General features: G+C 40.8%; 194 protein-coding genes, 1 tRNA gene, 2 rRNA genes, 5 pseudogenes and 1 riboswitch (2 of these 203 running past the window's edge). Of the genes and pseudogenes, 91 read left to right on the plus strand and 111 right to left on the minus strand.

What is annotated here, in order from left to right; all coding sequences use genetic code 11:
- The 15 genes from IGI71_RS15830 to pth form a co-directional block, all read right to left on the minus strand.
- Positions 1–728 (minus strand): 23S ribosomal RNA (locus tag IGI71_RS15830); it reaches 2,187 nt to the left of the window's first position.
- Between the two features lie 179 nt (positions 729–907).
- Positions 908–980, minus strand: a tRNA-Ala gene (locus tag IGI71_RS15835).
- A 76-nt stretch (positions 981–1,056) separates the two neighbouring features.
- A 16S ribosomal RNA gene (locus IGI71_RS15840) occupies positions 1,057–2,615 on the minus strand.
- Together the 16S and 23S rRNA genes with 1 tRNA gene alongside form the textbook arrangement of a ribosomal RNA operon.
- Before the next feature lie 660 nt (positions 2,616–3,275).
- Positions 3,276–4,769, minus strand: coding sequence for a lysine--tRNA ligase (gene lysS, locus IGI71_RS15845; protein ID WP_005230758.1), 1,494 nt, complete (start codon positions 4,767–4,769; stop codon positions 3,276–3,278).
- A gap of 96 nt (positions 4,770–4,865) precedes the next feature.
- A complete protein-coding gene (gene dusB / locus IGI71_RS15850) occupies positions 4,866–5,879 on the minus strand; it encodes a tRNA dihydrouridine synthase DusB (RefSeq protein ID WP_005230757.1) in 1,014 nt (337 codons plus the stop codon).
- Positions 5,880–6,761, minus strand: a complete 882-nt coding sequence (gene hslO / locus IGI71_RS15855; RefSeq protein WP_010749001.1) for an Hsp33 family molecular chaperone HslO — start codon at positions 6,759–6,761, stop codon at positions 5,880–5,882.
- A 142-nt stretch (positions 6,762–6,903) separates the two neighbouring features.
- Positions 6,904–9,012, minus strand: a complete 2,109-nt coding sequence (ftsH, locus tag IGI71_RS15860) for an ATP-dependent zinc metalloprotease FtsH (protein WP_010749000.1) — start codon at positions 9,010–9,012, stop codon at positions 6,904–6,906.
- A gap of 73 nt (positions 9,013–9,085) precedes the next feature.
- Positions 9,086–9,631, minus strand: a complete 546-nt coding sequence (gene hpt / locus IGI71_RS15865) for a hypoxanthine phosphoribosyltransferase (RefSeq protein ID WP_005230750.1) — start codon at positions 9,629–9,631, stop codon at positions 9,086–9,088.
- Between the two features lie 19 nt (positions 9,632–9,650).
- On the minus strand, positions 9,651–11,051 hold the full coding sequence (gene tilS, locus IGI71_RS15870; RefSeq protein WP_430615910.1) for a tRNA lysidine(34) synthetase TilS: 1,401 nt from the start codon (positions 11,049–11,051) through the stop codon (positions 9,651–9,653).
- 100 nt (positions 11,052–11,151) lie between these two features.
- Positions 11,152–11,595: a S1 domain-containing RNA-binding protein gene (locus IGI71_RS15875; protein ID WP_010748998.1), complete on the minus strand. Its 444-nt coding sequence runs from the start codon at positions 11,593–11,595 to the stop codon at positions 11,152–11,154.
- Positions 11,596–11,669: 74 nt separating this feature from the next.
- Positions 11,670–12,116, minus strand: coding sequence for an FtsB family cell division protein (locus IGI71_RS15880; protein WP_005230746.1), 447 nt, complete (start codon positions 12,114–12,116; stop codon positions 11,670–11,672).
- A gap of 83 nt (positions 12,117–12,199) precedes the next feature.
- Positions 12,200–12,466 carry an RNA-binding S4 domain-containing protein gene (locus IGI71_RS15885; protein WP_005230745.1) on the minus strand — a complete coding sequence of 89 codons (267 nt, stop codon included), beginning with the start codon at positions 12,464–12,466 and terminating at the stop codon, positions 12,200–12,202.
- Positions 12,453–14,084: a polysaccharide biosynthesis protein gene (locus tag IGI71_RS15890; protein WP_010748997.1), complete on the minus strand. Its 1,632-nt coding sequence runs from the start codon at positions 14,082–14,084 to the stop codon at positions 12,453–12,455. Before IGI71_RS15890 ends, IGI71_RS15885 begins: the two co-directional genes overlap by 14 nt.
- A gap of 15 nt (positions 14,085–14,099) precedes the next feature.
- Complete coding sequence (mfd, locus tag IGI71_RS15895; RefSeq protein ID WP_010748996.1) at positions 14,100–17,618, minus strand: transcription-repair coupling factor; 3,519 nt, start codon at positions 17,616–17,618, stop codon at positions 14,100–14,102.
- A gap of 11 nt (positions 17,619–17,629) precedes the next feature.
- Positions 17,630–18,190, minus strand: coding sequence for an aminoacyl-tRNA hydrolase (pth, locus tag IGI71_RS15900; protein ID WP_005230721.1), 561 nt, complete (start codon positions 18,188–18,190; stop codon positions 17,630–17,632).
- A 355-nt stretch (positions 18,191–18,545) separates the two neighbouring features.
- Between pth and IGI71_RS15905 the strand changes: the two genes are divergently transcribed.
- The 3 genes from IGI71_RS15905 (at position 18,546) to IGI71_RS15915 (ending at position 21,665) form a co-directional block, all read left to right on the plus strand.
- Complete coding sequence (locus IGI71_RS15905) at positions 18,546–19,529, plus strand: L-lactate dehydrogenase (RefSeq protein WP_005230720.1); 984 nt, start codon at positions 18,546–18,548, stop codon at positions 19,527–19,529.
- Between the two features lie 285 nt (positions 19,530–19,814).
- Positions 19,815–21,212, plus strand: coding sequence for a L,D-transpeptidase family protein (locus tag IGI71_RS15910; RefSeq protein ID WP_010748995.1), 1,398 nt, complete (start codon positions 19,815–19,817; stop codon positions 21,210–21,212).
- Positions 21,213–21,365: 153 nt separating this feature from the next.
- Positions 21,366–21,665, plus strand: a complete 300-nt coding sequence (locus IGI71_RS15915; RefSeq protein WP_010748994.1) for a hypothetical protein — start codon at positions 21,366–21,368, stop codon at positions 21,663–21,665.
- Positions 21,666–21,727: 62 nt separating this feature from the next.
- On the opposite strand, the gene IGI71_RS15920 is transcribed toward IGI71_RS15915, so the two are convergent.
- The gene (locus IGI71_RS15920) at positions 21,728–22,096 is read right to left on the minus strand and encodes a winged helix-turn-helix transcriptional regulator (RefSeq protein ID WP_005233339.1); all 369 of its coding nucleotides are present in this window, start codon (positions 22,094–22,096) and stop codon (positions 21,728–21,730) included.
- Between the two features lie 97 nt (positions 22,097–22,193).
- On the opposite strand from IGI71_RS15920, the gene IGI71_RS15925 reads away from it, so the two are divergent.
- From IGI71_RS15925 to IGI71_RS15935, 3 genes are all read left to right on the plus strand, one after another.
- Positions 22,194–23,072 carry an aldo/keto reductase gene (locus IGI71_RS15925; RefSeq protein ID WP_371179787.1) on the plus strand — a complete coding sequence of 293 codons (879 nt, stop codon included), beginning with the start codon at positions 22,194–22,196 and terminating at the stop codon, positions 23,070–23,072.
- Positions 23,073–23,111: 39 nt separating this feature from the next.
- A complete protein-coding gene (locus IGI71_RS15930) occupies positions 23,112–23,594 on the plus strand; it encodes a VOC family protein (protein WP_430615912.1) in 483 nt (160 codons plus the stop codon).
- Positions 23,595–23,753: 159 nt separating this feature from the next.
- Positions 23,754–24,083: an SdpI family protein gene (locus IGI71_RS15935; RefSeq protein WP_016608455.1), complete on the plus strand. Its 330-nt coding sequence runs from the start codon at positions 23,754–23,756 to the stop codon at positions 24,081–24,083.
- A 33-nt stretch (positions 24,084–24,116) separates the two neighbouring features.
- Here IGI71_RS15935 and IGI71_RS15940 read toward each other — a convergent pair whose 3' ends face one another.
- The 8 genes from IGI71_RS15940 to arcA all read right to left on the minus strand — a co-directional run bounded on the left by IGI71_RS15940 (position 24,117) and on the right by arcA (position 31,651).
- Positions 24,117–24,812 carry a YoaK family protein gene (locus tag IGI71_RS15940; RefSeq protein ID WP_430615914.1) on the minus strand — a complete coding sequence of 232 codons (696 nt, stop codon included), beginning with the start codon at positions 24,810–24,812 and terminating at the stop codon, positions 24,117–24,119.
- 63 nt (positions 24,813–24,875) lie between these two features.
- Positions 24,876–25,391, minus strand: coding sequence for a VanZ family protein (locus tag IGI71_RS15945; protein WP_010748978.1), 516 nt, complete (start codon positions 25,389–25,391; stop codon positions 24,876–24,878).
- Positions 25,392–25,605: 214 nt separating this feature from the next.
- Positions 25,606–26,112, minus strand: coding sequence for an arginine repressor (locus IGI71_RS15950; protein ID WP_430615916.1), 507 nt, complete (start codon positions 26,110–26,112; stop codon positions 25,606–25,608).
- A gap of 77 nt (positions 26,113–26,189) precedes the next feature.
- Positions 26,190–27,641 (minus strand): YfcC family protein, encoded by a 1,452-nt coding sequence (locus tag IGI71_RS15955; RefSeq protein WP_010748979.1) that lies wholly within the window; start codon positions 27,639–27,641, stop codon positions 26,190–26,192.
- A 63-nt stretch (positions 27,642–27,704) separates the two neighbouring features.
- On the minus strand, positions 27,705–28,394 hold the full coding sequence (locus IGI71_RS15960) for a Crp/Fnr family transcriptional regulator (protein ID WP_005230704.1): 690 nt from the start codon (positions 28,392–28,394) through the stop codon (positions 27,705–27,707).
- A gap of 41 nt (positions 28,395–28,435) precedes the next feature.
- Entirely contained in the window at positions 28,436–29,371 is a 936-nt protein-coding gene (gene arcC, locus IGI71_RS15965) for a carbamate kinase (RefSeq protein WP_430615917.1), read from the minus strand.
- 17 nt (positions 29,372–29,388) lie between these two features.
- Positions 29,389–30,408, minus strand: a complete 1,020-nt coding sequence (gene argF, locus IGI71_RS15970; RefSeq protein ID WP_010748982.1) for an ornithine carbamoyltransferase — start codon at positions 30,406–30,408, stop codon at positions 29,389–29,391.
- Between the two features lie 19 nt (positions 30,409–30,427).
- Positions 30,428–31,651: an arginine deiminase gene (gene arcA, locus IGI71_RS15975; RefSeq protein WP_010748983.1), complete on the minus strand. Its 1,224-nt coding sequence runs from the start codon at positions 31,649–31,651 to the stop codon at positions 30,428–30,430.
- A 400-nt stretch (positions 31,652–32,051) separates the two neighbouring features.
- Between arcA and IGI71_RS15980 the strand changes: the two genes are divergently transcribed.
- On the plus strand, positions 32,052–33,857 hold the full coding sequence (locus tag IGI71_RS15980) for a M3 family oligoendopeptidase (protein WP_010748984.1): 1,806 nt from the start codon (positions 32,052–32,054) through the stop codon (positions 33,855–33,857).
- Between the two features lie 47 nt (positions 33,858–33,904).
- On the opposite strand, the gene IGI71_RS15985 is transcribed toward IGI71_RS15980, so the two are convergent.
- The 4 genes from IGI71_RS15985 to IGI71_RS16000 all read right to left on the minus strand — a co-directional run bounded on the left by IGI71_RS15985 (position 33,905) and on the right by IGI71_RS16000 (position 36,730).
- Entirely contained in the window at positions 33,905–34,372 is a 468-nt protein-coding gene (locus tag IGI71_RS15985) for a TspO/MBR family protein (RefSeq protein WP_010748985.1), read from the minus strand.
- Positions 34,373–34,506: 134 nt separating this feature from the next.
- Positions 34,507–35,340, minus strand: coding sequence for a glycosyltransferase family 8 protein (locus IGI71_RS15990; RefSeq protein ID WP_010748986.1), 834 nt, complete (start codon positions 35,338–35,340; stop codon positions 34,507–34,509).
- A 226-nt stretch (positions 35,341–35,566) separates the two neighbouring features.
- Positions 35,567–36,088, minus strand: coding sequence for an NADPH-dependent FMN reductase (locus IGI71_RS15995; RefSeq protein WP_010748987.1), 522 nt, complete (start codon positions 36,086–36,088; stop codon positions 35,567–35,569).
- A 36-nt stretch (positions 36,089–36,124) separates the two neighbouring features.
- On the minus strand, positions 36,125–36,730 hold the full coding sequence (locus IGI71_RS16000; protein ID WP_430615918.1) for an NADPH-dependent FMN reductase: 606 nt from the start codon (positions 36,728–36,730) through the stop codon (positions 36,125–36,127).
- Between the two features lie 201 nt (positions 36,731–36,931).
- Here IGI71_RS16000 and IGI71_RS16005 point away from each other — a divergent pair, with 201 nt between their 5' ends.
- Positions 36,932–37,786 (plus strand): MarR family transcriptional regulator, encoded by an 855-nt coding sequence (locus tag IGI71_RS16005; RefSeq protein ID WP_010748989.1) that lies wholly within the window; start codon positions 36,932–36,934, stop codon positions 37,784–37,786.
- Positions 37,787–37,845: 59 nt separating this feature from the next.
- Positions 37,846–39,597: an ABC transporter ATP-binding protein gene (locus tag IGI71_RS16010; RefSeq protein ID WP_430615920.1), complete on the plus strand. Its 1,752-nt coding sequence runs from the start codon at positions 37,846–37,848 to the stop codon at positions 39,595–39,597.
- A gap of 40 nt (positions 39,598–39,637) precedes the next feature.
- On the opposite strand, the gene IGI71_RS16015 is transcribed toward IGI71_RS16010, so the two are convergent.
- Positions 39,638–40,003, minus strand: coding sequence for a hypothetical protein (locus IGI71_RS16015; protein WP_008380201.1), 366 nt, complete (start codon positions 40,001–40,003; stop codon positions 39,638–39,640).
- A 162-nt stretch (positions 40,004–40,165) separates the two neighbouring features.
- On the opposite strand from IGI71_RS16015, the gene IGI71_RS16020 reads away from it, so the two are divergent.
- Both IGI71_RS16020 and IGI71_RS16025 read left to right on the plus strand, forming a co-directional pair.
- Complete coding sequence (locus IGI71_RS16020; RefSeq protein WP_010748975.1) at positions 40,166–40,498, plus strand: helix-turn-helix domain-containing protein; 333 nt, start codon at positions 40,166–40,168, stop codon at positions 40,496–40,498.
- A gap of 5 nt (positions 40,499–40,503) precedes the next feature.
- Positions 40,504–40,980, plus strand: a complete 477-nt coding sequence (locus tag IGI71_RS16025; protein ID WP_010748974.1) for an ImmA/IrrE family metallo-endopeptidase — start codon at positions 40,504–40,506, stop codon at positions 40,978–40,980.
- Between the two features lie 69 nt (positions 40,981–41,049).
- Here the strand turns inward: IGI71_RS16025 and IGI71_RS16030 are convergent, their stop codons facing one another.
- The 5 genes from IGI71_RS16030 to IGI71_RS16050 all read right to left on the minus strand — a co-directional run bounded on the left by IGI71_RS16030 (position 41,050) and on the right by IGI71_RS16050 (position 45,281).
- Entirely contained in the window at positions 41,050–41,862 is an 813-nt protein-coding gene (locus IGI71_RS16030) for a metallophosphoesterase family protein (protein ID WP_430615921.1), read from the minus strand.
- Positions 41,863–41,866: 4 nt separating this feature from the next.
- Positions 41,867–42,649 carry a phosphonate ABC transporter, permease protein PhnE gene (gene phnE / locus IGI71_RS16035; RefSeq protein WP_010748972.1) on the minus strand — a complete coding sequence of 261 codons (783 nt, stop codon included), beginning with the start codon at positions 42,647–42,649 and terminating at the stop codon, positions 41,867–41,869.
- Positions 42,646–43,425, minus strand: coding sequence for a phosphonate ABC transporter, permease protein PhnE (gene phnE / locus IGI71_RS16040; RefSeq protein WP_010748971.1), 780 nt, complete (start codon positions 43,423–43,425; stop codon positions 42,646–42,648). Before phnE (IGI71_RS16040) ends, phnE (IGI71_RS16035) begins: the two co-directional genes overlap by 4 nt.
- Positions 43,397–44,188, minus strand: a complete 792-nt coding sequence (phnC, locus tag IGI71_RS16045; RefSeq protein WP_010748970.1) for a phosphonate ABC transporter ATP-binding protein — start codon at positions 44,186–44,188, stop codon at positions 43,397–43,399. The genes phnE (IGI71_RS16040) and phnC overlap by 29 nt, the downstream gene beginning before the upstream one ends.
- A 160-nt stretch (positions 44,189–44,348) precedes the next feature.
- Positions 44,349–45,281 (minus strand): phosphate/phosphite/phosphonate ABC transporter substrate-binding protein, encoded by a 933-nt coding sequence (locus IGI71_RS16050; RefSeq protein ID WP_010748969.1) that lies wholly within the window; start codon positions 45,279–45,281, stop codon positions 44,349–44,351.
- A 196-nt stretch (positions 45,282–45,477) separates the two neighbouring features.
- Between IGI71_RS16050 and IGI71_RS16055 the strand changes: the two genes are divergently transcribed.
- Positions 45,478–46,149: a cyclic nucleotide-binding domain-containing protein gene (locus IGI71_RS16055; RefSeq protein WP_005230657.1), complete on the plus strand. Its 672-nt coding sequence runs from the start codon at positions 45,478–45,480 to the stop codon at positions 46,147–46,149.
- A gap of 187 nt (positions 46,150–46,336) precedes the next feature.
- Here the strand turns inward: IGI71_RS16055 and IGI71_RS16060 are convergent, their stop codons facing one another.
- The 7 genes from IGI71_RS16060 to IGI71_RS16090 form a co-directional block, all read right to left on the minus strand.
- Positions 46,337–48,208 (minus strand): beta-glucoside-specific PTS transporter subunit IIABC, encoded by a 1,872-nt coding sequence (locus tag IGI71_RS16060; RefSeq protein ID WP_430615923.1) that lies wholly within the window; start codon positions 48,206–48,208, stop codon positions 46,337–46,339.
- 137 nt (positions 48,209–48,345) lie between these two features.
- Positions 48,346–49,188, minus strand: a complete 843-nt coding sequence (gene licT, locus IGI71_RS16065; RefSeq protein ID WP_005233287.1) for a BglG family transcription antiterminator LicT — start codon at positions 49,186–49,188, stop codon at positions 48,346–48,348.
- Between the two features lie 278 nt (positions 49,189–49,466).
- Positions 49,467–50,372: an EamA family transporter RarD gene (gene rarD, locus IGI71_RS16070; protein WP_005230654.1), complete on the minus strand. Its 906-nt coding sequence runs from the start codon at positions 50,370–50,372 to the stop codon at positions 49,467–49,469.
- A 155-nt stretch (positions 50,373–50,527) separates the two neighbouring features.
- On the minus strand, positions 50,528–51,964 hold the full coding sequence (locus IGI71_RS16075) for an MDR family MFS transporter (RefSeq protein ID WP_430615924.1): 1,437 nt from the start codon (positions 51,962–51,964) through the stop codon (positions 50,528–50,530).
- Positions 51,961–52,401, minus strand: a complete 441-nt coding sequence (locus tag IGI71_RS16080) for a MarR family winged helix-turn-helix transcriptional regulator (RefSeq protein WP_005230651.1) — start codon at positions 52,399–52,401, stop codon at positions 51,961–51,963. Before IGI71_RS16080 ends, IGI71_RS16075 begins: the two co-directional genes overlap by 4 nt.
- A gap of 150 nt (positions 52,402–52,551) precedes the next feature.
- Complete coding sequence (locus IGI71_RS16085; RefSeq protein WP_005230648.1) at positions 52,552–53,538, minus strand: tRNA dihydrouridine synthase; 987 nt, start codon at positions 53,536–53,538, stop codon at positions 52,552–52,554.
- A 146-nt stretch (positions 53,539–53,684) separates the two neighbouring features.
- The gene (locus tag IGI71_RS16090) at positions 53,685–54,245 is read right to left on the minus strand and encodes a TIGR00730 family Rossman fold protein (protein ID WP_087664537.1); all 561 of its coding nucleotides are present in this window, start codon (positions 54,243–54,245) and stop codon (positions 53,685–53,687) included.
- Positions 54,246–54,331: 86 nt separating this feature from the next.
- Here IGI71_RS16090 and IGI71_RS16095 point away from each other — a divergent pair, with 86 nt between their 5' ends.
- Positions 54,332–54,673 (plus strand): MazG nucleotide pyrophosphohydrolase domain-containing protein, encoded by a 342-nt coding sequence (locus IGI71_RS16095; protein ID WP_034872892.1) that lies wholly within the window; start codon positions 54,332–54,334, stop codon positions 54,671–54,673.
- A gap of 150 nt (positions 54,674–54,823) precedes the next feature.
- Here the strand turns inward: IGI71_RS16095 and IGI71_RS16100 are convergent, their stop codons facing one another.
- The 9 genes from IGI71_RS16100 to IGI71_RS16140 all read right to left on the minus strand — a co-directional run bounded on the left by IGI71_RS16100 (position 54,824) and on the right by IGI71_RS16140 (position 65,565).
- Positions 54,824–55,837, minus strand: coding sequence for an ABC transporter substrate-binding protein (locus tag IGI71_RS16100; RefSeq protein ID WP_430615925.1), 1,014 nt, complete (start codon positions 55,835–55,837; stop codon positions 54,824–54,826).
- Positions 55,830–56,612, minus strand: a complete 783-nt coding sequence (locus tag IGI71_RS16105) for an ABC transporter ATP-binding protein (RefSeq protein ID WP_086298790.1) — start codon at positions 56,610–56,612, stop codon at positions 55,830–55,832. The genes IGI71_RS16100 and IGI71_RS16105 overlap by 8 nt, the downstream gene beginning before the upstream one ends.
- 4 nt (positions 56,613–56,616) lie before the next feature.
- The gene (locus tag IGI71_RS16110) at positions 56,617–57,690 is read right to left on the minus strand and encodes a FecCD family ABC transporter permease (RefSeq protein WP_061053392.1); all 1,074 of its coding nucleotides are present in this window, start codon (positions 57,688–57,690) and stop codon (positions 56,617–56,619) included.
- 470 nt (positions 57,691–58,160) lie between these two features.
- A complete protein-coding gene (gene ribH, locus IGI71_RS16115; RefSeq protein ID WP_005233264.1) occupies positions 58,161–58,634 on the minus strand; it encodes a 6,7-dimethyl-8-ribityllumazine synthase in 474 nt (157 codons plus the stop codon).
- A gap of 21 nt (positions 58,635–58,655) precedes the next feature.
- Positions 58,656–59,867: a 3,4-dihydroxy-2-butanone-4-phosphate synthase gene (gene ribB / locus IGI71_RS16120; protein ID WP_430615927.1), complete on the minus strand. Its 1,212-nt coding sequence runs from the start codon at positions 59,865–59,867 to the stop codon at positions 58,656–58,658.
- Positions 59,845–60,432 carry a riboflavin synthase gene (locus IGI71_RS16125; protein ID WP_005230617.1) on the minus strand — a complete coding sequence of 196 codons (588 nt, stop codon included), beginning with the start codon at positions 60,430–60,432 and terminating at the stop codon, positions 59,845–59,847. The genes ribB and IGI71_RS16125 overlap by 23 nt, the downstream gene beginning before the upstream one ends.
- A complete protein-coding gene (gene ribD, locus IGI71_RS16130; protein WP_430615928.1) occupies positions 60,417–61,493 on the minus strand; it encodes a bifunctional diaminohydroxyphosphoribosylaminopyrimidine deaminase/5-amino-6-(5-phosphoribosylamino)uracil reductase RibD in 1,077 nt (358 codons plus the stop codon). Before ribD ends, IGI71_RS16125 begins: the two co-directional genes overlap by 16 nt.
- Before the next feature lie 111 nt (positions 61,494–61,604).
- A riboswitch (FMN riboswitch) is annotated at positions 61,605–61,743 on the minus strand.
- A 194-nt stretch (positions 61,744–61,937) separates the two neighbouring features.
- Complete coding sequence (locus IGI71_RS16135) at positions 61,938–64,586, minus strand: HAD-IC family P-type ATPase (protein WP_430615929.1); 2,649 nt, start codon at positions 64,584–64,586, stop codon at positions 61,938–61,940.
- A gap of 343 nt (positions 64,587–64,929) precedes the next feature.
- On the minus strand, positions 64,930–65,565 hold the full coding sequence (locus tag IGI71_RS16140) for an NAD(P)H-binding protein (protein WP_008380239.1): 636 nt from the start codon (positions 65,563–65,565) through the stop codon (positions 64,930–64,932).
- 600 nt (positions 65,566–66,165) lie between these two features.
- Between IGI71_RS16140 and IGI71_RS16145 the strand changes: the two genes are divergently transcribed.
- The 5 genes from IGI71_RS16145 to IGI71_RS16165 all read left to right on the plus strand — a co-directional run bounded on the left by IGI71_RS16145 (position 66,166) and on the right by IGI71_RS16165 (position 71,359).
- Positions 66,166–67,167: a bile acid:sodium symporter family protein gene (locus IGI71_RS16145; RefSeq protein ID WP_005233246.1), complete on the plus strand. Its 1,002-nt coding sequence runs from the start codon at positions 66,166–66,168 to the stop codon at positions 67,165–67,167.
- Positions 67,103–68,203, plus strand: a complete 1,101-nt coding sequence (locus tag IGI71_RS16150; RefSeq protein ID WP_430615930.1) for an iron-containing alcohol dehydrogenase family protein — start codon at positions 67,103–67,105, stop codon at positions 68,201–68,203. Before IGI71_RS16145 ends, IGI71_RS16150 begins: the two co-directional genes overlap by 65 nt.
- A 170-nt stretch (positions 68,204–68,373) precedes the next feature.
- The gene (locus tag IGI71_RS16155; protein WP_430615931.1) at positions 68,374–68,643 is read left to right on the plus strand and encodes a hypothetical protein; all 270 of its coding nucleotides are present in this window, start codon (positions 68,374–68,376) and stop codon (positions 68,641–68,643) included.
- A gap of 30 nt (positions 68,644–68,673) precedes the next feature.
- On the plus strand, positions 68,674–70,257 hold the full coding sequence (locus tag IGI71_RS16160) for a glycosyltransferase family 2 protein (RefSeq protein WP_430615932.1): 1,584 nt from the start codon (positions 68,674–68,676) through the stop codon (positions 70,255–70,257).
- Between the two features lie 352 nt (positions 70,258–70,609).
- Entirely contained in the window at positions 70,610–71,359 is a 750-nt protein-coding gene (locus tag IGI71_RS16165; RefSeq protein ID WP_430615935.1) for a SagB/ThcOx family dehydrogenase, read from the plus strand.
- Positions 71,360–71,500: 141 nt separating this feature from the next.
- Here the strand turns inward: IGI71_RS16165 and IGI71_RS16170 are convergent, their stop codons facing one another.
- Positions 71,501–71,938 carry a MerR family transcriptional regulator gene (locus tag IGI71_RS16170; RefSeq protein WP_430615936.1) on the minus strand — a complete coding sequence of 146 codons (438 nt, stop codon included), beginning with the start codon at positions 71,936–71,938 and terminating at the stop codon, positions 71,501–71,503.
- Positions 71,939–72,102: 164 nt separating this feature from the next.
- Between IGI71_RS16170 and IGI71_RS16175 the strand changes: the two genes are divergently transcribed.
- Complete coding sequence (locus IGI71_RS16175; protein WP_008380252.1) at positions 72,103–72,843, plus strand: SDR family oxidoreductase; 741 nt, start codon at positions 72,103–72,105, stop codon at positions 72,841–72,843.
- Positions 72,844–73,206: 363 nt separating this feature from the next.
- On the plus strand, positions 73,207–73,413 hold the full coding sequence (locus IGI71_RS16180) for a hypothetical protein (RefSeq protein ID WP_016620287.1): 207 nt from the start codon (positions 73,207–73,209) through the stop codon (positions 73,411–73,413).
- 74 nt (positions 73,414–73,487) lie between these two features.
- Here IGI71_RS16180 and IGI71_RS16185 read toward each other — a convergent pair whose 3' ends face one another.
- The 5 genes from IGI71_RS16185 to IGI71_RS16205 all read right to left on the minus strand — a co-directional run bounded on the left by IGI71_RS16185 (position 73,488) and on the right by IGI71_RS16205 (position 77,660).
- The gene (locus IGI71_RS16185; RefSeq protein WP_430615937.1) at positions 73,488–74,804 is read right to left on the minus strand and encodes an MATE family efflux transporter; all 1,317 of its coding nucleotides are present in this window, start codon (positions 74,802–74,804) and stop codon (positions 73,488–73,490) included.
- Positions 74,805–75,135: 331 nt separating this feature from the next.
- A complete protein-coding gene (locus tag IGI71_RS16190) occupies positions 75,136–75,396 on the minus strand; it encodes a metal-sensitive transcriptional regulator (protein WP_005230585.1) in 261 nt (86 codons plus the stop codon).
- Entirely contained in the window at positions 75,393–75,692 is a 300-nt protein-coding gene (locus IGI71_RS16195) for a rhodanese-like domain-containing protein (RefSeq protein WP_139960469.1), read from the minus strand. The genes IGI71_RS16190 and IGI71_RS16195 overlap by 4 nt, the downstream gene beginning before the upstream one ends.
- Positions 75,685–77,343 (minus strand): FAD-dependent oxidoreductase, encoded by a 1,659-nt coding sequence (locus IGI71_RS16200; protein ID WP_430615938.1) that lies wholly within the window; start codon positions 77,341–77,343, stop codon positions 75,685–75,687. Before IGI71_RS16200 ends, IGI71_RS16195 begins: the two co-directional genes overlap by 8 nt.
- A 2-nt stretch (positions 77,344–77,345) precedes the next feature.
- Positions 77,346–77,660 (minus strand): rhodanese-like domain-containing protein, encoded by a 315-nt coding sequence (locus IGI71_RS16205; protein WP_008380263.1) that lies wholly within the window; start codon positions 77,658–77,660, stop codon positions 77,346–77,348.
- A gap of 425 nt (positions 77,661–78,085) precedes the next feature.
- On the opposite strand from IGI71_RS16205, the gene IGI71_RS16210 reads away from it, so the two are divergent.
- On the plus strand, positions 78,086–78,559 hold the full coding sequence (locus IGI71_RS16210) for a DUF3955 domain-containing protein (RefSeq protein ID WP_430615940.1): 474 nt from the start codon (positions 78,086–78,088) through the stop codon (positions 78,557–78,559).
- Between the two features lie 61 nt (positions 78,560–78,620).
- Here the strand turns inward: IGI71_RS16210 and cls are convergent, their stop codons facing one another.
- Positions 78,621–80,150, minus strand: a complete 1,530-nt coding sequence (gene cls / locus IGI71_RS16215; protein ID WP_194199877.1) for a cardiolipin synthase — start codon at positions 80,148–80,150, stop codon at positions 78,621–78,623.
- 354 nt (positions 80,151–80,504) lie between these two features.
- Between cls and IGI71_RS16220 the strand changes: the two genes are divergently transcribed.
- Together IGI71_RS16220 and IGI71_RS16225 are read left to right on the plus strand one after the other, a co-directional pair.
- Entirely contained in the window at positions 80,505–81,926 is a 1,422-nt protein-coding gene (locus tag IGI71_RS16220) for a cryptochrome/photolyase family protein (protein WP_430615941.1), read from the plus strand.
- 421 nt (positions 81,927–82,347) lie between these two features.
- Positions 82,348–82,737: a DUF1093 domain-containing protein gene (locus IGI71_RS16225; protein ID WP_430615943.1), complete on the plus strand. Its 390-nt coding sequence runs from the start codon at positions 82,348–82,350 to the stop codon at positions 82,735–82,737.
- A 295-nt stretch (positions 82,738–83,032) separates the two neighbouring features.
- Here the strand turns inward: IGI71_RS16225 and IGI71_RS16230 are convergent, their stop codons facing one another.
- The 6 genes from IGI71_RS16230 to IGI71_RS16255 form a co-directional block, all read right to left on the minus strand.
- The gene (locus IGI71_RS16230) at positions 83,033–84,481 is read right to left on the minus strand and encodes a helix-turn-helix domain-containing protein (protein ID WP_430615944.1); all 1,449 of its coding nucleotides are present in this window, start codon (positions 84,479–84,481) and stop codon (positions 83,033–83,035) included.
- A gap of 536 nt (positions 84,482–85,017) precedes the next feature.
- Positions 85,018–86,412 carry a glutamate decarboxylase gene (locus IGI71_RS16235; protein WP_005233215.1) on the minus strand — a complete coding sequence of 465 codons (1,395 nt, stop codon included), beginning with the start codon at positions 86,410–86,412 and terminating at the stop codon, positions 85,018–85,020.
- Between the two features lie 29 nt (positions 86,413–86,441).
- Positions 86,442–87,851 (minus strand): amino acid permease, encoded by a 1,410-nt coding sequence (locus tag IGI71_RS16240; protein ID WP_016612532.1) that lies wholly within the window; start codon positions 87,849–87,851, stop codon positions 86,442–86,444.
- A gap of 25 nt (positions 87,852–87,876) precedes the next feature.
- Complete coding sequence (locus tag IGI71_RS16245) at positions 87,877–88,518, minus strand: hypothetical protein (RefSeq protein WP_005230557.1); 642 nt, start codon at positions 88,516–88,518, stop codon at positions 87,877–87,879.
- A gap of 1,134 nt (positions 88,519–89,652) precedes the next feature.
- Positions 89,653–90,915 carry a radical SAM/SPASM domain-containing protein gene (locus IGI71_RS16250; RefSeq protein ID WP_201705473.1) on the minus strand — a complete coding sequence of 421 codons (1,263 nt, stop codon included), beginning with the start codon at positions 90,913–90,915 and terminating at the stop codon, positions 89,653–89,655.
- Positions 90,916–90,925: 10 nt separating this feature from the next.
- A complete protein-coding gene (locus IGI71_RS16255) occupies positions 90,926–92,194 on the minus strand; it encodes a radical SAM protein (protein ID WP_430615946.1) in 1,269 nt (422 codons plus the stop codon).
- A gap of 96 nt (positions 92,195–92,290) precedes the next feature.
- Between IGI71_RS16255 and IGI71_RS16260 the strand changes: the two genes are divergently transcribed.
- Both IGI71_RS16260 and IGI71_RS16265 read left to right on the plus strand, forming a co-directional pair.
- Entirely contained in the window at positions 92,291–93,898 is a 1,608-nt protein-coding gene (locus tag IGI71_RS16260) for an ATP-binding cassette domain-containing protein (protein WP_430615947.1), read from the plus strand.
- 62 nt (positions 93,899–93,960) lie between these two features.
- Positions 93,961–94,119, plus strand: a complete 159-nt coding sequence (locus IGI71_RS16265) for a hypothetical protein (RefSeq protein WP_008380281.1) — start codon at positions 93,961–93,963, stop codon at positions 94,117–94,119.
- 132 nt (positions 94,120–94,251) lie between these two features.
- Here IGI71_RS16265 and IGI71_RS16270 read toward each other — a convergent pair whose 3' ends face one another.
- Positions 94,252–94,704 (minus strand): GNAT family N-acetyltransferase, encoded by a 453-nt coding sequence (locus IGI71_RS16270; protein WP_086291534.1) that lies wholly within the window; start codon positions 94,702–94,704, stop codon positions 94,252–94,254.
- A gap of 390 nt (positions 94,705–95,094) precedes the next feature.
- Between IGI71_RS16270 and IGI71_RS16275 the strand changes: the two genes are divergently transcribed.
- Positions 95,095–95,514 carry a MerR family transcriptional regulator gene (locus IGI71_RS16275; protein WP_429975078.1) on the plus strand — a complete coding sequence of 140 codons (420 nt, stop codon included), beginning with the start codon at positions 95,095–95,097 and terminating at the stop codon, positions 95,512–95,514.
- A 75-nt stretch (positions 95,515–95,589) separates the two neighbouring features.
- Complete coding sequence (locus IGI71_RS16280; protein WP_430615949.1) at positions 95,590–96,456, plus strand: aldo/keto reductase; 867 nt, start codon at positions 95,590–95,592, stop codon at positions 96,454–96,456.
- Between the two features lie 363 nt (positions 96,457–96,819).
- Here the strand turns inward: IGI71_RS16280 and IGI71_RS16285 are convergent, their stop codons facing one another.
- From IGI71_RS16285 to IGI71_RS16365, 17 genes and pseudogenes are all read right to left on the minus strand, one after another.
- A complete protein-coding gene (locus IGI71_RS16285; RefSeq protein ID WP_430615950.1) occupies positions 96,820–97,434 on the minus strand; it encodes a CPBP family intramembrane glutamic endopeptidase in 615 nt (204 codons plus the stop codon).
- 54 nt (positions 97,435–97,488) lie between these two features.
- A complete protein-coding gene (locus IGI71_RS16290; RefSeq protein WP_081119374.1) occupies positions 97,489–97,737 on the minus strand; it encodes a hypothetical protein in 249 nt (82 codons plus the stop codon).
- A gap of 1,119 nt (positions 97,738–98,856) precedes the next feature.
- A complete protein-coding gene (locus tag IGI71_RS16295) occupies positions 98,857–99,063 on the minus strand; it encodes a hypothetical protein (RefSeq protein WP_139960460.1) in 207 nt (68 codons plus the stop codon).
- A gap of 142 nt (positions 99,064–99,205) precedes the next feature.
- Positions 99,206–99,667, minus strand: coding sequence for a helix-turn-helix domain-containing protein (locus tag IGI71_RS16300; protein ID WP_430615952.1), 462 nt, complete (start codon positions 99,665–99,667; stop codon positions 99,206–99,208).
- Positions 99,668–99,976: 309 nt separating this feature from the next.
- On the minus strand, positions 99,977–102,538 hold the full coding sequence (locus IGI71_RS16305; protein WP_430615953.1) for a cation-translocating P-type ATPase: 2,562 nt from the start codon (positions 102,536–102,538) through the stop codon (positions 99,977–99,979).
- Between the two features lie 256 nt (positions 102,539–102,794).
- A complete protein-coding gene (locus tag IGI71_RS16310) occupies positions 102,795–103,493 on the minus strand; it encodes a B3/B4 domain-containing protein (protein ID WP_430616360.1) in 699 nt (232 codons plus the stop codon).
- Between the two features lie 198 nt (positions 103,494–103,691).
- Positions 103,692–104,144 (minus strand): MarR family winged helix-turn-helix transcriptional regulator, encoded by a 453-nt coding sequence (locus IGI71_RS16315; RefSeq protein WP_430615954.1) that lies wholly within the window; start codon positions 104,142–104,144, stop codon positions 103,692–103,694.
- 730 nt (positions 104,145–104,874) lie between these two features.
- Positions 104,875–107,130, minus strand: a complete 2,256-nt coding sequence (locus tag IGI71_RS16320) for an ATP-binding cassette domain-containing protein (protein ID WP_430616361.1) — start codon at positions 107,128–107,130, stop codon at positions 104,875–104,877.
- Positions 107,123–107,554 (minus strand): MarR family winged helix-turn-helix transcriptional regulator, encoded by a 432-nt coding sequence (locus IGI71_RS16325; protein ID WP_087664520.1) that lies wholly within the window; start codon positions 107,552–107,554, stop codon positions 107,123–107,125. Before IGI71_RS16325 ends, IGI71_RS16320 begins: the two co-directional genes overlap by 8 nt.
- Before the next feature lie 414 nt (positions 107,555–107,968).
- Positions 107,969–109,177, minus strand: a complete 1,209-nt coding sequence (locus IGI71_RS16330; protein ID WP_008380309.1) for an AI-2E family transporter — start codon at positions 109,175–109,177, stop codon at positions 107,969–107,971.
- Positions 109,178–109,750: 573 nt separating this feature from the next.
- The gene (locus IGI71_RS16335) at positions 109,751–112,432 is read right to left on the minus strand and encodes a MucBP domain-containing protein (protein ID WP_430615956.1); all 2,682 of its coding nucleotides are present in this window, start codon (positions 112,430–112,432) and stop codon (positions 109,751–109,753) included.
- Positions 112,433–112,939: 507 nt separating this feature from the next.
- Positions 112,940–113,224: pseudogene (locus IGI71_RS16340) on the minus strand (DUF7006 family protein); the annotation flags it as partial.
- A 413-nt stretch (positions 113,225–113,637) separates the two neighbouring features.
- Positions 113,638–114,321, minus strand: coding sequence for an ABC transporter ATP-binding protein (locus IGI71_RS16345; RefSeq protein ID WP_081119388.1), 684 nt, complete (start codon positions 114,319–114,321; stop codon positions 113,638–113,640).
- Positions 114,314–115,576, minus strand: coding sequence for a hypothetical protein (locus tag IGI71_RS16350; RefSeq protein WP_430615957.1), 1,263 nt, complete (start codon positions 115,574–115,576; stop codon positions 114,314–114,316). The genes IGI71_RS16345 and IGI71_RS16350 overlap by 8 nt, the downstream gene beginning before the upstream one ends.
- Entirely contained in the window at positions 115,566–116,534 is a 969-nt protein-coding gene (locus IGI71_RS16355; protein ID WP_430615959.1) for an ABC transporter permease, read from the minus strand. The genes IGI71_RS16350 and IGI71_RS16355 overlap by 11 nt, the downstream gene beginning before the upstream one ends.
- Positions 116,535–116,663: 129 nt before the next feature.
- Positions 116,664–117,092, minus strand: coding sequence for a hypothetical protein (locus IGI71_RS16360; protein ID WP_429968875.1), 429 nt, complete (start codon positions 117,090–117,092; stop codon positions 116,664–116,666).
- Positions 117,093–117,642: 550 nt separating this feature from the next.
- Positions 117,643–118,539 (minus strand): LysR family transcriptional regulator, encoded by an 897-nt coding sequence (locus tag IGI71_RS16365; RefSeq protein WP_430615961.1) that lies wholly within the window; start codon positions 118,537–118,539, stop codon positions 117,643–117,645.
- A gap of 116 nt (positions 118,540–118,655) precedes the next feature.
- Between IGI71_RS16365 and IGI71_RS16370 the strand changes: the two genes are divergently transcribed.
- A complete protein-coding gene (locus IGI71_RS16370) occupies positions 118,656–120,317 on the plus strand; it encodes a malolactic enzyme (RefSeq protein ID WP_276525021.1) in 1,662 nt (553 codons plus the stop codon).
- Between the two features lie 13 nt (positions 120,318–120,330).
- The gene (locus IGI71_RS16375) at positions 120,331–121,611 is read left to right on the plus strand and encodes a 2-hydroxycarboxylate transporter family protein (RefSeq protein ID WP_005230514.1); all 1,281 of its coding nucleotides are present in this window, start codon (positions 120,331–120,333) and stop codon (positions 121,609–121,611) included.
- A gap of 180 nt (positions 121,612–121,791) precedes the next feature.
- Here the strand turns inward: IGI71_RS16375 and IGI71_RS16380 are convergent, their stop codons facing one another.
- Entirely contained in the window at positions 121,792–123,174 is a 1,383-nt protein-coding gene (locus tag IGI71_RS16380; protein ID WP_213357206.1) for a lytic polysaccharide monooxygenase, read from the minus strand.
- 276 nt (positions 123,175–123,450) lie between these two features.
- A complete protein-coding gene (locus tag IGI71_RS16385; protein WP_430615962.1) occupies positions 123,451–124,974 on the minus strand; it encodes a flavocytochrome c in 1,524 nt (507 codons plus the stop codon).
- Between the two features lie 478 nt (positions 124,975–125,452).
- Between IGI71_RS16385 and IGI71_RS16390 the strand changes: the two genes are divergently transcribed.
- Positions 125,453–125,872 (plus strand): phosphate-starvation-inducible PsiE family protein, encoded by a 420-nt coding sequence (locus IGI71_RS16390; protein WP_008381850.1) that lies wholly within the window; start codon positions 125,453–125,455, stop codon positions 125,870–125,872.
- Between the two features lie 15 nt (positions 125,873–125,887).
- On the opposite strand, the gene IGI71_RS16395 is transcribed toward IGI71_RS16390, so the two are convergent.
- Positions 125,888–127,693: an ATP-binding protein gene (locus IGI71_RS16395; protein WP_430615963.1), complete on the minus strand. Its 1,806-nt coding sequence runs from the start codon at positions 127,691–127,693 to the stop codon at positions 125,888–125,890.
- 53 nt (positions 127,694–127,746) lie between these two features.
- Between IGI71_RS16395 and IGI71_RS16400 the strand changes: the two genes are divergently transcribed.
- Positions 127,747–128,463, plus strand: a complete 717-nt coding sequence (locus tag IGI71_RS16400) for a response regulator transcription factor (RefSeq protein WP_005230498.1) — start codon at positions 127,747–127,749, stop codon at positions 128,461–128,463.
- Here the strand turns inward: IGI71_RS16400 and citG are convergent.
- From citG to IGI71_RS16415, 3 genes are all read right to left on the minus strand, one after another.
- A complete protein-coding gene (citG, locus tag IGI71_RS16405; protein WP_430615964.1) occupies positions 128,440–129,303 on the minus strand; it encodes a triphosphoribosyl-dephospho-CoA synthase CitG in 864 nt (287 codons plus the stop codon). The two genes, IGI71_RS16400 and citG, sit on opposite strands and share 24 nt — an antisense overlap.
- On the minus strand, positions 129,296–129,991 hold the full coding sequence (locus tag IGI71_RS16410; RefSeq protein WP_005233081.1) for a GntR family transcriptional regulator: 696 nt from the start codon (positions 129,989–129,991) through the stop codon (positions 129,296–129,298). The genes citG and IGI71_RS16410 overlap by 8 nt, the downstream gene beginning before the upstream one ends.
- A gap of 116 nt (positions 129,992–130,107) precedes the next feature.
- Positions 130,108–131,454 carry a CitMHS family transporter gene (locus IGI71_RS16415; protein WP_167827245.1) on the minus strand — a complete coding sequence of 449 codons (1,347 nt, stop codon included), beginning with the start codon at positions 131,452–131,454 and terminating at the stop codon, positions 130,108–130,110.
- 395 nt (positions 131,455–131,849) lie between these two features.
- On the opposite strand from IGI71_RS16415, the gene IGI71_RS16420 reads away from it, so the two are divergent.
- From IGI71_RS16420 to IGI71_RS16470, 11 genes are all read left to right on the plus strand, one after another.
- Entirely contained in the window at positions 131,850–132,233 is a 384-nt protein-coding gene (locus tag IGI71_RS16420; protein ID WP_430615965.1) for a hypothetical protein, read from the plus strand.
- A 9-nt stretch (positions 132,234–132,242) separates the two neighbouring features.
- Positions 132,243–132,656 (plus strand): acetyl-CoA carboxylase biotin carboxyl carrier protein subunit, encoded by a 414-nt coding sequence (locus IGI71_RS16425; RefSeq protein ID WP_375826745.1) that lies wholly within the window; start codon positions 132,243–132,245, stop codon positions 132,654–132,656.
- A 23-nt stretch (positions 132,657–132,679) separates the two neighbouring features.
- Entirely contained in the window at positions 132,680–133,795 is a 1,116-nt protein-coding gene (locus tag IGI71_RS16430; protein ID WP_010748903.1) for a sodium ion-translocating decarboxylase subunit beta, read from the plus strand.
- Between the two features lie 24 nt (positions 133,796–133,819).
- The gene (locus IGI71_RS16435) at positions 133,820–133,945 is read left to right on the plus strand and encodes an OadG-related small transporter subunit (RefSeq protein ID WP_008381833.1); all 126 of its coding nucleotides are present in this window, start codon (positions 133,820–133,822) and stop codon (positions 133,943–133,945) included.
- Positions 133,946–133,957: 12 nt separating this feature from the next.
- Positions 133,958–134,953, plus strand: coding sequence for a [citrate (pro-3S)-lyase] ligase (gene citC / locus IGI71_RS16440; RefSeq protein ID WP_430615966.1), 996 nt, complete (start codon positions 133,958–133,960; stop codon positions 134,951–134,953).
- A gap of 12 nt (positions 134,954–134,965) precedes the next feature.
- Positions 134,966–135,274 (plus strand): citrate lyase acyl carrier protein, encoded by a 309-nt coding sequence (gene citD / locus IGI71_RS16445; RefSeq protein ID WP_005230465.1) that lies wholly within the window; start codon positions 134,966–134,968, stop codon positions 135,272–135,274.
- Positions 135,262–136,149 (plus strand): citrate (pro-3S)-lyase subunit beta, encoded by an 888-nt coding sequence (gene citE, locus IGI71_RS16450; RefSeq protein ID WP_213357214.1) that lies wholly within the window; start codon positions 135,262–135,264, stop codon positions 136,147–136,149. Before citD ends, citE begins: the two co-directional genes overlap by 13 nt.
- Before the next feature lie 2 nt (positions 136,150–136,151).
- Complete coding sequence (gene citF, locus IGI71_RS16455; RefSeq protein ID WP_430615967.1) at positions 136,152–137,684, plus strand: citrate lyase subunit alpha; 1,533 nt, start codon at positions 136,152–136,154, stop codon at positions 137,682–137,684.
- Positions 137,665–138,219 (plus strand): citrate lyase holo-[acyl-carrier protein] synthase, encoded by a 555-nt coding sequence (gene citX, locus IGI71_RS16460; protein WP_430616362.1) that lies wholly within the window; start codon positions 137,665–137,667, stop codon positions 138,217–138,219. Before citF ends, citX begins: the two co-directional genes overlap by 20 nt.
- Complete coding sequence (locus tag IGI71_RS16465; RefSeq protein WP_430615968.1) at positions 138,216–139,607, plus strand: oxaloacetate decarboxylase subunit alpha; 1,392 nt, start codon at positions 138,216–138,218, stop codon at positions 139,605–139,607. The genes citX and IGI71_RS16465 overlap by 4 nt, the downstream gene beginning before the upstream one ends.
- Positions 139,608–139,881: 274 nt before the next feature.
- A complete protein-coding gene (locus tag IGI71_RS16470) occupies positions 139,882–140,421 on the plus strand; it encodes a DUF1697 domain-containing protein (RefSeq protein WP_325844051.1) in 540 nt (179 codons plus the stop codon).
- Between the two features lie 432 nt (positions 140,422–140,853).
- On the opposite strand, the gene IGI71_RS16475 is transcribed toward IGI71_RS16470, so the two are convergent.
- From IGI71_RS16475 to IGI71_RS16505, 7 genes are all read right to left on the minus strand, one after another.
- Positions 140,854–141,723: an ROK family protein gene (locus IGI71_RS16475; protein WP_167823237.1), complete on the minus strand. Its 870-nt coding sequence runs from the start codon at positions 141,721–141,723 to the stop codon at positions 140,854–140,856.
- A gap of 51 nt (positions 141,724–141,774) precedes the next feature.
- Positions 141,775–142,767 (minus strand): LacI family DNA-binding transcriptional regulator, encoded by a 993-nt coding sequence (locus IGI71_RS16480; RefSeq protein WP_008381799.1) that lies wholly within the window; start codon positions 142,765–142,767, stop codon positions 141,775–141,777.
- Between the two features lie 176 nt (positions 142,768–142,943).
- On the minus strand, positions 142,944–144,428 hold the full coding sequence (locus IGI71_RS16485; protein ID WP_087626651.1) for a glycoside hydrolase family 32 protein: 1,485 nt from the start codon (positions 144,426–144,428) through the stop codon (positions 142,944–142,946).
- Entirely contained in the window at positions 144,429–146,036 is a 1,608-nt protein-coding gene (locus IGI71_RS16490; RefSeq protein WP_430615969.1) for an ABC transporter substrate-binding protein, read from the minus strand. It lies immediately after the preceding gene.
- A gap of 48 nt (positions 146,037–146,084) precedes the next feature.
- Positions 146,085–146,969, minus strand: coding sequence for a carbohydrate ABC transporter permease (locus IGI71_RS16495; protein ID WP_008381795.1), 885 nt, complete (start codon positions 146,967–146,969; stop codon positions 146,085–146,087).
- Positions 146,970–146,984: 15 nt separating this feature from the next.
- Entirely contained in the window at positions 146,985–147,977 is a 993-nt protein-coding gene (locus IGI71_RS16500; protein WP_430615970.1) for an ABC transporter permease, read from the minus strand.
- A gap of 859 nt (positions 147,978–148,836) precedes the next feature.
- The gene (locus tag IGI71_RS16505) at positions 148,837–150,024 is read right to left on the minus strand and encodes an MFS transporter (protein ID WP_087626652.1); all 1,188 of its coding nucleotides are present in this window, start codon (positions 150,022–150,024) and stop codon (positions 148,837–148,839) included.
- A gap of 212 nt (positions 150,025–150,236) precedes the next feature.
- Here IGI71_RS16505 and IGI71_RS16510 point away from each other — a divergent pair, with 212 nt between their 5' ends.
- Positions 150,237–151,085, plus strand: a complete 849-nt coding sequence (locus IGI71_RS16510; protein ID WP_430615972.1) for a helix-turn-helix domain-containing protein — start codon at positions 150,237–150,239, stop codon at positions 151,083–151,085.
- Positions 151,086–151,890: 805 nt separating this feature from the next.
- Here IGI71_RS16510 and IGI71_RS16515 read toward each other — a convergent pair.
- The 5 genes from IGI71_RS16515 to IGI71_RS16535 form a co-directional block, all read right to left on the minus strand.
- Positions 151,891–153,201, minus strand: a complete 1,311-nt coding sequence (locus IGI71_RS16515; protein WP_430615973.1) for an alpha-glucosidase/alpha-galactosidase — start codon at positions 153,199–153,201, stop codon at positions 151,891–151,893.
- A 70-nt stretch (positions 153,202–153,271) separates the two neighbouring features.
- Positions 153,272–153,883: a DUF624 domain-containing protein gene (locus tag IGI71_RS16520; protein WP_429946893.1), complete on the minus strand. Its 612-nt coding sequence runs from the start codon at positions 153,881–153,883 to the stop codon at positions 153,272–153,274.
- Positions 153,884–153,903: 20 nt separating this feature from the next.
- Positions 153,904–154,737 carry a carbohydrate ABC transporter permease gene (locus IGI71_RS16525; RefSeq protein ID WP_005233037.1) on the minus strand — a complete coding sequence of 278 codons (834 nt, stop codon included), beginning with the start codon at positions 154,735–154,737 and terminating at the stop codon, positions 153,904–153,906.
- Positions 154,727–155,596 carry a carbohydrate ABC transporter permease gene (locus IGI71_RS16530; protein WP_271811164.1) on the minus strand — a complete coding sequence of 290 codons (870 nt, stop codon included), beginning with the start codon at positions 155,594–155,596 and terminating at the stop codon, positions 154,727–154,729. The genes IGI71_RS16525 and IGI71_RS16530 overlap by 11 nt, the downstream gene beginning before the upstream one ends.
- 29 nt (positions 155,597–155,625) lie before the next feature.
- Positions 155,626–156,933 (minus strand): ABC transporter substrate-binding protein, encoded by a 1,308-nt coding sequence (locus IGI71_RS16535; protein ID WP_430615974.1) that lies wholly within the window; start codon positions 156,931–156,933, stop codon positions 155,626–155,628.
- A 555-nt stretch (positions 156,934–157,488) separates the two neighbouring features.
- Here IGI71_RS16535 and IGI71_RS16540 point away from each other — a divergent pair.
- From IGI71_RS16540 to IGI71_RS16715, 36 genes and pseudogenes are all read left to right on the plus strand, one after another.
- Complete coding sequence (locus tag IGI71_RS16540; protein ID WP_430615975.1) at positions 157,489–157,932, plus strand: helix-turn-helix domain-containing protein; 444 nt, start codon at positions 157,489–157,491, stop codon at positions 157,930–157,932.
- 150 nt (positions 157,933–158,082) lie between these two features.
- Positions 158,083–158,649: a transposase gene (locus IGI71_RS16545; RefSeq protein ID WP_430599016.1), complete on the plus strand. Its 567-nt coding sequence runs from the start codon at positions 158,083–158,085 to the stop codon at positions 158,647–158,649.
- Complete coding sequence (locus IGI71_RS16550) at positions 158,619–159,494, plus strand: IS3 family transposase (RefSeq protein ID WP_413118969.1); 876 nt, start codon at positions 158,619–158,621, stop codon at positions 159,492–159,494. Before IGI71_RS16545 ends, IGI71_RS16550 begins: the two co-directional genes overlap by 31 nt.
- A 1,236-nt stretch (positions 159,495–160,730) precedes the next feature.
- Positions 160,731–161,216, plus strand: coding sequence for a hypothetical protein (locus IGI71_RS16555; protein ID WP_430615977.1), 486 nt, complete (start codon positions 160,731–160,733; stop codon positions 161,214–161,216).
- Between the two features lie 161 nt (positions 161,217–161,377).
- Complete coding sequence (locus tag IGI71_RS16560) at positions 161,378–161,707, plus strand: hypothetical protein (RefSeq protein ID WP_430615978.1); 330 nt, start codon at positions 161,378–161,380, stop codon at positions 161,705–161,707.
- A gap of 61 nt (positions 161,708–161,768) precedes the next feature.
- Entirely contained in the window at positions 161,769–162,032 is a 264-nt protein-coding gene (locus IGI71_RS16565; RefSeq protein WP_430615979.1) for a hypothetical protein, read from the plus strand.
- Positions 162,033–162,293: 261 nt separating this feature from the next.
- On the plus strand, positions 162,294–162,491 hold the full coding sequence (locus IGI71_RS16570; protein WP_061053462.1) for a hypothetical protein: 198 nt from the start codon (positions 162,294–162,296) through the stop codon (positions 162,489–162,491).
- Positions 162,492–163,904 (plus strand): FtsK/SpoIIIE domain-containing protein, encoded by a 1,413-nt coding sequence (locus IGI71_RS16575; protein ID WP_430615980.1) that lies wholly within the window; start codon positions 162,492–162,494, stop codon positions 163,902–163,904.
- A 100-nt stretch (positions 163,905–164,004) separates the two neighbouring features.
- Positions 164,005–164,319, plus strand: a complete 315-nt coding sequence (locus tag IGI71_RS16580; RefSeq protein ID WP_061053463.1) for a hypothetical protein — start codon at positions 164,005–164,007, stop codon at positions 164,317–164,319.
- A gap of 17 nt (positions 164,320–164,336) precedes the next feature.
- Entirely contained in the window at positions 164,337–164,579 is a 243-nt protein-coding gene (locus IGI71_RS16585) for a hypothetical protein (RefSeq protein WP_061053464.1), read from the plus strand.
- 193 nt (positions 164,580–164,772) lie between these two features.
- Positions 164,773–165,576, plus strand: a complete 804-nt coding sequence (locus IGI71_RS16590; RefSeq protein WP_194195656.1) for a rolling circle replication-associated protein — start codon at positions 164,773–164,775, stop codon at positions 165,574–165,576.
- Positions 165,576–165,866, plus strand: a complete 291-nt coding sequence (locus IGI71_RS16595; protein WP_061053466.1) for a hypothetical protein — start codon at positions 165,576–165,578, stop codon at positions 165,864–165,866. Before IGI71_RS16590 ends, IGI71_RS16595 begins: the two co-directional genes overlap by 1 nt.
- Before the next feature lie 17 nt (positions 165,867–165,883).
- Positions 165,884–166,078, plus strand: coding sequence for a DNA-binding protein (locus IGI71_RS16600; protein ID WP_430615981.1), 195 nt, complete (start codon positions 165,884–165,886; stop codon positions 166,076–166,078).
- Positions 166,079–166,090: 12 nt separating this feature from the next.
- Positions 166,091–167,137: a tyrosine-type recombinase/integrase gene (locus tag IGI71_RS16605; protein ID WP_430615982.1), complete on the plus strand. Its 1,047-nt coding sequence runs from the start codon at positions 166,091–166,093 to the stop codon at positions 167,135–167,137.
- 411 nt (positions 167,138–167,548) lie between these two features.
- Positions 167,549–170,776: a fibrinogen-binding MSCRAMM adhesin Fss3 gene (fss3, locus tag IGI71_RS16610; protein WP_428208187.1), complete on the plus strand. Its 3,228-nt coding sequence runs from the start codon at positions 167,549–167,551 to the stop codon at positions 170,774–170,776.
- A gap of 112 nt (positions 170,777–170,888) precedes the next feature.
- Positions 170,889–171,203: a YdcP family protein gene (locus IGI71_RS16615; RefSeq protein ID WP_428208186.1), complete on the plus strand. Its 315-nt coding sequence runs from the start codon at positions 170,889–170,891 to the stop codon at positions 171,201–171,203.
- A 12-nt stretch (positions 171,204–171,215) separates the two neighbouring features.
- Positions 171,216–171,590: a YdcP family protein gene (locus IGI71_RS16620; RefSeq protein WP_077453491.1), complete on the plus strand. Its 375-nt coding sequence runs from the start codon at positions 171,216–171,218 to the stop codon at positions 171,588–171,590.
- Positions 171,591–171,599: 9 nt separating this feature from the next.
- Positions 171,600–171,944: a damage-inducible protein J gene (locus tag IGI71_RS16625; RefSeq protein WP_428208185.1), complete on the plus strand. Its 345-nt coding sequence runs from the start codon at positions 171,600–171,602 to the stop codon at positions 171,942–171,944.
- Positions 171,945–172,013: 69 nt separating this feature from the next.
- A complete protein-coding gene (locus tag IGI71_RS16630) occupies positions 172,014–173,381 on the plus strand; it encodes an FtsK/SpoIIIE domain-containing protein (RefSeq protein WP_430615984.1) in 1,368 nt (455 codons plus the stop codon).
- A gap of 42 nt (positions 173,382–173,423) precedes the next feature.
- Positions 173,424–174,566 (plus strand): DNA cytosine methyltransferase, encoded by a 1,143-nt coding sequence (locus tag IGI71_RS16635; RefSeq protein ID WP_428208184.1) that lies wholly within the window; start codon positions 173,424–173,426, stop codon positions 174,564–174,566.
- Complete coding sequence (locus IGI71_RS16640) at positions 174,556–174,846, plus strand: hypothetical protein (protein ID WP_428208183.1); 291 nt, start codon at positions 174,556–174,558, stop codon at positions 174,844–174,846. The genes IGI71_RS16635 and IGI71_RS16640 overlap by 11 nt, the downstream gene beginning before the upstream one ends.
- A 255-nt stretch (positions 174,847–175,101) precedes the next feature.
- The gene (mobT, locus tag IGI71_RS16645; RefSeq protein WP_428208182.1) at positions 175,102–176,286 is read left to right on the plus strand and encodes a MobT family relaxase; all 1,185 of its coding nucleotides are present in this window, start codon (positions 175,102–175,104) and stop codon (positions 176,284–176,286) included.
- A pseudogene (locus tag IGI71_RS16650) lies at positions 176,283–176,421 on the plus strand (DUF3789 domain-containing protein). The gene mobT and the pseudogene IGI71_RS16650 overlap by 4 nt, the downstream one beginning before the upstream one ends.
- Positions 176,422–176,425: 4 nt before the next feature.
- The gene (locus IGI71_RS16655; protein WP_002298822.1) at positions 176,426–176,647 is read left to right on the plus strand and encodes a hypothetical protein; all 222 of its coding nucleotides are present in this window, start codon (positions 176,426–176,428) and stop codon (positions 176,645–176,647) included.
- Positions 176,648–176,659: 12 nt separating this feature from the next.
- Positions 176,660–177,163, plus strand: a complete 504-nt coding sequence (locus tag IGI71_RS16660) for an antirestriction protein ArdA (protein WP_428208180.1) — start codon at positions 176,660–176,662, stop codon at positions 177,161–177,163.
- Between the two features lie 100 nt (positions 177,164–177,263).
- Positions 177,264–178,328, plus strand: coding sequence for a nucleoid-associated protein (locus IGI71_RS16665; protein WP_428208179.1), 1,065 nt, complete (start codon positions 177,264–177,266; stop codon positions 178,326–178,328).
- Between the two features lie 18 nt (positions 178,329–178,346).
- Complete coding sequence (locus IGI71_RS16670) at positions 178,347–179,828, plus strand: hypothetical protein (protein ID WP_428208178.1); 1,482 nt, start codon at positions 178,347–178,349, stop codon at positions 179,826–179,828.
- Positions 179,829–179,891: 63 nt separating this feature from the next.
- Positions 179,892–180,281, plus strand: coding sequence for a conjugal transfer protein (locus tag IGI71_RS16675; protein ID WP_428208177.1), 390 nt, complete (start codon positions 179,892–179,894; stop codon positions 180,279–180,281).
- Positions 180,268–182,715, plus strand: coding sequence for an ATP-binding protein (locus IGI71_RS16680; protein ID WP_428208176.1), 2,448 nt, complete (start codon positions 180,268–180,270; stop codon positions 182,713–182,715). The genes IGI71_RS16675 and IGI71_RS16680 overlap by 14 nt, the downstream gene beginning before the upstream one ends.
- A 4-nt stretch (positions 182,716–182,719) precedes the next feature.
- On the plus strand, positions 182,720–184,843 hold the full coding sequence (locus IGI71_RS16685; protein ID WP_368264755.1) for a CD3337/EF1877 family mobilome membrane protein: 2,124 nt from the start codon (positions 182,720–182,722) through the stop codon (positions 184,841–184,843).
- Positions 184,840–185,844 (plus strand): lysozyme family protein, encoded by a 1,005-nt coding sequence (locus IGI71_RS16690; protein ID WP_368264756.1) that lies wholly within the window; start codon positions 184,840–184,842, stop codon positions 185,842–185,844. The genes IGI71_RS16685 and IGI71_RS16690 overlap by 4 nt, the downstream gene beginning before the upstream one ends.
- Positions 185,845–185,862: 18 nt before the next feature.
- Positions 185,863–186,780 (plus strand): conjugal transfer protein, encoded by a 918-nt coding sequence (locus tag IGI71_RS16695; RefSeq protein WP_428208175.1) that lies wholly within the window; start codon positions 185,863–185,865, stop codon positions 186,778–186,780.
- A 661-nt stretch (positions 186,781–187,441) separates the two neighbouring features.
- Entirely contained in the window at positions 187,442–187,846 is a 405-nt protein-coding gene (locus IGI71_RS16700) for a hypothetical protein (protein ID WP_368264758.1), read from the plus strand.
- A gap of 44 nt (positions 187,847–187,890) precedes the next feature.
- On the plus strand, positions 187,891–188,451 hold the full coding sequence (amaP, locus tag IGI71_RS16705; RefSeq protein WP_428208174.1) for an alkaline shock response membrane anchor protein AmaP: 561 nt from the start codon (positions 187,891–187,893) through the stop codon (positions 188,449–188,451).
- A gap of 9 nt (positions 188,452–188,460) precedes the next feature.
- The gene (locus IGI71_RS16710; protein WP_368264760.1) at positions 188,461–188,646 is read left to right on the plus strand and encodes a DUF2273 domain-containing protein; all 186 of its coding nucleotides are present in this window, start codon (positions 188,461–188,463) and stop codon (positions 188,644–188,646) included.
- Between the two features lie 54 nt (positions 188,647–188,700).
- Positions 188,701–189,291 carry an Asp23/Gls24 family envelope stress response protein gene (locus tag IGI71_RS16715; RefSeq protein ID WP_368264761.1) on the plus strand — a complete coding sequence of 197 codons (591 nt, stop codon included), beginning with the start codon at positions 188,701–188,703 and terminating at the stop codon, positions 189,289–189,291.
- A gap of 239 nt (positions 189,292–189,530) precedes the next feature.
- On the opposite strand, the pseudogene IGI71_RS16720 reads toward IGI71_RS16715, so the two are convergent.
- Positions 189,531–190,815 (minus strand): annotated as a pseudogene (locus IGI71_RS16720) (ISL3 family transposase).
- Between the two features lie 315 nt (positions 190,816–191,130).
- Here IGI71_RS16720 and IGI71_RS16725 point away from each other — a divergent pair.
- Positions 191,131–191,775 (plus strand): TetR/AcrR family transcriptional regulator, encoded by a 645-nt coding sequence (locus tag IGI71_RS16725; RefSeq protein WP_137264914.1) that lies wholly within the window; start codon positions 191,131–191,133, stop codon positions 191,773–191,775.
- A 9-nt stretch (positions 191,776–191,784) separates the two neighbouring features.
- The gene (locus tag IGI71_RS16730; protein ID WP_137264915.1) at positions 191,785–192,411 is read left to right on the plus strand and encodes a TetR/AcrR family transcriptional regulator; all 627 of its coding nucleotides are present in this window, start codon (positions 191,785–191,787) and stop codon (positions 192,409–192,411) included.
- A gap of 243 nt (positions 192,412–192,654) precedes the next feature.
- Here IGI71_RS16730 and IGI71_RS16735 read toward each other — a convergent pair whose 3' ends face one another.
- Positions 192,655–192,903: a hypothetical protein gene (locus IGI71_RS16735; RefSeq protein ID WP_137264916.1), complete on the minus strand. Its 249-nt coding sequence runs from the start codon at positions 192,901–192,903 to the stop codon at positions 192,655–192,657.
- A gap of 286 nt (positions 192,904–193,189) precedes the next feature.
- On the opposite strand from IGI71_RS16735, the pseudogene IGI71_RS16740 reads away from it, so the two are divergent.
- Together IGI71_RS16740 and IGI71_RS16745 are read left to right on the plus strand one after the other, a co-directional pair.
- Positions 193,190–193,685: pseudogene (locus IGI71_RS16740) on the plus strand (transposase); the annotation flags it as partial.
- A 67-nt stretch (positions 193,686–193,752) separates the two neighbouring features.
- Positions 193,753–195,048 carry an ISL3-like element ISEfa11 family transposase gene (locus IGI71_RS16745; RefSeq protein ID WP_311811219.1) on the plus strand — a complete coding sequence of 432 codons (1,296 nt, stop codon included), beginning with the start codon at positions 193,753–193,755 and terminating at the stop codon, positions 195,046–195,048.
- Between the two features lie 106 nt (positions 195,049–195,154).
- On the opposite strand, the gene IGI71_RS16750 is transcribed toward IGI71_RS16745, so the two are convergent.
- Complete coding sequence (locus tag IGI71_RS16750) at positions 195,155–202,561, minus strand: Rib/alpha-like domain-containing protein (RefSeq protein WP_430615988.1); 7,407 nt, start codon at positions 202,559–202,561, stop codon at positions 195,155–195,157.
- Positions 202,562–203,320: 759 nt separating this feature from the next.
- Between IGI71_RS16750 and IGI71_RS16755 the strand changes: the two genes are divergently transcribed.
- Entirely contained in the window at positions 203,321–203,707 is a 387-nt protein-coding gene (locus IGI71_RS16755; RefSeq protein WP_270274406.1) for a sigma-70 family RNA polymerase sigma factor, read from the plus strand.
- Positions 203,708–203,792: 85 nt separating this feature from the next.
- Complete coding sequence (locus IGI71_RS16760; RefSeq protein ID WP_137264906.1) at positions 203,793–203,984, plus strand: helix-turn-helix domain-containing protein; 192 nt, start codon at positions 203,793–203,795, stop codon at positions 203,982–203,984.
- A 412-nt stretch (positions 203,985–204,396) separates the two neighbouring features.
- Here IGI71_RS16760 and IGI71_RS16765 read toward each other — a convergent pair whose 3' ends face one another.
- The 3 genes and pseudogenes from IGI71_RS16765 to IGI71_RS16775 all read right to left on the minus strand — a co-directional run bounded on the left by IGI71_RS16765 (position 204,397) and on the right by IGI71_RS16775 (position 208,215).
- A complete protein-coding gene (locus IGI71_RS16765) occupies positions 204,397–205,947 on the minus strand; it encodes a polysaccharide deacetylase family protein (RefSeq protein WP_430615990.1) in 1,551 nt (516 codons plus the stop codon).
- Between the two features lie 721 nt (positions 205,948–206,668).
- Positions 206,669–207,859 (minus strand): annotated as a pseudogene (locus tag IGI71_RS16770) (IS256-like element ISLgar5 family transposase).
- 215 nt (positions 207,860–208,074) lie between these two features.
- Positions 208,075–208,215 carry a hypothetical protein gene (locus tag IGI71_RS16775; RefSeq protein ID WP_368264292.1) on the minus strand — a complete coding sequence of 47 codons (141 nt, stop codon included), beginning with the start codon at positions 208,213–208,215 and terminating at the stop codon, positions 208,075–208,077.
- A gap of 1,931 nt (positions 208,216–210,146) precedes the next feature.
- Here IGI71_RS16775 and IGI71_RS16780 point away from each other — a divergent pair.
- Both IGI71_RS16780 and IGI71_RS16785 read left to right on the plus strand, forming a co-directional pair.
- A complete protein-coding gene (locus IGI71_RS16780) occupies positions 210,147–210,305 on the plus strand; it encodes a helix-turn-helix domain-containing protein (protein ID WP_137264744.1) in 159 nt (52 codons plus the stop codon).
- 71 nt (positions 210,306–210,376) lie between these two features.
- Positions 210,377–211,603: a tyrosine-type recombinase/integrase gene (locus IGI71_RS16785; protein ID WP_137264743.1), complete on the plus strand. Its 1,227-nt coding sequence runs from the start codon at positions 210,377–210,379 to the stop codon at positions 211,601–211,603.
- An 87-nt stretch (positions 211,604–211,690) separates the two neighbouring features.
- Here the strand turns inward: IGI71_RS16785 and rpsI are convergent, their stop codons facing one another.
- Positions 211,691–212,083, minus strand: coding sequence for a 30S ribosomal protein S9 (rpsI, locus tag IGI71_RS16790; protein WP_003128901.1), 393 nt, complete (start codon positions 212,081–212,083; stop codon positions 211,691–211,693).
- A gap of 15 nt (positions 212,084–212,098) precedes the next feature.
- The gene (gene rplM, locus IGI71_RS16795) at positions 212,099–212,545 is read right to left on the minus strand and encodes a 50S ribosomal protein L13 (RefSeq protein WP_301280258.1); all 447 of its coding nucleotides are present in this window, start codon (positions 212,543–212,545) and stop codon (positions 212,099–212,101) included.
- A 406-nt stretch (positions 212,546–212,951) separates the two neighbouring features.
- On the opposite strand from rplM, the gene IGI71_RS16800 reads away from it, so the two are divergent.
- Positions 212,952–214,166 (plus strand): argininosuccinate synthase, encoded by a 1,215-nt coding sequence (locus IGI71_RS16800; RefSeq protein WP_005233014.1) that lies wholly within the window; start codon positions 212,952–212,954, stop codon positions 214,164–214,166.
- Positions 214,167–214,220: 54 nt separating this feature from the next.
- A complete protein-coding gene (argH, locus tag IGI71_RS16805) occupies positions 214,221–215,600 on the plus strand; it encodes an argininosuccinate lyase (protein ID WP_081117231.1) in 1,380 nt (459 codons plus the stop codon).
- A 41-nt stretch (positions 215,601–215,641) separates the two neighbouring features.
- On the opposite strand, the gene IGI71_RS16810 is transcribed toward argH, so the two are convergent.
- Positions 215,642–216,130 carry a Dps family protein gene (locus IGI71_RS16810; protein WP_005230382.1) on the minus strand — a complete coding sequence of 163 codons (489 nt, stop codon included), beginning with the start codon at positions 216,128–216,130 and terminating at the stop codon, positions 215,642–215,644.
- Between the two features lie 125 nt (positions 216,131–216,255).
- Here IGI71_RS16810 and IGI71_RS16815 point away from each other — a divergent pair, with 125 nt between their 5' ends.
- Entirely contained in the window at positions 216,256–216,927 is a 672-nt protein-coding gene (locus tag IGI71_RS16815) for a prepilin peptidase (protein ID WP_081117230.1), read from the plus strand.
- An 81-nt stretch (positions 216,928–217,008) separates the two neighbouring features.
- Here the strand turns inward: IGI71_RS16815 and IGI71_RS16820 are convergent, their stop codons facing one another.
- Positions 217,009–222,201 (minus strand): Spy0128 family protein, encoded by a 5,193-nt coding sequence (locus IGI71_RS16820; protein ID WP_430615992.1) that lies wholly within the window; start codon positions 222,199–222,201, stop codon positions 217,009–217,011.
- A gap of 298 nt (positions 222,202–222,499) precedes the next feature.
- Here IGI71_RS16820 and IGI71_RS16825 point away from each other — a divergent pair, with 298 nt between their 5' ends.
- The gene (locus IGI71_RS16825; RefSeq protein ID WP_194185552.1) at positions 222,500–223,906 is read left to right on the plus strand and encodes a helix-turn-helix domain-containing protein; all 1,407 of its coding nucleotides are present in this window, start codon (positions 222,500–222,502) and stop codon (positions 223,904–223,906) included.
- 230 nt (positions 223,907–224,136) lie between these two features.
- Here IGI71_RS16825 and rpoC read toward each other — a convergent pair whose 3' ends face one another.
- Together rpoC and rpoB are read right to left on the minus strand one after the other, a co-directional pair.
- A complete protein-coding gene (rpoC, locus tag IGI71_RS16830) occupies positions 224,137–227,787 on the minus strand; it encodes a DNA-directed RNA polymerase subunit beta' (RefSeq protein WP_015510610.1) in 3,651 nt (1,216 codons plus the stop codon).
- Between the two features lie 87 nt (positions 227,788–227,874).
- Positions 227,875–230,686, minus strand: partial view of a DNA-directed RNA polymerase subunit beta gene (gene rpoB / locus IGI71_RS16835; RefSeq protein WP_008381746.1) — the 3' portion only. It continues 806 nt past the right edge of the window; the window shows 2,812 of its 3,618 coding nt (coding positions 807–3,618); its start codon lies off the right edge, out of view; the stop codon is at positions 227,875–227,877.

Below are 230,686 nucleotides of genomic sequence, written 5' to 3' on the forward strand. Positions count from 1 at the left end.
TAGATCACATGGTTTCGGGTCTACGACAACATACTCATTCGCCCTATTCAGACTCGCTTTCGCTACGGCTCCGTCTCTTCAACTTAACCTCGCATGCTATCGTAACTCGCCGGTTCATTCTACAAAAGGCACGCTATCACCCATTAACGGGCTCTAACTTGTTGTAGGCACACGGTTTCAGGATCTATTTCACTCCCCTTCCGGGGTGCTTTTCACCTTTCCCTCACGGTACTGGTTCACTATCGGTCACTAGGGAGTATTTAGCCTTGGGAGATGGTCCTCCCGGATTCCGACGGAATTCCTCGTGTTCCGCCGTACTCAGGATCCTCCTAGGTGTTATCCAAATTTCGCCTACGGGGTTTTTACCCTCTTTGACATACTTTTCCAAGTATTTCGACTATCTGAATAGACTACCATATCGGAGTCCTACAACCCCAACAAGCAAGCTTGTTGGTTTGGGCTTTTCCCGTTTCGCTCGCCGCTACTCAGGGAATCGAATTTTCTTTCTCTTCCTGCAGGTACTTAGATGTTTCAGTTCTCTGCGTCTACCTCGACTGCGCTATGTATTCACGCAGACGTAACATCCTATAAAAGATGCTGGGTTCCCCCATTCGGAAATCTCTGGATCATAGCTTACTTACAGCTCCCCAAAGCATATCGGTGTTAGTCCCGTCCTTCATCGGCTCCTAGTGCCAAGGCATCCACCGTGCGCCCTTATTCACTTAACCTTTGACCTTGCGGTCGGTTTTGAGTACTTCTTCTAGCGATAGAAGGTTGCTCAAGAAAATAAGCGTTGAACTTATTAAAAAACTCTTTTAACATTTCAACTCGGTGTGTGTTACTTGTTTTGATTATTTCTTCGATATCCAGTTTTCAATGAACAAAGCTTAACGACCATTGTCGTTAATGGAGCCTAGCGGGATCGAACCGCTGACCTCCTGCGTGCAAAGCAGGCGCTCTCCCAGCTGAGCTAAGGCCCCGGGTATTTACTTGAGAGTAGACCTCTCAAAACTGAACAAAGGCAAACGGTGTGTAGTCTTCCGAAATATTCCTTAGAAAGGAGGTGATCCAGCCGCACCTTCCGATACGGCTACCTTGTTACGACTTCACCCCAATCATCTATCCCACCTTAGGCGGCTGGCTCCAAAAGGTTACCTCACCGACTTCGGGTGTTACAAACTCTCGTGGTGTGACGGGCGGTGTGTACAAGGCCCGGGAACGTATTCACCGCGGCGTGCTGATCCGCGATTACTAGCGATTCCGGCTTCATGTAGGCGAGTTGCAGCCTACAATCCGAACTGAGAGAAGCTTTAAGAGATTAGCTTAGCCTCGCGACTTCGCAACTCGTTGTACTTCCCATTGTAGCACGTGTGTAGCCCAGGTCATAAGGGGCATGATGATTTGACGTCATCCCCACCTTCCTCCGGTTTGTCACCGGCAGTCTCGCTAGAGTGCCCAACTAAATGATGGCAACTAACAATAAGGGTTGCGCTCGTTGCGGGACTTAACCCAACATCTCACGACACGAGCTGACGACAACCATGCACCACCTGTCACTTTGCCCCCGAAGGGGAAGCTCTATCTCTAGAGTGGTCAAAGGATGTCAAGACCTGGTAAGGTTCTTCGCGTTGCTTCGAATTAAACCACATGCTCCACCGCTTGTGCGGGCCCCCGTCAATTCCTTTGAGTTTCAACCTTGCGGTCGTACTCCCCAGGCGGAGTGCTTAATGCGTTTGCTGCAGCACTGAAGGGCGGAAACCCTCCAACACTTAGCACTCATCGTTTACGGCGTGGACTACCAGGGTATCTAATCCTGTTCGCTCCCCACGCTTTCGAGCCTCAGCGTCAGTTACAGACCAGAGAGCCGCCTTCGCCACTGGTGTTCCTCCATATATCTACGCATTTCACCGCTACACATGGAATTCCACTCTCCTCTTCTGCACTCAAGTCTCCCAGTTTCCAATGACCCTCCCCGGTTGAGCCGGGGGCTTTCACATCAGACTTAAGAAACCGCCTGCGCTCGCTTTACGCCCAATAAATCCGGACAACGCTTGCCACCTACGTATTACCGCGGCTGCTGGCACGTAGTTAGCCGTGGCTTTCTGGTTAGATACCGTCAAGGGATGAACGTTTTACTCTCATCCTTGTTCTTCTCTAACAACAGAGTTTTACGATCCGAAAACCTTCTTCACTCACGCGGCGTTGCTCGGTCAGACTTTCGTCCATTGCCGAAGATTCCCTACTGCTGCCTCCCGTAGGAGTCTGGGCCGTGTCTCAGTCCCAGTGTGGCCGATCACCCTCTCAGGTCGGCTATGCATCGTTGCCTTGGTGAGCCGTTACCTCACCAACTAGCTAATGCACCGCGGGTCCATCCATCAGTGACGCAAAAGCGCCTTTCAACTTTCTTCCATGCGGAAAATAGTGTTATACGGTATTAGCACCTGTTTCCAAGTGTTATCCCCTTCTGATGGGCAGGTTACCCACGTGTTACTCACCCGTTCGCCACTCTTTTTCTTTCGGTGGAGCAAGCTCCGGTGAAAGAAAAAGCGTTCGACTTGCATGTATTAGGCACGCCGCCAGCGTTCGTCCTGAGCCAGGATCAAACTCTCATAATGATTTGTTTGAATGACCATACGGTCATTAAGCTCATAAAAATTAACTTTGCTAGCTATTGCTTGCATGTATTTGTTCCAATAAATTGAAACGCCCTACACATTGGTTCGTTTGCTTGCTTTGTTCAGTTTTCAAAGGTCTACCGTGCTGTGTTAGCAACTTTTATATCATATCAGAGTGGCATTTGATTGTCAACTCTTTTTTAAAAGTTTTTTCGCTCGTTGTTTTTCAACTTCGTAGCGGCTGTCTCAGCGACTTAATTAGAATAACAAATGATTTGTTATTTGTCAACAACTTTTTTCAATTAATTTTGTTGATGTATCAACATCAATTAACTATTTTAAAATTGCGACTTCGTTATAATATCATCTGTCGAGCTGTGCGTCAACTACTTTTTTCAATTCTTTTTAGGAATTCATTTAGTCATTTGGCACATGTAATAATATACCAACTAAATCCCTTGCGGTCAATCATTTTCTATGGCTTTTTTCAATTTTTACAAACCCGTCTAATCGCATTGGATCCAGCTTTTATCGTTCGCATTTAATCCGTTTTCTGGCAACTATCGTGGCGTTTTCCCCTCTAATTCCTCGCTGTTTTTCTCCCTGATCCAGCAGACAAGAAAAAAAGCCGCCCATCTCTTGCGAGTGGACGGAGTTTTTTTATCTCATTGTTGGGAATAATAAAACGTCGCGAATCGATTGCGCATCTGTCAACAGCATCACTAAGCGATCGATCCCGATCCCTAATCCACCAGTTGGCGGCATACCGTATTCAAGTGCTTCTAAGAAATCTTCATCCACCCCATGGGCTTCATCATTTCCTGCTTCGCGCTCTTTTTCTTGCCCTTCAAAACGTTCTCTTTGATCGATTGGATCATTTAGTTCCGTGAAGGCATTCGCAAATTCACGACCAACGATAAATAATTCAAAGCGGTCGGTAAAGCGTTCATCTTCTGGATTCTTTTTCGCTAATGGCGAAACTTCCACTGGATGACCGAAGACAAAGGTTGGCTGCTGTAACGTTTCTTCAACAAATGTCTCAAAGAATTCATTGATGATATGGCCAACAGTCATGGCATCAGTGATTTCAACATGATGTTCTTTCGCTAAGCTGCGGGCTTCTTCAACGGACATTGGTTGCCAGAAATCCACACCTGTTTGATTTTTGATTGCATCGACCATATGGATTCGTGCAAAATCGCTAGCTAGATCGACTTCTTGTCCATCGTATTGGATCGTTGCTGTATGCAAGACTTTTTCAGCAGCATTACGGATAATGCCTTCGGTTAGATCCATCACATCTTTAAAATCTGTATATGCCGTATACGCTTCTAGCATCGTAAACTCAGGGTTATGGGTCGTATCGATTCCTTCATTTCGGAAAACGCGGCCGATCTCATAAACTTTTTCCATGCCGCCCACGATCAATCGTTTTAAGTGAAGCTCAAGAGCGATCCGTAAATACAGATCCATGTCTAAGGCATTGTGGTGGGTAATGAAGGGACGAGCCGCTGCACCACCCGCTTGATTATGCAATACTGGCGTTTCGACTTCGATATACCCATGACCGTCAAGGTAACGACGAATTTCGCTGATGATTTGGCTTCGTTTCATGAAACGATCAAAGCTTTCTTTATTACTGATCAAATCCAAGTAACGTTGACGGTAGCGTTGTTCTACGTTCGTCAAGCCATGGTATTTATCAGGCAATGGACGCAATGCTTTTGATAAGATCACGATTTCTTTGGCTTTGATGGTCACTTCGCCGGTATCGGTCTTCATGATCTCGCCAGATACGCCGAAGAAATCACCTAAGTCTGCGTGTTTGAATACTTCGTAAGGTTCATCCCCTACTTGGTCTTTACGTACATATATTTGAATACGGCCTTCGCGGTCTTGTAAATGCGCAAAACCAGCCTTCCCTTTTCCACGTTTTGTAACGATTCTTCCTGCAATGCTTGCTGAAAGATTCATTTCGGCTAATTCTTCTTTGGTTCTTTGATCAAATAACTCATGTAACTCGGCAGAATTATGGGTGCGTTCGAATCGCTTGCCAAAAGGATCAATGCCTTCTTCCCGTAGTTTTTCCATCTTTTCACGGCGAACCAACATTTGATCATTCAATTCTTCTTGTGTTTGTCGTTCCTCTGTCACGAGTTTTCCTCCATTCTTAACTTGGGTTTCCTTCTTATAATGCCAATGATGACACAAAAAATCAAGCCGAACTTTCGAATCGACTTGATTTGTTTCTTATTCCTTAAGAGTTGCTAGCGGCTGTTTTTCGGTCTTTTCCACAAATGCATCTAATAAATCAAAAATCGTCTGCTTATCTTCCGCTTGGTTGATTGCCGCTTTGACTTTGGCTGCCCGCGAAATACCTTTTAAGTAGTACGCAGCATGTTGACGAAATTCTCGCGAAGCGATTTTTTCCCCTTTTAGATCAGCCAACCGTTCTAAATGAAGTTTCGCTGTCGAAATTTTTTCTCGTGGTGTTGGTTCCGGCAATAACTCGCCTGTCTCCAAGTATTGCTTGGTGCGGTGGATCATCCACGGATTGCCTAACGCTGCCCGTCCGATCATCACTGCATCTGCACCGACTTCTTCCAACATTCGTTTGGCATCTTCAGGGGTTTTGACATCGCCGTTGCCCATAAAGGGAATCGTGATACTTTGCTTCACTTGTTTCAACACGTCCCAATCAGCCGATCCTTCATACATCTGTACACGGGTTCTGCCATGCATACCGATCGCTGCGGCACCCGCTGCTTCTGCGGCTTGGGCATTCTCAACCGCAAAGACGTGCTGCTCATCCCAACCGATCCGCATTTTGACGGTAACGGGCTTGTCGATCGCACTGGAAACAGCATGGACCATTTCATAAACCTTGTCGGGATCTAAAAGCCACTTCGCACCAGCTTCTGCTTTGATGATTTTGTTTACAGGACACCCCATGTTGATATCAATGATATCGGCAGTTGTGTTCTCTGCGACAAATTGCGCTGCTTCTACCAAAGATGCTTTATTCCCACCAAAAATCTGAATACTAAGAGGATGCTCCGTCTCGTCAATAAACAGCATCTCAAGGGTCTTCTTATTACGCAGTTGAATCCCTCGGTCACTAATCATTTCACAGACGACTAAACCCGCGCCAAATTCTTTGACTGTCACACGAAATGCAGAATTGGTGATCCCTGCCATTGGCGCAACGACGACGCGGTTAGGAATCTCAACCGAGCCGATCTGCCATGTCTGTCTATCTTTCACTTACGCTTCCGCCTCTTTCTTCAATGCCGCCAATTCCGTTTCATCAAAATGATACTTGTTGCCACAAAATGAGCAGACTGCCTCTGCCCCGTGGTCTTCATCGATCATCGCTTGGATCTCGTCAGCCCCTAAGGTGATGATCGCTGTCGCAAATTTTTCTTTCGTGCAATCACAATGGAACTGGACGGGCATTTTTTCTAGTACTTCGATCGTCGTATCTGGCAACAATGTCGCTAAGATCTCTTCTGGTGATTGGCCTTCATCGATCAAGGTTGATACTCGAGGCAATTCTCCCAAACGTTTTTCGATGGCATCAATGATTTCTTCACTGGCACCAGGCATGATCTGTAGCATAAAACCGCCGGCTGCCCGAATCGAATCATCGGTTTCTACTAATACACTTAGACCAACAGCAGAAGGAATCTGTTCTGACACTGCTAAATAATAAGTAAAGTCTTCCCCAAGCTCCCCAGAGACGATCGGTGTTTGTCCAGAAAAGGGTTCTTTTAGCCCTAAGTCTTTGATCACGGTAAAGATCCCTTGGTCACCCACTGCGCCCTGAACATCCAATTTTCCTTGAGGGTTCAACGGCAGACTGATCTGCGGATTTTTTATGTATCCTTTTACGTCCCCACGACCATTGCTGTCTACGACGATTGCCCCAGCAGGACCATTTCCTTGGATTTTGACGGTCAATTTGTCTTCCCCTTTTAAGGTACTGCCTAATAACAAACTTCCCACCATCGCTCGCCCTAAAGCAGCGGATGCCGTATTCCATGTTTCATGGCGTCGTTGTGCTTCGGCGATCGTTTCTGTTGCCGATACGGCGTATGCTCGGACGAAGCCGTCATATGCTAGTGCTTTTACTAAATAATCCTTCATCTTGATTCTCCTTTTTATTCATTAATGAATCATACTAGGAAGCGCCGCTTTTTTCAACTGAATGTGTTTGAATTTAAGGAAAGTCTTCTTAAATAGAAACAAAAAGGCACCGAGTTTCCTCGGTGCCTTGATACGTCTTATTTTAGGCGTTATCATCTTTGTTTTCTTGATCAGTCGGTTGGCTTTCGCTATTGCGGCGAACATCTTCCAATTGTTGATCAAAATCGTTTGATGGTGCATCTTCGCTGTGTTTTTCTGCAGCTTGCTTCTCTGCATCTTTTTCTTCCAGCGCACGTTTCGCTTCTTCAAACGTTTGAGCTTTTTCACTAGGATACTCAGAGCTTTCGGTTCCTTCAGGCATTTTGCCTTCTTCAAACAAGGATTTGATTGCTTTGGCATCTAATGTTTCATGTTCAAGTAGTTTTTCAGCGATCAATTTGTGCTGTGCACGGTGTTCTTCAATGATTTCATGGGCTTTTTGATGAGCATCCATTAAAATCTTGCGAACTTCTTGATCGATTTCAAAGGCAACTTGTTCAGAGTAAGCTTTTGTTTGACCATAATCACGACCGACAAAGACTTGATGGTTTCCTTCATATTGAACTGGACCTAATTTGTCGCTCATTCCATATTCTGTCACCATGCTTCTTGCAAGCGCAGTTGCTTGTTCAAAGTCATTGGAAGCACCTGTTGATTGTACCCCGAAGATGATTTCTTCAGCCGTACGTCCACCAAGCAACCCAACGATTTGTTCAAACATATCTTCTTTGGTCATCAAGAATTGATCTTCTTTCGGCAAGGCGATCATGTAACCACCCGCACGTCCCCGAGGAATGATCGTTACTTTGTGTACCACACGGGCACGACTCAAGACTAACCCAACAATGGTATGTCCTGCTTCATGGTAAGCAACCATTTCACGTTCGCGTTTGTTGATGACCCGATCTTTCTTCGCAGGACCAGCGATCACGCGGTCTTCTGCTTCATCGATATCTGAAGCATCGATTTTTTTCTTGTTACGACGAGCAGCAACTAATGCCGCTTCGTTCAAGACGTTTTCCAGATCCGCACCGGCAAAGCCTGGTGTTTGTTGGGCAACAACTTTCAAATCAACATCATCTGATAATGGTTTGTTGCGGGCATGGACACGGAGGATCGCTTCACGACCTTTCACGTCTGGACGACCAACCAAAATCTGACGGTCAAAACGACCTGGACGCAGCAACGCTGGATCTAGAACATCCGAACGGTTCGTTGCGGCAATGACGATCACGCCTTCATTCCCATCAAAACCATCCATCTCAACCAATAATTGGTTCAATGTTTGTTCCCGTTCATCATGCCCGCCACCCATACCGGCACCACGTTGGCGACCGACGGCATCGATTTCATCAATAAAGATGATGGCTGGTGCATTTTTCTTCGCTGTTTCAAATAAGTCACGTACCCGGCTTGCACCGACACCGACAAACATTTCAACGAAATCTGAACCAGAGATCGAGTAAAACGGTACGCCAGCCTCACCAGCAACGGCTTTGGCTAGTAACGTTTTCCCGGTTCCCGGAGGTCCCTCAAGTAAGACGCCTGCTGGGATACGAGCACCTAATTCAACGAAACGTCGAGGATCTTTCAAGAATTCCACGACTTCGACAAGCTCTTGTTTTTCTTCTTCTGCGCCGGCTACGTCTGAAAAACGTACGCGGTTGGCTTTTTTATCCGCTTCTTTGGCTTTTGATTTGCCAAAGTTCATCACACGGCCGCCACCGCCACCGCCGCCACCTTGTTGGCTCATCATCATGTAGAAGAAGAAAATGATGATCACAAGTGGTAAGAAACTAACCAAAAGCGATAACCAAATGCCGCTGTTGGATTCTTCTTCGATGGTAGTTTTGACCCCTTCTGCCGAGGCCAAACTAGTGACTTCGCTCAATGTAGAATCATTTGGTAAAATGATCGTTGAAAAGCGGGTCGAACTCGCCTGTGTATTGCCTAAAACAGACAAGCTGTTGTCATTGCTGACGGTTTGTTCTTCATTGTATTCACCCACGATTCGATACACACCGTTAGCGGGTTGAACAGTAAACTGTTTGATCTTCCCGTCTTTCAGTTGCTCTGTAAACGTGGAGTACTCGATCGTTGGGGTCTGCTGATTGCCATTTCCAAAAATGAAATATACGACCATGACCATCGCCAACAAGACAAGTACATAATATAAGGTATTTTTTACCATACCGTTATTTTTCTTATTCATGCGTACCTCCCTGGCTATTTTGTTTTATCAATCCTGACCATTTAATTGTATCACAATTGATTTAGAACAGTCACTAATTTGACTGATAAACACTAGGTTTTAAGACGCCAACGTAAGGTAAGTTTCGATATTGCTCTGCATAGTCCAGTCCATATCCAACAACAAACTCATTTGGCACATCGAAGCCGACATAATCTGCATCGATCTCAACGACACGACCTTCTGGCTTATCTAATAACGTTACGATTTTCACTGATTTCGCTTTACGGTATTTGAATAGATCCACCAGATAAGCCAATGTGCGACCGCTGTCAATGATGTCTTCAACGATCAAGAGATCACGGCCCTCAACATTTGTATCTAAATCTTTGATGATCTTGACTTCTCCAGATGAAATCATGGCATTGCCATAACTTGAGACATCCATGAAGTCTAACTCCAAGTAACAATCCATCTCACGGACGATGTCTGCCATGAAAGGAACGGCACCTTTCAGCACACCTACGACTAGAGGATTTTTATCCGCATAAGCCGCCGTTAATTCTTGACCAAGTTCCACACAACGATTTTTGATTTCGTCACGGGAAATCAAAATTTTCTCAATATCTTTATCTAGCATAAAGTTCTCCTTCCAACTCTTACTTCTGATATTTATAAAGAAGTATGTAGTGTATTTTATCAGTTTCTGGCGCAATACTCAAATAGGAAAATGTATGAGGTAGTAAGGCAATCACCTCTTTTTCAAGGTTTGTGACGACCCAACTTTTTTCTCGCACTTCATTAGGAATTTTTGAATCGATAAAAAAACGACTGATCTTTTTGGTCAGACCACGAGCCAAGCGGATTCGGTCTCCCGGCTGGCGCTTACGCACCACCAGCTCAGAGGAATAGTTTAGCGGTAAATCTTGGGAAAACTCTGACCAATTTGTGATTTTTTTGGGAATATGCTGTTCATTTATCGGAAAATACCCAATCCATTCCTTTTCAGAAAGATAGATCCCCTCCCCTAAAACCAGTCGCTGACTAACTTCTGTCAACGGCGCTGCAGGCTTTTGGGGAACAGTAACAGGTTCCAATAACAATTGGTCATAACTGCGCCGCAGCTGCCACTGTTTGTGCAACGCCAATTGCCATTGCCCTTTCTTTTCATCCAGCAGACGCAATAACTGCGGCAGCTGTTTTTGATTGAGGGGCTGCTTCGTGAAAGCCTCTGCTTGCTGTAAAAAACCCGCATAGAAAAAATAGCGTTGCGCTGGCGAAAACGTCGGCAGCTGTTGCAGATCGATCACTAAGCGAGCAGCTTGCTGTTGAACGAATGCAGACAACCATTGCTGCTGCTCTTGTTGGATCAGCTGATTGGCGAACTGTACTTCTTCAGAAAGCTGTTGAAAATGCGGCAGCAGCTGCGGATTTTCCGCTTTTAAGGCTGGCACTACTTGCTGGCGTAGTCGGTTTCGCAAATACAGCGGTTCGTGATTGCTTTCGTCTTCAAAGTAGGGAATCTGCTGTGCTTGCGCATAGTCGTAAATCGCTGCCTTGCTGACAGTAAGCAGTGGACGCAACAAGATCCCTGTGTGAAAAGGCTGCTGCTGTTTCATCCCGCCAGCCGATCGCAAGCGCCCTTCTCGCATCATCTTCATCAACATCGTTTCTACTTGGTCATCACTGTGGTGAGCAGTCAGCAAAACATCATAGCCTTCTTGAGACATGACGTCGGCAAAAAATGTATAGCGAAAGTTTCGAGCGCTAGCTTCTACGCCGGTTTCTGGCGGATTTTCCCAACACCGTTCATAAAAAGGAATGCCGCGTTCTTGGCAGTACTGCCGTAAAAAAGCCGCTTCCTTGGCAGATGCTGGACGCAATTGATGGTTCACATGTGCCACACCAAAACATGGCTCTTTTTGCATTTCAGGAAACAACTGACAAAAGCTCTGCAACAAGACCATCGAATCGACGCCCGTCGATACCGCCAGCAAAAAGCGGCGGTTTTTATCAGGATCGATGGCAGTGAGTTGCCCTCGAACGGTTTGAATGACCATCGTTTGACCTCCTTTTCATTTGGTAGACCCACAAGAAAGAAAGCTGAAACAAAACGAACCAACAGTTTTGTTCCAGCTTTTTCCAACTTGCTATTCATGTTTAGTTACGGCGTCCGCCGCGGCCACCGCGTTTTCCTTCTGTATTTCGACGTAATGACGAAAGACGATCATCACTATCTTTTAGAAAAGAACTCATCAATGAATCGAAGTCTTGTTTATTTACATTCGTATTTTGATTGCGTGAAAAAGATTTTTTCGGATTTGGTCGATTGAATTCTTTTTTCGGGTATTCACGTTTTTCTTCCGGTTTATCTTCTGCTTTGCGGATCGATAGGCCGATTTTTCCATCGTTGCCGATTGCCGTAACAAGTACTGTCACTTCATCCCCAACAGACAACACGTCGTGAATGTCTTTGACGAATCCGTTTGATACTTCACTGATATGCACCAAACCAGTTTTCCCTTCACCAAGATCAATGAACGCACCAAAATTTGTAATACCAGACACTTTGCCCTTTAGTTTCGCTCCAACTTCGATTGACATATAAAAAATGTTCCTCCTAATTTTTACCCATTTAAAATAATTCAAACTACTGCGCTGAGTAGGTATGACATTGCTTAATCTTGTGACTCTGTGGATGATGATTCTTGTCCGCTTTGCGAAGAACGCTCATTGGTGTTTTGAGAATCCGTCCCGTCTGGCAAGACTGGATAGATTTTTTCGCCATCTTTTGAGTAGAAGAATCGGCTGCGGGCCAATTTTGCCACATACTCATCGTCTTGCAGCAAGGCAACGTCTCGCTCCAGTGAAGCCACCTTTTGTTCTGCCTCTTTTTGTTCGGCGACTGTTTCCGCCTTATATTCCTTTAGCTTTTGCAGGCGCATTTGATCGTTGAACATTTGAATCCCTACGATTGCAAATATCGCTAATGCCGCCACGAAAAACGCCACCAGCCGACGTCGGCGAAACACGACTTGTCGCCGCTCTTTTTCAAACTTGGCAAATTGCTCTTTCGCATAATCGGTCTGCAATAGTTCTATTTTTTTATTTGATTCTTTTGCCACCTGAACTCGCTCCCGTCGCTGTCTTTGTTTTTTACATTATACCAACATCCGCAAAGCTTGTCTAACTGAAAATGCCGTAAAAATCAAGCATTTTCTGAGATTCTTTCCTCTGAAACGATCTCATACATTTTTGCAGCGTCTTCTTTTTTCGTCGATTCATGCAATTCATTGACTTTTACTTCCAAGACCTTATTCCCGAATTGAATACGCATGGTATCGCCTACTTTGACGTCACTGCTTGACTTGGCTAATTTGCCGTTGATCTGAATGCGTCCCTTGTCTGCCACTTCTTTGGCCACAGAGCGACGCTTGATGATACGGGAGATTTTAAGAAATTTATCTAATCTCATGTTTTTCACCTCTTCTTAATAGTTTCTTTCCAAATGGAACTAACAGCCATTCGCGAATCGTTAACAATTTGATTTTGATCGCTGCCCCGATAAAGGCTGCGCCTCCCAGACCGACACCGCCTAGGCAAAAAAGCAGTGCCTGTAGTCGATGGGTCAAAGGACCGTTCAATAAGATCGCAACGAAGCTATAATATAAGAATAGCACGCTTGCCATGATCCCTAAACAAATAAATAGTTTTTTTCCATAATTTCCTTCATGCCAAAAGTGATTGATGCTGCTTTGTGCTCGACGCTGTTCGGAAACCACAAAACAGCATAAGGTCGCGCCTAACCCCAACAGTGTACTGATACTCGCTCCTGCAGTCCCATACGAAGCAGTCAGCGGCCACATCGATAGACATTTGATCAAAAGACCGATCCCCGCAGCGAGCAAGCCGAAGGTATAGGTATTGCGACTTTGTTGAATGCTTTGATAGGCTTGGATCGTCGCCATCAGAGCGATAGAAAAGACAAACAATACCAGCGCCGCATTGCCAGAACCGTCTTTGAATAAGGCAAAGTTAATATAAGGCAGCAAAATCGCTAAGCCCACGGCAGAAGCCGAAGCAATCCCGATCGTTAGGCGCAAATACATTTTTGCCGACTTTTCAAACAGCTGCTGATTTTTTACCGTCAAATACTTGGTCAACGTTGGCAAAAACGTCGAGCTTAACGCCATCGCCACCACAAGACCTAGTTGGACGAGGGGTTGTCCGCGATCATAGATCCCTTTTGAAATTCGGGCTGCTTGTGCCGTCATCCCCCCCGCTTCTAGCGCATTGGTCAATAAAAACGAATCCGCTAACTGGAACAAGATCAAATAGCCGCTATAAATCGTCAACAGACCGCCTTCTAAGAAGAACCGTTTCTTCAACGAGGCGGATAAACCAGCGGGATTTTCTCCTGTACTGGTGACTGGTTTATGCCATAGCGATAAGCGTTTGCCGTTGATTTGTCGGCTATAATAACTTAAGATCCACCACGCCGCAAGGCCCCCGACTAAGGCACCCATCATGGCGACAGTCCCCGTTTGATAAATCGTCCAGCCCAATTGCTGGAAAGCTGCCGCAGCACCTAAAATCACACCAACTCTAAGCAGCTGCTCTACGACTTGGGAAACTGCTGTCGGCACCATTTGCAAATTTCCTTGAAACATTCCTCGATAAAAGGTCAAAGGCGGGACAAATAAGAAGGTAAAAGAAACGACTCGAATCAAGCCCGCCAGTTGGTGGTCCCCCATCACTTGCGCGATCGGACCAGCAAATAAAAAGGTCACCGCCCATAAACTGATCGCAGACCAAAGCACGAAAGGCGTCAACGCTTGCAGCCGTTCCTTGCTTTTCAAAGGATCGGGTTCTTCAGCGACGATGCGGGAGATAAACTGTGGCAACCCTGACAACGCTAACGTCATCGCCAATCCATAAATCGGATAGACTTGTTGATACACATAAAACCCTTCGTCCCCTACCAGGTTCTGAAAAGGGACCCGATAAACGGCACTTAAGATTTTTGCGATAAAGGAAGCGATCGTTAAAATAAACGCCCCTTCCATCGTACGCTTCAATTGTGATTTCGGCATCCCTCTGGTTCCTTTCTAGCCTTGGCTGGCGTATTTTTGTTCCCGTAACGCTTTGACAAAATCTTGGATTTCTAATAGCCAGGTGCTTTCCTTCATCACTGGCGGAATCTGTAATTTGATGGTCATTTGCTCATGATCGACACCCATCGTGGCTTTTAATTTAGTAGCTTTCAATGCTTCAAACAGCTGCTCCACCGAATAATTTTTCGTGCCGACTTTACTCAAAATAAACGACACCGTCTGCTGCTGCTTACGGATAGTTTCTAACAAGGCACGATCGCCGTTCATCTTGATCTCGCCCACCGTTAAGAGATGCGCCACTTCTACAGGGTATTCACCGAAACGGTCTAACAGATCATCTTGAAGTTCATCAACTGCTTCTTGGGATTCCAGCTCACGAATTCGTTTGTAGATCTCGATTTTTTGCCGTTCGTCTTCAATATACGAAGTCGGTAAGTAGGCATCGATCCCCAGATCGATCTCGACGGTCGTTTTTTCTGTTTGGGTATTTTTCCCTTGTTTCCGAGTGACTGCTTCAGACAGCATTTGCGAGTACATGTCAAACCCGACTGCATCGATAAAGCCGTGCTGCTGCGCCCCCAATAGATTACCCGCTCCACGAATCGAAAGATCTCGCATCGCGATTTTGAAACCTGACCCCAACTCGGTAAAGTCCTTAATGGCTTGCAGCCGTTTTTCACTGACTTCATTCAACACTTTTTGCTGTTCGTACATGAAATACGCATAGGCGACCCGATTGCTCCGACCGACACGGCCGCGCAGCTGATACAACGTCGAAAGCCCCATGTAATCGGCATTTTCCACAAACAACGTATTGGCATTGGGAATATCCACACCGGTTTCAATGATCGTCGTCGTCACCAACACATCGTATTGCCCTTCAATAAAGTCAAACAGGGTATTTTCCAATTGAATCTCGGTCATTTGCCCGTGGGCATACGCGATTCGTGCGTCTGGCACTAACGCCTGCAGTTCTTCGACTTTTCGCTCGATCGTATCGACACGATTATAGAGATAAAACACTTGACCTCCCCGTGCCATCTCCCGTTGGATCGCTTCTCGCACTGCTCCTGGATTCATCTCCATCACATAGGTTTGGATCGGGTAACGATTTTCTGGTGGTGTTTCGATCACAGATAGGTCCCGTACCCCCAGCATCGACATATGCAATGTTCGTGGGATCGGCGTTGCCGTCAACGTCAACACATCGACTTGCGAACGCAGTTGTTTCAAGCGCTCTTTGTGTTTGACCCCAAACCGTTGTTCTTCATCGATCACCAATAAGCCCAAATCAGCAAACTCGACATCTTTTGACAATAATCGGTGGGTCCCCACCAAAATATCGACTTGCCCTTTGCGCACTTGCTCGATCGTTTCATTCTGCTGTTTTTTCGTCCGAAAACGACTCAGTACCCCAACATTGACGGGGAATCCTTCAAAACGATCGACCATCGTTTCATAGTGCTGCTGCGCCAAGATCGTTGTCGGTACTAAGAAAGCCACTTGTTTGCTTTCTTTGATCGCTTTAAAAGCAGCCCGCAGCGCCACTTCTGTTTTCCCAAAACCGACATCCCCGACTAACAAGCGGTCCATCGGCTTTTCTTTTTCCATATCCCGCTTGATCTCTGCCGTACTGCGCAGCTGATCATCGGTTTCCGAATACGGAAAGGCATCTTCAAACTCTTTTTGATAGGCATCGTCTGGTTGAAAGGCATAGCCTTTTTCTGATTCGCGTTTGGCATACAATAAAATCAAATCATCTGCAATGTCTTCAATTTTAGCCGTCACTTTGCGCTTGGTCTTCGCCCACTCGCTGCCACCTAATTTATTGATTTTCGGTGTTTTCGATTCGGAAGCCACATATTTTTGAATCAAATTCAGTTGGGTGACTGGAATAAAGAGCTTGTCTTCGTTTTGGTACAAGATCGTCATGTAATCTTGGTGGACGCCATCGACTTCTAAGGTTTCCATGCCGATGTACTTCCCGATCCCATGATTCGCATGGACGACATAATCGCCCGCTTTTAACTCATTGTAGCTTTTGAGCCGTTCCGCATTGGTGACATTTTGCCTGCGGGCTCTTTTTTTGTTCATCTTTTGGAAAATTTCTTTTTCCGTAACCACCACTAGCTTGTCTTGCGGCATTTCAAAGCCGCTTTGCAAACGTTCCACCACGATTTGGGTGCGTCCTGTAAACAGGCGATCTTGTTGCGTCTGCACGGCATAGATATCATGATCTCGCAGATCTTGCTCTAACTTCTTGGCCCGCTCTTGGTCACTGACCAGAAAAATCACCGTCTGCTGCTGCTTCTCCCAGCGATCGATTTCAACTTTCAAGAGACCCATTTGGCTGAAAAACTGCTGCATCGGCCGGTATTGGAATTGATGGATCGCTTGGAAGCGAATGTTCCCCATTCCTTTTTGGAATAAAGAAAAGAAGCTGGTCACAAAGGTTTCTTTTTGCAGCAGCTGATGGACATCGATCCCGAATTGCTGTTCAGAAAAGACTCGCAGCTCCGCTAATTTTTGGGTATGCCACTCCGCCTCTTCCCGTTCGATCTCACGATTGGTCTCCATGATCCGAGCATAATCATCGATCATCAAAAAGGCATCTTCAGAAAAATAATCTAAGACACTCGTTTGCTGACGATACAGTAAATCCGTGTAATAACGGGCACTTTCACCAGGAATCCCTGCTTGCCATTGAGAAGCCAACTGGCCAAAATAATCTTCTAAAAAGGCGCGATCGGTTGCTTCTTTGGTGACTGCCAACCGTTTGTTCAATAATTCTTGCAGCTGCTTTTGCCCCGCAGCTAAATCTTCCGCTGAGAAAACCAATTCGGTAGTGGGTAAAATAGCCACTTGCTGCAGCGTTTCCACTGAGCGTTGCGTTTCCACGTTGAAAGAACGCATCGAGTCGATTTCTACATCGAATAACTCGATCCGTACGGGATATTCGGCGTTTAATGGATAAATATCGAGGATGCTCCCACGAATACTGAATTCGCCAGGTTTGCCAATCATTGACTGACGTTCGTAACCCATCAAGATCAATTGTTGCGGCAAACGCTCTAAATCGATCTCATCGCCGATCTGCCATTGAAATTGATTGGCTAACCAGGTTTTCTTTTCAGGCAAATACTTTCGCAAAGCCGCTACCGGCAACACATAGATCCCCGTTTTCCCTTGAGAAACAGCATTCAGCGCTGCCACGCGTTCTTCTCTGGCTTCTGGTGAAGAAAAAGCCATTTCGGCTGACAACACTTCATCCACTGGAAAAACATAGACATCTTCCGTCACATTGCGCAGATCTTCGGCTAGTTGATTTGTATAATAGAGATTTGGGGTCACGACGATCACTTGTTTTTGAAATGCCTGATACACACCAGTGATCGCTAATGTTTTTGCCGATCCAGCTAGACCGGTCAGTAATTGCCGGGGGGCCTGTTCACGTAAACCTGTATGCCAAGCCGCCACTGTCGGCACTTTATTTATTAATTCAATTAAATCCATCTCGGCCCTCCTTAGTTAAATCGATTCATTGTGGCAAGAAAGTCGCCGTTGGTCAAGTAATCACTACTTGCCTCGACCGCTTTATCAATACTTTGTAAAACGATGGGCAGGTCGTCTTTTGCAAAAGGACTCAGGACATGATTGACCACGGTTTGTCCTGGACGTGGACGATCGATCCCGATTTTGATACGGTCAAAGACTGTTGAATCCAAATGAGCGATCAAACTCTTGATCCCATTGTGGCCACCTGCACTGCCTTTTTGGCGCAAACGAATTTTCCCTAATGCTAAATCGAGGTCATCATAGACCACCACTAGTTCTTCTTGGTAGATGCCAAAATAGGTCATCAACGGGCCTACCGCACGACCGGATTCATTCATGAAAGTTTGTGGTTTGACCAAAAGGATTTTTTCACCATTCAAGAAAAACTCTGCCACCTCTGCTTCAAAAGCCGACTTTTTAAAGGTTGCTTGGTACTTTTGTGCCAACGCATCCACTACCATAAAGCCAACATTATGTTTGGTTTTTTCATATTTTTTGCCAGGATTTCCCAAGCCCACAATCATTTTCATTTTTTATTTACGCTCCATTATTTCTAGTTTCAAGCTGATTCTTCATCTATTTTATCGGTTTTCTTATCCAAACACAAAATACTGGGCACACAAATGCGCCCAGTTCTTTTGCTTAGGTAATTATAACACGAAATGGACTGTTATGGTGGCACCCTCTTGCTCAGTTTTTATCTTTCTTAACGAATCTTAATAAAACCTTGATATATCTTCTTTTTGACGTAATAACAAAGAAAGCATTTACAACTGAAACAGCGATATTTTGTGTAATATTGTTGTGCAAATCACATGACAAACATACTTGAAAATGGTAGGATGATAGCGAGTAAAACAATTATGCGGAAGGAATGATACACAGATGACTGCAAAAACGAACAAAAAAGATCACCAAAAGGTAATTCTTGTTGGAGACGGTGCGGTTGGTTCTAGTTACGCGTTTGCGCTGGTGACCCAAAACATTGCGCAAGAAGTCGGAATCATTGATATAAATACAGCAAAAACAGAAGGCGACGCAATTGACTTGTCCCATGCTTTGGCATTTACTTCCCCTAAAAAAATCTATGCCGCTTCTTATGAAGATGCACATGATGCTGATTTAGTCGTTATTACTGCTGGTGCGCCTCAAAAACCAGGCGAAACCCGTTTAGACTTAGTTCATAAAAACTTGAAAATCAACCGTGAAGTAGTTACCCAAATCGTTGATTCAGGCTTTAACGGAATTTTCTTAGTTGCAGCAAACCCAGTCGATATTTTGACTTATTCTACTTGGAAATTCTCAGGCTTCCCGAAAGAACGCGTTATCGGTTCAGGTACCTCATTAGACTCTGCCCGTTTCCGTCAAGCATTGGCTGAATTGGTCGATGTCGATGCCCGTAACGTCCATGCCTATATCTTAGGGGAACACGGCGATTCAGAATTCCCTGTTTGGTCTCATGCCAACGTAGCTGGCTTACAAATCTATGAATGGGTCAAAAACAACCCAGACATCGATGAAGAAGCAATGGTCAACATTTTCTTCAGTGTTCGTGATGCAGCCTACACCATCATCGAGAAAAAAGGTGCGACCTTCTACGGGATCGCGGTAGCCTTAGCACGGATCACTCGTGCGATCTTAGACGATGAAAATGCTGTTCTCCCATTATCTGTGTACATGAACGGCGAATACGGCTTAAACGACTTGTACATCGGTGCGCCTGCAGTCATCAATGCCCAAGGGATTCAAAAAGTAATTGAGATCCCATTAACAGATGGTGAAAAAGACCGGATGGCCGCTTCGGCAAAACAATTAAAAGATATTCTTGATGAAGCTTTTGCAAAATTAGATGCGGAAGACAATCAATAATTTCTTTTCCCTCGTGTTAAATAGTCAATTTTAGTTAGTCAATTATGCGACTGAACGAATCCTCCAGCTCACTCTTTTTCAGAATCCTTTGATCAAGATGGCTTGCTGCCGATTCGTTCAGTTTTTTTATCGTAAGAAATGCGTTTCTACAGCTTGCCTAAAGATAGTTTAAGAATTTTCTATTTTTCATGGAAGTTTCATTTGCCATATTCGCTTTCCCGTGGGAATATGGTATGATTTAAGCGTTATTATCTATTATGCCATTAGAAAAAAAGGAGTAGTTGAATGACTCGTTCAAACAAACATACTGACGCCAAGAATAATACGAAGAAAATTGTTCTGATCGTTGTGGCTGCTTTACTCGTAGTGATCGCTGGCGGCTATACCTACCGAAGTACATATTATGCAAACCGTTTTCTACCAAAGACTGAAATCGATGGGATCGACATCAGCAACAAAACCGTTGTCGAGGCCAACGCCCTGCTGCATGATCGCTATTCACAAGAAGACTTTACCATCAAAGATGGTGATAGCGAATGGAAAACAGTCAACCTTGCTCAATTTGGTTTGCAGACGGATTTCACCGATGAGCTGCAATCATTAAAAGATGAACAAAACCAGTGGAGCTGGGGAATGGCTTACGTTTCGGCTGCCGAAGAAAAAACATTAGACAATCTCTCAGTAGACCAAGACACCTTGACTAGCGAGACCAACACGATCCAAAAAGAACTCGAAACCTTAAATGAAGATCGTACCAAATCGGCTGATGCCACGTTGGAAAAAGGCGAAGACGGCTTTTCTATCAAATCAGAAGTTGACGGCGATGCCATCGATGTTGACAAAGCAGTGGCAGACTTGCAAGAAGCCATCGTCAGCGGCGAAAAGGAACTGAATCTCGTTGATTATGTCACAAAACCAAGTGTGACCGCCGATGATCCAGACTTAACGAAAGAAATGGATTCGTTGAATAAAATCGCCAAAGTAACTGGCAATTATACGATCAACGGAAATACGTTTCAAATCCCAAGAGAAACGATCATGGATTGGCTCTCTTATAAAGACGGCAACACAACGATCGACGAAGACAAAGTACGAAGCTATGTCACATCAATCGGCGAACAATACAATACTAGCACCAATTCTTCGACCTTCAAAAGTACCAAGCAAGGCGAAGTGACAGTCCCAGCCGGTACTCTTAGCTGGACGATCCAAACCGATGCAGAAACAGAAGCATTGATCGAGGCGTTAAAAGCTGGCGAAGACTTCACGCGTACACCGATCGCTCAAGGAAGCACCGATGCAGGCAGTCCGCTGTTTGGCAACACCTATATCGAAGTTGATCTAAAAAACCAACACATGTGGTATTACAAAGACGGACAGCTTGTTCTTGAAACAGCCATAATTTCCGGAAAACCAGCCACACCAACACCAACTGGCGTCTTCTATGTCTGGAACAAAGAAGAAGATGCAACCTTGACTGGTGAAGATTATGCGTCCCCTGTTGATTACTGGATGCCCATCGATTGGACTGGTGTCGGTATCCATGATTCTGATTGGCAGACGGAATACGGTGGCGATCTTTGGAAAACCCGTGGTTCTCACGGCTGTATCAATACTCCGCCAGGCGTGATGAAAGAATTGTACAGCAAAGCCGAAGTCGGGACACCCGTGATCGTGATTTAATCGAAAAAGAATCAAACCTTTTTATAGACGAACCAAAAGCTGCAAAAGAAAATCTTTTGCGGCTTTTTTGTTGTCTCCCAAATGTTCCTATTTACAAAGAACGATTTAATTAATATACTTAATTAACCATTTTAATTAATAAGGAGAATCATTTTGGAAAAAGTCGTTTTTATTGATCGTTCTACTTTAGCTGGAAGTCTGATTAAAATTTTCGCCCGCAACATCCAACTGCTGTCAGAGGATCAAATCAGCGTAACTGTTGTGACACCAGAACGTCTGGCGAATTATCGTTTTGCGCAAGAAAAACTCGTTTTGGTCGATCCCTTGCTTTCTTTAACAGATCCGATGATCAAGCAGGCCATCCCACCACGCATCAAGCGCCTTTCGTTTCCCGTCAATCATTACAGCGGGATGAATACTGAGGCCATTCTAGAATTGATCCAACAAGCATAACCTAAAAAGGCCGACGGAAACCAATGGTTTCTGCCGCCTTTTCTCATGCCAATTGCCCTCTGCTAGACAATCGCTTCTTCTTGTTCTAACAAAGTAACTTGCTCTCCTTTGTCTTGCAGTGCAGCAACGTGCATCGTGCCCCACTGGCAAAGAGTATCCAATAAGCCGCCTAAGGTTTCTCCATATTCACTCAAGGAATACTCAACTTTAGGTGGTACTTGATTATAGGACTTGCGAGTAACGATGTCAGATTCTTCTAATTCCCGCAATTGCTGGGTCAACATTTTTTGACTGATGCCAGGGATCTTCCGCCGTAAATCACTGGGACGTAATGCCCCATGGCGTAAATTACAAAGAATGATGGGTTTCCACTTCCCGCCGATGACATCCATGGTTGCTTCAACACCGATATTATAAATTTTTTCTTCCATTTTTTCCACCTCATCAAGTCTGCAAACACATAAATGTTACCAAAAGGTGTGTATCAAACAAAAAAGTACGTACTATACAACCTTACCTCCTCATTATATGATGATACCAGAAAAAAATAAAGGAGATGTTTTTATGATCGGAAAATTATCAGATACCGTTACCCTGAACAATGGCAGCGAAATCCCCGGGTTGGGGTTAGGTGTCTTTCAAATCCCTGAAGCTGACACAGCAGAGGTCGTGAAGCAAGCGATTATCAATGGCTATCGCCTGATTGATACAGCAGCGATTTACGGCAATGAAACAGGAACAGGGGCAGGAATCAAACAAGGCTTACAAGAAACGGGGTTGGCTCGTGAAGAACTCTTTGTCACTTCCAAACTTTGGAACGATCATTTAACTTATGATGAAACGATCCACGCCTTCAATGAAAGTCTGGCCCGCTTAAACCTCGAGTATCTCGACTTGTACTTGATCCATTGGCCAGGAAATCAAGCATTTCAAGAGTCCTGGCGTGCCTTGGAAGACCTCTATGCGGCTGGAAAAATCAAAGCGATCGGGGTCAGCAACTTCCAGATCCATCATCTGGAGCAATTATTGGCCATTGCTAAGGTCGTTCCTGTTATCAATCAGATCGAGCTGCACCCCAAACTGACGCAACAAGACCTGCGGGCTTTTTGTGGCGAAAAAGCAATTGCGATCCAAGCTTGGTCGCCATTGATGCAAGGCAAACTGCTGAAAGATGACACCGTCTTGGCGATCGCCGATGCACAGCAAAAATCAGCGGCACAAGTGCTTTTACGCTGGGCTATTCAACAAGGGATCTTAGTCAATGTCAAATCGACGCACCCTGAGCGAATGATCGCTAATGCAGCGATTTTTGATTTCCATTTATCAGAAGCTGACATGGACCGCTTGAACGCATTAAATGAAGACTTACGAGTGGGTCCAGATCCAGACACATTCGATTTTCATTAACCAAACGATATACTAAACAAAACCTTAGGAGGAAGTATAATGACAAACACAAACACAGGCTTTTCAATGGTCAACCACGTTGGAATCACCGTCAGCAATCTCGAACGTTCCATCCAATTTTATGAAGCATTAACGGGAAAGAAAATCGCCAATCAAGATACGATCGGCGGCAAACGCATGGCGCAAACGCAAGGATTAGCAGATACACTGATCAAATATGCCAATCTTCATTTAGACAATCTCAACATCGATCTTTTAGAATACGTCGAACCAAGATCCAACAAAGCTAGCTATTCCAATGAGCAAATCAGCGCGCTGCATCTTTGTTTTGAAGTCGAAAATATTGATGAAGCCGTTGCTCGTCTAAAAGCCATTGGCGTTGAGCCTGACGGCACCCCCATCGTTTTTGAAGCACAAGACGGTTTGAAAAGCGGCTTTGGGACAGGCGTCGCTTACTTTACAGATCCAGACGGCACCAATCTTGAATTGATTGCACCAAAAGGCCCTTTTCAACGGGGATAAAAAACGGATGGCGCTGCAAATCGCCATCCGTTTTTTTTGCTAGAAGCACGTATTTTTCGATTGTTCCCCTTCATAGAAGCGTTCATAGCGGATACAATAAGTATGTACTCATCTTTAGCGGCTTCACTTACTTATCCAACAAATCGCACGTGAAAGGTAGTGATCTCGATCGATATTGGACTTTTGTTGTTGATTTTTACGGGTATTTTTTTCATCGTCTTCTGGTGCTTTTACCGAGAAGAACCCAATTATGTATTCGGCTTTCGCACCAAGCGCAGTACAGCCAGTGTCAGCAATTGGCGTTTTGCCCAGCAGTGGTTCTCCCTGTTAGCGATGCTCTTTCTAGGCGGGGTCGTTTTATTGCAGCGCAACGAGCTGATCGCAGAGGCTTTTTACCAAGTAGCCGTTTTTGGCAGCTATCTTCTAGCAGCGCTACTCGTAGAAACGGCACTGTATCTCAAAGATTCACGCACAAGCACCAAAAAGTAAGACAAAAAAGACATTCCAGCGAATGTCTTTTTTCTATTGTTTATTTTGATGATGGATTGTGATCCCCAACACCAAGGCTAAAATCCCTGAAACCACCCAGATAGTGCGGTGGAATAAGAAAATCCCTAGCAAGCTGCTTAAGACTGCACCAAAAAAGAAGCCGCCGATGATCAAGGAAATAGAAATAATCTTGGGCGTCACTGATCGGTCCTTTTTAAACCAGCGCATGTACACATAATCAGCCAGTGAACGTAAGTTGCCGGTGGTCATCGTGGTGGCATAGGGCATCCCTGCCAATCGACGATAGGCGGCATATTGAATCGCCGCAAAAAAAGATAACACCGAATCGATCATGACATTGGGTAATGATCGAGCAAAAAAGCCCAGAACAAAAATACCGATTGCTTCAAAGATCAATGCGGCATTTTGCCAAACGATCCAGCCCCCTGTCGGAAAATGATGCTGCAGATAATTCGTCACTACGATCCCCACTAAAAACATGAAGATTGGTGGCAGATATCGAAAGGCTTGTTCAAACTGCCCCGTTGAAAGATTGATCCCTAACAAAATGACATTCCCCGACTGCATACTTGCAAACACTTCCCCGTGAAACAAGTAGGTATACGCATCTAAAAAACCGCCCGCCATAGCAAGAAGAATCCCCACCGGTAAACTTTCATGCACGACAAACTCCGATTTTCTTTTGGCACTACTCAAACTTTTTTCCATTGGTTTCGCCTCTTGTTTTTTATACTTTCTGACAACTTAACGCTTAAAAACGCCGAAAACTCGTTATCTTTTGCGGCGTTTAGGTGACTTTTTCGATAGCTGACAAATCAACCAGCCCAAAAGAACGGCGGTCAGTGCTCCAGCTGAATCCAGCATGACATCTTGAAAAAGCGGCGTCCGTCCTCCCGTCAGCATTTGATGGTATTCATCGATCCCAGCGTAGCCGGTGGCTGCCAACCAAGCAAAAAAAGCGGCTAGCCAATACGGCTGTTTTCGAAAAACAAGCGTTAAGAACAAACTGCCACCTAGGACAAAATAGGTAAAGAAATGCGCGCCTTTACGAATGAAAAATTCCACAAATGAGAAATAGCCTTTTTCCGCAATGCTGATCTCCGAACCAGCATAGGAAAAAGAAATCTTCTCTAGCCACTCTTTCAATGGTTCGTTTTTTAAGATTCGTGAAAGCAACCCAATTTGCGATTGCTGCTCATAGGTTTGTGAAGAGCTGATAAAGAGGATGACCATTACCGCAATTGCAATACAAAAGTAAAAATTCGGTTCTTTCAGTAATTTTTTCATAGTTTTCACTCCTCATTTTCCTATCTTACCATTTTCATTTGGTGATGCAACTGTTTTTCCAGCAAACCATGGAGACATTGCACACAAAAAAAGAGTGCTTCCGTCAAGATTAGAAGCACTCTTTCTTTTTAAAAATAGCCATCGGTATGAAAAGCCGTCACCCGTTTGGTTGTGAGATCTTGGGGCTTGTGACGTTCAGCTCCTTCAACGATTCTCAGGGCTGTTTTGCGTTTTTTTCTCCAGTAAACAATGACGAACCCATCTCGTAGCCTTCTACATAATGATTCAACCGCTCGACGACCTCTGCTGCCGCTTCTTGTGACGGCGTGATGATCAATAAAATATCAAACCCTGCAATCGTGCCGACAATTTCTGGCAGCTCCGTTTCATCAAGATAATTGGCGATCACATCGGCGCCGTTTTCAGCCGTATGAACGACAACTAAAAAGTCAATCTGCGTAATCTTTTTTAGATACTCATACATCGAAAACGCAATTCTGTCTTCTAGATCCTGCTCTTTGGATTCAAAGATCGAATAATACGGTCGGCCATTTTTGGCATACGTTTTAGCGATGTTCATTTCCCGCATGTCTCTAGAAATCGTGGCTTGGGTAGCTGAAACATTTTCTTTTTTTAATAAATTCATCAATTCTTCTTGAGACTCAATCCGATGTAGGACAAAGAGTTTTTTGATAATTGCTTGTCGCTCTTTTTTTTTCATTTACTTGATCCGCTCCTCTCAAGTCGCCTCGCTTACTGAAATAGTTGATCCGTCTCGTTCACTTCTTGAAACGCAGCTTACAAGAACAACATCGAGAAGATTAAAATGGCAAGATTGGAAATTCCGATAACCAGTAACGGTTTGCGCATAAAGCGAGTCCAAGTAGAATAGTTGACCCGCGCCAGCTCCAATCCGCCCATCACGACGCCAGAAGTTGGTGTGATCAAATTCACTAATCCGCAACCAGCAGTAAAGATCATGACCATGACGTTCGGATTGAGTCCGATGCTTTGCGCCAAGGCACCCATGATAGGGATCGATACATATGCCAGTCCTGAAGTCGATGGAATCAAGAACGATAAGAGCAGATACAAAATATAGGCGCCAATTACGAACAGGACAGGTGATAACCCTTCTAAAAGATGGGAAGCCCGATCCAAAATAAACAGATCCAAGTACGTCGTTTGCATAATGTAGGAAGCCCCCCGTGCCACAACGATGATCAAGACAACGGATAAAATGTCTTTGACCCCATCGATAAAGTTGGTCACGATTTCTTTTTCTGAGAATCCTTGAATCAATGCAATGATGATACTGACGTAGAAGAACCACATAGCCAAATCACCAAAATACCATTCACCGAAGCTATTCCCGGTCAAAAAGGCGGTCCAACCGTCAAACACATGGATATCAAAGTCGCCCCAAGGAATCAAGGAAACCACCATGATCACAAAGGATAAGCCAAAAATCGTCAAAATCAAGCGATGCTTTTGCGTAAACGCCAAGGCTTCGTTCGTGTCTTTGACAAAATGCTCTTCCATTTCTTTTTGCTCTTGCAGCGATAAGATCGTGGAGCCTTTGTCGGCTTTGACTTTTTTTGCATAAGACATCACCACAAAGATACAATACGCGGTCGTGACTAACCAAAGCAATGCGCCAACTACTAGGATCGTGCCATTATTCGGAGCAATATCAATGCTTCGTAAGGCATCCATTGCCACCCCAGTAGCGAAAGGGTTAACGGTGGAGCCGATCACACCGGCACCCGCCCCCAACATGACGGTTCCTGCTGCGACGATCGTATCAAAGCCCGATGCCACCATTGTGATTGCTAATAAGGAATAGAACGGAATCGTTTCTTCCGCCATTCCATAAGTTGAGCCACCAATTGAAAACAACACCATCAAAATCGGGATCAAAATCAACTCGTTGCCTTTGAGTTTTTTGACTAAATGCTGAATACCAGCTTCTAAAGCGCCTGTTCGTGTGACAATATTCAAAAAGCCACCCAAACAAAGAATAAACACACAGATCTCGATCGCATCACGAAATCCGTTAAAAGGCGCCATAAAGAAATCAGAAAACTTGGCACCGACGACTTGGCTGACCATCTCTTCTTGGCCTGCTGGTAATGAAGGTGCAAAGGGCTGACCAGCTAGTAGCCAAGAAGCGACCGTCAACGCAATAATGATCAGAAATAAGATACTGAACGATGTCAGCGACTTTTTTTCTTTTTGCTTTTTTTTCATCTTCGTTCCTCCTCTATTGAATCAATCTTAGGTGCAAATTGCCAACAGCTAGTCTGTCTGTGGTCAATTCGCAACATGGGAAAAATAATCTTTGTCATAAATAATGAGTTCTTTGTAACGATAATAAATCTTTCTTTTGTGCACGAGCGCCTTGATGGTTTGACTGACCGTCTCTCGCGTCGTTCCACTGTATTTAGCGATATCATTGATAAAAACTGGAAAAGGAATGCGAATCTGCTCTCCTTGTGACTGTCCGTGCTCGATCATCAAGAGACCGATCGTATTGACGACTCTTGTCTGCGCGCTAGAGGTGACACAGTACTCCACTCGGCGTCTTTGCTTCTCCAACTGCTGGCTCATTTGCTGATTCAGCCACAGCAACTGACTTGTAGATGAAACAACCAGCGGTTCAAACAGCGACATCGCTGCAAACTGCACGACAATGTCTGTTGCAGCGAATGCCGATACATCATAGTTGTCTCTTTCAAACAAGCCAATCAAAGGAAATAACTGATCAGGCCCAACAAAATCTACATAACAATAGGAATCAGTTCCGTCGGTTTTTTCGATCCGTACGAGACCTTCGATCACATGGAATATCCGATCTCTTACGTCGCCTTCATAAAAAAGCACTTGGCCTTTTTTGTACGTACGGCAGTAAATATGCTCCTTCAACCGCTGTTGATTTTCTTCTTCCAGCCATTGAAAGCTATTCGCTCTTGTTGATGGATCTTTTATTTGGTAGTCGATCATTTCTCTCACTCCAATGTTTTGGACTTGCTTTGCTACTTCGCTTATTTCCAGGTGATCTGTGTACCAGCGTCTTCAATTTCTGCCAGCTTATCTAAGGAAGTAATCACTGCCCGTTTTTCCGTGCCCATTTTGACAAAATTCAAAGCTGCTTGTACTTTCGGTAACATGCTTCCCGGTGAAAAATGCCCTTCATCGACATAGGTTTCCAATTCAGCGGCGGTCACATGATCCAACCACTGCTCATTTTCCTTGCCAAAGTTCAAAGCGATTTTTTCCACGCCCGTCAAAATGATCAGCTGATCCGCATCGACTAAACGAGCCAATTTTTCAGAAGCAAAATCTTTATCGATCACGGCTTCAACCCCCAGCCCATTATCTAACACGGGAATGCCCCCGCCGCCTGCGCAAATAACGATCGTGTTTTGTTCAATCAGCGCCTTGATGCTGGCAACTTCTTGAATCGCTTGTGGTGCTGGACTGGCAACGACTTTCCGCCAACCACGACCAGCATCTTCACGATAGATGGCATCTGTTGCCGCCATGGCTTCTTTGGCAGCTGTTTCCGTTAAGAAAGGACCGATCGGTTTGGTCGGATGGGCAAATGCTGAATCTTGGGTATCGACTGTAATTTCCGTCACCACTGTCACCACCGGCTTAGCCATTTGGGCTTCTTTCAACTGGATTCTCAGCTCATTTTGTAACCAATAGCCAATACTGCCTTGCGTCATTGCCACACAGGTATCTAAAGGCATCGCTGGGTTTTTGCTAGAATCACTGGCTTGTTGCTGCAAAACCAAATTTCCCACTTGAGGCCCATTCCCATGGGTAATGATCAAATGAACATCTTTTTGGATCAGGGGAATTAAATACTCGACGGTCTGTTTAAGCCGTTCTTTTTGCCCTTTGGCACTGGCATCATCTGCTAGGATAGCGTTGCCGCCAAGGGCGACAACGATCGTTGGTTTCTTTTCACTCATCTGCTCACTGCTCCTTCTTACACTCTAGGAATAAAGAGATCGCCTAAGGTTACTGCCATGATTGCTTTGATCGAGTGCATTCGGTTTTCCGCCTCTTCAAATTGACGGCCCCATTGACTGCGGAAAATGTCGTCTGTGATCTCCATTTCAGAAATGCCGAATTTTTCTTCAATCATTTTTCCATACGTCGTATTCGTATCATGGAACGCTGGCAAGCAGTGAAGCACGATCAAGCCATCGTCTTGTTTTCCAGTAGCCATTACCATTTCGCGGTTGATTTGGTAAGCTTTCAACAGCTTCACCCGTTCTTCAAACTGGTCTTCTTCCCCCATTGAAACCCAAACATCGGTATACAGAACATCGGCATCTTTGACGCCTTTTTGAATATCGTCTGTTACCATCAGCTGACTGCCAGATTCTTTGGCAAATTTGTTGGCATAGTCTGTCACTTCTTCAGCTGGGAAAAGTTCTTTTGGTGCACAGATGCGAACATTGACACCTAAAATCGCCCCCGTCACTAACAAACTATTCGCCATATTGTTTCGGCCATCGCCCACATAGACTAACGTAATGTTTTCTAATGTACCGAAGTTTTCTTTGATCGTCATGAAGTCAGCGATCATTTGGGTTGGATGCCATTCATCGGTTAAGCCATTCCAAACAGGAACGCCAGAGAATTTGGCTAAATCTTCAACGACTTGTTGGCTGAACCCGCGGAACTCAATGCCATCAAACATACTGCCTAAAACTCTGGCGGTATCTTCAACGGATTCTTTTTTGCCTAGCTGGATATCATTCGCACCTAAAAATTCTGGATGGGCACCAAGATCGATGGCAGCCGTCGTAAATGCCGCCCGTGTCCGAGTCGACGTTTTTTCAAATAAGAGGGCGATGTTCTTGCCTTCCAAATAGCGATGAGAAATATTTTGCTTTTTCAACTGTTTCAAATAGATGGAAAAATCAATAAGGTATTCTAACTCGGCTTTCGTAAAATCTTTTTCTGCTAAGAAGCTTCTTCCTTTAAATACTTGTTTCATTAGTAATTCCTCCTCTAGATTAAATATCTTCTCTGATAAATGGCATGCTCATGCAGCGAGGGCCCCCACGGCCGCGAACCAATTCACTGCCGGAGATTTTATGCAATTTGATGCCGGCTTCAGTTAATTTTTGATTGGTGATCGTGTTACGGTCATAGACCACGACTTCACCAGGTGCGATCGTCAAGGTATTGGAACCGTCATTCCATTGTTCCCGAGCTGCAGCGACCAAATCGTTCCCCCCACAGCGAATCAATTCCACTGCATCTAATTCTAAGTAGCGGCACAAAATGTTTTCTAACGTATCTTTTTCTTCTTTGATGGTTACGCCATCCCCGTCACGTGAGATTGAATAAACGGTCAGTTCGCCTTCAATTTCTGGATGGATCGTAAATTTGTCATAATCAACCATTGTAAATACCGTATCTAAATGCATGAATTTGCGTTCTTGACCAATATCAAAAGCTAAGACGTACTCAAAACTTGGTTCATGTTGGAACACATTACGAGCCAACTGTTCAATGGAAGTGGCATCTGTTCGTTGGGAGATCCCGATCGCTAACACTCGTTTTGACAGAACCAATTCATCGCCACCTTCAATTCGTGTTGGCTGATCACGGTCATAAAGCAAGTGCGGTGGCTGTTGTTGGAACATTGGATGATGAGCAAAAATGTATTTGCCATACAATGTTTCACGACGTCTTGTTTCTGAATACATACGATTCAAGGAAACCCCGTTACCGATCGTCGCAAACGGATCGCGAGTGAAATACAAATTCGGCATTGGATCGATCAAAAACGGATACTGGTCATCCACAGCACCAGCTAAGCTTTGACTATGGGGCAATTTCAATTCATTTTTCGCTAGACCTGCCATCGTTTTATCGATGAATTGACGGTTATCTTCAAAAGATAAGAAATAATCGGTAATTTCAGCAATGATTTCTGGGCTTTGTAACGTTGTTTCTTCTAAATATTCCTTGATAAACTGCTCTTTGATTTCTTGACTAGTTAACGCTTCTGCTGCTAAATCTTCTAAATATAACACCTCCACATTATTATTACGCAATACATCGGCAAATTGATCATGTTCAGCCCTTGCTTGTTCCAAAAAGGGAATATCATCAAATAACAAGCGATTTAAATGATCGGGCACGAGGTTTTCTAATTCTCGACCAGGGCGATGGAGCATGACTTGCTTCAAGCGGCCGATTTCTGAAAAAACATGAATAGCATTTGACATTTCTTTACATCCTCCTTTGTTTTGATTACGCCTACATAGTACAAGAATGTATGCGCTTACCAAGCGACGTATTTCGCCTTCATTATGCAAAGCATTTGTCATTATGCAATAAAGAGTGAATATCTTCTTGCGAGCGTTTTTTTACTCGTTGTTATTTTTTTTTATGTAATATTTATTCAGCAATTTTTAAATAAGAATTTGATGAGAATGAAAAAATGATCGATTTTGTTCTTTTCTTTGATTTTGACGTCCCCGACCAATGCAGGCAAAGCTTGCGAAAGAAAAGAACTTTTTCAACCAACAGCTTTCCTTTTTCGATTAAAAAAATCCGATGGTTGCGACTAAATGTGGCTATGCTATACTTAATAAGATCGTAGGAAAAGAAAGGGGTTTGATAGGAATGACCTATTCAATCAATTGGGATCTAGAAACAATTTTTCCAGGAGGCAGTGATTCTGTTCAATTAAAAGAACGCATGAGCCAGCTGGAAGAAGAAATCAAAACTTACCGTGAAAAAGTTGACGCTTGGGCACCAAACGCTACAGACAATGCGACAAAATTAGAGGAATTAATCGAACTTTCTGGCACAATCAATCAGGGATTTTCACAATGTGGCAGCTTTATCAATGCCTTGCTTTCAGCGAATGTCAACGACAGCAAAGCCAAAATCCTGACAGGCGACCTCTACGCAAAACTGCCAGCATTGCAAGCAGCACAAACCGTTTTCTCGAAAAAATTGACAGAAATTTCTGAGGATGATTGGACCGCTTTACTTACCGCGGAAAACTTAGCACCAATCGCTTTTCGTCTAAGCGAGATTCGTCGCGACGGCAAAGAATTGTTATCTGAAGCAGAAGAAACCATCATCAACACGTTAAATTTAGATGGCTTAAATGCTTGGAGCCAACATTACGATACGATCGTTGCCTCGATCGAAATTCCTTTCCTTCAAGAAGACGGCACGACGATCAACTTGTCCGCTGGTCAAGCCTTCAATAAAATGATGGGTGATCCAGATCCAGAAGTTCGTGCACGTTTATTTGACACTTGGGAAAAGACTTGGGCAGAAAAAGAAGACCTCTTTGCAGATACCTTGAACCATTTAGACGGCTTCCGCCTTTCTACCTTCAAGCTTCACGGTGTCACTGATTACTTGAAAGAACCATTAGAATACAATCGTCTGCAAAAAGCGACATTGGATGCTATGTGGGGCACGATCCAAAAGAACAAACAGCCGATCGTTGATTTCTTGACCCGCAAAGCCCAGCTTTTCGGCAAAGAAAAAATGGAATGGCAAGATCAAGATGCGCCGATCATCCTTGGGGACATGGAAGAAAGAACCTACACCTTTGATGAAGCAGCTGACTTTATTTTGACAAACTTCCGTAAGTTCAGTCCGAAAATGGCTGACTTTGCCCAAGTTGCTTTTGAAAAAAGCTGGATCGAAGCAGAAGATCGTCCTGGCAAACGTCCTGGCGGCTATTGCACCAGCTTGCCAGAAACCAAAGAGTCACGTATATTCATGACCTACAGCAATTCAGTCAACGAAGTAGCGACGCTTGCCCATGAGTTAGGTCACGCGTTTCACAGCAGCGTTCTTTGGGAGCTACCAGAATTAAACCGCAACTATGCCATGAACGTCGCCGAAACAGCAAGTACCTTTGCTGAATTGATCGTTGCTGATGCAACCCTCAAAGAAGCGACAACGAAGGAAGAAAAAATCAATCTATTGGATGCCAAAATGCAAAATGCGATCGCGATGTTCATGAACATCCATGCACGCTTTATTTTTGAAAACAGCTTCTACCAAGCCCGTCAAAACGGCTTAGTTTCAGCGGAGCAAATCACGGAAATGATGACAGCGGCGCAAAAAGAAAGCTATGCGGATGGGTTAGCAACTTATCATCCACATTTCTGGGCAGCCAAATTGCACTTCTTTATTGATGATGTGCCGTTTTACAACTTCCCTTACACCTTTGGTTACCTCTTTAGCATGGGGATCTATGCGTATGCCAATGAAAAAGGGTCTAGCTTTGAAGAAGAGTACATTGCTTTATTGCAAGATACTGCTTCAATGACGACGGAAGAACTGGCGCAAAAACACCTTGGTGTTGATTTAACAAAACCAGACTTCTGGCAAGCAGGGATCGACATGGTCCTAAAAGATGTTGCCAGCTTTATGGAATTGACTGAAGACTATATCTAAAAGAAAAAACCCTCTTCCAACACGACGCTTGGAAGAGGGTTTTTCTATCAGGCATTCAATAAAGTTAAGCCAATCGTTAAGTAGCCTGCGTACAGACACCAAATCAAATAAGGAATAAACAAGTACATTGCTTTTTTGTCGATGCGAGCAAAGAGGATCATACAAATAATCACTGATAGGACTAACAAGACAATAATGACCGTTCCTGCCCAGTAAGCATTCCAGCCAAAGAAAACGATACTCCACAAGAAGTTTAGTACTTGCTGGATCGCAAAGAAGATATAGGCATTCTTTTTAAGCGCTGGATTGACTTTGGCTACGATCAACAGATACAATGCTGTTCCCATAAAGGCATACAAAATCGTCCAAACGATCCCAATGATCCCACCAGGAGGGGCTAAAAAGGGTTTTTCCATTTGCGCATACGTTCCAGCGATGTCTCCTGCAAACAAACTCGAGATGATTCCTGTTGCTTCGATGCCGATCACACAGACCAGCCAAATCAAAAATTTCATGTTCTCCACTCCTTCTTTTTTTCATGACTCTCTCATTTCATCGTACCATCGAATCGAAAAAAAGCAGAATAGAACGCTTAAAAAAGAAACGCCCGTGTGGACGTTTCTTTCAAGATAATTATATTCAATGACAGCTACTTTGATTGTTTTTCTTCAAACTTCCGTCGTTCATTTTCCACATACTTGTATAGCGCCCCGTAGCGGCTGCGGTAGCCTTTTTTCCATGGCTTCTCTTTGCCGCAAAAATGTAACAAAACGGTATGCTCGATGACCCAATCCAAACTCCATTCCCCTAAACTGATCGTTTCATAGGTACGGTTTTTTCGTACGTCATAGTTGTAGAGCTGATCAGGGATCGCCAGCACCCGATCGCCGTACAACCCATTCAAAATGTCTTGATCTGGCAAAAAGAGGTTCAAATGATTTTTCTCAATGAACGCTGCGATCTCTGCTTCTTTGACCTCTTGCCGCAGCTGGTGCACATTCATCAGCAAAACGCCTGAATTATAGTAGCCTTCCGACTCATAATTGCGCAAACGGACTTTATTGATGACTGTTGTTACTTCTGTCAGCTTAGAATGGCTGGCGGCGGCATACAGAAAATCCCCTAACGTCAGCTCATACAAGGGGCGCAAATCATTGATGCACAAAATATCCGCATCCAGATACAGGATTTTTTCCACTTGCTGCGGCAAGTAATTTTGTGCCAATAATCGATAGTAGATCGACTCAGGGTAGCGATCACTGACTGGCGCGGTTTTAAAAATCGAGCCAGAACCGATGATGATGGGATGATAGGTCATCGCCAGCTTTTGACAAAAAGCCTCCAGCTCTGCAGCATGGCTCAATTCTTTTTCTTGTAAGACATAGACATCAAAGGATGCTGCTGTCGTATGACGTTTGATTGAATATAACGTTGTTTTTAATTGTTCACTGAATCGATCATCAATCGCAAAAAGTAGATTCATGCTCTTGTTCACTCCTCTGTTACTGGCAGCGTGCAGGTTTTTGGAAAAAAATCGATTGCTGTTGCACGCAGCTTCTGTTCTTCTAGTATACCCGATTTTTGGTCTTTCTTTCAGTGAAACACCCTTGCCAATCGAACCCTTGCTTGGCAGACGCCAAAAAAGCTGTTCCATCCATGGGATGAAACAGCAAAGGATCGCTTATAAATGATTGTGTCTTAAAAACAGATCAGCGGATCGTTGCAAAAGCTTTTGACCACAACAACAATTCATCTAGCATATCATTGACACCCGCCGCCATGTGCGCACCGGGTTTGAAGGTACTGAAACTTTCAAAATCAGTAAATAAGTTGAAGGCTGGGTTGGTCCGCACGGTGGCAACTTTTTGTTCAGCTAATACGTTGCGCAATTGTTCAGCGGCCCGAATCCCACCGCCAGAACCGTAGCTGACGATCCCAGCAGCTTTATCAAACCATTCTTCCCGAGCAGAATCTACGGCATTTTTCAAGGAAGCTGCAAAACCGTGGTTGTATTCTTGCACGATGAAGATATAGCCATCTAATTCAGAAATTTTTTTGTTCCATGCCAGGTTTGGCTCAGCTGTTCCCATAAACGGTAGATCAAATGCCTTTACATCAACGATCTCAAACTGATGCTCTGACCGTTGATTAGCAATTTCTTGAATATATGCTCCGACTTGCGGACTTACGCGTCCTTCTCTTGTACTGCCTAAAATAATACCAAATTTCATGATAGGTTCCTCCTAAGATTGTTTTCGTTTGTTTTTTTAACGATTGGCAAATGTGTCTGCCCAGTCCAATAATTCCGTCAACATGTCGTTCATTCCTGCAGTCATATGCTCGCCAGGGGTAAAGGTGGCAAAGTTTTCAAAATCAGTAAATAAGTTGAAGGCAGGATTGGTGCGCACCGTGGCTACTTTTTGTTCCGCCAAAATCAAGCGAACTTGCTCAGCGGCACGAATCCCTCCTGCCGAACCATAGCTGACGATCGCTGCTGCTTTGTTGAACCATTCCTCTCGAGCGCTGTCCAACGCATTTTTCAAGGAAGCTGATATGCCATGATTGTATTCTTGTACGATGAAGAGGTAGCCGTCTAACTCAGCGATTTTTTCGTTCCACGCTTGGTTCACTTCACCTGTACCCATAAATGGCAAGTCATAGTCTTTGATATCAATGATTTCAAACGAGCGGTCGCTATGCGCGCGTGCTGTTTGTAAAACATAATTGGCTACTTGCGGACTCACGCGGCCTTCTCTCGTACTGCCAACGATGATCCCGATTTTTTGCACTTTTTTCTTTTCAGGGGTGCGATACACCTCTTTAATTACTTCTTTTTCAATTATTTGTTCTTTTTTCCCAAATCCAAAGACCATTCTTTTGTACTCCTTTTGTTGTGGTTTCTTTAACGATGGACTCAGCATACCAAACTTACTTTTAGTAAGCCAATCATTCTGCTTACTTTTTGTTAGAAAAAACTCTCAGCTGCTTCTTATTGACATTCGTTCGGTACCGAACTATAATCAACTCATCGATATCGTTAGGTACCGAACGATAAACCAAAAGGAGTGTACACCATGAGTACAATGACCGACCACTTAATGAAACAGCTTCGTTTTATCAGCGAAGCCAGCAATGCCTTTATGAGTCAAAACAACCAGCGCCTTTCGGGACAGCAACGTGTCCTGGCCGTTTTAAATTTAGAAGACGGCTTGGTGCAAAGTTATCTTGCAGAAGTCTTAGACCTACGGCCAAGCTCTCTAGCGGAACTATTGAAGAAAATGGAAAATAGTGGCGATATTCAGCGCAAAGAAGATGCTGCTGACAAACGGATCAAACGAATCTACCTGACAGAAACTGGCCGAAAAAAAGCAGAAAAATTACTGGCACAAAAAGAAGCCACCAGCAGTCAGTCGTTTTTTGCAGGGCTCTCAGAGGAGGAACAAACCGAATTTGCTCGTCTGCTTGAAAACATTGCCGCTGGGTGGGAGACGGACTTCCAACAGCAGGCACAACGCTTTATTGACCCAATGGATCGTTTGCAAGCCATGCAAGAGATTCGGGAAGAAATGGTGAAGCAATGGGGCGGAAATTGGCAGGAAATGTCGAATGACGAGCGCCGAAAAATGAGGCAACAAATGAAAGATACTTGGCAAGAAATGGGCGTTGATGAGCGACGCAAAATGAAAAAACAGATCGAGGAAGCCATGCGGCAAATGCCGTTTCCTGGACATCGCGGCATGGTTGGCAATCGACCATTTGAGCCGTTTGGGCCGTTTGGGCCGTTTGATAATAGCGAGGCGAATGATCCACGGTACACATGGGTAAAAGGCAACTTTTTTGATGCCTACGGGTTTGGACAAGACCGCAAAGCAAGACCGACTTCCGCTTCTAAAGACGAAGCAGCCGAGGAGGATTGGCAGGATTTCTAATAACACCTAATTAAAAAGAAAAAGCAGTGAGCCATCTTGCTTGCTGCGGAGGAAAACGAATGGAAACAACGACACCAACAGTGAACAAAAACAAATTTAAAATGAAAGACTTTATCCACCTGATCGTCAGTGTCAATCCTAAGAAAGGCTTGTTTCTTTTAGGGATGCTCTTTAGCCTGATCACAAGTGCCGCCAGTTTGGTCGTGCCGCAGCTGACGAAAACGCTAGTCGATGCCAGCGGCACCCCCACGTTCAGCACCTCCATGCTGGTCGTTTTGATCCTAGCCTTTGTGCTGCAATTAGGCGTAGGGACTTTAGGCGGCTTTCTCTTGCGCTATGTGGGAGAAAGTGCTGTGAAAACGTTGCGGGAACGTCTTTGGAAACATCTGCTGCATTTGCCAGTCAGCTATTTTGATGACCACAAGTCGGGGGAAAGCAGTTCGCGACTCGTCAATGATACTTCCGTGATCAAAGAGCTAGTCACCTCGCAATTTCCCAGCTTTGTCACTGGCTTGATCCAATTGGTCGGTTCGATGATCATCTTGTTTTTGATGGACTGGAAGATGGCTGCGATCATGTTCAGTGCGGTGCCTTTGATCACCTTGATCATGTGGCCAATCGGCAAGATCATGTCAAAACTAGGACGCCAGTTGCAAGCAGCGACCGCCGATTTCAATGCGGATGCCAGCGAAAAACTCTCAGAGATCCGTTTGATCAAAGCCAGCAACGGAGAAGCCAGTGAACAAGAAAACGGTCGGCGCAACATTGGGGCAATTTTTACCCTCGGGGTCAAGGATGCGAAAGTCAGTGCGATTTTGCAGCCAATCATGACGACGGCCATGCTGGGCTTACTCGTAGGAATTCTCGGTTATGGCGCGATCCGTGTGCAAGCCGGCACCTTGACGAGCGGCGCATTGATCGCTTTTCTACTGTATCTCTTTAATATTATTGCGCCTGTAACAACGTTTGCAATGTTCTTTTCACAAGTCCAAAAAGCGATGGGTGCTACGGAACGGATCCAAGAAATTTTGGATACGCCGCTAGAACCAATTCAAGCAGCACCCAAAGCCGCCATCGATGGAGCAGTCTTACGAGCAGAACAAATCGATTTCAGTTACGTTCCCAAACGGCCGATTTTGCAAAACATTTCTTTTGAAGCCAAACCCAACACCGTGATTGCTTTTGCAGGACCAAGCGGCGGCGGAAAATCCACGATTTTTGCTTTACTGGAACGCTTTTATGAGCCCACCAGCGGGCGCTTGCTGATTGGAGATCAGCCGATAGCTGATATTGATCTGCAAAACTGGCGGGCACAGATCGGCTATGTTTCCCAAGACAGTGCGGTCTTTGCTGGTACGATTCGGGAAAACTTGCAATACGGATTGGACCGAACACTGTCAGAGGAGGAATTGTGGCAAGGACTGGCATTGGCTTATGCCGATCAGTTCGTCCAAGAGTTCCCCGAAAAACTAGAAACACAAATCGGTGAACGCGGCGTCAAACTATCTGGTGGTCAAAAACAACGGATCGCCATCGCTCGAGCATTCTTGCGGGATCCCAAGCTGCTGATGCTGGATGAAGCGACTGCCAGCCTAGATTCTCAGTCAGAAGAAAAAGTCCAGCGGGCGTTGGATCATCTGATGGAAGGACGTACGACATTAGTGATCGCTCATCGCTTATCGACCATCGTGGATGCCGACCAAATCTACTTTATAGAAAAAGGCACCATTACCGGTCAAGGTACCCATGCACAATTAATCAACAACCACCCGCTTTATGCTGCCTATGTCAATGAACAAATGATCAACTAATCGAAAAAACTGCTTATTGACGGATAAGCAGTTTTTTTTATTAGCCAACGGCTGAATGTTGCTTCTCTTCACGCGCCACAGGCACTTGATTCCCTCGCTGTAATTCTTTCAGCACCTGGTTTTCTGCCCGCAAAAAATCCCTTTCGCTTTGGGCAGTAGCAAGCTTTCCTTGATAAACTAAGACTTCTTCTTGGTAGGTTTTGGCGGTCTTTTGGACTTCTTCTTCCAACTGATCGATTTTATGGGTCAATTCTTGATTGATCTGTTCATATTTTAGGTAAAGCTTCTGGGCATTTTCGATATTCGTTTGTTCCAAATTCGCTTTGCTGGATACTCGGGTAGCCAAATAGGTAAGTACACCAGTAATGAGTGACGGCAAGACAACTGTTACGATCGATGTATCCATGATCCTCCCCCCTTCTTTTGATACGATTCATATCATCTGTTTCCAGTATAAAAGATACGATTCGTATCGTCAACTGATGTGATATTTTTTATATCAAATAACACAAAAATAGATACAAATTATATCTAACGTGCTATACTACAAAAAAGGAGGCGATCACTCATGCTTGGCGAACGGCTAAGAACACTCAGACTACGAACCAATCAAACCCAACAGCAGATCGCAGATCAGCTGGGAATCACCCGCGCAGCGTATTCGCATTTCGAAAATGATCGTAACGAACCCGATGGCGAGACCATCGTCAAACTTGCGGAGATTTTTCAAGTATCCACCGATTTTTTATTAGGCAGACAAGTCCCGTCAGGCTTTACGCAGCCCTCTGCAAAAGTTCAAACCGTTGCGGCCCATATTGATGATGACGTCACCGATGAGCAGATGGAAGATATCCTCAGCTATATTGAATTTATAAAACAGCGGCACGCCCAAAAGGAATGATGGAAATGGATAAAGTAGAAGAACTGATGGCCGCCTACCCAGACTTGCACTTTATTTTCGATAAAAATATGCCTGATGGTCAGCAAGGATTGTACATCGATCACCATATTTACTTGAACCCTGACCAATCACAAGAAGACCTCTTGAGCACCATCGGTGAAGAAATCGGTCATTATCTGACCAGTGCTGGCGACATTACCGCCCAAGACACCAACGAAAAACGCAAACAAGAACGCAAAGCCCGCGACATTGGTTCTGCGATCGTGGTCACGCCCTATGATATCATCGCTTGTTTTGAAGAAGGCTGCAAAACATTGGCGGCATGCGCTGATTTTTTAGGGGTTCCCCCACAAACCTTCAAAGACGCGGTCACGTATTATGCCCGCCGTTTTGATGGCATCAAAACCGAAGAAAATTATACCTTGTTTTTTCATATCGACGGCACGATTGAAGTTGTCAAAACCTTTGGCAATCAAAGTTAAGCCTTTTTCACACAAAAACAGACGTTCCTTTCCTGCTGCTAAAGGCAGCGTTGACGGAACGTCTGTTTTTTATCCTTGCATGTTGACCCGCATCAATACACGTTTCGGTCGATAGTTTTCTGAGGATTGATGAACCAATGCACCTTCCTCGAAACGATACAAATTGTATCCATAGCGTTCTTCAAAACGGACCATCCCATCGCCTTCATCTTCCCCGACAAACGACATACTTGCCACAGTATAGTAAGGAATCCCTGCGATCGTTCCCGTAAACGCATGATGGGTATGTCCACTGAGAATACAAGAGATTTGATACTGCTGCAATAATGCCACCAAACGATTGGCACCGGCCCATGCCGGCGTGCTTGCTTGGTCGGGCAACAAATGATGGTGTGTCACAAAAACGATCTTTTTCTCTTTGAGCTGTGCCAGCGTGGCTTGCAGCCATTCAAACTGTCGCTCATCTACGATACCGTCGGCATAGCCATAGCAGGAATTATCGAAAGTCACGATCGCCAATGTCTCCGTTTCATAGACTTGATTAAAAGGTGTATCACTGGCGGTTTCTACTGACTTGCCTTGCCAGCCTTGGCGAAAATGCCGTTTGATATCATGATTGCCTAGCGTTACTACGATGGGCACTGAGCCAAAGGCTTTTTCTAAATATTGCTTCAAAGAGGCATAATCGGCAGGCGCGCCATCTTCGGTCAAATCGCCGCTGATCACCACCAAATCGATCGCTGCTCGCGCCTTGGCATCTTGGATACACTCTTCAAGAGGAATCAAAGGATTTTGCATGGCTGCCAGCATTCCTTGATACCCTTCTTCACAAGGCAGGTAACTTTCTCGAAAATGGATATCTGATATATGCAATACATTCATAGGTTTATCTCAATTTCTTTCTGATGATTCCAGTCAACTGGTCTAATAAGAAGACGGTCACAACGACGCCCAACAAAATAATACTTACCTTGCTCCAGGTTCTGGTTTGAATAGCAAAAATCAATGGTGCACCGATCCCGCCAGCACCGACTAACCCTAATGTTGCCGCACTGCGGACCGCAATTTCAAAATGATTCAATGCAAAGGAACTATAGATGGGTGCTAAGTAAGGGACCCGCACGAAAAACATCGTCTGCCAAAAATTGGCACCGACTGCTTGCATCTCTTCCGTCAAGCGCTCATCCATGGCTTCCATTTCTTCGGTAAACAACTTGCCCAGCATACCGATCTGGTGGACACCGATCGCCATAACTCCAGCAAAAGGTCCTGGACCTACCACACGGACAAAAATAATCGCATAAACCAGCTCGGGAAATGCCCGCAAGATATTGCAGATCATTTTGCCGATTTTTGCGACCCAGGGTGTCGAGGTCCATAGGTTGGCGGCACTCAGCAAGGTCACTGGAATCGCGCAGACTGTTGCAATCATCGTTCCTAGACAAGCGATCCCGATCGTCAGTAACAACAAGCTCCACAGATCTTCCCCACTGCCGTCATAAAAGAAGGACCAGTCTGGCTGACTCAGCCCTTGCAAGACATCTCTTCCCATCGCTAAGGAAAAGGTGCTTAATCCAGAATAATCCAGCGTCGCAGCGGATAAAACTAGTAAGACAGCAAAGAGCCCCCATAACAGCCAAGTCGTTTTCTTCACTTCTCTGATCATCATAGGAAAGACCTCCTTACCCGCTCACTGAGAAAATCAACGATCGCTACCGTCAGCAAAATCGTCAAGATAATGATCGAGACCCGCTCATAATTCAACAATGCCAATGAGGCGTTCAAGATGACCCCAATCCCGCCAGCACCCACATACCCTAACACCGTCGAAGCTCGAACATTGACTTCAAAGGCATAAAAAGTATAGCTGGCAAACTGGCTGATGACTTGGGGAATGATCGCCCAAACGGTCACTTGAAATTTATTCGCTCCTACCGCCGCTGCTGCTTCGATCGGCGCAAAATCAATGGTTTCGATCGCTTGGAACATCAACTGTGAAACCATACCAAAGGTAAAGACCGCGATGGTCAAAACACCAGTGGCTTCACCGATTCCAAAAATAGCTACGAACAATGCCGCCAACAATAGATTGGGGATCGTCCGCACCAGACCTAAGAGAAAACGCATCGGCACCGAGACCCAACGGCTTTCTGTCACGACTGTTGTCGCCAACAGACTCACCGGTATCGCTGCGACTACTCCTAAAACGGTGCCTAAAAAGGACATCTGCAATGTCTTGATCAAGGGCATCATCAGTTGCGGTAGATAACTAAAGTCTGGGTGCAAAAAGCGAGCCATGAAAGCCGTCATCTGGCTGCGATTCGACCACACTTGTGCAAAATCAGCCCCTGTGATCCAGGCACTACTTTGAAAAAAGAGCAGCAATAAAAGAACCAGCAGCAGGTGTTTGTACCAATTAAAATGAACTGTTTCTTTCAGTTTCATCGATTTCTCCTGCCTTTTCTTCAAAAATTGCTTTGCCATAGATTTGTTCTAAACGCTGATCTGTCAAAGCGGCTGCGTTGCCGTCAAAAACGATCGCACCTGCTTTTAAGGCAATGATCCTTGTCGCATACTGACGAGCCAAGGGAATCGAATGCAGATTGATGACAATCGTTTTGCCCATTTCTTGATTGATCTTCTTCAGATCCTCCATCACTTTCTCTGTCGTGATGGGATCTAGTGATGCCACAGGTTCATCTGCTAAAATCACCGGCGCTTGTTGGACCAAGGCACGGGCGATGGATACCCGCTGCTGTTGCCCCCCACTCAACTGGTCGCTTCTCGTTTGCAGTTTGTCTGACAAGCCGACAGTCGCTAGCGCTTCTTTCGTTCTTTCGTAGTCTTCTTTCGTAAACAACCCTAAAATACTTTTCCAGGTCCCGTAATACCCCAAGCGCCCAGACAAAACATTTTTTTGAACGGTACTGCGTTTGACCAAATTGAAGCTTTGCGAGATCAATCCGATTTGTCGACGAATCAAGCGCAATTCTTTTTTATTGGCTTTCGTGACTGATTTGCCGTCTATCCGGATATCTCCTTCAGTGATTGGCACTAAGCGATTGATCGAGCGCAAAAAGGTACTCTTACCAGCACCGCTCAAGCCAATGATGGCCACAAATTCACCTTGCTCAATCGTTACATCTATGTTCTGTAATCCTTTGACCCCATTTGGGTAGACTTTGGATACATTCTCAAAAGTTATCATCTGTTTTCTCCATTATGTAGGGACCGCGGCAAAGTTTCCCCAATCGGTCACGGTCTATTTCACTAAAAAATGCACTGGTACTGCGTATTCCACCTATTCCCCTAGTAAATCGCTGCACATCTCCGTGTCCCGTTATCCTTCTACCGCAATCCCTGATTTTTTACTCTGCTGCTCGTTTAGTATAGTCGCGAATGGTATCGTAAGCAGAATCAGCTGCTTCTTCATACCCTTGGTGTCCCCACAAGCTCATTGCTTCGGCGCCTTCTTCATCGTCTGCCATATTCAAGAACACTTCTTTGATCTGCTCTTTTAGTTCAGCATCCATCGTCGGTTGAACGGCAATGGCGTCATTCGGGATGTCCCCTTCGGTTAAGTAAAGGACTTTTAGGTCTTTGAATAAGTCGTTGTCTGGGAAGCTTGACGCAAAGACATTTCGTGCCCCTTGGAACACAAAGGCGGCGTCCATCTGACCATTCAAGACTGCAGTGATCTCACTTGGAATATCATTCACCGTCGTTAATGTAGCATCCGTCGTTGGATCAACTCCTGCATCTTTCAACTCGGCAACTGGGTAAATATAGCCGCTGGCAGAGTTTGGACTCAATGTGGCGATTTTTTTCCCTTTTAAGTCCGTTAATTCTGTCATATCGCTATCCGCACGGACCAAGATTTCCCCTTTGAAGGTATTGGTTTTTTCCCCTTCTAATGGCAAGCCCGTCTCTGGATCATAAGCACCTAATTGAGAAGTCAAAATCGCTTCAGCTGCATCCATGTCTTTGGCTTGAACATAAGCGGCTGGCGGCATGATCCCTAAATCAACTTGTCCAGAAGCCATCGCTTCTACGATCGTCGAATAATCCGTTGCTAACGTTACTTCTACTTCACGGTCTAATTTTTTTGATAAATACTCAGCAAACGGTTTTGCTTTGGCTTGCATCGAGCCGTCATTATTGGTCGGTACGAATTGTACCACCAGCTTTTCTTTTTCGGCTGCGGCACTGCTGTCGCTGCTGCTGCTCCCATTCCCACAGCCGGTCAATGCGGCAACTAACGCAATTCCTAACATTCCTTTAACAATTCGTTTCAATGGCATTTTTTCTCCTCCTAATGGTTTGAAGCTTTCTTACATTCAAATCATACCAAGTATCCCGTCAAAATGAAGTGACACATGTCCTATTTTACCTTATTTTTACATACAATTTACATTAGATTTTATTTATCGTTCGTGTTGAGTCAAAAGGGGAACTAAGCTATACTTAAAGAAAACCATTCAGGAGTGGCTGATTTCCATGAAAAAAATCGATGATACCGCACGCCTCAGTAATTACATTGACACATACGATCTGCAATCTTATATGGACAATGATTTGTTAGCGATGGCCACTTTGCATTCCTTTGAAAAAGAAGAGCACTTGATTCGAACGGGTACGCCTTCTGAATACTTGTATTTTCTCGTAGAAGGAACCGTGATGGTCTATTCCTTCTCTTCGGATACCCAAACGATTTGTATCGATTACGCCAAGCCAGCTGCACCATTAGGAGAAGCTTCCTCTTTATGGGAACTCTTGCCGAAAAGCAGTGTCAAAGCCGCTTCTGCTTGCGTCTGTGTCTGCATCCCTTTGAATCGCTACCGCAACACCTTGCAACAAGACGTCCGCTTTTTGCAAACCATCTGTCAGTTGCTCAGTTCCCGCTTGAATTCGGGGATCAACTTAGCGAATTCATTGACGGAACCTGTAGAGACACGGTTGGCCAAATTTATTCTTGCGCATCAAGAAAATCAACACTTTTCCTTTCAGTTGACCACCTGTGCGGCGATCTTGAATGTCAGCTATCGCCACCTGCTGCGAACCTTTACCAGCTTTCGTGAAGACAAGCTGATCGAAAAACAAAAACAGGGCTATGCAATTCTCGATTTCCCCGCTTTAGAGTCGCTTGCCGAAAATTTAAGCCATGTATAAGGAGCAGCCCATAAGAATGTTCGGATTTTCCCTGAGTACGCGTTCCTGCTGTTGGTCTTGCCCTTAACTAGCGCTGTGACAAGCATTCTCCACCGAAGAAGGCAAGCGAGACCGGCAACTGCGCCTTATTTTCTTACAAAAAACCCGATCCTTGCTGATATTCAGTCGAGGATCGGGTTTCTTTTGCTTATTTTACGATGGCTAAGAAGTCTTCTCCTTGCAAGACATCGGTTTGATTCATATCCATCACATCTAAATATTGCGGGGTATTCGTCACAACGATTGGTGTAATCGTGGATAAGCCGGCTGCTTTGATCGTATCTAGATCAAACTTCACCAACAAATCACCGCGTTTGACTTGATCGTCTTGTTTAACAAAGACCTCAAAGCCTTTGCCATCTAGTTCCACGGTATCCATACCAATATGCATCAAGACTTCTGCTCCATCCGTAGTGGTCAAACCAACGGCATGGCCGGTAGGAAAGAGCGTCGTGATGGTGCCATCTGCCGGCGCATACAAAGCCCCGACGGTCGGTTCGATGGCGATGCCTTTTCCTAATGCACCAGAAGAAAAGACTTGGTCTTTGACTTCTGCTAAGGGAACCACTTTGCCTTCTAACGGACTACTGAGGATCACTCGTTCTTTAGACGAACTATCTGTGGGTACTGCTGGCTCTTTTGCTGGTGATGCACTGGCATCGGTTGCTGGCTGATCTTCAAAACGTAAGAAGAAGGTCAAGACAAACGCTGCCCCAAAAGCGATAGCCGTTCCGATTGAAGCTGCGATCAGACCACTTAGATCTTTCGTATCTTGTGGGATAAAGGAAGGAAGACTTAGTAAGCTGACTAATCCAAAGGTATAGTTTTCGACTTGGCTGAAGCCGATGAAGGCTCCCCCGATGGCACCACTGATACACGCGGCGATAAATGGTTTTTTCAATGGCAAGGTTACCCCATACACCGTCGGTTCTGTGATCCCAAAAATTGAGGTGATCGTTGAAGAAAGGGCCAAGCCTTTCAATTTCACATTTTTTGTCATAAAGAACACTGCTAGCGCTGCACCACCTTGAGAAAGGACAGCTGGCAACAGCATTGGTACCATGGTATCGACACCGGTTTGACTGAGATTCAACATGATGATCGGCACAAAGCCCCAGTGCATGCCAAACATCACAAAGACTTGCCATAAACCACCCATAACAGCACCAGCGATCAGTGGGCTGAAGTGGTAAATGCTGTCGTAAGCACTACCTAACAAGTTTCCTAAAATCGTTCCTAGTGGACCGACGACAATAAAGGTCAATGGCGCCATGATCAAGAAGACCGCTAAAGGTACACAGATGATCTGTAAGAAGCTAGGAATGACTTTTTTAAAGAAACGCTCCACATAGCTTTGTAAAAAGACCGCTAAAATAATCGGAATGACTGAAGACGTATAAGCACTAGCACCAATAATGACCGGTAGGCCTAAGAAACTCAAGGTTTGTCCAGCCAAAGCGGTAATGTCTGGATGAACCAACGCCATCGCTAAGGAAACCGCTAGAAATTCATTGGTGCGAAACTTTTTCGCTGCAGTAAAAGCCAACATCACTGGTAAATAGGTAAACAACCCATCGGCAATCGCATACAATACGGTGTAGACCCCAGAATCAGCTGCTAACCAATTCAAGGTGACTGCCAGCGTCAAGAATCCTTTTAAGACCCCGGCACCTGCCATTGCGCCTAAAAACGGCGTGAAGATCGACGAAATAATATCCACCAGTTGATTCAACAGGTTGCCTTTGTCGCCTTTGCTGTCTGCTTCACCATCGAAGTTCGCTACTCCATTCAATTCACGGTAAACGTCGCTGACATGACTGCCGATCACCACTTGGTATTGTCCGCCGCTTTGAACGACTTGGATCACGTCGTCGTCTTGATTCAAGCGTGCCGTATCCGCTTTGTTCTCATCTTTTAATTTGAAACGCAAGCGGGTCGCACAATGCACCACGCTGTTGACATTTTCTTTGCCGCCCACCGCATCGAGGACGCGAACTGCAATTTCTTTATTTGAACTCATTTTTTCAACACTCCTTTTTTAATAAAAAAAACCAGATTGAAAAAACGACCGTCCAACGAGTCTTTTCCTCGCTGACTGTTGTCTTTTCAATCTGGGTATTGCCTGCCTGACAGTAACAATCCGTTAATGATTGAATGTTAATTGGTTTGATCATTGACGACACGTTCGATATGGATCGTTAAGTAGATCATTTCTGATTCACCGATCGATTTGTCGTAGGTTTTGATCAAATATTCGTTGATCCGTTGGACCGTTTGAAACGCTTTAGGGTACTTCGATTGCACAAGGGCAAATAAAAATTCATCTTTTTCCCCCGAAAGTTCATCGCTTAAATAGCGCTGCGCAAAATACTGTAAATGCGTGGTGATCCGTTGATAGTTCAAGGAATCTGGGTTAAAGACTCGTCCATAAAAACGACTGATGATCGCCAGTACGTCACGAACGATCTCTACCGCTTGCATCGTGGTTTCCATCGTACCATTTGCTTGTTCGCTATTGACGATATGAAAGGCGATAAAGCCAATTTCCGATTCCGGCAATGAAATCCCGAAGACTTTTTCAAAATAAGCAACGGCATCTGCTGCAACCGCATACTCTTTCGGATAAAATTTGCGGGTCTCAAACAACAATGGATTCGGCAGCTCAATGCCTTCACGTGCCCGAACTAGCGCATAATGGATATGATCGGTCAGTGTCAAATAAATATTTGGCGACAGCTCGATCCCCAATGACGCTTCTGCATCATCCACCACTTGCTTGACGGCTTCGACTTCTTCCACAGGAATGTCTGAAAACAATTGCTGAAACTGATTTGCGGTAAACGTATCCTTTAACACAAATTCTTTTTCGACAAAGGCTTCATCCACTGGATCGCCGACCTTCTTCTTAAACGCAATGCCACGACCCATATAGATCACTTCCTGACCGGCATCATTGGTCGAGATGACGACATTATTATTTAATATTTTCCCAATAACCATCGTTTTCCCTCACTCCAAAATAAAAAAACCTAGAATCTCCCCATTAGCGCACTACGGTCAATTCTGGTTTTGCCTGCCGAACAGTAACAATCCTTGTAACTGAAAGAATAATAACACACCCCTGTGGCAGATGCAACCCTTTTCAATCAGAATTTCTGCAACGTGCTTTTCCTTTGTTATACCATTGAACAATTCTCCTTGCAAAATCCTTCACTATCTAAATTGAGTTGTTTTTTAATAAAAAAAGGAATGGCTCAGCTGCAGCCATTCCTAATGTATCAGAGTTGCTTTCTTTGCTGTCCCATGCGCCGCTCTTTCATAGCCGTGCCTAACGTACCATAGGTGAAGACCGCGATCCCCAGCCAAATAAACGCAAAGGCGGAAAATTGGGCCAGTGAATAGGTTTCGTGAAACAAAAAGATGGCCAACAAAAGCATGATCGTCGGATTGACGTATTGAATAAATCCAAGCGTAATGTAAGAAACATTTTTCGCTGCTTCCGCAAACAGCAACAACGGAATAGCCGTCACGATCCCGGCACCCATCAATAAGAGATTGGTTTGCAAGGGATAATTCATAAAACCTACGGTTGAAAACCCTAAAATATACACGAGCGCAAAGGGAAAAATCACCATCGTCTCGATCGTTAACCCAGTGACGGAACTAATAGGGATTCTTTTTTTGATCAAGCCATACGTACTAAAGGAAAAGGCCATGATCAGTGAGGCATAAGGAATCGTTCCTGTTTGAATCGACAATAAGATTACCCCGATACTTGCCAGCAGACACGCCAGCATGCCAGTACGACTAAGTCGTTCCTTCAAAAAAACGGTTGCTAACAAGACATTGACTAGCGGATTGATGTAATAGCCTAAGCTGGCTTGCATCACGTGGCCCGCACTCACCGCGAAGATAAAAGTGAACCAGTTGATGGAAATCAGCACAGACGCTAAAACGATCAGTCCAGCAAATGCTTTGTTCTTCCACAGCAGACGCGCTTCTTGTAAAAATTGCGTTTTCTTCCCGGAAAGCACGATAAACAACACCATAAAAACAAAGGACCACACGATTCGGTAGCACATCGTGGCTAACGGGGAAACCCCAACGATTATTTTCCAATATAGTGTGACCAAGCCCCATAATACATAGGCAGACAACCCAAAATAAACGCCTTTATTCTTCATTTTCTCCCTGATTTTTTTCCATGAAAGCAAGTCTTTCCTGAAAAAAATACTCCTCCTAAACCATAAGTTATCTTATTATATCGAATTTTTTGGTTTTTCATAGAGTTTCATGAAATAAATCAAGAAAAGCACCCTTCAAAGAAAGGTGCCCCTCTTTATTCCAGCGGTTCTTCCGCACCTTCCAGCCACACGGCTTCTGGTTTCTGATCTCGAATCAAAAATAGCCCCGTTGCAAACAGCAGACCAGAAGCGATCGTCATCAATAAGAAAGAAACATTCATCCCATGAAGCAGTGCACTCGTCCCCGTTAAGGTCGTGCTGTTTTGCGCCACACTATTCATGATCCCGACAAATAATGCTGTACCGATAGCGCCTGCCACCGTTCGCAAAGAAGTCAATAATGCTGTTCCATGCGCCGTCAACTGCGGCGGAATATTTTTATTTCCCCACGTCACGAAGGGCATCAACAAACAGCCTGTGGCGGCACAGCGCAGCATGTTCAAGACCACTGCTACCCAAATACCCGTGTGCATATGGATGAAATACATGCCGATGTTGCTCAAGACCAGTGAGCCGCCGCCGAAAATCGTCAACAGACGGATGCCGACTTTGTCATAGATTCGTCCAGCCACCGGACTTAAAAAAGCCGAGACCAAGGAACCTGGCAAAACGACTAACCCTGAGATCGTCGCTGATTTGCCTAAAATCGACTGCACGTAAAGTGGCATCAGCATCGCCGAACCCATCAAGACCAAGTAAAGCATGATACTGCCAAAGACACTGATGGCATACTCTTTTGTTTTTAAGACCCGCAGATCCAAAAATGGGGTTTTCGCTCTTAACTGACGGAAGACAAAGAAGATCCCTGCTACCAAACCGATCGCTAAGGTTCCTAAAACCGGCAAGCTGAAAAAGCCATAGCTGCCGATGTTTCCAAAGCCTAAAGTGATCCCACCAAAAGCAAAGGCACTCAAAACAAAAGAGGTCTGATCAAATTTGCTGTTGCTTACTGGCAACACATCATCAAAAACCTTTATGGCCCAAATCAATGAGATCAAAACAATCACGGCAACGATATAAAAAATTGCATGCCAGTTCAACCGGTCCACGATCAGCCCAGCGATCGTCGGTGCGATCACGGGTGCCGCGGTGATTGAGAGTCCATACCAGCCCATCACGACACCGATGCGATTGATCGGATAGATCGATAAGAGGATCACTTGTGCCATCGCGGTCAAGATTCCATTGCCTACGGCCTGCAAAATACGAGCAAGCATCATGACTAGAAAATTGGGCGCTGTGGCACAAAGCAGCAAACCCACCAGAGCGATTCCTAATGCAGCGAGATAGAGCTTCTTGGTTGGCACACGATTCATAAGATATGCCGTCAAGGGCATAACGATCGCCATTGCCAAAGAATAACCGCTAGTCAGCCATTGGCCCGTAGTGACGGAAATCTGCAAGTCATTGACGATGGCGGGTAAAGCCGTCGTCAATGCGGTCGCCAACATGGATACGGCAATACATGTAATCATTAAATTAATAAAAATCAGCGTCCGCTGACGTTCCGTTCGTTGGACTGTTTCACTCAATCAACGTCCGCCTCCTTCTCAAGATAAAACTGTTCGATTTTTGCTAAGGCTTGACCAAAGGCTTGTTTTTCTTCTGCCGTCAAATAGGTCAACATTTCTTGGTGCGCCTTGCTGCGTTTTTCTTTCATTCGCTGTGCCTCTTCCTTGCCTGCTTCTGTCAGCGAAATCAAATGGCTGCGTTTATCTTTCGGATCGACTTCTTTTTGGATCAGTCCTTTTTCAGCCAGTTTCTTTAGTAGTTCGCCAGTGGATGTCGAACGAATCGCTAAATACGCGGCGAGATCTTTTTGGGTCAACGTGCCTTTTTCGTCCAATACCAGCAAACAATTGAACTGCCCCCGTCCCGGCATAAAGCGTCCATACTTTTGTTCCGCATACCGCCGATTTAATTTATACACTTCAAACAATCGTTCCACGATTTCTTGTTCGGAAACCATCGATCTTCAGCTCCTTTCGCCTCTTCACTATTTAGATAGGTACCTAGTTAAAAGTCCGTTCTCCATTTTACATAGGTACCTATCTATTGTCAAGAAAGGATTGACATTGAGAGCGGGTACAGCAACCAAAAACGAAAAAAGCATTGAAACTTACGCTTCAATACTTTCCTCGTGGTTCTTTTTCTCCGCAAACTCTGCCAGCAGTTGCCGAACTTCATCCGTTGATTTGGTATTCATCAATTTTGCTCGCAAATCACTGGCACCAGGGAAGCCTTTGACATAGATTTTAAAGAAACGATGCAATCCTGCGATCGAGCGTGGCACCATTTTGGCGTAATGGTCTTGCAAGTCTAATTGCAGCTGTAGCAAGCCTAATAGCTCTTCTGAGGTATGCTCTTTCGGTTCTTTTTCAAAGGCATAGGGATTCTTGAAAATACCCCGACCGATCATGATTCCGTCCACGCCATATTTTTCTGCTAGCTCTAAACCTTTGGTACGATCAGGGATATCGCCGTTGATCGTCAGCTTCGTTTGTGGGGCGATTCGGTCCCGCAAGGCCACCACTTCAGGAATCAATTCCCAATGGGCATCGACCTTGCTCATTTCTTTGCGGGTTCGTAAATGGATCGAAAGGTTAGCGATATCTTGTTGCAGGACATGGGTCAACCAGGCTTCCATTTCCCCTAGTTCGGTATAGCCCAAACGCGTCTTGACGCTGACCGGCAAGCCGCCAGCTTTGGCTGCTTGGATCAGCTCAGCAGCAACTTCTGGTCGCAAGATTAAGCCGCTGCCTTTGCCTCGTCCGGCAACGTTTGGCACTGGACAGCCCATATTTAAGTCAATCCCTTTAAAGCCCATCTCGGCTAATCCGATACTCATTTCACGGAAATACTCTGGCTTGTCTCCCCAAATGTGGGCTACCATCGGTTGCTCATCTTCGGTGAAGACTAAACGTCCCCGCACACTGTCGCGTCCTTCTGGATGACAGTAACTATCGGAGTTGGTAAATTCCGTAAAGAAAACATCTGGTGCGCCGGCAGCTTGAACGACATGCCGAAAAACGACATCGGTGACATCTTCCATTGGTGCTAGAATAAAAAAAGGCTTCGGCAATTCAGCCCAAAAATTTGTTGTCATGATTTACGCTCCATTTCTTTGTCCAAGGATCTTATTTTATGACCCCACTTGCAAAACAAACCCCATTATACTAAGAATGCGTCAAAGAAGCAAAAGAGCAAGACGACACCCGCCGGTGCTTCGCCTTGCTCTTTTGCAACAGACGCTTAATACTGCCGAATAACTGGCGGTTCGTAGGCTTGAATAAAGGCTTCAAGTTCATTCGTTGTTTGCGCAAAACCGATTTTTTCGCGATCGGCCTGCGTCAAGAACTCATTTTCCACCATGTTGTCATACAAGGCTCTCGTTGCGCGGTAAAAGTTGTTCACATCATAAAAAGCACAAGGATTCGGGTTTTGACCGATTCTTGACCACGAGATCATCTCCGTGATTTCTTCCAGCGTCCCGGGACCACCTGGCAGTGCGACAAACGCCTGCGACAATTCGAACATTTTTCGTTTTCTTTCTGACATCGTCTCGACGACATGGAGTTCGGTCAATCCAGGATGTGCTAGTTCCCGATCTTTTAAAAAGGTTGGGATCACCCCGATCACCTGACCGCCATTTTCTAAGACAGCATCTGCCAGCACGCCCATCAAGCCCGCTTTTCCGCCGCCATAGACCAGCGTATTTTGCCGTGAAGCGATCCACTGCCCCAATTCTTGGGCGGCTGTTGCAAAACTAGGTTCATTACCGACACTGGCACCACAATAGACTGCAATTTTCATAAAACTCTCCATCATCCTTCTCAATCATTTTGAAATAGTATATCATGATTCTGATAAAGGTTCTGGGAAAGGATGGAAAAAAAATTATGAACATTGAGGAATATCAACGATTTATCAGTGACTTCTACAAAGCCCGCAACTGGTATCAATATGATCCGTTTATTCGGGCGAATTTTTTAGCAGAAGAAGTCGGGGAAGTGAGCCGTGCCATTCGGACATTGGAGATTGGCCGTGACCGTCCCGATGAACAAGAAGGCTTGCCGGAAGAAAAACTGGCAAATCTGACGGAAGAATTGGGCGATGTACTGGATAACTTATTTATTCTCGCCGATAAATACGATATTTCTCTGGAAACAATCATGCAAAAACACAAAGAAAAGCTTTTGTCTCGCTATCAAATGAACCAAGAGACAGAAAAAAACAGCTAACGGGCTACTTGTTGCGTAACGGGCAGCGGCAAAGGTTGCTTTTCCCAAATACAAAAAACCAACGTTTCTGTGGTCAATCGGCCAGTGAAACGTTGATTTTCTTCTATTATATAAAAAGTTGGTTCTCCTTTTTATGGGAATAGGAGGTGTTTATTGTGCCATTTGCTCTACCAGTTCTTCCAAACCAGTCAAGGCTTGGTAGCCGTAGCCAAAGAGATAATTGTAGTCCATGCTGTAGACTTGTTTGTTTTTGATGGCTTTCATGCTAGAGAGTTTGTCGTTTTTGTATAAGCCTTCAATGATTTTTTGACCGGAAACACTGCCTTCGATCGTTGACCAGTCGCCGACGATCAAGACATCGGGATCCGTTTCGATCAAAGTTTCGACACTGACTTCCCCTGAATAGTCTTGAAACACATTGTTCAGTTTGATCATATCAAAGTTGCTATTGAAAAAAGACTCATCTTGAGCGGCATAGACACTGACAACACTAGGATCAGACATAAAGAGATGGGCAAAGGTTTGCTCTTCTTTGTCTGCTACTTTTTCTTCCAAGGCACTCTGACGATCCTTTAATTCTTTTTCAAAAGCAGCGGCTGCCTCAGGGACATTGAAGAGCTTACCAAGGTTTTCAATGTCTTGATAAACAGAATCAAACGTCGCCCCAGTGACAGAGGTTTCTTGGACATAAGTCGGAATGCCCATCTCGTTCAAGGAATCAACGGTGCCGACGCCCCAATCTTGGTTATCGAAAAGTCCCCCGCGGCCAAAAATCAAATCTGGATCCACACTTAAGGCTGTTTCTTTACTGATATAGTCGCTGCCCAGGTCGTTGAGTTCTGCGTAATCAGCAGCAACTTCCTCATCAGCGGCACCAAAGGTTGCACCGACACCCGCAATCTGATCCTTGAGGCCGAGATGCAGCAGCAATTCCGCTGCTGGTCGTGTGTTGGCAACGACTTTTTTTGGTGCCTCATTAAAGGTTTGATCCTTGGCGGTCCATTGCGTGCCGCCTTCTGCTTTGGTGTAGTTGCTGATGGTTAAGGGATACGTACTTTCTGCCTGTGAGGAAGAAGCCGAAGTTCCTTCATCCTTCGTATTGCCGCAAGCGCTTAATGCAAAGACTGCCAATCCTACCCCAATCATTTTTCCCCATTTATTCATCTGTTTGCTCCTTTTCAAAATAATAATGAAACCCTAATCCGCCTGTGATCGGATGATGGTAAATACTGCATTTCACGCCATAGATTTCTTCGATCAGTTCTTCTGTCAGCAGCGTTTCTGGTTCGCCATAACCTACGACCCGACCATCTTTTAAGGCATAGATGATGTCGCAATAGTTGGCTGCTTGTTCCAAATTATGCAGCGCCGCCAACAAGCCAATCTTCAGATGCTTGACGGTCTCTAAGATTTCCAGCTGGTAACGGATATCCAAATGATTGGTCGGCTCATCGAGAATCATAAATTTCGGTTCTTGGGTGATGGCACGAGCAAGGACGACCCGCTGTTTTTCGCCTCCTGATAATGAGAGGTAGCTGCGTTTTCTGTAGGCACTTAACCCTGTTTTGGCTAAGGCTTCGGTGACCAGCTCATGATCGGCTTTGGTGTCTTGTTCCAACAACCCCTTGTGGGGCGTGCGGCCTAAAAGCACCATCTGTTCTACTGTTAAATCAAAGCTCAACTCATTGAACTGACTGACGACGCTGACTTGCTGGGCGACTTTTTTTTCGGAACTTTTCAAAATATTCATCTCACCCAAATAAATTTCGCCGCTGTCAGGTTTCAACGTTTTGTAGATGGCTTTTAACAACGTGGACTTACCACTGCCATTAGACCCAATCAAACCGACAAATTGCCCTTGTGCGGTTTGGACGGAGATGTCTTTTAGAATCTGCTGATCCCCGATCGTCAGATTGAGCTTTTCAACTGCCAATTTCATCTCGTCACCCCCCAAAGTTGTATTGTCGTTTGACAATGATATAGATAAAGATCGGTGCGCCAATCAGCGCTGTAATGATCCCGATCGGCAGTTCGACTCCTTGCAGGGTCGAGCGGGCGATCACATCCGCCCAAATCAAAAACAACGCGCCTGTCAAAGCGGTCAAAGGCATTAACAGGCGATGATCCGATCCGCTGACTCCACGTACGATATGAGGAATGATCAAGCCGACAAAGCCGATCATCCCAGAATTCGCAACGATGATACTAGTTAATAGCGCTGCTAGCAGCATGTAAAAACGCCGATAGAAGGTCAGCTTGACCCCTAAGGTGGAAGCAACTTCATCCCCCAGCAAAAGCGTATTCAAAACACGGTATTGCGTCAGGAAGAACAGCGTGATCAAAGAAACCAGAACCACGATAAAGCCCAATTTGTTCCAAGAAGCCGAGGCTAGGCTGCCCATCGACCAAAACGCTACGGTCTTCATCCCTTCTGCATTGCTAGCCAGATAGATGATCAAGTTTGAAACAGAGCTACATAAGGCACTGACGATCGTCCCCGACAGCACAAGTTTTGTGGAAGTCATTTTCCCACCGATACTGGCAAGCAGCAGCACCAAAATAGTCGCAATCCCCGCTCCTGCAAAGGCGCCAAACGATAAGCCCAGCTGCAAGACTAGCGCCGAGCCGCCAAAACCGACTAAGATGGCGAAGGTCGCCCCTAAGGATGCGCCAGAAGAGATTCCTAGGATATAGGGATCTGCCAGCGGATTTTGGACCACTGCCTGCATCACCGCCCCACTGATCGCTAACCCCATACCCACAAAAATAGAGAGCAAGACCCGCGGTGCCCGAACAAACCAGACGATATTGATGTTTGCGTCTGAAATACCTGAAAGATCACCAACCAACCCATGGCTGATTTTATAGAAGAGAATTTGGTAAACTTCGCCAAGGGTGATATTGGCTTGGCCGTTTGCCAAAGCAACTCCTACAGATAAGAGAATGGCGACAACTAAAACACAGCAAATGATTGTCGACACCATCCAACGATTTGATTTAATCAACCCTACCGACATGTGATTCTCCTTTATTCAGCACGACTCCCTCCTGATTTCACAGCAAAAACAACCTTGACTGTTGCCTCGCCGCCATCATAAAAGAAGCATCTGTGCGTTTTTTCGCTTATAACAGTTCTTCTCATGAAAAGCGCCAAAGCCATGTGCTACTTTGACATCTATTTGCAAATGAGAATCACTCTCAATGAATAGAGTCATTATAAGGAACCTTTTGTGAAATGTAAATAATTTTCTGAAAATTTCCTTAAATAAGAGTTATTCTAATGTTCGGGATTGATTGGGCGTTTTCCTCTCCATTGACCTATCGAAAACACGGTACCCTTGAAGAAGCGAATCCTTTGGTAAAGTGATCCATTTTTTTTAATGATGAAAAAAAGACAGACTTCATTTTGTACGAAGTCTGTCTCCAGTATGAAGCCTATGCTTAGGCAGGCTTGTTCTTGTAGCTTCCCTTTGTTCGAACGTGAAACCTATGCATTGCCAAGGATTTGCTGATTCAACGAAATCATCTCCAAAAGACCTTGAGCGGCTTCACTGCCTTTATTGCCGGCTTTGGTTCCCGCCCGTTCAACGGCTTGTTCAATCGTTTCAGTCGTCAACACACCAAACATGATCGGAATGTCGGCATTCAGACCAATTTGGGCTACGCCTTTCGCCACTTCATTTGAGATCAATTCATAGTGGGTCGTTGCTCCGCGAATCAAGGCACCTAATGTCACGATCCCATCGTATTGTTTGTGGTCAACGATTTTTTTGGTAATATACGGAATCTCATAAGCCCCTGGTACCCAATACACATCGATGTTTTCTGCTTTGACTCCATGACGCACCAAATTGTCTTTGGCGCCTTCCACTAACTTGGAAGTGATAAACTCGTTGAATCGTGAAACCACGATCCCTACTTTGACTGCCTCTCCCTGAAACGTTCCTTCAAATACTGTCATCGCTCATTCTCCTTTGGTTGATTAAATAGATAGGTAATGGTGAAACTTTTCTTTCTTCGTTTTCAAATAGCTGCTGTTTTCTTTATGCACAGGCATCTCCAGCGGTACCCGTGCTACTACCTTGATCCCTAAGCTTTCTAATTCCTTCACCTTGTCAGGGTTGTTGGTCATCAGTTGAATCTCCTGCACTTCTAAGGAACGTAAAACATCGGCAGCAAACGTGTAATGACGGGCATCTGCTGCAAACCCTAATGCAATATTTGCTTCATACGTATCCATGCCTTGTTCCTGCAGCTGATAGGCACGGAGCTTGTTCCGCAAGCCAATACCGCGGCCTTCTTGGCGTAGATACAAAATCGCACCACGGCCTTTTGCCTCGATCTGCCGCATCGCTTCTTGCAGCTGTTCGCCACAATCACAGCGATGAGAGCCGAAGACATCGCCTGTTAAACACTCTGAATGGATCCGTAGTAACAGCGGCTCGGTAGTATGTTGAATCTCGCCTTTGGCTAGTAAAAGGTGTTCATTGCCGAATTCATCTTCAAATAAGGTCAATTGGAACGCCCCATAAGCCGTTGGCAGATCCACCGTGATAGGCGCAGTTCCTCGTAGATATTCCGCCAACTCGTCAATGGTCAAAAACGGCAGCTGCCATTTTTCTGCTAATTTTTTCAATTCTGGGACCCGAGCCATCGTGCCATCTTCATTTAAAATCTCACAAATGTAGGCTGCTTCCACGCTGCCAGCAAGCTTCGCTAAATCCACAGCCGCTTCTGTATGTCCTCTGCGTTCTAACACGCCGCCAGGTTGAGCAGTCAATGGGAAGATATGTCCAGGACGATAAAAATCCGTAGCCTGTGACGCAGGATCAGCCAATTTTTCAATCGTCACTGCCCGGTCTTTCGCAGAAATTCCCGTACTCGTCGTCACGTGATCGACACTGATGGTAAACGCGGTGCCAAAGGCATCCGTATTATTAGCGGTCATCTCAGGCAATGCCAGCTTTTCAGCGATCGCTTGTGAGAGGGGTGCACAGATCAAACCGCGGCCATAAGTCGCCATAAAATTGACGGCTTCTGGCGTTGCGTATTCAGCGATCCCAATCAAATCTCCTTCTGATTCCCGATTTTCATCATCGGCGACAATCACTAAGCCGCCCTTTTTTAACCATTCCACTGCTTGTTCTACTTTATGCATCGTCTGCCTTCTTTCATTTTCGTTGGTATTTGACATATTTCCCGATCATATCCGTCTCGATATTGACCCACTCCCCTTGTTTCAACTGCCCCAGTGTCGTCTGGTCTTTGGAATGGGGAATCAAGCTAACGGAAAATGCCTGTGCCGTCGTCTGGGTGACCGTCAAACTGACGCCATTGATCGCAATCGACCCTTGCGGAATGATTTCCCCTTGCACACTGACAGGGTAAGCAAACGTCAAGATCAAGGCATTTTCCAACTGCTTTTTCTGGATCAAACGGGTCGTTACATCAATGTGGCCTGCGACAAAGTGGCCTTCAAAACGCTGCGTTGCTGCCATCGCTCGCTCCAAATTGACTTCGGCACCCACCGAGAGTTGTTTAAAGGTCGTTCGTTGAAAGGTTTCCGGCATGATATCCACCGTAAACGTCGTCGCTTGTTTGGCGATCGCCGTCAAACACGTACCGTTGATCGCCATGCTGTCTCCGATCTGGTAATCCGCCAGCAAGCCTTCCGACGCACTGCAGGTTAGCTGGATCGTGCGGCTTTGCTTGCGGATCTCTTTGATGCGACCTTTTTCCTGAATCAATCCTGTGAACATTCCTCTGGTCTCCTTCCTCGGATGCAAACATCTTCTCCAACTGCCGTCACCGTCACCTCTGTTAGCCGTTGCAGCTGATTCGGGGTACGCTCACTGGCAAAACTAGCGAGACTATTGCCCCCAAGAAACTTTGGCGCCACATAGGTAATGCTTTCTTGCCACAGTCCGCTGGCTAAAAAGGCATCATGGATCGCAGCGCCTCCCTCCACGTAAAGCGATTGGACCTGTCGTGTGGCAAGCTCCTTCAACAATGCAGCGATTGTCAATTCTTCCAGTTGGATCACTGAGACATGCGCTGGCAAATCATTGACAGCTGCCTGCTGCGTAAAAATCCACACAGGTGCCGAATCGTCGGCAAACAGTGCCAGTTCGGGTTGCGACAGCGTTCGTCCCCGACGGTCTACCACGATGCGAATCGGCGGAAAGCTGGTTTCAATCGTGGTCAATAAGGTGGGATCATCCGTCAACACCGTCTGACTGCCCACTAAGATCCCTTGGTAGTCCCCACGTTCTTGATGAACGTTTTGCCAAACCCCTGAACCAGTGATCGCACTGCGGGTTAACGCATCATGAGCGATCCGACCATCTAAAGTGATCGCTTGCTTCAATGCCACGTAAGGTCGCTGATGCTGATGGTAAAAATTATAGTGTGGATTCAAACGGCGCACTTCTGTTTCTTCGATACCCACCAACACTTCGATGCCCTGATTTTCTAAAAAGCGCTTGCCTTGTCCAGCCACGATCGGGTTAGGGTCTAACTGGCCGACGACTACTTTTTTGATGCCGCTGTCGATGATCAGCTGGGTGCAAGGCGGCTGTTTTCCTTGATGGTTGCAAGGTTCTAACGTCACGTATAAAGTCGAATTGATTAGGTCTTCGGAGGAATGGCATTGTTCGATGGCGTTTCGTTCCGCATGGGGCTGTCCATAGACTAAGTGAGCCCCTTTGGCAATGACCCGCTGCTCTTTGACGATCACGGCGCCCACTAGCGGATTGGTAAAGGTTTGGTAACGCCCTTTTTGGGCTTCTGCGATCGCTAAACGCATGTATTCGTTATGCATCTTCCTTCCTCCTTTCAATAAAAAAATGCCTCGTGAGAATCTCACGAGGCATAGACAAACAAGACCGGCAAAAAATCAGTTTTAGACGCACTGCGCCCTTGAAATTTTGTGGTTTTTCTTCTCCCATCCAGACTTTCACTGTCGGTGCCAGATTCACACTGGCTCCACCGCATAGCTATGCGGGTCACGGACTTCAAGCATTGTACTTGTCACCGTCGGTCGGGAATTACACCCTGCCCCGAAGAATACTATTCAATTCATGTGCATTTTAGCCCGACCATTTTTGTTTGTCAATAGGCCTGATTACAAGCCAATAGGAATTCCTCTTGGCTTTTTCTTTTGGCAATCCCAAAGCAGCGACAGCAGAAATCCCTTGTCGTTCCGCCATTTTCCTAAGCTGCAGCAAGGCGATTTTACCTGTAAAAAAATACGAGAAAACCTAGGTTAAATATTTTTTCTCGAACGAAGCCATTTATCGAACTCCGTCACGAGTAAGACGACCATCCCAGAAGCTGCTGAGATGACCCAGCCGATCAAGGACATGTCCTCAGTATGAAAGGCGCTTTGCATAAATGGAACATAGGTCAATAACAGTTGCAGAACCAGCATCACACCAATGATCAAGAACGCTTTTGGATTGGTGAAGGAAGCTTTAGAAAACGCTGGTGCACTGGTACGGATGTTGAACAAATAGAAAATCTTACTCAAGACCACGATATTGACCATCATGGTACTGGCAACGGCTTCGCTGACGCCTTGCAGCAAGAGCCAGTCATGAGCGATCAAACTGATGACTGCCATCAAGATCGACACATACGCCATCTGCCAAATATCGTGACGATTCAACAATTTATTGCCTGTCTTTCGCGGCTTGCGGCTCATGATCCCAGACTCTGCTGGTTCAAAGATAAACGCAAACTGGATCGTAATAGCAGAAACCATGTTGATCCACAGCAGTTGTGTCGCCTGCAGCGGCAATTCTTTTTGCATCATGATCGTAAAGGCAATGATCAGCCCTTCGGCAAAAGATGTCGGCCACAGAAACAGAATGCTCTTTTTGATGTTGTCATAGATCCTGCGTCCTTCGCGAATCGCTAAGGACATGGTACCGAAATTGTCATCGGTCAAGATCATATCAGCAGAATCTTTGGCTACATCCGTGCCGCTGATCCCCATCGCTACACCGATATCCGCCCGCTTCAACGCCGGGGCATCGTTAACGCCGTCCCCTGTCATCGCCGTGACTTTGCCTTTGGCTTGTAGCTCTTTGATAATGTCCAATTTATTTTTCGGCGTGGTTCGTGCAAAGACTTGATTCGTCAAGGCAGCATCTTGAAATTCAGCTTCACTCATCTGATCCAACTCGGCACCTGTCACGACGTGAATCTCATCCGCTAAGCCAAGCTTTTCCCCAATCGCTTTGGCGGTCAGAGGGTGATCCCCAGTAATCATTTTCACTTGAACACCGGCTTGGTTCATTTCCTTCAGGGAGGCAATCACTTCTTCTCGCGGCGGATCGATGATCCCGGCGATCCCTAGTAATTGTAGCCCTTGCTCAAAAATCGTTTCATCAATGTGATCAATCGAAACTTTCTGATAGCCCACCGCTACCACTCGTTTGCCTTCTGCCGACAAGCGGCGAACATGACCTGTCCAATAGGCTTCATTAAAAGGTGCCGCTTGTTTTTGCACCATTTCAAACAATTTATCTGGGGAGCCTTTAACAAATAGCAAGCGTTCCCCCGCAGGGTTTGCCACTAGTTTCGCCATGTAGCGGTTGTCCGAATCAAAGGGCAGCATATCCAGTTCTTGGTAAGCGGGTGCTTGCGGATAGGCAAATTGCTTATGATACAGCGTCAAAAAGGAGCCGTCTGTTGGTTCCCCATTGATCGTCCAGTGATTTCCTTCTGGAACTAATACCGTATCGTTGGCTTCGTAGCCAGCTTCCAAAAACAACTGCAAGATGTCTTGCGTGTAGACGTCCTCCTGCTTTGGACGAATCACGCCCACCGGCGCATAGCCGTCACCCGTCACTTCGTATTCCTGCTCAGCCAATACGATGTCTTTAACTGTCATTTCATTTTTAGTCAGGGTACCGGTCTTATCCGTAGCGATCACATCCACTGAGCCTAGCGTTTCAACCGCCGGCAGTGTTTTGATGATGGTGTGCTTGTTTTTTGCCATGTCGCTGACACCCATCGCCAAAACCACCGAGGTCGTTGCTGGCAATCCTTCTGGGATCGAGCCGACGATCATGGTGACGACGGCTAAGGACAAGACAGAGATCGCGTAGGTTTGCTGGAACAAACTGACGATAAACAGCAAGACCGCCACGCCCATGATCACATAGGTGATGCCTTTCCCCAGTCCATCGATCTCTTTCATCAACGGCGTTTTTCGTTCTTCTGTTTGATTGACTTCTGTGGAGATTTTCCCGATCTCAGTCGTGGCGCCGGTAGCGATCACGATTCCTTTCCCGCTTCCTGACGTCACGGAAGTCGAAGCAAACGCCAAATTCCGTTGTTCTGCTAATGGGGTTGCTTCATCCACTAAGGCATCTGTTATTTTTTCCACCGAATCGGCTTCACCAGTCAAGGCGGATTCTTGGATACGCAAGTTGTCCGCTTCGATGATCCGCAGATCCGCAGGCACATTGTCGCCGGCTTCTAAGAATACGACATCCCCCGGAACGACTTCGGCAGCTGGAATATCTTGCCGAATCCCATTCCGATAGACCGTGGCTTCTGCTGATAGCATCTCTTTGATCCGTTCTAACGCATCGGAAGCATTGGCTTCTTGGTAATAACCGATCAACGCATTGACCAGTACGACGATGCCAATGATCACGGCATCAGAGAAATGCCCCATCAGCAGCGTTAAGATGGCGGAGAAAATCAAAATGTAGATGATCGTGTTATGGAATTGCCGCAGCAGCAACCGCCACTTGGCGGTTTTTTTGATCGCTAATTGGTTCAATCCGTAGGTTTCTAACCGCTCGGTTACTTGTGCCTCAGTCAATCCTTGATCGATAGAGGGCACCTGATACTGTTCGATTGTTTCTGACACTGATAACTGAAACTCTTTTTTATTCATTTTTTTTCTTACTTTTCTTTTTCATTGATGGATAACACAAATAAGCCCCTTATTTAGAAACTGCTCCTAAATAACGCGCTGTTGTTGGTCTCCTATTCAATTAAAAAGTAAGGCAAGTCAAAATAGTGTTTCTGCTCACCGTCACTCGAGTCGCTTGACATTCGTTTACCACCCCCTCTAAAGTTAGCAATAAGCGTAACAAACTATTTTTCCAAAGTCAAGAGTCATCGCTTTCATAGCAATGAAGAGGCATCTCAAAGTTTTTACGAAAAAAAGCCGCACGACAACGATTCGCTGCCGTGCAGTTCCTTCAGTACATTCTCTTCAAGCCCAAAGGCACGCCTTAAAGCTGATCCAGTGCCTCGCTGATCGGTGTTTCTCCTGCTTGGACTTTGATGACTTTTTGATAAGTTGCTGGACGTTCCAGCATTTCACCTAACAATACGGCGACATCCTCGATGGGGATCGCACCAGAGGTCGTTTCACTGATCTCGATCAAACTAGATCCTGGTGTTTCTTTCAACGCACCCGGCTGCAAAATCGTATAGTCTAGTGCGGTATTGTCGATCAGCCAGCGATCAGAGAAAAATTTGGCGATCGTGTAATCCATCAATGACGCCATGCCTTCCCTTTGCCACTGTTCAGGTTCTAAGGCATAGGCTGAGCTAAGGTGGATGTAGCGCTTGATTCCTTTTGATTCAGCGGCTTGCATCACTTTGACCGCACCATACAGATCAGATTGCAGCAAGTCTTTGCCTCGGGAACCCGCCACGAAGTATACCGCTTCCGCATCTGCGAATTTGGCCGCCATCTCTTCCGGTTCCGTGTGTAAATCAAAGAACACGGGCTTGATATTCTCCGTTTCTGTGATTTTCTCACTGCTGCGCGCACCAGCATAAACGATGTGTCCTTGTTTTTCTAGAAAGGCGATCAATTTTTGGCCCACCCGTCCGGTAGCACCAACGACAAAAATTTTCATTTTCTTTACTCCTCTCGATTCTTTTTCCAACTCTTTCTAGTATCATCGTAGGACAAAAACCTAGATCCAACAACTATTCTGTTTCTAAACGAAGGAGAAAAAGGCACAGCACAAACCAATTCTTGCTATTTTTCCCCATAGAAACCCATGTTTTTAAAAAAACACCCAAAAAAATGAAAAAAATCTTCTCAAACGATTGACAAAGCCTTGACTCTTTTGTAGACTAGGTAGAAATAATTTAAATATTTAGAAAATTCCAAATAAAGAAAAGGACGGTGGCGTATATGACCTGCACCAATGTTAGCAAACGAATTATTTTATTATTATAGCCGGGACTGTTTGATTTTATACATTCAAAGAGTCCCTATTCACATTGCATCCAAAAAGAAGATCAGCTTCTTGAGATGGAGTGTTTTTTTATACCCATTTTCAAGGAAGCGACCTTTTACAAACTGACACATTGATGTCAGATAGATCCGAAAACGCTCGTTGAACAACTGCTGCCGATTCCCCGCGGTTATGCACTGCACTTATTCTAAAGACCCCTTCTGTTTGAACACTTGATTGGTCAAGCAGAAAAAGGAAGGATGATTTTTTCTTATGAAAACCGTCAACACGATCGCTGCTTTTGTAAACAAGTATTTGATCTACATCATGATTTTATTGATGATCGTCTCTTATTTTTTCCCGCAACCCTTCTTATGGATTCCGCCTCGTACAACGATTCTTTTGAGCATCATCATGTTTTGTATGGGGATGACTTTAAACGTTGCTGCTTTTAAAATGGTCGTCTTACAGCCTAAAGCATTCATCTTAGGAGTGCTTTTCCAGTTCACCATCAGTCCTTTGGTGGCTTACGGCTTAGCGCAGCTGTTTGGTCTTTCTTCCGGTTTGATCATCGGGTTTGTCCTACTAGGTTGCGTTTCTGGTGGAACCGCCAGCAATGTCATGACCTTTATCGGCAAAGGCGATGTCGCCCTCACCGTTTCCATGACCACGGTATCGACCTTGTTAGCGACCGTCGTTACCCCCTTTTTGGTTTACATCTTGGCTGGTCAGTATACTGAGATCTCCTTCTGGGAAATGCTCTTGTCTGTCTTGCAGATGGTGCTTTTGCCGATCATTTTAGGGGTGATCGTCCACAAACTCATTGCCAAGCACATCGAGCGATTTCTGCAATCATTTGTGTTGATTTCTTCCGTTAGTATCTTATTGATCGTTGCCGGAACTGTCGCTCGCAACGGTGCCGTTATCGTCCAATCTGGCTTGATCGTGATTTTCTTAGTCTTGCTCCATAACTTGATCGGCTACGGCGCAGGCTATGGTCTGAGCCGTGTGATGGGCGTCAGTGCCACCCAAGCCAAATCCATCATGTTTCAATTAGGAATGAAAAATACCGGCCTAGCGATCTCGTTAGCCAATGCCCACTTTGCCGCCATTGCTGCAGCCGTTACCCCTGCCGCAGTCGGCATGGTGATCCATCAAATTACCGGACCAATTTTAGCCAATCTCGTGGCCAAGAAAGAAGGAAAACAGTATGAGTCAAAGTATCTTTTTGCCAAACTACACAATCGGGGCGGACGCCTACGAAAAAGTAAATGACATCGTAAAACCATACGGCACCAATGCCGTGATCATCGGCGGAAAAACCGCCCTTGAAAAAGCCGAAGACAAGATCAAAGCCGGTTTAACGTCAGAAGTCAAAGTGACGGATACCTTGTGGTACGGCGGCAACTCGACCTATGAAAACGTCGATCAGCTGTTAGCCCATCCAAGCGTCCAAGCCGCCGATGTTCTATTCGCCGTTGGCGGCGGCCGCGTTTGCGATACCGTCAAAGTGGTTGGAAAAAAAGCAGGCAAACCAGTCTTCACCTTTCCAACGATCGGCTCCAACTGCTCACCAGTCACCGCGGTCTGTGTCATCTATAAAGAAAACGGCGAGATGCAAGGGCTGTTTTTCCCTTCGCAACCACCGACCCATGCCTTTATCGACAGTGAGATCATCGCCCAGGCCCCCGATAAGTACTTATGGGCAGGAATCGGCGATGCCCTCTCCAAAGAGATCGAATCGACGTTTTCAGCGCGGGGCGATCAGCTAGATTACACCGATGGGTTAGGCATCCAAATCGGCAAAATGTGTACGGAACGCTTATTGCAATACGGCACACAAGCCTTGAAAGACAGTGCCGCCAATCAGCCGTCTTATGCCATTGAGCAAGTCGTCTTGGATATCATCGTGACCACCGGCTTAGTTTCCGTCTTAGTCATCAATGATTACAACTCTGCCCTTGCCCATTCCTTTTACTACGGAACGACCGTTTTGGAAAAAATGGAAGACTATTTGCATGGCGCTTCCGTTAGTTACGGCGTTTTGGCCTTGTTGCAGCTCGATCAGCAAGAAGCCCTCTTCCAGCGCATCTACGCCTTTATGAAGGAAAACAAACTGCCGGTTTGCCTAGCGGATATGGGCCTTAACGACACCAGCGATCTTGAGGCAATCTTAGACAAAGCAATGACCACCAATGACATCGTCCACGTGCCTTATGAGATCACGCGAGAAATGTTTAAACAGGCAATCCTAGACGTGGAAGCCTATCATGCCAAACAAAACCAAGCAGCATTGGCAGCTGCCAATTAAATGAAACCCTCCAGCAACGAATTGCTGGAGGGTTTTTGTATGGCTTTTTTTCGCTTCTTCATACTTGTCCTCCTTCTTCTTTCTTACATGTTAAAAAACATGCAATCGTTTACTTTGATTTATTTTTAAAAACTTATTACTATTTTAGTATAACAAAGGAGGAGATTGGTTTGGAATTGGTTTATTTATCTGGGTTGTTTTTGGTCATTTTCTTGTTGTATTTCCTGGCAAAGAAAAATAATCGCATCAAACAGCTGTTTTCGAAGATCACGATTACTTTTCTGTTTATTTACTTGGTTTGGCGTTTATTTTTCACGATCCCGATTGATAGTTCTGCTTCACTAGTATTTGGGATCATTCTCTATATTGCGGAAGTCATTGGTTTATTTGTCTATGGCTTTTTTGTTTACCTTTTTTCCAATAAGCTCTCAAAAGAATAGCGCTACGAGGGGGATGAAGCAGAAGAATTCTTGCCAAGTGTCGCCGCTTTTATTTGTTCTTACAATGAAGACATCAAGCTGGTGATCGCCACGGCACTAGCTGTCAAAGCCTTGAAATACCCTAATAAAAAAATCTATATCTGCGATGATGGCCATCGAGAAGAACTAAAAGAAATGGCCGAGCGAATGAATCTCGGCTATTTGACCCGCGAAGGAAATGCCAATGCCAAAGCTGGGAATATCAACTATGCCTTGTCCCAAACCAGCAGTGACTTGATTTTGCTTCTGGATGCTGACTTTATCGTCAAAAAGAACATTATTTTTGAAGCTGTCGACTATTTCCGCAATCCTAAAGTCGCATTGGTGCAATACCCACAAACATTTTATAACAAAGATCCCTTTCAATTACTGCGCAAATCCATGTACAACGAACAGGAATTATTCATGCGCTTTCTAGAACCAGCACTTTCTCGTGAGAATGCTTTGATCCATATCGGTACCAATGCCATCATTCACCGCAGTGCCCTTGAAGAGATCGGCGGCGTTCCTACCAGCAGTATCACCGAAGATATGGCGACCGGGATGCTTTTACAAGACGCCGGCTATGAAACGATTTTTATCAATAAAGCCTATGCCTTGGGGATCACTCCTTACACTGCCAAAGAGTTGACCTCACAACGGACTCGGTGGGCGCAAGGAACGAAACAAATTTTTGACCACTTCAAACCCCGCCGGTTAAAAGGGTTATCTTTCATGCAAAAACCTTGTTACTACAACTCCTATTTGTATTGGTTTACCTCTTTCCAAAAAATCATCTTTTTATTGGCACCAACCTTATTTATGGTTTTTGATATCTTTATCGTCAGAAGCAACAATCACCAATTATTGTTGTTCTTTTTACCGCCTTTCATTATGATTTCCCTGTCGTTTCGGCTGTATGTCCCTAAGATCAGGAACCTGACAAGTTCCCACATCTATGATTGCTTTGTCGCTCCTATCCACACTGGGGCATTGATCAAAGAATTTATGAAATCACAGAAAAAATTCAACGTGACCAAAAAAGAGATCGTCGGCAGCAGCGCCTTTGATTGGCGAACCGTCTTGCCCCACATCATCCTCTTTACTTGGATTTCCTTTGCCTGTCTGGTAGCTGGGTATCGTTTGTACCGAGGAGAAGGCTATGAATTCGGCTATATCGTGACCTTGATTTGGTCGATCTATAACCTCTATGGCTTGTTTTATGCCATTTTGATCGGGAAAAACCGTTTTATCGAAAGTGATAGTGAAGCCTTGAGTATCGCCATCAATCGTCAGCTTTCTTATGATGCGAAGACGTTCGAAATGTATCAAATGAGTTTCAATGGCTTCCGTGTCCGGACTCATCCCGAGCAAACCTTCGTACCAGGTGAAAGTTACGTCTTTTACGATGATAAGCGTCGCTTCACTATCAATTCGATTTGTCTAGAGGATCATGGCTCCTATGTAACTTTTGCCTTCAACAATCTAACACCACAATCTGCTGAAGAGCTTGCCAGCTACTATAGCGACCAGCTCAATGCTGCCAAACAGTTAGAATTTGATATGGAGGAAGAAGTCGCAGAAATGAATAGTTAGTCCCGCCCCCTTTGTCGCAAGAGACAAGGGGGCTTTATTGATTCCAGAAAGCTCCTCGAAGGGTTGTTCCCCATATTATGATGCTTGTCTTCCTTTAGATAACATTCTGGCATTTGCTACACTCTTTTCCAATGATCATTGATTAAAAGAGCCAGAACAGAATCTAGACGATTTCTCGATGGCAATACTTTTAAAGCCTTTAGAAAATATTAAAAAGTCTGCTTTCCCTATGACCTGATTGAGCTGATGCGGTTGCCACTGCTCTCACATTTGTGAATAAAAGCGCATGGGAAAGCAATCCTTGTTATACTTATAAATAACACGAAGTCCATAGTAAAAAGGAGGAATCCTCATGATCCGTTACAAACGATTTCGCTTTGTTCATTTAGGCGCTTTTTTGGTGTTGGGCTTACTCCTCACTGGCTGCAGTGCGCATACGGCACCAATTGAAGAACAACCGACTACTGACACGGTCACTCCTTTTGAACCAGCGGTTTCCTATGAAACTTTTCCATTGCCGCAACCGATCTTAGATGGGGAAACCAGTGTGGCGGAAGCTCTCTTCAATCGGCGCTCGCAACGGGATTTTCAAGACACCGAGCTAACACAAGAACAGCTGGCACAGCTTTTATGGGCCGCTGCCGGTGTCACTACAGAAGATGGTCGCCGGACAGCGCCTTCGGCTGGTGCCTTGTATCCCTTAGACCTCTATGTCGTGGTTACACAGGTAACGGGGCTTGAGCCAGGGCTTTATCTGTATCAACCTGAGCAACATGCCTTAGAAAAAATCCTTGCTGGTGATTTTCGGACCGCATTGGCGGAAGGTTCGTTGGATCAGCAAGCGATCCAACAGGCACCTGCCACATTGCTTTATACAGTGGTTTATGAACGACTGATTGAGCGCTATGGGGACCGAGGAATCGAACGCTATGCCTATATCGAAGTCGGTCATTCCGCCCAAAACGTCCTTTTACAAGCCCAAGCGTTAGGCTTAGGCGCTGTGCCGATCGGCGCCTTCACGGATCATGAACTCAAAGAATTATTACAACTGCCGACGGAAAATGAACCCCGCTATTTGATTCCAGTGGGGGTTATTGAGTAGCGCTACTGAATAACAGAGCCCATTTTCGTGGGATTGTCAGTCTTTCATTAGAAAACGGCAACTGGCAAGGTTGATTTTCCCAGCAAAACCAGTAGAATCGAAAAACCACCTGCAAAAACAGCAGGTGGTTTTTCGATGGACTTACAGTTTGTATGCTCGGACTTCTTCTGGTATTTCTTCTAGCGGCAACTCTTTTACTACCGCTTCGGTACCTGCTTCCATCGCTGTATCGTAGTACCAGCATTTGTATTTGATCGTATTCATCGTTTCTTGCAAGGCTGCCATTTGCTTGGTGACTTCTTCCAAACGTCCATGAAACAGCTGCTGCCGTTTCTGCAAAGACGCATCGCCTTCTTCGCCCCAATCCAAGAAATTCTTGATGTCTTTGATGGGCATGCCGGTATTCTTCAAACAATCGATCACTTTGATCGTCGCCACTTCTTTTTCTGAAAACACCCGAATGCCGCCATTGCTACGGGCCATATTCGGAAACATTCCTTCTCGATCGTAGTAACGTAGTGTCGAGATGGGGATGTTAGTCGTTTTTGATACTTCACCAATCGAGTAACTCACTTGCATCGCTCCTAAAAAAGTTTTGTTTCTCCCTTGACCTAAACCTAACTTCAGGTTCTACAATAAAAATACACCGCAAGCACTGTACTGTCAATCACCCGTCATCTCGCAGGTTTGGGTTTGGCAGCAGCAGTTTTCGATGAAAAAATCATTCACTGGAGGAAAGACAAATGACAGAAATCAAAGAAAAAGTTATCGTAATTATGGGAGCCTCTTCAGGAATTGGGGAAGCAACTGCCGTTAAGCTAGCCGAACAAGGGGCAAAAGTAGTAATCGCCGCCCGCCGTGAAGAGCGCATCAAAGCACTGGCTGAAAAACTAGGAGAAAATGTCTTGTATCAAACAGCCGATGTCACGAATCGCGAACAAGTCCAACAAGTCATTGATTTAGCCATGACCTCCTTTGGTCGGATTGATGTCCTTTTCAATAATGCTGGCATCATGCCTCAAGGAAACTTGGCAGAGTTGAACTATGACAGCTGGCAAAAAATGCTGGATATCAATATCATGGGGGTATTGAACGGGATCGGCGCTGTGCTGCCCATCATGCAAAAACAACAAGATGGCTTGATCATCGCCACTGACTCAGTTGCTGGACATGTCATTTACCCGGGATCTGCCGTGTACAACGGGACAAAGTTTGCGGTTCGTGCAATCATGGAAGGCTTGCGCCAAGAAGAACGTGAACATGGCATTCGCTCCACCATCGTCTCTCCGGGAATGGTCTCCACGGAATTGTTTGAAACCGTAGGTAATGCTCAACTAGAAGCAGCCTTGAAAGAAACCTCTCGCGTAGAAGGCAACAGCCTAACGCCAGAAGATGTAGCAAATGCAGTGGTTTATGCCATTCAACAGCCCAAACATGTGGCGATCAGCGAAGTCTTGCTGCGCCCAGCAAAACAAACCGTTTAAGCTATTTCTACTAGCCCGTGAAACCTGCTATCCGCCTGAGGCGATCGCAGGTTTTTTTGTCGTCAAATCCCGCCGTTCCCCTAGGAAAAATTACTTGTTTTTCTTGTAACACCCGCTTGTCCGAGTAATGTAAACCAATCGTTGCTTTATGTAAACGACTAAGTTCTGTTGCTACGGGGGAAATTTTTTTATACTTAGTACAAAGCTTCCGTATAAAACGACCAATCAGAAACGAACCTACCGTTTTTCACTTTTTTATGAATAGCCGAGCATGATCGTTTTCCCGCCTTCACCGTTGACTTGCAAGTATTATCAGCTATCCTCTTTTAGTATTTGCTTTTTATAAAAGAATGGAGTGAGTGTATGAATGTGAAACAGCTGCTCGTCATTGCCGAGCAACGAAGAAACATCACGAATCAGAAATTGACCTATGCCGAAAACTTCTTGGCGGCCGGCTACTCTGCTGCCGAATTGCTGGCAGACGAAACCTTTCTTGAATTAGAGCGAAGGGAAACCCAACTGATTGCAGAACGCAACGCTATCTTTTACGAAGAAGTCACCCAAAATTAATCCCCCATTCCCCGATCCAATTCCGGGTGACAAAAAGCGAAGGCACAGTTGGGCCTTCGTTTTTTCTGTCTCCCTCAAAAACCTCCTTTGCCCTGAGGATCACGCTGCTTGATTGTCCAATAAAACAGCCCTGCAAAGAAACTGCCGAGAATCAGGAAATTCAAGCCGTATAGACAGTAGAGGAAGAAAAAGTTCAGCTGCCCACTGCTCCAAAAGCCCGTGATTCCCATTAAAACCAGACTGTTGACGCATCCTGTCAACAGACAAACCATGCGACTGCACTCCAAACTTTGTAATAAGTATTTTGTGATTTCATATAACGGACTGACGAGCATTATCCCCAGCATGATTGGCAAAATAGCTGGCAACAAGTCTAAAACAGCGACATCTGTAGTAAACAACTGGAAAAAAGCAGAACGAAAGCCCCAGATCAGACTGGCGATTCCAACATAAGCCACGAAAGAAGAAGCGAAGGCACTTTTTCCCACTGCTAAAATCTTCTGACGATTTTTCTGACCATTCGCCTCACTCGCAAAGACGGTCACTGCGTTGCCATACATCAAAGCAGGCAACCGTGCGATCATCAATCCTTGGCTGCCGATCGCATAGGCGGCCAGCGTACTAACACCCAACCGTGAGACGAAAGCTTCAAAAGCAATAATAAAGACTAAGCCTTCAAAGCATTCCTGAATCATTAAGGGGATCGATTTTTTCAATAAAAAGGCGCGTTTTCGTGGTCTTTGTTTTAGCCCTCTTGCTAGACTTTCTCTTAAAAGAACCCCATAAATCCCCAGCAAGCACAAAGTCGCAAGCATATTTGCGATGCCACTGCCTAAGACCCCCATGGCGGGAAAACCGAGATTGCCGTTGATCAATAAATAGCTAAGCAACACCTGTACCAACGCACTAATGATCGAAACACCGAGGATGTAGTTCGTTTTCTTTTCAATTTTTAAAAGGCTAGTAAAAACAAACGTGACTAACGTAAGTAAAATATAGGGGGACATGATTGCAAGATACAACGTCGCAGTTCCTAGCAGCTCCCCGCTAAATCCGTAGACAACCTGTAAAATGTCTCGTCCAAAAAGCAGGAAAATCAGCAAAAAGCTCACACCGATCGCGACTACTAAAAAAAGAACCGACGACAGATAATCATTTAACTGCGTCTCTTCTCTTTGCCCGACTGCCTTTGCGCCATAAATATTAAAAGCAAGCCCAATCGCACCTATAATACCCGCAAAAGCATAGAGAAACCCGTCGATCAGTGCGATCGCCGCCAGCGCTTCCGTGGATCTTCTTGAAATAATCGCTAATGAAACTTGTGCAATAATGATTTGAAACAAATTGGAAGCAATCAAAGGCAATGTAAAAGACTGTATTTTTTTGTTCAAGAAGCTCTTCTCTCTCCTTCGCCATAACTGCGCAACGCCCACCCGCTAATTGTGATTAACATCACAATACAAGTGATCGTTAATAGTCGCAAATACTCAACGACCCATCAGGCGTTTTGACGTTTCTCCCTCCATTTAACCATACAGCCTTCTCGGTGTATATTCCTTCATAATTAAAAAACAAAACATACCGACAATCTCGGCTTGTTTCCTCTATTGGTGTCGACAAGCAATCACTGATGAAGAATAAAAAGGTTCAGAAGAACATACTGCTCTTCTGAACCTTTTCCATGGGATGATAAAAAACGCGACAAACCTTTCAAAAATTCCGTTATTTCTTCACGATCAGCTGAACGGCTTGATCGATTTTCTGCTTTTGGGTTTCCGTGTCGCTGTCTGGATTTTCCAAACAATTTTTCAAATTCTCAGCGACAATGATTCCCATAATACGGTTGACGCTGGAACTGACGGCGGACAATTGCGTGATGACATCGACGCATTCTTTCTCGTCTTCGATCATTTTTTGAATCCCCCGCAACTGGCCTTCGGTTCGTTTTAACCGATTCAAAATATCTTTGTTGCATGCGGTCATCGTTTGATTTCTCCTCTCCATGCTGACATGCCGCCGAGGACATTGGTCACTTGAAACCCTTGCTGGCTCAAAAACTCAGACGCCATTTGCGAACGAGCCCCTGAGTGACAGATGACATAGTAATTTTTATCCTTCTCTAAGTCGCTGATCTGTTCCGTCAGCTCGCTCAACGGTAGGTTTTGTGCTGTTTTGATGTGTCCTTGTGCAAACTCATCAACTTCTCTGACATCAAGGATCTCAAGCGCCTCACGTTTTTCTTTTTGGGTAAATTCCTCCATAGATATGGCTTTAATCATGAATAATCATCTCCGGCTTAATAGTATTATACAACGAAAAGGCACCATCGAGGTTTTGACAATTGATGCCCGCTTGTTTTAAGATGCGTTCGGCAATGTAGCTTCTCAATCCGCTATGACACGTAACAACATACGAAACACTTGGATCCAATTCAGACAACCGATCTCTCAATTCATCTAACGGAATGTGGAGCGCCTCTTGAAAACGCCCATTATTGGCTAATTCCATCTCTGAACGAACATCCAACAACTGCTTACCGTTTTCTAAGGCCTCCGTCAATTCGTGCCATTGGATATTCTCACTGATTCCTTCTGCCAGATTGATCGCTGCATAGCCAATCATATTCACTGGATCTTTCGCTGAGCCAAAAGGCGGCGCGTAGGTGAATTCCAGTTCAGGCAAGTCAAAGATCGTTAAGCCACCTTTGATCGCTGTTGCTAAAATATCGATCCGTTTATCGACCCCTTTGGCGCCGATGCCTTGCGCACCGTAGATTTTTCCAGTATCAGAATCAAAAATCAATTTCAAATAAATATCCGTCGCATCAGGATAATACCCAGCATGGTCTTTGCCTGAAAGATGAACCACCTGAGGATTTAGCCCTGCCAGTTTGGCGCTGCGCTCACTCAACCCAGTGGACGCTGCGGCAAGATCGAATACGCGCACGATCGCCGTCCCAATACTGCCTTTGTTTTTGCGAGTCAGTCCTCCCAATACATCAGCCACTTGCCGACCTTGGCGATTGGCTGGTGACGCCAAGGAGATCAGCGTGTCTTCGTTAGTGATTTGTTGTTTCACAACGATGGCATCTCCCACCGCGTAAATATCTTTCTTGCTGGTTTGGTATTGCTCATCTACCAGGATACCCCCCCGGTGTCCTAATTGGATACCGGCACGTTTTGCCAAATCCGTTTCTGGTTGGACACCCACCGAAAGAATCGTGATATCTGAAGTCAGAACCGTTCCATCCTCCAGAACGATTTCTTGCCCTGCTTTTTCAAAAGCGGTCGCTGACTGCGAGGTCAAAACATTGACCCCTTGCTTGATCAATTCATTTTTGACATACGCCGCCATTTCTTCATCCAAAGGTGGCAATACGTGGGGTGCTTTTTCCACGATCGTTACTTGTAGGCCTTTTTTATGTAAATTTTCAGCGACTTCTAACCCAATAAACCCAGCGCCAATGATCGTCGCTTTTTGAGGCTTTTTGTCTTCAAGATGTGCCATGATTTGGTCTAAGTCAGGAACATTGCGCAAAGAAAAGGCGTTGGTTGCTTCTTCTAGCCCTTTGATCGCTGGTACTAGCGGTTTTGCCCCCGGTGATAAAATCAACGCATCATAAGATTCCGTGAAGACCTGTTCGCCATGTTTGACCGTCACCGTTTTCTCCTGCGGATCGATCGCCAGCACTTCATGAAGAGGTCGCACATCTAGGTTAAACCGTTTTTTTAATGCCTCAGGTGTTTGGACCAATAAGGCGTCTCGCTCTTCGATCTCACCAGAAATGGCATACGGCAGTCCACAATTCGCAAAAGAGACAAAAGGACCTTTTTCAAAAATAATGATCTCCGCTACTTCTTTAAGCCGACGTAAGCGCGTTGCTGCAGACATTCCTCCTGCTACCCCACCGACAATAACTATTTTTTCCATCGTTACTTTCCTCCTTTGGTTGTTCCCCGCCATTGATTCATGCCACCGCGAACATTGACCACATCAAACCCCTTTTTATTTAGGATTTTGGCTGCTTGTTTGCTTCGCATCCCTGATTGGCAAATGACTGCCAGTTTCTTGTCACCTTTTTGAGTGAAGCCCGCAATCTTGTTTAACGGTACATTTTTGGCGTAGGCAATGTGCCCGCTACGGTACTCCGCCGGCGTGCGAACATCCAGAACCGTCCATTCTTTGGCTCCTTCTTTTTGTAAATCTGCTGTTGACATACTTGGTATGCGTTTAAATAATGAAAACATTTCTTGCTCCTCCCTTATACCCCTTGGGGTATATTAAACAAGATGTTTCCCTATTTGTCAACTAAGTGATTTTCTTTAAGAAAAGAAACTTGCTGTTGCGTTGCTACTCACTCGATACTCTCGACATCTGTCAGACAGCTACCGATCAAGCAGCGAAAGACCAGTATCACACATTTCCCTCCCATCGATCACAATGCTATAATAAAAGAAAAGATACACTGTAAAAATAACACATATAAAATCGTTTATTTAGCAGCTGATCGCTTCGGTTATTAAAGATGATTGGCTACCGCCCTAACCAAGAGCGGACAAAAAAACGACGCAAGCACCACTTTCCCTTGATTTATCAAGAAGCAAGCCCTGCTTTCTTGGAAACAACGCGGGTTTCGACTATGCTTAAGTCACATCAGCGAAAGGAAAAAAAGATGGAATTTGGCGAAAAAATCAAAGAAGTACGCACAAAAAATAACTTGACCCAAGAACAATTTGCCACTCAACTACACGTGACGAGACAAGCCGTTTCGAACTGGGAAAACAATCGCAATCTACCAGATTTAGAAATGTTGATTGCCATCGCCACGATTTTTCAACTCTCGCTTGATGAATTGATTTTAGGAGGAACTCAAGTGAACAAGATCACTGAAAAACTAATCAAAGACGGCAGCGAGACTCGACGCGCCAAACTCAATTTGATCACGACCTTGATCGGAACATTTTTACTACTATTCGGCTTTGCCTGCTTCTTCATCAAAGCAAGCTCCGTGGAATACATCGATCAATCCGGCATTTTACATGAAAATTTCTATCTAGTCCCCGTAGGATTTTTGTTCCTATTGGCTAGTTTCGTAGTATTTGCGGGAACCGGGATCAATTATTTTCGAGCTGCTAGAAGAAAATAACGCAAAAAAACTCGATTCCAATTGATGGAATCGAGTTTTTTCTTTTGTTCACTATCTTCCTTCAAAGAATCGGAACAAACAAGCCACTGATTTTTTCTTTTGTTTTCGTCAAAAGGCTTCTGGCTTGCCATTCTTCTTTTTCTACTAATTTTGCATGAGCTAAGTCTTCCATAAATTGCTGATTTAACTCTGTGATTATTTTCGACGGCCCATAGATGAACATAGATAACTCATGGTTAAGGTAAAAACTACGAATATCAAAATTTGTTGACCCGATCGTTGCAGCAAACTCATCGACGATCATATATTTACAGTGAATAAAAGCAGTCTCATCATAGGTGTAGACTTCGACGCCGGCAGATAATAATTCATCAATAAACGAATTCGTGCCATGAAAAGAAATTCCTCGATCCCCTTTTCCCGGCACAATCAATTGTACGTTGATCCCACACCGTGCTGCTCTTCTAAGCGCACCTAAACTTTCTTCATCAGGAATAAAGTAAGGCATTGCGATCTTAATCGAATCCGTTGCCTTTCCAATGAGGTCATTAAAGGAATCCTTAATGATTCGCTCGCTATCATAGGGTCCGCCGTAGATTACCTGAACGATTTCCGAACCGCTTTGAACATCGGTCTTCAACGGAAAATACGTAGCTGTCTGTGTCAAAAAATGAGTGACCGTTTCTTCCGTTTCATCAAGAAAGAGCCAATCATAAATAAAGCACTCTTGTACTTCTAGAACAGCAGGTCCTTCTATCCGGATGTTTGTGTCTCGCCAATAAGAAAACTTACTGCCTCGCCCACTATATTCATTTCCAATATTCATGCCTCCTGTATGTGCAATCTCACCATCAATAACGACCATTTTACGGTGATTGCGCCAGTTCGCTTTATTACTTAGCCAAGGCGAGTTCAACAAATCATACGTGCGCACCTCGACCCCATTCTTTCGCATCAATAATAACAATTGATTAGGAAAGGCGATCGACCCCACGCTATCATACATAAACCGAACTTCCACCCCTTGTTTGGCCTTTTCGACCAGAACATTTGTCAGCTCCTCCCCTGTTGCATCCCCTTTAACGATATAAAAAAACACATGCACATGATGCTTGGCTTTCTTGATATCTTCTAGCAAAGAAGCGAACGCCTCAGCGCCTTCATTTAATACAGTCAGATGATTATTGGTTGTGGGATATTTGCCTGAAAGATGAAAAATCTCAGTGGAGAGATCATGTTTCCCATGAATGACCTCTGAATGTTCTTGCAAAATAGCCGAAACCGTTCGCTGCACTTCCCGTTCATTTTGTATCTGCTGTTTGGGCAACTTCCTTAATCGAGGTTCACGACCAATTAAATAATACAACATGACTCCTACAATCGGTAAAAACAATAAAGCTAAGATCCAAGCAATCTTCGAAGTTCCATCCCTTTGATCAAAAACCACTAAGTAGCCACAAAGAAGAATCGCCAAAATTTCAATGGCCTGCCAAGCATAAATCATCTGATTTAAAAAGAGAATTAATCCAACCGTCACAAGTATCAGTAAAAGCGTTAAAATTTTGTATTGCTGTAATTTGTTTTTGATCATCCTTCACTCCATCCAAATATGCGCTTATTAATAAACGCTAAAGTAAAAAGCCTCACTATATACTATGATTATATACGTTCTCGTTACGCAAATGTAACTCATTTCATCCCCTACTACTCATTTTTTACCTATTATTTATTAAGAAGAGACGATTTGCAGAAACGAAACGGTAAATGACAAGCGCCTATTCAAATCGGTGCACCAATTAAAACAAACCCTGTAAGCATCCCTCGACTTGCTGAAACAGCAATTTTCCTTACGCAATCGCCAAATTTGAATAAATCCCATCTTTCCTTTACTATGAACGAAATCCGATCGTTTTTTTAGCACGGTTATACTATCAAGGAGGTTTGTATGGCAATTCATGTGATGTGGTTTAGAAAGGATCTGCGCTTAGAGGACAATACGGCGCTTACTGAGGCGCTTTTGTCTCTTCAAGCAAACGACCAATTGTTGTGTGTGTTTCATCTCAATGAAAAGCAGTTTCTCCCCGATGCACCAAGCCATGATTACTTTTTTAGCGCGGTTGCTCACTTTATCGAGGCTGCCAAAAAGCAAAATCTGACGATCCACCTCTTGACGGGGACTTTGACAGAAGCCTTTGATCAGTTGTTCGCTCACTATCCAGAATGGAGCCAACTGTACTTCGACTTTGATAACCGTGGATTTGGTCGTAAACGCGACCTCTATATAAAAGAATTGGTCGAGAAAAAAGGCGTCACTGTCCATTCCTTTGAAGAACATCATCTGCACCAACCAACGGAAGTCACCAAAGAGGACGGGACGTATTACAAAAAATTTACGCCCTATTATAAGAAATGGATCCAGCTGCCCAAACCGGTCTATCAAAAGCAGGCCCTTGATTTTGAAAAAGCCGCTCATTTTAATGATGCCCCTCACTTCAAAGCAGGGACAGCGCTGCTTGCTAAGCTGCTAAAAAATAGAAAGACCGATTTTTCAACGATCGTTGGGGAAGACTATGCACATAAACAATTGCAGGCCTTTGTGCAAAAGCGTTTGGCCGCCTATGAAAAAGACCGTGATCTCCCTTCGATCAAAGGAACCAGCCGCCTGTCCCCTTTCTTGTCTTTTGGACAACTCTCTATTCGGAAGGTTTGGGCCGCTTGCCAAGGGATGCCACCCAGCACTGGCAAAGCGACCTTTTTAAAAGAACTGGCTTGGCGAGATTTTTATCATATGATCTACTTCACTCATCCGGAGCAAAAAAACTATGAACTCATTGAGAAATATCGAAACATGGATTGGCAAAAGGATGAAGAGGCGTTTAACAAATGGCAAGCAGGACAAACCGGCTATCCGATCATTGATGCCGCGATGCGGCAGCTGAATCAAACCGGTTGGATGCATAACCGTCTACGGATGATCGTCGCTTCCTTTCTAACCAAAGATTTACTGATCGATTGGCGGCAAGGAGAAGCCTATTTTGCTCGACAATTGATCGACTACGACGCTGCCAGCAATATCGGCGGCTGGCAGTGGGCAGCTTCGACCGGCACCGATGCGGTTCCTTACTTTCGAATTTTCAACCCCATCACTCAGGGGAAAAAATTCGACAAAGAGGGGACGTTTATCAAACAATTTGTTCCCGAACTCGCCCAGTTGCCGCTAAAATTCATCCACGAACCTTACCTGATGACTGACGAAGAACAAGCCGACCTAAAGGTAGTTTTAGGCACCGACTATCCGTTGCCTATAGTTGATCACAACGAAGCCAGGAAAAGAGCCCTCGATTTGTATAGTAAAATCGAGCCGTAAGCAGCTGTCATGGCCTGCTCTCAAACATTTTCAGTAGAAAAAAACCAGCAAAGACGCTCCGTAAGAGCTCGTCTTTGCTGTTTTTTTATTAAACTGATGCGCCGTTTTTCATCTTTCTATAGTGAAAAAAACAACGACACGTCTTATCAAATAGTCTGCTGGTGAGCATACAAAAAAGAAACATTTTCCATGCTGTGTTTTTTTATTAAGGTCTTGTCGCCTGATTCCGCACTTATTTCTAGTCACTCTAAGCAACAATCCCCTGACGATTTATAGATAGAACCCTTTATTAGCGGCGTTCCCGGCTTTTTCTAGACTGGCTAGTAACGTTTCTCCTTGCAAAACTGTTCGTCTGATGAAAGGTCATCTATAGAACCATTCTGTTATAATAGCTCCATATTTGAGGATAAGGATGGTTTATATGAAAAAAATAATCGGATTCGTCTTAGTCGTACTTTTAGGGTTTGCCGGATACAAAGGCTATAAATATTATCAATCCACCTACTCAGGACAAACAGCTTACGCGTATGTCCCATCTGAGATTCCCCCTAAGGTAGAACATGAAAGTAAAAGCGGCATCGGCGACCAGTCACCTTGGTATTCTTACGATTACACATTAAACTTTGTAAAAGAAGATGGTAGCACACAAACACTCGAGGTTTCATTATCAGAAGATAACGCAAAACCCTTAACCCCAAATTCTTATGTAAAAGCGGTGATCAGTGAAAAGCGTACAATAAAAGGCCCGAATAGCGTTGAAAAAGACGCAATTCCCAAAAAGGTTCTAGAAAAATTAGAAAATCAAAACTAACGATTGCAGACTCACATCATTATGTGGGTCTTTTTTTACATCTTTCCAAAATCAGCATTTTGAATCCCTTCTGTTATTTTCACGCTTGATGTCTTCTGCTCTGTTGCGATACGTTATACAAGGATACTGGACACATTTATCTAGCAGAAAGCTGCTTGACTGACTCTGTTTTCATCTCGGCATCAATGACAAGAGCAATTCAAGCGCCTTTTCCTTTCCCTACTTCGCAGATAATTGAAAAAGCAGCGAATCACCTATCCGTTGACTCGCTGCTTTTTAACTAACAAGTGATGGCTCACACCACAAAAGAATGATACTTAGAATAAGCAATTTGATCGACGATCGCAGAAACCTGATTGACATCTAAATCGGCACCAATGGCGGTCACTTGATAAAATTGGTCATAATTGTTCCCTAATTGGGGGAGATTGGCATTGGAAATCAACAAGTCAAATGTCTCGTCCGGAGTATAGGGTAAAACAACAACATTTTGCTTGCCTTTTAGTTCATTTTTTAACAAGTAAATCGAAGCATCCGCCAAAAGACTAGAGCACATATTTAAGACCCCGATCCGTACCCGATATTCTTCTTTAGGCGATAACATATAAATTAAAAAGACTAGGCGTTTCTTGAGATAGTTGAGTTTCGTGGGCGTAAACAAGTTGGTCGGTGCAATAATGTGTTCCAGAATGTCTGAGATCACTTGATCTCGCAAGGAATTGTGAAACATTTTGTGGTAATAATTTAGCGTGACTCGATCGATGGAATAATTCACTCCATGAAAGTAATAAACTTGTGCGATTAAGGAAAAGACATTGGCTTTGATATCGATCGTCGTATGCGAGGCATCAAGACGATAAATGGACTGGATTGCTGCCATGACTTCATCGGTGATCTCAAAGACGGGATTTTTATTAGTGTACAGTCCTAAGCGAAGTTCCTCGTAAGGAATCCCGCCCACCGTAATGAGGAAGAGACAGATAAAGAATGGCACGATCTTCACTTCATCTACTGAGCAGATACATTTTTTAGAAGCATAGATCTGTCGAATAAAGTGACAGAGGGGCATCTCTTGGCAACGCTCAATTTTGGTTTGTTCTTCCGGACTTAAACTTCCCAAGGTCGTGTGAGACGTGACTTTTTTCATAATCGCAAACAACCAGATCTTCAGCTGCTTTTGTTGGGCAATCGATAAGGTTATTTTTTTCGCTAACTCCGCAACCAGGTCATCGATCAAAACAGAATCGATCGTTGTTGCACCCATTTTGAAAAAATTATAGTAAAAATAAATGCGTTGTGTCATCGTTCCAACTAGTTTTTTGTTTCTGATCTTTAATTCAAAATGCTGCAACAACTGATTGCACTCAGCAATCAACCGATTGAGGGTCCCCACACTTATGTTTAATTCATCAGCCAAGACGAAGGCATCATAGCCTGCATGTTGAAACAAATAATGGATGATTTGATATTTAGCAGATTTTTTCAATAGCGTGTCGGTCAAATCATCCAGTGAGACACTATCGGTTACTTGCAGTTCCAAAGTATAACGATTGATGATAAATGAGACCTTCTCATTTTTTAGTTGCCGTTGAAGGCTCTCTGATAATTTCGTCAAGGTCGGCATCGTAATATCTAATTCCCGACACGCATCACTTTTTTTGATATGACCGGTCGATAAATACAAAAATTTGAGTAAGATATACTCTAATTTCAAGTCCTTATCCAGTAAGTCTTCTTTATACATGACTGTTTTTCCTCCAGTGTAAATCTATATTCATTCAGAATAGTTACAACCAATTTACAGAAAAAGATAGCAGTACGTTACTTATGAAACAAACAAGCGCAGTAAAAACAGGCCCTTTCTACACATACTTTTCCTTCACTTACTCCCCAACAAACCATGACTGACAAACAAAAACCCTCGATGCAAGACGAATTTCCCTAAGAATTCCCTCACGACAACGTTCTAAGATTTCCTTTTCGTTTATGTAAAACGTTCTTCTCTAAAAAAATATATTTAGACCATAATAATTAATACTATCACAAGTCAGAAATGTCAATAAATGAAATTATCAAGCGCCATTTTTTTACTTACTCTTAAAAAATGACACTATCAAGTGCTTACCCGTTCTTATAAACAAAAAAATCAAAGGCAGTCGATGCAACCGCCTTTGATTTTTCTATAAACCAATGTTCATTCAGTCTTGCAAAAAACGTTTCATAAAGGGACTTTTTATTCATTGAAAAAAACAATGAAAGGGCTTCTAGCGATACCGTTTCTTAATGTGAAAAGCCATAGGTTTGGTCGGATGAAACATGACGGCTTGGTCGCTTGTTCAAGCGCTCGATTCCTTCTTTCATGTCTTGCACCAGATCCATTGCCATTTGCATACTTAAATCTGCCCGGCAGACAAAGCGTTGGATATTGATATGTGATAGATTATCAGGTAATGGATAGGTAGGGACTTGCCAACCTTTCATCGCAAATTCATCCGTCAAATCATACAGATTCCAAGAAATATCGGCATCTTCTTTTAATTTGTAGCAGACGATCGGCAACCGTGAACCATCATTATAAATATCGAAGTAACCCATGTTTTCAATCTCTTTTGCTAAATATTGGGCAACATCGCTGGTCTTTTTGTGGATCAAGCGGTAGCCTTCAAACCCATTGCGGATAAAGGTGTAATATTGTCCGATGATTTGGCTGGCGCTTCTTGAAAAGTTGATGGCCATCGTTGGCATTTCACCGCCAAGATAACTTACTTTAAAGACCAACTCTTCTGGTAAGAAATCTTTTTCTTTCCAAAGCACCCAACCGATACCAGGATAGACTAACCCATATTTATGTCCAGACGTACTGATGGAACGAACGTTTTTCAAACGGAAATCCCATTCAAGTTCTGGTTCCATAAATGGTGTGTACAATCCCCCACTAGCCGCATCCACGTGGATGTAGACTTTGTAGTCGGTGTGTTTGTTGTATTCCTCTAATTTCTTATCTAGTGCTTTGATATCATCGTATCGTCCAGTGTAAGTGATCCCTAAAATACCGACGACCCCGATCGTATATTCATCTAAATAGTCCGTGACCTTTTCGACATTGATGCTGCCATGTTCTTCATCGATAGGGATCGTCCGCATTTCAATGTCCCAGTAGACACAGAATTTTTCCCAAACGACTTGATAGGCAGAAGAAATCACTAAGTTTGGTTTTTGTTTATTGATATCTAAGCCAAGTTTTTTTGCCCGATTGCGCCAAGCAAATTTTAAGGCCAATCCACCTAGCATACACGCTTCACTTGAGCCTACCGTTGATGTACCGATAAAATCGGACGCTTCTGGTGCATGCCATAAATCAGCGATCATATTGACACAGCGGTTTTCAATTTCTGCTGTCCTTGGGTACTCGGTTTTATCGATGGCGTTTTTATCAAGGGTTTCACTCATGATTTTGACTGCTTCTGGTTCCATGTAGGTTTGACAGAACGTCGCCAAATTTTGTCTTGAGACCCCTTCATCGATCAATTGATCTTTGACTAATTCATAGGCATCCCGCGGTACCAAGGACTCTTTTGGTAATTTGTACATAGGGATCGCTTGATCCATTGCCTCATTCCCATAGATAGGCTCCAAATATTGGGCTTCTTTTCGATTTTTTTTACTAAATAACATGCAGCTCTCCTCCTCATAGGTTGTGCTTTTTATTTTTTATCGCTTGCTTTTTCACCTACATATTTATAGATGACAAACGGTATCACGACAATAATCAGCCAACTGATGATCAAGATGGCTAAATAGGTTCCGCCCTTTCCGGAGCCGATATCGCTCGGTGGAAAGAAGGAAATAAAGAAAGAAAAAATAGAAACAAGCAAACCAACCATCGCAACACCAATTTTCACATTTTTCCCACCAGGAATATGATACGTTCTTGTTAAGTCGTCTTTTTCTTTGACTAATTTAATATAGGAAAGAAACAAGAGGACATAAGCCACCAGATAGATGCAGACCGTCAACGCCATCGCAACGAAGAAGGATAGATTGGCGCCTCCACCGCCTAATGTCAAGACAACCGCCCAAATGGAAACAATGATGCCTTGTACCAAAACGATATTGATTGGGACATTGTGTTGATTGACTTTGGCCATTTGTTTTGGCAGCAAGCCATTTTCAGCTGCTTCAAGCATCGCAGTCGATGGGCCGACCACCCAAGCAGCAATTTCTGCAATGACACCTAAACAGATGACCACGGCAATCAAACGAACCAGCCATTCTCCGCCGCCAAAATGATGGATCAAATAAGAATAGGCTTGAATCACGCCAGTATCAAGAGACAATTGATTTTGGGGAATCGTGGCAGCCACCGTTGCCCCACCTAACGTATCCAAAAGAATCGTTGCTACAACTAAAATCAAAATAGCTTTCGGGTAATTCTTTCCAGGATTGTCCATATCTTTTACGTGACTGGCAGAAGATTCAACCCCTGCATAGGCTAAAATAAAGGAAACAAAAACGACCAGCGTATTGATTTTCGTGAAATCAGGAATCCAAGCGCCTGATCCAAAAGAAACTTTGACGGGATTCCCTTGAGCAATGTAGACAATTCCTAAGATAAAAAGAATGATCCCTGTTGCGACGATCCCCACAAAGAACCCTACTTTGGCAATCTTCGCAGTATTTTTTGTTCCGCCAAATTGCGAGATCGTGATCAGCCAAAAGATCACTAAAGTGGCAATCAGCTTCAGCCAAACATTCGTATTAAGAGCCGGCCAATTTAGGGCATAGGAAAGCGCCCCGACAATAAAGTAAATCATCGTAATAAAGCCTACCGTGATTTGGAACCATTGGAAGAAAATGGCAGCAAAGCCCCATTTTCTCCCCAATGTTTTTGAGACCCAAGTATAGAGTCCCCCTTTTTCCCATCCCTTTACAGTAGCCATCTCCGCAGAGCAAAGGGCTACAGGGATAAACCAGAGGAAACCGCCGACGAGTAAATAAAAAACTAAATTCATCTTCGATGTCGCAAAGGTTGGATACTCATATACCGTCATCACCATTGAAGCAGTTATTGCAAAAAAACTCAACAATGATAGTTTTTTCTTGCTAGTATCCATTTTTTTTACCTCCTATCGTTAGATACTATTTTTCAGCAGCGGAAGATAGATCAATATGGTACGTATGTGTCAAATCTCCATCTGCTTTAAATTCGATTTCGACCGCTTTGATCGCTGGCAAACTTTGTTCTTGCGCCACTTTAAAATGAATAAAGCCATCTTTATGTTTGTCATGGGTCAAAATCTCATCATCTAAGTAGTCCACAAACACTTCCGCTTCTACTTTTTTGCCATCATTCAACACCAAATAGGCTTTGTCAGGTTTGATTTTTTTGTCTTTCGAATCTTCATTAAACAATTGATATTTCAGTGAGAGCAATGTTTTGTATTCTTTGTCTTTGTCTTTGAATTCTTCTACATTCACGATTTTTACATGATTCACTAAAAAGCGAATGTGATCCCAACCAGCATTTTCATAATTCGTTTCATACCAAACGACGTCTTTGATTTTCGGATCGATTCCCTTAGTTACGATTTCTTCAAAATACCCGTCATCACTCAATTTTTCACTTCCCACAACTACTTCATCTGACGAATCGCTGATCAACGTTTCCGTTCCAGACCCAGAGACCACTTCCCCTGATTCTTCCACTGTTGAGCATGCACCTAGAGTAAACAAAACGCCTACACCTAAAACGAAACCTGCAACTAATGATGTTTTCTTCATTGTAAATCCTGTCCTTTCTTTTATTATTTTTATTCCATCTCAGGTATACCATTTAACCCAAAAAAGCGAATACCTAATTTTTTATTTTAAAAACAAAAAAACGCGAAAAATAATTCGCGTTTCGGTGCTATCATGAAGTGCAGATAAGAACAATGACCATTGAAAAGAAAGGACTGAGTTTTTTTGAGAGCGCTTGTGGTCGTCCTAACCGCCGTTTTGTTAGGTATCAGCCCTCTTTCAGCTGACTTTTATCTGGAAAGGACGGACAGACATACTTCTAACGCAACGATTTCTCGGATAGAAGTTGCCCAAAATGAGTGGGCGACTACTGGATCAAAAAGATTTGTTGGAACGCTGATGCTTCCTGATGCAAAAGACAGCCTGTTGACAGCTGACGGGCATTTTCTGAGAAAACCTTCCAAGCTTGCGACGAATAGACGCGCAGCAATAGCAGCTTGTAGGGTTCAAAAAACACCCAAAATCGCACGGGGCAGCCAACTTACTCAGCGTTGCAGCTCTTCAGCCCTTACGACTTTGCGGTTAGAAAAAGCATGTCAGGCACAGGCAATGAACCGTCCTTAGCTCTCATCCGAGTATCTGGTGTCGTACATGACGCCTTCATCCACAGGGTTTTCGCAGTGATGGCACATAGGTAAGTCAAAAACAAATGATCCTCAAAACGTTTATCCTCACGTGTATCCTAGACAAATCTACTTCCCCATCCTGAACACAAAAAATAGCCACTACCTACTTTCCACTTACTTGTGCCATCCTCTGTTTGATAAAATGATCAAACTTTTTTGATTGAAAAGAAAAAATTGCCTATTTTGTTTTGATCATTTTTTAGTGATCGATCATTACTTAGCTAGCTAAGCCCCCCAAACCCCAAGCAGCCCCCGAAAAACAGTTTCGGAGGCTGCTTGGGGTGAGCTTTGCTCACTATTTAGTTTTCTTATAAAAATTTTAATATGAGAAATCATTTATTACAATATGAATGAGAAAATTGAGTTACGCTTTCTATTTTCATAAGTAAGTATAGATTCTATTCACAATGTAACATAGTAACCTTATTTAACTAAGCTATTTTTTTAAGAAGACCTTATCAATCTTCTGAAGCAAAAATATTCCACCAGATTATATTAGTCTTGCCGAAGCCATTTTTATATGCTCTTCAATATTGTACTTATAGCTAACGCACTTCGACTCACCTGTATTCATTCGAATTAACGGACAGCCTCCTAAACACAAAGGTTGAACTTTACAACTTGAACATTTCGCTTTCGAAAAAAATTTGTACTCTGTAAATGTTTTATGCACACTGTTCAATTGTATTCCTGTATAGATATCTCCTACTCGTCCAATCGTTTTACCAATATGAACCCAGCATTTATATAAAAATCCATTAGGGTCGATTACATAGTCGTCTCGATTGATAGCTTCGCAGAACCCAATCGTTGTCCGTGGTATGGCAACAATATTTATCCCTCTTTCCAAAAGACTTTTATAAACCATTATTTCTTCTTTCGAAAACTCTTGGGATGTATAACATGTGGGTGTTTTGTAGGTATCAAAATCCTCTACCGGCGCAAGATAAAAGCCAACTTTCTTAAGTAAATTAAAATTATCCAGCGAGTTCATCAAACGAATAACATCTTCATGATTATTCTCCCTATCTATATTTACTCTTACAGTTACTGGAATATATTTTAGAGTTTTAACTATATTCTGTAATATTCTTGCAAATGTCCCTTTCCCATTTGTTAAACATCTTCTAGAATCATGATTTATCTGATCCCCATCCAGAGTAATTTGAGCATAATTAACGTGATAACTTTTTAAAAGTTGTGCAACTTTTTCTGTTAGCAAATAACCATTGGATACAATTTCTGCGTTGAAATTTTTATATTTTTTTTCGTTTTTCATTATTATTTCACTTATAACTTTAATAGAGTTCAATCCCATCAAAGGCTCTCCTCCATACCAAATTACTTTCAATGACTGATGGGGTAATACATTTTTAAGAATAAACTCGGCTGTTTTCTTAGCAGTTTCAGTAGTCATAGTATGTTGTCTAAACCCTTGCTCGTAACAATAAAAACAGGAGAAATTACAGTTCATCGTAGGGGCAATTGTGAAAGTTACTTGACTAGGATTATATCGTTTTTCATTTGCCACAGACACTAATCTTGCTTCTTCATCAATCTCATCGGAAACAATGATATTTTGATTTTCTAAATAAGAGAATAATTCTGTTTTCTCCAAGTTATCGTTATTAATAAAAGTCTGTAGATCATGGAACTCGCTTTGAGTTAGTAAAACGATAGCAGAGTATACCGAATTGTACAAAAGTATTTCATTATCCACTTCTTCAACAATCGTATATTGCGATAATTTCATAAAATCACTCCTAATTAAATTGGGTAAAAAAATTCCTGTTACCTAGATTTGTATGCTTTACAAAAGAACGTATGAATGTTTCTCTATCAATTGAATAGTTGGGGTTACATGAAGTATCACACTGTACCTTTCCTCGACACACTGCAATTAATTCACATGAATTACACTGATTGTTGCTTTTCGGAAGAACACTCTTTTGGTCATAAAGGCTATATTGAACATCTTCTGCAAAAGAAGATGATTCTGTAAAACTTTTTATTATTCTACGTTCATAAAAATTTGTTGCATTACATAACCCTATAGATCCATCAGAGAAAAACTTTACAGACCAAGGATTATACGCATCGCACTCAAAGCGATACGAAGAAAATGGAGAGATATTAACCAGGAAACCGTTTTCAATTAGATGATCAATTGCAGTTGAAGATACCCACTTTAGATATTTTTCATAGGATAATGCATTGAAATAATTTTCATTAAACTCATAGTTATTAATGTAATAGCAATTGATATGGGCTTTGATATCACTTTGGCGGATCGTAACGAGAAAAGACTGAAACTCTTCTGTATTTTTATCAGATGTATTATAACCAATATGGATTTTAACACGTCCGCTCTTAGATGCTACCGCTAGATTTTCAAAAATCTTATCATACGTTCCGCTTCCACTCTTAAGAGATCTATTTCTATCATGATCTTTTCTAGATGTTAGTGTAGTATCGACAATTAAAGAATCAAAATGATTTATAAAATCTGGAGTGAGTAGATAGGCGTTTGTTCCTAAACCATAAGAAATTGAGAGTGATTTCTCTGACGCAATTTGATCAATCTTACTTTTAATTGCGAGAATTCTTTTTTTATAAAGAAGTGGCTCGCCCCCGAAAAAATAGATATATAGTCTCCGAACGCCTAGCTGAGCAATGTCTAAAATGTATTGCATTATATTATTTATCGTCTGATCAGTAATAACATTTTTAGAAAGGAAATCATTCTGGTAACAATAAGTACACGAAAAGTTGCAATCTTCTGTGATATTTATAGTGATAGTAACTAAGTCTCTCTTTAAATTGATTGTTTTCTGTTTATAACTTTCCAAATCACCGTGTATAAATCCATTTTCAAATAAATATTTTCGTTCATCTTCACTTATTTCGCTCGAAATCTCCGTTTTACTTTTCATTTTTTTTGAATCAATAGTAACTATTTCTTGCGTTAATGTATTGCAAAGAATAGTCTCGCTACCGTTCTCAATGATATCGACATACCGTGAAAAACGCATCACCTAACCCCCCTTTTTCAATAATTATACATTTCACAAAATAATATTTCAATTTTTTTTTAATTTGTGATATAGTTTTTACATAGGAGGAAGAGAATGAAAAAAATATTAAAAAGAAACCAACCACTTTTCTTTTTGCATGTGATTTTATGCGCAATTGCAGCGCTCATTCAAGTTGGGGTTGCTTTGGTGTATAGACAAATCACCGAGGTTGCTATGTCAGGAGATGTAAAAAGACTTTTATTTATTGGTATATTCGCCTTCTTTTACATCTTATTGAACACGATGAGCGATTTTATTCCAAGAAGAAGTAAATCCGTCTTAGTTCAATCAATAATGAATCAACTGAGAGAGAGTCTCTCGCAGAAAATCGTTCGAATGAATCCGGCACTATTTCTTAAAAATGAGAAAAACGAGTATCTCTCAAAGTTGGCAAATGAAATGAAAGTCGTTGAATTAGAATTTTTAAAGCCCGGATTTGGACTGATTTTAAGCATTTTTACCTTTCTATTCTCTCTTTTATTCACACTAAAATTAAACACTTCTTTTTCATTGATTATGCTGCTCTTAGCTTTTAGTCCTTTGCTAGCCCCTTATTTCGCTAAGCGAATCCTTAGTGATCGTCGCAAGTCCGTTGTTCTGGAGCAAGATCGTACTCTTAGTTTATTTGACCAACTTCTCTCAGGATACATGACCTTACGTGTCGGCAAAGGTTTTCCAACATATACGAAAATTTTTACTAACAGTAGTGAACGATTAAAAAAGGAAAGTATCACTTTTGAAACCTTACAAGGACTGACTTATGCAATTTCTTTTGGACTTGGGGATCTTGCTTATTCAGGGACATGGATCGTTGGTGGCTTCTTTGTTGCTGCCAAAATAATCACCATTCCCGATCTTATTGCGATGACTACACTAATGAGTACGATTGCCGGTCCGTTAGAGTATTTCAGTACTTCAGTTACAGATATTTTAGCGAGCAAGAAGGTCGCGGGCGATCTTATAGCTTTCATTGATGGCACCGATGATGATGAGCCCAATCGCTCACTTGAACTTGCAGAACCAATAACTACTTTATCGATTGAAAATCTGCATTTCCATCATGGAAATCGCTTGATTTTTAATGGTTTTACTCAAACATTTGAGCGTGGAAAAAAATATGCTATCACTGGCGCAAGCGGTAGTGGGAAGTCGACACTATTAAATATTTTAGCGGGAATTTACCCTATCGACGATCGTCAAGTATTGGTTGACCAGCAAGAGATGAATCAGCTATCTAGAGACTCCCTTTATGAGAAAGTCGCACTTGTCCAACAAAAAACTGCTATCTTCCAGACGAGTATTGCTTACAACGTTTCTATTTTTAGTGAATACGAACTTGAAAAAATCGTTGATGTTTTAAAACGAAGTGGATTAGATGATCGTTTTGATAACAATGATTTAACCGATACGCAAGATAATACATGGATAAACTTTCTTTCTGGCGGCGAGCTTAGACGGCTTGAGATTGCTCGGGCAATCTTTAAAGATTCCGATGTTATTCTTTTTGACGAACCAACATCTGGTCTAGACAGTATAAACGAGATGATTATCAGTGACTTAATCTGCTCACTTACAGATAAAATAATCATTGTCGTTACTCACTCAACAAATCAGGAATTTCTAGGTTCATTTGATGAGCTAATTCAGTTAAATAGATCATGAATTTAGATGATATAGGCCTACCTTATGTCATCTGGAAATATAAAAGAAAGGAGAGGGATACAATGAAAGTAATCTCTGAAGCTTCAAAAGAACAAATCATCACCATGTGTGGAAGTAATCAGCATTCCCATCATCCACCAATCATCTTACCTGAAGAGACTGATACACCATTTTCAAATCAGAAAAAAGAAGAGATAAAAAAAGAAGAGAAAGCTAGTTAAGAGAAAATCATTTGATCCTTACTTTACTTATTAATAAGGATAATAGCAATCAAAGAAGGGGTCGTGACTAGCTATATATGTCTCGACCCCTTCTTACATATTTCCCGCAAACGCAAATAATTTTTTTAACAGCTATTTGTTATCAACTTTCTTCATATACAGAATTGGATAAGGGTTTCCTTGTTCGTCTAACTCGCTTCTTTTGTATAGCTCAAATCCCATATGCTCATAAAATCCTTTCGCCTGAGGATTCTGTTCATTTACTCCCAGTTCATTTACAGCATAGTTTTCCATCCCGTAAGCTAAGAGTTTTTTTCCTAGTCCCTTACCTCTTTGTTCATTTGCTATAAAAAGCATTTCAAGATTTCGATCCGAGATCCCCATGAAGCCAGCTGGCTCTCCATGCTCACTTTCTACGACAATCAAATGTGGCACATGATGCAATGCCTCTGGAATATATTGCTTAATGACCTGGATTTCTGCCTCTGACAAAAAGGTGTGCGTCGCCTTAACAGAACTCTCCCAAACTTCAATTAATTGTTGCTCTAACTTTTGATTCATACTACTTACTTCTTTTATATTCATGAATAGTCACACTCTCGTCAGCTTATTTTCGTTTTGCATAACAAGAACCGATTGTTTCCTTGATCCAAGTTAAAAATTTTCATCATCATCATAACATGAGATGAATTTAATTAAAATCTATGGATAAAAACTGCCGCGCTCAAATAGATAACGAAACAATCAATTCTAAGAGAGTATGACTTGCTTTGAAACACACTAAAAAAGAAGCTTTCAATACTGATGTTTTCTCAAATCGTTCTGTTGAAATAAAAATGATTTGAGCTTTTTCTTCCCGCATAGTCGCCATAACGAACAAAATATATTCTTTTAAATAAACGATTTTAAACCACTTGCCCTAGAGTCCACTTCAGGGTTTATGATTACTTATAGAAAAGATAAGGAGAATTAACGATGAATATAAAAAAAGCAGCGGAAATGTTTGATTTGAGCGTAGACACATTGCGCTATTATGAACGAGTCGGTGTGATTCCACCTGTCCAACGCAATGAGAGTGGCTATCGGGTGTACACAACAAATGATCTAAACTGGATCTATTTAGCAAAACATTTACGAAATGCAGGATTGTCCATCGAATCCCTAATTGAATTTGCTCAATTGGCACAAGTACGTGAAAGTAAGAATGTCGAAAAAGCTCAGAAACAGATTTTAGCCGATCAACTTGAAGAATTGGAGAAAAAGTTAGTCGAAATGCAGGAAGTAAGAAACCTACTTATTTATAAGATAGAAACGTATGATGAGCATATCGCAAAATTCAAAGCAGGAAATATGCCCCCTGATAAAGTGGAAAAATTATGGGAACGAAAAAAGTAACACCTTTTACTTGCTATAGACTCAACTCCAAGGTTTAGGATAGAACATGTAATGAAAATTAGAGGAGGAAACACTATGCAAACAATCACACTCAATAATGGTGTCACCATGCCACAACTAGGATTTGGCGTTTATCAAATCCCTTTGGAAGAAACAGCAGAAGCTGTTTACCAAGCAATCAAAGCTGGGTATCGACTAATCGACACTGCTTCTATTTATGGAAATGAAAAAGAAACAGGCGAGGGAATCAAGCGCGCCATGACTGAAGGTCTAGTCACTCGAGAAGAACTTTTTGTCACCTCTAAATTATTTATTCTCCAAGCTTCCGAAGAAAAAGCTAAAGAAACGATTGAACATTCGCTTGACACAATGGGATTGACATACCTTGATCTTTATCTTATTCACCAACCATATGGAGATATTTATGGTGCTTGGCGCTCAATGGCTGCTGCTCAAAAAACAGGGAAATTACGTGCAATTGGCGTTTCAAATTTCAAATCAGCTAAGATGATCGAGTTTGTCGGCTTGAATGAGGTGAAACCTCAAATCAATCAAATCGAAGTGAACCCTTGGAATCAACGAGTGGAAGATCAGGAATGGCATGAAAAATACGACGTTCAAGTTGAAGCTTGGGCACCTTTTGCAGAAGGACGCCATGACCTATTTACCAATCCGACATTAGCAGAAATTGGCAAGCAATATGGCAAAACGGTTGGTCAAGTTGTTCTTCGCTGGTTGATGCAAAGAGGGATTGTCGCTTTAGCAAAAACAGTTCGTCCAGAACGGATGGCTGAAAACATTGCTATTTTTGACTTTGAGCTTTCCCAAGAAGACATTGAAAAAATAGCCGCTTTAGATAAAAAAGAGTCCGCATTCTTTGACCACGATGCCCCCCAACAAGTGGAATGGTTTATGAATCGGATGTTAGATACTGAAAACTAATAGGGAAAACAATACAAGTCCGCTCCCCTTGCAAAAGGAGGCGGACTTGTATTGTTTCTTACTGAATGGTAGGTCGTCACTTTTCTTTGTCAGTATGACAATGTTCTTGGAAATAGGGCCAGTGAGTCTGCTTTGATCAAGGAATTGTTTTTCATATTAGCAATGGGCCCTAAATGATGACTTACAAAATGACGAAGGACAGATATTCGTAGATAAGAACTGTACAAAACAACATGCCTAAAACGCTTCTCTGACCTCTCAAATGTACTTTCACCAAATATGTTTTAGAGATTCTATACGTACATAATAAATAAATTGCCCCCAATTCTTCTACTATTAAGAGGAAACATTAAGAAGAAATCTTTAGATCAAGATAGCTGCTACCATCACAACGAAATTATAGAAGCTATGTGCAAAAATGGATTCCCAAATATTTCCCCTACGTAAATAGGTGATCGTCAAATAAAACCCTATGACAAAGTAGGGAAAAAGAGCAAAAAGATTCCCGTTCACATTTACATTATGACTCTGAGTAAAAAACAAGAGGCTTCCGACAGCAGTGATGATTCTCAGCCATCGTTTTTCTCCAACATAAATCAGTGTATAGCGATAAAGCATTTCCTCGAAAACAGGTGCTAGCAAAAGAGCATCAAATACAAAGGCAAGGGTTCTTTGATCTGAGGGATAAACAAAAATCAACGCATTGAGATCACGAAATAAAAGAATATTAATTAAACCGATGGTAAGGATAATACTCGCAGGAACGATTAGAACGATTTTTATTAATTTAACTTTATTTAGCTTTTGATAACTCTCCACTAAATAATTACGAAAGAGTATAGTACCGAATAAAATGAATAGTAATTTTATTCCAATATAATTATAACTCATCAAATATCTTGCATAAGAAGAAGGAATGCCACGTATTGCTAGCCCCTTCCATAGGACATAAAACAATAAAAATAACCCTCTTTTCAACTTATCCCTCCTATTGAACGAAAGCTTTATACTCCAGATAGTTTTACTCTTCTTTCAGTTCTTCCTATCTCTAAAATAACAATAAACCAAATAACCACTGGAGCATACTAACAAAGGAAGTCCGACATAGAGCATACCAATTCCTAACGGATAATTAATAGCAAGGTCAAGTTGGATATTCTTAAGTTCTTCTTGACTGATTGTGTCAAAATCTTGAATAGGGATCAAAATCGTTTGTAAAAAAAAGCCAACGACCGTGATAAAAAGACTGAAACAAAAAACGCCGAGTGCAAATTTTTTCATAAGAGACCTCTTTTCAGCATACACTTTATTGCTTTATGATCTTATTATACATACCATTCATTAAAAAAAGAAACTTAAAATATTTTTACACATCACACTTGCAACAATTAACAAGGAAACCATCCTATAGAAGTCATTCCTTAGCTGGATAAAGGAGTCTCCTCACTAATAATCCTTCCATCAAACAACATAGGAAGTGTTTAATTTCCTTCATTCGACTTACTTGAAATCTGCCTCTATGAAGACTAGAAACACGTATCCAAATCACCGCTATCCACCGTATTTAGAGTATCGATGTGCTTTTTTAAGACAGTGCCGAAATGGCAGACCTTTTCTCCGAAAAAATCAGAGGGGATGCTAACAAAAATACCGCTAGCAGCAAACGAATCATCGTCCTTACCAACGGCATTTTATTAAAGACTTCTGTCCTGGATTCTCTAAAAATTCCACTTCATATTTTTAGTCAGGCACTGTTTTTATTGCAAAAAAATTTTCTTTTCTTTAGCTTAGCAAAGGTGGATTGCCATTCTTTTCTAGGACATGTTTTGTGGTCCGTAGTAAAAAGATTCAGTACTTTTTAAACGGTTCTTTGTCTCGTAAATGAATATTCTCATGATTGTCTTCGATCATTTCAATCACTCTTGGTTCATTCGTAGCGTACGCTTACTTCAACAGAATTCATCATATATTCTAATACACTATCACTGATTTCTCGCAACAGCCGTATTCTCAAAGAATGATTTGTAGATGAAAAAAGCATTCAGAAAACAATGGGTCTCTGGATGCTTCATTCATCAATATAATAATCTAATGGATAACATAGTTAAAACTGAAATCAAGGTAAATCCATATTCGTTTTTCATAAAATCATCATCCATTCATAACTTCAAAAATAGTCATTCTTAGTAAGTGTTTATTTTCAAGAAAATTCATTCTCTTTACTTAGTAAGATAGAAAAAGACAACAACCATTATGACAACAAGCACCCAAAAATACCATTTTTCAGAGTTTTTTTCTTCATATCTATTCTCCCTTTCTATTCATCTCAATTTTGAAAGAAACATAATAAGCAAAATATCGCCTTCATGAAGGGCAATCGCTATCTGATTCCCTATCCGATTAATTCTCGGTTAACTCATCCCTGAATTTCAGGAATAGGTCTTTCGCTTGTCCTGTACGCATGTTTGTCAGGACTTTAATTTTCTTAACCATGCCAATATCATTTTCGTTTTTTGAAAGCATTTGTCGTGCCATTTCTTCTTTGATCTCTGCTTCTTCTTCCTTCGTTAAATTTCTGACTTCTTTCTTTTTACCAAAGAATCCCATCCTGTTCTCCCCTTCTTATAAAATTTATGCGCTTTTCACACTAGCCAGACTGAGCATTCTTTTTTATCTAAAATGCGTTTTTCCGTCCATGACTTGATTCCTATACTCTAATCTACCATTTCTGTCGAAACCGAGAAAATGGTTAGTTCTCTTTTTTATTTTTAGGGAAGATATAAAAATAAAACACGGAGCCAATGATGATCGCTGGCGGCACCGAGATGCTCAATAATTTTAAAGCAGTGTTTAAAAGCACACCAAATTTTTCTTGAATAGAAAGATTCATAATCGTGCTGAAGTCTTGATTGAACGAAGTAACGATCATCGTGACAAAAAAGATCAAGCAAAAACTAATCACCCCATACTTGATACTTACTTTTAAATTCTCATTGTCTTTCTTAGTTTCTTCCAAAAGTAATGTTTCTAATGAGATATCCAATTCTTCGGCTATTTTGATCATATTTTTTTTGCTAGGGTAGGTAGCACCTAACTCCCATTTTGAGATTGTCTTGTCACTTACTTCTAATAATTCTGCTAGCATACTTTGTGTTAGCTTGTTTTTTTCTCTATATTCTTTCAGCTTCATTGCTAATATTGTTTCCTTCATTTCAACCACTCCTCATCGATTTCTACCTTTCATTTTGACATAAAACCTACCATTTAACAGGAATTCTTGAAAAAGAGAGTAGAATAGAGGGGATTTTTAGCTACTTCTGGTGATTTACCTGAAATATACTACCAAATCCTTCCTTACAACAATAGTTGTTGTGCATTCTGATATCTTCTAAATAATATCAAACCAGAAATCATAAGCATCTGTAAATAATTAAAGGAGACGCAAAAACTTCCCAGTTTTTGCCCTCCCTCATTTCTCAAGAAAATATGTTAATAGAAGATTCTCTTCCTATCATTCACATTAAAACAAGCCAAAGTATTTTTTCACTTCAATATACACTAAAGGAAAAATGGATAAGCCGATTACCCATAGCCAGTCAACTGCACGAAGAGAGACAAAGCCAAAAATGGTTTGCGTGAATGGAATCGTTACTAACAAGATAATGATCAATGCACCTATGAAGGTTGTCATTACTAACAACGGATTGCTCAAAAAACGCAGCTTCAGAATAGATTCTTTACTTCTACAATTAAACATATGCACAATAGTTGATAATCCCAATACAATAAATGTCATTGTCTGCGAAACCTCTATCGATTCTAGACGTCCAATTAGAATCGCGCCTAATGTGACGCCTGTAAAAACAATTGAGATTTCTACAATTTTTACCAATAATCCTTGCGCAAAAATGCTCGTGTATTTAGTGATAGGGGCTTCCTTCATTGCTTTTTTATCGACTGGTTCAATGCTAAGACTCATTCCTGGGATTCCATCTGCAACTACTTTTATGATTAACAATTGAACCGCTGTAACAGGTGCTCCCCACCCAACGAGCAAGGAAATTAAAACGATCGTCAGTGCAGAAATATTGCAACCAAGCATCGCGTATAATGATTTTCTGATATTGCTGTATACCCGTCGTCCTTCTTCAACCGCCTGAACAATCGTCGCAAAATTATCGTCTACTAAAACCATATCAGAAGCTTCCTTTGCTACTTCTGTGCCACCTCCCATTGCGATCCCTACATCAGCTGCTTTTAATGCAGGTGCATCATTGACACCATCGCCAGTCATAGCGACAATCTCATCATTTTTTTGAAATGCTTTTACGATTCGAATTTTATCTTCTGGGGAAGTACGGGCAAAGACTCGATAGTCATCAATCACATGGGCTAATTTTTCATCGCTCATTTCATTTAAATCCGCGCCGGTCATTGCTTTTTTCCCATCGGTGAGAATTCCTACATCTTCTGCGATTTTTTTTGCTGTCAGTAAGTGGTCCCCTGTGATCATTACGGTTTGAATCCCTGCTTGTTTTGCAATAGAAACAGCCGTATAGCTTTCGGGCCGAGCTGGGTCGATAATCCCAACAAATCCTGCAAACTCTAACTGACTTTCAAGAATTTCTTCAGTAAGACGTGTAGGTTTTTCATCGTATCTTTTATAAGCAACGCCCAAAACACGGTATGCTTGATTGGCCAACTCATCATGCTTATTCAAGTAGGCAGGGGTGTTCGCATCAATGAGATCCAAGCGATCAAAAGCCCCTTTTGTGACAGAAACATATTGGTCGTTTACTTTATATAAGACAGTCATCCTTTTTCGTTTTGAATCAAAGGGAACTTCATGAATCTGTTCAAAGGTTGAAGCGACTTTACCTAGTTCCTCTTTAGTGAAGAGCGATGCCAGTTTTTTTCTGATCGCCAACTCTGTTGGATTACTGGTTACTGTTGCATTTTCTTCCATCGAACTAGCAAGATAGAAAAGAAATAAGAGATTTTTTTCCTTCTCTTCTGTTATTTCTAAGCAGGAAGTCAGTCTATCCTTCATCATAATAACTTCTTTCACGATCATCTTATTTTCGGTAATTGTTCCAGTTTTATCTGAGCAGATAATTGAAACACCTCCAACGGTTTCTACTGTTGAAGGAGTCCTAACGATGGTTTTCTTCAGTGCCATATTCCTCATCCCAACAGCTAGAGAGATTGTTACAACGACTGGCAAAACCTCTGGAATAGCAGCAACAGCCATTGATATTGCGGTCATGATACTGGTCTCTAAAGACAATCCTTTGCTGATTCCTATAGCAATAGCTAGAAAGCCAGAGAGAATAGCGATTAGTCCTAGAACTTTCCCAAGTTTTTGCATTTTTACTTGTAGAGGTGCTATGGTTGTTTCTTCCTTGCTTAATAAGCTCGATATTTTACCAATTTCCGTATTCATTCCTGTCTTTTCAACTCGAACGTTTGCTTTTCCTGTGACGACCAATGAGCCAGAAAAAACCAAGTCTTTTCTGTCTCCTAAAGAATCTTCTTTAGAAGAAATATAGGTGGGGTCTTTTTCACTTGGTTCACTTTCACCAGTTAGAAACGATTCATCAACAAAGAAATTACTACTAGTTAAAAGCTTAGCATCTGCTGGAATACGGTCCCCTAATGCCAACTGAACAATATCACCAGGAACAATGTTCAAACTTTCAATCTCTTTTAACGCCCCATCTCTGAATACTTTACTTACGGGAACACTCATCTTATTTAATTCACTCATTGATTTTTCCGCATTTTTTTGCTGTCGAATCGACAAATATAGATTAAGAATGACAATTGAAAAGATGACTATTGGTTCCGTAAAATCATCAGGATGATTTTGAAAAGCAACATAACTAGATAAGAGTGTTGCAACGATTAAAATCAAGATGGTAATATCCTTCATCGACTCTTTCAAATAGTCATAAAAATGCTTCTCATCTTTGCTTTCTATGGAATTAAACCCATATTTTTCTAGCCTCATTTCTGCTTCTTTACTGGAAAGTCCTGACTGGTTAGGGCTCTTTCCGTTTTCTTTCAATTGTTCTTTTACCATCTGCCTATACCTCCTAAAACAAAAAAGAAGTCAGACAAACTAACCATAAAAGCCTAAGGTTAGTTTTTCTGACTTCAATAAGATTTATTCCGGCGAACAAATCTAATGTCATTATTTAAATTCCACCTAATTATTGCACATCCGAATATTTGGGTCAAGATTTTCACGATGACCGATCAATCAAAATGAGAGAATCGTATGCAAAATCGAGAAAAAGTACGTGTACATCCTAATCCTAGAGACAAGAAGCTCGCCCTTACAAAATGATTTCAGGACTTTCTTTACTTAGCACATAATCATTACCTGTTACGTTAAAATATTCTTGAATCAACAGACTTAACTCTTTGATTGCTTCATTCGCCCGATCCCGTTGCGTTTCATTGATCGATTCAATGAATAAAACAGCATGGGTGGTCTCTTCTGTTAGCATCGTACGTTGGGCTTCCCGCCAATTCAAGCATCGACAAATTGCACCTTTCTCATCATAGTAAATGACTTCCTTTTCCAAGGCTGGGGAATCAGTATCTGCACCTAAGGGAAAGAAAGATTCGCCGCCTTTTGCAACGCCTAAATGAAGGTCGCCAACGATTGTATCGAGGTCTTCTCCGCCTAAAGGGACACCATATTTCAAGGAAATACTATTATAGATATCTACTAAAGGATTGATGGGAGAAAATTCTCTGTCTTGATTCACCCGTTTCAACAGTGCTTCGATGGAAGAGCGTACCCCTTTTTTCGTTTTAAATTGCTGAAAAGCACTTCGCCATTCTTGGATCACTTGGTTTTCACTGAAGGTGTCGGTCGTTAAGTAGCGCTTTGCTTGTTCTTTACTACTTTTTAGCAAGTCAGTAAAAAACGTTTCGTGTGCAGCATCGGCAACATTGTTTATATTTTTTACAACAAGGCAGTTGACTTGTGCTTCTGGAAATAGTGCCCAAAATTCTTGATCGATCATTATTTTCTTCACTTTCTCTACACTCCTATTTAGTTTATTTGAACAAATTCATGTCCTTTATTTTTCAGGCTCTCTGTTTTTTCAGCAGCCAGCCGAGCTATATCCTTTTTAACAAAATATCAGCTACCTGTGCTTCCTACCCTAGGTAGCATGAATGTACATTCAATCAGATCCAATCTCCCCAGCGGCGTTATTCGTTTAATAGTCTCTTTTGATCCCATTCTTGACGTTGACCCAATCAACTTCTACCGAAGATTTTATTTTTTTCAGCATTTCCGCAAGATTTTTTCTTTCTAAAGCAGATAACTGTTGAATCGCTACTTTATTTGAATAGTTATTTTCTCTTATGATTAATTGAACCGCTTGTTTCCCTTTGGCGGTTGTGTATAAGTGTTTGATTTTTTTATTTTCTTTGTCTGACTCTTTTAGAATAAACCCATTTTCCTCTAACTTTTTTACCGCCCGGGACAAAGTCGTGCGATCAACTTTGATCAGTTCGGCTAATCGTTCAGGAATAATTCCTTCATTTTCAAATATACGAACTAAGTGAATGTATTGTCCTTTACTGAGTTGAACCTCTTTAAATTCAATATTAGCAATGGATTCCAACATTCTACTGATCGAACCTATCTCACGAAGTATATCCTCCACGAACTATCCCCTCCCTATCTAGCACTATAATAGCCCATTATTGTTGCATATGCAACAATAATGGGCTTGATTTACTTTATTACTCACTCTTTGAAAATGGGTCTATTGAATAAGCTTGTCTCAAAAAATCAGGAGAATACCGAGAAAAACTTCTCTGTACTCTCCTTTTACAAACATTCCAAGTGGAAATACTATCCAAATTTCTCCTAATTTCAAAATCAAATTCATGAAGATGATTGCTTAGTACAGTAGTAAATGAATCAACTTCGTTTTCATTTACTTTCCCCGAATCGTATAATTTTTTTCTTTTTGCTTGCTAAGTTTTTATTTAACCTTGTCTAACGCAGATTGATTGGTTACATCCAATTCGTTGTTTAAAATCACTAAAATTCACATTAGATTTACGACATAAGTTTATGACGCTCTCTCGAGCTTATTTCAATGAGAGTTTACCAACGTATCAAAAACTATTAAGTTTCTGACTCTTTCTAAGAATTGTCCTAATATTCATGAACCTAAATTTTAAATGAACAATGATTTATTTACGAGTTTATGAACACAAAAATACAGTGATACATATAAATTATAGTATCTAAAAAGAGTGTCCAGAAATTCGTCACTTTCTTAACACTCTTTGTCGAAAAATTAAGAAGATCAAAAGCTATTAAATTTCTTCCCCTCATATAGCTGTTAAAAAAATCATGAACTAAAATTCTTATAAACACCTTTTTTAATTGTTGTTTTTTGTATATCTTTTCAGATGTTTTGCTGTGTATGAATCTTCTAACGTTAATAAGTCTATTGGGTACCCTTGAAACAATACTTTACCTCCAAAGTTCCCCCCGCCAGGTCCCATTTCGATAAGCCATTGAGCCTGACTAATTATTTTGAGATTGTGCTCTAGAACAATCAATGTATTTCCTTTTTGCAAAAGTTTATTTAACAATAATAACAACTTGTCAATATCCGCCTCATGAAGGCCGGTAGATGGTTCATCTAATATTAGACAGTTAGAAGTATCTTGAGCAATTATTTTTGCTATCTTTAAACGCTGAAGTTCTCCACCAGAAAATGTATCTAGCGACTGCCCCAACTTCATATACTCTAGATGAACATCCATGAGAATTTGCATCGTTCTGATCAATAAGCGATCATCAAACAAATCTACTGCTTTTCGAACTGATAATTGTAAAATATCGTAAATAGTGAAACCATGCCATAAAATAGATAAGGCTTCATCGTTATATCTTTTTCCTCGGCATTTCTCACAAACTTGCTCTGCATCCCCCATAAAAGCCAAATCCATTTTTATCACTCCTTTGCCTTTGCACAGAGGACATGCTCCTTTACCGTTATAGCTGAAAAGAGAGGCACTTTTACCAGAACATTGCGCGTAGATGCTCCGAATTTTATCAAAGACATTTAGATACGTGAGAACATTTGAGCGAATGTTGCCATTTATCTGACTCTGGTCTAATATACTTGCTTCAGGATATTTTTTTTTAAAAAGATAGCGAATGAGTGTGCTCTTCCCAGAACCAGCGACTCCGGTTACAACCGTTAATGCTTGTTTTGGCAACACCACAGAAGCGTTTACAACATTGTGCAAACTAACCTCATTTAATTCGTAATAGGAAGAAAATTGTTGTCTTTGTGTATTAACGTTCAACTGATCTGCCAACGCTCTTCCAGTGATGGTGTTCGACTTCAGTAGTTCATCATAGGTTCCTTCAAAGGTGATTTTTCCACCGCTATCCCCGGATCCTGGACCGATCTCAATGATATGGTCTGCAATTTGTATAATATCCGGATCATGGTCAACAAGAACAACAGTATTTCCTTTATCTTTTAACCCCCTAATTATCTTTGCTATTTTTTGAATATCTTCTGGATGGAGTCCAATACTAGGCTCATCAAAAATGTATAGAATATCACTAAGTGCACTGTTAAGATGTTTAACCATTTTTATTCTTTGAGATTCTCCACCAGATAATGTTGCTGTTGGACGGTTAAGAAACAAATAGCCTAAGCCAACCTCCTCCAAACTCTGTAGTTTCTTACTTAAATCTTTCAAAATCACCTGAACAACAGAAGAATGAATCTCTTTAATAAATTTGTTTAGTTCAGGAATAGGCATCCTCACACAGTCTGCGATCGATTTTCCATTTATCTTTGCAGAGCGAACGAGTTTACTTACTCTAGTGCCTTGACAATTGGGACATTCTTTCACTTGCAGAATGTGATTTAATGTTGCACTATATTGCGTGCTTTCTTTTTCGATAAAATTTTTGGTAATTCTGGGAATGATCCCTTCATAACGTGCAGTTTTTGGCCATTTATTCGTAGGATTACTTGGAGTGCTGCCGAGATCATTTAGTAAACGGTCCAATTCTTCTGCTAGGTAATCTTTAATTTTTTTATTGTTATCGAAATTACCAGATTCTGTATACCTAGACAGGCGCCATCCTCCCGGTTGAAAAGTAGGAAATTGAATAGCTCCCTCTGATAAAGATTTGTCAAAATCGATTAATTTATCGACATCAATCTCTTTGACCTCACCTAATCCCTTACAAACTTCACACATGCCCTTGGGATTATTAAACGAATAATTCATAGAATATCCAATAAAAGGGGTTGCGACCCTCGAGAATAGCAGCCTTAAACTTGAATATATATCTGTTACAGTTCCAACTGTGGAACGTGCATTTCCTCCTAGTTTCTTCTGATTAATCACAATAGATACTGGTAGATTTTCTATTTTATCAACGATCGGTTGAGAATAGTGAGGTAGTAGCTGTTGGATATAACTCGAATAGGTCTCGTTTAGTAATCGTTGGGATTCAGCTGCTAAGGTATCAAATACCAAAGAAGATTTTCCCGAGCCTGAAACACCTGTTACGACAGTTACTTGATACTTAGAAAGTTTCAGAGAAAGATTTTTTAAATTGTTTGTTTTAGCTCCTTCGATAGAAATGAGATCATTCATCATACCTCAGCCTTTCCGTTTTAAGCGCTTCTAAATATTTCTTTGCTAGTTCAGCGAACTGCTCTTTTTCCTTCCGGTTAAAAACTGCATTTGCGATTTCAGATAAGTGTGTATGTCCATTATCAATAGTTGTTAATAAATGACTTCCCTCTTTTGTCAAAAAAGTGAGTAGTTCTCGACCATCTGTATCATTGGGTTTCTGTTGAATATAATTCATTAATTTTAGCTCTTTTAACGCCTTTGAAAGTTTTGTCCTACTAATTCCTAGCAAAACACTCATTTTTGACGGGCGCATCTCAGTTTCAGAATTTAGAATATTTAAAATATCATATTGAAGCCAACTAATTGTTTTAGGATTTAGTCTGGTTCTTTCAGCCACCAATTCACATTGTAAGTTTACTAATACCTCTTCTAAATTATTCATTGAAAACTTCCCTTCAAATTGATTTCTATTTGGAAACTATATCATTTGGGAAATCAGATGTCAAATAGGTAGTCTATCCATCTGGCGCTTATCATTGTTGCGCGTTGATTCCTGCTTAGTCAAGCAGCCTCTTTCGTAGAAAAACGACAAGTTATTGGAATGGCTATAAAGGAGTCATGATCCAATGAATTTCTGACACTGGAAAACTTAATTATCGGAAATTCATCGGCCCAAACTAAAAATAGAGTACTCAGAAAATAGATATTTCCAAGCACTCTATGTATTAAAAATCTTTCTTTCACTATCAAAGCAAATGATTTAACTCAAACGATCAATTTGGATCGCACCTTTTATGACGATCAATTTGAGCAGGACATGCGTAATTGAATACATTTGTTCAACAGGTTTCCCTCGTTAACCATGGCTGCTTTTCTTAGTGTATGATTCTAAACTAAATTCAGTTTCTTCATAGGGAACATCTTCCGCATGTATGCGATTGTATCGCTGCTTAAATTTTCGAAACCCAAACACCACTAACACTTTCACGATTGCATAAAGTGGTATACCGAAAATCAACCCAAACATGCCGAAAAGTTCACCCATTATCCATAGCACAAAAATAATTGTTACTGGATGGATCACCATATGTTTTCCCATGACCTGAGGTTCGATCAGCTCCCCATTTAATAATTGAACAACGATCCAGACAATGCACAACTGAATGAACATCGTAGGAGACGTCATGATTGCAATGATTGCACAAGGGAAAAAGGCTACAACCGGTCCGATATAAGGAACGATAGCTGTTGCGCCAACAAGAAATGCTAAGCTTCCAGAAAAAGGCATGTCGATAATTAAGAAGCCAATAAAAGTCAATGTTCCTATGATCACACAAACGACTAGTTGGCCCTTTAGATAGGCGCCCACCTGATTTTCCATCGTCCGAATGATTTCTTTGACTTCATGACGTAATCTAGGGGGGAAGATACCTAAAGAATACTCTACAAATTGACGGTCATTTTTCAATAAAAAGAACGTGATGATCGGCACTGTCAATAACAACAATAGGACATGGGTAATCGTTGAAAACACTTGTGAAGCACCGAAAATAATATTGCCCAGATATACGCCCACATTATTAGAAACTTGATTTATCCAATTCGCCAGAACCTCGAGTCCCTCATGATATGCTTGTTCATATCTAGTATTTTGTATAAAAGTTTCTATTACTCGTTCAGCTTCGATCAAATAATTTGGGAAGTTTTCGATCAATCGTTCAAATTGTTGGATAAGTAACGGCAGTGCGAGGGCAGTTGACAAGATGAAGGCAGCAGTAAGTGTGCATAATGTAATAATAATACTCAGTACTTTTGAAAGTCCTAGCCCTACCAAAAACTTTACAACTGGTTTAAGTACAAAATATAAAACGAGCGTCATAGTTAACGGAGGAAGAACCACCTGAAATACTTTAACTACTGGCTCAATCAAAAAGGTAAGATTTTTGAACAGCAATAGTGTTGCGCCACCTATAAACAGGACCGCTAAGATGTATAAGAGTGTAGCCCCACCCAACATTTGTATCACTTTATGTTTCTTTTTCATTTCTTCTCCCCGTTCTTTCATTATCTAAATCAACCTTCTTTTCTTGTAAAGATTAGCTCACCCCAAATGGACCTTTTCATTTACTAATCTCCCCCACTTGAGGATTCGATGCGATTTGAAATGAAGACAACTTTTATTTAATAATCTTACCATAATTAGTCATAAAAATACCTCTAAGCTATATCTCTAGCCTAGAGGTGTTTTTCAGATTGATTAATGAGCTATCTTCTCTATATTATTTGACAAACTCCCTTTATTATTTTAGTATTTTCAGAACTTTTTATAATCATTCACAATAAATAAATTTTAATTATCAATGCGAAATCAGCCTCCCAAAAAATTATACCTTTAGCTTAAATGAACATAATAAAAAGAGCCTAATCAAAAATGAAAAACAGGTGAAACATTAATGAATCAAGAACTTTAAAGTTTGCAATTCCTTAAATGAATTATTCTTATATTTAGCGACTCCTATTTTATCTAGACATAGATTTCATTGTAGGTTTCTATACACAATATCGAATAGTATTATTAGAAATTTGATTCAAAAAGAGTGTCCAGAAACGATCATTTTCTGAACACTCTTTCTTCCTCTTATCGATTACTTCTTTTACGTTTTTTAATTGCTACAAATACGAGTGTGACTAACAAAGCTCCGACACTACTTAAAATCAGTTGTCCTTTAATCTGTTGTCCAGTTTTTGGTAAATGATTATTTGAATTACCATTGTTCTTAGGATTATGCGCTTTAGTGTTATATACGTACACGACTTCTTCAGCTGCGTCACTGAAAGTACCGGAAGCATTATCTGGGGTTTCTACTACATACCACCCTGGGATCTCTTTGGCTTCGCTTGTATATGGTAACCCTACTTTTCCGCTTAATACCGTTGGGTCTGCCAACTGATTCCCTTCGGAATCTTGATATTTCACTGTGACTGGTGCTGCATCGCTGCGTTCATATACGTACACCACTTCTTGCCCTGTATCACTGAAGGTGCCGGAAGCATTATCTGGGGTTTCTACTACATACCACCCTGAGATCTCTTTGGCTTCGCTTGTATATGGTAACCCTACTTTTCCGCTTAATACCGTTGGGTCTGCCAACTGATTCCCTTCGGAATCTTGATATTTCACTGTGACTGGTGCTGCATCGCTGCGTTCATATACGTACACCACTTCTTGCCCTGTATCACTGAAGGTGCCGGAAGCATTATCTGGGGTTTCTACCACGTACCAACCATGGATCTCTTTGGCTTCGCTTGTATATGGTAACCCTACTTTTCCGCTTAATACCGTTGGGTCTGCCAACTGATTCCCTTCGGAATCTTGATATTTCACTGTGACTGGTGCTGCATCGCTGCGTTCATATACGTACACGACTTCTTGCCCTGTATCACTGAAGGTGCCGGAAGCATTATCTGGGGTTTCTACCACGTACCAACCATGGATCTCTTTGGCTTCGCTTGTATATGGTAACCCTACTTTTCCGCTTAATACCGTTGGGTCTGCCAACTGATTCCCTTCGGAATCTTGATATTTCACTGTGACTGGTGCTGCATCGCTGCGTTCATATACGTACACGACTTCTTGCGCTGTATCACTGAAGGTGCCTGAAGCATTATCTGGGGTTTCTACTACATACCACCCTGAGATCTCTTTGGCTTCACTTGTGTATGGTAACCCTACTTTGCCGCTTAATACCGTTGGATCTGCCAACTGATTCCCTTCGGAATCTTGATATTTCACTGTGACTGGTGCTGCATCGCTGCGTTCATATACGTACACGACTTCTTGCGCTGTATCACTGAAGGTTCCCGTCGGATTACCTTGAACTTCTTTTATAGTATACCCGTCTACTTCTAACTTATACTCTGGCGTTGTTGCATCAAAAGATTCACCAATATTACCGCTAATTTTTTGAGAAGGCTTCAATTCATTCCCTTCAGTATCAATATAACTCAACGTAACATCTGCAGCGGCTTCTTGATGATTGATCGAAAATTGGTGCAAATAGGTTCCTGAAGAAATGGCGTAAAAACTATATCCATCTGGTTGAGCATAGGATCCGGCAGGATTATTCAGTCGTGCGTTATACTCCATTGTTTCGATACTTTCAAATTCACTTTGAGTAACCCCAGATACAGTAATCCCATCTTCTGTAATACTTAATCTTGAGGAGGGTACCTGTACACCATTCAAATCAAAGTACGTCTGACTAGTACTATTCGATTTTGTAAAAGGAGGCTGATATCCATCAAAATTTGTTAAACGATTAGGCATAATGGAAAATGGAACAAAAAATGATTGATTATCGGGATCGTAATTTAACTCTTTTGCAGATAATGAAGTAATCGCATCATTTCTTCCTGTGTTTTGGCCATAAGCAGCTAAGTTTGATAATTTGGAAAACTCATTTATCACAGTAAAATCTGTCACGCCACAGAACTGTATTCTTAATTCTGTTAGATTTGGTAATGCAACCAGAGGTGCAATTGTCGTAATATTCATATTGGACTCGAAACTTAGCGACTCTAGTCCTTTCATATTAACTATTTTTGAAAATACAGCATCGGTTACATTTGCGGAACTAAGATTTAATCTAGTTAAATTGGCACCAAAGTTTGGTACATTATCATCCGTTACATTAGCACCCATCAAATATACATAAACTAAGTTATTTAACGAAGTGAGAACGGAAAAGTCAGTAACCTGATTTTGGCCGCTCATATAAAATGATGATAGATTTGTTGCATATTCCAAGCCTGTCAAATCAGCAATAGCGGAATCTGCAGCGTAGATATAGAGAGTCTGAAGTTTGCTCATCTGTTCCTTCGTGATTTTGGACACATCTATACCTAAAGATTTAGCAACTACGGATTGTAGTGCTGGATCCGGAAGCCAAGCTGCAAAATCTTCTTGATCATTATTTACTGCAACCTCAGATGGATTTGCAGAACTTTGACTTGTCGTCTCATTTTCAACTTGGCTATTCCCCTGATCTTCGCCAGAATACTTTGCGTTGTTAGAAGAGCTTTGCGTTGTTGTTTCTTCCGTGGATTCATTATTATCTTCTGTCGAAGTATCAGAAGATTCACTTTGCGTTGTTGAAGAATCCAGCGTTGTACTCGAATTACTCATATTTTCAGATTCTTCATTAGTTGCTTGTGCTACACTTTCTTGTTGCTCATCTGATCGAACATTCACAATGGGAACAAAAAAAGAAGGTACTATTAAACTTGCCAAAGATATGTAGGAAAAAATTTTCTTTTTCATCTGCCAACTCCATCGTGGTATTTTTTTAACCACCTATTTTTATATCTCATCTATTGTAGTAATAATGTATTCTATAGTAAATACTTTTCAAGCAAGGACAGAGTTCCTTCAACCAAAAATAATCATTATTTTTATAAGATACTTGGTATTATGTAATAATAGTTCCTCTTTGTTTTTTAACAACCCAGAACAAAGTTTAAAGAATGAAAGTTTCTATCTTTGTTAAATGATAGTTAGTGAAAGTCTTCCCGACGTGGACCAAACGTCGAAGAGAGGCCCAGATTCATGATAAGATAGATCATTTCTGCATTACCTTTGACCAATTCTGCTTTTCCCGTGTCATAGTTGGTAAGTGCATAGGATTCAATAAGCACGTTTAGCTTCTCGCAATTTTTCACGTCTGTCCTCTATCGTTCGGTTAGAAATTTTATTACGTCTTCATAGGATTCCATCCCTGACTTCAAAATATATTATAAAAGACTACTTTTCCTTGATTCTTTTTCCAGATCACTTTATTTTAAAAATTAGTGAATGGCTAGTTACATCATTCAATTTATATCCACATAATTCTTTATTGTAGTATGGATAATCTTGTTCTACTATTTTTAACACTTCTTCGTCTGTAAAATCAAAATCTTCTATGGTGATAATGAGTTCTCGTAATAATACTAACTTAGAATATATTCCCATAATTATTGGAATATCAATCCAAAAATTCGCGGAAGTTAATGCTTCTATCATTTCTTTTAATTTTTGAACTTGATTTTCAATATAATTTTTTATCAACGGATGTGCTTTAAATGAACAATATTTTGTATATCAATAGACACAAAACGAAAGCTACTTGCTTCAATTGGCATAAAAAAAGAGGGCCCAGAAACTAGTCATTTTCTGAACACTCTTCTTAGCAGTTCCATAATGAATATTCTATCTATTCAAAGACTAATTTTGCTCAACATATCCGACCATCCAGAATGATTTATACATCATCTAAAAGAAAGGTCAACAATGTATACTCTGATGTCCTTTAAATGGAGATACTTTCTGACCTAATTATTTGAGCTGCTGAAAGAGCTATGAAATGAGGAATCAAAAAAGGATCAAAAACTTAAAAGTTTCTGACCCCTTCCATTATGAATTAAATCAATTTCAAAATTCGCTGGTAATATCTCTTGCTACGGCTGATAGTAGAACTCAAAATTATTTTAGATATTTCTAAAGTCTTGAAAATTCTCTAGTTTTCTATCTTTTAACATGTATAGCTCATCGCAAATATTTGCTACGGAAGCGTCATGTGTCACCATTACAAAGCTCGTATTATTCCATTCAATTCTTTGAAATATATCTAATACCATTAATTCTGTCTCTGAGTCTAGTGAACCAGTTGGTTCATCTGCCAAAATAAGTTTTGGATCAGTAATCAGTGCTCGAGCAATTCCTACTCTTTGTTTTTCACCGCCAGATAAATAGCTAGGGTTCTCAGATAGTAAGTGTGAAATATCTAAGCGCTTTGACATAACATGAACTTTTTTCTCTACATTTTTTTTCTCCACACCTAAATATTTTAGTGGTAAAGCAATATTTTCAAAAACATTCTTACTTTCAATCATCGGATTATCTTGAAATATAAAACCAATATTCCTCAAACGATTGAAGCTTCGCTCATTCGCGCTCATATTGCTTAAATTCTTTCCATCAAAAATGATAGCTCCTGTTTCTACTTTGATCAATCCTGCAATTAGTTTTAACAATGTTGTTTTGCCACTGCCGCTTTTTCCCATAATTGCGACTTTTTGGCCTTCATTTAAAGTTAAGTTAAGATTTTCGAAAAGTTCTTTTTTATTCCTACCATCTTTTATTTGAAGTGCAACGTTTTGAATACTAATCATTTGTAATTCTCCATTTCTTAAGAATTATGGTTACTGAGAGATAAAATAGTAAAAATAGTAATAACGCCAGGCATAGTAATGATATCAGAAAACTACTGGTAACTCCCCCTAAGTAATTGGTTATAATCACACTTATAATTACAACACTTGATAAAAGTAATACTTTTTCTCCAAGGAAGTACTGGCGAATTTCTTTTTTTGTAGCACCTAAAAACAAATGTAAATTGTAAACCTTTTTATCACGAAACATTTCTAAGTAAGAAAATACTATCGTTACCGCTATTAATACAACAATTGAAAAATAAGCAACTAGTTTTAGTAACCTATTGTTTTTAGTGATCGTATAGAGAATAGAAGATAGATGAAATCCTGATTCTCCTATCAAATCAATTGTACCAACTTGGTAAGGCTGAGAAAGATCATTTACGAATTTATACATTTGTTCTTGCGATAAAGAATCAGGTACCTGATAGTATCCATTAATTCCGTTTAAAAAATGTTTTTGAAAAAATGAAAAATCTTCTTTATTTAGTTGTTGGGGAGCCTTTTCTATGAAAGGAAGCATAATACGATCATCTAATACATAATCATCATACTCATTAAAAACAATTCTTTCCCCTTTTTCAACAAAACCGATTACTTTGGCTTCGAAATTTTTAAATAAATAAGAAATTTGAATTTTGTCTCCAACAGAAAAGTATTCTGAATAATTGTCTCCTAATATCACCGAAATTTTATTGTCATTGTATTGATAATCTTCTTGTGAGAACAAATTTCCTTGTGATAACCTAAGGTTAAAACGTTGAAGCACCTTATTGTTTATTTGCAGTGATTTATATGGAATTTCATCACTACTCATGTTATCAATAACATTAACAATATGTTCATAGCTATCAATAAACTGAGTATCCAAATTGTTTTCCTCCAAATAGTTTATACCTTGGCTTCCAATCACTTGGTATTCTCCTATTTTACTTTCCAATAATTCGTTATACAGGGACGAGAGGTAATTTACACTCTGAAGATTTTTTAAAAAGTTCTCTTCGTCTTCTCCAATTAGAGTATCCACTAACTTGAACGTTTTAGTATCTCCTGTGGAGATTCTTTTCTCTTCATTACTATTTTCTTGAGACATAACATTTGAAACCGAAAGCGTTAGAAATGAAAACAACAAAAACAAACTGTAGAAAAATAACAAATATTTTTTTCGTTTAACAGATTCAAAAATCTCGGATAGATAATTATTAAATTTCATCAAGCTTCCTCCAATTTCTCAAGAAAAGAAGAATAAATAGGGTTGCTGCACTACATATGATAAGAAACTGAGAAGATATATAATTAGTTGTAAATGAATGTATCGAATCATAAATATATTTTTTAAACGGAAAATATAGAATAGTTAAAACAAGAACACTCTCAACCAACCATACAGCTAATAACTGTTTTATCTCTTCTATAAGAACCGTATTTCTAGATATCCCTATAATTTTTTTCAAATAATTTGTAGATTGAGATAAAGTAAGATAGAAAAATATACAAATTCCTACCCCTAACAAGCAGAGTATTTGAAAAGAATAGCGCAACAAATTATTATTGCTTTCTGTATTTTTCGCATTATATATTTTGGTATCATCGGAATACGTAATGGCGGATATATCATTGATCAAATGTTTTTTTACTTTTTCCATCGCTGATTCATTTGAGTTAATTTGATAAACCCCTTGAGTTTGAGTTCCCTCCAATGAATCAATGTTAATTAAAGCCGTTTTGTTTAAATTTTTTGAATATGCTCCGTCTAATACGCCAATGATTTCGTAATTTTTCCCTTCAATATTTACATTGTTTTTATTTTTAGAAGCCAATTCTTTTCCAACAATCGCTCTGTTCTTCCCATCATAGAAATCTTCTTTAACAAAGTTTCTCCCCTCAGAAAGTGGCAGATACCAGTCGTAGTTAGTATAAATTGCTTTATAGTAAAAATTGCTTTCTAAATTTTTCACAACAAGCATTTTCTTTTGATCACCTAGCAAATTTCCCCATGTTTCGGAAGCTAGATTATTATTAACAATAAGACGTACTGACTCTTTAGACGTAAAATTATTGGAAACAAAATCTAAATTACTTTGATAATAAAAATAAAAAAAGGAAAAAGCATTTATGAGTGTTGCAATCAGAAAAATTAGATTTGTTACGAAAAAAAGTGTTCTTTTCAAAAAATCCCCTCTTTTCTCTTTCCTAATGTTAGCATAATCTTTGACGCTTATTGAATTAATCGGCCTAAATAAATATACCCAACTTCAAGAGTTGGGTATCCTAATTCGAACATTAGATTTTTTTAGCAATCAGCTTCCCCAGTAAGTATACGTTACTAGATCTCGAACCCCTGTTGCTTCAGCATATGAATAAGCTTGCCCGTATTTTCTTCCTGAATCTACACGTACATCTTTAAGTATAGGGGCTTTTAGCTGCACACGAGAATAGTGGTAAACATTACGCCAGTAAGTTTCAGCCCATCCAGTTTTTTGTCGGGTAGTAACATTTTTGTTCCCACTCTTATGATAGAAATCTTTTGATCTTGCTGAAACTAAAGAGTTTGCATTTGTTGGTTTATTTCCAAACTCCCCTTCTCCTTCTATCCAGCCACCAGAAAACTCAGACGTAGCTTCTGACGCTACAACGGAATTGGGTTGATACGTAAAAATACCTAATGATACAACACCAAATAAAAATAATCCTTTGATACTTTTTTTAGCAACACTAATCATTTCCATTATTTCCCCCTTGCACATTATATTTTATTCATTATTTCATAATAAAACGATATCACATGATAAGATTAAAAGCCAATAATAAAATACAAATAAATTTATTCAATAAATTTATAAAGTGCGCTATTTATGAAAAGATTTAGTTTAAAAATAGTATTATATATAAATTCAGCTAAATTCTATAGTTTCTTTCAATGCTTAACTTTATGATATGTCTAACCGCTGAAATTATGGTATCTTGAGCAAAAAATGTTTCCAGGGTTTCTATTTTTTTATCTGTCGTTTTTGTAGACAAGACGAACATTTTTTCTAAAAAAGAAAAATTCCTTCTGTTTGCAACAGAAGGAATAAAGTAGTATTAGATTTCTTACCAAACTCTGTAACTCCATGTATAATAATAAGTGTCAAACCAAAGCCCTCTTTTGATACTGGTAGTAGTTCTCCCTGATTCTGAAACACCATTAGTGAACCAAATACTTCTCCAAGTTAGGACGGTTACCCCTCCCCAAACGTCCATTTTTTCTCTGACCTTACCTCAAAAAATACCCATTCTTCACCCTTCATCTTCCCAAGACAGCTCATCCAAGATCCTAATCAACTTTTGAACCTCTTGATTCAACATCGCACTCTTTAAATAGGCATATTGAATATAAAAAATTTCCTTATCTTCAGGGACTAGCGGTATTTTCACTAAGCCTTCCATTTCTTGAAACACAGGAAATTCCGTCATCAAGGTAATGCCGATATTGGAACTGACCAGCTGGCCAATCGTCTGGACGTCTGAAAAATAAAAGGGGACTTCCGGCTTCTTCTTTGATTTCTCACTTAAATTCTGAAAAGCGCGCATGTGGGTATAGCCTTTTTCCAATAGGATAAAGGGATATTCGGCAGCTTCTTCAAATGAGATTTCCTTTTTCTTAGCTAATGGGTTTTCTTTTGACACAAAAATAAAGAATTCTTGCTGATGCAATAATTTCACCTGCAGATTCGGGTGGACGAGGGGATTGACACTGCCCAGCAAGCTAAAATCGATTTTTCCTGACAATAGTTTTGAAAGCAATTCATTGGATCCCCCAGATACCAAGTGAAATTTCGAAATAAAGCGGATGATCTCTTTTTCATCTAAGAGTTTTGAAAAGACTTTGGAACGAATGATCGGTGGCAGACCGATATGGGTGCGGTTGTTTTTGGCATGATCGATGGCTCGGTCCAAGGTCACAAATTCATCTAAGATATATTGCGCATGAGCCTTCAAAATTTCCCCTTCCGTGGTCAATGAGATGGAGCGATGTGAGGCTTCTCGCACGATCAAATCACAGCCATAATGCTCTTCCAAGCGTTTGACAGCGTAGCTGACGGTTGGTTGACTGACCGCAAATTTATGCGCTACTTGGGTAAAAGAAAGCATCTCTGCCAAAGCGTTAAAGTATTCTAAATCTCGTATATTCATCGTCTGATTCCTCCCTTAACCGGTTTAAACTAGCAGCGGTTTTGTTATAAATAATTTTTATTATACCACCGATAGTTGACTATAATTCTGTCCGAGGATTAAAGTAGCTAATGGAAATGAACGAGTACTCAAAATATATCCATTGGAGGAACATAATGAAAGCACATGACATTTTAAATAACCCATTTTTAAACAAAGGAACTGCGTTTACACAAGAAGAACGAAAAGAACTAGGGTTGATCGGTTTATTGCCCCCACACGTGCAAACGATCGAAGAACAAGCAGAACAAGCCTATTTGCAATATGTCACCAAAGAATCAGACATTGAAAAACGTCACTTTTTAATGGAGATCTTTAATACCAATCGGACATTGTTCTACTATTTGTTCAACCAACATATCGTTGAATTCAATCCGATCGTCTACGATCCAACGATTGCCGATACCATTGAAAATTACAGCCGCCTATTTGTGGATCCTCAATATGCAGCGTACTTAGATATCAATCATCCAGAGAATATCGAAGAAACGTTGAAAAATGCCGCTGGCGATCGAGACATTCGCTTGATCGTAGCCACTGACGCTGAAGGGATTCTTGGGATTGGTGACTGGGGTGTCCAAGGTGTCGATATTTCTGTCGGTAAATTGATGATTTATACAGCAGCTGCTGGGATCGACCCTGCTTCTGTTTTACCAATCGTGATCGATGCCGGTACCAACCGTAAAGAATTGTTAGAGGATCATTTGTATCTAGGCAATCGTCAAGAACGTGTCTACGGTGATGCCTACTACCAATTCATCGATCAATTTGTTCAAACGGCAGAATCATTGTTCCCTAAACTTTACTTGCATTGGGAAGACTTTGGCCGTTCAAATGCTGCAACGATTCTGGACAAATACAAACAAACAATTCCAACTTTTAACGATGACATCCAAGGAACGGGAATCGTTGTACTTGGCGGTATCTTCGGTGCACTGGATATTACAGGTGAAAAATTAACGGATCAAGTCTACTTATGTTATGGCGGTGGTTCCGCTGGTGCCGGGATTGCCAGCCGTGTCCATGCCGAAATGGTCAGCGAAGGTCTTTCAGAAGAAGAAGCCTACAATCATTTCTTTATGGTTGACAAACAAGGGCTTTTGTTCGATGATATGTCCGATTTGACTCCTGCACAAAAACCATTTGCCAAAAAACGGGCTGACTTTGCCAATGCTGGCGATATGACGCAATTGATCAATGTCATTAAAGTCGCAAAACCAACGATTTTGGTCGGTACCTCAACCAATGCCGGTGCCTTTACCAAAGAAGTTGTGGAAGCGATGTGTGAAAACACTGCTCGTCCAGTGATTTTCCCTATCTCTAATCCAACCAAAAAATTAGAAGCAACGGCTGAACAAGTAATCGAATGGTCTGATGGAAAAGCCTTTGTGGCAACCGGTGTCCCTTCAGGAACGATCCAATACAAAGGAGTCGACTACCAAATCGGTCAAGCAAACAACGCCTTGATCTATCCTGGTCTAGGGTTAGGTATGTTGGCTTCAGAAGCCTCTCTCTTGACCGACGAAATGATTGGTGCCGCTGCTCACTCATTAAGTGGTTTGGTTGATTTGAGCCAACCCGGTGCACCTGTTCTTCCACCTTTTGAATACGTTGCGGACGTTTCTATCAAAGTGGCTGAAGCAGTTGCCAACAAAGCCAAAGAACAAGGGTTAGCCCAAGCGCAAGAAACCGATATGGCAAAAGCTGTCCAAAATCTTAAATGGTATCCAACATACTAGGAAGGTCTGAAAAATGAATAAATTAAAAACGATGACGATTTCGGGAATTAGTCTTCCCTTGTATCTCTTTTTCATGGTTGTCATATTCAGTGCGATTGCCTTAGACAAATTGCCATTAAATATGGTTGGGATCACCATTTTATTGGTTGCCTTAGGACACCTGCTGTATTTCATTGGGGAAAAACTCCCGATCATGAATTCTTATCTTGGCGGCGGGTCAGTTTTTACCCTGCTTGGTGCCACTCTTTTAGCCTCCTTCCATCTCGTACCCACGAAAGTCATTGACGCGGTCAGTGACTTTATGGGGGGCGGTTTTGGCTTTCTTGATTTCTATATTGCCGCTTTGATTTGCGGCTCGATTTTAGGGATGAACCGTAATTTGTTGGTGAAAGCTTCTACGAAATTCATTCCCGTTGCTTTGATCACCATGGTAGTAGGCTTTTTCTCCGTCGGCCTTGTCGGTATGCTACTAGGCAATGGCTTTGCTGATTCGGTGATGTATGTATCTCTACCAATGATGTCTGGCGGGATGGGTGCGGGAATCACCCCACTTTCACAAATTTATGCTGATGGCTTGGCAAACGGTAATCAAGCTGCCATCTTTTCTCAATTAGCGCCAGCTGTTACTTTCGGGAATATTCTTGCCATTATTGGTGCTTTATTTATCGCAAAGGCCTTTGCTAAAACCAAATACAATGGCCATGGCACCCTGATCAATGCCACCAAAGAAGAATTAGAAAAACCAAAAATAACGCTTGATGCCCAACAAATCGGGGTTGGGATGCTCTTTTCCTTCTCACTGTTGGTCGTTGGTGCGATTTTAAGCGACTTTTTTCCTAAAATTCACGAGTATGCCTTTATGATCGTGATTGTCTTTATTCTAAAAGCCTTGAACATTGTCCCTAAGAAACTCGAAGATTCTGTGGTGATGTTCAACAATGTTGTGATGACGAATTTGACCCACGCGGTCTTGGCGGGGATTGGTTTGGCATTGATCGATCTGTCAACATTGGCTTCTGCCTTTACTTGGCAATTTGTCGTGCTTTGCCTAACCAGTGTCGTATCTATGGGGGCTGCCAGCTGGTTCTTCGGGATGGTATTGGGGATGTACCCCGTTGAAACCGCAATTGGCGCCGGTATGATCAACAACTCCATGGGGGGAACAGGCAATATCGCTGTATTGTCTGCCTCTGATAGAATGGAAATGATTGCTTTTGCCCAAATGGCCAACCGTTTATGTGGTGCGATCGTGCTGATTTTAGGTGGGATCTTGATCCGTTTCTTCTATTCTTGATCAAGAACAAAAAACAGGTACTGCTACGCATGATGCATAGCAGTACCTGTTTTTGCATTCCTCAAACGAATTCGTCCAATTGGTTGCACGAATCAAACAAAGGTTCAATCATTTCCTCATAAAAGAGTCAAAAAGAGCAGTGCCTCCGCACTGCTCTTGCGTTACTGATTCATTCAAGGGTTACAGCTTCTGAAACAAGGTTGGTGCTTGATCAGGAGACCATGTTGTGTCCCCGTAATTTGAGTGGGTGTTGATCACGACATAGTTGCTGCCTTTATGGCTCACGATTTCACCACTTGTATACACTTCTGGTGCAGAGAATGTACCTAGTTTCCACACACGGTATTCTGACTCCCCGCCTCCAGGTGTTTCCGTTTCTTCTTTGGCATTGGTTTTCACGCTCAGCTGGTTACTGAAAGCGGATTGTTCGCCCGTTTTGCTGATTGCTTTGATTTGGTAATTGTAGGTTGTATCCGCTGCTAGATTCGTGTCTTCATAGGTTGTTCCTGTGGCTGTAGCGATTTTGACGCCATTGCGGTAAACATCATATCCAGCGATCCCATTTGTATGAGTGGATGCTTGCCACATTAAGGACACGCTGCTGTCTGTCACGCTCATTTGGTGTAGGTTGCCTGGTGTCGAAGGGGTTTCGACTTGATTGTCTGCTGCGGTAGTCACTTTCACTGCAGCACTTTTTTCTGAAACTAACGCCGTAAAGCCGACAGCTTCTACTTGATAGCTATAGGTTGTGTTGGCTTTTAATTGCGTGTCGGTAAAGGTTGGCTCAGTAGTGGTTGCCACTAAGGCACCATCACGATACACGTTGTATTCTTTCGCATCGGTTTGACCGTTCCATGCTAAAGCCACCGTGCTGCTAGTCACTCGTTCTGAGCGGACATTTGCTGGTGCTGCTGGTTTTTCGGGAATGACTGTTGAACCGGAAACGTTGACGTCGATCACGTTATAAAAGGCATTTGGCGTATCGGCAACATCCCAGACCGCTAAAATGACATGGTAACCAAGACGATTTTCTGGAATGGTAATGGTATGGCTTGGGCTATTGCTGGCAGCCGATCCATCGTGATTCACAGTAGCGATCAATTCCAAGCTATCTCTTGAAAGTGGCGCGTTTTGATCCCATCCTGGTTTCGTGATATAGTAATGCCATTTTGTGGTCTTGTGAGGCGCTGTATAATGCCAGTTGACCCGCAATGGTCCTTGATTGATGTCTTGTTTGGTCCAACGATTGGTTCCTTGTTCATCAAGAACAAAGTCCCCGATTTGTCCGAGTCCACCATCTGCTGAAGCGATACGACCATCTACTGGTCCTGCTTCTGGAAAGCCTTTTTTGGTTTCCAATGATTGTGGGTTTGAAATGACATTGCCATATTTTTCAAACGCAGCGCTCCACCCTAACGTATTGCGATCCAAAGACCCTTGATAGCCCCGACTGACAGGTGATTCCACATAACCATGAGCAAATACTTGTTTTCCCGTGAAGAACAAGGTCCCTCCAAGTAAGATTGCCACCCCGACCGACCATTTTACCAATGCGTTTTTCATACTCTGCCTCCTAAAATTTTTTATCATCGAATAAACCAATTCTATCCGTTTATTCCTTGATTCCGATTCATTGAAAAGCAAACCCTACTGACAAAAACATTTTGTTTATATGTGAATTATAAATTATCAAATCATTATAAGATTATAATGACTAGTTTTCCGTCCTTTCAGTTAGAAATACAAAAAACTTGAAACGATTCTCCTCCTAATCGCTTAAGAGGATTCGTTCCAAGTTTCTTTCTTTATATACGATCTTTTTTAGGAAAAAGCAGCCGCTTATTTCCCGTTTTCTTTCACATAGTCAGAGGATTGCGCGCCTGCTTGGCGACCAAAGACCATAATGTCGGCTACAGCATTGCCGCCGATTCGATTTTGTCCGTGGATACCGCCGGTCACTTCACCTGCTGCATACAAGCCAGTGATTGGTGTGCCATCTTCTTTCAATACTTGGGTCTTCGTATTGATTTTGACGCCGCCCATTGTATGGTGGATCCCAGGTGCGATTTGAATCGCATAGAATGGCCCTTCCGTCAGATCATAGTCCATCGCCGTTTCACGACCGAAATCTTTGTCGGCTTTGTCGGCCACTGCTTGGTTCCATGTATCTAAGGTTTTCTTCAAGGTTGCTGGATCGACATCGATTTTTTCAGCTAAGGCTTCGATGGTGTCGGCTTCTACCACTACACCTTGTTCTTTGTAGTAATCGACTTGTTTGGCTCTACCTGCTAACGCATTGTCAAAAATCAAGTAGGCATAGCTTTCTGGCAGATCCGTGATAGCAGCTGAAACATTGTCGCGGGTTTCTAATTCATTGTAGAAACGTTCCCCTTGTTGGTTCACCAAGATGGCGCCTTCTCCACGAACGGTTTCACTGATCAACATGCCTGTATCTTGAACCACGGTTGGATGGACTTGGATTTGATCCATATCAACCGTTGCGCCGCCTAATTCTTCGATCATCTTGATGCCATCGCCTGTACTTCCTTCAGAAGTCGTGCTGACATAGCCTTTCAGATCTGGACGGTATTTTTCGATCAGTTCTTTGTTTGAGCCAAAACCACCAGTAGTAACAACCACCGCATCACCAGCGATTTCTTTTTCTTCGCCATTGATTTTCACGTTGACGCCAGTGACTTTGCCGTCTGTTTCATTGATTTTTGTCACATCAGCATTTACAAACAAAGGAATTTCTTGCTCATGAATATTTCTCAATAGGCCATCCACCAAATACGTACCGACTGCTGAACCGTCGTGAGGACGATGGATCCGTTTTACACTGGCACCGCCGCTATAGCTGATATTGTCTAAAGTGATCCCCATTGAATCCAACCAATCAATCGCTGAAGCAGAGTTGTCTACTAAATAATGCAGCAATTCTTGATCGTTGGTTCCTTTACCGCCTTTTAGGGTATCTTCAAAAAATAGTTCATTGGAATCTTCAATGCCTTGGGCTTCTTGGAATTTGGTTTCTGATGCGTTCATTCCGCCAGAAGATTTCAAGGTATTTCCGCCTGCGATCGGCATTTTTTCTAAAATGACTGGATTCATTCCAGCATCTTTAGCCGACAAGGCTGCTGCCATCCCTGCACCGCCAGCACCAACGATGACGATATCATATTGATCTTTTAACTCTGCTGGATCGGTATACTCTTGTTGGGAAGCACCTGAAGTGACTTCACTTTCTGAAGAAGAGCTTGCCACACTGCTGCTGGCTTTTGTTCCGCCATCGGCGCCACATGCACTAAGCAACAATAATGAGGCTGCCCCAATCACCCATTTTGACCATCCACTTTTTTTCATTTGTTTCCCTCCGTTTTTCTTGCTCTTTTCTCCTCACTGATCCCCGTCATATACGATAAGAAAAGTAGCATTTTTCTTGCGAACTCCGCCCAACTTGTTACTTTATTAACAATGGTAAACATCTTGCGATCGGACTATTTTTCTATTCGATAGCGATAAAAACATTGTTTAAGCAACATTTCAACAGAGTTCTATTTTATTTAACCATTGTAACAAAAAAAGAAACTAAGTGTCTCGTAATAATTTGTGTATATTTTAACTATTCATTCTCATTTTTTTCTAATTTTATCGGAAAAAGATACTATGTTTTCCTCGCTAATTTCTGCTATTCAAAGCTGCCACAAAGGTCCCGCTCATAGAATGACCGTTAAGTTCGCGGTCAAAAAGATATGGCCACGATTGTTCTTTCTCTGTTCTTTTCCCTTTGTCCTACGCCTTCTTTTGTATAATAAAAGAAAAAGCAGAAATGGAGTGGCGAATGGAAAAATTGACCCGGATGTTCGAGCGAGTGATCAGTATCTGTATTGATAGCATGTTAGCGATCTTAGTCGTTGTCGTCTTGATTTTTATGGGAAAAGCGATTTTTATGATCAGCACGACGCTCTTTCCTTTAAGTGAAGCGCCCCACCTGTCCTTTTTGATTGAAGAAATTGCCACGTTATTCATTTTGTTAGAAATCATTTTGATGTTGCTGCGGTATATGAAGGACGGGCACCATATTCCTGTCCGTTACTTGATTTTGATCAGCATTACTGCGATTTTGCGCGAGTTACTGTTGACACAAGGCATGGCGAACGATGCCCTATTTTTTGCTTTAGCGATCTTTGTTTTGGTACTGGTCTTACTAGTCCTGCAAAAAATCAATGCTTTCCAGCATGCCCAAGAAAAAGACCACTGAAATCACCCCATCGGATTAGTTGGGTTCAGTGGCTTTTTCGGGATCAGTTAGAGGAATACCAATATAAAAGGTGGTTCCTTTAGGCGTACTTGTAACATCGATCAACCAGTCGTTTTTTTCCACGATCGAAGAGACAGTGAAGAGTCCTAGACCAGTACCGCCAGTGGCACTCTTGGTCGTGAAAAAGCGGGTAAAGATTTTTTCTTGGATCGCTTCTGGTATGCCGGGACCGTTGTCGGCAATTTCGATCAATGCAAACTCCTGTTGCGCGGAGAAAGCTTGCTTACGAAACAGAAAGGTGGCGCTTTCTGTCGAAGTGCGGCTCAAGCGAATGCTGCAGTCGGCATTTGCTTGGTATACATTCATCAACAAATTGTAAATAATGACTTGCAGATCGATCTTCTCGTAAACGGCATATCCTACTTCTTGGATATCATACGTAAGGGAAAAGGCTTTTGGCAACAGTGCGCGCATAGTATCGATGGCTTCTGTCAAGGTGGCGGCAATCGACTGCACAGTTTTGTCGGTACTTTCGAGTTTCGAAAAACGCAGCACATTGCTAGATAACTCTTTGCCTTTTTCTGCTGCTTTACAGACTTCTTGCAAGTCCTCCACTAAGACTTGATCGTGTTGGTTTTCCTCGATCAGCAATTGCAGATGACCAATCATGGGCGTCAAAAAGTTGTTTAGGTCATGGACGATCGAGGTCGTTAATAAGCCAATGGTTTCCAGTTTTGATTCTTGCAAAATGTTTTTTTCGATTTCGTGCTTTTCTTTTAACAGCCGTTGTCGTTCTTTCAATGCTTGGTTTTCGACATAGGCTTGATTGCGTTTCATGTAGTTTTTGATCAGGACCGTCAATAAAATCATAATGACAAACAACAAACCTAGTAGGCCGATCAAAATCAAGTTGTCTTGTAAAAAGAGACCGCTTTGCTCCAAAAAATCGGCATTGCTGGCGACGATCAGGCGACTGTCGCCGATGGTGATCCATTGATAAGCAGCCAATTTCAGCACTTTTTGCAGTGTTTCTTCGTTCCACCAATAAGAATAATAGACGGAGGTGCCTTCTTCATTGTCGATTTGTTCTTGCTCCAAGCGCTCAAGATCGGTGAAATCCAGCTCTGGAAATTCTTTTTTGCGGCTTTCAACGATGGAAAAACCAATTTGTTCGTCCGATGGGTGCATAACGATCCGCATCTCGGCGTTTTTGACCATCGTATAGCCGGAGACATTGCGATCGGTGGTAAATTCATGATGGTACATGCGCTGTAGATTCAAAGGCATCACAAGAATCGCTTCTTTGTCGTCAAGGGTTAAGGACTGATACACATTTAGATAGGCCTGCTTGCCATCAAAATAGACTTGCCCATTTTGTACCTGCCGTCCTGCCAATACTTTGTCTAAGGATGGGTCTTTGAATAACAATTCTTGCACCGGCGGGTCTTCTGGTTTATTGACCGCCGTTGCGGTATTTTGGGCGATGACCTGACCTTGTTGGTCGATCAAAAACAATCCGACCATGGCATTGTTCGCAGAATTGATCACTGGTAACGTTAAGGGGCGCTGCAAATCAGCCAAGGCGGCGCCTTCGAGGTGGTCATCGGCATAATTGGTAAGAGCCATGTGGTACGATTCGATACTGCGGCTGATCAGCTTGATCGCCGCTTGATTGACCGTTTCCAACTGCCGCAACCCGACGGTTTCAGCTTGTCTTTGTGCGCTTTTATAACTTGTAAAGGTAAAAATAAGTCCAATCAGTGTAATGAATAAGGTAGCGACCACACTTAAATACAGCCAAAACTTTGATGGCGGTTTCATTGTAAACCCCTTTCATATTTACTATAATACTATTGATACAGGAGGCGGATATTTTGCGAGATGAAAAAATTTTAATCGTTGATGATGACCCTGCCATTCGGCGGCTAATTTGGAAATCTTTACAGTCGACGGGTATTTTGATCTACCAGACCGATTCCGTTGAAAAAACGATTGCGATCAACTCTCGTGTCAGCTTTGATCTTTTTTTACTGGATATCAGTTTAGAGCATGAAAATGACGGCTATCATTTGGCACAACTGATTCGGGAAGAAAACCCCACGGTGCCGATCGTTTTTTTGAGCGGAAAAAGTGACGAAAAAGATATGATCAACGGCTATGAGATCGGCGCCGATCACTACATTACGAAGCCTTTTTCACCAGCACTCTTAAAAGCACAAATCGTTTCGATTCTTGATCGCCGCAACGTGCTGCGAGAAAAAGGGATCGCCAAACCGGAAGGCGATCTGTGCAGCGGCATGTTTCGTTTTGACCAAAAACGCTATCAGTTTTTCAAAAATGATCAGCCCATCAAGTTGTCTTCAAAAGAAATCATGCTGATGCGCTTTTTCATGGAAAATCCAGATCAAGTGTTCTCGAAAGAACAGATTTACAGCAATGTCTGGCAAGATGGCCAATTCGATGCCAATACCGTGATGGTTTTTATCAATCATCTGCGAAACAAAATTGAAGATGAGCCGAAGCACGCCCGCTTTTTAAAAACCGTTTGGGGGATCGGCTATACCTTTTTACCAGAAGGAGACGCCTTCTAGCTGCAAGAAATAAAGCGCCAATGCTAAAAGATCCGCCGAGCCGCCGGGACTCAAATGGCGCGCGATCAACACTTGATCATAGATCGTTAATTCACGAAGCAAGTCTGTATCCGACAGATTGGCTTGGTGAATTTTTTGCATTTCCTGCTGCACTGCCTTCATCGCCTCGTAGCCGCCTCGGTGGACGAGGTTGCTGTCTTCGGTTTCACTCATTAGATAGACTAACCCGCGCAACAAGGAAACGGAGGTTTTTTGCGGTTGCTGCCGTAAGTACTCCAGCAGTTTTTTAACCGTTGGATACCCAGCTGCGGCTTCTCCACGAATCCCCATGGTGCCGTAGGTCAAATAATTTTTTTCCCCGTAAGACAATTGGTCTTTGTGGGTGATTTGCTGCAGGTCTTGCTTGACCAAATGCTGGCAGATATCAGCGGCAAGCTGCAGGATCTGATTGGTATCTTCAGCCGTCAGCTCCGCCTTGCCATTTTGTTGATAATAGACTCCTGTCGCCCCCAACAAAACTGCAAAGGAAAAATTTGCCCCTTTGTGGGTATTGATGTCTTTGGTTGCCCGAAGCATCGCTTCTTCTGCTTCTTGACCGATCCCTCGTAACTGGTCAAATAGCTGGATCAGCGAGCCTGTATGGGCAAAGCCCGCTTGGCTATAGCGCTGAAAAAACGGCGCCAAACAAGTGATACTGTTGATAAAGGTAAACACATTCATGTCCTGATGCGCACCAGAGGAGCAAGGATCTACTAAACCAGGCTTGGGTGCTAACGCTACCTCATAATGCAGCGCATTGACTGCATAGCTGCTGGCGGTAAAAAGACGGGAATCAGTCAATTTTTCTTCGCTCCATTTCAGCAAGAATAAATTGCAGGGAGTGATCCAAATGTTCATGGGTCAACAACGTGATCTGTTCCGTGTCATTGGTTCTCATGCCGCGATAAATCAGCCAATGTTCCGCCAATGCCGCATCCCTTCTTCTAGAAGAGCGAATCGCAATGTCACGAAAATACACGAGGTACGCTTGCAGATCTAGCACGATACTTTTTAACCGCAGCATCTGGCTTTTTTCGTAAATAAACGCATTGAAGTCAGAAAAGTTTTTCAAGACCCCATCCACATCATCCTCACGATTCAGCTGTTCGCCATGTTCTAACAAGCAGCGCATCTCCCGGAAATCCTCCTCACTCATCAAGGCCATTGCTTTGATAGTCGCCAATGTATCCAATGATTTGCGGATATCGTAAATCTCATAAGCATCTTTGATACTGATCCCTTTTACGACGATGCCGATTTTTGGCACATGCTCCACCAGTTTTTCAGCCACCAGCTGAGTCATGGCGTAACGAATTGGGGTCCGGCTGATGTTTAACGTATCGGAAAATTCTTTCTCATTGATGCGAGAGCCTGCGGGAATGTCTCCTAAAATGATGGTTTTTTTGAACGCTTCATAGATCAAATCTTTTAATGGTTTATTTTTGGTCAGATCCAGATTTTTATTTACTGCATCAATAATTGGATTCATGATTTACTCCTATCATACTAAAAACAAATGAGATTTTTGGGAAAAAATAGATATATCGATAAACAAGGAAAACTACCGAGCAAAATGGCAGCCTGCTCGATAGTTTCTTTATGAAGTTACTGTGGAATATAAAACGGCATATGACCTAATAGTACGATCGTAACGACAAAGATCACGAAAATCCCCAGTGCGTATTTCGCCGCTTCTTTTTGCCATTGCCCCATATCTAAGCCAGTCAAGCGCAATAGCAAGTAGATGAAGGCAACCAATGGACTTAACAAGTGGAACGCTTGGCCCATTAAGGACGCCAAGGCCATCTGCATATTGGTGAAGCCATACGAACGACCCGCTTCTGCTAAGACCGGTAGAACCCCAAAGTAAAACCCATCATTGGAAATAAAGAAGGTCCCAGGTGCAGAGATCAGGGCGATAACTATGCCCCAGAAACCAGCCAATTGTTTAGGAATGATTTGCGTGAAACTATTCGCCAAAGCCGTTGCCATCCCAGAGCCTTGGAACAAGCCCATGAAGACGCCCGCTGCAAAAACTAAAATTACTACTTGCACAGCGTCGCCGCCGTTGGCACCGATCCGTGACGATTGATCTTTCAAAATTGGGTAGTTGACCATCAATGCGATACAAGTACCTACAAGGAATAACAAGATTGGTGGTAAAGCGATACTAGAAATAAAGGAGCTTGCTACTAACCAGCCAATCAAGACGATCGTTAAGATACCGTTGAAGACAAAGTTTTTCGGACGGCGGATCGCTAATGTATCAGGATCAGTCACAGTCGTCATTTCTAATATCTCATCGTTCGTCAGTTCCGTAACCCCTAAACGTTTCCGTTCTTGGATCCCCATTCTGCGAGCTACAAAGAAAACCACATATAACAGAGACAAAATCATTCCTGGCAACAAATAAGAAAGAATATCCGCATCAACTTCCAGCACGGCCATTGCTCGGGCAGTCGGTCCGCCCCATGGCAATAAGTTCATGATGGTGTTTTGCAAAATGATCAAGACACCAAGGTTCATCATTTTCATATTCAGCTTCTTGTAGATGGGAATAAACGCAGAACAACAAATCAAGGTAGTGGTCGTTCCATCACCGTTCAAAGAGACCGCAGCGGCAACGACTGCCGTTGCCATCAAGACTTTCATCGGATCGCCTTTAGCAAAATAAATCATTTTTTTCGTGATTGGATCAAACAAACCGGCATCCAACATAATGGAAAAGTACAAAATCGCAAACAGCAACATGATTCCTGTGTTGGCTGTTGTGGAGATGCCCTCAAGGACAAAATCACCGATGTTGCCTTTTTCGGAAACACCAGCAACCATCGCAACGAGGGTAAATAGTAATGGGATAATTACTAAGGATGTAAAGGGTGACATTTTTTTCTTCATGATGACAAACATGAAGACAATAATCATGGCATAGGACAAAATTGTTAAGAACATTTTCTTCTTCCTTTCATGCATCGAAATGTGTAAGCGTTATCAAAAAACATTTTAAAAAAATTACAGGCCCGTAATTTGTTAGCGACAAGCGTCACTAGTTTGTGAATCTTTTTCTTTTATTAAAGGAAATAATGTTATTGAATGCTTTACACGTCTAAGAATAAACAATCAAGAAATAGAAAAAAAGACCCGTTTAAAAAAAGAACAGCAAAAAAACAATTTCTCTTTTCAAATCTTATTTTTCGTTTAAAAAGTTCTTAACAGAATATTAACGCAAGAAAAACCTTGATAAATCAACGTTTATATCGGTTTTTCACTCTTTTTTTAAAAAAGGAACACTGAAAAAACAATTTTTAACCGAAATAAATCTCGCTGATTGAACGGGAGTTTCTATAATGAAAGGGAATGAATCATTGAGAAAGGAGAAACCCATGAATCTTATTAAAAGATTGTTCAAAAAAACGCATGATGAACCTGATGCGCCTGTCAGCTCCCCTTTGAAGCCACAAGAAATGATAACGGATCCACCCGCGTCTGATTGGCAAGAAGTGTCAAGCTATCAACCAGCGCCTGCAGAAGATTATCCACTGGTCAGTCTGATAGCCGCCGCACTAGGGGCTGAATGTTACCCTGAAAGTCAGTTTATCATTCGAAGAATTGAGAAACGCAATCCTGAATTTAAGCGAGTCGCCCTGATTGCTGCCAGTATTGCCGCAAGAGAGCTGCCTGATTCTCAGTTCACAATCAAAAAAATAGCCAAAAAAAATGAAAACAAGTGAGGGAAAAACATGTTACGTAAATTTAAAATAGCGATCGATGGGCAAGAATACCTTGTCGAAATGGAAGAAATCGGTGCGCCGCAACCTACCGCTCCTGCTCCAGCAGTGCCAACACCGGCTCCTGCAGCGGTACCCGCTCAACCAGAGGCAGTCAGCACACCAGAACCAGAAGCCGCACCACAGCCAGCGCCAGCTACGCTTCCTGCTGATGGCGAGCCGATTCATTCTCCGATGCCGGGAACGATTTTACGTCTCTTGGTCAATGTAGGTGATACTGTACAAGAAAACCAGTCGTTGATGATTTTAGAAGCCATGAAGATGGAAAATGAGATCGTGGCACCAAAAGCAGGAACCGTGGTTGCCATTGCAGTCAATGCGGGCGACATGGTCAACCCAGGAGAACTGCTGATTACGATCGGCTAATTTATTGAAAAGGAAGTGACGTAGTGGAAACGTTAATTGAAGGTGTAGTCGGGTTAGGATCGGAGCCGGGACGGATCGTTATGATGTTCATCGGTGGTCTATTGATGTATTTGGGAATCAAGAAAGAATATGAACCGACCTTATTAGTACCCATGGGATTGGGCACGTTGTTAGTGAACTTCCCGAACTCAGGTGTGTTAAGTGCTGGCGGAGAAGCTGGCCCGTTCCAAGTATTGTTTGATATGGGGATCTCAACTGAATTGTTCCCCTTGCTTTTGTTTATCGGGATTGGCGCCATGATCGACTTTGGTCCCTTGCTGCAAAATCCATTTCTTTTGTTGTTTGGTGCTGCTGCGCAATTCGGGATCTTCTTTACGATCATCGTTGCCGTGCTGCTTGGTTTTGATTTAAACGACGCAGCTTCCATCGGGATCATCGGCGCTGCTGACGGTCCGACTTCGATTTTTGTCGCAAATACGCTGAACTCGAAATATATGGGTGCGATCATGGTAGCAGCTTACTCTTACATGGCGCTAGTACCGATCATTCAACCGGTAGCCATCAAAGCAGTGACGACCAAGCATGAACGAAAAATTCGTATGTCGTATCGTGCCGGTGAAGTTTCGCAAACGGCCAAAATTTTGTTCCCGATCGTGATTTCGATCGTAGCAGGGTTAATTGCACCTGTTTCATTGCCACTGGTTGGATTTTTGATGTTTGGAAATCTCTTACGGGAATGTGGTGTCTTGGATCGTTTGTCCATCACTGCTCAAAATGAACTGGTGAATATCATTAGTATCCTCCTAGGTTTATCAATTTCTGTGAAAATGCAATATGAAGAATTCTTACAAGTCGATACATTGATGGTTATTGGTTTAGGGCTGGTTGCCTTCGTGATGGACTCGGTCGGCGGCGTGTTGTTTGCGAAAGTGCTGAACTTGTTCCGTAAAGAAAAAATCAATCCAATGATCGGTGCCGCTGGTATCTCTGCGTTTCCAATGTCTAGTCGTGTCATCCAAAAAATGGCGACAGATGAAGATCCGCAAAACTTTATTTTGATGCATGCAGCCGGTGCCAACGTTTCAGGACAGATTGCTTCGGTCATCGCCGGTGGCTTACTGCTAGCACTGATTGCTTAGGTCACTAGAAAGGAGAGGAAAACTATGAGTCAAGATTTACTGACTTCATTTGAATTGTTGTTATTCGGTTGGGGCGGCGTCTTTGTCGTGATCCTGATCATCTACTTTGCATCCTTGCTTTTGTCGAAGCTCTTCCCAGTAAAAAAATAAAGAAGGCATTGTATGTATACCCTAAAAAGAATCTGGCTGCAAAAAGATCCAGAAGTCTTTTTGCAATGGCAAAAATTGATCACCCGTGCTGGCTTAGCCGTCGGTGAAGAAGTAGCCTATACCGTCGGCATTTTTGACCAGCAAACCTTGATTGCTTCTGCTTCTTGCTATGCCAATATCATCAAGTATGTAGTGGTCTGTGAAAAAAAACGCTCCGAACAGCTGTTGACGCAATTGATTTCGCACCTTAGCGATCATATCAAAGACGAAGGCTTCAGCAAGTCCTTCGTCTATACAGCACCGAAAAACCGCCTGTTTTTTGAATCCCTCGGGTTTCGTGAAGTGCTGGCAGCACAAGACATCTTGTTCATGGAACAAGGCGTTCCTTCTTTTGAAAGCTATGCCCAACAGCTGCAACGGCAGCGAATTGGACAAAACAACGGCGCGATCGTCATGAACGCTAATCCTTTTACCAAAGGACATTTGTACTTAGTCGAAACGGCTGCGAGTCAAAAAGAACAGGTTTATGTGTTCGTTTTATCAGAAGACCGCTCGCAATTTTATACCAGCGAACGGCTGCAGATGGTGACGGATGGTGTGGCTCATCTGCCAAATGTAACGGTGCTGCCGACCAACAACTATCTCGTCTCTTCGGCGGTCTTTCCCAGTTATTTCTTGAAAGAGCAAGCACCTGAGGCGATCGCCAAAAAACAAGCCGCCTTTGATGCAACCCTCTTCAAAGAAAAAATTGCCCCGCTGTTGGCGATCACTACGCGTTTTGTAGGCTCAGAGCCATACTCGCCCGTGACCCAACTCTACAACGAGGCAATGGCTGCCGTTTTTTCACCCGAGCTTGAACTGATCGTGATCGACCGTCTGAAGATCAACCAATCAACCGTTTCGGCTACAAACGTTCGGAAAGCGATTGCAGAAAAAGATTTACTTTCCTTGCAGCAATTTTTACCAGAAACAACGTTCTCATTTTTAATGCAGCATAACTATATTTAGAGGTGATAATAAGTGGAAATCAAAAAAAGTGCGGTTGCTGGCTCTGTTGAATCCAGTGATATCTTGATCGCGATCGAGCCTACCACAACCCAAACCATCGAGCTGACCCTTGATAGCAGTGTCGAAAAACAATTCGGCAAACAAATTCGCGCCGTCATCCTTGAGACGCTGAACCATCTAGGCGTGACCCAGGCCAAAATCACCGCCACCGATAAAGGCGCATTGGACTGTACCATCAAAGCCCGAACTCTGACCGCCGTTCATCGGGCCGCCGAACAAGAACAGTATGCTTGGAAGGAGATCGACACATGGAACGTTTAAGAAGAACGATGATGTTTGTACCAGGAGCCAATGCTGCCATGCTACGGGATGCACCATTGTATGGCGCCGATTCCGTTATGTTTGATTTAGAAGATGCGGTCTCCTTGAATGAAAAAGACTCCGCTCGGACACTGGTGCATTTTGCCTTAAAAACCTTTGACTATTCTGCCATCGAAACCGTCGTACGCATCAACGGCCTCGACACGGTGGGTGCCCTTGATATCGAAGCGATGGTCCTAGCGGGGGTCAACGTCATTCGTCTACCGAAAACCGAAACCGCCCAAGACATCATTGACGTTGCCGCCGTGATCACGCAAGTGGAAGAAGACAATGATCTACCTGTAGGAACCACCAAAATGATGGCTGCCATCGAGTCTGCCGAAGGCGTTTTAAATGCCCGAGACATCGCTACAGCTTCCGACCGTTTGATCGGGATCGCTTTAGGGGCAGAAGATTATGTCACCAATATGAAAACCCGTCGCTACCCAGATGGGCAAGAATTGTTGTTTGCCCGCAGTATGATCTTGCATGCAGCTAGAGCTGCGGGGATCGCCGCCATCGATACCGTCTTTTCTGATATCAATGACACCGATGGCTTTATCGCTGAAACGACTCGCATCAAGCAGCTTGGTTTTGACGGAAAATCAGTGATCAATCCACGGCAGATTCCCCTAGTCAATGGGATCTATGCGCCTTCAAAAACCGAGATCCAACAAGCCAAAGAAGTGATCTGGGCCATTCGCGAAGCCGAAAGCAAAGGCTCTGGTGTGATCTCCTTGAATGGCAAAATGGTCGATAAACCAATCGTTGAGCGAGCGGAACGCGTGATCGCCCTTGCCAAAGCAGCGAAATTGATTACCGAGGAGGAAGTGTAATTATGGTGTTAAACAAAGCAGGAAAAGACATCCCTGAATGCTATGCCAACCAATACGGGGTCTTTGAAAATGAAACGGCCAATATCCATGCCTACAAAGAAGCGAGTCGCAAGATCGAACCAGTCCTGCCGGGCAAAAGCAAGGTCTTGGGCAGTATCCGTGAAGCCATTGAAAAAACAGGGCTAACGGACGGCATGACGATCTCCTTCCACCATCATTTTCGCGAAGGGGACTTTATCATGAATCTCGTTTTGGACGAGATCGCAAAAATGGGCATCAAGAATCTTGCGATTGCCCCTAGTTCCATCGCGAATGTCCATGAACCATTGATCGGACATATCAAATCTGGGGTCGTGACCAATATCACCTCCAGCGGACTGCGGGACAAAGTCGGTGCCGCAATCTCCGAAGGCATTATGGATGCCCCAGTCATTATCCGTTCTCATGGCGGTCGGGCTCGTGCGATTGCCGCCGGCGATATCCACATCGATGTCGCTTTCTTAGGGGCGCCTAGCTCAGATGCTTATGGCAATGCCAATGGTACCGTCGGAAAAGCAACTTGCGGCTCATTGGGCTATGCGATGGTCGATGCAAAATACGCCGACCAAGTCGTGATCATCACCGACACCCTTGTGCCGTTTCCAAATACCCCAATCAGCATTCCCCAAACGGATGTCGATTATGTCGTGGAAGTCGACGCCATCGGTGATCCTGCAGGGATCGCAAAAGGGGCGACCCGTTTTACCAAAAATCCAAAGGAATTACTGATTGCTGAGTATGCAGCCAAGGTCATCACCAGCTCGCCTTACTACCAACAAGGCTTCTCCTTCCAAACCGGAACAGGCGGTGCCGCATTAGCCGTTTCTCGTTTTTTACGCGAAGCGATGATCAAAGATGAGATCAAAGCCAGCTTTGCCCTCGGCGGCATTACCAATGCCATGGTGGAACTGTTAGAAGAAGGATTAGTGGAAAAACTGATCGATGTCCAAGACTTTGATCATCCTTCCGCGCAATCGCTAGGGAAAAACACCAATCATTACGAGATCGATGCCAATATGTATGCCTCACCGTTAAGCAAAGGGGCGTTTATCAATCAATTGGATACCGCCATTCTTTCCGCACTGGAAGTCGACACGGATTTCAACATCAATGTCATCACCGGTTCTGACGGTGTGATCCGCGGTGCCTCTGGCGGCCACTCAGATACCAGTATGGCGTGCAAAATGAGCTTAGTGATCGCTCCTCTTGTGCGGGGACGGATCCCAACGATCGTCGATACCGTCAACACGATCGTCACGCCAGGCGCCAGTATTGATGTCGTCGTTACGGAAATCGGGATCGCCATCAACCCTGCTCGCGAAGACCTGATCAGCCATTTTGAAGCATTGGATATTCCCCAATACACCATTGAAGAGCTAAAAGAAAAAGCCTACAGCATTGTCGGTCAACCCGAACCAATCAAGTACGGGGAAAAAACCGTCGCTTTGATCGAATACCGCGATGGCACGATCATTGATGTGGTCAAAAATGTCTGATGCCCTATTTTCAGGAACCCCTGTGACGCTAATCGACATGCTGCAGGCACGAGAAAATAGAAGCTCCCTTCAACGGGAGCTTCTCGCTGCGGATGAAAAAGCGGCATTGCTTGTTGCCACCATGAATATTCCCGGTCCCGTGAAAAATTCTGCCCCATTGACCGCCGTTTTTGAAGAACTCATTACGGAAATCGAAGAGACCGTCAAGGAACTGATTCCACTGGCAAACCTCTACCGTAGTTTGGAAACTGGACCGGAATATTATCTCGTACTGCCCACAGATCCTTATGAACTAAAACGAATGATGGTTCAGATTGAGACCCATCATCCTTATGGTCGATTGGTGGATCTGGATGTCTTAGCCAAAAACCAAGACCAGCTTTTACCTATCAGCCGCACCGAAATCGGACTGCCGGCAAGAAGCTGCTACGTCTGTGAACAAGATGCCAAAGTTTGTGGCCGTTCTAGAACTCATAGCGTAGCAGATATGCAGCAGCAGATCCGTAAAATCATTCAGGAAAGAGTGAAAGAATGAAAAAAATCCAATTTACCGAAACCGTCTTGCGGGACGGCCAACAAAGTCTGATCGCCACGCGAATGCCTACCAGCGATATGCTGCCGATTTTAAAAACCATGGATCAAGCAGGCTATCATGCCCTTGAAATGTGGGGCGGCGCAACCTTCGATGCTTGTTTGCGTTTTTTAAATGAAGACCCATGGGAAAGATTGCGGGCGATCCGCAAAGAAGTGAAAAAGACCAAACTGCAAATGCTCTTACGGGGACAAAATCTCTTAGGCTACAAAAACTATGCCGATGACATCGTTGCTGACTTTGTGACCAAATCGGTCGAAAACGGCATCGACATTCTTCGTTTGTTTGATGCCTTAAATGATGTCCGCAATTTAGAAACCGCCATCCGCGCCACAAAAGCAGCCGGTGGACACTGTCAAACGGCAATCTCTTATACTACTAGCCAGATCCATACCGTGGATTACTTCGTTGACCTTGCCAACAAAATGGCAGACCTCGGCGCAGATTCTATCTGTATCAAAGATATGGCAGGCGTTTTGACGCCGCAAACCGGCTACGAGTTGGTCAGCCGAATCAAAGACGCGGTCGATCTGCCGCTGGAAGTCCATACCCATGCCACCAGCGGCATTGCTGAGATGACTTACTTAAAAGTTGCGGAAGCCGGTGCAGACATCATTGATACCGCCATTTCCTCTTTTGCTGGCGGCACCAGTCAGCCAGCAACCGAATCTGTGGCAATCGCCTTAGAAGATTGCGGCTTTGCTACGGGACTTGATTTGCAGAAAGTCGCTGAGATCGCGGAACACTTCAATCCCGTTCGTGATCGTTTCCGCGAAGAAGGACTACTGAACCCGAAAGTCAAAGACATCGAACCCAAAACCTTGATCTATCAAGTACCTGGCGGCATGTTGTCGAACCTACTCAGCCAATTGACGGAACAAGGATTGCAAGACAAGTATGAAGAAGTTCTAGCAGAGGTACCAAAAGTCAGAGCGGACTTGGGCTATCCACCGCTAGTGACCCCATTGTCGCAAATGGTCGGCACTCAAGCCTTGATGAATGTGATTTCAGGAGAACGCTACAAACTTGTCCCAAGTGAGATCAAAGATTACGTCAAAGGATTTTATGGACAATCGCCAGCACCCATCAGCGAAGAAATCAAAGAAACAATTATCGGAGATGCTGAAGTGATCACTGTCAGACCAGCTGATCTACTGGCACCACAACTGCCAGCCTTTCGGGAAGAAATCGCTGAGTATGCCAAAAGCGAAGAAGACGTGCTGATGTACGCCCTCTTCCCTCAGCAAGCCCAAGACTTTTTAGGCCGACGAGAAGATCCCTTTTATGATGTCCCCGTACAGACAGTGTCTGTGAGGATTGCGGTGGATTAACAATGAAGCCAGAAATAGAGAAAACAACTTAAAGTGCCCCTCACAAATTCGCTTGCTTTAGCAAATTTGTGAGGGGTATTACCATCTATAGGTTGTTTCTTCGTTTTTACTAATCTGCAGTGCAAAAATACGTACGCCACAGCCACTCCACCAATAAGCTTGCATTAATCGCTTCTCGCTCACGTATTTTGGGTAGCTGAGAAGCCAGGATTGTGCTTCCGCTCCATCCATTCTATAATCAGCTAAAAGAAGAGTTTTAAAGGAGGGTCTAGCCATGCAACGATACATCGCTTTATTAAGAGGCATCAATGTCGGTGGGAATAACAAAATTTCTATGAAAGAATTGAAAGCCGGTTTTGAAGAACTGGGGTTTAGAGATGTGGTCACTTATTTGAATAGCGGCAATGTGATTTTTTCTAGCGAAGATGATGATCCACAAGCCCTTGCCGAAATGATTAAAGCAATGATCAAACGGTACTTTTCCTTTGATATCGCTATTTATATCATTCGCCAAACAGACCTGCAGGAACGCTTGACCCATATACCTGATTGGTCAGGAACGGAAGATAAAACCATCTATGATAACCTGATCTTTTTGATGCCTTCGCTGACCTACGAGGTGTTATCTGAAAAACTCGGGGCTCCGAATGCCGACCTTGAACAGGTTTTCCCTTACAAAGACGTCGTCTTCTGGTCTTACCTCCGCAAAGACTATCAAAAAACCAATTGGTGGAAAAAAACAGCCAGCACCAGCGTCGGCAAACAGATTACGATTCGGACTATCAATACCGTAAGGAAAATTGCGGAGCTGTGAGGAATAGCAAGCCTTCTAATAATTATAAAAACCGTCAGGTAGACTCTCCTGACGGTTTTCTTATAACATTCTAATGTCTAATTAGTTCTCGTTACTACTATTCGTGATGCGCTTTAATTGACGTTAAGTTTCTACGCAATCATCCCGACTAGAAGCAATAAACTACCGAGAAGAAGAATAGATTTTCACATCGTTTATTTCTATACTGAATATCTATGATAAAACAAAAATCAAGCATTAAGAAGCAATTTGAGACAACTAGACAATAGTATAGAACGAAAGAAAAAATTCTTATTCGCAACATTCGATTACGAAAAAGATACATATGAACATCTATTATTAGCCATCCTTTTTACTAGCTCACATTTTAGTTAACCTTTTTATCTATCCTAACTGCTATAAAAACTCTCTCGCACGTTCTTTAACATGCTGCTATTGTTCCAACTTCTTTATTGCTAAAGCTAAGCAGCCGATCAAACCTGCATCGTCAGCAAGCATTGGAGTTAGTAGGTATTCTTCGAGAGTAGGGGTATCCACATAGGAAACCATTTTTTCTTTAAACGCTTGGCGAATCAACTCGAGTAGTTGCGGCTGTTTCATTACACCCCCACCTAAAATTATTACTTCCGGTGCATATAGTAAAGTTGTGTTATACACACACTGAGCAAGATAATCTGCCTCAATCGCCCAATAAGGATGATCAAATGAAATGGTTTGGGCTTTTCTTCCAAAGCGTTTTTCAATCGCGGGGCCTGAGGCTAACCCTTCCAAACAATCATGATGAAAAGGACAGATTCCTTCAAATTGATCTTCATTATGACGTTGTAAGAGCATATGTCCCATTTCAGGATGACTGAAACCTGTGACTATTTTTCCATCGACTACAGCACCACCACCAACACCAGTACCAACGGTGTAATACAGAACACTATTTTTACCTTTTCCATACCCTGCCATATATTCTCCATAACAAGCAGCATTTACATCGGTAGTCCAATAGATGGGAACCGACAAGGCGTTTTCCAAAGCTCCTACAAAATGATAATTTTGCCAAGCTAACTTCGGGGTGTTGGTGATATATCCGTAAGTTCTTGATTCGATTTGAATATCAATAGGCCCAAATGCTCCTACACCAATTGATGCGATATTTCCTTTGTACTTATCAAAGAAATCAAACACTTGCTTCATCGTTTCTTCTGGTGTTGTGGTTGGAAAACTTTTCCGTTCTATCACTTGTAATTGTTCATTACCAATCCCACAGACAAACTTTGTTCCACCAGCTTCTATCCCGCCATATAACATTTTATCTACACCTTTCATTCACTCATTTTCAAAAAAAGAAACGTATTTGCACTAAGCAAAATCGTTTCTCACTAAAGATTTCGTTGTTCCACCTTCACCAAATTCAATCGGCAATACGGTACGTTTTTCTACTGTCTCTCCATTAATGACAGCAATTAATTTTGCCACTGCCACTTCCGCCATTTGCTTTGTAGGTTGGGCAATTGTTGAGACGAGATAAGGGTCTCCTTCTGTCATCTTTTGACCATCAAATCCGATAACTTGGACATCCTCTGGTACGTTTTTCCCTATTTTTTCAAGCATACCAATGACAGCTAATGCCATCGGATCGTTGATCGTAAAAATCCCATCGATATCGGGATTCTCTAACAAAAAATTTGTTACACGTTCTGAGAGATGGTCTAAAGGTTCTAACATATCTAACGCTTTATAGGAAATCCCCAATTGACGGCACTCAATCTCAAAATATTTTCGACGACTCTTCGTTTCATTCGGTGTTTCTTGGTACCCACCGATATATGCTACATTCTGACATCCTCGGCGATAAAGTTCATTTGCAGCCAAACGTCCACCGGCCGCATTGTCAGCGGTCACATAAATCACCTCTTCAGTGAAATAACGGTCAATACTAACAAAAGGCAGATTACTCGAAATGTATTCATCGATATCTGAATAAGTAATTCCAATGATGCCGTCTACTTTATTTTGGCTGACCATCTGGATATATTCTTGTTCTTTTTCACTATTCCCACTGGAGTTACACAAATAAAGCTTGTAGTTTTGTCTTTCTAATGCTGTTTCTACATGGTAGGCAAATTCGCCAAAAAATGGATGCCATACAGTGGGTAGAATCAAAGCAACCGTATTCGTATGCTTCATCTTTAACCCCCGGGCATAAAAATCTGGTTGATAGTTTAACTCTGTCATTGCTGCTTCAACTTTTTCTCTAGTAGAAGCTTTAACAGAGCCGTTATTCAATACCCGGGAAACAGTTCCTACTCCGACACCTGCTAATTTTGCGACATCTTTCATTGTTGCTTTCATAGTTGATCCCTCACATTTCTGCACAAGTTTAGTATAATGAATTTTGTCATAAATTACTAATTTTTTCAAAATACTAATAGCAAAGTCATGGGAAATCTAGCTATCTGTTCTTTTCTAAAAATATTATCCTTCAAAACCTATTAAATAATTGATACACCGCCTAAGCAATCAAACATTTATTTCACACTCGCTGTTTCAAAAGCTTGAATACGACTTTCTCCAATCGAATGAAACAAGATATCTCGAGCTTTTTCCAGCTCATAGAAAGTAGCCGTCATAACTTCTAAACCATTAATAAAGACTTCAACTGATGAGGTATCTCTAAAAATCTCAAGAACGAGCTGATTATCAATCAAAGGTACTTCAACTTTTCGGACATTCAGAGATTCTTCTTCCGCCCCTGTAAGCTCTCTTCCTAGTTTCTGACGATCCAATTCAAAAACCTGTTTAGCAGTGTCATAAGTTAGTTTGAGACAATCCGTCTTAGACCGCAGTAATTCAATTGTAAAAACTTCTGCTTTCTCCAAATCTGCGACTAGATGTAAATATGAAGAATCCGACAGTGCGTTTCGAAATACGACTGATGTGTCAGTCACTGCGATATTTTCACTGCCTTGTTGATAAACTAAATGACTATATACAGTTGAGATGGGTTTTTGTACCAATCGATTTTTTTTCACTCTTAACTCTCGGGGCAAACTCATAGAGCCTGCCCAAAGATGGCCTAACTCATGTGTAGGCAATGTACGATCCCACATCTGCATCCAAGCAATCATCACCCGTCCACCATTAGGATCTGTTGTTGTTTGTGGTGCATAAAAATCCATTCCAAAATCCATTTCATGGAAATTATCAACTATCATCTGACCTGTTTCCCAGTTTACCTCACCAATACAAGCCATGGTAGAACTGATATTATGATATTCCAGTCCGTTCTTCTTGATTTGTATCGGAGACATGATTAAGACATCTCGTCCGTCTAAATGGAATAAATCAGGACATTCCCACATTATTCCTTGCTCTGAAGTCCCTTCTAGCAACACAGAGTAAAAGTGCCAAGTATACAAATCTGACGATTGAAACATCACTATTCTACCAGTAGACTGTGTAGATTTAGTAGCTACTACCATATAGTAAGCATCGTTGTGAACAATTACTTTAGGATCACGAAATTCTTGTATCAGCCCATTTTCACCTAGCTGTTTTTCTGCTACCACAGGATTACCATTGTATTTGCTAAAATGAATACCATCTTCAGAGACCGCCAAACATTGATGCTGATGGCTAATACCATCAATTTCTTGACAGCCTGTATAAAATAAATATAGTTTTCCGTCTCTTTCAATTGCACTTCCTGAGAAACACCCGCCGCTGTCATAAGGTTGATCTGGGGCTAACGCTACTGGTAGATCTTCCCAATGGACCAAATCACTACTGCGCGCATGTCCCCAATGCATGGGCCCCCATCGACTATCGTAAGGATAGTATTGATAGAAGAGATGGTAATGCCCTTTGTAATATATAAACCCATTGGGGTCATTTATCCACCCAATGGGTGCGGAAAAATGATAGTTTTGTCGATACTGAGGGTTAACTTTTCCTCGCATCATTTCAATAAATCGATTTGCTTTATCCAAAATCGCCGTTTCTTCTACTAACACTTATTGTGCTCCCTTCAAAAAATTATCATAGCCAGTTTGCTTTATTTGAATCCATTCTTCCAAACCTACACGTTCCAATTCAGCAAGGTATTCTTCCCATTCTTCATCGATTTTACCGCCGGTGATCCACTCTGCTCTTTTGCGATAGATGTAATCCCACATATCTGTTTCAATTTTTGCTAATCGATCTGTTTCTTCTTTTTCTAAAAAGACACGTGGATAGATATTGTCTTCTGTAATATATGGCAAATACGTGTCATGCATCAAATCTAAACGCCACTTCGCATCATCTGGCATAGTAGTGACTGTGCCGTAATAAGAATCAAGAACTGCTAATGGTCCTCCAGCTTCGGTTTTTTGTCTTAGTTCCCCCGGTGCTGTCCCCTCTAACGGCAAATGTTTTAACTTACCATCCTTTAATTCAAAAATATTGGCCTGTGCTTCATCACCGTAGGTTCCCCAGTTATTTTGGACAGACTGTAACGGTTCATACATTTTATCTATCCACCTAGCTGTAAGTTCCAAGTTTTTATTCGCACTAGTAATCACGAAACGATCTCTTGAGAAACCCATGCCATTCGTACGAGTAACGTGTTTCGTTCCATCTGGTCCCGCCAAGACTGGCAAGACATCATAACTATCATCTGCACCCGTGATATTTGCTTTATCCCAAGTAAAGTACACGCCATACTTATGTTCTTTCCCTTTGGCAACATACGTATTCCAATCTTGTTCGAAAGCCTCTTTATCAATAAGACCTTTATTATTCATTTCATTGAAATATTTGATGGCTTCTTTATACCCTTCTTTGTTAGCAGTAAATTGTACCTGGCCATCGTTATCAACGACTAAGTGGTCATCATTGTCACCTAGACCGAATGCCCCCATTAAAAATTTTAAGTCTTCGTTTCCTCCATTGTTAATAAAGCTAAAAGGAATTTCATCTGCTTCACCATTACCATTTGGATCTTGCGTCTTGAAAGCCTCCAACACAGTCATCAACTGATCAGTGGTTTGCGGCATTTCAAGACCCAAATTATCCAACCACTCCTTGTTGATCCAAGCCATCCCATTCACTGTATGGATCGACTCTTTTCCTTCGCCTAATTCTTCAATCCAAGGCATAGAGTAAATGTGACCATCAGGCGCAGTAGACATTTGTCGGTATTCAGGATTTTCATCAAAAATTTTCTTCAGATTTGGCATATAATCTTCGATCAAATCTTCAATCGGTACAATAACGCCACTTTCCGCCCAGTTTAACAAATCATAGTCACCTGCAGCGGCGTTGAAGATAGTATCTGGTAAATCCCCACTAGCGATATCCAAATTTCTTTTTTCAGCAAAATCACTACTGTAGTTTGTCCAATCAATATGGAGATTGGTCTCTTCTTCTAACCGTTGGAAAATCAATTTGTCATTAGGATCATTGGGAGCCAAAGGGGCACTTTGAGACATCATTTTTAAAGATACTTTTTCTTTCAATGGAAAAGAGACATTTTCTAGTTCATAATCAGGGCTTGATGTATTCTTTTCTTTTGAGCCTCCACAAGCCCCCAAAATTAGTACGGAAGTAAAAACGATTGGCAGCATCCATTTTGCTTTCATCTTAAAATCTCCTTTATAATTTTTATTCATACAAATAGTGAACAATACTTATCCTTTAACAGAACCAACTAAAACACCTTTATCAAAATATTTTTGGAAGAAAGGATACATTATGATTAATGGCAAACTAGAAATGACGATCGTTGCGTATTTGATCAACTCAGCAATTTGTTTCATTTCTGCCATGGCTGTATTGGCTCCCACCATGTCTTGTGAGGGTTGGTTTTGGATCAAAATATTTCTTAATACGAGTTGCAACGGCTGTAAGTCGGGATCTTTGATGTAAATCATGGCATCAAAATATGAGTTCCATTGCCCAACAAAGGCATATAAAAACAATACGAACATAATTGGTTTAGCTAATGGAAGCATGACTTTGAACAGTATTTGCAAGTCATTGGCGCCATCGATAGTAGCAGCTTCAGAAAGTTCTTTTGGCAAAGCACTAAAATAGGTACGCGCTAAGATAATATTCCACACATTTATAGCACCTGGTACGATAATCGCCCATACACTATCTAACATGCCCAAGTTCTTTACCAATAAATAGGTAGGTATCAAGCCGCCACCAACGAACATTGTAATGACAAAAAAAGTCATAATAATCTTTTTCCCCGCCAAGTTAGGTCGAGACAAAGGATACGCAGTGATCATCGTAATAAATACAGTCAGTAAGCTGAAGCTAAAAGAGTAAAACAACGAATTTATAAAACCGCGTAAAATGGAGTCATCTGCAAGTACCCGCTGATATCCTTGTATTGTCCAATCTTTCGGATTGAAGCTTATACCTTTATTGATCAAAGTAGCTGGGTCCATAAAAGAAGCTACCAGTACATAAATCAGCGGAACAATGGTGATGACGACTAAAAAAGTTACAATCACTCGATTCAACCATAAGATTTGACGGTCGATTTTTGATAAAGCACTATTCATAATTTTCTCCTTTCGTTACAAGCCTTGACCATCGTTTAGCCGCTTGGTTATATTGTTGACAATCAGTAATAAAACGACATTAATAATCATATTGAACAGACCAACAGCAGCAGAGTAGGCATAATCACCTGATTGCAAGCCGACTTTGTATACATAAGTGGAAATGATTTCTGAGGCAGGGATGTTCATTGAAGTTTGCATCAAGTAGGCTTTTTCATATCCTACATTCATAATACCGCCGGCGGCCAAGATGAAGCTGATCACCATCACAGGCCTCAATGCAGGCAAATCGATATGCCAAATCTTTTGTAAAATATTTGCCCCATCGATATTTGCTGCCTCATATAAATCGGTACTGACTCCCGCCAGCGTCGCGGTGTAAAGAATGGATGACCAGCCGATTCCTTGCCAAATTCCAGATAAAATATAAATCGTTCTGAAATAAGTTGGATTAGACATGAACATAATTGGTTGCCCCGTAACCTTTTCTACTAACCCATTAATGGGTCCATTTGCGGATAGGAACAAAAACAGCATCCCCACGATAATAACTACTGAGATAAAATTCGGCGCATATAGAATCAACTGGATTTTCTGTTTTATTTTTTTATTGATAATTTGATTCAAGCTCAGTGCTAAAATAATTGGTGGAAAAAAACCTAACAATAAACCATAAATGCTAATTTTTAATGTGTTGCTCAGCAAAAGCATAAAATTTGGTGAACTGATAAATTCCCTAAAGTGATCTAGTCCTACCCAAGGACTTTCCAAAATTCCTAGCATAGGATTATAGTCTTTAAATGCAATCACAGCACCATACATTGGTACATACTTAAAGATAAACGTCATGATGATACCTGGTAAGAGCAACAAGTACATCCACTTATCACGCCGCAACTGTTTCTTTAATTTTTCCCACTTCGAGATATTTTTGTTATCCCGTTGTACCGCCCTTATCTCACCACCTGGTCCCAATGTCTTTTCCAATTCAATCTCCTCCCAATACATTTTAGAAACGTTTCCACTTTCGTCTAAAAAAATAAAAATTTAAAGAAGATACATTTTGGAAACGTTCCCACTATTTTCGTTTATAGATTACCATAGCCATTTTTTTAAGTCAATATTTTTTTGTAATTATTCTTTCACCCATACTAAGCTTCCTTCAATTCATTTATGGTTTTCGAAAATTGTTAAAAAATAAGGATCTCGATTATTTCATTAATCCTATTTTGCTCTACTTTTCTAGCATTCTTCTTTTATGAGTTTACTTATCACAACTCGCATCCTCTAATCTCTTTTCTACCAATCATTCACTATTTAACCGTTCCAATCGGAAGATTATCTGGTTAATTATTTAAAAATAGCTCGGATTCACATTTATTTTTTGCTTTTTAACTAACTAAAAGCGAAAAGATAAGAGTTAGATATGTAAATGTATATAAGGTTAGGAGCTGTTAGATGAGCTTTTTAGGGGAATCTTGGAAAACTAAAGATATTCAAAAAATTGTGAATTTACTCCAAATCAATACAAAGCTTTTCTTTCAAGTAATCAAGTTTTCTATAGAGACGCTTGCGCTTTCCTCCTATAGCAGCCCCATACTTAGTCAATCTCAATATTCAGCCACATAATACTTTTGCATATGAATAATCTGTGATTAGCTACCGATCAAATCTACAATAATCATTGTATTCTCGATGTAAGAACGTTTAGATCACCACACAAAAAGCTAGTCAGGGACTGTTCCTAACTAGCTGTAACTGCTTTTTCATCTTCCTATGCCATTATCAAAGTAAACTATTAAAGCTAGTTTCATCTTATAAAAACCTCGTATAAAAGAGTTTCTCTTGACTACTATCTCTCTTACTTTTAACTAACTTTAAGCTTCCTTGCAATCAGCCCCACTAGAAGCAATAAACTGCCGGAAAGAACAAACACCCACCGTACATCGAAAACATCTGCCACCTGTCCCATCAATAAGGCGAATAAAGCAAAAACAGCGGAATTCAAGATTCCTGAGGCAGCGTAGATGGCAACCAATCGATCGGCTGCTACTTTTTGTTGGATTAATGAGGCTTGTGGGATATTTTTGATCTGGGAAAAGAGCCCGATTAAAACGGATAATCCTAGAATCAAAAAGCGATCGCCTGATAGGGCAACGGCAACAGTGATCAGTCCGCCTAAGACAGCACCCATTACAATCGCTGTTCGTTTGTTTTTATCAAACCGCTCGGAAAATCGCATCACCAACGCACTTCCTAGCAACGCGCCAACAAAATAAGTGGCGTTGATATAGCCCCACCAAGCATCAGGTGTCTGCATCACTTCTCGAACGAATACTAACACAATTGCGGACACCCAGGCTGTATTGGCGATACTTTCCAGCATGTCCATGCCAACGATTACCCGAACAAGAGGATCTTTCATAATCCAGCGCCAACCAATAAACAACTGGTGTGCTAACGGCTGCTTTTCGTTTTTTTCTCGAGTCGTTCTAGGCAAAAACGCTAATACTATCGAGGCACTTAGAAACAGAAAGCTGTCTAATAAAACCAACTGATGAACAGAAAATACCAGCAGCAAGGAGGTTCCGATCGCCCAACTGCCGATGTTGACTGTTTGAAGCATCGAATTGAAGATTCCATTGGCTTTGACGAGTCGATGCTTTTCCACATATTTTGGGATCAAGGCACGGCTAATTGGTTCTGAACAGCCGTCCAAAAACGAAATCAATGCGACAAGGCAATATAAAACCAATAGATTCATCGTTTCAGCTTTCAAATAGAGATACGCGGTCATAAAAAAGAGCACGGCTGTTTTGCACATCTGGCTGACCTTCAGCACTTGTTCTAAGCGAAAATAACTCGTGATGACCGGTGAGAGGAAGCCGGAAATGACACCGCCTCCTGTTACTAGTACCGGGACCAGCGCCGCTGCCAAAGCAGAGTCTGTCCAGCTAAAAATAGAACTGATAATTGCCACAATATAAATGGTATCCCCGACATTCGCCACTGTTTGGCCAATGATCAATTGGGTAAATCCCTGATTCCTCTTCATTTGTTTTCCACCTTTACTTAGAAATAACGATTGCTCGTTTTTCTAGTTATTGATCGCCATTTGCTAAGTAAAGGATTTTATTTTGTCTGATTCATTTTTGTTCGTGCCTCCTCTATCTGGTGTTGCCTAGCTGTCTAATAGTTCTACTATACCAGATTGACGGGCAAAATTATCTTATGTACACTATAATCACATTGCTTAAGGAGGCGCCTATGAATAATTTAGGAACCACATATCGTAAAATCAGAAAAAGCCGCGGCATCACGCAAGCGCAAGTTTGTAAAGACCTGCTTTCAAGAACCACCTTGTCTAAATTTGAAAATGAAAAATTAACGCCTTCCGTTACCCTTTTTATCGCACTTTTAGCGCGAATCGATTGCGGTTTTGATGAATTTTTTTACATCGCCCAAGGATACCGTTTAAATGAAAAACAACAAATCTTGCATCAATTTTTCTCTTTGTTTTCCAACCAGGATCTAAAAGCATTGCTTGCTTTGAAAGAGCAATGTTTACTTTCCCAAAAAACATCCGTCAGTAAAACCATTGACTTATTGTTGTATGTAATCGACTCTCTCACAGCGCTCTCAACGAATGCAGAAAAAGAAATTCCTTGCCTGCCCAAAGTTCTTTTGACGGTTCCCTGGGATACGCTTCAAGCTTATTCCGACTGGACCCTTGATGATATCAAGCTGATCAATTGTCTTTTATACCTCTTTCCAGTTGAAACCGCCCACGCCATTGCCAATCAATTGATTCAACAACTGAAAAAATACGAAGCACTAGAGAATACTGTGCCTTTACAGTGTGCGATTCATTTGAATGTCGCCTTGCTTTATCTGCAAGAACAGCAATACCAAGAGGCGAAAGAAGCCGCGGATCAAGCCCTGCTATTGGCAAAAAAGAGCAAGCGCTATGATTACTATTCGTTAGCCACTGCTCGAAAAAGTTTTGCGATCAGAAATATGGATTTATTTGAGCAAGCAAGACAGATGGCATCGTTATTTGAAGATAAATGGACTTGTGAGTTGATTGAGAAGGAAGGACGACTGTTTTTGGGTTGATGGCAGGTTTATTGGAGGATTACATTGTTTATAATGAGGGAATTGGTGATGAAAGTTTGTTTTGAGCTGAGAAAGTGACTAGCCTCTCCATCTTTTTTGGAGGGTGATGTTGTGATGATTCGGTCGATCGTTAATTGAATGCTTTTGATGCTCCATTATATTAAATTTAGACAAGATCACACGGTTGTTACTAGCGTTCAACAAGCAGCTTTAAATTCCACTATTTTAGATTTGAACAATCAGTAGAAAAAGCCAAGGGAAAATAGTTTCCCTATTTACATTCCACTCTTTTAGATTTGAACGCCATCGATCTTAGCTTGCATTTCTTTATCAACTTCATTTACATTCCACTATTTTAGATTTGAACTTCGCATCTATTACAAGTTGAAATAATAGGCTTTATAGCCATCTTTCTGTCGATGTCAAAAATTAGGAGTGATTCATCCCCTTAGATAACATTATATATCAAAAGAAGCTTATATTCTAAGTACTTTTCGTCATCTGTCGTAACTAGGGGAAATTTGAGTTATTCGACATCGACAGACGAATCATTTAAAGCATTCTGTCATCAATTTTGGACTAATGAAACCAATACCCTTATTTTCGTATATTTTCAGATTAGTATTAAAAGAAAGATTCGGTCCAAATTTTCTCAGGTCTTCTGTCGAACGAACTTTTTGTGTTGGATCATTTTCTACGCAAAAACAAAAAAGAAGTGAATCCCAAAAATTATTTTACAATTTTTGAGTTCGCTTCTTTTTATAAACTTCCAGCAACATAACAATAGACTAAAGCCGAACTTTCTCTATTTGTACTCTGGCAAATAACCTGCATGGGCTTCAATTAATTCGTCCACTAGGCAAGTAATTGTTTCTAGCGAGAGTTCCGAAGAGAGATGTGGATCTAGGTAAGCTGCTTGGTAGATTTTCGACCGATTCAACGTCAATGCAGCTTCGACTGTTAATTCTTGCACGTTGATGTTTGTCCGATTTAACGCTGCTAACTGAGTAGGCAGTTGACCTACATAGGTTGGTTGAACGCCGTTCTTGTCCACTAAACAGGGAACTTCGACACAGCAGTCTTCAGGAAGATTGGTTATGAGGCCTTTATTCAAAACATTCCCTGCGATAACAGAAGGAGTACCAGTTACAATTGAATCCATAATATATGACGCATATTCATTACTGCGAGTATGGGTTAATTCCCCATTCATAACAATACTTTCCCTCATCTGATTCCAGTCACTAATCTGATCTTCACAGCGGCGTAGATACTCATCTAGTGGAATATCGAAACTATCGATTAATTCCGGGTACAATTTTTTAATAAAGTAAGGATGATACTCCGCATTGTGCTCACTAGATTCAGTAATATAATAGCCAAAACGTTTCATCAATTCAAAACGTACAGAATCCGAATGGGGATTGGGCTTTGCTGCTGCTAGCTCTCTGATTGTTGGATAAAAATCTTTCCCGTCTTTTGTCAATTCCAGTAAAAAAGCCATATGGTTGATCCCCGCGATCTTCCACTGAAATTCATCAGCATTATATTGTTCTGAAATCCCCAGTTGTTTAAACAACTCTGACACACAAACTTGCACACTATGGCAGAGTCCAACCGTTTTAATCTTCGTTCCTTTCAAAACACCCATCGTCAACATCGCCATTGGATTGGTGTAATTTAATAACCAAGCTTGAGGGCAGACCTCCTCCATTTCTTTTGCAAACTCTAGCATCACTGGCAATGTCCGTAGGGCGCGGAAAATCCCACCGATCCCCATGGTATCACCAATGGTTTGTCTTAGACCGTATTTTTTGGGAATCTCAAAATCAATCACTGTAGATGGCTGGTAGCCGCCTACTTGGATGGCATTGATGACAAAATCTGCACCGGTTAAAGCTTCTTTGCGATTCTGATAGGTTCGGATTTTTGCCCGATCATGATTGGCATTTTTATTGATCGTTCTCAACATCAGCTCCGATTCTCTAAGCCGCTGTTCATTGATATCGTATAACGCAATATCAGCCTCAGATAAACTTGGGGTCAGCATCGCATCCCCTAACACATTTTTTGCAAATATCGTACTTCCTGCACCAATAAATGTAATTTTAACCATATACTTGCTCCTCTCAATCTCTTCCATATTTTCTCGAAAAATCAATCTTCTATTTTCCTATTGGCAACATTTACTCCATCGATTGTTTGTCTATTTTCTTCTGTAACAAGACATAATTTTTCAACACTAGATACATTGATACACTTCCAGAAAAGAACAACAGAAACATCGGAAAAAGAAACCCTATACACGCTATGAGAATAAGCAAAGCCAAGACCTTGGCTGTTTGAACTGGAAATGCCAGTGCAAAGCATCCTGCCGAAAAAAAGGTCTGACACATCGATCTTCCCCAATAAACACTGATAGGAAACACATAGACAAGCATGGATAAAGTACCAATGATCGTTAATAGTATGGGAATGCGTAAACCGATAAATAGCGGCTCTTCGGAGGTTAAAACTATGTGAAAATTGATCCCTAAGCTGCCGAGAATCAACCAACAGGTGCATCCTAACTTATTACTACGAAAAAATACTTTTTTATAGCAAATAAAGAAGTCCTGCGCTGTCCATTCGGTTTCACCCTCAACGACGAAGCGCTTTAACAGAATGAAGCTAGTCATCGTAGCTGGAAAAAATCCAAAGAGACCACCGCCTAAAAGGGTAAAACCTAGCCAGAGAATGTTGAGGTACGCAAATTTTACTATCCACTCTAGATACTGTGTAAGTTGATTGATTTTCATTTACTAATCATCCTTTTTATCTATCCCTTGATCCCTGTCAATGTGATTCCTTCGATAATATAGCGTTGGGCGAACAAATAGACCAGAATAATTGGAATCACAGAAATCGTGGCACCTGCCATCATGTAAGACCAATTTGTCACATAGAGTCCTTTAAAGTTATTTAGCAACAAAGGAACCGTGAATTTTTCAGGCGTTGAAAGATAAATCAATGCATCCATGAAGTTATTGTACGTGCCCATAAAGATAAAGATCGTCATGGCTGCAAGCGCCGGTTTGATCAATGGTAATATGACACTCCAATAAATACGCGGGATGCTCGCACCATCCATCACTGCCGCCTCTTCTAATTCTTTGGGGATTCCTCGAATAAATTGTCTCAATAAAAAAACTGCAAAGGCATTAAATAAAGCACCAGGAATGATCAATGGCAAATGCGTGTTTAACCAGCCTAACTTGTCCATAATCAAATACAATGGAATCATGGTGACTTGCTTAGGAATCATCATTGTCGCTAAAAATAGCAGAAACAGAGCCTCGGAGCCTTTAAATTTCAACTTTGCAAAAGCATAAGCAGCCATTGATCCAGTGAAAAGCTGACTAACAACGACGATGATCGTAATGTAGAAGCTGTTCCAATAAGCGCGACCAAAAGGCATTGCTTGCAATGAATCAAGGTAATTTTGCCAGACAATCGGATTCGGGAACCAAACAGGTGGTATTGCAAAAATCTGTGTCATGTTTTTTAAGGAACTGCCGATCGTCCAGAGAAAAGGAAAGACCATCAAAAAAGAACCGATTGCTAGTAATCCGTGTAAGCACAATTTGCCTACGCTAATTTTCTTATTCTTCATAATGAACCCACCTTTTTTGCGCATAAAATTGAATCAATGTAAGAACCAAAATCGCTACAAACAGGATAACCGCGCCTGCTGCACTTGACCCAAAGCGAAAATCAATAAAGGCCTGTTGATAAATGTGATAAACAAGTGTATAACTGGCTTTCCCCGGACCACCTCGAGTAAGAACAAACGCTTGGTCAAACACTTGAAACGAACTAATGATCGCCATAATGGATAGAAAGAATGTCGTTGGTGAAAGCATCGGTAAGGTGATTTTAAAAAATTGCTGCAACTTACTGGCACCATCCATTTCCGCGGCTTCATAATAGGATTTGGAGATATTTTGAATACCTGCTAAAAAAATTACCATGTTGTAACCTAGTTGCCACCAGATGCTTAACATAGCGATAGATAGCATCACGATCCGAGTGTCCGTCAGCCAATTAGGTCCTTGGATACCGATCATCCCTAATACCTGATTCAATATCCCAATATCACCATTTAAAATCCACATCCACATGACGGACACAGAGACTGAGCTTGTCACAACCGGCATGAAAAAGAACAATCGATACACATTTTTTCCCGTACGTTTATTCAAAACGACCGCTAATACCAGCGCCAGACACAGACCGATCGGAACAGTGAATAAGGTATAGAGCAACGTATTGTATGTTGCTGTCCAAAAATCAGGATTGGCAAATTGATTGATATAATTCTGAATCCCTACAAATGTCCGAGCACCAAATCCATCCCATGACATAAAGCTCAAGCCAATTGCTATTGCCACTGGAATCAGAGAAAAAATGATGAGCCCCACTAATTGTGGCGTTAGAAATAACCAGGCCCATTTTGTTGTGCTTTTCCTCATCCTACCACCTCCTCATCTAATAAGTATTGCTACGGTTGATTGGCTTCGATCAACTCATTGGCTGTGTTTTCCAAGCGTACTACAGCTTCATCAAGATCTAACTGCCCTAAGAAGAGTAGATCCAGAATACTTTCTAATTGATCACTTAGTCCTGGAACCAATGCCTGTTTATCTTCTACTTTACCGATATCTCTTGCATCGATTAAATAGTTGGCATGCTCAGGTATCGTGGCATTTTCAATGATGTCATCTGCTGCCGTCACAGAAGGAACAGCATTCCCCTCATCTTCTAACCGATCCCGTTGTCCTTGCTCCGAAGTATAATAGGATAGAAAGCGCAACGCTTCTTCTTTATTTTTTGAATGATCACCTACTGCTAAATACGCGGTTGCAATAAAGCTAGGCTCGATTTGTTTACCTGTGTTAGTAGGATATGGAATGTAATCAAAATCTAATGTCTCATTTTCACTGAACATTGGGGTAAACCACCGCCCCGCTGACACAAAGGCTGTTTGGTTGGACATAAACATGGCGTCCCCACCTTGCCCCTCTGGTAAAGCCCCTGCATAGGTAAAATTCCCGTCAACTACATTTTTTGTCAAGTAAGCAAAGGTTTCTATTCCTCGTTCATTTTCAGGTAAAATAAACGAACCATCGTCCCCATACATTTCCCCATCATTTGACCACAACCAACTGAAGTAGTGATGTGCACCATTTTCTAGAACATGACCATATTTTCCATTAGCAGTGACCGTCTCATTTATCTTTTGAAAATTATCCCAAGTCCAATTTCCAGATTCATATAATTTTTGCGGTTCGTTAGGATCAAGTCCTGCTTCTTCTAGCACTTTTTTGTTGTAATACAACAACATTGGATTGGAATCGACAGAAACACCGTAGATTTGCTCTCCTCTTCGAGCAGGGCCCCAAATTCCTGAGGCAAAGTCATCAACTTTGACATAGCTATCCTCTGATTCCAAGAAATCTGTTAATTCAATCAATCGTCCCGTCGCAATCAGTTGCGCCATTTGTACCTCCCCTACATAAAATAAGTCAGGAGCCTGACTTCCTTGCAACTGCGTGAGTAATTGCTGCGCATACGTATCACCAGGAGCAGGAATAAGTTCGATGGATACGTTTTCATTTTGTTTCATATAGGCATCAATCGCTCGCTGATATACTTCTTGTTCTGCGGGATTTCCCCAAGCTGTCATGGTTAGCGAAACTTTTCCTTCGTTACTGCCAGACTCCCCTTGATTTGATTCATTGGAACAAGCCGATAGAAACAGGATACTGACAAAACAAACTACCCCTAGTAAACACAATCTTTTTCTCATATAAATTCCTCCTTATAATTGTTTGGTTGAAAATCAAATAAAGCCTAAGCCTTTCTAACAAACTTTGTCTGAAAATAAAGTGGTAACGTATAGAAAATTCCTCCTTCCTCTTTCACATGCTATAATCGATCAAAGTTTTTATGATGCTGTTAGGAAAGTCTTAGGTGTGTGATGAAACTCTTGTCCAGTTCATGACTATGAGCATACTCTATTGAACTTTATCTTAATCATGAAGTTCCTTGATAAGTTTAAAGATTAGTGTTGTATATGGACTTGCATTATCTGATTGATTTGACAACTCATGATAAAAAAATAACTGGTAACAGCTGATTTTCATGGAAATAGATTGATAGAATGTATTTCTCAGAACATAGTCTCTTTTTTATCTTTCAATCTATAACAGATTCTTTTAAAACCGTATCTATTTTGTATACAATTCATCTTAACACAACAAAATAGATATTTAAACATGAAAATCTATTTTATATACAAAACATACCTATTTTGTATTCTGTGATACGCTTTTATAAAATAGGTATGAGAGGTGCAGAACTTATGTCCCAACAAGAGAACTTATATGAATCCTCAAGAATAGGGGAAAATGTGGTTAATCTAAGAGAAAGTAAAAATTATTCTCAAGCACATCTGGCAAAGCTAATGAACCTTAATAAAAATGTTCTCGGTAGAATTGAACGAGGCGAGCGACCGTTAAGAGATACTGAGATTTTAAAACTAGCAGAAATATTTCATGTGTCTACAGACTTAATTCTTGATAATCAAACCGAAGCTATCCCTGATTTACAAAAGAATTTCTTGGACTATCGAAATAGCAGTCAAAAAGATATTTCTAAACAAATGGCGAAGTTTCTTGATTTTCTAAAAAAAGAACCTAACTTAACCTTCTCAGGAAAAGTGCTTTCTAGTGAAGAGCGAAAGAACATCACTACGGCGTTTGAAGTGACGAGTCGTTTGATTAGTGAACAGTTATCTCGAAAATAGAATAGTGGTATGGTTGCGTATTTCTAGTTGAAAAGCTGCGAGAGAAGCAAGATATCAATACATAAAAAAAGAAGTACTCAAAATAAATCATTTTGAAGCGACCCCCAAAAGTTAGACCAAAAAATCTAACTTTTGGGGGTCGTTATTTGTATGGCAAAATATCCTTTTGAATTAAAACTAAAAATCGTTAAAGAATATCTTAGTGGCGTGGGCGGATATCGGTATCTTGCCAACAAATACGGTATTTCAAGCAAGTCTCAAGTAAGTGATTGGGTGAATGCCTATCGTGAATACGGAGAGGAAGGTCTATTGAGAAAGCATCAAAATCAGAAATATTCTGTTCAATTTAAGTTAAATGCGCTAGAGTTATATCAAACAAGTGAGATGTCCTATCGAGAAGTTGCTAGCACTTTAGAAATGAACAACCCTGCGCTTATTGCCAATTGGATGCGTAATTTCAGAGAAGCAGGTATTGAGGGGCTCTCAAAAGAGAAAGGGCGACCACTTACTTTGACTAGAAAAAAAGAAAACAAAAAAGAAAATACAACAACTGAAGAACGCGAGCGTATCAAGGCATTAGAAAAGCAAGTCCGATCCCTTCAAATTGAGAATGCCTTTTTAAAAGAGTTGAGGAAGCTGCGAAAACAGGAAGCCCAGCAAAGACGCAAGAATCAATCGCACGAATCATCGCCAGCCTCCGAGGATCATTCAAACTAGTTGAGCTTCTTGAAACATTGAAATTTCCTAAAGCAACCTATATGTATTGGCAGAAACGGTTTGACAGACCAAACCCAGACCAAGAAATTGAAGAAAAAATGCTTGAAATTCGCAAAGAGCATAAAGACTATGGCTGTCTGCGACTAAAAAAAGAATTAGAGAATCAAGGGATTCATGTCAATAAAAAGAAGATTCAACGTCTGATAAAAAAACTAGGTATCGAAGTAAAGTCTTACACTCGAAAATCTCGACGGTACAATTCTTATCGTGGGAAGGTTGGTACTGTCGCCAAAAATCGTATTCATCGTCGGTTTTATACAAATATCTGTCACCAAAAAATTACAACTGATACCACAGAGTTTAAGTATTATGAAGTAGACACCGCAGGTGTCGTTCGTCAGAAAAAGCTGTATTTAGATCCTTTCATGGATTTCTACAATAGTGAAATTCTATCTTATCGGATTTCTGAAAAACCAAACGCACTAGCCATAATGGAAGGATTAGAAGAAGCAATCCAGATGACAAATGATTGTCCATTTCGTAGAACCTTCCATTCAGATCAAGGATGGGCCTATCAAATGAATGCTTATAAGAATAAATTGAAGCAGCATAAAATCTTCCAGAGTATGTCTCGTAAAGGGAATTGTTTAGATAACTCACCTATGGAAAACTTCTTTGGTTTATTAAAGCAAGAGATTTTTCATGGAGAAGTCTATCGGAGTTTAGATGAATTGAAAACAAAAATTGACCAATATATCTATTATTACAACCATAAACGCATCAAAAAGAAATTAAATTGGCGAAGTCCGGTTCAGTTTCGAGAAGCTGTAAAAACAGCTGTCTAACAGTTAATCTTATCGTACAAAAAAGGAGTGGATTTCTCCACTCCATAAAAGTCTAACTTTTTGGGGTCACTACATTTTTGAGTACTTCTTTTTTTATGTTTAGATTTCTATTACTCTTTGCTAGTTTTACTGTATTGATATGCGAGTAAATTTGCAACGCATCCACAGTTATTGCTTTGAAAGCTGTAATGCTTTAAGCACTTCTTTGAGACCTGGTTCGATTGTAAAAAATTTAAAAAAGGTTCAAATTCCCTCACTAGTGACGGATACAGAACGATAAATATTTCAAAAATTCAGGAGATTTCAATCAATTTGGAATCAATGAGATTATTTTTCAATCAAAATACATGAGAGCCAAAATAAATTAAGAAATGTAGCTAATCCAAACTTTTTAATCCATGTAAATGAGCCTATTGTCTAGTCAAATTTGTTCATTCTTAATTTTTCAGAAAAGATAATAAACTTATTACCTTACCACAAATATCTAAAGTAATTTCGGCTAACTCCAAACCATATTTTGAAAAAAAGATTGGTTGATGTCTTCATCGTTCGGATAATTTGGAATAATGTTGATATCCTCTTCTGGGGTTCCTTTAGTTATCATCAATTCTCTATGTTCATTTAGTTTATCTAAAAAGGTATCACCTTCTACTCTTTGATAGGCCACACTATTGTTTATAGTCACTTGTAAGGAACCATTAGTCCTATCTATATTAAAAATTATAGTGTTTAAGCTTTTTATTTGGTATTACCTTATAAACAACACATGAACCTTTTTTTGATATTACTTCTCAATCATCACTAGATTCAACAGATTTTTTTTGTTATCAAGTGAGCAAAGAAAAAGAAAGCATAGAAGCATTTCTTTTGAATGATCTCATAAAATTAACTCTATTTGACTTAGAGTAATATTAAAAGACACCTTCCAAAAATGGAAAATGTCCCGAATGTTTAATTGAATGATACTGGATTTTTGAGCAATCTCTGTCCCATACTATATTCGCAACGACTCCAGCAATTAACGTTTTGAGCAATAACAAAGAAAATTTAAAGTAATACTTATACATGCATATCCTTTATTATCAGTATTTCATGTCATATAAAAAAGATAAATATGGTTGGATTTTCATCAATATTGATTTATTTTACACCATTTTACACTTTGAGCTTGCAAAAAGATTAAATGTGACGTAATATGTCAATATGAGTACGACAAAATGTCAGGAGGTCGTGAATTTGACTAGACAATACTTAAACATTCGCCTTTCCTATGAAGCTAAACTTTGTATTGAAAAAATACATAGTAAAGTTCAAGATAGAATGAGTGATAGTATTTCAATAACTGAACTTGATGAGATTGAAAAACTCATTAAAAATTATCTTACTGATAAAGACCCGATTCTTTCTAATGTCTCAATTACTAATATATTAAAGGTATCTACTTCTAGTATTATCGAAGAAGCATGTTACTTCACTTGGAATTATACTTCAAAGGATTGGCATAAAATTGATGACGAAATGCAGAAGTACAAATTTAATTTGGATATTGATGTTGGTTCACTGACTCCAAAATTATATTTAGAAAACGAAGTTATTGTTCGGTTACAACAATATCAAAAAGACTTTATGAAAGAGGATATGGTACGTGTTGTAAAAATGTCATACGTCATCAAAGTTATAATCTTTGCTTATGCTAAGTACTTAGGCGTTTTAGATAGTTGATTACGAAGGTTTTTTCCATAAACCTTCATAATTTTTAACTACAATGTCGTAAAGAGTACGACTTAAAAACTAAAAAGGAGGATACTTATATGTGCATAAGAGCTTCACCATCAATTATATACAGCAAAATAAAAAACTAACCACACAAAGGAGAGAACAAAATGAATAATCAATTTACAAATTACCCACTTCAAATTCAAAATGAAGTACAACAAATGAATCATATTTTTAATACATCTGAAAAACGTGCGTATGTAGCAGATAAAGCAAGACTCAATTTATCTGATAAAACTAAAAGTGATGTTTACAGCGAAGCATATGCACATTTGATCAAGTCATTAGGTTTAACTTCACGTATTCAAGATGAATACACGCAAAAATTAGTTGCCTTTTATTTTCACTCTCAACAAGTTTATTTTAATGGTAAATCCATGCTTGAAGATTTTGTTGATAAAGGTAAATTACCACATCTCTTCACTAGTTACCGTTAATTTTTTGAAATGCAGGGGGGATTTATTCCCTCTTGCTAAACTTGAAAGGCAGGTATTATCGATGGGGAAATTATATCTTATTACTACTTTTTCAGGTTCAATATACAAAATATTAGATACCGATAAAGAAAAATGGCTTGAGAGAGTTCCTTCACAAGAAGCAAGCGTATTAAGAAAAGATGGAGAGAGGATCAGAATAGATAAGATTTTACAATTGACACTTGGAAAGCCCGCAATATTTGCATTGGAACCTCTTGGCTTAGGAAATTTGACTATAAGAGAGACTACTGAAATTGTAGAAATAAAAATTATCGATGAACTTTGAAAGGAATGGAAATAAAAATGAAAAATATTTATCAGAATGTGTATCAGCTAGTGGTTATAAATATTTTTTTAATATTGACCGCAATTAGCGGGGTTACGTTGCAGCCTCAGATAAATTTCAATGCAACATTAGATCGCGGATATTATAAGTTTTTATATGTTGGTTATGATATACGCCGTTCCCTAGTAGTGTTTGCAATTGTAGCAACTATTTACTTGATAATTGAACTATCTATTTTTCTAAGAATGAAGGTGAAAAATAATGAAGTTTGATTACAATCCATGGCGATCCCTGAGCCTATCTTTGCTTTGCTTATTAGCTTTTTTATCAGGCTTTGTGGGAAAAATACACCGATATGATTTTATGCTTTCCTTGAAAGCTTTACTAATAATTTCTGTGGTGCTTCTTATTTCACAGCTCTTTGGATTAGTTATCATAAAAAAGGAAGAAGGTAATTGATTGAATAAAGATGTGTGGATAAATAAATTCATTACTCGTATAAAAAAGGAAAACGAGTATGGCAAACTCTATATTGTTAGTTTGAAAAAGCTGTATAAATCTCGAATCTCAATTCGTCACTTTTTTACACCTTCAAGGGCACTAATAGCATTTGTTTTTATTGTCGGCTCTTTGCATATATTGAAAGATAGCCATGGTAGTAATGGAATCATGTTATTAATGCTTTGTATATTGATAATACTGTTACTGTATATAAAAAGTAAATTTTTCCCGAAATATCGTCCTTTTGAGCCCATACTTCGAAGCTATATTTTTCAAAATGATTTGTATGAGGAGAAGAATGGACAGTTATTGAGTGAGATTCGCATGGCGTATATAGAAGATTTAGATGTATTGCGTGTGATTATAGAAAAGAATGGCGACCGATACCAAAAGATTGCTAATCAGCTTGGAGAGTCTTTAGAATCAAAGCTATCTATGCAGTTATATGAAACAAATGAGACGATAAATTACGTTGAATACATTTTCTTAAAAGAGGCAATTAATATCGAACAGTCAATTTTCACCTCTTCCAGTATAGAAAAAGAAACTTTTAATAATATTCCTATTGAAACCATAATGCTCACCTCTAAGCAAGGATTCTCATTAAAATCAAACACGAATTTAGGATTGTATGGACGCACAGGCGCAGGAAAAACGGTAGGTCTTCAATGGTATTTGTATAATGCAATAGCTAAAGGTTCAGGAACAGATTCAAATAGTTTGCTAAGCATTGTAGACGGTAAAGGAGCTGATTTATATTCTCTAGGCGAAATAATATCAGAAGAGATTGACGGTAACATTTCTGTAGGTCAAACTCCTTCAAGTTTGGCAAAACTGTCTAGAGAGTTTGTAGAAGCTATGGATTTGAGATTTGAGCTAATTAAGGAAAGTAATGCCTTGAATGCTGATGCTTATGACTTAGGGTTAACTCCTAACTTTCTTTTTATCGATGAACTTGCTAGTATCAGAGATTCATGTGGTAGCTCTAAGCAAGGAAAAGAACTATGGAATGAAATCATTCAGAATATTGGATTGGTTGCTCGTAAAGGTCGTCAAGCCGGAAGCCATTTAATCTTAAGTACACAAGACCCGAATGCTGAAAATATACCTGTTGAAATCAGAAATCAAATATCTAGCGTTCTTTATTTAGGCAATCCATCAAATGACCGTGTAAAAATGGCATTTAGCATGTGTGAGTTAGAACATGTTCCTACTCTCTCTGGTCGTAAAGGGGAAGCATTATTCTATGCAGATGGATTGAACATGACTGAACCAGAAATTACTATAGTTCCATTCGTAGATATAAAAACAAAGCAAGACTTTAGAAATGTTGTCAATCGTATCAAACCAAACCCAAATAATTTCATCTGATATTTTGATTGTAATCAGTGGGCTTCTGATTGCAATTGAAATATCGGATTCACATCAGCGACTTTTGCTGATGACTACTATAATGAAATGAGGAAATTATATGAAATTAAATGATTTTTTGAAACCTGAGTTATTAGGAACTAAATTTTTAGCGGTAAAAGGTTACTCCGAAGTGCTAGATAGAGAAACACAAAAACTTTCTGCTTACAGGTTAAATGTCAGCATTCAGGATGAAACAAGCGACTTTTTTATGGAAATGATTCAAGTGAAAATTAACAATCTTAATCCTACTATTGCCTTCCAAGATTTAAAAAATAGTAAAACCATGCCTATTACATTAGAGAATCTTCAGGTTGGGCAATACAATGGTGCGCTTTGGTTTAACTCAACAGATGTTTTACCAGTTAATAAATAGACAGGAGAAATAATATTATGTCAAAAAAAGATTTCCCAATTTTAGAAACGGTTCTTAGATCAATGGTTATCGTTATAAGACCTGATGTTCATGGTTCTGGTGTAGTATGGTTTGAACCGCCTGTCGAAGGTGTATGGGCTAAATTAATTCGACTAGATGATATGTACTATAAAATAGAACCCAATATTGACAGTGGATATAGATTCACCGAAAAACAGATATCTGAACTGATGGACTGGTGCCAAAATTTAAATATTTAGCTTTCATTTTGTAATAGTTAACTACGGACAAGAACAGGACTGCCAACGGAGTTGAGCAAGCGAAGCGTGTCAGTGGAACGACTGTACTTGTCCGTAGTCTTAGTATTACGGAAGGGAATGAAATTCCCTTCCTAGTTTATTTATTATATAAACAATCTTATGGCGAAAAATCGCTGTAGAAGGACTGATTTTTATGACTGGTTACAATCAAAAAATAGTCCGAACGAATTCCTATGTTGAGATTTGGGAATATGAAAAGCCTATTTTCATTAAAGATGAAATTACCGTAATAGATGAAGCTGTTGGTCAGATAGAAAGTATAAAAGAAAAATCTAAGCGAAGAACATTTGATGAACTCAATGATGATGAACAAAAGAAGAGATTGGAAAGAATGAGTAAGACTAGACTAGAAGCAAAATGGAAATTGTTAAGAATTGTAGATTGTAATTTTGATGATAAAACTTCCTTCCTTACTTTAACCACTAAAAAGAATGTTCAAGACAGAGACAAGTTTAACTCCTTACTAAAAACATTTATAAAGAGATTTAACTATCATATTTTTGGCTCTAAAAAAAGCAAGCTGAAATATTTAGCAGTTTTAGAACGTCAAAAAAGGAAGGCATGGCATGCCCATATACTATTATTTGAAGTTCCTTACGTTCCACATGAAAAGCTTCTAAACTTATGGGGACATGGTGCTGTTCGGATAAATAAAGTAGATGTAGATTCCAAAGAAAATCGTGGTCGTTATGTTACCAAATATTTTGAAAAAGGTATAGGTCAAGAACTTTTAGAAAGTTTTGGTAAAAAGGCTTATTTAAGTTCTAGAAACTTACTACGACCAGAAGAATCTAAAATTTTCTTGAAAGATAATCTTGAATTTAAACATTCAGCTATTTTATATGAAACTAAATATGTGAGTAAAATTTATAGAGATGGAAACTTAATCGATAACCCTGTAAGGTATCGGAAAATAAGAATTGAGGATGATTTTTAGTGAAAAAACTCAAACTACGTTATATTTGTGAAAATTGTGGAAAAATCGGTTTATATAATAATGAAGAAGAAGGTTTTAGAGATGGATGGGATTATCCTCCCCAAATGGGAACTTACCGAGTTTTAAGTCCTAGAACCTGCGGTCAATGTTCTATCGATACAACCCTTTATTGGGCAATTATTACAGGGAAAATCCATTCACTGAGCGATATGACATCTAATCAAAAGGATACCCTAGCACGTATCTTAGGGGAACCCGATACGATTTTTATAAATGAAAAATCGATTTGAAGATGAGGAGAGTATATATGCACAAGAAAAAAAATAAATTCCCCTTGCTATTAACAAGAGAACAAGCTTCTAATTATCTTGGGATTGATCCAAAGTCATTTGATAAATATGTTCGAAGTTCTGATGATTTGAAACGGTTCATGGTTGGAAGACAGGAGCGATATACCATACGAGAATTAGAGATTTTTATTGTTAATCACTCAATATGTTAAGGAGTTGGGATTGTGGCAACCATTATCAAACGTGGAAACTCATACAGAGCTGAAATAAGCAATTATAGGCATGGTGTAAACAATCGACTTACAAAGACGTTTAAGACTAAATCTGAAGCAAAGTTATGGGCAATGCAGAATGAAATAGCTAAAGGAAATGGTACTGACTTAGCAAAAAGAAATGACTCTTTTGCAGAGTTCTTTGAAAATTGGGTAAAGATAGTTAAGAAAAATGATGTTAGACCAGCAACTTATTTAAACTACACCCGAACAATTCCAATAGTGAAAAAATTATTTGGAAAAATCAAGTTAAGTGAATTAAATGATTTGGTTGTCCAAGCTAAAATAGATGAATACGGTTCTAATCACGCCAGAAAGACTACAACTGAAGTGCTTTTAAAAATACGTACTTCTTTAAGATATACTTATGGTCGTGGCTTATTGACCTCTGATTTTGCAGGTTTAGTCAAAACACGTGGTAAAGAAATGCCTAAAAGAAATAAAGCATTGTCTATTAAAGAACTAAAAAAACTACGTTCATATCTTTTAGAAAATCACGATACAGATTTTGAGGTGCTTGTTCTTCTTGCTCTTGAAACTGGTGCAAGACGTGGAGAATTATTAGGAATTAAACCCGAAGATGTCTATGAATATGGAGTTATGATTGTTCGTTCCATTAGTCCACATAGTTCTGACACTGGTTTAAAAACAAAGCATTCAAAACGAGATATAAGCATAAATAAGGATATCTATGAAATTCTAAAGACTGTTGAAGTAAAAGAAGATGGGTATTTATTTGAAACAGATGGTTTTCATCAGTCGGCAGACTTGGCAAAACTATTAAAGAAATTAGATATTACGAAAACTACATTTCATGGACTAAGAGATACTAATGCTTCATTTCTTTTTTCAAATGATAATATCAGATTGGACTATATATCAAAAAGACTGGGTCATAATTCGATTCTGACTACTCAAAATTATTACTTAGAATTGATGCCTGAGAAGAAACATTCGCAAGAATCCGAAGCATTAGCACTACTTGATTCTTTGAAGTGATGATAGATTTACATCAATTTACACCAAAATATACAAAAAGAACTCCCACAAGTAGTGAGAGTTCTGTATTTCTCGATAAAAAGATTAACGTTTTGAAAACTGTGAAGCTTTACGAGCTTTCTTAAGACCTGGTTTTTTCTTCGTATCATTGAATAAGTTTGAAAAACCTTGATTTATAAAGGTTTTCCCGTAAATATATTTTATTATATTTAATTAAATTTGAAATGTTTGTGTTCTAAAATGTGTTCTAATTTAAAGGCAGTATATTTCGTATTTTAGATTAAATTTTTAGGCTCATTCATTCTCAAATCCATTCTATTTAGTCAATAAATATTTAAAAAAGACTTTATAAACAAAGATGTTCAAGCGAGCATCTTATTTTTTGTGCTTAATTTGAAAGGAGAACATTTTATGTATAAAAAACAAAAAAAGAAATTATGTGTATTAACTATTTTGAGTTTGGCTGTTCAAGCAATTGTTGGAGTAATTGCTCCTACGATTGCATTTGCTGATGAAATTACCCATCCACAAACGGTAACCGTAGAACTAGATTTAGCACATAAATATGCTGTTGAAGGAACTTTTAGTGATGGTCGTCCAATGTCAGAAGTCACTGTTCCGCATTATGCAGTGTACAACGGCGTGAAACAAGATATTTTCTGTATTGAACCAGGAGTCCCGATTTACAATGAGTTCACTCCTGGATATGAGAAGAACCCGTTACCAGATATGTCCGATAAAGCCAAATTAGTTTCCGTTTTATGGAAAAAAGTAGGTACAGATGCAGATACTCATATTGTGGCACAGAAGATGATCTGGCAAGAAGTTAATGGGTATACCCTTCACTCAATAAAACGATCAGACGGTAGTGCCGTAAATATCGCAGCCATTGAGGCAAAAATCAATCAAGCCATTGCCGATTATCAGAAGAAACCAAGCTTCCATAATAGTACGGCTAAAACAGTATTAGGGCAATCGACTACTGTGACGGATACAAATAATCTGAATTTGTCAGAGTTCGATGAGGTTGTGGAAAATACCGCAAACATTGATTATCGTGTGAATGGCAATCAGTTGATAATCACCCCAAATACCAATTCAAAAGAAAGTGGTGTGTTGACGCTTAAGAAATCTGCTGGTACGGGAACACCGGTCGCCTATAAGATGGCTGGACAACAAACTTTAATGGCTGGGGCGATTGATAAACCGAACACTTACACGGTCAAAATTGATGTGGAAACAGAGGGTTCTTTAAAGATCAAAAAAGTTGATAAAGAATCAGGTGACGTTGTGTCGGGAACAGTTTTCCATTTAGATTTTGGAAAAGCCTTACCCGCAAAAGATATAACTACCAATAAAGAAGGGAATGCTACATTGGATGGGATTCCTCATGGTACAAAGGTAACCATTACTGAAAAATCAGTGCCGGCGCCTTATACGATTGATACTACATCCATGACCGCTACGATTAAAGCGGGCGAGACCATTTCAGTGACTTCAAAAAATACGCGAGAAAAAGGTCAAATCATTCTGGATAAAACCGGAGTTGAAACAAGGAGTGATCTTTGGAACGATAATTACTCTTTAGCGGGCAATACGTTTGCCATTCGCAAGGATAGCCCAACTGGTGAAATCGTTCAAGAAATGATAACGGATGAAAACGGTCATGCGGAAACACCAAAAGAGATTGCTGATGCGCTAGAATTGGGGACTTACTACGTGACAGAAACCAAAGCTAGTAATGGTTTCGCGAATACCTTTAAACCAGTAAAAGTCGAATTGAAGTATGCCAATCAAACCGTGGCCCTAGTTACTAGTAATGTAAAAGGACAAAACCAAGAAATTACTGGGGAAACCACTCTGACAAAAGAAGACAAAGATACTGAAGATAAAACACAAGGCAAGGCTGCCTTTGAGGGTGCTGAATACACATTGTTTACTGCTAAGGATGGAAAAGCGGTCAAATGGACCGAGAACTTTAAACCAGAATTGTTGAAGGGAACGAAAGCTTCTGATGAAACCGTAACTTTGACTTTAGATGAAAAGAATCAAGTTGCCGTTAAACACTTAGCGATTAATGAGTATTACTGGCAAGAAACCAAAGCACCTGATGGATATACCTTGGATGAAACGAAGTATCCTGTATCCATCAAAAAGGTGGATGATAGCGAAAAAAATGATGTGATTACCCGAGATGTTACGGCAAAAGAACAAGTGATTCGCTTTGGTTTTGATTTCTTCAAATTTGCCGGATCAGCCGCTGGCACTGCCGAAACTGGATTTAATGACTTAACCTTTAGAGTGTCGCCATTGGAAGGGACCAATGAGATCACCGGTGCCGAAGATGAAGCGACCACAGCTTATAACGAGCAATTCGGGTTTGATGGTTATGGCAAGTTTGAAAATCTTCCTTATGGCGATTATTTACTTGAAGAAGTAGAAGCCCCAGAAGGTTTTCAAAAGATTACGCCATTAGAAATCCGTTCTACTTTTAAAGAAAATAAAGAGGATTATACCAAGAGTGAGTATATCTTTACTATTACCGAAAAAGGGCAAAAGCAACCGATTAAAACGGTGACCGTTCCTTACGAGAAACTGACGAACAAAGCATTTTCTGTTAGTTTGAACCGTTTAATGCTCTATGATTTGCCTGAGGAAGAGGATAGCTTGACTTCCCTTGCGACTTGGAAAGATGGAGACAAAGAATTAACCACTCTGGATTCTACCGAGCTAGTTGATAAATTGAGTTACAATCTTCATGAAATCAAAAAAGACTGGTATGTGGTAGCTCAAGCCATTGATGCGGAAGCCACAAAAGCTGCCCAAGAAAAAGATGAAAAAGCTAAACCAGTGGTAATTGCCGAAACAACGGCTACCTTGGCGAACAAAGAGAAAACAGGAACTTGGGAAATTCTGCATAAATTAACCGCGGAACAAGTTTTAGACAAAACAATCGTCTTATTCAACTATGTGTATGAAAACAAAGAAGCCTTTGAAGCAGGCGATGATCCAGTAGCGAAGGATGCTAGCTTGAATAATCAGGCCCAAACTGTCAATTGTACGGTTGAACGCCATGTTTCCATCCAAACAAAAGCGCACCTAGAAGACGGTTCTCAGACCTTTACTCATGGTGATGTGGTGGATATGTTTGATGATGTATCGATCACCCATGATGTTCTGGATGGCTCAAAAGAGGCTTTCGAAACAGTTCTGTATGCTTTACTACCTGATGGTTCGAGCAAGGAAATTTGGAAATCTGGTAAGATTGATTATGAAGTGAATGACAAGGAATTTACCAAAACCGTGCTTGCAGAAAAAGTAGATACAAGTAAATATCCAGAAGATACAAGTTTTACCTTCAAAGAAATTAACTATGACAAAGATGGGAATATCAATGGAAAACACAATGAAGATTTGAAAGAAAAATCTCAAACTTTAACGCCCAAAAAAGTTCCGACAACACCAAGTACACCAGAACAACCGGAAACAGCAACGGTTCCAAGTGGCTCTCAAGAATCTAGTCCTACAGTGAAGGCATTCCCTCAAACCGGGGAGAAAACTTCCAATGCGTTATTGTTCATTGGGTTTACTTTGATCTTTGCGACTGCCGGGTATTATTCATGGAATCGCCGGAACTAAGGTGATGAGATGAAACAAGTAAATCCTAAGAACCAACGTGCGCGACCGCCTCCTAAAAAAGTGGTCGCGCTATTTTTGTATCCAAAACTAACAATGAAAAGAGGAAGAGAATATGGAATTGAAATTTGTTGTACCAGATATGACCGAAACCTTTGGGAAGTTAAGTTATGGCGGTGAAGGCGAAATTTTGACAGAAGGATATGGCCGAAATACTACGGTGATTGGTCGAAGTTATCATTTATACTCCAGTAAGCAACGGGCTGATGATATAGAAGTCGTAGTAGCTGCGGAAGCTGGCGAAAAGGATTTTGACCAAGATCAACCGCTAAAAGCTGTGAATCCTCACTTGGTTGCCAAAGGCTATGAAATTGAGAATCGGGGCTTTACCGATTACGTGTTGTATGTTGATGATTTAGTGAAAGCATAGGAGGAAAAGAAGATGAGATTAACAGAAGGTATTGTCGTAGATTCAGGATTAACCTTTGGCAAGTTGCGCTTTTCCGCATTACGTCGAGAAGTACGGAAACAAAATGAGGATGGAACGGTTAGTAATGAGGTAAAAGAACGAACCTATAATTTGAAATCCTCCGCGCAAGGTCGAATGATCCAAGTTAGTATCCCAGCAAGTGTACCCTTACGCGAGTTTACTTATGATGCAGAGGTAGAGTTGGTCAATCCAATTGTGGATACAGTCGCCAATTATGTTTTTCGAGAAGGAACTACTGTCAATTGGTTTATTAAGGCAGATGATTTAGTCTTGAAACGACAACCGAATCAAGGAAATCCTACGAACCAAAATGATGGAAAGAAATAGGTGAAAAGAATGGAAATTAATGTGGAACATATTTTAGACTGTTTCGATCAATATGGCAAAGGTGAGTTAACGGAGGAACAACTCACGAAAGCATTAACCTATGATGAAAAAATGTTTTTGATTATGCATCAAGGATTACTGGAAGTAGGTAACGATGCCAAAGAAGACTTTGATGTACTGGATTGGTTAGGGGAGGAAGAGTCCTTCTTTATGGTTGTCGAGGTAAATGAAAGTTTATGTCGTCAAGCAGAATCTGTCTTGGAAGAAATCGGTGTGGAGATGCCGGATGCTATTGAAGTTTTTTTAACACAATTGGTTGAAACGAAACAACTTCCCGTGTCAGTAAATGACTAGCATGACTTTTTGAAATTGCCCAATAAAATCCTATTGGGCAATTTTCGGTTGGAGGTGGAAACCATCAAAATGTACAAAGGGCATCGCATACGGGCAGGAGATCAGCACTTGGTTTATCACTTTGTTCTTGGCTGGCTAAGTGCCTTATTCATCGGTTGGATGGGCGTCTTTTATTTTCAAGAGCTTAGACAATTTGATCTTTCTAAGCCATCACTTTCTACTATTGAAATCGTTTGGTCTATAAAAGATTTAGCATGTCTACTTGGAAGTCTCGCTCTTGCAGGAGTTATGATGTTACTTTATATTCACTTTTTTCAGGATCATTGGCGAAGTTTGTGGCATCGGCAAAAGTTGGCTCGGATGATTCTAGAAAACCATTGGTATGAAGTGAAACAAACTCAAAGTGAAGGTTTTTTCAAAGATTTGAATAGTAGTCGGACCAAAGAGAGTATTAGTTACTTCCCCAAAATCTATTATCGAATGAAAGATGGCTTACTTTCTATTCGCGTTCAAATTTCACTGGGAAAATATCAAGATCAGCTTTTAAAGTTGGAAAAGAAGTTAGAAAGCGGACTGTATTGTGAGTTAGTAGAAAAGGAACTCAAAGACTCTTATGTGGAATACACCTTGTTATACGATATGATTGCCAATCGAATTGGAATTGAAGAAGTAGTGGCAGAAAACGGGGTTTTGCGATTGATGAAAAATCAAGTATGGGCGTATGATTCTTTACCTCATATGTTAATCGCTGGTGGAACAGGTGGTGGGAAGACCTATTTCTTACTCACCATTATCGAAGCACTATTGAAGTCAGATGCAGAATTGTTTATCCTCGATCCAAAAAATGCGGACCTCGCCGATTTAGGTACGGTAATGCCCCATGTCTATTCACAAAAGGAAGAAATTTCTACTTGCGTGGAAGACTTTTACGAACGCATGATGGCTCGTAGCAAGAAAATGAAAGAAATGCCCAACTACAAAACAGGAGAGAATTATGCGTATCTTGGACTTCCGCCAAACTTTTTAATCTTTGATGAATACGTGGCTTATATGGAGATGTTAACAACGAAAGAAAGTGCGGTGATTTTAAATAAACTCAAACAAATTGTCATGTTAGGTCGTCAATCTGGTTTTTTTCTGATTTTGGCTTGTCAAAGACCAGATGCGAAATATTTAGGAGATGGGATTCGCGATCAGTTTAACTTCCGGGTCGCTCTGGGTCGTATGAGTGAGCTCGGGTATTCCATGATGTTTGGTGAGGTCGATAAAAATTTCTTTATGAAACGCATCAAAGGACGAGGTTATGTGGATACTGGAGGGAGTGTGATTAGTGAGTTTTATACGCCACTTGTGCCAAAAGGGCATGATTTCTTAAAGGAAATTAGCAACATTGTTGGATTAACCGTTCATACGGAAAGAGAAAATAATAGTGTGTAGCCTAGGAATATCAATAATCCTGGGCTTTTTTTGAGGTGATTTATGACATTTTTAGATTTATTCGCCGGGATTGGTGGCTTTCGCTTAGGTATGGAACAAGCCGGTCACCATTGTATCGGCTTTTGTGAAATTGATGAATTTGCTCGGAGGAGTTATAAAGCAATCCATGATACAAGGAAGGAGGTGGAAATGCATGACATCACAAGTATATCAGACGAGTTTGTTCGATCCCTCGGACCAGTGGACATCCTTTGCGGCGGATTTCCGTGCCAAGCTTTTTCAATTGCGGGAAAGCGGCAAGGATTTTCCGATACTCGAGGTACTTTATTCTTTGAAATCGCTCGGTTCGCCGCTCTTCTCCAACCTAAGTTTCTATTCCTTGAGAACGTCCGGGGACTGCTCAATCACGAAGGAGGGGCTACGTTCGAGACGATCCTCCGAACGCTGGATGGATTGGGGTATGATGTGGAATGGCAGGTGCTTAACTCAAAGGCCTACGTTCCCCAAAGCCGTGAGCGGGTCTTCCTTATCGGACATACTAGAGACGCATGTACCGAACAAGTATTTCCTATCATTGGATCGTCTCCAACGTTTGATCAAAACATCAGAAACTTGGTAAATATCAATCCTTCCAATCGAGGAATGGGAGGACAAGTCTATGGGTCAGATGGCGTAGCGCCAACCTTAACCGGTGATGAAGGAATCAAAATTGCGTTGCCGGTAAAGGATGGGATTTCTGTAGCGGGTATGTTACCGGGAAATTTCGAACAAGGCAATCGGATTTACGAGGTAACTGGAACTGCCCCCACTTTGTCAACGAAACAAGGGGGAACGAAGATACTAATTCGGAAAAATAAAACAGAATATCAAGAGGTGAAGCCAGGGGACAGTGTGAACCTGGCTTTTCCTAATTCCACAAGTCGTCGAGGCCGTTTGGGAAAACAAAGTGTGCATACTTTACTAGCAGGAGACCAACAAGCGGTCGTCACGGATCAGTATCAAATTCGGAAGCTAACACCTAGGGAGTGCTGGAGACTTCAAGGATTTCCCGATTGGGCTTTTGACCGGGCTTCTCAAGTCAATTCAGATAGTCAGTTGTATAAGCAGGCGGGAAACTCTGTAACAGTTCCGGTCATTTTTGATATTGCTAGAAGATTTAAGGAGGTAAAAGCACATGATTTATGATGAGTTGATTGGAGAAATCTACTGGGTGATTGGCAAGATTCAGTCCGATCCGGAATTGGAAGAAGAACTGTACCGGCTCAATTTTGATATTCGAAAAAATGGGGTGAAGGTCCCTGGTGATTCATATGTAATGGATGAGGAAACCGATGCTCGAATTGAGTTGAATCAGGTTATCAGTGAATTCGAACGGATTGCGGACCTTGCCAAAGAACCTGATATCCGTCAATACTTGTTTGAGATAAAAACAGAACTAGAAATTGAGGGGATTACCGCAGAGTAACCATAGAGTAAACCACTGATAGGCGCTGACCGCGGGGGATTTGCGAAGCAGAAATCCTCCGCGGTGCTGTGCCTGTTCATGGACGGCGGCAGCCGGCCATGATGTCTCACCCCCCGTATCTAACAGGGGGGTACAAAAACACAAAAAATAAGCAAGCACCCATTAAGAATGCTTGTTGTAGCAACGATATTAAGTAATTTGTATAGGTGTTAACTCATTTGAAAAAGTTAACACCTTGAATTTGGAGGTGAGAACTTGGCGCAACGAAATTTAGATTATCGGTTATTAAAAGACCGACGCAACGAATACGGCGTTTCACAAAATAAATTGGCTACGTCTTGCGGGCTTAGTCGTCCGTACTTAAACCAGATAGAAAATGGTGGTGTAACTGCTTCTGCAAAGACCATGAGGAAAATTTTTGACCAACTGGAAAGCCTCAATCCCGATTTGCCTTTGACGTCACTGTTTGACTATGTAAGGATTCGTTTTCCCACAACGGATGCACGGAAAATCATTCAAGAAGTTCTCCATTTGAAATTTGAGTATATGCTTCATGAAGATTACGCCTTTTACTCCTATCAAGAACAATATGTTATGGGAGACATTGTGGTGATGTTGTCTCATGAAGAAGATAAAGGCGTTCTTTTGGAATTAAAAGGGCGAGGTTGTCGGCAGTTTGAAACTTTTTTACTCGCCCAAAAACGTAGCTGGTACGACTTTTTCGAGGATTGTCTAAAGGCCGGTGGCGTGATGAAACGCTTGGACTTGGCAATCAATGATCGAGTGGGCTTATTGGATATTCCTGAGTTAACGAAAAAATGTCAGAAGGAAGAATGTATTTCCTTGTTCCGTACCTTTAAAAGCTATCGTTCCGGAGAACTGTTGAAAGCTGATGAAAAGGATGGTATGGGCAATACCTTATATATTGGCAGCCTCAAAAGCGAGGTTTACTTCTGTTTGTATGAGAAAGATTATGAACAATATATCAAGTTAGGGATTCCATTAGACCAGACCGAAACGAAGAATCGGTTTGAAATTCGGTTGAAAAATGACCGAGCTTATCATGCGATTCAAGATTTGTTAAAAGGTCGTAGCATTGAAAGTACCACGTTTTCCATTATCAATCGTTACTTGCGATTTGCGGATAAAGTGGAAGGAAAACGGCGAACCAACTGGCCCTTGAATGAACAATGGGGTCGTTTTATTGGACGGAATCGGAAAGAGATTCAACTCACTTCTGAACCCAAACCGTATACCATTGAACGAACCTTGAATTGGCTTGGACGTCAAGTCGCCCCTACGTGGAAGATGGCCAAGGAGTTGGATCGTTTGAATCAGACAACCTATATCCAGGATATGGTAAATAATGCACGCTTATCAGACCGGCATAAAAAGATTTTGGAGCAACAAAGTATGGCAATTGAAAACTTGATTATATGAAAAGAGGAATTTTGATGGGAATTGTAAAAGATATGTTACTGGTATTTGGTGGCAGTATGCTCGGCGTTACCGTGATGTGCTTGATGCCATGCAAGTGCAGCAGCAGACCGAGCAATGGAAAAGAAAGGAAAGTGACGAGATGAATTTTGGACAAAATTTATATCAATGGTTTTTAACCAATGCTCAATCTTTAGTCTTACTAGCGATTGTGGTCATTGGTTTGTTTTTAGGATTTAAACGCGAGTTTTCCAAACTGATTGGCTTCTTGGTGATTGCTTTGATTGCGGTAGGTCTGGTCTTTAATGCTTCTGGCGTGAAGGATGTCTTACTCAATTTGTTTAACCGAATTGTCGGTGCCTGAGGGGGAATCACGATGGAACAGATGCGTGTTTATATTGCGAACCTTGGAAAATACAATGAAGGGGAGTTGGTGGGGGCGTGGTTTACCCCACCTGTCGATTTTGATGAAGTGAAAGAACGGATTGGATTAAATGACGAATACGAAGAGTACGCGATTCATGATTTTGAACTGCCTTTTGAGATTGATGAATATACGCCAATTGAGGAAATTAATCGGTTGTGTGGCTTAGCGGAGGAGCTTGAAGGAACTCCGATTGGGGAAGTTGCTTCTGAGATTCAACATGCTTTCTTCAATTCTTTTGAAGAAATGGTAGAACATGTGGATGATATTATTTGTTATCCAGACTGTGATGATATGAGTGATGTAGCGTATTACTTGATTGTAGAAGCTGGTGACTTTGGAGAAGTACCGGAACATTTGAAGACGTATATTGATTTTGATGCGTGCGGTCGAGACTTGGAGATTGGCGGGAATTATTTGGTTACGAGTCGAGGGGTTTTTGAATATTTAACGTAGTCTTATTCCCTCAATCAATGGATTAACAAATGTCGCTTGTTATTAATCGTTCAATCTGGTTAAATAATATTATAAACTGGATTAGATTGAGGGGCTTGCTGTGGCTATTGTTATTTCTAAGATGATTGTTCATAAATTAAATGTTGGAAATCCTTTACCTGTTTTAAGTGATCGCTGTATTGACTTGAATTCGCTAGAGGATACCGATGAAGCGTTAAATTTTTTTGTTACACATATAGAACAATCAAGAAGTCAAGGATATGTAAAAAAATGTCAATTTTGGGATTTAAATTCAAATACCGTAAAAAGAAATGTTGAAACGATTATTAGTAATATTGATAATTCTGATGGATTAGAACAGTCCTTTATAGAAGAGTCAAAGCAGATGGCTATAAAATTTGCTAGATTAATGAGAGGTACTGCTTCTCGAAGTGATGGGTCTCTATTTGTATTGTTCTATTCTGTTGATGGGGATAATTATATTGGGATTATGAAAATGGATCCAGATACGGGTGTAGAAGTTATTGAACAAGAAAATGGTCTTACTATTCAAGTGAGAAAAGATATGCTACCTTCAAAACGAGAGAGACTGCATAAGGCAGCATTCATAAAATGTCTTGACTTATATACTGAAGGGGAAATACATTTATATGCTCTAGATAGACAAAAATCTACTGATGAACCAGCTAAATATTTTTTAGATAGCTTTTTGAACGCAAAGATAATTCCTGATGATGAAGTATTAACAGCGGCATATCAAAAAACAGTTGCTAATGTTATTCAGGAAGTATTGCCTCCAGGTATGTATATGGCATTTAGTCAGAATTTCCAAAGAAGGCTTACTGAACCACGATACTTTACATTAGAGGATGATTTCCCACCGTTGATTCGTGATTTGCTACCTCCAAATCAGATAGATGCTGATTTAGCAATGTATATGAACAGCATTCAACAGGAACTTATGCGTAAAAATCCTGGTGATGTAACAGGTTTTATGCCTGTCGTGGAGAAGATTAATAGCCGAGTTTTCCGTACAATAGATAAAAGCATAGAAATTACCATTAATAAAGATGCTGATGAAGATGTCTATAATATAGAACTTGACGAGGATGGTACTCTGACACTAACTATTTATCCAGAAGCGAATCCAAAACAAATAAAATAGTATGCTGGGAGTAAACTCATGGTAGAAAACAGTGAACTTAGAAGGATTCAAGAAATTCTATCCAAAAATGAAAAATTTTTTCTTAATGAAACAAAAAATAATATTATATTTCAAGAGCAGTTCAATATTTGTGATATTGATGATAGTTTTACGAATGAATTACCTAATATAGAGTATATTAGTATGAAATTTTTTCACGTAGAAACGGATGATCAAATATTAGGTGCTCATTTAACCGAAGATATACGTCAATTGAACAAAGGAATATATAAAGATAGGGAAACTCCTATTTATTCGATTATCACCATCGATAAGAATTTATTTAAGAATAGTTCTTTTGATGAAAATTTTTTATTCTATTTTAGTTTAAAAGTCTTTGTAAATCAGGTTAGCAGGTTGAGTTGGCAAGATGTAAATAAGAAATTAACAGTTTTTATTCTTAAGAGTGACGTTGTTAACTTTAATACTGATTTCATTAAAATAATAAACTATGATCCTAATGCTAATAATCAAAGCGAGGCTATTTCATCTAATGTAAAAAATCGGTTTGAAGAGTTTAATAGCATTTACAGCTCAATATATGATGAAAAAAAACTTAAAGACTACTTTGAGTATCCTCTAACGTGGGCAGGAAAGGTCGATGAGGGATTTCCCAACATTATAAAGAAAAGAATGATTGAGTGCTTTTTTACAATTATTTGTAACAAAATACTTGGTAGTAATAGATATTTAATACGTGGTCAGAAAACTGTTACGATAGAGATTAACGATGAGATAATACCGTTTAAAAGCATCCAAATTATTTGTGAGCTTTTTGATTTTTTACTTGATGTTGATAAGCATCATGATAAGCTTAGTTTGTTACGGAACACGTTAACCGTTTATCTTAATAGCTATTCTGATACTAAAAACTTTATCAGCGAGTCACCTGAAATAATCAAGTCACTCAAGTACAATTTTGAACTGTATATACAAGAAAAAGTACGAATGTTTTTGGATCAAAAAAATAAACTGCTCCAGGAATACATTAGTACAACAAAAAAAATTGAAGATATGACTTCGGGGTTAGTAGCCCAAATGAGGACTGTCGCTCTTAGTCTTTTAGGGACTATCTTTATTTCTTTATTGGGCGATATTGCGAAAAGTAAGTCTTATGCGATTTTAAATCTTGCGTTGATAAGCTATGTCCTATACTTCGTTATTAATATTGTATTAATAGGAATTCAAATGTTTCAGAAAAATGCTTTGCTCTCAAGTCTTGAAAATTATACTAAGGAACTAGGAGTGATTGGCGAGCAAAATGATAATAATTTGTCATACTCATCATTAAAAGTCAAATATTTACAGAAATCAGTAAATATATACACTTTTTATTGGTGCCTAATCCTCTTTATTTTAGTTTTGCTGACTTTGTTGTTTCTTTTATTCTACCTTTCGTTAAGGTTCAATTATTGTCCCGAACTGAAAGAGATGATTAAGTTTATCATCGGATACTATTAATAATAAATATGTATGTATTACTTGAGTCTAGCATTTGCTAGACTCTTTTTGAAAGGAGAAAACATGAAAAAAATAAAAAGCTACACCAGTATTTGGGCAGTTGAAAAAGTCATTTATGCGATTAATGACTTTCAGCTGCCTTTTCCTGTGACTTTTAACCAGATGGCTTGGTTTGTTTTATCCCTGCTGTTTGTCATTGTATTTGCCCATGTGCCTCCGCTATCTATGATAGAGGGGGCATTTTTAAAATACTTAGGCATACCGGTGGCGGTTACTTGGTTCATGTCGCAAAAGACGTTTGACGGTAAGAAACCATTGGGATTTTTACGATCCTTTATCAGTTATCACTTACGATTTAAGGTCACTTTTGCAGGAAAGAAAGTCAAAGAACAGAAGAAACGATGGGACGAACCCATTACTCTTATAAGGAGTGTGAACTATGTATCCGATTAAGTATATCGAAAATAATCTTGTCTTTAATCAAGAGGGAGAGTGTTTTGCCTACTATGAATTAGTGCCTTACAATTACTCCTTTTTATCACCTGAACAGAAATATCAAGTACATGATAACTTTCGTCAATTGATTGCTCAGAATCGTGAAGGCAAGATCCATGCCTTACAAATTGCCACAGAAAGTAGTATTCGTGCCACGCAAGAACGATCAAAAAAGGAAATTATAGGCAGACTCAAAGAAGTCGCGAAACAACGAATTGACCTTCAAACAGATGCATTAGTATCTATGATTGGCGATAGTCAGATTGATTATCGCTTTTTTATTGGCTTTAAACTAATTGCAACAGATGAAGAGGTCAATTTAAAGAGTCTCAAGAAATCTTTCCTTTCTGGCCTTCAAGAATTTGTCTATGGGGTGAACCATCATTTGATGGGTGATTTTGTTTCCTTGTCCAATGAAGAAGTTCGCCGGTATACCAAGCTTGAAAAATTAATGGAAAGTAAATTGGCTAGAAGATTTGAAGTCAGACGGGTCACACCGAGTGATCTGACGTATTTAATTGAACATATTTATGGCGAAAAAGGCACACCGTTTGAAGAATATGAATTTCAGCTACCAAAGAAAAAGCTAAAATCAGAAACGCTGGTGAAACGTTATGATTTATTACGTCCTAGTCGTTGCTTGATTGAAGAAAATCCTCGGTACTTACGCATGGAACATGAAAATCATGAATCGTATGTAGCCTATTTGACAATCAATACGATTGTAGGGGAGATGGAGTTTCCTTCTTCAGAACTTTTTTATTACCAGCAACAACAATTCACTTTTCCCATTGATACTTCAATGAATGTGGAGATTGTGACCAATAAAAAAGCTCTTGCCACTGTTCGCAATAAGAAAAAAGAACTGAAAGATTTAGACAACCATGCCTACCAATCCGATAATGAGACAAATTCCAATGTCTTAGATGCTTTAGATTCAGTAAATGAGTTGGAAACTACCTTGGATCAATCCAAGGAGTCGATGTACAAATTAAGTTATGTAGTTCGAGTGAGTGCGGAATCCGTGGATGAATTAAAACGCCGTTGTGATGAAGTGTTCGATTTTTATGATGATACTAATGTAAAACTAGTCCGACCCTTTGGCGATATGATGGGGCTACATGAAGAATTCTTACCCTCAAGCAAACGCTATATGAACGATTATATCCAATATGTTACTTCTGACTTTTTAGCGGGACTTGGTTTTGGGGCTACTCAAAAGCTAGGGGAATTAGAAGGCATCTACTTTGGCTACAATGTAGATACGGGGCGGAATGTTTACCTGAAACCGGCATTAGCTTCACAAGGGGTCAAGGGTTCAGTTACCAATGCTTTGGCTGCTGCGTTCCTTGGTTCACTCGGTGGCGGAAAGTCCTTTAGTAACAATCTCTTGGTCTACTATGCTGTTCTTTTTGGTGGGCAAGCTGTGATTGTCGATCCAAAAGGAGAACGAGGTGGTTGGAAAGAAAACTTGCCAGAAATTGCGGATGAAATCAATATTCTCAACTTGACTAGTAAACCAGAAAATCAAGGCTTACTTGATCCTTATGTGATTATGAAGAAAAAGAAAGATTCAGAAAGTTTAGCGATTGATATCCTGACTTTTTTAACAGGAATTTCCAGTCGGGATGGGGAGAAGTTTCCAGTGTTGCGCAAAGCTATTCGGACGGTTACCCAAAGTGATCAACGAGGATTGCTGCAAGTCATTAATGAGCTTCGAAAGGAGAACTCTCCAGTCGCGGAAAATATCGCCGATCATATCGAGTCCTTTACCGATTATGATTTTGCCCATTTGCTTTTCTCAGACGGCACAATTATCCAATCGATTAGTTTAGATAAACAGTTGAATATCATTCAAGTAGCGAATTTGGTTTTACCAGATGCAGAAACTACTTTTGAAGAATATACCACGATGGAGTTGCTGAGTGTTTCGATGCTAATCGTCATTTCCACTTTTGCCTTAGATTTTATCCATAGCAACAGAGAAATCTTCAAGATTGTGGACCTGGATGAGGCTTGGTCATTTCTTCAAGTAGCACAAGGAAAGACCTTGTCGAATAAATTAGTGCGTGCAGGTCGGGCCATGAATGCTGGGGTCTATTTCGTCACTCAAAATAGCGACGATTTATTGGATGAACGTTTAAAAAATAATATCGGGTTGAAGTTTGCTTTTCGCAGTACCGACATTCATGAAATCAAGAAAACCTTGGAATTTTTTGGATTGGATCAAGAAGATGAAAGCAATCAAAAACGTCTGCGAGATTTGGAAAACGGCCAATGCTTGATGCAAGATTTGTATGGTAGAGTAGGTGTAGTCCAAGTTCACCCTGTATTTGAAGAACTCTTCCATGCCTTTGATACTCGTCCGCTGGTTCAAGAGAGAACGGAGTGAGGGGATGAAAAAGAAACTTTTTCGGATTGTGGGGATGATCGCAATCAGTTTCTGTGCTATTTTACTTCTTCTCAGTCTGATTGGAACGGTGGCCGAGGCAACAGGTTTGGTTGATGATATGGTGGAAGCCGGAAATCTATATTCCCAATATTCACTTGGTAACTATCAGTTGGATTTCTATGTGGATAGTTCGTGGGATTGGCTGCCTTGGAATTGGGGGGATGGCTTAGGCAAGAGCGTGATGTATGGACTTTATGCCATTACCAATTTTATTTGGACCGTAAGTTTGTACTTATCAAATGCCACGGGCTATGTAGTTCAAGAAGCCTATAAATTGGATTTCATTTCGGATACAGCTGAAAGTATTGGGAAGAATATCCAAACCTTAGCCGGCATTACCGAAAATGGATTACAGACCTCGGGCTTCTACTTTGGATTTCTACTATTGATGATTTTAGCTCTAGGAGTTTATGTGGCGTATACAGGTCTACTCAAACGAGAAACTACCAAAGCAGTTCGAGCCGTGATTAATTTTGTGATGATTTTTCTACTTTCGGGTTCGTTCATTGCTTATGCACCTACCTATATCACAAAAATCAATGACTTTAGCTCAGATGTTAGTGAAGCGGCTCTTAGCCTTGGGACCGAGATCGTTGTACCGAATTCTGAAAGCCAAGAGAAAGATAGTGTCGATTTGATTCGGGATAGCTTATTTTCCATTCAAGTCCAACAACCTTGGTTACTCTTGCAATTTAATGATTCCAATATAGAAGAAATTGGCGAAGACCGAGTCCATAAAATCTTATCCGTGAGTCCAGATGAAAATAAAGGTAAAGATCGGGAAGAAGCGGTCAAGGCCGAGATTGAAGACAATGACAATGCGAATTTAAGTATTACCAAGACCATGAACCGCTTAGGGACCGTGGTCTTTTTGGTGTTGTTCAATATTGGGATTTCCTTCTTTGTTTTCCTCCTAACCGGGATTATGTTATTCTCCCAAATTCTCTTCATTATCTTTACGATGTTTTTGCCGATTAGTTTTTTATTGTCCATGTTGCCGACTTATGAGAGTTTGGGAAAGAAGGCGATTATTCGTTTATTCAATACGATTATGATGCGAGCGGGAGTGACCTTGGTGATTACAGCTGCTTTTAGTATCTCCACGATGTTTTACAATATTTCGGCGACCTATCCCTTCTTTATGGTAGCTTTTCTACAAATTGTGACCTTTGCCGGTATCTATTTCAAATTGGGTGACATTATGAGTATGTTCAACCTCCAGAGTAATGACAGTCAGTCAATGGCCAGACGGGTGATGCGAAGACCGCAAATGTTAATGAATCGTAAATTACGGCAACTCAATCGAAATGTGGGCCGAACTCTGGCTTTTGGTGGAGGTGCAGTAGTTGGAAATAAGTTGTCAAAGGATCAACAAAAGTCCAAATTTCATTCTTCTGGTTTTTCTCCACGAAAGAATCCATCGCTACCTAACAATAACGAGACATCACCTGATTCGACTAAGGAAAATCCAATCTCAAAAAATAAGAAACAGTCTCGAATGAATTTAGCTGGGAGAAAAATCGGCAAAGTTTTGGATACCCAAGCTTTGGTGAAAGATAAGACCAAACAAGTAAAGGATCAAGTACGAAGCACACCGACTAACTTGAAATACAATCTCCATAAAGGAATCGAAAAAACGAAAAAAGCACCAGAAGAATTCAAACGCGGACTAGTCCAAGAAAAAGCGGATCGAGGAGAGTTGCGAGAAAAACAACGACAACGTAGAGATGAAAAAATGGCTGAAAAGCGCAAAGTATTGAACGAAATAGGGAATCGTCGTGGGAAAAGAAGAGAAAATGTTCCGATTAATGCAGAGGTCCAACCTCAGAAAGATAAGACGCCGAAAAAACAAGTACCAAAGCGAATTGTGAAAGGAAATTCGAATCCCGAAATCAAACGAAACCTAATTAGTCAGGAAATTGTTCCCAAAAGAATAAGTCAACCATCAAGTAAGAAAAATTCTTTCCAACAAGTGAAACAGAGGTCTACTCTGCCCAAGCGAACCAATCAAAAAGTACAAAAAAGAATGACCCCTCGGCCAAAATCAAGGTCAGGTGAGAAAAAATGAACTTGAAAAAATTGGGTGTTATTTCGTTAACTTTTCTGACAATCTCTTTTATGGGCATCTTGATATGTGTGGGCTTGTTGTTTGGGGAAGACAGTGAAGGAAGTATTAGTTCAGGTGCTTCTCTTGGGGGAAGTAATGTCTCGGAAGAAGTTTTGAAACACCGTGCAATGGTGGAAAAATATGCCAAGGAATCAAGCATCTCAGAATATGTCCCGATTCTTTTAGCGATTATTCAAGTGGAATCTGGTGGCACAATGGAAGATGTCATGCAGAGTTCTGAATCGGCAGGCTTACCACAAAATTCGTTAAGTACCGAGGCATCCATCAAACAAGGATGTCTCTATTTTGCGTCTTTGGTTAAGCGTTCCAAAGAACTGGGATGCGATCAGGATAGTATTATTCAAGCGTATAACTATGGTGGCGGGTATCTAGATTATGTCGCGAAAAACGGAAAGAAGCATAGTTTTGCTTTAGCTGAATCTTTTTCAAAGGAAAAATCGGGCGGTCAAAAAGTCGATTACCCTAATCCCATCGCGATTAAGGAAAATGGTGGATGGTGCTATAACTACGGCAATATGTTTTATTGCTTGTTGGTGAAGCAATACTTAACTACAACACAGTTTGATGATAAAACAGTCCAAGGAATTTTTGACGAGGCCTTTAAGTATGAAGGAACGGCCTATGTATTTGGTGGCTCAAGTCCAGAAACGGGTTTTGATTGTAGTGGTTTGACCCAATGGTGTTATGCCAAAGTTGGTTTGAAACTCCCTCGGGTCGCTCAGGAACAGTATGATGTTATGACTCATATTAATTTAAAAGATGCCAAACCGGGTGATTTGATTTTCTTTCATTCAACCTATGATGCCGGTACTTATGTAACTCATGTGGGTATTTATGCAGGGGAGAATCGCATGTTTCATGCAGGCGATCCAGTGGGCTGGACAAATTTAACAGAAAGCTATTGGCAGCAGCATCTTATCGGAGCTGGCCGATACAAATAAGAGAAAAGAGGAAAAATAATGAAGATAAAAATTGAACGGAGTCAAAAGGAAAAGACCCTAAAAAAGAAGAAAGAACGAGTCATTTCAGTGGGCAAGCATCGAAAAATGGTGCTCGCCCTTTGGGTTTTATTATCTTGTAGTCTTACTTTTGGAATCTACAAAAACTTCACTGCCATTGATCAGCACACGATTCATGAGAAAGTGGTTCTAAAAGAGAAAGTAGTGAATACTTCTGGTGTTGAAAATTTTACAAAGGATTTTGCGAAAGAATATTTTTCGTGGAAGAATAACAAAGAAGCAATTGAAAAAAGAATGAGTACTCTTGAACAGTACCTTACAGAAGAAGGTTTCTCTTTAAGCCGAGATATGGTTCGAGCAGATATTCCCACAAGTTCCGAAGTTCAATCTGTAAAAATTCTAGATGTTGAAAAACACTCGGAAGAATTTGTCGTGTCATTTCTAGTGGATCAAAAGATTACAGAAGGAAAAAAGACACAATCAATTTCTTCAGCATATCGAGTGATAATCTTTGAAGATGAAAATGGGAATCATATAGTAATAAGTTTGCCTACTATGGTTGGCAAACCAGAGAAGGCACAGTATGAAGATAAACAATTAGAAAGCGATTCAGAAATTGATGCCAAAACAAAGGAAGAAATTACTGAGTTTTTAGAGACATTTTTCAACCTATATCCAGCAGCATCAGAAAAGGAACTTGAGTACTATGTTGAAAACAAAGCAGTTCAACCAATTAATAGTAATTTAAAATTTGTAGGATTAATTAACCCTATCTTTCAACAAAAAGGAAAAGAAATTCAAGGAGAATTCTATGTCAAATATCTTAATATGACAACTAAAGTAAGTAGTACTTTTCAGTATACCTTTCTATTAAAAAAGAGCGAAAATTGGAAAATTACAAAGACGAAATATAATTAGTATTGCTTTTATTCGTTTCAATGATTTTTTTGGTTATGATAAAATCAATAAATCTAGTTAATAAATGAACAATTAATTATAGAATAAAAGTATTAAATTTTAAAGGAAAGACTCATTAATTTTACTACAATTACAAACAAAATGAGTTTCTTATAATTAGTCATCCAAAGATTGGACTATGTAACAGCGTTCTTTATTATTTTTAATAATGTATCTTAATAGTTAATTACTTTTTCAACTAAGTTTATTATCTCTTTTATAAAAATGAAAAACAATAAAATGAACGCTCATTTTATTTGACAAAATAATTATCACTTGATATCATCATTGCATAATTTATTACGAGGCCAAAATAATAAATTGTTTATTTTTCAAATAAGTAATTCTTTCTTTAAGGATATAGCTTTTATGATAAGCAGTTTTAAAAGTAGTAGTAAAAAATTTAGTATATTAACAAACAAATAGAATAGACATTTCTTAGTTTTAATTGGTAGAAGAATTTTAATTTATATCATAGGTTTATTTCTTTTGTAAGAAATTCATTTCTTAACGGCTTTTATAGCTTTGTTCGTTAGGAGCCGTAAGGAAGGTTGCTAATTGTAGTAAAACTGATGGCAATCTAAATCAGTTTTAGTAATTCAATAAATTAAAGGAGAAAGCTATGAAGATAAAAACAAAAAAATACTTTTATGAAATTTCAGATTTTGTCTCTTTTATTGAAAATGAAAGGAAAAAACAGTATGAAGATCCAGAATTAACTTCTTATGACTTAATTTTAGTTAATATTGTGAAAGACTTAAGTTCTAGAGCTAAAAACCTTATCAAAACAATAGATGGTAATAATTTCAAATGTTCCATGGAATCATTAATAGAAATTGATGCGAAAGTTTCAGAATATCTTTTTCATTTAATCACTTGTAAATTTTTAAATAATGATGATGTAAATAAGTGTATTGAAAGTGTAGAAAAAGATAGTCTAGACGATTATTATTATAGCTTAGATTATGAAGATGTACTGAATGAATATAAAGTTATTGTCTATTCAAAATTACAAAGACGATATTAGTTATTGTATTTTTGGACATTGAAAGAATACAAACGAGGGGTACTATGCGAAAAAGTATAAAAATAATACTATCACTGATTTTATTTCTCTTATTTTTTCCACTAGCACATACGATAATCTCCATGCAAAGTGTTGCTAGTCTATCATTTTATTTCTTACCATTTACAGAATACACTTTTATTGGAAGTAGTATGTCTCAATTTTTATTTTGGATTAGTGTATTCTTACTAATATTATTAATTATTAGTCTACTTATTATCTTATTTTATCCTAGTGAAAGTTCTTTTATTCAAAAAAATAAGAACACTGGAAAAATAGCTATTCAGAAAAAAGCTATTGAAAACTTTGTACTAATTATGGCAAAAGAAGAACCTTTTATTGTTGATCCAACAGTAAAAGTCGCAATTAAGAAAAAGAAAATTAAAATATATGTAAAAGGAAAATTACGCAAAGCTTTTCAAACAATGGAAAAACAAACAGCATTTACAAGAAAGATAAATGCTGATTTGAATGAATTATTTGGTATAGAACATACGATTATTACAGATGTAATATTTAAGAATTATCATGGGAAAAATACAGATACTAAATCAAGAGTTTTATAGGAGGAAACGATGAGAGAAATTGTATCAAAGAACAAATATCCTATAATTTTTGGGTTTTTTGGTTTTTCTTTAGGACTATTAATGTTGATATTAGGCTTTATTAAAACATTAATATTAATATTAGTTACTTGTAGTGGCATTTACTTGGGAATTCACTTGGATTCTATTGAATTTTTCGATAGTAAAAAGAAGTAGTTAATAGCCGTTTTTCGGTTAATAATAATTTTTATATTTTTAGGAGGAAAAATAATGGAAAACAAAACAATTAATGCAAAAAAAGATATTGAAAAGAAAGATATATCAAAAACTTTTGAGGATGTTAAAGGAGAACTAGTTTTTGAAGATAAAGTAATCCAAAAAATAATTGGAATTGCGATAGATAAGATTGACGGTCTTTTAACGATTGATGGAGGTTTCTTCTCAAATATAGCTGGTAAATTAGTGAATACAGATAGCAATACTTCTGGTGTGGATGTTGAAGTAGGAAAAAAACAAGTTGCAGTAGATCTTTCAATAGTAGCTGAGTATGGTAAAGATGTAACTTCAATTTATGAAAAAATGAAACAAGTTATTTCAGAAGAAGTTAAAAAGATGACAGGATTAGATGTGATTGAAGTTAATGTAAATGTTGTAGACGTAAAAACGAAAGAACAACATGAAAAAGATTCTGTTACTCTACAAGATCATCTTTCAGATGCTGCTTCTGTAACTAGTGAATTTGTCACAAAACAAACCGAAAAAACAAAAGAAGCTTTTGGCACAGCAAGTGAAAAAGTAAGCGATGGTGTCCAAGATGTTAAAGACAATGTTAAAGAAGCAAAAGAACCACGGGTCAAATAATTATCAGTTTCTTTAATTTAAAAATCTCCTAATAAAATAGATACGGAATAATAAAAGTCCCGTTCTATTGGCTCTTCGACATTTAGTGTTGGTAGAGAAAGATACAACTGAAAATTTAGTTATAACCAGTTAGGTAGAGTGCTTAACTTATTTTTGTGGCTCTTTGTCAATAAGGACTGATGAGTTGTGCAAAATCAAATCTGGGTCAGAATGAACCACATTCTGGCTCAGATTTTTTGTTATCTCACTTTGATTAATTGATTGATCAAAGAGATTCTAATCCTCATGTTCTCGAATGATTTAAATCCGTAGGATACTCGTTTTATCACTTTTATCTTGTTGTTTGTTCCTTCCAATGCACCATTGCTATACCTGGTTTTTAAAGCATATTGAATCCCTAATTTATATTTATTTAAAAACGTCAGTTTCTTACAAAACCATTGTGGGAGGTATTGATCTAAGCTGTTGATCGTATCGAAAAAGCTTTGGCTGTCCTTGTGTTTAAAGTGATAGAGGTGTAGCTGACAGGTCTCGTAAGCTCTTGTTAATTGCTCGTCATAACTCAAAAGTTCATCGACGATCGCTTTTTGCGTCATTGGTCTACAAAAGGATCGATTATATTGATAATTGGAACTATACAGATCATAGGCATACTTAATGAGTAATTTCCAGAATCGCTTCAATCGTCGATACTTTTTCGGTTCTGTTTTTTGAAAGCTATTCATTGTTTTAATTCGCAACTGATTTAATGCCCGAGTGATTTGTTGGACAATGTGAAAGCGATCGGTCACGATTTTGGCGTTTGGGAAAGACCGCCTTTACAAGTTCAAAATAATGGGCATTCATATCCATCACGACGTATTTCACGTTCGCTCGTGCTTTTCGAGTGAATGAATTTAAGGAAATATGGTTTTAAGAAAGCCAGGCGGCGATTCTCCAATACACCGATTAATTACTGGGTCAGCCCATTCATAAAAACAAAACTCATTTTTCCACTGCAGGACTTCATCGATTTGAACTCGTCAAAACAAAGGACCGAAGGTAATGTGTCAAAACGAGGATGATACGTTTTTAAACAGGTGTGCAGGACACGCAGAACGGTTACGTCAGAGACAAAATAGCGATTGGCAATTTCTTTTCTTGTTGTATTCTTCGCCAGTTCCAAGGCAATTTGAACCTTTAATTCCTTTGAAAGATAGCAGTTTTCATCCACCAAATTGGTCTGAGCGTTGCGTTGAATGTCGACTGACATTCTTTACAGTAAAAGTGCGTACCTACCAAGCGTAATTCTGTTTTGGTTGCTCGATAAGGTAAAAGTTGGACTTTTGTTTTGTGTGAGCCATTCTTGATGATTTGTCCTTCATTTTTGATGCCACATTTACGGCAATCGCTTGGTATATAGCTAAGTTTGGCATGGATAAGATTGGTGCGAAACCTCTCTTCTTCTACAGTCTCTAACCATTCTTCTTCGAAGAATAAATTTTCATCTGTTAAACCTAACAATTTTCTAGTACAATGATCCATGGAGATATCCTTTTTTGGTTTGGTTTTGTTTTAGTCGACTAAATTCTACCAGTTAGGCTATCTCTTTTTCTATCTTTTTTTACAAAAAAAGTGTCAGTAGAAAATCCGTAGATTTTCCTCCAACACTAAATATTGTAGAACCAAATTTTATTTTATTGGAAATAGAATTTTCTGTAATTTATCTCTATGAAATAATTATTTTTACGATATTTAGTTTTTCTATATATAAAAGTAGGAAATATCTAAAAAATGAGTGATCGTTTTTAAATACTGAGTGTGTTATACTATTTTAAATTATATTTTCAGGAGATATCTATGTATAAAACAGCAAATAAATTGTTTAATAGACTCAAAATAGAAAAAAAGGAAATTATATTAACTCATATTTTGGATGAGTTTGGTAGAATTGGTTATAATTCAGCTTCTGTACGGAAAATTGCCAAGGAAGCACATTTAAGCGTAGGTTCATTATATCAATACTTTAACAATAAAGAAGGAATGTTAGCAGTAGCAATAGAGCATATTTTTGCTATTTTAGAGGAATATATTATTATTATTAACAATACCCCTTTAAAGCTGGAAAACCGTTTAGAAGTAATGTTTGAAATGATTTTGGAGCTAGGAAGAAAACATCCTGAACTGATTGTATTTTATAATAAAATTCCTAGTGATGAGCAAATGATAAATGAATGGGTTAAACAGTTTTATGATAATAAAAGTTTTTTTGAAATATACTGGAACACTGTTAACGAACTACAAAAGAAAAATGAAATTAGTGAAAAAATAGATCCAGTTGTATATACTTTTATTATCGATACAATGATGCTATCTGGCGAGCTACTCCAAAACACGCAGTATCAAACAATAAAAGCTGAAATTTTTCTGGAAGATACTATAAAGAGTTCATTAATATTAAAAGAGAATGTCATCGATACGCTATCTTTAATTGCGAAGGAGTAAGATGAGCTTATGTCAATAATTAATAAAAACAATAAGCGAGAAGAAGTTATAATTATTGCAATGGAACATTTTTCTAAATTTGGTTATGAAAAAACAAAACTTTTAGATATTGCTAATGAATCTAAAACTAGTACTACTATTATATATAGTTTTTTTAAAACAAAACACGATCTTTATGAAGCAGTGATAGAGTATAATTTAAATAAAATAAACTGTGAATTAGAAAAAATTGTTGATAAAAGCTCTACAATCAATGAATACATTACAAATATAATTGATAGAGTACGCATAATCTCTGATAAGAAGCAATTATTTTTAAATTTTTACATGCTTATTTCAACTAATTCTGTTCAGATTAAAAACATAGAAATTGTAAAAGAGTTTGAACGAAAAAAGTTTTCTTACTATTTAAAATTTATAGAACATCCCAAAGTAAATGATCGCTATACAATACTATTTATAGATAATATAGTTAATATTTATATCTATTCGTATTTTAACGAATTCTATCGAAAAAAAATATTACTTTACCTATCGCTATATCAACAAGATGAACAATCTATAGAATTTGAAAAAATTCTTTTAACACAACTGAAAATATTGATAGAAAGAAGACTTTTTTCAAAAAATAACTGATGAGCTGTGTAGAAAATGATCAGTTACAAATTATGGGACTAATAATTCAAATATTGGTCTTACATCTACCCCAGAAAGTTAGACTAAAATCTCACTTCTGGATTCACTACACTCTTAAGTCCAATAATCATAAAGTACAAAAACAGATTAAAAACAAATATCTGGTAAATCTATCCACGATTTCAGTAAATCACTGTCAATAATCAATTTAAAAGGCAGGTTTTCCGCTATTTACAATTCACTCTACAACTTGGTATTTTGGCTGTTTTTATGTTTTTCTCCCCAGATTTCAATAATTGGTTTAAATACTTGATTTGAATATTCGGTTAATTTAATTGCTGCAGAAAGATTTAGTTTTTCTACTTTTCGACTACCTGATTTTAAGCTTGAAATAGTGCTTTTACTTAACCCTGTTCCCGCTACTAAGTCTTTTATGGATTCTTGTTTCAATATCCGTTTGATTTTTTCAATATCAGCGACTCCTTTTTCCAAAAAAAAGACTCCTTTTTATATCAAATTTTTAAATACTGTAGTAATAATATAGCACATTTTCGTATGCTGTGGTAATATAACCTGAAAATCTAAGAAAGGGAGCAAAATACAAGAAATTATACTCAGTTACTAAGTTAAAAAAATTACGGTATACTATAAATGAAAGTAATTTCTTCTAAAATAGATAGTAATCTAATTTTCTTTTATATACTAAAATTAACTTTAAAAGAAGATTATTACTTAATGTTTTTTAACTGTTTATATATTTTTGTTTCTAATTATTTGGGCAAAAAAACTGAAAAAGAACCGGCGCTTTTTGCTAAAAAAACGTGCAAACATCACCATTATGAATACGAAACATGGAAAAGTTTCCGAGCACCAAAATACCTATTTCTTACTAAAGCGATGATGATTGATTGCTTGGCTTTTCTACGCCATTGAAGGAGACGTATCCCTATTTTCATGAATTAGTTGAAGCCTTTCGAGACAAAGACCCTGACTTATTTTTCTCCTTATTGGCAGAACTTCCCGAAACGTCAGAAGGCTTTTGGGAGAAGCTTCAAAGCTTTCTGGCCTATGAAGAAGGCATCATTAATGCGATAATCTATCCTTATTCCAATGGAAAAATAGAAGCGAAGAATACTCATATAAAGACATCGAAACGAGTATCCTACGGCTATCGAAATTTCCATAACTTTCGAGCAAGAATTTATGGCTCTATAATTTATGGGACTGATGAATCAGAATTGATTCTTCAGTCCCATTTTCATTTTAGGTATTAAAAAACATATCGTTCTCTAGTATGATTAAATCACCACAAAATAAACAACTGAGAGGACGATATGCTATATGAATGATTCTATCAAAAAAATGCTGAGAATAATAGAGAAAGATTTGATGATTACAGAGGTCTCTTACGAGACCCTTCAGAAGAAAAAGACGTTGGTCGTCGATGCTGTTCTCTCGCCTGCTCCTCGTGCTTGTAGAAGTTGTGGTTCTACTGTGGTAGATGGAAACGGGAAAGCAATTATAGTGAAAAATGGGAAGAAGGAAACGATTGTCCGTTTTGAACAATACAATCATATGCCTTTGGTTATGCGCCTAAAAAAGCAGCGTTATACCTGTAAAAACTGCCGAACCCATTGGACTGCTCAAAGTTATTTTGTCCAACCCAGACATTCAATCGCAAATCATGTTAGATATAAAATTGCTTCTTTACTGACTGAAAAAGTATCTTTATCTTTTATTGCGAAAAGCTGTCAGGTATCTTTGACCACCGTTATTCGTACATTGAAAGAGTTTAAAAGTTATTTGCCAAAGCAATCTAAGAAGATTCTCCCAAGAGTATTGATGGTTGATGAATTTCGTTCGCATGCTTCCATAGAAGATAAAATGAGCTTTATTTGCGCGGATGGCGAAACAGGAAAATTAATAGATGTTTTGCCTACGCGTAAATTACCCCGATTAACAAGCTATTTCTTAAAGTGTACCAATCCAGAAGAAGTAGAATTCTTGGTGACAGACATGAACGCCGCCTACTTCCAGCTCACCAAACGTGTTCTGCCAAATGCGAAAGTAGTGATTGATCGGTTTCATATTGTCAAACACATGAATCAAGCGTTCAATGAGTTGCGTATCCGTGAAATGAATGAACTTCGTAAAGCAGGACAGAAAAGCCAGACAGAAAAACTGAAAAAGAACTGGCGCTTTTTGCTAAAAAATCGTGCAAACATCAACCATTATGAATACAAAACATGGAAAAGTTTCCGAGCACCAAAATACCCATTTCTTACTGAAGCAATGATGATTGATCGATTGCTTGAGTTTTCTACGCCCCTGAAGGAGGCGTATCCCTTTTTTCATGAATTAGTTGAAGCCTTTCGAGACAAAGACCCTGACTTATTTTTCTCCTTATTAGCAGAACTTCCCGAAACGTTGGATGACAGCTTTCGGGAAAAGCTTCAAAACCTTCTGACCTATGAAGAAGGCATCACCAACGCAATGATCTATCCTTATTCCAATGGAAAAATAGAAGCGAAGAATACCCACATAAAGACAATGAAACGAGTATCCTACGGATTTAAATCATTCGAGAACATGAGAATTAGAATCTTTTTGATCAATCAATTAATCAATGTAAGATAACAAAAAATCTGAGCCAGAATGTGGTTCATTCTGACCCAGATTTGATTTTGCACAACTCATCAGTCCTTATTGACAAAGAGCCAATAAATTCCATTTGCTTATTTCTTTAGTTTTCTTCTCTTTTCTTAAATAATCCTAATAAAAGACCCCAGAAACCGATTAATGCTACTCCTATAACAGAGAACTCTGTATTACTTTTTTCTCCAGTTTTAGGAAGTATTTTATTATTGGTTTCTGTAGATTTATTATTCACTTTCGACGAATCTTTTGATATAGGGGTGGTTTTATCAGAATTTGTAATATCAATTATAATTGAATTATCTTCTCCTTTTAAATTTTGTTTATTAGCAACCGTATTATCTTTAACTGTTACTGGCACCTTAACCGTTGTACTTGATCCATCTGGGAAGGTGACTTTCACTTCTCCTGTGTATTCGCCTACTTGTGTAGTGTCCACTGGCGTGACTACTTCTACCATACTTCCTTCCGGAAGATTAAGAATATTGTCTGTTAGATCAACTTCTTCCCCTTTATGAACTTCTTCCGGCATAATTTGTTCTGGATCGATCGTTGGAATCGGATTGATTTCTACCCAGTCTACTCTATCTTTAACTGTTACTGGCACCTTAACCGTTGTACTTGATCCATCTGGGAAGGTGACTTTCACTTCTCCTGTGTATTCGCCTACTTGTGTAGTGTCCACTGGCGTGACTACTTCTACCATACTTCCTTCCGGAAGATTAAGAATATTGTCTGTTAGATCAACTTCTTCCCCTTTATGAACTTCTTCCGGCATAATTTGTTCTGGATTGATCGTTGGAATCGGATTGATTTCTACCCAGTCTACTCTATCTTTAACTGTTACTGGCACCTTAACCGTTGTACTTGATCCATCTGGGAAGGTGACTTTCACTTCTCCTGTGTATTCGCCTACTTGTGTAGTGTCCACTGGCGTGACTACTTCTACCATACTTCCTTCCGGAAGATTAAGAATATTGTCTGTTAGATCAACTTCTTCCCCTTTATGAACTTCTTCCGGCATAATTTGTTCTGGATTGATCGTTGGAATTGGATTGATTTCTACCCAGTCTACTCTATCTTTAACTGTTACTGGCACCTTAACCGTTGTACTTGATCCATCTGGGAAGGTGACTTTCACTTCTCCTGTGTATTCGCCTACTTGTGTAGTGTCCACTGGCGTGACTACTTCTACCATACTTCCTTCCGGAAGATTAAGAATATTGTCTGTTAGATCAACTTCTTCCCCTTTATGAACTTCTTCCGGCATAATTTGTTCTGGATCGATCGTTGGAATTGGATTGATTTCTACCCAGTCTACTCTATCTTTAACTGTTACTGGCACCTTAACCGTTGTACTTGATCCATCTGGGAAGGTGACTTTCACTTCTCCTGTGTATTCGCCTACTTGTGTAGTGTCCACTGGCGTGACTACTTCTACCATACTTCCTTCCGGAAGATTAAGAATATTGTCTGTTAGATCAACTTCTTCCCCTTTATGAACTTCTTCCGGCATAATTTGTTCTGGATCGATCGTTGGAATTGGATTGATTTCTACCCAGTCTACTCTATCTTTAACTGTTACTGGCACCTTAACCGTTGTACTTGATCCATCTGGGAAGGTGACTTTCACTTCTCCTGTGTATTCGCCTACTTGTGTAGTGTCCACTGGCGTGACTACTTCTACCATACTTCCTTCCGGAAGATTAAGAATATTGTCTGTTAGATCAACTTCTTCCCCTTTATGAACTTCTTCCGGCATAATTTGTTCTGGATCGATCGTTGGAATCGGATTGATTTCTACCCAGTCTACTCTATCTTTAACTGTTACTGGCACCTTAACCGTTGTACTTGATCCATCTGGGAAGGTGACTTTCACTTCTCCTGTGTATTCGCCTACTTGTGTAGTGTCCACTGGCGTGACTACTTCTACCATACTTCCTTCCGGAAGATTAAGAATATTGTCTGTTAGATCAACTTCTTCCCCTTTATGAACTTCTTCCGGCATAATTTGTTCTGGATCGATCGTTGGAATTGGATTGATTTCTACCCAGTCTACTCTATCTTTAACTGTTACTGGCACCTTAACCGTTGTACTTGATCCATCTGGGAAGGTGACTTTCACTTCTCCTGTGTATTCGCCTACTTGTGTAGTGTCCACTGGCGTGACTACTTCTACCATACTTCCTTCCGGAAGATTAAGAATATTGTCTGTTAGATCAACTTCTTCCCCTTTATGAACTTCTTCCGGCATAATTTGTTCTGGATCGATCGTTGGAATTGGATTGATTTCTACCCAGTCTACTCTATCTTTAACTGTTACTGGCACCTTAACCGTTGTACTTGATCCATCTGGGTACGTAACTTCTATCGTTCCTTCATACTTACCTGGTTGAGTTGTATCAATGACACCTTCTGGTGTAACATCGTTCACTTTCGTGCCTTCCGGCAACTCTTCAAGATTAGTTACATTATCCGTTAAATCAATCGTTCCTCCGTAGTTGACTTCTTCTTTTTCTACTTCTGGAGTATATTTTTCAGCATCATTTCGATTGTCCACTACTTCCACTGGAACTTTCACTGTATCTTTTGTTCCATCCGGGTACGTAACTTCTATCGTTCCTTCATACTTACCTGGTTGAGTTGTATCAATGACACCTTCTGGTGTAACATCGTTCACTTTTGTGCCTTCTGGCAGCTCTTCCAAGTTAGTTACATTATCCGTCAGATCAATCGTTCCTCCGTAGTTGACTTCTTCTTTTTCTACTTCTGGAGTATATTTTTCAGCATCATTTCGATTGTCCACTACTTCCACTGGAACTTTCACTGTATCTTTTGTTCCATCTGGGTACGTAACTTCTATCGTTCCTTCATACTCACCTGGTTGAGTTGTATCAATGACACCTTCTGGTGTAACATCGTTCACTTTCGTGCCTTCTGGCAGCTCTTCCAAGTTAGTTACATTATCCGTCAGATCAATCGTTCCTCCGTAGTTGACTTCTTCTTTTTCTACTTCTGGAGTATATTTTTCAGCATCATTTCGATTGTCCACTACTTCCACTGGAACTTTCACTGTATCTTTTGTTCCATCCGGGTACGTAACTTCTATCGTTCCTTCGTACTCACCTGGCTGGGTTGTATCAATGACACCTTCTGGTGTAACATCGTTCGCTTTCGTGCCTTCTGGCAGCTCTTCCAAGTTAGTTACATTATCCGTCAGATCAATCGTTCCTCCGTAGTTGACTTCTTCTTTTTCTACTTCTGGAGTATATTTTTCAGCATCATTTCGATTGTCCACTACTTCCACTGGAACTTTCACTGTATCTTTTGTTCCATCCGGGTACGTAACTTCTATCGTTCCTTCATACTCACCTGGTTGAGTTGTATCAATGACACCTTCTGGTGTAACATCGTTCACTTTCGTGCCTTCTGGCAGCTCTTCCAAGTTAGTTACATTATCCGTCAGATCAATCGTTCCTCCGTAGTTGACTTCTTCTTTTTCTACTTCTGGAGTATATTTTTCAGCATCATTTCGATTGTCCACTACTTCCACTGGAACTTTCACTGTATCTTTTGTTCCATCTGGGTACGTAACTTCTATCGTTCCTTCGTACTCACCTGGCTGGGTTGTATCAATGACACCTTCTGGTGTAACATCGTTCGCTTTCGTGCCTTCTGGCAGCTCTTCCAAGTTAGTTACATTATCCGTCAGATCAATCGTTCCTCCGTAGTTGACTTCTTCTTTTTCTACTTCTGGAGTATATTTTTCAGCATCATTTCGATTGTCCACTACTTCCACTGGAACTTTCACTGTATCTTTTGTTCCATCCGGGTACGTAACTTCTATCGTTCCTTCATACTCACCTGGTTGAGTTGTATCAATGACACCTTCTGGTGTAACATCGTTCACTTTCGTGCCTTCTGGCAGCTCTTCCAAGTTAGTTACATTATCCGTCAGATCAATCGTTCCTCCGTAGTTGACTTCTTCTTTTTCTACTTCTGGAGTATATTTTTCAGCATCATTTCGATTGTCCACTACTTCCACTGGAACTTTCACTGTATCTTTTGTTCCATCCGGGTACGTAACTTCTATCGTTCCTTCATACTCACCTGGTTGAGTTGTATCAATGACACCTTCTGGTGTAACATCGTTCACTTTTGTGCCTTCTGGCAGCTCTTCCAAGTTAGTTACATTATCCGTCAGATCAATCGTTCCTCCGTAGTTGACTTCTTCTTTTTCTACTTCTGGAGTATATTTTTCAGCATCATTTCGATTGTCCACTACTTCCACTGGAACTTTCACTGTATCTTTTGTTCCATCCGGGTACGTAACTTCTATCGTTCCTTCATACTCACCTGGTTGAGTTGTATCAATGACACCTTCTGGTGTAACATCGTTCACTTTCGTGCCTTCTGGCAGCTCTTCCAAGTTAGTTACATTATCCGTCAGATCAATCGTTCCTCCGTAGTTGACTTCTTCTTTTTCTACTTCTGGAGTATATTTTTCAGCATCATTTCGATTGTCCACTACTTCCACTGGAACTTTCACTGTATCTTTTGTTCCATCCGGGTACGTAACTTCTATCGTTCCTTCATACTCACCTGGTTGAGTTGTATCAATGACACCTTCTGGTGTAACATCGTTCACTTTTGTGCCTTCTGGCAGCTCTTCCAAGTTAGTTACATTATCCGTCAGATCAATCGTTCCTCCGTAGTTGACTTCTTCTTTTTCTACTTCTGGAGTATATTTTTCAGCATCATTTCGATTGTCCACTACTTCCACTGGAACTTTCACTGTATCTTTTGTTCCATCCGGGTACGTAACTTCTATCGTTCCTTCATACTTACCTGGTTGAGTTGTATCAATGACACCTTCTGGTGTAACATCGTTCACTTTTGTGCCTTCTGGCAGCTCTTCCAAGTTAGTTACATTATCCGTCAGATCAATCGTTCCTCCGTAGTTGACTTCTTCTTTTTCTACTTCTGGAGTATATTTTTCAGCATCATTTCGATTGTCCACTACTTCCACTGGAACTTTCACTGTATCTTTTGTTCCATCCGGGTACGTAACTTCTATCGTTCCTTCATACTTACCTGGTTGAGTTGTATCAATGACACCTTCTGGTGTAACATCGTTCACTTTCGTGCCTTCCGGCAACTCTTCAAGATTAGTTACATTATCCGTTAAATCAATCGTTCCTCCATAGTTGACTTCTTCTTTTTCTACTTCTGGTTCATAAAATTCAGCATCACTAGAAAGTTTCTTATAATATAAATTAATGACATTTCCATCTTTTTGTGTAATTATTAAACTTTCAGGATCGGCAGTCACAAACTCATAATTACTAATTTCGTATGTTTCCCCCATATCCATTCCATTAATTTCTTGACCAAACGTAGAAACTAAATAGGTTGATTCACGTAACTTCAATAATTGTTCTGTATCCTTGGTTGAATAATCATAGAAATTAATAGTAGTAGGGAATAAATTAATGTAACTTGAAGCAAGTGAGTTTCTTACTACTCTCTCTTGATCATTTTTTTTATCCGTAAACCATGTTTTAATTTCTGCTGATACCAATTGATCTTCATCTTCAATTAGAGGTTTAGGCATAACAGGAATATCAATAAAGTTTGCACCAACAAATGGTGAGGAACTCAAAGTATTCATAAAGCTCTCAACAGCATTAACGTAGTAAACTCCGTTTTCATACTGACCAGCTTTATCCTTGTTGACTTCAATTTTTATTTTATTATCTACAAACATATTCTTTTTCAACATGACAGGTGCATTTGATCCACCGTCATGATGGTTGATACTATTTTCTCTGTATACTTGCCAAATCGTAATATAATCATCATCTGAAACTAAATTTAATATTTGTGGATCAATCTCAATATTAAATGAAACAGGTCGACCTAAATCAAGTGCCGTTCCATATAAAAGGTTATTCATGATTGTATTCTGAACTCTAATCAGACTTTTATCAGTTCCTTCGAGAATATTACTGAACTGACCATCGCTCCCCATTTGCTTTCCTTCATAAGTAGTAGTAATTGTATGGATAGATGGTGAATTTAACCAATTTGAACTATTTTCTTCTGGCTCTTCTTGTGAAAGATCAATAATAGTATTCTTATTTAAACTTTCTTTAGCAATAGTTGCAACACCAGAACTTGATTGACCTTGTAAACGAAGTTGAACACCAAACTTATCCCTTCCAAGTTCTTGCTGTAACTCTGCGACATCTTTTGATAATTTTATATAGATATTTGCTTCATATCTCTCAGCCTCGAGAGGAACTGATGGAAATACACCCCAGTTTCCAGATAACGCACCTCGGTCCTTAGGTTTTACACCTGGAATACGTGTAAAAAATTTATCTAATAATACACGATAGATTCCGCCAGTTGTTTGATCTACTTGTGCATAAGCATCACTTACACCGGTCGGGGTTCCGAAAGTATTTACATCACTCAATGTATTAGCATCTACTTTTTCAAAATATCGTTGGTAACCAACTTGCGCACCGATGTTTACAGTATTTTTTATGTTGATTTCTTTAATATATTTCATAAGCTCTGGATCCACACGAAGATAAATCCAATCAATTGCAGCTGGTGTTGCTGCAGCTCTATAGGCCATTTTTAAATGCAATTGGGTAGGATCATCCTTTTTTACACCCACATACGTAATTCCAGTCTGGGTAATCAAAGTTCCAGAAATGTTAGAATTGTCTGGTAGTGCCCAATCTTCTAAAAAAGTTTCTCCAGTTTGAACATCCAAACTCCTAATTCTTCTGCGTAAAGTACTTGATGCTGGTGACGAAAGATTTTCCTCTGATAAAGACGTACTGTCTTTTTTGTCTATTTTTTGTGGAGTAGCATTTTCTATATCTGTACTAGTGTCCTCTAAATTGACGAAATCTCTTGGTGTATCAGATAAAACTGTCGTATCTTTATCTACTTCTTGAGTATTACTTTTTATACTTTCTTCTGTAGCTCCTGTCATCTGATTCTCAACTGAAATATCATCACCGTTATCTTCATGGGGATTCATTTCTAATTCTTGAACAGCATCATTATCAGTCGAGTCTTCATTTTGAATAATAAACTCTGACTGAACTTCAATACTATCTTCAGATAAATTTGTAGTTTCTAGATTGTTAGTAGATTCATCAAATGAATTTTCTGATCCAGAAACGTTTGCTTTCGAATCTAGTTCTAGTTCGTTATTTATAGAGCTATCTTCCGACATATCAATATTTTGTTTTTCCTCTGAATTACTTTCTTTTAGACCAGAATTAGTCAAACTAGATTGGATTTCACTTGATTGATTTATCTCTGTTGTTTCACTAGCAAAAGAAACTGTAGGATAAGAAATTAATCCTATTCCTAAAAAAATTGCACCGATAATGAAAGAAGCCGCTCCACCTCCTCCTTTTTTCTTTTTAATTGCGTACTTAAACTGCTTCTCCGTTTTTTGATAAAACATACTATTTATCCTCCTTACATAAAAATTAGCTGAAAATAAAACTGAAAACGAACGTTCATTTTATTAAAAATAGTAAAACACGTCCGATTTATCATATAATATATTAAAATATATTTTCAATAATTTCAATATGAACGATCATTTTTTACCCTTCTATTAAATATATTTATATTGTGTCCATTTAGCCTTTTTCCTCGTTGTTAATAATGAAAGGAGAAAACGCTGAAACTAGAAGAAGAAAAAAATGCAATTTATAAACAAATGAGAATAATACTCGAAGAAAGGAGGAATCTTAGTAGAGATTAATATGAGTTAAAAGCGAGACTTTTTTCAATATACAATATCAATTCACTTAATAAGCCGAATAAGGACGAATATAAAAATAATGATTATCACTAAAAAATTAGAAACTATTTCTAGATAGGATGAGTTACTAACAATATATTGGGGAAAGGACAAATAAACAAGTGCTTTCATACTCAACTATCAGTTTGACCGGTGTGCCAATTCTAAAAAGTACAGGCCATCCACTATCAAATAAAGAAATCTTCAAAAATTCAACCAATCATCTTGGTTTAAGCATTTCCTACGATAACTTAACTCATAATATTTTTCTCAAAATAAACATTGATAGTAAAGTAACATCAATGTATAAAGAGATTATATTATAGAGTTTATTGATAAGTATAGATTGCATTAGCTTCTTTTCACGCTTTCTGTTCATTCTCCTTTTAAATTTGATTGGAAGAAGTGAGTAGAATGTCAGAAAATGATGAACGCGTGAATGCCCAACTTATTCGTTTTTTTGAAAAGGTCATCGAGAATACCGCAAACTCCTATTTTAAAAAGCAGAAAAAGATAAGAGACCATGAACAACTCGATCAATTTCCTCAACATTTCTTTACTGAAAATAAAATCAAAGTCAAGCAACCTGTTCCTATTTTAAATATAACTTTTAAAGTTGAAGATGCCAAATTAGCTAAGATTATTCCTTTGTTAAAAGAAAAAGAACAGATATTTCTTGTTGAAAAATTTATTTTCGACAAGACAGATAAAGAGATTGGAGAATCTTTAGGTATTACGAGACAAGGAGCCACTAATCTAAAGCATCGCCTTTATCAAAAAATCCAAGAATTGCTTATTTAAAAATTATTCACTCGATTTTAATTTCAATTCTGATACGACCACCTCCTGTAAAAAACATTTAAATTTATGGAAAGGAAAAGGGTCTATGAATACATTGAAAGAAGATTTCATTTTAGCGAAATCTGGGAATGAAGAAGCCATTGAAGCCATTCTTAAAAGATTTAGCTCTTTGATACACAAAAAATCGTGGAGAAACGGAAAATACGACCAAGATTGCTATCAGGAGTGTATGATCGCAGTATATCTTGCAATATCAAAATTTGAAATCAAAACATAAAAACATGGGAGATGCCTTTTGCTTCTCCCTTTCTTCATGTCTACTTCAAATTTTCCATCAAATTTCTTAGCTCATTTTAAGTGAATTTCTTACAGTTTTTTCTACCATCTTTACTATCAGGATATCTTTCTATTTTTGAAGTAGATCCGTTATTGACTTATAATTAAAAATAATGTAGTGCTTGTGTTTATATTAGTTATTATACTTGACACACTTTATCAGTTTTTTTTATTTAACTTTTCTTCTGAAAGAGAAACTACAAATATATTATTTTACCTATCAACAAAAATAATAAAAAAGGATTATTTTATTATTGATAATAGTATATTTTACCCATTTAAACCAAAGCTCTTCTATCTAAAAATCTATTTTTTGAATGAATCAAAGGATTACATCAAAATTTTTAAGATAGTTAATCTACTAGTCGCTCATCATTCATACCAAAATATTGATGCAATGGCTTTTGTTTTCCTGACAATAATTGATTGATTGTCAGGAATTCGTATCCTTTATTTTTTAACATAGTGATCAATCCTGGTACAGCTTTGACTGATTCAGGATGGATATCATGGATCAGGATAATTGCCCCATTAAAGATGTTCTGTTTGACAACATTATTGATTGCTTCAGGATTTCTTGATTTCCAATCCAGCGAATCAATATTCCATTGAATAATTGGCATACCAATTGCCTCAGCACTCTTTTTATCGATAGCACCATAAGGGGGACGGATATTGCGAGGTAAGACACCCGTAGCTTTGAAAATTGCTTTATTAGCTTTATTCATTTCACTTTGTAATTTTTCTATCGAAAGTGTATTCAATTGTGGATGAGAATACGAATGACATGCTACCTCATGACCCTCGTCGTGGACTTGTTTTGCAACATCTGGATTTTGATCCACCATCTGTCCTAACATGAAAAAAGTAGCTTTCACGTTATCTGTTTTTAGTATATTCAACAAATCAAGTGTTGAGCTATTATTTGGACCATCATCAAAAGTAAGAGCGACGTACTTTTTATTTTCATCTAATGCAGGTAATGTATCTTTTATACTTTCTTGCGAAACCAGATCTGTATCAATGAATGGCGCAATATCTTTGTATTTTAGAGTGACTTTAGAAGTTCCAGTTGAATTTTTTGGTAAGACGATAGTCAATTCATCAGGTGTATAAGTCATTTTACTATCATAAGAAATTCTATCCATTGTTAATACAGCATCAATGATTTTTTCAGGTTCTTTGGCTTGATCAAGTATGGATTGCTGAATCACCTGTTGAATACCTAAGAGACTTCCTTCATCTGGAATCAAATCCTTATTTGTGATTTCTTTGCCAGTTTTTTCGGAAACATAAATGGCTTTCTCAGAAATACTGTCTGGCTTTTTAAAATTTTCCTTACTGCGATCCCAGATAAAACTATCTGCTTCAATTCTATACTGACCAATTTTAGAAGATATTGCTGTTGCTTTTATTCTGGCAACTGTAAGCACTTCTTTTTCACGATGCTTTTTTTGTTGCTTTTGAGCAAGCTCGTCTAAGAGCTGGTTTGCATTTTTGAAAGGAACAGTATTTTCATCAACTGGACGGTAAACAAGGCACTTATTTTCTCCGTCATTTATAATATCTATTTTCGTTGAAATTCCAATTTGGTCTTGCTCTTCTTGGATTGAAGCCATGAGATTTTTTGCAGCAGTTTCATATTTGGCTTGATCTTCTGCTTCTTGCTGTTTTAATGTATAAACAATATAGCCGCTAGTAGCGACAATTACTAGAATAAGTGCGGTAAATAATGCGAATATATACTTGCTATAATTAGATTTTTTCTTCGGTATTTTTAGTTGTTTGTTTTCATTCCCGTTTTTTGAGGTTATAGTTTCATTCAATTGACCTGAATTTTTATAGGTATCAGGTTCTTGTCTATGACGTTGACTACGACATGCATAAGTATTTTTGTCAGACATATGACTTTATCCCTCCATTTATCATAGTAAAGTAAAATAAAACAGCGCAATTGTAATAATAATTTTTGCAGGAAAGTTTTCTCTATTATTCTTTTACTTTCAGCGCAGTAATTATGGCTGGTCCCTCACCACTTTAGATATTGTGTCTACTTAATGTTCAACTCAGTTTTCAACATCATTAGAATCGCTAGTTTTGATTTTAGTTTTTGGGAGTATGCCCTTCGATAGTTTAATGAGTATGGTTGAAGTATTTAAATCACTAATAATTGTCTAGGATTAAATATAAATTATTTTCCAAACTTATTCTATTTAATTAAACAAAATATTTTAATAACTTGACCATTAGTATTTAATCAAACAGAGTCACTTGTTTTGATAGTGTTGCCAGTTTTATTGCTATTTAAATTATTCACTATTAAGCAAAAAGTTATTTTTTCATAATTTCTACTGGAAGAAATTTTCTTTTTCTTTTTGTGCTTTTGATTAATCATCTTATCACCTTATAAAGTCTCTTTTATAACATCAAAGCAAACTATTTATTAGTTTCCTAAAGAATTCACCGTAGTAATAGCACTTAGTATGAGAGTCTAAAATACTTTAATAAGCATATTTGTACGTACACCAATTTAAATTATTTTATTATATATATATTTCTTCCTACTCGCTTGTAGGGAGCGTCAATAATTTTGTGTAAATGATTCTTCCCTACTGCAGATTGTTTCTAATTCTCAATCAGTTGGCTTAGCATTTGTTCAAGTTCGCCTTCGGCCTGTTGAAAGCCTTTATGACTGCGACCTAGGAATTTTTGGTTGTAAGTATCAAAAGACGAAACTAAGAAACGTTCCATCGACTCTTCGTTTTGGAACTGTTCCTTGCGGTGGCTGTATTTCTTGATTTGCTTATTAAAGGATTCAATCAAGTTCGTAGAATAAATACTCTTGCGTATGGCCAAGGGGAAATCATAGAAAGTGAGCAAGTGATCGTTCGAAAGAATCGATTCAACCACTTTTGGATAGCTGGTTTTCCATTTTTCCGCAAAAGCACCACGTGCTTCCAACGCCACCTCTTTAGATGAGGCTTGATACACCATTTTAAAATCATCACAGACTTCCTTACGATCATCGACACGCACTTTGTGACTGATATTACGGGAAACGTGTACACAACAATGTTGAAAACGAGCTTTGGGATAGAACCGACTAATCGCTCCTACCATCCCCTTTAAGCCATCCGTGATGAACAGGAGGACATTTTTCAAACCGCGCTCTTGAAGGTCCAATAAAATTTCCTCCCAAATCGTGATGGATTCAGTCGGTGCAATCGCATAGCTCAATACTTCCTTTGATCCGTCCGGGCGAATGCCAACTGCGATATGAATAGCTTCCTTGGCGACGGTTTTCCGCTTTAACGGAATATACGTTGCGTCCATATAAATAGCAGCATAACGGTCATGAAGCTCCCGCCCTTTAAACGCCGTTACCTCTTCTGTAAATGATTTTGTTATATTGGACATGGTTTGGGGCGTGTAGTGATGCCCATACATTTTCTCAATCAAGTCTGCGATTTACGACATGGTAATACCTTTTCGGAAGAGGTGAATGACGGTCTCCTCTAACGTGTCATTCGTCCGTCTATAAGCAGGAACAGTCTGTTGCTTGAACTCACCATTGCGGTCGCGCGGAATCTGGAGATGAAGTTCCCCATACTCGGTCTTGACCGTACGGTCATAGGAGCCGTTACGAGAATTACCCGTGTTAAAACCAATGCGATCATACTTTTCGTAATCTAGGAAAGCCGTTAACTCCGTTTTGAGAAGCGTATTGACTGCTTTCTCCAAATGGACACGGAATAATTCATTCAAATCGCCTTTGTTCGCTAGAGTCTTTAGAATTTCTGTAGTAAAATCGTTCATAGGGAAGTCCTCTCTTCTGTGAATGTGTTGTGGTAACTCTATTCTACAGAAGGGACTTCCTTTTTTCTATTTACACAAAATATTTTACACTCTCTATTTATTTGCAACGAATTATATAAAAATAACCCCTTCAATAAAAAATTAACGATCGCTGATTACTTATAAATCTTTACGCTCTAGTTTCACAACAGTTCCATTCTTTCTAAAAAACATACTCATTTTTTTTCTTTTCTAGAATTCATTTTTTGATTCTTTTCTTTTAGTTCTTGACCTTTTCCACCTTCAAAATATTTAAACAAACCTCTTTCAAAAGCATTTTTAGGTTTTGGACAATAAGGAATCCCTTTTTTCTTCATATAAACACCTCATTAAACTATTTAATCTATTTTACACCATTACATTATCAAAATAACAAATGTATTAAAAGATAAATTTTTATTAAAACCATCTTGACCTTTTAGGAGATTTCATTGTGATTTCTTTTTATTCTCCTGTATTTTCCTACTTTTTTTGTTGAACAATTTCATATACCCAATCTAAGTGACCATCGGTGAGGGTGCTTTTACAACGAAAGGCCAAACAATACAATAGGCGGAAAAACTTTTCCCTACAGTATCCCCTTGTTTTGTCCTAGCATACGTTATGATCCAAAATCACGTCGATGAACGCTTAGCTATACGAAAATGACTAACCAAAATAAAAATGAGATAAATAGAAACAACAAAATGAAATCTCTCAAAAGATCGCCCGCCTTAGAGACACTTGCTTCCTTTCTTCTTTTACTCTCCTATAGCTTAGCAATTAAGGGGGCCACTCGTGTCATCTTGCTAGCTAGTTATGAATGCCGTAATAAGCCTCCTAATATATAGGCAGACTGCCAATTATATCTGATTCAATCCACATTATGATAAAATCCCTCTTTTCGTTTCATATACGTTGAAATATCACATATGTCAAAAGTGCACGAGTCTTTGCATTCAGTTCTTTGTAAATACTCAAAATTATTCCTTTTCACTTTGAAAAAAGATAATTAGTACAAGATCAGAACAGAGGAAAGTATTCGAATGGACTAGAAAGAAGTTGTTGAATTTGTTGCAATAGAATGGTCATATATCATCAAAAACTAGGTGAAGTTTTATTCATCACTGTACCTACTGTTTCCCAGAGAATAAAATGTTTAGAAGATACTAGTCAGTACTGTATTCTCAAGTGGCAATTGACCACGAACATGCTTAATTACTAGCCAAAGCGTTTATCTACCTGTTGATTAAATCAAAATCAAAAATCAGGTTTTACACTTTCATAAAAACAATCCCCAGTCTACTCGAACGTGACTGTATCATAGAGCCTTATTCGATGTTAATCAAAATAGTTCTTACTTCTACCGAATCATTGGACAGTTTTATCAATAATTTATTAAAGTTTAGACGAACCAACGCTAAAATCGTTTTCTCGACTCTTGTTTCCTTAAGGGGTTATCCGTTCTGGCATGCTTACCATGCGCTTTTATTAAAATAGAAAAAAATATTTTTTCATACGACAAAGCAGTGATCATTTACTGACACATGTAATCTTTGTCGATCTATTTTTTTAAAATACAATATAGTTTTGTTGGTATCTCATAAAATGTAAATTTATGGTGAATGAGTCTTGAGCAACCATATCACTAGAATAGCCCCTAGTATGACATAGTCTCCTGTAATTAAGTCAAACTCAATCACGTAAGATCTTTCTGAAATAAGAGCGTAGAAAACTTCTTTATCTTTTATTTACTCACATAAAAATTATCAAAATGAACTAGATACAAATGACTTTGATTGGCTCATTCTTTATTTAGTTTTGACCCAGAAATCTTTAAATACGTAGTCATAATTTATCTTAACAACCAAATAATTTTGCTTAGTATCATATTATCTATATTGAATTCTCTGAATCAAGATAAAGTTTTTTTCTATTTTTGTTTCTTTTTTTTTCTTCATCTTGTTATTAATAGTGATTAGGATGATATTCCTATATTGATCTTTGATAATTAGATATAATTTTTGAATAACGTTCCCTGCTATTCGAGCTAGAAATACAAGTACGCCATGACCTAGTTAGCGAAAACTACTTAGAGATTTCTTTTGTTCTGGGACGACAAAATGCCATGACAATAGCAGTAAATAATGATACTTCCGTAAGGCTCGCCGTAAACTGGGGAGAGGTGAAATTCCTATGTACTTACCCAAAGTAATTCAAAAATTCATATACTATTTGGGAGATGATTTTTATTAAGTCGAGAATGTACTTGAATAAAAAACAAACCTGTGAATTTCTTGGAATTGATAACAATACTTTAGATAAGTGGATTCGTGTATATAATTTTCCGATAATAAAAATTGACGGTGTAGTTCGCTTTGCTGTAGAGGATATCAAAGATTTCATGAATGCATTCAAAAAAATTTGAAATTTATTGATAGCTGCATATACTAATAATAGCGAAATATGCTGCCTTACTTTTTAAAGGAGTGAGGAAATTTGCCTACAAAACTTTCAAATGGGAAGTACAAAACCAATCTGAGGTATCCAAAAAAATTCAGAGAAATCACTGGAATAGCATCAGAAAAGTATCAAAAAGTATTCCCAACTAGGCAATCAGCTATTAAAGCCGAAAATGAAATGAAAAAGAAGATTGAAAGAGTCTTAAGAGAGGAGAATGCAAATTCATTTGAATTAAAAGGACAAATGAAGTTTAAGAATTTCTATGAATTAAAATGGCTTCCTAGATATGAACTAGGTCAAACCACTAGATCAAATAGGGCACCGAGTAATGTAACAATTAGTAATACTAAAGATATATTCCGTTTGCACATCCTTCCAATGTTTGGTGAATATCCAATGAATTATCTAAATGCAAATACTGAGATAATATCAGATGAATTAACGAAGAAATCAAAAGAATACGCAAATATAAAAATAATCAAAGGTTATGTTCGTTCTGTGTTCGATGTCGCAGAAATACTAAATTATATCGAGTTTAATCGAACTACTAAAATTATTCAATGTATTACCGCACCTAAAAAAGTTGCTTTAGAAGAAAAAAGGATACGGGACGGTAATCAAGCGTTATCATCAAAAGAGCTGACTGATTGGATGAAAGCAGTAAACACAGACTTGAGTAATAACTTACTTTCCCTTCACGACTATACACTTTTCATGCTTACTTTATATCTCGGTGATAGGAAAAGTGAAACTTATGCTCTGCAATGGAAGTATATTGATTTTAATAAACATACGGTTCGTCTCAAACATGCTTTAGATAAATACCAAAGAAAGACATATACAAAAGGCCGGAAAGATACCGTTATTCAAGTACCAGAAATTGTAATGACATTATTAAGTGAATGGAAATCGGCTCAGGCTGAACAATTGTTGGAACTAAAAATTATACAAACACCTGACCAGTATCTCTTTACTTACTCCAAACCTTCTGGAGAAGTAAATTGTCCTGTACACCCTGACTACCTAAACTATCGAATTAATTCAATAAAAAAAAGGCATCCTGAATTGGCTCACTTATCTCCACACAAACTTCGTCATACCTATGCAACTATAGCTAGGCAAGGCGGAGCAAATATGAATCAAATTTCTAATGCTTTAACGCACTCGGATATTTCTACTACAAAAATATACGTGAACACACCTGACGTAGTTGATAAATCCGTTTTTGAAGCATTCCAAAAAGGATTAAATAATTGTGATTAATGTGTGTTCTCAAATGTGTTCTTATTATAAAAAAGACACTTTCCAAATAATTGAAAAGTGTCCTGAAACATTGATATAAATAGAATACTAACGTTTTGAGAACTGTGAAGCTTTACGAGCTTTCTTAAGACCTGGTTTTTTACGTTCAACCATACGTGCGTCACGAGTAAGTAAGCCAGCACGTTTAAGAGCTAAACGGAAATCAGGATCAACTTGTAACAATGCGCGTGCGATACCGTGACGGATTGCACCTGATTGTCCAGCGTATCCACCACCATTTACGTTTACAAAAACATCGTATGAACCTTTAGTTTCTGTAACGCCGAATGGTTGGTTGATTACTTCACGCAAGTCTGCGTGTGGGATGTATTCTTCAACATCTTTTTTGTTAACAGTAATTTTACCAGTACCTGGTACTAAACGTACGCGGGCTACTGCATTTTTACGACGGCCAGTGCCGATATATTGAGCTTGTGCCAATGAAATTCCCTCCTATTAGATTAAGTTTGTGATGTCCAATACTTCTGGTTGTTGTGCAGCATGTGGGTGTTCAGCGCCAGCATAAACATGAAGTTTCATTCCTTGTTTACGGCCTAAAGTGTTTTTAGGAAGCATGCCTTTTACAGAAGTTTCGATCAAACGACGAGAATTTTTAGCACGTAATTCTCCAGCAGAGACTGATTTCAATCCTCCTGGGAAGTTTGAGTGACGGTAATAAATTTTATCGCTTGCTTTGTTACCTGTTAATTTGATTTTTTCTGCATTAATGACGATTACGAAATCGCCTGTATCCACATGAGGTGTGAATGTTGGTTTATTTTTACCACGTAAGACAGATGCTACTACTGCTGAAAGACGACCCATAGGAACATCTGTTGCATCTACTACGTACCATTTACGTTCTACTTCGCCTGGTTTGGCCATATATGTTGTACGCACAATTTTTTCCTCCAATTCAATTTCACGAATGTTTGACATACACTTGAGTTTCCGGGGCTCTTGTGGGGCAAACAATACCATATAACATAATACCTTCTATAAAGCCTAATGTCAACGTAATTCCGCCTCTTTTTGAAAATTTTCTCCATTCGTTTTCTGCCATTTTCTCTGAAAAACGAAACTTGTTGTTGCAGGTTTCTAAAACTGAATACCATAATGAATATTATGTATAAACTTTCATTAACAAAGTGAGCATCCACTTCTTTTCCTTAACCATCGATAATAGTATAAAAACCTGATAATCACCACTTTTATGTATAAATATTTAATTTTACCCTTGATTTATTATTTTTATTCTGATAAGATAGCTTCAATCACTTGAAAACACGCGGAAAAGGAGTTAATAAGTATGAAAGAAAAAGTAATATTGGCCTATTCTGGAGGATTAGATACCTCCGTTTCAATTAAATGGTTAACGGACCAAGGATATGATGTGGTGGCTTGCTGCCTAGACATCGGTGAAGGTCGCGACACCCAATCCATTAAAGACAAAGCTTTGGCAGTTGGCGCGATTGAATCTTATGCCATCGATGCCCGCGAAGAATTCGCCCAAGATTTTGCTTTGATCGCTTTACAAGGCAATACTTTTTATGAAAATTCTTATCCTCTTGTTTCCGCTTTGTCTCGTCCATTGATTGCCAAGAAATTGGTGGAGTTGGCATTAGCGACTGGCGCAACGACCGTCGCCCACGGCTGTACTGGTAAAGGCAACGACCAAGTTCGGTTTGAAGTGGCGATCGCTGCTTTAGCGCCTCACTTGAAAGTCATCGCACCGGTTCGGGAATGGAAATGGTCCCGAGAAGAAGAAATTGCCTATGCAGCGGAAAAAGGAGTGCCGATTCCCGCTGACTTGGACAATCCATATTCCATCGACCAAAACTTGTGGGGACGTGCCTGTGAGTGCGGCGTCTTAGAAGATCCTTGGGCAACACCGCCAAAAGGAGCCTACGCCATCACGCAAGAATTAGAAGATACTCCTGACGTACCAACGATCGTTGAGATCACTTTTGATCAAGGGGTACCGACCGCCATTGATGGCGAAACGATGAATCTAGCAGAATTGATCATGAAACTAAACCGAATGGCTGGCGAGCATGGCGTTGGTCGGATCGACCATATCGAAAATCGTCTGGTGGGAATCAAATCACGGGAAGTTTATGAATGTCCAGGAGCGATCGCTTTGATGACGGCTCATAAAGAATTGGAAGATTTGGTCTTTGTACGGGAATTGGCGCATTTCAAACCAATCATCGAGCAGCAATTAGCCCAAGTCATCTATGATGGTCTTTGGTTCAATCCATTGACGGAAGCCTTGATTACCTTCCTGAAAAGCACGCAAGTCTACGTCAACGGGATCGTGCGTTTGAAATTGTTCAAAGGCAATGTCATTTGTGAAGGACGGAAATCTGAAAACAGCTTGTACGATGAAAACTTAGCAACGTATACTTCTGCAGATACCTTTGATCAGCATGCGGCCATCGGCTTCATCAAATTATGGGGACTGCCAAGCAAAGTGCACGCTGAGATCCAAGCACAACAGCAACTAACAGAAACATTGATTTAAGTATGCACGGCTGAAGCTGCCGCTTCAGCCGTAATCTTTTTTTGAGGTGAGAATATGGCAAAATTATGGGGCGGACGTTTCGATGGGAAAAATGAAGCATGGATCGATGCTTTTGGGGCTTCCATCACGTTTGATCAAAAGTTAGCAAAGCAAGACATTCTTGGCAGTTTGGCCCATGTCAAAATGCTGGTCCATACGGGCATCATCAGTCAAACCGATGGCGAAGCGATCATTGGCGGCTTGACCACGATTCAACAGCAATTAGCCGCTGGCGAATTGACCTTCACGATTGAAAATGAAGACATCCATTTAAACATCGAGACATTCTTGCATGAATTGATTGGACCAGTGGCAGGCAAATTGCATACTGCCCGTAGTCGTAATGACCAAGTGGCGACCGATATGCATTTGTATTTGAAAGAAGTCGTGCAAGAGGTGATCACTTTGATCGCTGAGTTGCGAGAAGCGCTGGTTTTACAAGCCGAAGCCAACATCTACACCATCATGCCCGGTTATACCCATCTGCAGCATGCACAGCCGATTTCTTTTGCCCATCACCTCTTAGCCTATTACAGTATGCTGACGCGTGACCAAGAGCGTTTCAGTGAGAGTTTGAGCCGCATCGATGTGATGCCTTTAGGCAGTGCTGCTTTGGCAGGAACTACCTTCCCTATCGATCGCGCCTTCACTGCTCAAGAGTTAGGGTTCAGCAATATTTACAGCAACAGCCTAGATGCGGTCAGCGATCGTGATTTTATCTTGGAATTTTTAAGCAACGCCTCTTTATTGATGATGCATCTGTCTCGTTTTTGTGAAGAGCTGATTCTTTGGTGCAGCCACGAGTACCAATTCGTGGAACTGACCGATACCTTCTCCACTGGCAGTTCCATCATGCCTCAAAAGAAAAACCCTGACATGGCGGAGCTGATCCGTGGAAAAACAGGACGTGTCTATGGGAACCTCTTTGGTCTTTTGACGGTCATGAAGGGCTTGCCGCTGGCGTACAACAAAGATTTCCAAGAAGACAAAGAAGGTATGTTTGACAGTGCCGAAACCATCACGAAAAGCTTGCAGATCATGACGGGCATGATCGCAACGATGAAGGTCAATCAAGCACGGATGCAAGAATCCACTGAAAAGGATTTTTCCAACGCAACAGAATTAGCGGATTACTTAGCTGGCAAAGGCGTGCCTTTCAGACAAGCACATGAGATTGTCGGCAAACTCGTCAGCGAGTGCTTGACCAAAGGCATCTATCTGCAAGATGTTTCCTTGGAAGACTACCAAGCGATCCATCCTGCCATCGACAGCGATATTTTTGAAAAACTTGACTCCTACACCGCCGTCAAAAATCGTCATTCCTATGGCGGCACCGGTTTTAATCAAGTGGCACAGCAAATTGAAGCCGCCAAAACGTTATTAACAAGCAAGTAAAAAAACCAGCGAAGAAAATTCTTCGCTGGTTTTTTTGTTGATTAATGACGTACGCGAGATTTCGCTGGATCGATCAATGGCGCTTCGCCTAAGTGCGCTTGGATCATCCAAATACGTTTTTCGATGGCTGTTTTGAAGCCGATGAAGATATCTTGGGTTGGATCGTCGCCTTCTTCACCAGATACTTCGATCCCTTTTTGGTATAAGTCCGCTAAGTAACGGTAGCCTTCCACCAATGTAGCTAAGCGTTCTGGAATCGTGCGGTCCCAGTTGCCGACTTCATCAGGGATTTGAGTGTGTTCTGCCATTTCACGCAAAGTTGAATATGGTGAACCGTCTAATGTAATCAAGCGTTCAGAAACTTCATCCAATTGCTCATTTAGATCATCCATGAATTCGTCCATCATTGGATGCAATGTCAAAAAGCCAGGTCCACGCATGTACCAGTGTGTTTGGTGAACGACCATAGCCATTTGGCTTAAATCAGCAACAAGTTGGTTTAATACTTCTTTTGTTTGTTCAAATTTCATAACGATTCCTCCTCTAAATTATCTATTTTAAGGATAATACGAAACAAATAAAAAGTACAACAAAATCATCTATTTGAGAAAATTTCTCACTCTCTTACGTATTTCTTTATGAGGGGGTACGAAAAATGACGATTTTCGTGTTTTTTTTAGGCGCTTTACTCGGCTTCTTTTGGCTTTTGCTCTTACAAACCCTGTTTTGGAATCTACCAAAAAGTGATTCTCGTTCTCACTACCAGAAAGTGAACAAAGTTTCGGATAACCATTGGTTTCTTCTCCTTCCTACAAGATGGCTTTCATCCCCGCTTTATTGGGTCTTCGCTTGCATATGCTATGGCGGACTTTGCGGGGTTGCCTTTCATGCTTCAGAAAGCTTCCTGGCTTTTGTCTGGCTGACCAGTGCCTTTTTACTCAGCTTGACCGACTTGATAGACTATAGCGTCTACCCGCAACTGCTGTACCCCGCCCACCTACTGCTAGCGCTGGCACAGCTTAGAAGCGGCGCTTCTTTTCAATGGCTGTCTTTAGGCTTGCTGGTTCCACTGGTCTTTTTTGTCTGGCAGGAAAAAATGGGCGGCGGTGATCTCTTAGTGCTGGCAGGCTGGGGCACTTGGCTAGCGCCAAAGACACTTTTGGCCCTCTTACTAGTAGCCAGCAGTCTCGGTCTCCTCGCTTTTTTTAGCTATCAAGGCATCTGGAAGAAACGATTGGCGCAGTTGCCCTTCGTCCCCTTCTTGAGTCTGGGTTTGCTGACTGTTCGCTTCCTAGCGTTTCATACTTTTGACGGTTTTTTTCTTTGAAGTGAAGAAAAACGGGACAGGAAAAAGCGGGACAAGTTGGCCTCATCCCGCTTTCTCTTTCTGCTCTGTTGCTTCCCCTGCCTATGATAACGGCGTCCGTTTTTTGCGATCAAGGTAGATGCCTACTGCGATTACTACTAACAACAGTCCCAAGACGACCCAACCAGCGGTCGTGGTGTCATTGGTTTTCGGTAAGTTGTCAGTTCCCGGCTTCGGTGTTTTGCCTTCTTTGACACGATTGTTGAATACCATCTCTGCCGTTTGCTCCGCTTCAGCCACCAATTTTCCTGCTTGATCTTTGACGGTGACCGTTACTTGATAGGTGGTTTCATCATAGATGATCGTGGCGTCGTTGCCAGCTTTTTCACGAATCGTGTAACGATGTTCCCCAGCATCGTCATACGTCAATGCATCAAAGGTAATCGTTCCATTTGCGTCATTGTGTTTGGTTTGCAGAACCTTTCCAGCTTCATCCACTAATTCAAATGCGAATTCGTTGGCTTGCAAGTCTCTACCCGTCAAGACTTTCTTCGCACTTAGTACGACACTGCCAGCTTGTGGTTGGTAGCTGTTTTCGAAGACTTGATCGCCTTCGTATTCGGCAACTGCCGTGAGCTGTCCAGCTTCATCCGTCACGGTCACAACTACCGCCAGCTCTTTTGTATCGTAGGTGATGGTGCCATCGCTGTCTATTTTCTCACGGATGGTGTAGTGGTATTCGCCTGCTTCATCATATGCGAGAGCATCGAAGTAGATCTTGCCGGTTGCGTCATTGGCTTTTGTTTGAAGTACGTTGCCTTCTTCATTGACTAGTTCAAAGGCGAATTCATTTGCTTGTAGTGTACGACCAGTTAAGACTTTCTCGGCACTTAGTACGACACTGCCAGCTTGTGGTTGATAGCTGTTTTCAAAGACTTGATTGCCTTCGTATTCCGCAACTGCCGTGAGCTGTCCGTCTTCATCCGTTACAGTGACAACTACCGCCAGTTCTTTCCTATCGTACGTAATCGTGCCATCGATTCCTGCTTTCTCACGGATGGTATAGTGGTACTCACCTGTTTCCTCGTAAGGGAGCGCGTCAAAGTAGATCTTGCCAGTGGCATCATTGGCTTTTGTCTGAAGTACGTTGCCTGCTTCATCGACTAGTTCAAAATCGAATTCATTTGCTTGTAAGGTACGACCAGTTAAGACTTTCTCGGCACTTAGTACGACACTACCAGCTTTTGGTTGATAGCTGTTTTCGAAGACTTGATTGCCTTCATATTCCGCTACTGCAGTCAACTCCCCGTCTTCATCCGTGACGGTCACAACTACCGCAAGTTCTTTTGCATCGTAGGTGATGGTGTCGTCAGTTCCGGCTTTCTCACGGATGGTGTAGCGGTATTCACCTGCTTTATCGTAAGGAATAGCGTCAAAGTAGATCTTGCCCGTGGCATCATTGGCTTTTGTCTGAAGCACAGTTCCTGCTTCATCAACTAGTTCAAAGTCAAATTCTTCTGCCTGCAAGCTTCGACCCGTCAAAATTTTCTCAGCATTCAAAACGACACTGCCAGCTTTTGGTGTATAGTCATTTTCAAAGACTTGATTGCCTTCATAGACTGCTGTCGCAATCAACTGACTGTCTTCTTCTGTCACCGTCACAGTTACCTTTAGTTCTTTGTCAGTATAGGTGATGGTTGGATCATCGCCGGCTTTTTCCCGAATCGTGTAATGGTAATCGCCAGGCTCGTTGTAAGTGATGTCGTCAAAAGTGACTTGACCGTTACCGTCATTGGTTTGGGTTAGAATCACAGAGCCAGTTTCATCCACCAGGTAGAAAGTAAATTCGCCGTCTTTCAGCTCGCGTCCATGAAGCAGCTTCTGGACATTCAAAGCATGGGTCGTTTCTTTGATTTCTCGCTTGTTGGCTAGCTCAAAGACATAATTGACTTCTTTATCAGAGATAGTGAAGGTGTACTGAGTCGCATCTCGTTCGTATCCTTCTGGTGCGGTGATTTCTTGGATCATATAATCGCCGTAACGCAGATTGTCGATCCGATCAATGGCGTTGCCGTTTTCCATGATCTGATTGTTTTTGACCACCAGATTCGACAAGATGACTTCATAGGTATTTTGCGCATTTTTGCGGCTTAATTGGAAAACTGCTTCTTCATCGATCCCTCGTTCTTTGGTGCCATCTGCATCGTATTTCACGATCGTCAAGGAGCCGTTCGTACCAGAAGAGGTTCCGCTGCCGTCTGTCGATTTGATGGTGATTTCTTTGGTCACTGTGTGAATCTCGATCTCACTACCCGTTAAATTGACACTATTGGCCACCCGTTCATTGTTCAAAATCCCAGGATCAAGCTGTGTTTGATAAACGATAAAGTACGGTTTATCAATCATTTCTTCAAAAGCGATCACTAACGATTGCGTCCCTGCTACCACATCCGAGGTGATTTTCGGATTGTCCTCGTTGGTGAAGGTGACTTTTTCTCCTTTTTCCCAAGTGCCATTGTTTAAGACCGCTTCATACACCTCTACGATCACGGCATCGTTGGCATCGCGTAAAAAGGTGTGCTGATTGTAGTTGATGGTATCGGTGACTACCGCATTGTGGATTTTGCGACTGTCAGCGTTGATCATGATTTCCCAATCAATCAATCGATTGTTGTCGGCATTCTGGCTGCCGTTTTTCATCAACCAGTCCGTTTTTGCGGACTTGTCGACTTGGCCATCGGCAGTCAAGGTTGTGTCATTGTCCGTCAATGTGATGGTATTTTTGTAGGTAAATACCTCTTCAGCTGCTTCGGTTGCCAAGAAGACCGCCAGTGTTTCAGACGTTTCTTTCAGCAAGGTGATCGTAACTTTCTTCGTATCAGGATCATAGGTGTAGATGTAATCCTCGTTCTCCACCAATTGTTCTTTCAGCGCTCTGACTTGCGTCGTATACCCAGTTACTGTGACCGTGTAAAGCACCAAGTCTTTCAAGGTTTGGCCTTCTTGCAGCTGGTCAGTGATGACTGCATCTTTGTTGATTTTTTCTTTGTACGTATTGAATAGCCCCATCCAATAGACTTGATCGCTCGAAGCGGTCTGCTCATCAAAAATAGTTCCTAGATTCCGACCTAATACGGCGGTAATCGCTTTAGCGACATCTTCCCCTTCACCAATAAATAGGCCGTATTTCAAGGCATTTTTTAACCAACTGGTGTCCATCCATGTATTGGTTTCAGAAGCTTCCGTGAACGTATTGCCAGCTTCGTCTTTATAATGGACAAACGCTGCATTACTAAACCGGCTGCTAGAACTTCCTAATGCGATCTGCTGTGAAACATCGAAGCTGGTTTTAAAATTAACAGTGATCGTTGCCGAGGTCGTTTGGTACGCCCCTTGCAACTTGATGCGAAAACCCGTCTCAAGTTCCTTCGTTGTGCCGTCCGTCAGTGTTTTCGTTTCTTTGATCAGCTCCAGCGTATAGTCGGTATCAAGAACCAAAGGCTCGGTCACGCCGCTCGCCGTCACTACCAGCGTATCCGCCAACAAGGCCAGTGCGCTGCTGTTTGCGCCAGAAATCAATTGATAGCGGTCTTCGATGATCAGGTCGCTAACTGTTTGCTGATTCGTATTGGCATCAATCTTCCATACGACAGTCTTTGTCTCATAATCTTTGGTGCCAGCTGTTTTCACGACACCGATCGTTTTGGTTGGCGTCACGATCCCACTGCCCGTCAACGAGGTATTTTGATTGTCGCGGACCGAAGCGTAGTTGTAAATACGGGTATCGGCTAAAACCGATTCATACAGCTGGGTATCGTATTGAATCTTGTAGTAACCAGCTTTGGCAAACGTAATACCAAAGCGTACGATTTCCCCCTCTTTGTCCAGCTGGTACGTCCCATCAAAGGACCAATCTTCTGCTGGAATCGAGTTGCCATCTTTGTCTGTGATCACCAAAGTTTCTGGCACAAAAAAGTGCAGGGCTTTTTCAGGATCCGTTCCTGAATAGGTCTGATCCAAAACTTTGGCTTGGTCTTTGTCCAATGTGACGGAAATTTCCCATGACGCACGTTTCGTTTCTTGATCATACCCTTTAAACCGTTTGTATTCTGATTGTTCATCATAGGTCACCGTTGCTTCTGCGGTTTTTTCTGTAAAATCGCTACCGTTGATTGTTGCCGTGTTTTTGAAAGAAGAAGCCGTTGGATCGGTGACTGCACTATTGATGACGATGCGGACCGGTTGATTGACGGTTTGATTGAAGGTAAACGTGTTGTTGACGCTGTTAAAGGTATATAAGCCATCGGTACGAACCCACTCCTTGGTAGCTTCATCGTACAAGTAGCCCGTCGAGGTACTATAAGATAAGCCTTGGGGCATCTTATCGGTGATCACCACATCGTGCAATTCACGACTGGTTTGGTTAAAAATAATTTCCCAGACCACTGAACCGCTGGAAGTCACATTACCAGTCTTAATGATATCGACTTCATAAATCGGCAATGTAATGATGATCTCATGACCATCTTCATCGTAGATCCCAGTATGAATCGTCACTTCTTCAGTAACAGTACTCACACTTAATTCCGTGATCAGATCAATGGTTCCCGAACGATTGGATAATGTCTGTGCGGCCTCATTAAACGTGACAGTCAATGTACCATCATGATCCAAGGTAAAGGTTCCGATCGATTGTCCGCCAGAACGAGTCAATTCGCCGCTAACGGTATTATGAATGGCAAAATAGTCTGGCAATTGATACGTATAATAATCGCCTGCGCGAATTTCTTCCGTGTCTGCTAACGACCAGTCAAAATGGATTTTGATGTTGCCGTTATACATCGGTGGATTTTCGGCAGTGAAGGGTTGATCGTTTAAGTCAGTGATCCGAACATTATCAAATAGCTGCACGCCCCGTTCATTTAGGTTGGCACTAAGATTCTCCGCGGTAGCCGAAGCTTCCGTTTCCGCCTCAGCATCTGGTGCTCGCGGTTGAATACTGTTTTGATTCAATGTCGAAGATGCTTGGGTTTCTTGACTCTCGCTAGGGACGGTAGTTGGTGCTTCTGTAGATTGAGTAGTCGTAGGTTGTGTTTCCTCTGTCCCAGATGAGTCCGTCGGTGCTTTTTCCGAATCGATCGTTTCGCTCTCTGCTTCGCTACTTGCTAGCGTTTCTGTCGTCCGTTGCGTGCTATCGGTTGCGTTAAGTGCTTCTGCTAATATGATCGTTGGTTCACAAATAATTGAACCAAGCAACACCAGCAAACATATATAGATAGAAAATGGCTTTTTCATGATTATTCATTCCTTTTGTATAAAGTTTTTTTATTCAATTGATTTCGGAAGTGCTCCACGAATAAAATTGTTCAACAGTGAGCAAGATATCCCAACAAACAACTGCTTTTTTCCCCCTCCCCATGATTCTACGATTTAGGTCTTTGCTACTTGCATCAAACGTGTTACTACTATCCCACACTTCTATTTTCCCAAATTATCACGTGGTGATGTATTCAAAAAAAATTCAACAGGTAATTTTTTTGAATACATGTAAAAACGTGATACTATTTAGTCAAAAGGAGGCTTGGAGGAAAATATGTTACGGAAATTGTTATCATCCACTTCACAAAAGAAACTACAGCTGATTGAGTATTTATTGGACGATCAAGGGACCAGTCTTCACGATTTAGCACTGAAATTTTCTATCTCCATGTCCTCAGCAAAAACCTATATCGCAGAAATTGACAATGAATTTTCGTTTCTGGACTTACAATTTGATGATTTTTCAGCGGTTCGCTTGCACTTACATCCCTTTGCTACTCGTTTGGATATTTACAGCCACTTTTTGAACCGTTCTTCTGCGTTTCAATTACTGGAATTATTGTTTTCTTCCAGTTTTACCAGTTATGATATGCTGGCGCTGGAATTAAATTTAAGCAAATCATCGATTATTCGTTTAATTAAGAGGATCAACTTGATCCTAGCTCCTTTTGATTTCTTTATCGCAACCAAACCTATCCAGTTAAAAGGCAATGAAAAGAATATTCGCCAATTTTTTCTGATTTTCTTCTTGGAGAAATACCAATATGAATTTATCGACGCCAACATCAATCAAGAACAGGAATTTTTGAAAATCGCCCATATTATGGCAGCAGCGACGCCCTTAAATCTCTATTTTTCCGATATCAAAAAGATCGCTTTTGTCATCTATATCAATACGAAGCGTGACCGTTTTGCTGCCTCTGAAACCAATGCGAATCATATCGAGTATTTTTTAGAAAAAATCGACTTGAGTGAATTTACTGGCTATACCCGTGCCTATGTAGAAAAAATGGTTGGCTATGTCACGACGCACATTGGGCAAGACCCCGCTGTCTTTCGCAAAACCAAACAAGAATTTTATCATTTGACGAAGCAATTGTTTCGAAAATACAACTACCGCGAAAGCAATTTTGAAGAAAAGCTGGATGCCGTCGTCTTTTCCTATTTTCTTGGGATCAATCTGCAGGTTCTTTACTGCATTTTGGATGATCGCTTCGCCCGCTTTGTTGCTAATTGTGATTTTGTTCAGCAAGCAGTCAACCAAGACATCGTTCAGCTTTTGACCCATTCGAGTTTACCGATCATTCGACCAAGTACGATCAATTACCTGATTTATATTTTTCATACTTCTTTTCCCAATTTTGCCAAAGAAATCATCGACGCCAATGCTGGCTTTCGCTTAGCCTTGTTTTATGATACGAATAGTTATCATACGGAATTTATCCAAACAAAGATCCAGCAGTTTATTCCCTATCAGCTAACGATCACGATCTTAAATCCCCTCGATTCGTTTTCTCTGACTATGCTGGATGAGACCTATGATCTGATCATCGGCAATCTGACACCTTCCAGTAGAAAAAATCTGTTTCATTATGCGGATATCAATCTGACTTCAAATGACTTGGCTTTTATTGCGCAGCAGATTCAGGAAAAAGGGATCGCCAATTTACAAAAACGGTAGGAAGACCGATGAAAAACAAAAAAGCCCCTCAAAAGGAGCTATTGAAGTGCTATCCCTTCAGAAGTTAGAGCAACTTCTGAGGATACAAGCTTCGTTTCACTTTTGGCGGGGCTTTTTAGTATGCCAAGAGCGTTCAACATTTGATCCTATATAACTACAAAAAAAGCTTGCCATTCCGAAGAATGACAAGCTTTTCCGTCACACTGAGTCAATCAGGTGCTGGGCATTGATTAGTTTTGGCTGTTCAATGCGTCTTCAGCAGCCATTTGTGCTTCGATGTCTGAGATGCTGTAGACATTTTCGCTGGCAACTGTTACTTCTTTTGGTTCCATTTCACGGTAACGAGGCATACCAGTACCAGCTGGGATGATCTTACCGATGATTACATTTTCTTTCAATCCAAGAAGAGGATCTTTCTTGCCGCGGATCGCTGCATCGGTCAACACACGAGTGGTTTCTTGGAAGGACGCAGCAGACAAGAAGCTGTTGGTTTCCAAGGATGCTTTCGTGATCCCTAATAGGACTGGACGGCTAGTTGCAGGAACGCCGCCGGCTACCAATGTGTCGTAGTTGCGGTCTTTAAAGTCGGCGATATCCAACAATGTTCCTGGCAAGATGCCTGAATCACCTGGATCCATGACGCGGACTTTACGCAGCATTTGACGAACCATTACTTCGATATGTTTGTCGCCGATTTCTACCCCTTGCATCCGGTAAACGCGTTGAACTTCCCGTAATAGGTAGTTTTCAACAGACAAGACATCGCGAACTTGTAACAGTTGTTTTGGATCGATCGATCCTTCCGTCAATGGCGCACCACGATGGATAAAGTCGCCTTCTGCTACTTTCATCCGAGCAGTATAAGGAACGGTATACGTACGCGTATCGGTTTCCCCTTTGATGGTCACTTCTTTGGTCCGAGTTGAAGGGTCTTCTGAGATATCGATGACTTCTCCGGTAACTTCGGTAATGACCGCTTGTCCTTTCGGATTACGGGCTTCAAAGATTTCTTGGACACGAGGGAGACCTTGCGTGATATCGTCTCCGGCAACCCCGCCGGTATGGAAGGTACGCATGGTCAACTGAGTACCAGGTTCACCGATTGATTGGGCAGCGATGGTACCGACTGCTTCCCCAACTTCAACTTCAGAACCAGTGGCTAAGTTGCGGCCATAACAATGTTTACATACACCATGTTTGGTGTTACATGTGAAGACAGAGCGAATGGATACTGTTTCGATGCCAGCGTCCACGATGGCTTTAGCTAAATCTTCAGTGATCAATTCATTGACCCCTAGAAGGACTTCGCCAGTTTCAGGATGGATCACTGATTTACGTGTGTAACGTCCAATCAAACGTTCTTCTAAGGATTCGATGATTTCGTTTCCTTCGCGAATTGCTTGAATGTCTAAACCACGGTCAGTACCACAATCGTCTTCACGGATGATGACATCTTGGGCAACGTCAACTAAACGACGTGTCAAGTAACCGGAATCGGCTGTTTTCAAGGCGGTATCGGTCATCCCTTTACGGGCACCATGGGTCGAGATAAACATTTCCAAGACAGATAGACCTTCACGGAAGTTTGAGATGATCGGCAATTCCATGATTCGTCCGTTAGGCGCGGCCATCAATCCACGCATCCCAGCAAGCTGAGTAAAGTTGGAGATGTTACCACGGGCACCGGAATCAGACATCATGAAGATTGGGTTTTTCGCTTCTAATGATTCCATCAGTTTTAACTGGATTTCATCTTTGGCTGCATTCCAAACACCAATAACTCGTTCATAACGCTCGTCATCGGTAATCAACCCACGACGGAATTGTTTCGTGATCGTTTCTACTTGTTTGTGGGCATTGTCGATGATGTCATGTTTTTCGTGCAAGTTCATGATATCAGCGATACCAACGGTGATACCTGCCATTGTTGAATGGCTGTATCCTAAGTCTTTCATGCGGTCAAGCATGCGTGACGTTTCAGTGATGCGGAAACGTTTGAAGACTTCTGAAATGATGTTTCCTAAGTTTTTCTTCTTGAATGGGCCAACAAGCTCTTGTTCTTTGATGAAGGCAGGCACATCTGTACCAGCTTCAATAAAGTACTTGTCTGGTGTTTGAACCGTCAAGTTGTAGTCAGTCGGTTCGTTCAAGAATGGGAATTCTGGCGGCATGATCGAGTTGAAGATCACTTTACCTACCGTTGTTACCATCAAGCGTTGTTTTTGTTCAGACGTGAATGGTTTGTCCCCTAAAGTGTTTGGATTGATGGCGATCCGTGTGTGTAAATGCACGTAGCCATTGCGCCATGCCGTAACTGCTTCGTCCATGTCACGGAAGATCATGCCTTCCCCTTCACGGCCTTCTTCTTCCATCGTCAAGTAGTAGTTCCCTAGGACCATATCCTGAGATGGTGTTACAACTGGTTTTCCGTCTTTTGGATTCAAAATGTTTTGGGCTGCTAACATCAGCATACGTGCTTCTGCTTGCGCTTCTTCGTTCAATGGTACGTGAACGGCCATTTGGTCTCCATCGAAATCGGCATTGTAGGCTTCACAAACAAGTGGGTGCAAACGAATAGCACGACCTTCAACTAAGACTGGTTCAAATGCTTGGATACCTAATCTGTGAAGCGTAGGTGCCCGGTTCAATAGCACTGGATGTTCTTTGATGACATCTTCTAAGACATCCCAAACTTCGTCTTCTTGACGTTCGATTTTGCGTTTGGCATTTTTGATGTTTGACGCGATTTCACGAGAAACAAGCTCCCGCATCACGAATGGTTTGAACAATTCGATCGCCATTTCTTTTGGCAGACCACATTGGTACATTTTAAGGAATGGACCAACGACGATAACTGAACGACCTGAGTAGTCGACCCGTTTTCCTAGCAAGTTTTGACGGAAACGACCTTGTTTCCCTTTCAACATGTGAGAAAGAGATTTCAATGGGCGGTTCCCTGGTCCTGCAACTGGACGGCCGCGACGACCGTTATCGATCAAGGCATCGACTGCTTCTTGCAACATCCGTTTTTCATTTTGAACGATGATGTTTGGTGCATTCAAGTCTAACAAGCGTTTCAAACGGTTGTTACGGTTGATTACACGACGATACAAGTCGTTCAAGTCACTTGTGGCAAAACGTCCACCTTCTAATTGCACCATTGGGCGCAAATCAGGCGGGATAACTGGGATAACGTCCATGACCATCCAGCTTGGTTTGTTTCCTGAAGCACGGAATGCTTCTAAGATATCCAAACGGCGGATCGCACGGGTCCGTTTTTGACCAGTTGCGTTTTTCAATTCTTCTTTCAATTCAGCAACTTCGCCTTCAAGATCAACGCCATCTAATAATTGTTTGATGGCTTCGGCACCCATCGCTGCTGAAAATTCTTGACCGTATTGGTCACGTTTTTCACGGTATTCCCGTTCAGTCAATAGTTGTTTTTTCTCAAGGCTGGTGTTTCCTGGTTCAATCACTACGTAAGAAGCAAAGTAGATGATTTCTTCCAATGCACGTGGGCTCATGTCTAAAACAAGACCCATCCGTGAAGGAATGCCTTTGAAGTACCAAATGTGTGATACTGGTGCTGCTAATTCAATGTGTCCCATGCGTTCACGACGCACTTTTGAACGTGTTACTTCCACGCCGCAACGGTCACAAACGATGCCTTTATAGCGGATCCGTTTGTATTTGCCGCAAGCACATTCCCAGTCTTTGGTTGGACCGAAAATACGCTCGTCAAACAACCCTTCGCGTTCAGGTTTTAACGTACGGTAGTTAATGGTTTCTGGTTTTTTTACTTCACCATAAGACCAGCTTCTGATTTTTTCAGGAGAAGCCAAACCGATTTGCATACTTTCGAATTTATTTACATCGATCAAAAAAGGTTCCCTCCATTTCATTTCATGGACATATCCGATAGAACGGGGGCTATTTCCGCTGGTGGCGGAAATAGCGAGGGCCGTCTATTATTGCAAGCGATCTTCTGCTGTCTCGATTTGTTGGTTCAACGCGTCGGCGGCATTTTTAGCTTCTGTTTGTGCTTTTTGTTCTAATTCGCGGGCTGTTTGTTGCTCCGCAAATTTTGTTAAGGCATCAACGGTGATCAAATCATCATCGTCATCATCCATATCACGTAGTTCGATCTCTGCATCATCGATATCTAGGACACGCATGTCTAGACCCAGTGATTGCAATTCTTTTACTAATACGCGGAATGATTCTGGTACACCTGGTTTTGGAATTGGTTCCCCTTTGACGATCGCTTCGTATGTTTTCACACGACCAACCACGTCATCTGATTTGTAGGTCAAGATTTCTTGCAAGGTGTAAGCAGCACCGTATGCTTCCAGTGCCCAAACTTCCATCTCTCCGAAACGTTGTCCACCAAATTGGGCTTTTCCTCCCAATGGTTGTTGAGTAACCAATGAGTAAGGTCCAATGGAACGGGCATGCAATTTATCATCGACCATGTGGGCCAATTTGATCATGTACATGACACCAACGGAGATACGGCCATCAAATGGTTCGCCGGTACGTCCGTCGTAAAGCACTGTTTTGGCATCGCTGGCCATTCCTGCTTCAGCAACGGTTGCCCAAACATCTTCATCGCTGGCACCATCAAAGACTGGTGTTGCCACGTGAATGCCTAATTGACGCGCAGCCATTCCTAAGTGTAACTCTAATACTTGTCCAATGTTCATCCGAGAAGGTACCCCTAATGGGTTCAGCATGATATCGACTGGTGTGCCATCTGGTAAGAAAGGCATGTCTTCTTCTGGCATAATGCGAGAAACGACCCCTTTGTTTCCGTGACGTCCGGCCATTTTATCCCCTTCATGGATTTTCCGTTTTTGAACGATATAAACGCGAACCAGCATGTTCACACCTGGTGACAATTCATCGCCAGCTTCGCGGGTAAAGATTTTGACATCGTGGACGATTCCGCCGCCGCCGTGAGGCACACGTAGAGAAGTGTCACGCACTTCGCGGGCTTTTTCACCAAAGATTGCGTGCAATAAACGCTCTTCTGCTGAAAGTTCCGTTACCCCTTTTGGCGTGACTTTCCCAACAAGAAGATCGCCATCTTTGACTTCCGCACCAATGCGGATAATCCCCATTTCGTCTAGGTCTTTCAATGCGTCTTCCCCAACGTTCGGGATTTCGCGAGTGATTTCTTCAGGTCCTAATTTTGTGTCGCGGGCTTCTGATTCATATTCTTCAATATGGACAGAAGTGTAAACATCATCTTTCACCAAACGACGGCTCATGATGATGGCATCTTCATAGTTGTACCCTTCCCAAGTCATGAATGCGACTAAGACGTTTTGTCCTAGTGCCATTTCGCCTTGTTCCATAGATGGGCCATCTGCTAAGATGTCGCCTTTTTCCACTTTTTCACCAAGTGCTACTAATGGACGTTGGTTGTAGCTGGTTCCTGAGTTTGAACGACGGAATTTGGTAACAGAATAAACGTCCAATGCGCCATTGTCACGACGAACGCGCACTTCGGCTGCATCCACGTATTCTACGATCCCATCATGTTTACATAACAAAGCAGCTCCTGAGTCATGTGCTGATTTGTATTCCATACCAGTACCAACCCAAGGTGCTTTCGGATTGATCAATGGTACAGCTTGCCGCTGCATGTTGGCACCCATCAAGGCACGGTTGGAGTCATCGTTTTCCAAGAAAGGAATACATGCGGTTGCGACTGCGACTACTTGTTTTGGTGATACGTCCATGTAGTCGACTTTATCGATCGAAACTTCCAAGTTTTCAGAAGTAGCACGTGCCATAACAACGTCGTTTACAAAAGAGCCGTCTTCATTTAACAAGCTGTTTGCTTGGGCCACAACGTAGTGGTCTTCGGTATCGGCAGTCAAGTAATCGATCTTATCAGTAACACGGCCTGTTTCGCGGTCAACTCGACGGTATGGGGTTTCAATGAAGCCATACTTGTTGACTTTGGCATAAGAGGCCAAGCTGTTGATCAACCCGATGTTTGGTCCCTCAGGCGTTTCGATCGGACACATACGGCCATAGTGGGAATAGTGAACGTCTCGGACTTCATAGCCGGCACGGTCACGGGTCAAACCACCAGGTCCTAAGGCAGATAGACGACGTTTATGGGTCAACTCACCCAGTGGGTTTGTTTGGTCCATGAACTGTGACAACTGAGAAGAACCAAAGAATTCTTTGATACTTGCGACAACCGGACGAATATTGATCAATTGTTGCGGTGTCAAGGTTTCGGTGTCTTGGATCGACATCCGTTCACGCACGACACGTTCCATCCGAGCAAGCCCGATCCGGAATTGGTTTTGCAATAATTCACCAACAGAACGAATCCGACGGTTTCCTAAGTGGTCGATGTCATCGACATTGCCGATGCCTTCCATCAAGTTGAAGAAGTAGCTCATTGAAGCAATGATGTCTGCTGGACGAACCGTACGTGTAGCAGTATCTGGATAGCCATTACCGATCACGTTGACTTCTTGTTCTGGATCTTTTGGTGAAAAGACTTTGATGACTTGGACGGTCATTGGTTCGGTAACGACCCCATCTTCTGATGGATAGTACGTTACACTGTTTAGGCCATTATCGATAAATGCGCCTAGTGTTTCCATGACTTGGTGAGTCAAAACAGTGCCTTTTTCAACAATAATCTCGCCTGTTTCAGGGTCAACCAAGGTTTCTGCTAAGGTCAAGTTCAATAGACGTGTTTTCAAGTCTAATTTTTTGTTTACTTTGTAACGACCAACATTTGCTAAGTCGTAA

Source organism: Enterococcus sp. DIV1279b (assembly GCF_050531515.1).
Classification (GTDB): Bacteria; Bacillota; Bacilli; order Lactobacillales; family Enterococcaceae; genus Enterococcus_D; species Enterococcus_D casseliflavus.

What these genes read in the sequence shown, in the direction of transcription:
- IGI71_RS15905 (WP_005230720.1), top strand. Translation starts at nt 18,546, where the DNA reads ATGACTGCAAAAACGAACAAAAAAGATCACCAAAAGGTAATTCTTGTT.
- IGI71_RS16165 (WP_430615935.1), top strand. Translation starts at nt 70,610, where the DNA reads ATGATCCGTTACAAACGATTTCGCTTTGTTCATTTAGGCGCTTTTTTG.
- IGI71_RS16425 (WP_375826745.1), top strand. Translation starts at nt 132,243, where the DNA reads ATGTTACGTAAATTTAAAATAGCGATCGATGGGCAAGAATACCTTGTC.
- IGI71_RS16255 (WP_430615946.1), bottom strand. Translation starts at nt 92,194, where the DNA reads ATGCGTTTTTCACGGTATGTCGATATCATTGAGAACGGTAGCGAGACT.
- IGI71_RS16505 (WP_087626652.1), bottom strand. Translation starts at nt 150,024, where the DNA reads ATGAAGAGGAATCAGGGATTTACCCAATTGATCATTGGCCAAACAGTG.
- IGI71_RS16345 (WP_081119388.1), bottom strand. Translation starts at nt 114,321, where the DNA reads ATGATTAGTATTCAAAACGTTGCACTTCAAATAAAAGATGGTAGGAAT.
- IGI71_RS16515 (WP_430615973.1), bottom strand. Translation starts at nt 153,201, where the DNA reads ATGGTTAAAATTACATTTATTGGTGCAGGAAGTACGATATTTGCAAAA.
- IGI71_RS16685 (WP_368264755.1), top strand. Translation starts at nt 182,720, where the DNA reads ATGAAAAAGAAACTTTTTCGGATTGTGGGGATGATCGCAATCAGTTTC.
- IGI71_RS16210 (WP_430615940.1), top strand. Translation starts at nt 78,086, where the DNA reads ATGGAATTTGGCGAAAAAATCAAAGAAGTACGCACAAAAAATAACTTG.
- IGI71_RS16765 (WP_430615990.1), bottom strand. Translation starts at nt 205,947, where the DNA reads ATGTCTGACAAAAATACTTATGCATGTCGTAGTCAACGTCATAGACAA.
- licT (WP_005233287.1), bottom strand. Translation starts at nt 49,188, where the DNA reads ATGGTTATTGGGAAAATATTAAATAATAATGTCGTCATCTCGACCAAT.
- IGI71_RS16250 (WP_201705473.1), bottom strand. Translation starts at nt 90,915, where the DNA reads ATGAAATTATCGCAATATACGATTGTTGAAGAAGTGGATAATGAAATA.
- IGI71_RS16775 (WP_368264292.1), bottom strand. Translation starts at nt 208,215, where the DNA reads ATGAAGAAAAAAGGGATTCCTTATTGTCCAAAACCTAAAAATGCTTTT.
- IGI71_RS16050 (WP_010748969.1), bottom strand. Translation starts at nt 45,281, where the DNA reads ATGCCATTGAAACGAATTGTTAAAGGAATGTTAGGAATTGCGTTAGTT.
- IGI71_RS16725 (WP_137264914.1), top strand. Translation starts at nt 191,131, where the DNA reads ATGTATAAAACAGCAAATAAATTGTTTAATAGACTCAAAATAGAAAAA.
- IGI71_RS16690 (WP_368264756.1), top strand. Translation starts at nt 184,840, where the DNA reads ATGAACTTGAAAAAATTGGGTGTTATTTCGTTAACTTTTCTGACAATC.
- IGI71_RS16680 (WP_428208176.1), top strand. Translation starts at nt 180,268, where the DNA reads ATGTATCCGATTAAGTATATCGAAAATAATCTTGTCTTTAATCAAGAG.
- IGI71_RS16240 (WP_016612532.1), bottom strand. Translation starts at nt 87,851, where the DNA reads ATGGATACTAGCAAGAAAAAACTATCATTGTTGAGTTTTTTTGCAATA.
- IGI71_RS16620 (WP_077453491.1), top strand. Translation starts at nt 171,216, where the DNA reads ATGAGATTAACAGAAGGTATTGTCGTAGATTCAGGATTAACCTTTGGC.
- IGI71_RS16390 (WP_008381850.1), top strand. Translation starts at nt 125,453, where the DNA reads ATGGAAAAATTGACCCGGATGTTCGAGCGAGTGATCAGTATCTGTATT.
- IGI71_RS16435 (WP_008381833.1), top strand. Translation starts at nt 133,820, where the DNA reads ATGAGTCAAGATTTACTGACTTCATTTGAATTGTTGTTATTCGGTTGG.
- IGI71_RS16320 (WP_430616361.1), bottom strand. Translation starts at nt 107,130, where the DNA reads ATGAATGATCTCATTTCTATCGAAGGAGCTAAAACAAACAATTTAAAA.
- ribD (WP_430615928.1), bottom strand. Translation starts at nt 61,493, where the DNA reads ATGCATAACGAATACATGCGTTTAGCGATCGCAGAAGCCCAAAAAGGG.
- IGI71_RS16395 (WP_430615963.1), bottom strand. Translation starts at nt 127,693, where the DNA reads ATGAAACCGCCATCAAAGTTTTGGCTGTATTTAAGTGTGGTCGCTACC.
- phnE (WP_010748971.1), bottom strand. Translation starts at nt 43,425, where the DNA reads ATGAAACTGAAAGAAACAGTTCATTTTAATTGGTACAAACACCTGCTG.
- IGI71_RS16325 (WP_087664520.1), bottom strand. Translation starts at nt 107,554, where the DNA reads ATGAATAATTTAGAAGAGGTATTAGTAAACTTACAATGTGAATTGGTG.
- cls (WP_194199877.1), bottom strand. Translation starts at nt 80,150, where the DNA reads ATGATCAAAAACAAATTACAGCAATACAAAATTTTAACGCTTTTACTG.
- IGI71_RS16615 (WP_428208186.1), top strand. Translation starts at nt 170,889, where the DNA reads ATGGAATTGAAATTTGTTGTACCAGATATGACCGAAACCTTTGGGAAG.
- IGI71_RS16300 (WP_430615952.1), bottom strand. Translation starts at nt 99,667, where the DNA reads ATGAAGGAAACAATATTAGCAATGAAGCTGAAAGAATATAGAGAAAAA.
- IGI71_RS16520 (WP_429946893.1), bottom strand. Translation starts at nt 153,883, where the DNA reads ATGAAAATCAATCAACTTACACAGTATCTAGAGTGGATAGTAAAATTT.
- IGI71_RS16180 (WP_016620287.1), top strand. Translation starts at nt 73,207, where the DNA reads ATGAATGTGAAACAGCTGCTCGTCATTGCCGAGCAACGAAGAAACATC.
- IGI71_RS16560 (WP_430615978.1), top strand. Translation starts at nt 161,378, where the DNA reads ATGAATAATCAATTTACAAATTACCCACTTCAAATTCAAAATGAAGTA.
- IGI71_RS16175 (WP_008380252.1), top strand. Translation starts at nt 72,103, where the DNA reads ATGACAGAAATCAAAGAAAAAGTTATCGTAATTATGGGAGCCTCTTCA.
- IGI71_RS16145 (WP_005233246.1), top strand. Translation starts at nt 66,166, where the DNA reads ATGAAAACCGTCAACACGATCGCTGCTTTTGTAAACAAGTATTTGATC.
- IGI71_RS16105 (WP_086298790.1), bottom strand. Translation starts at nt 56,612, where the DNA reads ATGAAATTGGCAGTTGAAAAGCTCAATCTGACGATCGGGGATCAGCAG.
- IGI71_RS16190 (WP_005230585.1), bottom strand. Translation starts at nt 75,396, where the DNA reads ATGACCGCATGCAACAAAGATATTTTGAATCGGTTAAAACGAACCGAA.
- IGI71_RS16730 (WP_137264915.1), top strand. Translation starts at nt 191,785, where the DNA reads ATGTCAATAATTAATAAAAACAATAAGCGAGAAGAAGTTATAATTATT.
- IGI71_RS16565 (WP_430615979.1), top strand. Translation starts at nt 161,769, where the DNA reads ATGGGGAAATTATATCTTATTACTACTTTTTCAGGTTCAATATACAAA.
- IGI71_RS16135 (WP_430615929.1), bottom strand. Translation starts at nt 64,586, where the DNA reads ATGAATAAAAAAGAGTTTCAGTTATCAGTGTCAGAAACAATCGAACAG.
- IGI71_RS16585 (WP_061053464.1), top strand. Translation starts at nt 164,337, where the DNA reads ATGTCAAAAAAAGATTTCCCAATTTTAGAAACGGTTCTTAGATCAATG.
- IGI71_RS16245 (WP_005230557.1), bottom strand. Translation starts at nt 88,518, where the DNA reads ATGAAGAAAACATCATTAGTTGCAGGTTTCGTTTTAGGTGTAGGCGTT.
- IGI71_RS16265 (WP_008380281.1), top strand. Translation starts at nt 93,961, where the DNA reads ATGAAAGTAATCTCTGAAGCTTCAAAAGAACAAATCATCACCATGTGT.
- IGI71_RS16260 (WP_430615947.1), top strand. Translation starts at nt 92,291, where the DNA reads ATGAAAAAAATATTAAAAAGAAACCAACCACTTTTCTTTTTGCATGTG.
- IGI71_RS16630 (WP_430615984.1), top strand. Translation starts at nt 172,014, where the DNA reads ATGTACAAAGGGCATCGCATACGGGCAGGAGATCAGCACTTGGTTTAT.
- IGI71_RS15885 (WP_005230745.1), bottom strand. Translation starts at nt 12,466, where the DNA reads ATGAGATTAGATAAATTTCTTAAAATCTCCCGTATCATCAAGCGTCGC.
- phnC (WP_010748970.1), bottom strand. Translation starts at nt 44,188, where the DNA reads ATGATAACTTTTGAGAATGTATCCAAAGTCTACCCAAATGGGGTCAAA.
- IGI71_RS16825 (WP_194185552.1), top strand. Translation starts at nt 222,500, where the DNA reads ATGTTACGGAAATTGTTATCATCCACTTCACAAAAGAAACTACAGCTG.
- IGI71_RS16100 (WP_430615925.1), bottom strand. Translation starts at nt 55,837, where the DNA reads ATGAATAAATGGGGAAAAATGATTGGGGTAGGATTGGCAGTCTTTGCA.
- IGI71_RS16375 (WP_005230514.1), top strand. Translation starts at nt 120,331, where the DNA reads ATGAATAAATTAAAAACGATGACGATTTCGGGAATTAGTCTTCCCTTG.
- tilS (WP_430615910.1), bottom strand. Translation starts at nt 11,051, where the DNA reads ATGGTCATTCAAACCGTTCGAGGGCAACTCACTGCCATCGATCCTGAT.
- IGI71_RS16540 (WP_430615975.1), top strand. Translation starts at nt 157,489, where the DNA reads ATGTCCCAACAAGAGAACTTATATGAATCCTCAAGAATAGGGGAAAAT.
- IGI71_RS15875 (WP_010748998.1), bottom strand. Translation starts at nt 11,595, where the DNA reads ATGTCAATCGAAGTTGGAGCGAAACTAAAGGGCAAAGTGTCTGGTATT.
- IGI71_RS16385 (WP_430615962.1), bottom strand. Translation starts at nt 124,974, where the DNA reads ATGAAAAAAAGTGGATGGTCAAAATGGGTGATTGGGGCAGCCTCATTA.
- ribH (WP_005233264.1), bottom strand. Translation starts at nt 58,634, where the DNA reads ATGACAGTATTTGAAGGAACGTTTCAGGGAGAGGCAGTCAAAGTAGGG.
- IGI71_RS16695 (WP_428208175.1), top strand. Translation starts at nt 185,863, where the DNA reads ATGAAGATAAAAATTGAACGGAGTCAAAAGGAAAAGACCCTAAAAAAG.
- IGI71_RS16090 (WP_087664537.1), bottom strand. Translation starts at nt 54,245, where the DNA reads ATGAAAATTGCAGTCTATTGTGGTGCCAGTGTCGGTAATGAACCTAGT.
- IGI71_RS16415 (WP_167827245.1), bottom strand. Translation starts at nt 131,454, where the DNA reads ATGTTCTTAACAATTTTGTCCTATGCCATGATTATTGTCTTCATGTTT.
- citC (WP_430615966.1), top strand. Translation starts at nt 133,958, where the DNA reads ATGTATACCCTAAAAAGAATCTGGCTGCAAAAAGATCCAGAAGTCTTT.
- IGI71_RS16335 (WP_430615956.1), bottom strand. Translation starts at nt 112,432, where the DNA reads ATGAAAAAGAAAATTTTTTCCTACATATCTTTGGCAAGTTTAATAGTA.
- IGI71_RS16750 (WP_430615988.1), bottom strand. Translation starts at nt 202,561, where the DNA reads ATGTTTTATCAAAAAACGGAGAAGCAGTTTAAGTACGCAATTAAAAAG.
- argF (WP_010748982.1), bottom strand. Translation starts at nt 30,408, where the DNA reads ATGAAACAAGTATTTAAAGGAAGAAGCTTCTTAGCAGAAAAAGATTTT.
- IGI71_RS16590 (WP_194195656.1), top strand. Translation starts at nt 164,773, where the DNA reads ATGACTGGTTACAATCAAAAAATAGTCCGAACGAATTCCTATGTTGAG.
- citF (WP_430615967.1), top strand. Translation starts at nt 136,152, where the DNA reads ATGGTGTTAAACAAAGCAGGAAAAGACATCCCTGAATGCTATGCCAAC.
- IGI71_RS16600 (WP_430615981.1), top strand. Translation starts at nt 165,884, where the DNA reads ATGCACAAGAAAAAAAATAAATTCCCCTTGCTATTAACAAGAGAACAA.
- IGI71_RS15910 (WP_010748995.1), top strand. Translation starts at nt 19,815, where the DNA reads ATGACTCGTTCAAACAAACATACTGACGCCAAGAATAATACGAAGAAA.
- IGI71_RS16715 (WP_368264761.1), top strand. Translation starts at nt 188,701, where the DNA reads ATGGAAAACAAAACAATTAATGCAAAAAAAGATATTGAAAAGAAAGAT.
- IGI71_RS16330 (WP_008380309.1), bottom strand. Translation starts at nt 109,177, where the DNA reads ATGAAAGAACGGGGAGAAGAAATGAAAAAGAAACATAAAGTGATACAA.
- IGI71_RS16370 (WP_276525021.1), top strand. Translation starts at nt 118,656, where the DNA reads ATGAACGAGTACTCAAAATATATCCATTGGAGGAACATAATGAAAGCA.
- IGI71_RS16235 (WP_005233215.1), bottom strand. Translation starts at nt 86,412, where the DNA reads ATGTTATTTAGTAAAAAAAATCGAAAAGAAGCCCAATATTTGGAGCCT.
- IGI71_RS16110 (WP_061053392.1), bottom strand. Translation starts at nt 57,690, where the DNA reads ATGTCGGTAGGGTTGATTAAATCAAATCGTTGGATGGTGTCGACAATC.
- IGI71_RS16465 (WP_430615968.1), top strand. Translation starts at nt 138,216, where the DNA reads ATGAAAAAAATCCAATTTACCGAAACCGTCTTGCGGGACGGCCAACAA.
- IGI71_RS16760 (WP_137264906.1), top strand. Translation starts at nt 203,793, where the DNA reads ATGAATACATTGAAAGAAGATTTCATTTTAGCGAAATCTGGGAATGAA.
- ftsH (WP_010749000.1), bottom strand. Translation starts at nt 9,012, where the DNA reads ATGAATAAGAAAAATAACGGTATGGTAAAAAATACCTTATATTATGTA.
- IGI71_RS16195 (WP_139960469.1), bottom strand. Translation starts at nt 75,692, where the DNA reads ATGATTAAAGCCATATCTATGGAGGAATTTACCCAAAAAGAAAAACGT.
- IGI71_RS15990 (WP_010748986.1), bottom strand. Translation starts at nt 35,340, where the DNA reads ATGAATCTACTTTTTGCGATTGATGATCGATTCAGTGAACAATTAAAA.
- IGI71_RS16000 (WP_430615918.1), bottom strand. Translation starts at nt 36,730, where the DNA reads ATGGTCTTTGGATTTGGGAAAAAAGAACAAATAATTGAAAAAGAAGTA.
- IGI71_RS16490 (WP_430615969.1), bottom strand. Translation starts at nt 146,036, where the DNA reads ATGAAAGCAAAATGGATGCTGCCAATCGTTTTTACTTCCGTACTAATT.
- IGI71_RS15925 (WP_371179787.1), top strand. Translation starts at nt 22,194, where the DNA reads ATGATGATACCAGAAAAAAATAAAGGAGATGTTTTTATGATCGGAAAA.
- IGI71_RS16015 (WP_008380201.1), bottom strand. Translation starts at nt 40,003, where the DNA reads ATGGATACATCGATCGTAACAGTTGTCTTGCCGTCACTCATTACTGGT.
- IGI71_RS15890 (WP_010748997.1), bottom strand. Translation starts at nt 14,084, where the DNA reads ATGCCGAAATCACAATTGAAGCGTACGATGGAAGGGGCGTTTATTTTA.
- IGI71_RS16545 (WP_430599016.1), top strand. Translation starts at nt 158,083, where the DNA reads ATGGCAAAATATCCTTTTGAATTAAAACTAAAAATCGTTAAAGAATAT.
- IGI71_RS15945 (WP_010748978.1), bottom strand. Translation starts at nt 25,391, where the DNA reads ATGAAAAAATTACTGAAAGAACCGAATTTTTACTTTTGTATTGCAATT.
- argH (WP_081117231.1), top strand. Translation starts at nt 214,221, where the DNA reads ATGGCAAAATTATGGGGCGGACGTTTCGATGGGAAAAATGAAGCATGG.
- IGI71_RS16700 (WP_368264758.1), top strand. Translation starts at nt 187,442, where the DNA reads ATGAAGATAAAAACAAAAAAATACTTTTATGAAATTTCAGATTTTGTC.
- IGI71_RS16745 (WP_311811219.1), top strand. Translation starts at nt 193,753, where the DNA reads ATGAATGATTCTATCAAAAAAATGCTGAGAATAATAGAGAAAGATTTG.
- IGI71_RS16420 (WP_430615965.1), top strand. Translation starts at nt 131,850, where the DNA reads ATGAAAGGGAATGAATCATTGAGAAAGGAGAAACCCATGAATCTTATT.
- IGI71_RS16060 (WP_430615923.1), bottom strand. Translation starts at nt 48,208, where the DNA reads ATGAGTTCAAATAAAGAAATTGCAGTTCGCGTCCTCGATGCGGTGGGC.
- IGI71_RS16080 (WP_005230651.1), bottom strand. Translation starts at nt 52,401, where the DNA reads ATGGTTTCCGAACAAGAAATCGTGGAACGATTGTTTGAAGTGTATAAA.
- IGI71_RS16755 (WP_270274406.1), top strand. Translation starts at nt 203,321, where the DNA reads ATGTCAGAAAATGATGAACGCGTGAATGCCCAACTTATTCGTTTTTTT.
- IGI71_RS16495 (WP_008381795.1), bottom strand. Translation starts at nt 146,969, where the DNA reads ATGAATAGTGCTTTATCAAAAATCGACCGTCAAATCTTATGGTTGAAT.
- IGI71_RS16380 (WP_213357206.1), bottom strand. Translation starts at nt 123,174, where the DNA reads ATGAAAAACGCATTGGTAAAATGGTCGGTCGGGGTGGCAATCTTACTT.
- arcA (WP_010748983.1), bottom strand. Translation starts at nt 31,651, where the DNA reads ATGTCAAATGCTATTCATGTTTTTTCAGAAATCGGCCGCTTGAAGCAA.
- IGI71_RS15940 (WP_430615914.1), bottom strand. Translation starts at nt 24,812, where the DNA reads ATGGAAAAAAGTTTGAGTAGTGCCAAAAGAAAATCGGAGTTTGTCGTG.
- IGI71_RS16510 (WP_430615972.1), top strand. Translation starts at nt 150,237, where the DNA reads ATGAATAATTTAGGAACCACATATCGTAAAATCAGAAAAAGCCGCGGC.
- IGI71_RS15955 (WP_010748979.1), bottom strand. Translation starts at nt 27,641, where the DNA reads ATGAAAAAAAAGCAAAAAGAAAAAAAGTCGCTGACATCGTTCAGTATC.
- IGI71_RS16280 (WP_430615949.1), top strand. Translation starts at nt 95,590, where the DNA reads ATGCAAACAATCACACTCAATAATGGTGTCACCATGCCACAACTAGGA.
- IGI71_RS16475 (WP_167823237.1), bottom strand. Translation starts at nt 141,723, where the DNA reads ATGTTATATGGCGGGATAGAAGCTGGTGGAACAAAGTTTGTCTGTGGG.
- IGI71_RS16055 (WP_005230657.1), top strand. Translation starts at nt 45,478, where the DNA reads ATGAAAAAAATCGATGATACCGCACGCCTCAGTAATTACATTGACACA.
- IGI71_RS16625 (WP_428208185.1), top strand. Translation starts at nt 171,600, where the DNA reads ATGGAAATTAATGTGGAACATATTTTAGACTGTTTCGATCAATATGGC.
- IGI71_RS16225 (WP_430615943.1), top strand. Translation starts at nt 82,348, where the DNA reads ATGAAAAAAATAATCGGATTCGTCTTAGTCGTACTTTTAGGGTTTGCC.
- IGI71_RS16470 (WP_325844051.1), top strand. Translation starts at nt 139,882, where the DNA reads ATGCAACGATACATCGCTTTATTAAGAGGCATCAATGTCGGTGGGAAT.
- IGI71_RS16205 (WP_008380263.1), bottom strand. Translation starts at nt 77,660, where the DNA reads ATGTTTTCATTATTTAAACGCATACCAAGTATGTCAACAGCAGATTTA.
- IGI71_RS16500 (WP_430615970.1), bottom strand. Translation starts at nt 147,977, where the DNA reads ATGTATTGGGAGGAGATTGAATTGGAAAAGACATTGGGACCAGGTGGT.
- mfd (WP_010748996.1), bottom strand. Translation starts at nt 17,618, where the DNA reads ATGGATTTAATTGAATTAATAAATAAAGTGCCGACAGTGGCGGCTTGG.
- IGI71_RS16030 (WP_430615921.1), bottom strand. Translation starts at nt 41,862, where the DNA reads ATGAATGTATTGCATATATCAGATATCCATTTTCGAGAAAGTTACCTG.
- IGI71_RS16290 (WP_081119374.1), bottom strand. Translation starts at nt 97,737, where the DNA reads ATGAAAAAATTTGCACTCGGCGTTTTTTGTTTCAGTCTTTTTATCACG.
- IGI71_RS16085 (WP_005230648.1), bottom strand. Translation starts at nt 53,538, where the DNA reads ATGACAACAAATTTTTGGGCTGAATTGCCGAAGCCTTTTTTTATTCTA.
- IGI71_RS16150 (WP_430615930.1), top strand. Translation starts at nt 67,103, where the DNA reads ATGAGTCAAAGTATCTTTTTGCCAAACTACACAATCGGGGCGGACGCC.
- IGI71_RS16005 (WP_010748989.1), top strand. Translation starts at nt 36,932, where the DNA reads ATGAGTACAATGACCGACCACTTAATGAAACAGCTTCGTTTTATCAGC.
- rarD (WP_005230654.1), bottom strand. Translation starts at nt 50,372, where the DNA reads ATGAAGAATAAAGGCGTTTATTTTGGGTTGTCTGCCTATGTATTATGG.
- IGI71_RS16275 (WP_429975078.1), top strand. Translation starts at nt 95,095, where the DNA reads ATGAATATAAAAAAAGCAGCGGAAATGTTTGATTTGAGCGTAGACACA.
- amaP (WP_428208174.1), top strand. Translation starts at nt 187,891, where the DNA reads ATGCGAAAAAGTATAAAAATAATACTATCACTGATTTTATTTCTCTTA.
- hpt (WP_005230750.1), bottom strand. Translation starts at nt 9,631, where the DNA reads ATGCTAGATAAAGATATTGAGAAAATTTTGATTTCCCGTGACGAAATC.
- fss3 (WP_428208187.1), top strand. Translation starts at nt 167,549, where the DNA reads ATGTATAAAAAACAAAAAAAGAAATTATGTGTATTAACTATTTTGAGT.
- IGI71_RS16125 (WP_005230617.1), bottom strand. Translation starts at nt 60,432, where the DNA reads ATGTTCACAGGATTGATTCAGGAAAAAGGTCGCATCAAAGAGATCCGC.
- pth (WP_005230721.1), bottom strand. Translation starts at nt 18,190, where the DNA reads ATGAAAATGATTGTGGGCTTGGGAAATCCTGGCAAAAAATATGAAAAA.
- IGI71_RS16305 (WP_430615953.1), bottom strand. Translation starts at nt 102,538, where the DNA reads ATGGTAAAAGAACAATTGAAAGAAAACGGAAAGAGCCCTAACCAGTCA.
- IGI71_RS16640 (WP_428208183.1), top strand. Translation starts at nt 174,556, where the DNA reads ATGATTTATGATGAGTTGATTGGAGAAATCTACTGGGTGATTGGCAAG.
- IGI71_RS16535 (WP_430615974.1), bottom strand. Translation starts at nt 156,933, where the DNA reads ATGAGAAAAAGATTGTGTTTACTAGGGGTAGTTTGTTTTGTCAGTATC.
- IGI71_RS15995 (WP_010748987.1), bottom strand. Translation starts at nt 36,088, where the DNA reads ATGAAATTTGGTATTATTTTAGGCAGTACAAGAGAAGGACGCGTAAGT.
- IGI71_RS16220 (WP_430615941.1), top strand. Translation starts at nt 80,505, where the DNA reads ATGGCAATTCATGTGATGTGGTTTAGAAAGGATCTGCGCTTAGAGGAC.
- IGI71_RS16200 (WP_430615938.1), bottom strand. Translation starts at nt 77,343, where the DNA reads ATGGAAAAAATAGTTATTGTCGGTGGGGTAGCAGGAGGAATGTCTGCA.
- hslO (WP_010749001.1), bottom strand. Translation starts at nt 6,761, where the DNA reads ATGAAGGATTATTTAGTAAAAGCACTAGCATATGACGGCTTCGTCCGA.
- IGI71_RS16810 (WP_005230382.1), bottom strand. Translation starts at nt 216,130, where the DNA reads ATGAAATTTGAACAAACAAAAGAAGTATTAAACCAACTTGTTGCTGAT.
- IGI71_RS16365 (WP_430615961.1), bottom strand. Translation starts at nt 118,539, where the DNA reads ATGAATATACGAGATTTAGAATACTTTAACGCTTTGGCAGAGATGCTT.
- IGI71_RS15980 (WP_010748984.1), top strand. Translation starts at nt 32,052, where the DNA reads ATGACCTATTCAATCAATTGGGATCTAGAAACAATTTTTCCAGGAGGC.
- citX (WP_430616362.1), top strand. Translation starts at nt 137,665, where the DNA reads ATGTGGTCAAAAATGTCTGATGCCCTATTTTCAGGAACCCCTGTGACG.
- IGI71_RS16410 (WP_005233081.1), bottom strand. Translation starts at nt 129,991, where the DNA reads ATGAATCCAATTATTGATGCAGTAAATAAAAATCTGGATCTGACCAAA.
- IGI71_RS16655 (WP_002298822.1), top strand. Translation starts at nt 176,426, where the DNA reads ATGAATTTTGGACAAAATTTATATCAATGGTTTTTAACCAATGCTCAA.
- IGI71_RS16660 (WP_428208180.1), top strand. Translation starts at nt 176,660, where the DNA reads ATGGAACAGATGCGTGTTTATATTGCGAACCTTGGAAAATACAATGAA.
- IGI71_RS16815 (WP_081117230.1), top strand. Translation starts at nt 216,256, where the DNA reads ATGACGATTTTCGTGTTTTTTTTAGGCGCTTTACTCGGCTTCTTTTGG.
- IGI71_RS16010 (WP_430615920.1), top strand. Translation starts at nt 37,846, where the DNA reads ATGGAAACAACGACACCAACAGTGAACAAAAACAAATTTAAAATGAAA.
- IGI71_RS16020 (WP_010748975.1), top strand. Translation starts at nt 40,166, where the DNA reads ATGCTTGGCGAACGGCTAAGAACACTCAGACTACGAACCAATCAAACC.
- IGI71_RS16310 (WP_430616360.1), bottom strand. Translation starts at nt 103,493, where the DNA reads ATGATCGATCAAGAATTTTGGGCACTATTTCCAGAAGCACAAGTCAAC.
- IGI71_RS16530 (WP_271811164.1), bottom strand. Translation starts at nt 155,596, where the DNA reads ATGAGGAAAAGCACAACAAAATGGGCCTGGTTATTTCTAACGCCACAA.
- IGI71_RS15920 (WP_005233339.1), bottom strand. Translation starts at nt 22,096, where the DNA reads ATGGAAGAAAAAATTTATAATATCGGTGTTGAAGCAACCATGGATGTC.
- IGI71_RS16170 (WP_430615936.1), bottom strand. Translation starts at nt 71,938, where the DNA reads ATGCAAGTGAGTTACTCGATTGGTGAAGTATCAAAAACGACTAACATC.
- ribB (WP_430615927.1), bottom strand. Translation starts at nt 59,867, where the DNA reads ATGTCAAATACCAACGAAAATGAAAGAAGGCAGACGATGCATAAAGTA.
- citE (WP_213357214.1), top strand. Translation starts at nt 135,262, where the DNA reads ATGGAACGTTTAAGAAGAACGATGATGTTTGTACCAGGAGCCAATGCT.
- phnE (WP_010748972.1), bottom strand. Translation starts at nt 42,649, where the DNA reads ATGATGATCAGAGAAGTGAAGAAAACGACTTGGCTGTTATGGGGGCTC.
- IGI71_RS16270 (WP_086291534.1), bottom strand. Translation starts at nt 94,704, where the DNA reads ATGAATATAAAAGAAGTAAGTAGTATGAATCAAAAGTTAGAGCAACAA.
- IGI71_RS16570 (WP_061053462.1), top strand. Translation starts at nt 162,294, where the DNA reads ATGAAGTTTGATTACAATCCATGGCGATCCCTGAGCCTATCTTTGCTT.
- IGI71_RS16670 (WP_428208178.1), top strand. Translation starts at nt 178,347, where the DNA reads ATGGTAGAAAACAGTGAACTTAGAAGGATTCAAGAAATTCTATCCAAA.
- IGI71_RS16580 (WP_061053463.1), top strand. Translation starts at nt 164,005, where the DNA reads ATGAAATTAAATGATTTTTTGAAACCTGAGTTATTAGGAACTAAATTT.
- IGI71_RS16350 (WP_430615957.1), bottom strand. Translation starts at nt 115,576, where the DNA reads ATGAAATTTAATAATTATCTATCCGAGATTTTTGAATCTGTTAAACGA.
- IGI71_RS16820 (WP_430615992.1), bottom strand. Translation starts at nt 222,201, where the DNA reads ATGAAAAAGCCATTTTCTATCTATATATGTTTGCTGGTGTTGCTTGGT.
- IGI71_RS16800 (WP_005233014.1), top strand. Translation starts at nt 212,952, where the DNA reads ATGAAAGAAAAAGTAATATTGGCCTATTCTGGAGGATTAGATACCTCC.
- IGI71_RS16140 (WP_008380239.1), bottom strand. Translation starts at nt 65,565, where the DNA reads ATGAAAATTTTTGTCGTTGGTGCTACCGGACGGGTGGGCCAAAAATTG.
- IGI71_RS16025 (WP_010748974.1), top strand. Translation starts at nt 40,504, where the DNA reads ATGGATAAAGTAGAAGAACTGATGGCCGCCTACCCAGACTTGCACTTT.
- IGI71_RS16360 (WP_429968875.1), bottom strand. Translation starts at nt 117,092, where the DNA reads ATGGAAATGATTAGTGTTGCTAAAAAAAGTATCAAAGGATTATTTTTA.
- IGI71_RS16525 (WP_005233037.1), bottom strand. Translation starts at nt 154,737, where the DNA reads ATGAAGAATAAGAAAATTAGCGTAGGCAAATTGTGCTTACACGGATTA.
- IGI71_RS15930 (WP_430615912.1), top strand. Translation starts at nt 23,112, where the DNA reads ATGACAAACACAAACACAGGCTTTTCAATGGTCAACCACGTTGGAATC.
- IGI71_RS15960 (WP_005230704.1), bottom strand. Translation starts at nt 28,394, where the DNA reads ATGATCGACTACCAAATAAAAGATCCATCAACAAGAGCGAATAGCTTT.
- IGI71_RS15985 (WP_010748985.1), bottom strand. Translation starts at nt 34,372, where the DNA reads ATGAAATTTTTGATTTGGCTGGTCTGTGTGATCGGCATCGAAGCAACA.
- IGI71_RS16230 (WP_430615944.1), bottom strand. Translation starts at nt 84,481, where the DNA reads ATGTATAAAGAAGACTTACTGGATAAGGACTTGAAATTAGAGTATATC.
- IGI71_RS16710 (WP_368264760.1), top strand. Translation starts at nt 188,461, where the DNA reads ATGAGAGAAATTGTATCAAAGAACAAATATCCTATAATTTTTGGGTTT.
- IGI71_RS15950 (WP_430615916.1), bottom strand. Translation starts at nt 26,112, where the DNA reads ATGAAAAAAAAAGAGCGACAAGCAATTATCAAAAAACTCTTTGTCCTA.
- IGI71_RS16480 (WP_008381799.1), bottom strand. Translation starts at nt 142,767, where the DNA reads ATGAAAGCAACAATGAAAGATGTCGCAAAATTAGCAGGTGTCGGAGTA.
- IGI71_RS16295 (WP_139960460.1), bottom strand. Translation starts at nt 99,063, where the DNA reads ATGGGATTCTTTGGTAAAAAGAAAGAAGTCAGAAATTTAACGAAGGAA.
- arcC (WP_430615917.1), bottom strand. Translation starts at nt 29,371, where the DNA reads ATGAGTGAAAAGAAACCAACGATCGTTGTCGCCCTTGGCGGCAACGCT.
- IGI71_RS16675 (WP_428208177.1), top strand. Translation starts at nt 179,892, where the DNA reads ATGAAAAAAATAAAAAGCTACACCAGTATTTGGGCAGTTGAAAAAGTC.
- IGI71_RS16095 (WP_034872892.1), top strand. Translation starts at nt 54,332, where the DNA reads ATGAACATTGAGGAATATCAACGATTTATCAGTGACTTCTACAAAGCC.
- IGI71_RS16635 (WP_428208184.1), top strand. Translation starts at nt 173,424, where the DNA reads ATGACATTTTTAGATTTATTCGCCGGGATTGGTGGCTTTCGCTTAGGT.